At 66.3% G+C, this 230686-nt stretch carries 213 protein-coding genes, 3 pseudogenes and 2 riboswitches (1 of these 218 cut by a window edge); of the genes and pseudogenes, 32 read left to right on the top strand and 184 right to left on the bottom strand.

Annotated features, from left to right (window positions below; all coding sequences use genetic code 11):
- The 11 genes from AB1446_08755 to tsaD all read right to left on the bottom strand — a co-directional run.
- Window positions 1–547: the 5' portion of a DUF6754 domain-containing protein gene (locus tag AB1446_08755; protein ID MEW6546992.1), read on the bottom strand. It extends 266 nt beyond the left edge of the window; only the first 547 of its 813 coding nucleotides appear in the window; it begins with the start codon at window positions 545–547; its stop codon lies beyond the left edge, outside the window.
- Window positions 548–675: 128 nt separating this feature from the next.
- Window positions 676–921, bottom strand: coding sequence for a hypothetical protein (locus AB1446_08750; protein ID MEW6546991.1), 246 nt, complete (start codon window positions 919–921; stop codon window positions 676–678).
- A 40-nt stretch (window positions 922–961) separates the two neighbouring features.
- Entirely contained in the window at window positions 962–2470 is a 1509-nt protein-coding gene (gene guaB, locus AB1446_08745; protein ID MEW6546990.1) for an IMP dehydrogenase, read from the bottom strand.
- A 60-nt stretch (window positions 2471–2530) separates the two neighbouring features.
- Window positions 2531–2974 carry a DMT family transporter gene (locus AB1446_08740; GenBank protein MEW6546989.1) on the bottom strand — a complete coding sequence of 148 codons (444 nt, stop codon included), beginning with the start codon at window positions 2972–2974 and terminating at the stop codon, window positions 2531–2533.
- Window positions 2975–3081: 107 nt separating this feature from the next.
- Window positions 3082–3636 (bottom strand): gamma carbonic anhydrase family protein, encoded by a 555-nt coding sequence (locus AB1446_08735; GenBank protein ID MEW6546988.1) that lies wholly within the window; start codon window positions 3634–3636, stop codon window positions 3082–3084.
- 81 nt (window positions 3637–3717) lie between these two features.
- Window positions 3718–4326 (bottom strand): thiamine phosphate synthase, encoded by a 609-nt coding sequence (locus tag AB1446_08730; GenBank protein MEW6546987.1) that lies wholly within the window; start codon window positions 4324–4326, stop codon window positions 3718–3720.
- Window positions 4320–5357, bottom strand: a complete 1038-nt coding sequence (locus AB1446_08725; protein MEW6546986.1) for a M42 family metallopeptidase — start codon at window positions 5355–5357, stop codon at window positions 4320–4322. The genes AB1446_08730 and AB1446_08725 overlap by 7 nt, the downstream gene beginning before the upstream one ends.
- A complete protein-coding gene (locus AB1446_08720) occupies window positions 5354–6403 on the bottom strand; it encodes a M42 family metallopeptidase (protein MEW6546985.1) in 1050 nt (349 codons plus the stop codon). Before AB1446_08720 ends, AB1446_08725 begins: the two co-directional genes overlap by 4 nt.
- A complete protein-coding gene (locus AB1446_08715) occupies window positions 6400–7458 on the bottom strand; it encodes a M42 family metallopeptidase (GenBank protein ID MEW6546984.1) in 1059 nt (352 codons plus the stop codon). The genes AB1446_08720 and AB1446_08715 overlap by 4 nt, the downstream gene beginning before the upstream one ends.
- Window positions 7400–7954, bottom strand: a complete 555-nt coding sequence (locus AB1446_08710; protein MEW6546983.1) for an acyltransferase — start codon at window positions 7952–7954, stop codon at window positions 7400–7402. The genes AB1446_08715 and AB1446_08710 overlap by 59 nt, the downstream gene beginning before the upstream one ends.
- A 79-nt stretch (window positions 7955–8033) precedes the next feature.
- On the bottom strand, window positions 8034–9047 hold the full coding sequence (tsaD, locus tag AB1446_08705; GenBank protein MEW6546982.1) for a tRNA (adenosine(37)-N6)-threonylcarbamoyltransferase complex transferase subunit TsaD: 1014 nt from the start codon (window positions 9045–9047) through the stop codon (window positions 8034–8036).
- Between the two features lie 374 nt (window positions 9048–9421).
- On the opposite strand from tsaD, the gene AB1446_08700 reads away from it, so the two are divergent.
- Together AB1446_08700 and AB1446_08695 are read left to right on the top strand one after the other, a co-directional pair.
- On the top strand, window positions 9422–9667 hold the full coding sequence (locus AB1446_08700; protein ID MEW6546981.1) for a ribbon-helix-helix protein, CopG family: 246 nt from the start codon (window positions 9422–9424) through the stop codon (window positions 9665–9667).
- Window positions 9667–10065 carry a PIN domain-containing protein gene (locus AB1446_08695; protein ID MEW6546980.1) on the top strand — a complete coding sequence of 133 codons (399 nt, stop codon included), beginning with the start codon at window positions 9667–9669 and terminating at the stop codon, window positions 10063–10065. The genes AB1446_08700 and AB1446_08695 overlap by 1 nt, the downstream gene beginning before the upstream one ends.
- A 39-nt stretch (window positions 10066–10104) precedes the next feature.
- On the opposite strand, the gene rimI is transcribed toward AB1446_08695, so the two are convergent.
- The 42 genes from rimI to AB1446_08485 all read right to left on the bottom strand — a co-directional run bounded on the left by rimI (window position 10105) and on the right by AB1446_08485 (window position 50378).
- Window positions 10105–10593: a ribosomal protein S18-alanine N-acetyltransferase gene (gene rimI / locus AB1446_08690; protein ID MEW6546979.1), complete on the bottom strand. Its 489-nt coding sequence runs from the start codon at window positions 10591–10593 to the stop codon at window positions 10105–10107.
- Window positions 10551–11306 carry a tRNA (adenosine(37)-N6)-threonylcarbamoyltransferase complex dimerization subunit type 1 TsaB gene (gene tsaB, locus AB1446_08685; protein ID MEW6546978.1) on the bottom strand — a complete coding sequence of 252 codons (756 nt, stop codon included), beginning with the start codon at window positions 11304–11306 and terminating at the stop codon, window positions 10551–10553. Before tsaB ends, rimI begins: the two co-directional genes overlap by 43 nt.
- Window positions 11300–11839, bottom strand: a complete 540-nt coding sequence (tsaE, locus tag AB1446_08680; protein ID MEW6546977.1) for a tRNA (adenosine(37)-N6)-threonylcarbamoyltransferase complex ATPase subunit type 1 TsaE — start codon at window positions 11837–11839, stop codon at window positions 11300–11302. The genes tsaB and tsaE overlap by 7 nt, the downstream gene beginning before the upstream one ends.
- Window positions 11840–11843: 4 nt before the next feature.
- A complete protein-coding gene (locus AB1446_08675; GenBank protein MEW6546976.1) occupies window positions 11844–12659 on the bottom strand; it encodes a uracil-DNA glycosylase in 816 nt (271 codons plus the stop codon).
- Window positions 12646–13515 (bottom strand): DUF483 domain-containing protein, encoded by an 870-nt coding sequence (locus tag AB1446_08670; protein MEW6546975.1) that lies wholly within the window; start codon window positions 13513–13515, stop codon window positions 12646–12648. Before AB1446_08670 ends, AB1446_08675 begins: the two co-directional genes overlap by 14 nt.
- Before the next feature lie 130 nt (window positions 13516–13645).
- Window positions 13646–14845, bottom strand: coding sequence for a hypothetical protein (locus tag AB1446_08665; GenBank protein MEW6546974.1), 1200 nt, complete (start codon window positions 14843–14845; stop codon window positions 13646–13648).
- Between the two features lie 12 nt (window positions 14846–14857).
- Window positions 14858–16675: a glutamate mutase L gene (locus AB1446_08660; protein ID MEW6546973.1), complete on the bottom strand. Its 1818-nt coding sequence runs from the start codon at window positions 16673–16675 to the stop codon at window positions 14858–14860.
- Window positions 16665–17000 carry a hypothetical protein gene (locus tag AB1446_08655; protein MEW6546972.1) on the bottom strand — a complete coding sequence of 112 codons (336 nt, stop codon included), beginning with the start codon at window positions 16998–17000 and terminating at the stop codon, window positions 16665–16667. The genes AB1446_08660 and AB1446_08655 overlap by 11 nt, the downstream gene beginning before the upstream one ends.
- Before the next feature lie 103 nt (window positions 17001–17103).
- The gene (locus AB1446_08650) at window positions 17104–18447 is read right to left on the bottom strand and encodes a hypothetical protein (protein MEW6546971.1); all 1344 of its coding nucleotides are present in this window, start codon (window positions 18445–18447) and stop codon (window positions 17104–17106) included.
- Window positions 18425–20326 carry a glutamate mutase L gene (locus AB1446_08645; GenBank protein ID MEW6546970.1) on the bottom strand — a complete coding sequence of 634 codons (1902 nt, stop codon included), beginning with the start codon at window positions 20324–20326 and terminating at the stop codon, window positions 18425–18427. Before AB1446_08645 ends, AB1446_08650 begins: the two co-directional genes overlap by 23 nt.
- A 1-nt stretch (window position 20327) precedes the next feature.
- Window positions 20328–20762, bottom strand: coding sequence for a hypothetical protein (locus AB1446_08640; GenBank protein ID MEW6546969.1), 435 nt, complete (start codon window positions 20760–20762; stop codon window positions 20328–20330).
- Between the two features lie 59 nt (window positions 20763–20821).
- The gene (locus tag AB1446_08635; protein MEW6546968.1) at window positions 20822–21979 is read right to left on the bottom strand and encodes a P1 family peptidase; all 1158 of its coding nucleotides are present in this window, start codon (window positions 21977–21979) and stop codon (window positions 20822–20824) included.
- Entirely contained in the window at window positions 21966–22682 is a 717-nt protein-coding gene (locus AB1446_08630) for a gamma-glutamyl-gamma-aminobutyrate hydrolase family protein (protein ID MEW6546967.1), read from the bottom strand. Before AB1446_08630 ends, AB1446_08635 begins: the two co-directional genes overlap by 14 nt.
- On the bottom strand, window positions 22683–23624 hold the full coding sequence (locus AB1446_08625; protein MEW6546966.1) for a D-cysteine desulfhydrase family protein: 942 nt from the start codon (window positions 23622–23624) through the stop codon (window positions 22683–22685).
- 66 nt (window positions 23625–23690) lie between these two features.
- Window positions 23691–24038 (bottom strand): type II toxin-antitoxin system PemK/MazF family toxin, encoded by a 348-nt coding sequence (locus AB1446_08620; protein ID MEW6546965.1) that lies wholly within the window; start codon window positions 24036–24038, stop codon window positions 23691–23693.
- Window positions 24035–24322 (bottom strand): ribbon-helix-helix protein, CopG family, encoded by a 288-nt coding sequence (locus AB1446_08615; GenBank protein MEW6546964.1) that lies wholly within the window; start codon window positions 24320–24322, stop codon window positions 24035–24037. Before AB1446_08615 ends, AB1446_08620 begins: the two co-directional genes overlap by 4 nt.
- Window positions 24315–25544, bottom strand: a complete 1230-nt coding sequence (gene alr, locus AB1446_08610; protein ID MEW6546963.1) for an alanine racemase — start codon at window positions 25542–25544, stop codon at window positions 24315–24317. The genes AB1446_08615 and alr overlap by 8 nt, the downstream gene beginning before the upstream one ends.
- Window positions 25545–25579: 35 nt before the next feature.
- Window positions 25580–27190 (bottom strand): NAD(P)H-hydrate dehydratase, encoded by a 1611-nt coding sequence (locus tag AB1446_08605; protein ID MEW6546962.1) that lies wholly within the window; start codon window positions 27188–27190, stop codon window positions 25580–25582.
- Complete coding sequence (gene acpS, locus AB1446_08600; GenBank protein MEW6546961.1) at window positions 27187–27606, bottom strand: holo-ACP synthase; 420 nt, start codon at window positions 27604–27606, stop codon at window positions 27187–27189. Before acpS ends, AB1446_08605 begins: the two co-directional genes overlap by 4 nt.
- A gap of 117 nt (window positions 27607–27723) precedes the next feature.
- Window positions 27724–29640: a glutamine--fructose-6-phosphate transaminase (isomerizing) gene (gene glmS / locus AB1446_08595; protein ID MEW6546960.1), complete on the bottom strand. Its 1917-nt coding sequence runs from the start codon at window positions 29638–29640 to the stop codon at window positions 27724–27726.
- 178 nt (window positions 29641–29818) lie between these two features.
- Window positions 29819–31159, bottom strand: a complete 1341-nt coding sequence (glmM, locus tag AB1446_08590) for a phosphoglucosamine mutase (GenBank protein ID MEW6546959.1) — start codon at window positions 31157–31159, stop codon at window positions 29819–29821.
- Between the two features lie 151 nt (window positions 31160–31310).
- Complete coding sequence (locus tag AB1446_08585; protein MEW6546958.1) at window positions 31311–32504, bottom strand: CdaR family protein; 1194 nt, start codon at window positions 32502–32504, stop codon at window positions 31311–31313.
- 26 nt (window positions 32505–32530) lie between these two features.
- Complete coding sequence (gene cdaA / locus AB1446_08580; GenBank protein ID MEW6546957.1) at window positions 32531–33331, bottom strand: diadenylate cyclase CdaA; 801 nt, start codon at window positions 33329–33331, stop codon at window positions 32531–32533.
- Window positions 33332–33337: 6 nt separating this feature from the next.
- Window positions 33338–33991, bottom strand: coding sequence for a redox-sensing transcriptional repressor Rex (locus AB1446_08575; GenBank protein MEW6546956.1), 654 nt, complete (start codon window positions 33989–33991; stop codon window positions 33338–33340).
- 4 nt (window positions 33992–33995) lie between these two features.
- On the bottom strand, window positions 33996–35021 hold the full coding sequence (locus AB1446_08570; GenBank protein MEW6546955.1) for a polyprenyl synthetase family protein: 1026 nt from the start codon (window positions 35019–35021) through the stop codon (window positions 33996–33998).
- Window positions 35022–35034: 13 nt separating this feature from the next.
- Window positions 35035–35919 carry an FAD/NAD(P)-binding protein gene (locus AB1446_08565; GenBank protein ID MEW6546954.1) on the bottom strand — a complete coding sequence of 295 codons (885 nt, stop codon included), beginning with the start codon at window positions 35917–35919 and terminating at the stop codon, window positions 35035–35037.
- Complete coding sequence (locus tag AB1446_08560) at window positions 35912–36937, bottom strand: 4Fe-4S dicluster domain-containing protein (GenBank protein ID MEW6546953.1); 1026 nt, start codon at window positions 36935–36937, stop codon at window positions 35912–35914. Before AB1446_08560 ends, AB1446_08565 begins: the two co-directional genes overlap by 8 nt.
- A gap of 13 nt (window positions 36938–36950) precedes the next feature.
- Window positions 36951–37919, bottom strand: coding sequence for a Coenzyme F420 hydrogenase/dehydrogenase, beta subunit C-terminal domain (locus tag AB1446_08555; protein MEW6546952.1), 969 nt, complete (start codon window positions 37917–37919; stop codon window positions 36951–36953).
- Window positions 37916–38407, bottom strand: coding sequence for a hydrogenase iron-sulfur subunit (locus tag AB1446_08550; GenBank protein MEW6546951.1), 492 nt, complete (start codon window positions 38405–38407; stop codon window positions 37916–37918). The genes AB1446_08555 and AB1446_08550 overlap by 4 nt, the downstream gene beginning before the upstream one ends.
- Window positions 38398–40374, bottom strand: coding sequence for a CoB--CoM heterodisulfide reductase iron-sulfur subunit A family protein (locus AB1446_08545; GenBank protein MEW6546950.1), 1977 nt, complete (start codon window positions 40372–40374; stop codon window positions 38398–38400). Before AB1446_08545 ends, AB1446_08550 begins: the two co-directional genes overlap by 10 nt.
- A gap of 12 nt (window positions 40375–40386) precedes the next feature.
- The gene (locus AB1446_08540; protein MEW6546949.1) at window positions 40387–41256 is read right to left on the bottom strand and encodes a CoB--CoM heterodisulfide reductase iron-sulfur subunit B family protein; all 870 of its coding nucleotides are present in this window, start codon (window positions 41254–41256) and stop codon (window positions 40387–40389) included.
- Entirely contained in the window at window positions 41253–41906 is a 654-nt protein-coding gene (locus AB1446_08535) for a 4Fe-4S dicluster domain-containing protein (GenBank protein MEW6546948.1), read from the bottom strand. Before AB1446_08535 ends, AB1446_08540 begins: the two co-directional genes overlap by 4 nt.
- A gap of 118 nt (window positions 41907–42024) precedes the next feature.
- The gene (gene whiA, locus AB1446_08530) at window positions 42025–42900 is read right to left on the bottom strand and encodes a DNA-binding protein WhiA (GenBank protein ID MEW6546947.1); all 876 of its coding nucleotides are present in this window, start codon (window positions 42898–42900) and stop codon (window positions 42025–42027) included.
- Between the two features lie 61 nt (window positions 42901–42961).
- Complete coding sequence (yvcK, locus tag AB1446_08525) at window positions 42962–43945, bottom strand: uridine diphosphate-N-acetylglucosamine-binding protein YvcK (protein MEW6546946.1); 984 nt, start codon at window positions 43943–43945, stop codon at window positions 42962–42964.
- A gap of 5 nt (window positions 43946–43950) precedes the next feature.
- Window positions 43951–44799 (bottom strand): RNase adapter RapZ, encoded by an 849-nt coding sequence (gene rapZ, locus AB1446_08520; protein MEW6546945.1) that lies wholly within the window; start codon window positions 44797–44799, stop codon window positions 43951–43953.
- Entirely contained in the window at window positions 44796–45683 is an 888-nt protein-coding gene (locus tag AB1446_08515) for a PHP domain-containing protein (protein ID MEW6546944.1), read from the bottom strand. Before AB1446_08515 ends, rapZ begins: the two co-directional genes overlap by 4 nt.
- Before the next feature lie 68 nt (window positions 45684–45751).
- Complete coding sequence (locus tag AB1446_08510; protein MEW6546943.1) at window positions 45752–46555, bottom strand: glucose-6-phosphate isomerase family protein; 804 nt, start codon at window positions 46553–46555, stop codon at window positions 45752–45754.
- 89 nt (window positions 46556–46644) lie between these two features.
- Window positions 46645–46986 carry a phage holin family protein gene (locus AB1446_08505; GenBank protein ID MEW6546942.1) on the bottom strand — a complete coding sequence of 114 codons (342 nt, stop codon included), beginning with the start codon at window positions 46984–46986 and terminating at the stop codon, window positions 46645–46647.
- 102 nt (window positions 46987–47088) lie between these two features.
- Entirely contained in the window at window positions 47089–47484 is a 396-nt protein-coding gene (locus AB1446_08500; GenBank protein ID MEW6546941.1) for a hypothetical protein, read from the bottom strand.
- A gap of 49 nt (window positions 47485–47533) precedes the next feature.
- The gene (locus AB1446_08495; protein ID MEW6546940.1) at window positions 47534–48784 is read right to left on the bottom strand and encodes an MFS transporter; all 1251 of its coding nucleotides are present in this window, start codon (window positions 48782–48784) and stop codon (window positions 47534–47536) included.
- A 3-nt stretch (window positions 48785–48787) separates the two neighbouring features.
- Window positions 48788–49882, bottom strand: a complete 1095-nt coding sequence (locus AB1446_08490) for a DUF4097 family beta strand repeat-containing protein (GenBank protein ID MEW6546939.1) — start codon at window positions 49880–49882, stop codon at window positions 48788–48790.
- Window positions 49883–49985: 103 nt separating this feature from the next.
- Window positions 49986–50378, bottom strand: coding sequence for a DUF2089 domain-containing protein (locus tag AB1446_08485; GenBank protein ID MEW6546938.1), 393 nt, complete (start codon window positions 50376–50378; stop codon window positions 49986–49988).
- A 232-nt stretch (window positions 50379–50610) separates the two neighbouring features.
- Between AB1446_08485 and AB1446_08480 the strand changes: the two genes are divergently transcribed.
- From AB1446_08480 to AB1446_08460, 5 genes are read left to right on the top strand one after another with little or no spacing between them, the layout of a single operon-like run.
- Window positions 50611–51828, top strand: a complete 1218-nt coding sequence (locus AB1446_08480) for an ABC transporter substrate-binding protein (protein ID MEW6546937.1) — start codon at window positions 50611–50613, stop codon at window positions 51826–51828.
- Window positions 51829–51832: 4 nt separating this feature from the next.
- Window positions 51833–52720, top strand: coding sequence for a branched-chain amino acid ABC transporter permease (locus AB1446_08475; GenBank protein MEW6546936.1), 888 nt, complete (start codon window positions 51833–51835; stop codon window positions 52718–52720).
- A gap of 3 nt (window positions 52721–52723) precedes the next feature.
- Entirely contained in the window at window positions 52724–53752 is a 1029-nt protein-coding gene (locus AB1446_08470; GenBank protein ID MEW6546935.1) for a branched-chain amino acid ABC transporter permease, read from the top strand.
- Window positions 53736–54518 (top strand): ABC transporter ATP-binding protein, encoded by a 783-nt coding sequence (locus AB1446_08465; protein MEW6546934.1) that lies wholly within the window; start codon window positions 53736–53738, stop codon window positions 54516–54518. Before AB1446_08470 ends, AB1446_08465 begins: the two co-directional genes overlap by 17 nt.
- Window positions 54505–55206 (top strand): ABC transporter ATP-binding protein, encoded by a 702-nt coding sequence (locus AB1446_08460; protein MEW6546933.1) that lies wholly within the window; start codon window positions 54505–54507, stop codon window positions 55204–55206. The genes AB1446_08465 and AB1446_08460 overlap by 14 nt, the downstream gene beginning before the upstream one ends.
- 30 nt (window positions 55207–55236) lie before the next feature.
- On the opposite strand, the gene AB1446_08455 is transcribed toward AB1446_08460, so the two are convergent.
- From AB1446_08455 to uvrA, 4 genes are all read right to left on the bottom strand, one after another.
- Window positions 55237–56487: a sensor histidine kinase gene (locus AB1446_08455; protein ID MEW6546932.1), complete on the bottom strand. Its 1251-nt coding sequence runs from the start codon at window positions 56485–56487 to the stop codon at window positions 55237–55239.
- A 68-nt stretch (window positions 56488–56555) separates the two neighbouring features.
- Window positions 56556–57500: a DNA-binding domain-containing protein gene (locus tag AB1446_08450; protein ID MEW6546931.1), complete on the bottom strand. Its 945-nt coding sequence runs from the start codon at window positions 57498–57500 to the stop codon at window positions 56556–56558.
- Window positions 57501–57667: 167 nt separating this feature from the next.
- On the bottom strand, window positions 57668–59539 hold the full coding sequence (gene uvrC, locus AB1446_08445; GenBank protein MEW6546930.1) for an excinuclease ABC subunit UvrC: 1872 nt from the start codon (window positions 59537–59539) through the stop codon (window positions 57668–57670).
- A complete protein-coding gene (uvrA, locus tag AB1446_08440; GenBank protein ID MEW6546929.1) occupies window positions 59539–62397 on the bottom strand; it encodes an excinuclease ABC subunit UvrA in 2859 nt (952 codons plus the stop codon). Before uvrA ends, uvrC begins: the two co-directional genes overlap by 1 nt.
- 219 nt (window positions 62398–62616) lie before the next feature.
- Between uvrA and AB1446_08435 the strand changes: the two genes are divergently transcribed.
- From AB1446_08435 to nikC, 3 genes are all read left to right on the top strand, one after another.
- Entirely contained in the window at window positions 62617–64197 is a 1581-nt protein-coding gene (locus AB1446_08435) for an ABC transporter substrate-binding protein (protein MEW6546928.1), read from the top strand.
- A gap of 98 nt (window positions 64198–64295) precedes the next feature.
- Complete coding sequence (locus tag AB1446_08430) at window positions 64296–65300, top strand: ABC transporter permease (protein MEW6546927.1); 1005 nt, start codon at window positions 64296–64298, stop codon at window positions 65298–65300.
- A gap of 37 nt (window positions 65301–65337) precedes the next feature.
- Window positions 65338–66159, top strand: coding sequence for a nickel transporter permease (nikC, locus tag AB1446_08425; protein MEW6546926.1), 822 nt, complete (start codon window positions 65338–65340; stop codon window positions 66157–66159).
- Here the strand turns inward: nikC and uvrB are convergent.
- From uvrB to AB1446_08300, 25 genes are all read right to left on the bottom strand, one after another.
- Entirely contained in the window at window positions 66104–68317 is a 2214-nt protein-coding gene (gene uvrB, locus AB1446_08420; GenBank protein ID MEW6546925.1) for an excinuclease ABC subunit UvrB, read from the bottom strand. The two genes, nikC and uvrB, sit on opposite strands and share 56 nt — an antisense overlap.
- A gap of 57 nt (window positions 68318–68374) precedes the next feature.
- Window positions 68375–69637, bottom strand: a complete 1263-nt coding sequence (locus tag AB1446_08415) for a PDZ domain-containing protein (GenBank protein MEW6546924.1) — start codon at window positions 69635–69637, stop codon at window positions 68375–68377.
- A gap of 4 nt (window positions 69638–69641) precedes the next feature.
- Window positions 69642–70898, bottom strand: a complete 1257-nt coding sequence (locus AB1446_08410) for a S41 family peptidase (GenBank protein MEW6546923.1) — start codon at window positions 70896–70898, stop codon at window positions 69642–69644.
- A gap of 107 nt (window positions 70899–71005) precedes the next feature.
- Entirely contained in the window at window positions 71006–72229 is a 1224-nt protein-coding gene (locus AB1446_08405) for a peptidoglycan DD-metalloendopeptidase family protein (GenBank protein ID MEW6546922.1), read from the bottom strand.
- 41 nt (window positions 72230–72270) lie between these two features.
- Entirely contained in the window at window positions 72271–73263 is a 993-nt protein-coding gene (gene ftsX / locus AB1446_08400) for a permease-like cell division protein FtsX (GenBank protein ID MEW6546921.1), read from the bottom strand.
- Window positions 73253–73939 carry a cell division ATP-binding protein FtsE gene (ftsE, locus tag AB1446_08395; protein ID MEW6546920.1) on the bottom strand — a complete coding sequence of 229 codons (687 nt, stop codon included), beginning with the start codon at window positions 73937–73939 and terminating at the stop codon, window positions 73253–73255. The genes ftsX and ftsE overlap by 11 nt, the downstream gene beginning before the upstream one ends.
- Window positions 73940–74100: 161 nt before the next feature.
- The gene (locus AB1446_08390) at window positions 74101–75042 is read right to left on the bottom strand and encodes a transketolase family protein (GenBank protein ID MEW6546919.1); all 942 of its coding nucleotides are present in this window, start codon (window positions 75040–75042) and stop codon (window positions 74101–74103) included.
- Window positions 75039–75878 carry a transketolase gene (locus tag AB1446_08385; GenBank protein MEW6546918.1) on the bottom strand — a complete coding sequence of 280 codons (840 nt, stop codon included), beginning with the start codon at window positions 75876–75878 and terminating at the stop codon, window positions 75039–75041. Before AB1446_08385 ends, AB1446_08390 begins: the two co-directional genes overlap by 4 nt.
- Entirely contained in the window at window positions 75865–76638 is a 774-nt protein-coding gene (locus AB1446_08380) for a WecB/TagA/CpsF family glycosyltransferase (GenBank protein ID MEW6546917.1), read from the bottom strand. Before AB1446_08380 ends, AB1446_08385 begins: the two co-directional genes overlap by 14 nt.
- A gap of 34 nt (window positions 76639–76672) precedes the next feature.
- The gene (locus AB1446_08375) at window positions 76673–77152 is read right to left on the bottom strand and encodes a hypothetical protein (GenBank protein ID MEW6546916.1); all 480 of its coding nucleotides are present in this window, start codon (window positions 77150–77152) and stop codon (window positions 76673–76675) included.
- Entirely contained in the window at window positions 77149–77850 is a 702-nt protein-coding gene (locus AB1446_08370; GenBank protein ID MEW6546915.1) for a DUF2993 domain-containing protein, read from the bottom strand. The genes AB1446_08375 and AB1446_08370 overlap by 4 nt, the downstream gene beginning before the upstream one ends.
- 84 nt (window positions 77851–77934) lie before the next feature.
- Window positions 77935–79063 (bottom strand): peptide chain release factor 2 gene (prfB, locus tag AB1446_08365; protein MEW6546914.1). Its coding sequence is split into 2 segments (ribosomal slippage): window positions 77935–78993 and window positions 78995–79063, totalling 1128 coding nucleotides; the frame shifts between segments, so codons are not numbered across the junction.
- Window positions 79064–79123: 60 nt separating this feature from the next.
- Window positions 79124–81766, bottom strand: coding sequence for a preprotein translocase subunit SecA (gene secA / locus AB1446_08360; GenBank protein MEW6546913.1), 2643 nt, complete (start codon window positions 81764–81766; stop codon window positions 79124–79126).
- Between the two features lie 34 nt (window positions 81767–81800).
- Window positions 81801–82403 carry a DUF5317 domain-containing protein gene (locus AB1446_08355; GenBank protein ID MEW6546912.1) on the bottom strand — a complete coding sequence of 201 codons (603 nt, stop codon included), beginning with the start codon at window positions 82401–82403 and terminating at the stop codon, window positions 81801–81803.
- Complete coding sequence (locus tag AB1446_08350) at window positions 82363–83691, bottom strand: HD domain-containing phosphohydrolase (GenBank protein ID MEW6546911.1); 1329 nt, start codon at window positions 83689–83691, stop codon at window positions 82363–82365. The genes AB1446_08355 and AB1446_08350 overlap by 41 nt, the downstream gene beginning before the upstream one ends.
- A complete protein-coding gene (locus AB1446_08345; protein ID MEW6546910.1) occupies window positions 83688–84992 on the bottom strand; it encodes an HD-GYP domain-containing protein in 1305 nt (434 codons plus the stop codon). The genes AB1446_08350 and AB1446_08345 overlap by 4 nt, the downstream gene beginning before the upstream one ends.
- 216 nt (window positions 84993–85208) lie before the next feature.
- Window positions 85209–85850: a hypothetical protein gene (locus AB1446_08340; GenBank protein MEW6546909.1), complete on the bottom strand. Its 642-nt coding sequence runs from the start codon at window positions 85848–85850 to the stop codon at window positions 85209–85211.
- A gap of 93 nt (window positions 85851–85943) precedes the next feature.
- Window positions 85944–87068: a hypothetical protein gene (locus AB1446_08335; protein MEW6546908.1), complete on the bottom strand. Its 1125-nt coding sequence runs from the start codon at window positions 87066–87068 to the stop codon at window positions 85944–85946.
- Window position 87069: 1 nt separating this feature from the next.
- A complete protein-coding gene (gene raiA / locus AB1446_08330; GenBank protein ID MEW6546907.1) occupies window positions 87070–87618 on the bottom strand; it encodes a ribosome-associated translation inhibitor RaiA in 549 nt (182 codons plus the stop codon).
- Between the two features lie 98 nt (window positions 87619–87716).
- Entirely contained in the window at window positions 87717–88199 is a 483-nt protein-coding gene (locus AB1446_08325; protein MEW6546906.1) for a hypothetical protein, read from the bottom strand.
- Window positions 88200–88316: 117 nt separating this feature from the next.
- Complete coding sequence (gene fliS / locus AB1446_08320) at window positions 88317–88712, bottom strand: flagellar export chaperone FliS (GenBank protein MEW6546905.1); 396 nt, start codon at window positions 88710–88712, stop codon at window positions 88317–88319.
- 133 nt (window positions 88713–88845) lie between these two features.
- Window positions 88846–90210 carry a flagellar filament capping protein FliD gene (fliD, locus tag AB1446_08315; protein MEW6546904.1) on the bottom strand — a complete coding sequence of 455 codons (1365 nt, stop codon included), beginning with the start codon at window positions 90208–90210 and terminating at the stop codon, window positions 88846–88848.
- Window positions 90191–92737, bottom strand: coding sequence for a glycosyltransferase (locus tag AB1446_08310; protein MEW6546903.1), 2547 nt, complete (start codon window positions 92735–92737; stop codon window positions 90191–90193). Before AB1446_08310 ends, fliD begins: the two co-directional genes overlap by 20 nt.
- 97 nt (window positions 92738–92834) lie before the next feature.
- The gene (locus AB1446_08305; GenBank protein MEW6546902.1) at window positions 92835–93659 is read right to left on the bottom strand and encodes a flagellin; all 825 of its coding nucleotides are present in this window, start codon (window positions 93657–93659) and stop codon (window positions 92835–92837) included.
- Window positions 93660–93797: 138 nt separating this feature from the next.
- On the bottom strand, window positions 93798–95756 hold the full coding sequence (locus AB1446_08300; GenBank protein ID MEW6546901.1) for a glycosyltransferase: 1959 nt from the start codon (window positions 95754–95756) through the stop codon (window positions 93798–93800).
- Between the two features lie 58 nt (window positions 95757–95814).
- On the opposite strand from AB1446_08300, the gene AB1446_08295 reads away from it, so the two are divergent.
- Complete coding sequence (locus tag AB1446_08295; protein ID MEW6546900.1) at window positions 95815–97116, top strand: glycosyltransferase family 2 protein; 1302 nt, start codon at window positions 95815–95817, stop codon at window positions 97114–97116.
- Here the strand turns inward: AB1446_08295 and rfbD are convergent.
- The 22 genes from rfbD to AB1446_08185 form a co-directional block, all read right to left on the bottom strand.
- On the bottom strand, window positions 97093–97959 hold the full coding sequence (rfbD, locus tag AB1446_08290) for a dTDP-4-dehydrorhamnose reductase (GenBank protein MEW6546899.1): 867 nt from the start codon (window positions 97957–97959) through the stop codon (window positions 97093–97095). The two genes, AB1446_08295 and rfbD, sit on opposite strands and share 24 nt — an antisense overlap.
- 6 nt (window positions 97960–97965) lie before the next feature.
- Window positions 97966–98421: a dTDP-4-dehydrorhamnose 3,5-epimerase family protein gene (locus AB1446_08285; GenBank protein ID MEW6546898.1), complete on the bottom strand. Its 456-nt coding sequence runs from the start codon at window positions 98419–98421 to the stop codon at window positions 97966–97968.
- 64 nt (window positions 98422–98485) lie between these two features.
- Window positions 98486–99553: a glucose-1-phosphate thymidylyltransferase gene (locus AB1446_08280; GenBank protein MEW6546897.1), complete on the bottom strand. Its 1068-nt coding sequence runs from the start codon at window positions 99551–99553 to the stop codon at window positions 98486–98488.
- On the bottom strand, window positions 99550–100572 hold the full coding sequence (gene rfbB, locus AB1446_08275; GenBank protein MEW6546896.1) for a dTDP-glucose 4,6-dehydratase: 1023 nt from the start codon (window positions 100570–100572) through the stop codon (window positions 99550–99552). The genes AB1446_08280 and rfbB overlap by 4 nt, the downstream gene beginning before the upstream one ends.
- Entirely contained in the window at window positions 100569–100838 is a 270-nt protein-coding gene (gene csrA, locus AB1446_08270; protein MEW6546895.1) for a carbon storage regulator CsrA, read from the bottom strand. The genes rfbB and csrA overlap by 4 nt, the downstream gene beginning before the upstream one ends.
- The gene (gene fliW / locus AB1446_08265) at window positions 100778–101323 is read right to left on the bottom strand and encodes a flagellar assembly protein FliW (protein MEW6546894.1); all 546 of its coding nucleotides are present in this window, start codon (window positions 101321–101323) and stop codon (window positions 100778–100780) included. Before fliW ends, csrA begins: the two co-directional genes overlap by 61 nt.
- Window positions 101324–101387: 64 nt before the next feature.
- On the bottom strand, window positions 101388–102275 hold the full coding sequence (flgL, locus tag AB1446_08260) for a flagellar hook-associated protein FlgL (protein ID MEW6546893.1): 888 nt from the start codon (window positions 102273–102275) through the stop codon (window positions 101388–101390).
- Window positions 102276–102349: 74 nt separating this feature from the next.
- Window positions 102350–103792, bottom strand: coding sequence for a flagellar hook-associated protein FlgK (flgK, locus tag AB1446_08255; GenBank protein MEW6546892.1), 1443 nt, complete (start codon window positions 103790–103792; stop codon window positions 102350–102352).
- Window positions 103776–104279 carry a flagellar protein FlgN gene (locus tag AB1446_08250; GenBank protein ID MEW6546891.1) on the bottom strand — a complete coding sequence of 168 codons (504 nt, stop codon included), beginning with the start codon at window positions 104277–104279 and terminating at the stop codon, window positions 103776–103778. The genes flgK and AB1446_08250 overlap by 17 nt, the downstream gene beginning before the upstream one ends.
- A gap of 32 nt (window positions 104280–104311) precedes the next feature.
- Complete coding sequence (gene flgM, locus AB1446_08245) at window positions 104312–104617, bottom strand: flagellar biosynthesis anti-sigma factor FlgM (GenBank protein ID MEW6546890.1); 306 nt, start codon at window positions 104615–104617, stop codon at window positions 104312–104314.
- A gap of 23 nt (window positions 104618–104640) precedes the next feature.
- Entirely contained in the window at window positions 104641–105102 is a 462-nt protein-coding gene (locus AB1446_08240; GenBank protein ID MEW6546889.1) for a MerR family transcriptional regulator, read from the bottom strand.
- 19 nt (window positions 105103–105121) lie between these two features.
- Window positions 105122–105949, bottom strand: a complete 828-nt coding sequence (locus tag AB1446_08235) for a ComF family protein (GenBank protein ID MEW6546888.1) — start codon at window positions 105947–105949, stop codon at window positions 105122–105124.
- Window positions 105937–107541, bottom strand: coding sequence for a diguanylate cyclase (locus AB1446_08230; GenBank protein MEW6546887.1), 1605 nt, complete (start codon window positions 107539–107541; stop codon window positions 105937–105939). The genes AB1446_08235 and AB1446_08230 overlap by 13 nt, the downstream gene beginning before the upstream one ends.
- Window positions 107542–107623: 82 nt before the next feature.
- The gene (locus AB1446_08225) at window positions 107624–108106 is read right to left on the bottom strand and encodes a hypothetical protein (protein MEW6546886.1); all 483 of its coding nucleotides are present in this window, start codon (window positions 108104–108106) and stop codon (window positions 107624–107626) included.
- Between the two features lie 72 nt (window positions 108107–108178).
- A complete protein-coding gene (gene metK, locus AB1446_08220) occupies window positions 108179–109399 on the bottom strand; it encodes a methionine adenosyltransferase (GenBank protein ID MEW6546885.1) in 1221 nt (406 codons plus the stop codon).
- A gap of 76 nt (window positions 109400–109475) precedes the next feature.
- Window positions 109476–110519 carry a methionine synthase gene (locus AB1446_08215; GenBank protein MEW6546884.1) on the bottom strand — a complete coding sequence of 348 codons (1044 nt, stop codon included), beginning with the start codon at window positions 110517–110519 and terminating at the stop codon, window positions 109476–109478.
- Between the two features lie 47 nt (window positions 110520–110566).
- A riboswitch (SAM riboswitch) is annotated at window positions 110567–110670 on the bottom strand.
- A gap of 177 nt (window positions 110671–110847) precedes the next feature.
- Window positions 110848–111141 (bottom strand): hypothetical protein, encoded by a 294-nt coding sequence (locus AB1446_08210; GenBank protein MEW6546883.1) that lies wholly within the window; start codon window positions 111139–111141, stop codon window positions 110848–110850.
- A 64-nt stretch (window positions 111142–111205) separates the two neighbouring features.
- Window positions 111206–112021, bottom strand: a complete 816-nt coding sequence (locus AB1446_08205; protein ID MEW6546882.1) for a flagellar hook-basal body complex protein — start codon at window positions 112019–112021, stop codon at window positions 111206–111208.
- A 25-nt stretch (window positions 112022–112046) separates the two neighbouring features.
- The gene (locus AB1446_08200) at window positions 112047–112787 is read right to left on the bottom strand and encodes a flagellar hook basal-body protein (protein ID MEW6546881.1); all 741 of its coding nucleotides are present in this window, start codon (window positions 112785–112787) and stop codon (window positions 112047–112049) included.
- Window positions 112788–112869: 82 nt separating this feature from the next.
- Window positions 112870–112955: riboswitch (cyclic di-GMP riboswitch) on the bottom strand.
- 63 nt (window positions 112956–113018) lie between these two features.
- Window positions 113019–114038 (bottom strand): rod shape-determining protein MreB, encoded by a 1020-nt coding sequence (gene mreB, locus AB1446_08195; protein MEW6546880.1) that lies wholly within the window; start codon window positions 114036–114038, stop codon window positions 113019–113021.
- 72 nt (window positions 114039–114110) lie between these two features.
- A complete protein-coding gene (gene spoIIID / locus AB1446_08190) occupies window positions 114111–114365 on the bottom strand; it encodes a sporulation transcriptional regulator SpoIIID (GenBank protein ID MEW6546879.1) in 255 nt (84 codons plus the stop codon).
- 92 nt (window positions 114366–114457) lie between these two features.
- Window positions 114458–114823, bottom strand: coding sequence for a M23 family metallopeptidase (locus AB1446_08185; protein MEW6546878.1), 366 nt, complete (start codon window positions 114821–114823; stop codon window positions 114458–114460).
- Between the two features lie 100 nt (window positions 114824–114923).
- On the opposite strand from AB1446_08185, the gene AB1446_08180 reads away from it, so the two are divergent.
- On the top strand, window positions 114924–115199 hold the full coding sequence (locus AB1446_08180; protein MEW6546877.1) for a hypothetical protein: 276 nt from the start codon (window positions 114924–114926) through the stop codon (window positions 115197–115199).
- 246 nt (window positions 115200–115445) lie between these two features.
- On the opposite strand, the gene spoIID is transcribed toward AB1446_08180, so the two are convergent.
- From spoIID to AB1446_07945, 47 genes are all read right to left on the bottom strand, one after another.
- Complete coding sequence (spoIID, locus tag AB1446_08175; GenBank protein MEW6546876.1) at window positions 115446–116417, bottom strand: stage II sporulation protein D; 972 nt, start codon at window positions 116415–116417, stop codon at window positions 115446–115448.
- A 56-nt stretch (window positions 116418–116473) separates the two neighbouring features.
- Window positions 116474–117730, bottom strand: a complete 1257-nt coding sequence (gene murA, locus AB1446_08170; protein MEW6546875.1) for a UDP-N-acetylglucosamine 1-carboxyvinyltransferase — start codon at window positions 117728–117730, stop codon at window positions 116474–116476.
- 96 nt (window positions 117731–117826) lie between these two features.
- A complete protein-coding gene (locus AB1446_08165) occupies window positions 117827–118255 on the bottom strand; it encodes a F0F1 ATP synthase subunit epsilon (GenBank protein ID MEW6546874.1) in 429 nt (142 codons plus the stop codon).
- 116 nt (window positions 118256–118371) lie between these two features.
- Window positions 118372–119781: a F0F1 ATP synthase subunit beta gene (gene atpD / locus AB1446_08160; protein MEW6546873.1), complete on the bottom strand. Its 1410-nt coding sequence runs from the start codon at window positions 119779–119781 to the stop codon at window positions 118372–118374.
- A gap of 51 nt (window positions 119782–119832) precedes the next feature.
- Window positions 119833–120684, bottom strand: coding sequence for an ATP synthase F1 subunit gamma (gene atpG / locus AB1446_08155; GenBank protein MEW6546872.1), 852 nt, complete (start codon window positions 120682–120684; stop codon window positions 119833–119835).
- A 33-nt stretch (window positions 120685–120717) separates the two neighbouring features.
- Window positions 120718–122298, bottom strand: a complete 1581-nt coding sequence (gene atpA, locus AB1446_08150; GenBank protein MEW6546871.1) for a F0F1 ATP synthase subunit alpha — start codon at window positions 122296–122298, stop codon at window positions 120718–120720.
- A 14-nt stretch (window positions 122299–122312) separates the two neighbouring features.
- Entirely contained in the window at window positions 122313–122882 is a 570-nt protein-coding gene (gene atpH / locus AB1446_08145) for an ATP synthase F1 subunit delta (protein MEW6546870.1), read from the bottom strand.
- A complete protein-coding gene (atpF, locus tag AB1446_08140; GenBank protein MEW6546869.1) occupies window positions 122879–123367 on the bottom strand; it encodes a F0F1 ATP synthase subunit B in 489 nt (162 codons plus the stop codon). Before atpF ends, atpH begins: the two co-directional genes overlap by 4 nt.
- Window positions 123368–123431: 64 nt before the next feature.
- A complete protein-coding gene (locus AB1446_08135; protein MEW6546868.1) occupies window positions 123432–123665 on the bottom strand; it encodes an ATP synthase F0 subunit C in 234 nt (77 codons plus the stop codon).
- Window positions 123662–124459, bottom strand: a complete 798-nt coding sequence (gene atpB / locus AB1446_08130; GenBank protein ID MEW6546867.1) for a F0F1 ATP synthase subunit A — start codon at window positions 124457–124459, stop codon at window positions 123662–123664. The genes AB1446_08135 and atpB overlap by 4 nt, the downstream gene beginning before the upstream one ends.
- Window positions 124456–124887 (bottom strand): hypothetical protein, encoded by a 432-nt coding sequence (locus tag AB1446_08125; protein ID MEW6546866.1) that lies wholly within the window; start codon window positions 124885–124887, stop codon window positions 124456–124458. The genes atpB and AB1446_08125 overlap by 4 nt, the downstream gene beginning before the upstream one ends.
- Window positions 124888–125130, bottom strand: coding sequence for an AtpZ/AtpI family protein (locus AB1446_08120; protein MEW6546865.1), 243 nt, complete (start codon window positions 125128–125130; stop codon window positions 124888–124890). It lies immediately after the preceding gene.
- A 45-nt stretch (window positions 125131–125175) separates the two neighbouring features.
- Complete coding sequence (wecB, locus tag AB1446_08115) at window positions 125176–126327, bottom strand: UDP-N-acetylglucosamine 2-epimerase (non-hydrolyzing) (GenBank protein ID MEW6546864.1); 1152 nt, start codon at window positions 126325–126327, stop codon at window positions 125176–125178.
- Window positions 126327–127358 carry an MraY family glycosyltransferase gene (locus AB1446_08110; GenBank protein ID MEW6546863.1) on the bottom strand — a complete coding sequence of 344 codons (1032 nt, stop codon included), beginning with the start codon at window positions 127356–127358 and terminating at the stop codon, window positions 126327–126329. The genes wecB and AB1446_08110 overlap by 1 nt, the downstream gene beginning before the upstream one ends.
- Before the next feature lie 13 nt (window positions 127359–127371).
- Window positions 127372–127698, bottom strand: coding sequence for a MazG-like family protein (locus AB1446_08105; protein MEW6546862.1), 327 nt, complete (start codon window positions 127696–127698; stop codon window positions 127372–127374).
- On the bottom strand, window positions 127646–128146 hold the full coding sequence (locus AB1446_08100; protein ID MEW6546861.1) for a dCMP deaminase family protein: 501 nt from the start codon (window positions 128144–128146) through the stop codon (window positions 127646–127648). The genes AB1446_08105 and AB1446_08100 overlap by 53 nt, the downstream gene beginning before the upstream one ends.
- 186 nt (window positions 128147–128332) lie before the next feature.
- Window positions 128333–128923: a TIGR01440 family protein gene (locus AB1446_08095; protein MEW6546860.1), complete on the bottom strand. Its 591-nt coding sequence runs from the start codon at window positions 128921–128923 to the stop codon at window positions 128333–128335.
- Complete coding sequence (gene rpiB / locus AB1446_08090) at window positions 128904–129365, bottom strand: ribose 5-phosphate isomerase B (GenBank protein MEW6546859.1); 462 nt, start codon at window positions 129363–129365, stop codon at window positions 128904–128906. Before rpiB ends, AB1446_08095 begins: the two co-directional genes overlap by 20 nt.
- A gap of 35 nt (window positions 129366–129400) precedes the next feature.
- Complete coding sequence (locus tag AB1446_08085; protein MEW6546858.1) at window positions 129401–129895, bottom strand: low molecular weight protein arginine phosphatase; 495 nt, start codon at window positions 129893–129895, stop codon at window positions 129401–129403.
- A gap of 3 nt (window positions 129896–129898) precedes the next feature.
- Window positions 129899–130990: a hypothetical protein gene (locus tag AB1446_08080; GenBank protein ID MEW6546857.1), complete on the bottom strand. Its 1092-nt coding sequence runs from the start codon at window positions 130988–130990 to the stop codon at window positions 129899–129901.
- Window positions 130991–131008: 18 nt separating this feature from the next.
- The gene (locus AB1446_08075) at window positions 131009–132136 is read right to left on the bottom strand and encodes an L-threonylcarbamoyladenylate synthase (protein MEW6546856.1); all 1128 of its coding nucleotides are present in this window, start codon (window positions 132134–132136) and stop codon (window positions 131009–131011) included.
- Window positions 132127–133074 carry a peptide chain release factor N(5)-glutamine methyltransferase gene (gene prmC, locus AB1446_08070; protein ID MEW6546855.1) on the bottom strand — a complete coding sequence of 316 codons (948 nt, stop codon included), beginning with the start codon at window positions 133072–133074 and terminating at the stop codon, window positions 132127–132129. The genes AB1446_08075 and prmC overlap by 10 nt, the downstream gene beginning before the upstream one ends.
- The gene (gene prfA, locus AB1446_08065; GenBank protein MEW6546854.1) at window positions 133071–134159 is read right to left on the bottom strand and encodes a peptide chain release factor 1; all 1089 of its coding nucleotides are present in this window, start codon (window positions 134157–134159) and stop codon (window positions 133071–133073) included. Before prfA ends, prmC begins: the two co-directional genes overlap by 4 nt.
- Complete coding sequence (locus tag AB1446_08060; GenBank protein ID MEW6546853.1) at window positions 134140–135021, bottom strand: DUF1385 domain-containing protein; 882 nt, start codon at window positions 135019–135021, stop codon at window positions 134140–134142. The genes prfA and AB1446_08060 overlap by 20 nt, the downstream gene beginning before the upstream one ends.
- 9 nt (window positions 135022–135030) lie before the next feature.
- A complete protein-coding gene (gene rpmE, locus AB1446_08055; protein MEW6546852.1) occupies window positions 135031–135309 on the bottom strand; it encodes a 50S ribosomal protein L31 in 279 nt (92 codons plus the stop codon).
- Between the two features lie 195 nt (window positions 135310–135504).
- On the bottom strand, window positions 135505–136869 hold the full coding sequence (locus AB1446_08050; GenBank protein ID MEW6546851.1) for a radical SAM protein: 1365 nt from the start codon (window positions 136867–136869) through the stop codon (window positions 135505–135507).
- Window positions 136870–136931: 62 nt separating this feature from the next.
- Complete coding sequence (locus AB1446_08045) at window positions 136932–137702, bottom strand: helix-turn-helix domain-containing protein (GenBank protein MEW6546850.1); 771 nt, start codon at window positions 137700–137702, stop codon at window positions 136932–136934.
- An 87-nt stretch (window positions 137703–137789) separates the two neighbouring features.
- Window positions 137790–138452 carry a fructose-6-phosphate aldolase gene (gene fsa / locus AB1446_08040; protein ID MEW6546849.1) on the bottom strand — a complete coding sequence of 221 codons (663 nt, stop codon included), beginning with the start codon at window positions 138450–138452 and terminating at the stop codon, window positions 137790–137792.
- Window positions 138449–143242 carry a S8 family serine peptidase gene (locus AB1446_08035; GenBank protein MEW6546848.1) on the bottom strand — a complete coding sequence of 1598 codons (4794 nt, stop codon included), beginning with the start codon at window positions 143240–143242 and terminating at the stop codon, window positions 138449–138451. Before AB1446_08035 ends, fsa begins: the two co-directional genes overlap by 4 nt.
- 285 nt (window positions 143243–143527) lie before the next feature.
- Complete coding sequence (locus AB1446_08030; GenBank protein MEW6546847.1) at window positions 143528–145408, bottom strand: S-layer homology domain-containing protein; 1881 nt, start codon at window positions 145406–145408, stop codon at window positions 143528–143530.
- Window positions 145409–145469: 61 nt separating this feature from the next.
- Window positions 145470–145652, bottom strand: a complete 183-nt coding sequence (locus tag AB1446_08025; protein ID MEW6546846.1) for a hypothetical protein — start codon at window positions 145650–145652, stop codon at window positions 145470–145472.
- Window positions 145653–145979: 327 nt separating this feature from the next.
- Window positions 145980–147134, bottom strand: a complete 1155-nt coding sequence (locus AB1446_08020; GenBank protein ID MEW6546845.1) for a hypothetical protein — start codon at window positions 147132–147134, stop codon at window positions 145980–145982.
- 299 nt (window positions 147135–147433) lie between these two features.
- Window positions 147434–148915: an ABC transporter permease gene (locus AB1446_08015; protein ID MEW6546844.1), complete on the bottom strand. Its 1482-nt coding sequence runs from the start codon at window positions 148913–148915 to the stop codon at window positions 147434–147436.
- A 1-nt stretch (window position 148916) separates the two neighbouring features.
- A complete protein-coding gene (locus AB1446_08010; GenBank protein MEW6546843.1) occupies window positions 148917–150563 on the bottom strand; it encodes an efflux RND transporter periplasmic adaptor subunit in 1647 nt (548 codons plus the stop codon).
- Between the two features lie 3 nt (window positions 150564–150566).
- On the bottom strand, window positions 150567–151400 hold the full coding sequence (locus tag AB1446_08005) for an ABC transporter ATP-binding protein (GenBank protein MEW6546842.1): 834 nt from the start codon (window positions 151398–151400) through the stop codon (window positions 150567–150569).
- A 179-nt stretch (window positions 151401–151579) separates the two neighbouring features.
- Window positions 151580–152956, bottom strand: coding sequence for a S41 family peptidase (locus AB1446_08000; protein ID MEW6546841.1), 1377 nt, complete (start codon window positions 152954–152956; stop codon window positions 151580–151582).
- A gap of 122 nt (window positions 152957–153078) precedes the next feature.
- Window positions 153079–154494: a S41 family peptidase gene (locus AB1446_07995; GenBank protein ID MEW6546840.1), complete on the bottom strand. Its 1416-nt coding sequence runs from the start codon at window positions 154492–154494 to the stop codon at window positions 153079–153081.
- Between the two features lie 64 nt (window positions 154495–154558).
- On the bottom strand, window positions 154559–156913 hold the full coding sequence (locus tag AB1446_07990) for an S-layer homology domain-containing protein (GenBank protein ID MEW6546839.1): 2355 nt from the start codon (window positions 156911–156913) through the stop codon (window positions 154559–154561).
- Between the two features lie 306 nt (window positions 156914–157219).
- The gene (locus AB1446_07985; protein ID MEW6546838.1) at window positions 157220–157486 is read right to left on the bottom strand and encodes a HEPN domain-containing protein; all 267 of its coding nucleotides are present in this window, start codon (window positions 157484–157486) and stop codon (window positions 157220–157222) included.
- 248 nt (window positions 157487–157734) lie between these two features.
- Window positions 157735–158217 carry a chemotaxis protein CheX gene (locus AB1446_07980; protein MEW6546837.1) on the bottom strand — a complete coding sequence of 161 codons (483 nt, stop codon included), beginning with the start codon at window positions 158215–158217 and terminating at the stop codon, window positions 157735–157737.
- Window positions 158218–158376: 159 nt separating this feature from the next.
- Window positions 158377–159516 carry an HD domain-containing phosphohydrolase gene (locus AB1446_07975; protein MEW6546836.1) on the bottom strand — a complete coding sequence of 380 codons (1140 nt, stop codon included), beginning with the start codon at window positions 159514–159516 and terminating at the stop codon, window positions 158377–158379.
- Between the two features lies 1 nt (window position 159517).
- Window positions 159518–160369: a protein-glutamate O-methyltransferase CheR gene (locus AB1446_07970; protein ID MEW6546835.1), complete on the bottom strand. Its 852-nt coding sequence runs from the start codon at window positions 160367–160369 to the stop codon at window positions 159518–159520.
- Window positions 160345–161574 carry a chemotaxis-specific protein-glutamate methyltransferase CheB gene (cheB, locus tag AB1446_07965; protein ID MEW6546834.1) on the bottom strand — a complete coding sequence of 410 codons (1230 nt, stop codon included), beginning with the start codon at window positions 161572–161574 and terminating at the stop codon, window positions 160345–160347. Before cheB ends, AB1446_07970 begins: the two co-directional genes overlap by 25 nt.
- Window positions 161562–161918: a response regulator gene (locus AB1446_07960; protein ID MEW6546833.1), complete on the bottom strand. Its 357-nt coding sequence runs from the start codon at window positions 161916–161918 to the stop codon at window positions 161562–161564. Before AB1446_07960 ends, cheB begins: the two co-directional genes overlap by 13 nt.
- A 127-nt stretch (window positions 161919–162045) precedes the next feature.
- On the bottom strand, window positions 162046–164130 hold the full coding sequence (locus AB1446_07955) for a chemotaxis protein CheA (protein ID MEW6546832.1): 2085 nt from the start codon (window positions 164128–164130) through the stop codon (window positions 162046–162048).
- A gap of 33 nt (window positions 164131–164163) precedes the next feature.
- The gene (locus tag AB1446_07950) at window positions 164164–164625 is read right to left on the bottom strand and encodes a chemotaxis protein CheW (GenBank protein ID MEW6546831.1); all 462 of its coding nucleotides are present in this window, start codon (window positions 164623–164625) and stop codon (window positions 164164–164166) included.
- Window positions 164622–166715, bottom strand: coding sequence for a methyl-accepting chemotaxis protein (locus tag AB1446_07945; GenBank protein ID MEW6546830.1), 2094 nt, complete (start codon window positions 166713–166715; stop codon window positions 164622–164624). Before AB1446_07945 ends, AB1446_07950 begins: the two co-directional genes overlap by 4 nt.
- 305 nt (window positions 166716–167020) lie before the next feature.
- On the opposite strand from AB1446_07945, the gene AB1446_07940 reads away from it, so the two are divergent.
- Entirely contained in the window at window positions 167021–167989 is a 969-nt protein-coding gene (locus tag AB1446_07940; protein MEW6546829.1) for a PhzF family phenazine biosynthesis protein, read from the top strand.
- Between the two features lie 211 nt (window positions 167990–168200).
- The gene (locus tag AB1446_07935; GenBank protein MEW6546828.1) at window positions 168201–169160 is read left to right on the top strand and encodes a cation diffusion facilitator family transporter; all 960 of its coding nucleotides are present in this window, start codon (window positions 168201–168203) and stop codon (window positions 169158–169160) included.
- A 76-nt stretch (window positions 169161–169236) separates the two neighbouring features.
- Here the strand turns inward: AB1446_07935 and AB1446_07930 are convergent, their stop codons facing one another.
- The 8 genes from AB1446_07930 to speE form a co-directional block, all read right to left on the bottom strand.
- On the bottom strand, window positions 169237–170565 hold the full coding sequence (locus tag AB1446_07930; GenBank protein ID MEW6546827.1) for a hypothetical protein: 1329 nt from the start codon (window positions 170563–170565) through the stop codon (window positions 169237–169239).
- Between the two features lie 20 nt (window positions 170566–170585).
- Window positions 170586–171995, bottom strand: coding sequence for an oxaloacetate decarboxylase subunit alpha (locus AB1446_07925; GenBank protein ID MEW6546826.1), 1410 nt, complete (start codon window positions 171993–171995; stop codon window positions 170586–170588).
- 43 nt (window positions 171996–172038) lie between these two features.
- Window positions 172039–172782, bottom strand: coding sequence for a Yip1 family protein (locus AB1446_07920; GenBank protein ID MEW6546825.1), 744 nt, complete (start codon window positions 172780–172782; stop codon window positions 172039–172041).
- Between the two features lie 16 nt (window positions 172783–172798).
- Window positions 172799–173791, bottom strand: a complete 993-nt coding sequence (gene sppA / locus AB1446_07915; GenBank protein MEW6546824.1) for a signal peptide peptidase SppA — start codon at window positions 173789–173791, stop codon at window positions 172799–172801.
- 20 nt (window positions 173792–173811) lie between these two features.
- Window positions 173812–175452: a CTP synthase gene (locus tag AB1446_07910; protein ID MEW6546823.1), complete on the bottom strand. Its 1641-nt coding sequence runs from the start codon at window positions 175450–175452 to the stop codon at window positions 173812–173814.
- 61 nt (window positions 175453–175513) lie between these two features.
- The gene (rpoE, locus tag AB1446_07905; protein MEW6546822.1) at window positions 175514–175951 is read right to left on the bottom strand and encodes a DNA-directed RNA polymerase subunit delta; all 438 of its coding nucleotides are present in this window, start codon (window positions 175949–175951) and stop codon (window positions 175514–175516) included.
- On the bottom strand, window positions 175926–177359 hold the full coding sequence (ablA, locus tag AB1446_07900; GenBank protein MEW6546821.1) for a lysine 2,3-aminomutase: 1434 nt from the start codon (window positions 177357–177359) through the stop codon (window positions 175926–175928). The genes rpoE and ablA overlap by 26 nt, the downstream gene beginning before the upstream one ends.
- A gap of 39 nt (window positions 177360–177398) precedes the next feature.
- Window positions 177399–178268: a polyamine aminopropyltransferase gene (gene speE / locus AB1446_07895; GenBank protein MEW6546820.1), complete on the bottom strand. Its 870-nt coding sequence runs from the start codon at window positions 178266–178268 to the stop codon at window positions 177399–177401.
- Between the two features lie 64 nt (window positions 178269–178332).
- Here speE and AB1446_07890 point away from each other — a divergent pair, with 64 nt between their 5' ends.
- A complete protein-coding gene (locus tag AB1446_07890) occupies window positions 178333–180507 on the top strand; it encodes a PBP1A family penicillin-binding protein (protein ID MEW6546819.1) in 2175 nt (724 codons plus the stop codon).
- Window positions 180508–180533: 26 nt separating this feature from the next.
- Here the strand turns inward: AB1446_07890 and AB1446_07885 are convergent, their stop codons facing one another.
- The 7 genes from AB1446_07885 to AB1446_07855 form a co-directional block, all read right to left on the bottom strand.
- Window positions 180534–181640 carry a trypsin-like peptidase domain-containing protein gene (locus AB1446_07885; protein MEW6546818.1) on the bottom strand — a complete coding sequence of 369 codons (1107 nt, stop codon included), beginning with the start codon at window positions 181638–181640 and terminating at the stop codon, window positions 180534–180536.
- Window positions 181641–181745: 105 nt separating this feature from the next.
- Window positions 181746–183002, bottom strand: a complete 1257-nt coding sequence (locus AB1446_07880) for a UDP-N-acetylglucosamine 1-carboxyvinyltransferase (protein MEW6546817.1) — start codon at window positions 183000–183002, stop codon at window positions 181746–181748.
- Between the two features lie 12 nt (window positions 183003–183014).
- Window positions 183015–183995 carry a hypothetical protein gene (locus AB1446_07875; GenBank protein MEW6546816.1) on the bottom strand — a complete coding sequence of 327 codons (981 nt, stop codon included), beginning with the start codon at window positions 183993–183995 and terminating at the stop codon, window positions 183015–183017.
- Window positions 183996–183998: 3 nt separating this feature from the next.
- Window positions 183999–185357, bottom strand: coding sequence for a hypothetical protein (locus AB1446_07870; protein ID MEW6546815.1), 1359 nt, complete (start codon window positions 185355–185357; stop codon window positions 183999–184001).
- Window positions 185347–187155 (bottom strand): ATP-binding protein, encoded by a 1809-nt coding sequence (locus AB1446_07865; GenBank protein ID MEW6546814.1) that lies wholly within the window; start codon window positions 187153–187155, stop codon window positions 185347–185349. The genes AB1446_07870 and AB1446_07865 overlap by 11 nt, the downstream gene beginning before the upstream one ends.
- A gap of 139 nt (window positions 187156–187294) precedes the next feature.
- Window positions 187295–187978, bottom strand: coding sequence for a response regulator (locus AB1446_07860; protein ID MEW6546813.1), 684 nt, complete (start codon window positions 187976–187978; stop codon window positions 187295–187297).
- Window positions 187953–188864: a hypothetical protein gene (locus AB1446_07855; GenBank protein MEW6546812.1), complete on the bottom strand. Its 912-nt coding sequence runs from the start codon at window positions 188862–188864 to the stop codon at window positions 187953–187955. Before AB1446_07855 ends, AB1446_07860 begins: the two co-directional genes overlap by 26 nt.
- Before the next feature lie 258 nt (window positions 188865–189122).
- Here AB1446_07855 and AB1446_07850 point away from each other — a divergent pair, with 258 nt between their 5' ends.
- Both AB1446_07850 and AB1446_07845 read left to right on the top strand, forming a co-directional pair.
- Window positions 189123–189392, top strand: a complete 270-nt coding sequence (locus AB1446_07850; protein ID MEW6546811.1) for a DUF2619 domain-containing protein — start codon at window positions 189123–189125, stop codon at window positions 189390–189392.
- A 75-nt stretch (window positions 189393–189467) separates the two neighbouring features.
- Window positions 189468–190835 carry an MFS transporter gene (locus tag AB1446_07845; GenBank protein MEW6546810.1) on the top strand — a complete coding sequence of 456 codons (1368 nt, stop codon included), beginning with the start codon at window positions 189468–189470 and terminating at the stop codon, window positions 190833–190835.
- Here AB1446_07845 and AB1446_07840 read toward each other — a convergent pair.
- The 5 genes from AB1446_07840 to scfA form a co-directional block, all read right to left on the bottom strand.
- Complete coding sequence (locus AB1446_07840) at window positions 190749–191216, bottom strand: DUF441 family protein (GenBank protein MEW6546809.1); 468 nt, start codon at window positions 191214–191216, stop codon at window positions 190749–190751. The genes AB1446_07845 and AB1446_07840 overlap by 87 nt on opposite strands.
- Before the next feature lie 11 nt (window positions 191217–191227).
- Complete coding sequence (locus AB1446_07835) at window positions 191228–192067, bottom strand: phosphosulfolactate synthase (protein MEW6546808.1); 840 nt, start codon at window positions 192065–192067, stop codon at window positions 191228–191230.
- Between the two features lie 132 nt (window positions 192068–192199).
- A complete protein-coding gene (locus tag AB1446_07830) occupies window positions 192200–193528 on the bottom strand; it encodes a M23 family metallopeptidase (protein ID MEW6546807.1) in 1329 nt (442 codons plus the stop codon).
- A 212-nt stretch (window positions 193529–193740) separates the two neighbouring features.
- Window positions 193741–195129, bottom strand: a complete 1389-nt coding sequence (locus AB1446_07825; protein MEW6546806.1) for an SPASM domain-containing protein — start codon at window positions 195127–195129, stop codon at window positions 193741–193743.
- A 35-nt stretch (window positions 195130–195164) separates the two neighbouring features.
- Window positions 195165–195299, bottom strand: coding sequence for a six-cysteine ranthipeptide SCIFF (scfA, locus tag AB1446_07820; GenBank protein MEW6546805.1), 135 nt, complete (start codon window positions 195297–195299; stop codon window positions 195165–195167).
- 242 nt (window positions 195300–195541) lie between these two features.
- Here scfA and AB1446_07815 point away from each other — a divergent pair, with 242 nt between their 5' ends.
- Window positions 195542–196267 carry a M23 family metallopeptidase gene (locus AB1446_07815; GenBank protein MEW6546804.1) on the top strand — a complete coding sequence of 242 codons (726 nt, stop codon included), beginning with the start codon at window positions 195542–195544 and terminating at the stop codon, window positions 196265–196267.
- Between the two features lie 201 nt (window positions 196268–196468).
- On the opposite strand, the gene AB1446_07810 is transcribed toward AB1446_07815, so the two are convergent.
- Complete coding sequence (locus AB1446_07810; GenBank protein ID MEW6546803.1) at window positions 196469–197383, bottom strand: DUF1028 domain-containing protein; 915 nt, start codon at window positions 197381–197383, stop codon at window positions 196469–196471.
- Between the two features lie 207 nt (window positions 197384–197590).
- On the bottom strand, window positions 197591–198478 hold the full coding sequence (locus tag AB1446_07805; GenBank protein MEW6546802.1) for an acetamidase/formamidase family protein: 888 nt from the start codon (window positions 198476–198478) through the stop codon (window positions 197591–197593).
- A gap of 280 nt (window positions 198479–198758) precedes the next feature.
- On the opposite strand from AB1446_07805, the gene AB1446_07800 reads away from it, so the two are divergent.
- Window positions 198759–199403: an aspartate/glutamate racemase family protein gene (locus tag AB1446_07800; GenBank protein ID MEW6546801.1), complete on the top strand. Its 645-nt coding sequence runs from the start codon at window positions 198759–198761 to the stop codon at window positions 199401–199403.
- A gap of 589 nt (window positions 199404–199992) precedes the next feature.
- On the opposite strand, the gene AB1446_07795 is transcribed toward AB1446_07800, so the two are convergent.
- Window positions 199993–200925, bottom strand: coding sequence for a serine hydrolase (locus tag AB1446_07795; protein ID MEW6546800.1), 933 nt, complete (start codon window positions 200923–200925; stop codon window positions 199993–199995).
- Between the two features lie 571 nt (window positions 200926–201496).
- Here AB1446_07795 and AB1446_07790 point away from each other — a divergent pair.
- The 10 genes from AB1446_07790 (at window position 201497) to AB1446_07745 (ending at window position 213189) form a co-directional block, all read left to right on the top strand.
- The gene (locus AB1446_07790; GenBank protein ID MEW6546799.1) at window positions 201497–201682 is read left to right on the top strand and encodes a hypothetical protein; all 186 of its coding nucleotides are present in this window, start codon (window positions 201497–201499) and stop codon (window positions 201680–201682) included.
- 308 nt (window positions 201683–201990) lie between these two features.
- A complete protein-coding gene (locus AB1446_07785) occupies window positions 201991–202242 on the top strand; it encodes a hypothetical protein (GenBank protein ID MEW6546798.1) in 252 nt (83 codons plus the stop codon).
- Window positions 202243–202386: 144 nt separating this feature from the next.
- Window positions 202387–204744 (top strand): DUF927 domain-containing protein, encoded by a 2358-nt coding sequence (locus AB1446_07780; protein ID MEW6546797.1) that lies wholly within the window; start codon window positions 202387–202389, stop codon window positions 204742–204744.
- Between the two features lie 711 nt (window positions 204745–205455).
- A complete protein-coding gene (locus AB1446_07775) occupies window positions 205456–205872 on the top strand; it encodes an HU family DNA-binding protein (protein ID MEW6546796.1) in 417 nt (138 codons plus the stop codon).
- Window positions 205873–206487: 615 nt separating this feature from the next.
- Window positions 206488–207501, top strand: coding sequence for a replication-relaxation family protein (locus tag AB1446_07770; protein ID MEW6546795.1), 1014 nt, complete (start codon window positions 206488–206490; stop codon window positions 207499–207501).
- A gap of 4 nt (window positions 207502–207505) precedes the next feature.
- Window positions 207506–208174: a hypothetical protein gene (locus tag AB1446_07765; GenBank protein ID MEW6546794.1), complete on the top strand. Its 669-nt coding sequence runs from the start codon at window positions 207506–207508 to the stop codon at window positions 208172–208174.
- Between the two features lie 148 nt (window positions 208175–208322).
- Window positions 208323–209966 (top strand): hypothetical protein, encoded by a 1644-nt coding sequence (locus AB1446_07760; GenBank protein ID MEW6546793.1) that lies wholly within the window; start codon window positions 208323–208325, stop codon window positions 209964–209966.
- A gap of 527 nt (window positions 209967–210493) precedes the next feature.
- Entirely contained in the window at window positions 210494–211210 is a 717-nt protein-coding gene (locus tag AB1446_07755; GenBank protein ID MEW6546792.1) for a lytic transglycosylase domain-containing protein, read from the top strand.
- Window positions 211211–211756: 546 nt separating this feature from the next.
- Window positions 211757–211972: a helix-turn-helix domain-containing protein gene (locus AB1446_07750; protein ID MEW6546791.1), complete on the top strand. Its 216-nt coding sequence runs from the start codon at window positions 211757–211759 to the stop codon at window positions 211970–211972.
- Window positions 211973–212022: 50 nt separating this feature from the next.
- Entirely contained in the window at window positions 212023–213189 is a 1167-nt protein-coding gene (locus AB1446_07745; protein ID MEW6546790.1) for a site-specific integrase, read from the top strand.
- Window positions 213190–213475: 286 nt separating this feature from the next.
- On the opposite strand, the gene AB1446_07740 is transcribed toward AB1446_07745, so the two are convergent.
- Window positions 213476–218455 (bottom strand): hypothetical protein, encoded by a 4980-nt coding sequence (locus AB1446_07740; protein MEW6546789.1) that lies wholly within the window; start codon window positions 218453–218455, stop codon window positions 213476–213478.
- Between the two features lie 1177 nt (window positions 218456–219632).
- Here AB1446_07740 and AB1446_07735 point away from each other — a divergent pair.
- Window positions 219633–219845 (top strand): annotated as a pseudogene (locus AB1446_07735) (ATP-binding protein).
- 235 nt (window positions 219846–220080) lie between these two features.
- Here AB1446_07735 and AB1446_07730 read toward each other — a convergent pair.
- The 5 genes from AB1446_07730 to AB1446_07710 form a co-directional block, all read right to left on the bottom strand.
- On the bottom strand, window positions 220081–221331 hold the full coding sequence (locus AB1446_07730; protein ID MEW6546788.1) for a deoxyguanosinetriphosphate triphosphohydrolase: 1251 nt from the start codon (window positions 221329–221331) through the stop codon (window positions 220081–220083).
- Window positions 221332–221588: 257 nt separating this feature from the next.
- Entirely contained in the window at window positions 221589–222452 is an 864-nt protein-coding gene (locus AB1446_07725; GenBank protein MEW6546787.1) for a hypothetical protein, read from the bottom strand.
- A gap of 15 nt (window positions 222453–222467) precedes the next feature.
- Window positions 222468–223088: a hypothetical protein gene (locus AB1446_07720; protein ID MEW6546786.1), complete on the bottom strand. Its 621-nt coding sequence runs from the start codon at window positions 223086–223088 to the stop codon at window positions 222468–222470.
- Window positions 223089–223245: 157 nt separating this feature from the next.
- Window positions 223246–223542, bottom strand: coding sequence for a hypothetical protein (locus tag AB1446_07715; GenBank protein ID MEW6546785.1), 297 nt, complete (start codon window positions 223540–223542; stop codon window positions 223246–223248).
- Window positions 223539–224300, bottom strand: coding sequence for a hypothetical protein (locus tag AB1446_07710; GenBank protein MEW6546784.1), 762 nt, complete (start codon window positions 224298–224300; stop codon window positions 223539–223541). The genes AB1446_07715 and AB1446_07710 overlap by 4 nt, the downstream gene beginning before the upstream one ends.
- Window positions 224301–224846: 546 nt before the next feature.
- On the opposite strand from AB1446_07710, the gene AB1446_07705 reads away from it, so the two are divergent.
- Window positions 224847–225353 (top strand): hypothetical protein, encoded by a 507-nt coding sequence (locus tag AB1446_07705; GenBank protein MEW6546783.1) that lies wholly within the window; start codon window positions 224847–224849, stop codon window positions 225351–225353.
- Window positions 225354–226369: 1016 nt separating this feature from the next.
- Here the strand turns inward: AB1446_07705 and AB1446_07700 are convergent.
- Both AB1446_07700 and AB1446_07695 read right to left on the bottom strand, forming a co-directional pair.
- A pseudogene (locus tag AB1446_07700) lies at window positions 226370–226420 on the bottom strand (hypothetical protein).
- Between the two features lie 58 nt (window positions 226421–226478).
- Window positions 226479–226721, bottom strand: a pseudogene (locus AB1446_07695) (DUF1670 domain-containing protein).
- A gap of 1255 nt (window positions 226722–227976) precedes the next feature.
- Between AB1446_07695 and AB1446_07690 the strand changes: the two are divergent.
- A protein-coding gene (locus AB1446_07690) for an IS3 family transposase (protein MEW6546782.1) occupies window positions 227977–229166 on the top strand; the annotation gives its coding sequence in 2 pieces (ribosomal slippage) (window positions 227977–228244 and window positions 228244–229166; 1191 coding nt in all).
- Between the two features lie 81 nt (window positions 229167–229247).
- On the opposite strand, the gene AB1446_07685 is transcribed toward AB1446_07690, so the two are convergent.
- Window positions 229248–229586 (bottom strand): hypothetical protein, encoded by a 339-nt coding sequence (locus tag AB1446_07685; GenBank protein MEW6546781.1) that lies wholly within the window; start codon window positions 229584–229586, stop codon window positions 229248–229250.
- Window positions 229583–230686, bottom strand: a 1104-nt coding sequence (locus AB1446_07680; protein MEW6546780.1) for a DUF1670 domain-containing protein, incomplete at its 5' end; no start/stop codon positions are given. The genes AB1446_07685 and AB1446_07680, both read right to left, overlap by 4 nt.

Genomic DNA, 230686 nt, shown 5'->3' with positions numbered 1-230686 from the left:
CCTCGGCGAAGATCAGGGACTCCGCCCAGAAGGCACCGAACAGGATGTTGGCCGCGGGCCGCTCCCGATGGTAGATACCGAGCACCCCCGAGCAGTACCCGAACTGCCAGTCCGAGAGGAACCTGACGTCGTCCGGGTTGTAAGCGTCGGGCCGCCCGGCCTCCAGGTAGGACTGCCGGATGATCTCCTCGGCGATGGGCAGCACGATGGGGTCAGCGCAGGTGAAGATGAAGCGGGTGTCGTACTGGGCCGTACGCTTGGCCACGTGGCCGAGCATGGCGTAAGAAGCGATGGTCTGCATGTTGGAAGATCCAGCGATGCCGGGCACGTAGTTCACCGGGCGCCCCATCTCCGTTGCGCGGCCGATGGCCTCGTCCAGCGCTTCCAGGCCCGCGATCTTGCGGATGGTGGGGATGGGCAACCCCGCCCGGGCCCGCTGGATGAAGAAGTAAACCAGGATAGCGTAGATGATGAAGATGATGAGCGCTACAAAGGAGCCTTTTACGAAGATGCCGAGGTACGGTTCCGCCGCCAGCTGGTAATACACGAGCTGTTCACCTCCTTGCCGTTGTTAACCTGGGCCGACTCCTCGCCGGCACCCGCGTAGGAAGATGCCGGCTCCACATACCCCTTATTCAACGTCGTATGGAAAATTCCTGCCGCAGCAGTTCCCGGTCACAAGCGGATCTCATAAAGCAAGAACCATTCGCTCCAATTCTTCTTCCCGTTGCAGCCCAGGGTCACGGCCCGCCTCAGCACCCACTCCAGGTTTCCGGGCAGGCTGTACGCCAGGCACCCCAGCCCGCCCCAGGACGTGAGCAGGCGGACCACCCTGGCACCCAGGGAGCAGCACTCCTCGATCTGGAAGCGGGCGAACTCGGTGCCCAGCCCCCGCCCCTGCAGGTCGGGATCAATACGCATCCCGCCCAGATAGGCCTCTCCCGGCCGTACGAACCGGATGCTAACCCGGTAGGGTGTAGTTGGGCGCCTCCCGGGTGATCTGCACGTCGTGGGGGTGACTTTCCCTCAGCCCGGCCATGGTCACCCGGATGAACCTGCCCTTTTCCTGCAACTCGGGTATGCTGCGGGCTCCACAGTAACCCATGCCCGCCCGCAGTCCCCCCACGAGCTGGTACACCGTCTCCGCCAGGGGACCCCGGTAGGGTACGCGACCCTCGATACCCTCGGGCACCAGCTTGGGCATCTCTTCCTGGAAGTAGCGGTCGGCGGAGCCATCCCGCATGGCCCCCAGGGAACCCATCCCCCGGTACACCTTGAAGCTCCGCCCCTGGTATATCTCCATCTCCCCCGGGCTCTCTTCGGTCCCGGCGAACAGGCTCCCCACCATGACGGCATTGGCCCCCGCCGCCAGGGCCTTGGTGATGTCCCCCGACCAGCGCACGCCCCCGTCCGCCACAACGGGGATCCCGGCCGGGCGGGCTTCCCGGGCCGCTTCCCAAATGGCGGTCAACTGGGGAACGCCGATCCCGGCCACCACCCGGGTGGTGCAGATGGAACCGGGGCCCACGCCCACCTTCACCGCGTCCGCCCCGGCCTCTATGAGGGCCCGGGCACCCGCCCCCGTGGCCACGTTCCCGCCCATTACCTCGCACCTGAAGTTTCGCTTGATCTGCCGTACCGTGTCCAGCACCCCGCGGGAGTGGCCGTGGGCGGAATCCACCACGATGATGTCCACTCCCGCCGCCAGCAGGGCTTCCACGCGGCTGAGGGTATCGGCCGAGACACCCACCGCCGCCCCCACCAGCAGCCGGCCCCGCGCGTCCTTGGCGGCATTAGGGTACTTGCGGGCCTTCTCTATGTCCTTGATGGTGATGAGCCCGCGCAGGCGGAAGCCGGCATCCACCAGGGGCAGCTTTTCCACCTTGTGGCGGGCCAGGATGTGCCTGGCCTCCTCCAGGCTGGTGCCCACCGGCGCAGTCACCAGGTTTTCTTTCGTCATCACGTTAGCGATGGGCTGATCCAGGTTTTCCTCGAACCTGACGTCGCGGTTGGTGATGATGCCCACCAGTTTCATGCCATCGGCCACGATGGGGACACCCGAGATGTGGTAGCGTGCCATCATCTCCATGGCTTCCCGCACGGTATTGTGGGGGGCCAGGTAGAAAGGATCGGTGATGACCCCGTGCTCGGATCGCTTAACCTTGTCCACCTCGGCCGCCTGGCGCTCCACGGACATGTTCTTGTGGATGATGCCGATACCGCCTTCGCGGGCGATGGCGATGGCCATGCGCGCTTCGGTCACGGTATCCATCGCCGCACTGAGCAGCGGGATGTTGAGGCGGATGTTCCGGGAGAGAAAAGTGGAAACATCCACATCCCGCGGCAGAACCTCCGACGCCGCGGGAACCAGCAATACGTCATCGAAGGCCAGTCCTTCCGGCCCGAACTTCTGGCGGAATTCCTCTTCCCGGGAACGACCCGTCACTTCTTCCCAGGCGCGATCTGTCACTGGGGACCCTCCCCGCTGGTTTTGCACCAGTATAGCGCACCTGCGGGGACAGGGGAACCACTACCGGCCGGGGGTGGCGGCCTTGACCAGCCAGGCACCTGCGAGCAGCAGTCCCGCTCCCAGAAGACGGACCCAGGTGACAGGGGCTCTGGGCACGCCCAAAAGGCCGAAATGATCAAAGATGAGGGCGGCGATCAACTGGGCGGTCAGCACCACCGCCACCGCCAGGCCTGCCCCCGTGCGGGGCACGGTGAAGGCCATGGTGAACACGATGAATACCCCCAGCAGGCCGCCCGTCCACAGCACCAGGGGCACGCCCAACATGGCGCCCAGGTGGCGGAGCGAGCCGGCCCCCAGCAGCACCAGGCCGCTGGCGGCCAGTCCCACCGCCTGCACCACGAAGGTGGCGGCCACCAGCCCCACCGCCTTCGAAAGCGCCCCGTTCACAGCCGCATGTACGGTCATGGCCGCCCCGCTAAGGGCGGCGGCCACCAGGGCCATCATCTGCAAAGAACCCCACCCGCCCACCGGCCCAGGCCGGGGGTACTCACGCCGGGCGCTCCCCATCCCCGCCCTGGTAGAGTTCCCTCACCCGCTCGCCCGCAATGCGGTCACGGGGGCGAGTTCGCCTGCTCGCGGTAAATGCGGGTGAGTTCCACGTAGCGGGCGGCCGAATAGGCGATCTGGGCCGCATCCCCTTCCCCCGCCGGGCGCACGACCTTGCCGGGCACCCCCAGCACCACGCTTCCCGGCGGTATCTCCTTCCCGGGGGGCACCAGGGTGCCTGCCCCCACCAAAGACCCCCTGCCGACGCGGGCACCATCCAGCACGATGGCTCCCATGCCGATCAGGCAATCATCTTCCACCGTGCAGGCGTGCAGGATGGCACCGTGCCCGACCGTAACCCGGTCACCCACCTCCACCGGGTGCTCCCCCGTGGGGTGCAGCACGGCACCCTCCTGGATGTTGGACTCCCGGCCCACCCGCACGTAGTTCTCATCCCCGCGCAGGCAGGCCCCGTACCAGACCGAGGAGTCCGCCCCCACGATCACGTTCCCGATCAGCTGGGCTCCCGGCGCCACGAAAACCGTGGGATCCACCACCGGCGCACCAAACGGCCACCGGGTCTGCCCGGCACCACCTGCCAGCGCATCCCCGCCCGTCAACCTGCCACCCCCCATTCTCCATGCACACTCACAGTCGCAACGTCGCTCCTGCCGGACGCCGGTTACACCAGGGCCGGCCTGTCAGCCCTGCCAGGCAGCCAGGAAGCGAGCGGTCGCCTGCTCGGGATCGGGGGCGGCCAGCACCTCTGCACCCAGCACCAGGCCGGACACCCCCGCTTCCCGCAGGGCCGGGACCTGCTCGAGTGTCACTCCCCCTCCCGCCAGCACCGGCCGGCGCACCGACGCCACCACGGCGCGCAGGGGCTCCAGCCCCGGCTCCGGCCACACGGGAGCGAAAACCAGGAAATCGGCGTTCTCCAGCTGGGCCAGAGCAGCTTCCTCGACGGTCAGGGCGGTGCGGCCGACCAGGAACCGCGACGTGAGCCGCCGGGCCAGCCGCCGCACGGCGGGAGCGGGAAGGGAACCCCGCCCCAGGTGGACCCCGTCCGCCCCCGCCGCCAGGGCCACGTCTGCCCTTTCCGCCACCAGCAGGAGGGCGCCCGCCTGCCTGGTTGTCTCGCGCAGCCGCAGGGCCAGGGCCAGCATGTCGTGCCCGGTTAGATCCGAGTCACCCAGCTCGATACCCCGTGCGCCACCCCGCAGGCACGCCGAAAGGGCTTGCACCATCCCCTCGGGATCCCCCGGGAAAAGGCGGTGGTCAGACACCACCAGGATGGGGAGACTTACCACGAAAGCGGTCCCTCCAGAGTCCTGACCAGAAGCTCGATGCAGGCTTCCACGTCTCCCTCGTCCACCATTTCGGAGGCGGTGTGGACATACCGGCAGGGGACCGACACCACCCCCGCGGGAACGCCCTCGCGCACGAGTTGCATGGCCCCGGCGTCCGTCCCGCCCCGCTCCAGGACCTCCAACTGGTAGGCTATGCCGTGGGTGCGGGCAGTCTCCACCAGCAGGCGGCGCAGGCCGGGGTGGCAAATCAGGCTGGCGTCCTTGACCTTGATGGCGGCCCCCTTGCCCAGGCTCACCTCCATGACCTCGCCTTTGGGGGTGTCCCCCGTCAGCGTCACGTCGACGGCTATGGCCACGTCGGGAGCCAGCCCGAACGCCGACGTGCGAGCGCCCCGTAGTCCCACTTCCTCCTGCACGGTGAACACGAAATAAACCTGGTGTGGACAGGCGGCCAGGCGCCGGGCCACCTCCACCAGCACCACACAGCCGATGCGGTCGTCCATGGCCTTGGCCACCAGCCGGTTGCCCGCCCTCAGGAGGGGACGGGTGAACGCGGCGGCGTCCCCAACGTTCACCTTCTTGAGGGCCTCGTCGCGAGAGGGAGCACCGATATCCACGAACAGCTTCTCCACGCGCAGGTCCTTGATGTCGTCCAGCTTCTCAACACCCACCACGCCCACCGTTCCGTTGGCGAACACCACCCTTTCGGCCACGCAACGGTAAGGATTGACGCCCCCGATGACCCCAAAGCGCAAGAAGCCCTTGTCGTCTATGTGCGTCACCATGATGCCGATCTCGTCCATGTGGGCGGCCAGCACCACCTTTTTACCCTCAGCCCCGGCCATCGGGGCGGTGGCAGCCCCCGGCCGGGGGTGCCGGGTACAGATGAGGTTGCCCAGGGCGTCGGTGCGCACCTCGTCCACATGGGGCCGCACCAGGGAGGCGATTATCTCGCGCACCTGGTCCTCCTGGCCGGAAGGACCGAATGCCTCCGTCAGGCTCCGGATGAGTTCGCGCGTCTCCTCTTTCACGGGGTCCACCCCTCCTCCAGGCTGTGCAGGAATTCCACCAGGAGCCGGCGTGTATTGGCCAGGTCCTCCAGGTCCAGTACCGAAGCGGGCGAATGGATGTAGCGGCATGGCACCGACAGTCCCCCCGCCGCCGCCCCCGCCCGCGCCAGATGGATGCGCCCGGCATCGTTCCCCCCGCTCGTGGTACGCCGCATCTGGTACGGGATGCCGGCCTTTTGGGCCACCTCCACCAGGCGCTCGATCACGTGCCGGTTGTGGATGGTGGCGGCATCCATCACCGAGATGGCGGGACCGTGTCCCAACCGTGTTCCCTGGGCGTGTTCGTCGGAACCAGGCGTATCTGAGCACACCGTGCCCTCCAGGGCCAGGCCCAGGCCCGGTTCGATGGCATAGGCGGCTGCCTGGGCCCCCCGCAGCCCCACCTCTTCCTGGACGGTGAACACGCCGTAGACCGGGACCCGGTACGTTTCCCGCAGCACCCCCAGCAACACCAGGCACCCGGCCCGGTCGTCGAACGCTTTTCCGCGGGCCCGCCGCTCCCCCAGCCGGGTGAAGCGGGTGGCGAACACGATGGGGTCCCCCACCCTGACCGCCTTCTCAGCCTCTTCCTTGCTTTTGGCGCCGATGTCCACGTACAGGTCCTCGCTGCGGCAGGGGTTCTCCTGTTCCCTGGGTTGCTGCAGGTGGATGGGCTTGGCCCCGATGACACCGGGCACGCGGGCCTTGCCCACCAGCACACTCTTGGAAACCAGCACCCGGTCGTCGATGCCCCCCACCTTACGGAAGCGCAGCAGGCCCGACTTGTCTATCGAGGAAACCACCAGGCCCACCTCGTCCATGTGGGCGGCCAGCATGACCCGCAGCCCGGCCCTTTCATCGTCCGGCCCCCGGTACACGATGAGGTTGCCCAGATTGTCGGTGCGGTAGCGGGCTCCCATCTGCTCCAGGCGAGCCCGAATGATGCTCCGCACTTCCCCCTCCCATCCCGACACCCCGCCCGCCTCGCTCAGCTCCCGCAGCAGTTCCGTCTCCTCGGGGCTCATCATGTTTCCCACCTCCAGCCTGCGAGCGCGGCCGGGTCCAGGGCCATGACGAAGCGGGCCAGCAGGCGTCCGGCCCGCTTGATGTCCGCCACGGAGACCACCTCGACGCTCGTGTGCATGTAGCGAAGCGGGATCCCCACCAGCCCGGTGGGAATGCCCTCCCGGGTGACCTGGATGGCCCAGGCGTCGGTCCCCGAGGGACCCGGGACCACCCGCACCTGGTGAGGGATCCCCTCATCCTTTGCCACCTTCTCCAGCACCGAGAACACGTAGGGGTGCACGTTGGGCCCCACCGCGATCATGGGACCCTTGTCCAGTTCCACCGTCTGGTCCTCGGGCAGGCCGGGCTGCTCGGCAAACTCCACGTCTACCGCCACGGCCACGTCGGGGGCGATCCCGTAAGCCGAGGTCACCGCCCCCTTCAGCCCAACCTCCTCCTGAACGGTGGCCACCAGGAACACGTCGTGGGGATGCTGCAGCCGGGCCAGTTCCTGCAGGCAGGCATACAGCGTTGCCACCCCGGCCCGGTCGTCCATGGCTTTGCCGCTGGCCAGTTCCCCCTGAAGGGATGCATACCTGCCTCCCACCGTAATGGCATCTCCCACCTGGACGAGTTCGCGAACCTGGTCCTCGTCCAGGCCCACGTCGATGTACATGTCCTCCATCTTGTAGGGTTTCTCCGCCTCTTCCCGCGGCAGCAGGTGGGGCGGCTTCACCCCTATCACCCCAGGCAGATCCCGCCGCCCGTGCACCACCACTTCCTGGGCCGGCAGCACCCGGCGGTCGAACCCTCCCACGGAGGTGAAGCGCAGGAATCCTCCCTCCTCGACCCTGGTCACCATGAGCCCGATTTCGTCCATGTGGGCCGCCATCATCACCCGCAGCGGCCGGTCTCCGTTCCGGGGGGCGCGCCGGGCGATGAGGCTTCCCATAGCATCCGTGCGGATCTCGTCCGTAAGCGGCCCCCAGGCTTCCCTTATGAGCGACGCCACCGGACCCTCAAATCCCGACACCCCCGCCGCCGCTGTCACCCTTTCCAGGAACTCCCTGACCTCCAAAACCACCCCTCCCTCGAGATGCCATCACGCGCGCCGGGACTCCGGCCACAAAAGCCCCGGCGGGTACGTCTCTGGTCACCACCGCCCCTGCCGCCACCACGGCACCATCCCCGATCCGCACTCCCGGCAACACCGTGGCGTTGGCCCCGATCAGCACGTCCCGCCCTATCTCTACCGGTCCGGTGCGCCACTCCCGCACCAGGAACTCGTGGGCGAGGATGGTGGCGTTGTACCCGATGACGCAGTTGTCTCCCAGGCTGATCAGGTGGGGGAAGAATATGTCGAACATGGCCCCCAGCCCCACCGCCACGTCCCTGCCCACCTTCATCCCCAGGCAACGGTAAAGGAACCTCTTAACTCCCACCCAGGGCAGGAACCGGCAGAGGTACAGAACGAGGAAGTTGAGGGCTGCCCGCCACGGGTTGACAAGGCGGGTCCACCCGGCCATAGGATTCACTGGACCGACCGGGTGTACCTGCAACCGCCTTCCGCTCACGGGCCCAGGCCTCCCCCCGTCCGGCCCGCCCCCCTCACTCGACCGCCCCCTCTTGCGGCGGAACCACGCCTCAGGCCTGCTATCCTCCAGCCGCCAGTCCGAAAACCTCCAGGGGCAGGGCGGGGCTGGCATTCAGGTCCATCCCCGCCCGTCTTCCCTCGCGCAGGGCGTAATACCCGGCGCTGGCCACCATGGCAGCGTTGTCCGTGCAGAAGGCCGGGCGGGGAATGAACACTTCCACTCCCAGGGCCCGGCAACGTTCCTCGATAGCCTCCCGGAGGGCCCGGTTCGCCGCCACCCCGCCCGCCACCACCAGCCTGGTAGCCCCCAGGGATGAGCAGGCACACGCCGCTTTCTCGGCCAGGACCTCCACCACCGCCGCCTGAAAGCTGGCGGCCACGTCCTGCGGACGATACTGCCCCTCGTGACGACGCAGGTACACGGCCACCGCCGTCTTCAGGCCGCTGAAGCTGAAATCCAGCGTCCCCTCCATCCAGGCGCGCGGGAACGGAATGGCGGGCTGGCCCTCCCGGGCCAGCGCTTCCACGTGGGGCCCGCCCGGGTAAGGGAGGCCCAGCAGCCGGCCCACTTTGTCGAAAGCTTCCCCGGCGGCGTCGTCCAGCGACCTCCCCTTCAGCTCCATGCGCCCGTGACGGGGCATCCACAGGAAGTCGGTGTGCCCCCCCGACACCACCAGGGCCAGCAGGGGCGGCTCCAGGTGGGGATATTCCAGGAAGGCAGCGTAGACGTGCGCCTCCAGGTGGTGCACCGGAACCAGGGGTACGTCCAGCGCCCATGCCAGGGCCTTGGCGGCCGCCAGCCCCACCAGCAACGCCCCCACCAGCCCCGGCCCCGGAGTGACCGCCACGGCACCGATGTCCCCCAGGCGCACGCCGGCCTCTGCCAGCGCCTGATCGAGCACGGGTAGCAGCATCTCCAGGTGACGTCGCGACGCGATCTCGGGCACGACACCCCCGAAGCGTTCGTGCAGCTTCACCTGCGACGCCACCACGCTCCCCAGCAAGTGCCGCCCGTCTTCCACCACCGCGCAGGCGGTTTCATCGCACGACGTCTCCACACCCAGTACCCTCATCGCAGCCACCTGCCCGCCACGCCCGGTGCCCCGGAGCCCGCGCGCGACCATCCGCCCCGCAGGTCCCCCGACGGCACCTGTTACCAGTTCTCCTTAATCCGTATGTTGTCCTTCCCCGCCAGCAGGCCCCCAAACCACCACCCTTGAAACCCGCAGCCGCGCTACGGTGCAGGACTTGCCCTCACCTCGCACGGTGCAAAGCCCAAGCTCGGCCGGTTCCGGCTCGGCTCCGAGCCGTTCAGCTGAGCCGACCTGTACGGGGAAAAGAACCTTGCCGTGACCCACCGTGGCCGTCGACACCAATGTGGCAGTTTGACCCGGGAATGATACAATGCTAAAATCCAGTTAAGCATGCTGTGCCAGGAGGGGTCACCGTGGTACGCACGCAAGTCCAACTCACCGAGGAGCAGGCGCGGGCGTTGAAAAAGCTCGCCGCGGAGCAAGGCAAATCGGTTGCCGACTTGATCCGGAAAGGCGTAGACCTGGTCATTGCCAGTTCTTGGAGCACCGCAGCTGAGGAGCGCGTCTCCCGGGCAATCGCTCTGGCCGGTCGCTTCAGGTCAGGTCTGCGGGATCTGTCCGTGGAACACGACAGGTACCTGGCGGAGGCCTATCGGTAATGACCGTCTACGTAGACACTTCCGCTTTCCTTGCGGTGCTTGATGCCGACGACCAGAACCACGGTCACGCCAAGCGCGTATGGGAAGCACTCTTGAGCAAGAGGGCACCGCTCATCTCGAGCAGCTATGTCCTGGTAGAAACGTGGACTCTCGTTCAACATAGGCTCGGAATGGAGGCTGTGCGGAGTTTCTCTGAGGACGTCTTCCCCTTGCTCGGTATTATCTGGGTGGGTTCGGAGTTGCACCGCAGGGGAGTCGCTGCCTTGCTCGCCGCCAACTGTCGGAACCTCAGCCTGGTCGACTGCGTGAGCTTTGAAGTCATGCGCGATCTGGGTGTGAAGAACGTCTTTACGTTTGATCCCCACTTTCGGGAACAGGGCTTCACCTGCATGCCGTGACACGCCGTCCAGCAGGGCGCACAGCCCGGCTCTTGTCGCTCAAAGGTTTTCCGCCCCCAGGTCCTCCAGCCACATGATGATGGCGTCCTCGCCGGTATCCGAGTAGTATCCCTTGCGGATACCGCGGGGGACAAACCCCAGGCGCGTGTACAGGCGCTGGGCCACCATGTTGGACTTGCGCACCTCCAGGGTCACCCTCGTGGCCCCTCGGGCGCGGGCCCGAGAAATCAGTTCCCGCAGCAAACGTTCACCCAGCCCTCGCCGCCGCCAGTCCGGATGCACGGCGATGTTGGTGACGTGAGCCTCGTCCAGGATCACCCACATGCCGGCGTATCCCACCACCTCCCGCCCCAGGCGGGCCACGATGTAGTGGGCGTGGATGTTCTCAGTGAGTTCGCTGACGAAGGCCCGCCGCGACCAGGGCGTAAGGTAGGAAACTTCCTCCACCGCCATCACGCCATCCAGGTCGGCCAGCGTCATCTGATCTATATAAACCCGGTCGACGTCCCGGACTGTCTCTTTTCCCACAGCTCTTCGGCCTCCGATCTGCGCAGGTACAGCGCCCGCAGGGCAAAGGGATCGCCCCTGTCGCCCGCTTGCAGGGCTGCCCTTCCCAGGCGCGCCACCACCGCCGCCCGCGGGTAGGCAAGTTGCGGCTCCACCACCAGGGCGCGCGGGCCCAATCGGGAGACAACCTCCTCCCTGTGCGCCCAGGCCCACTCCCCCACCAGGATCACCAGTCCCCGATCGTCCACGGCACGTTGCGCCAACTCGCCCGCCAGGTGATCCAGCAGGATCTCCCACTCCACAGTACGGGGGATGAAGCCCCCCGGCGCACCGGCCGGGCTCACGCCGCTGCCCGGGTACCCGGCGGCGTACACCCGCCCTCGCTGGGCATCCAGCACCGGCACCACCAGGCGTCCGGTACCGAGCCAGGGGAAAGCCATGGCTTCCAGGGTACTGACCCCGACCACGGGGATGCCCAGGGCGTACGCCAACCCCTGCGCGGTGGCCAGCCCCAGGCGCAAACCCGTGAACGATCCCGGACCGGCTCCCACCGCCACCGCCGCCAGCCTGCTCCGGTCGAGGCCGGCGTCGCGGAACAGCCTGTCCACCATGGTCATGAGCACCTGGGAAGGCCGGGACGGGCCGCAGTAGGTGTACTCGGCCAGCAACTCATCGCCGTCCACCAGGGCCGCCGACGTGAAGCGCGTCGCCGTCTCCAATCCCAGGGTCAGCACTGCCCGCGCCTCCCCGCATCCTCACGGGCCGGCTCCAGGGCATGGGCGAGGGCGGCCAGGAGGCGGCAGTACCTGTCTCCCCGGGCAGCCAGCGTCAACAGGCGCTCCTCTTCTCCCGCTCCCATCGCCAGAGAAATCTCGAGGTGCTCGTACGGGAGGAGATCGCCCGCTCTCTCCGCCCACTCCACCACCGCCATGCCATCGCCGGGAAGGAACTCGTCCAGCCCGGCCTGTTCGGCCTCCGTGGCGGAATCCAACCGGAAGAGATCCAGGTGATACAGGTTACCCCGCGGGGTAGGGTACTCGTTCATCAGGGTGAAAGAAGGGCTGCGGACCCGACCGGCAAAACCCAGGCCTTCCGCGATCCCCTGCACCAGGGTGGTCTTCCCAGCCCCCAGAGGCCCCACCAGGGCTACCACGTCGCCCCTCTGCATCATGCCTCCCAGACGAGCACCGAGCCCGCGGGTCTGGCCGGGCGACCGGCTCAGGGCCCGCACCCGGCGGACCGCCGATTCCCCCTGCACTTCGGGCACCACGCTAGTCGCCCCCCCGCGGGGCGATGCGCAGGTACTCCGCCCGCAACCGGCGCAGGTCCTCATGTACGGCCCGCTCTTTGGTGGGATCCCTCAGCACGGCGGCCGGGTGAAAAGTGCCCAGGATCCTGATGCCTCCCCGTTCCAGCCAGCTCCCCCGCAGGCGGGTGATGCGGGCCCCGGGGTGGACCAGGGCCTGTAGGGCCGGTGACCCCAGGCAGACCAGGATCCGGGGCCGGATCAGGCGGATCTGGTGGCGGAGGATGGGCCAGCAGGAACGCATCTCCTCCGCCAGAGGAGTACGGTTCCCCGGCGGACGGCACTTGACCACATTAGTTATGTATACCTGTTGGCGCTTCAGCCCCAGCAGCCCGATCCAGCGGTCCAGCAATTGCCCGGCTCTCCCCACGAAGGGTCGTCCCATTTCGTCTTCGGTCTGACCGGGACCCTCACCCACGAACATCATCACGGCGCGCGGGTCTCCTTCTCCGAACACCACCCCCCGGCACCCCTCCCGGAGGGGACAACGCCGGCATCCCCGGGCCACCCGGTCCAGCTCTTCCAGGGCAGAAGCAGCCTCCAGTTCGCCCAGGAAGGAATCACCCTCTGCCAGTATTCCCCCGTCCAGGGGCCAGGCTTCCGCCGCCCACGGCCGCCCGCTCGTACCGGCGCTATCAAAGCCGTCGGCACCTGAGGCGGCGGCGGTACCGGGGTCCGTCGCCCCCGCGGCCAATGGGCCCCCTGCCGGTCCTTCCAGGAAAGAAAAAGTCTGCTGCCGGGCATGGGGAACCCCCTGCCCGATCCTGCTACGCTTCGTCATATCCGCCCAAAAGCCTCCTCGTCCGTTCCAGTACCTCGACGTAACGCCGCCGCTCCGCGGGGGGCCGGGCCGCCTCGGCCAGGTTCTCACGGCACACCTGCCGGTAGACGTCCCCCGCCTGGGGCAGGCATCCTGTCAGAGCCCGCAAGATGCCCTCGGCAACCTCTCGAGCCGCAGGGCACCCCGGGTCGCAGGGGAGGAAGCCTGAGGCGAAAAAGACGAACTCCTGCAGCCCTTCCCCCCGCGCCACCTGAGCCGCCAGCTGGGCAGCCAGGCTGTCTTCGCGCGGCGTTCCGCCGGCCAGGTGGCGCACGTAGTTTTCCAGACAGCAGGCCGGGTACCCCAACAACTTCCCCAGCAGTTCGGCAAAACGGGGGTCGGTTTCCGCCCAGCCCGCCACCTTTTTCCGATGCTCGGTCAGCATCTCTCCCAGTTCCACCAGCGCCTCGACGGCTGCGGGGTCGCGGTACACGACCAGGTAGCGTACGGTCGGCCTTACTTCCAGATGCCACGCCCGCAGGCCCAACCGCTCCACCCAGCCCATCAGGGCCCGGTAGGTGGTGGATTCCTCCACCACGTCCGAGTATGCATCCCGCAACACCTGCGCCTGCCGGCGCAGCCTGGCCCGAGGGGGAAGCGGTACCTGCCAGCGCGCTCCCCCGCGCCGGTGCACCAGTGCATCGATGGAACCGCCCAGCGAATAGGCGTCCGGGAGATCGGCAGGCAGGACGATCAGGGCAGCAGGACGGGCGCCCGCGGCAACGGGCAGGAGGTCCTCCACCTTGACCCGATCGAGCACCGCCTCGTCCCGCAGCAGATCGCGCACCAGTGTCTCCGAGATCGCCGGCCCGACCACGGCCCGCCACCCCCCATCCCCTCACAGCCATAAGTCGAGTCTCCGACGAGGCTTTCTACCCCTGAGAGGCGAATTCCTGCGCCGGGTGGCGTGCAAGCGGCCGGCCCCTTTTTCGCCAGCATGTCCCGCCCTATTCTTCGATGATCTCCACGTTGGCGCGGGGGACGGTGACCACTTCGCCCGAATCGAGGCGGGCCCGCAGGATGCGCACCTTCGCTTCCGTCTCGATCACCTGCAATTCCGGAGGCAACTCCGTCACGTAGGCCAGGCGCCCGAAGTAAGGTTCCCGGATGATACGGACGCGGGTCCCCGGCACCAGGCCCTGAGAAACCACTCCCGCATCGGCTTTGTCTGCGCGCCCGGCCGCTTGGCTCGAGGCAGGAGCAGCTTCGCCGGAGGCGCCAGCAGCCCGAGCTGCCGTTTTCGCTGGGCGGCGGCTGCCGGTGGGCACCACTATCTCGGGACGCATCACACCCGCCCGGATCTGGGTGGCGCCGTTGATGGAAGCCATGCGGCCTTCCAGCGACTGCAGCAGTTCGAAGGTGCGGTGGGCCATGGCCATCTTGCCGAAGCCCTCGGTCACGATCACCGTGATCCCGATGTCCTCATGACCGGTGATGGCCACCCCGATGTCGTGGCCCAGGAAGCCGATGAGGTCCCGGTCGATGACGCCACCCGCCACTACCCCCCGGGCTCCCACCTCCACGGCCCGCCGCAGGGCAGCCCCGGTGACCAGCGAACCACCCACCAGCACCTTGCCCCGGTGGGCAGGCACGATGGCGGCGGCATCCAGAACCTCTTCGGGATGGGACACCACCACCTGGATCTCTCCATACGTCTCTCCCCCCACCCCGAAAATCCCCTGGATGAACGCCCCTTCCGCCTCCACCACCACCCCTTCCCGGGGCATCACTTCCGCCACCACGCCCTCCAGATACGCCCTCATCTGGACGGGGATGGGTGGCTCCCGGACGATCACCTGCCCGGTTACCTCCGACACCGCCTCAATGGTCCCATCCACGGGAGAAGTGCAGGTACCTGAGACCAGCCCCAGCAGGGCCCGGTAGCGGGCGATCACCTCGCCCTTCCTGACCGCATCCCCCACCTTCTTCACCATGAGCCGGGGCAAATCGGAAGGATCCACACCCAGCATGCCGGCAGCGTTCACGGTATTGGGGTTGCCGGGCAGGGAAGCCTCTGCCACCACCGTGTCGGGGCGTACCTCCTGCCCCTGCTCCACCAGCACCCGACCCGGGATGGGCAACCGTCGCTGCCGTTGTATGACCACATATTCAGAGACTTTCAGACCCGGAGTGTACGCGTGCGCCATGCCCATCCCTCCCTAACCGGACAGCTTCTCCAGGAACTGAGGGGGGTAGAGATCGACGGCCAAGGCCCACTCCCTGAGCTTCTGCCACCGGCGCGCCGGCTCCGGCGGCAGTGCCAGCGGCCTGCCCCGGCAATCCAGGATGATCCCCACCACTCCCCCGTGCAGGGTGGTACGCATGGCGTGCCCCCTTCCCCGCCCCACGTCGTAACCCCGGGCGGGATGGATCTCCGCTTCTGCCTCTTGCCCCACGTCCAGCGGCAGGCGACGGATCTCTCCGAAGGCCACCTCTTCTCTGACTACCTTTCCCCCCGGCAGGTGCAGGGTCACCGCCAGACAGGGCTCGCCCTCCCTCCCCTGCCCCACGGGGGCGACCGCCGTCCCCAGGTGGATCAGGCAGTCCCGGTCGAAAACCTGGGCAGCTGCCTTCTCGTGCACCGTGGACAGCACGCCCAACTGGGGCATCATGAAGATGGAATCCACCGCCAGGCGGGTAACGCCTTCGGGGAGGAAAGCATCCAGCATCATGAGGGCCGCCTGCACCCGGCGGGGAGCGTGGGAAAGCACCCCGCCGGAACCGATGAGGAGACCCAGTTCCATGAGGTCGATGTACGTCTCCGCTCCGGCCTGGCTGAAGGTATCATCGATGGTGCGCTGCCTCTGCACCCCCTTCAGGCCGACGGCCAGCGTCTTGTGGTGCTCAAAAGCCAGCCGCAGGGCTTCCCGGGCCAGGGCCTGCTCGATCGCCAGCTCCTCGAGGGTCTGGGGGATGGTGGTGGGCCGGATCATCTTGTTGCGGATGCGGTTCCTGATGTCGGCCTCATCCACGGCGAAGGGAATCCAGCGCACGATGTTCTCCAGCCCGGCCTCAAGCAGCACGTTGCAGATGGAATAGGACATGCCCAGGTTGGCGCTAACCGTGCGCACGAAACGGTCCCCGTACACCGAGAACACGTCGGTGGTCGCCCCTCCGATGTCCACCCCGATCACGTTCAGGCTGTATTCCCGGGCCGCCGTCTGCATGCCCAGCCCCACCGCCGCGGGAGTGGGCATGATGGGCGCGTGGGTCCAGGCCATCAGCTTGTTATAGCCGGGTGCCTGGGCCATCACGTGTTCCATGAACAGGTTGTGGATTTCCTCCCGCGCCGGTCCCAGCACCTCTTTCTCCAGCACCGGGCGCAGGTTGTCTACCATCCGCAGGTCAAATCGCTCCCCCAGGATGCGCTCCATGTACGGGCGCGCGTCCCGGTTACCGGCGTAGATGACGGGCAGCCGGTAGCCGATCCCCAGGCGGGGCCTGGGCTCGGCGGCGGCAATAAGCTCGGCGATCTGGACCACGTGGGCGACCGTGCCCCCGTCCACCCCTCCCGAAAGGAGGATCATGTCCGGGCGCAGGTGGCGGATGAGGGCGATCTTCTCGTGGGTCTTGCGCCCGTCGTCGATGGCCACCGCATCCATGACGATGGCCCCCGCCCCCAGGGCGGCGCGCTGGGCGCTCTCGGTGGTCATGCTCTTGACCACTCCGGCCACCATCATCTGCAAGCCGCCCCCGGCACTGGAGGTGGAAAGATACAGATCCACCCCGCTGCCGTCCGGCTGCCGGGGGCTGATGATCCCCTCTTCCGAGAGGATCTTCCTACCGGTGAGTTCCTCCACCTCGCGGACAGCGTTACGCACCCCCATGGTCACGTCCTCGAAGGGGCGCTCCACCGTGGTGGGGGCTTCCCCCCGCACCACCAGCCGATACTCGTCACCCATCTTCTCGATCAGGATGGCCTTGGTGGTGGTACTGCCGCAGTCGGTGGCCAGCACCGATGTGATCTCAGCGGGCACGGCTTTTCTCCCTCCGCTTGGCGGCCTGTTTCTTCTCCTGTTCGGAGAGTTCCTCGATGCGCTGGATCAGACGCTCCACGTTCTGCTTGTCTTCCAGCAGGAAAGCCAGCTTCTCAAAGTCGTTCCAGATCACGGTGATCACGGGAGAAAAGAGGTGCATGAACTGGCTGCCCAGCCAGCTCAGGTCTTTCCCCGTCTCCAGCAAGAATATGGCCGGAGTGTACATGCCGAACCGCTGCACCAGGCGGGCCAGCTTCTCGATGAGCTCGTCCCGCTCCTGAGGCGTGATCTCGTATATCATCCAGTTATCCAGCCAGCGCGGCACCCTGGGTCCCTCCCCCGGCCGGCACTTTCCCCCCGAGAGGCGCCTACCCCTCCCGGCGGTCCTCGCATGCTCCGGGCGGTGCTGCCTCCTCCGCGAGGGCCGGCTAGAACAGTTCTACGTTGGCCCGGGGTATCACCACCCGCTCTCCTCCATCAAGTTCCACTTCCACCATGGGCACCCGCGCCTCGGTTTCCGCCACCATGGGAAGGCGGGGGATGTCGACGATGTGACCCAGACGGCCGAAGTAAGGGTCGGTGATCAGCCGCACACGCTGCCCCAGGGACAGTTCCTCGTCCGCTACCTGCTCCTCAACCACCGCGCCCTGGTAATCGGGGAAGGGAACCACGATCTCCGGTCGGATAGCACCCGCCCTGATCTGGGTAGCACCATTGATGGAAGCCGGCCGTCCCTCCAGGGCCTTGAGAGCCCGGAAGACGTGCTCGCGCATCTGCAGCTCGCCAAAGCCCTCGATGAGGATCACCGTGATGTTGATATCTTCCTGGCCGGTGATCCCCACCCCCAGCCGCACCCCCAGGGAGCGCACCAGGTCCAGGTAGTTGGCGGTGGCGGTCACTACCCCCCGGGCACCCACTTCCAGTGCCTTCACCAGGGCCTCGTTGGTGGCGTAGCCACCCCCGACCACGATCTTTCCCGCACAGCTTTCGTCGATCAGATCGGCGGTGAGGGTCTGGTCGGGACGGGATGCCACCACGTGAATGGGACCGTGGGTCTCCCGGCCCAGCCCGAAGATACCGGTCAGGCGCACGGCCGGGGTCTCCACAGCCACGCCCCGGCGGGGCAGCACCTGGGTCACCACCCCGCTGATGTAGGCCTTCACCACCACTTCCTTGAACGGCCGGGCGATGGTCACCATGCCGGTCTGGGCGTTGACCTCCGCGATCACACCCGAGATCGGGGCCAGGCAGGTCTTGGTGAAGAACGCTGCTTGCTCGCCCTTCTTGGCGATCATCTGGCCCTTCTTGACTTCCTTGCCTACCGGGGTGATCATGTACCGGGGCACGTCGCGGGGACGGCACCCCAGCTCGAAAGCCACGTCCACCTGCACGGGAGGCTCCTCCCGGCCGAACTCTTCCCGGATGATCACCCGCCCGGAAGCGGTGGAGATGTCCTCCACCACGCCGTCCGTGGGTGACTCGTATTCCTTACGGCCGTACAGCCCCTTTTCCGCGATGGCAATCACCTGCTTGGTCTTGACCTGGTCCCCTACCTTGACCAGCATGGCTTTGTCCAGGTCGGCGGGCTCGATCCCCAGCAGGCGGGCTACCGGCAACACCCACGGGATACCCGGCCGCAGGCTGATGCGGGCAACCGGGGTGTCGGGTTCCACCCTGTCACCCTGCCCGACCAGCACTTCCCCGGGCAGGGGCAGCTTGCGCACTTTGCGCACGCGCTGGACGACGTAATCAGCGACGCCAGAAACCGCCACGCTTCTCCCCTCCCTCGGGCTTGCCGGCCGCAACTGCCTTCCCCACCGGATGGCAGGCCTGGTACTTCTTGAGCAGGTCGAGCGGATAGAGGTCCATGGCCGCGATCCACTCGGTCAACTTCTCCACCCGGCGGGCGGGGTCCGCCGGCAGTTCCAGGGGCCGCCCTCGCGCGTCGATGATGATCCCCGCCAGGCCCCCGTGCACGGTAGCCTCCAACCTGCGGCCCTTACCGGCACCGGCGTCCAGCGCGCCGACCGGGATAACCTCCACCTTTGCCGTCTGCCCTACCTCCAGGGGAAGCCGCCTGATCTCGCCAAATGCCAGCCGTGCTTCCACCGTGCCCCCGGGCAGGTGCGCCCGCACCGTCAGCGCGGGCTGCCCCTCCCGCAACTTCCCCACCGGCGCGATGCAGGTGCCCAGGCGGACGAGACAGTCCTTGTCGAACACCTCCGCGGCTATCTCGGGGTAGGTGGTGGAAAGCACGCCCAGGTGAGGCATCATGAAGATGGAGTCAACCGCTAACTGGGTGACGCCTTCGGGCTGGAAAGCGTCGATGAGCATCATGGCCGCCTGCTGCCGCCGGGGGGCGTGAGAGAGGACGCCGCCCGATCCCACCAGCATGTCCAGCTTCTTCATGTCGATGATTTCCCGGCCGGCGGCACGGAATATCTCCTGCCGGGCGCTGTGCCAGGCCGCCCGTGCCTCCTCCTTCTCCACCTTGCGGGCCAGGCTCTTGTGGTGGGCAAAGGAGAGGCGCAACGCCTCCCGGGCCAGCGCCTGCTCCAGCACCAGCATCTCCAGGGTCATGGGGATGGTGGTGGGACGCACCATCTTGTTGGCGATCCAGTTGGAAAGCTTGACCTCATCCACCCCGAAGGGGACCCAGCGCAGGATATTCTCGAATTTGGCCTCTTCCAGGACGTTGCAGATGGAATAGGACATGCCCAGGTTGGCACTCACGGTGCGGGTGAAGGTGCCCTCGAAGCTGGAGAATACGTCCGTGGTGGCACCCCCGATGTCCACCCCGATGATGTTGGCCCCGTACTCCTGGGCCATCACGCTGATGATGCGGCCCACGGCACCCGGGGTGGGCATGATGGTCACGTCCACCCATTCCATCAACTCCGCGTACCCGGGGGCCTGGGCCATCACGTGGTTCATGAACAGTTCGTGGATGGCCTCCCGGGCAGGGCCCAGGTTCTCCACGTCGTGACGGGGGCGCAGGTTCTCCACCAGGTGCACGTCCAGTTCAGAACCGGCCACCCCCATGACCAGGTCCTGGGCATCCCGGTTCCCCGCGTACACCAGGGGCAGCTTGTAGGTGGCACCGAAGCGGGGCTGGGGGTTGGCCTGCACGATGGTTTCCGCGATGGCAGCGATGTACGACACCGATCCCCCGTCCACGCCGCCTGACATAAGGATGATGTCCGGACGCAGTTCGGTGATGCGGCTGATCTGCTCCGAGGTGGAGCGCCCGTCGTCCACCGCGATGACGTCCAGCACCACCGCCCCGGCCCCCAGGGCAGCCCGGTGAGCAGAAGCCGCACTGATACTGGATACCAGCCCGGCCACCATCATCTGCAACCCGCCCCCCGCGGAGGACGTGGATACGTAGTAATCCACCCCTTCTTTGGCCGCGGCCGGTCTGATGAGACGCCCGGAGGAATCCAAAAAACGGCGTTCAAGAAGCTCCTCGAGACGCCGTATCGATTTGCGGACTCCGATCATGACGTTTTCCCAGGGCGCTTCCACCGTAGTGGGCATTTCCCCTCTTCCCACCAGGCGGTACTCGCCCCCCTGGTCCTCAATAAGGATGGCCTTGGTGGTGGTGCTCCCCACGTCCGTGGCGAGGATGGTCCGTGGCCTGCTCCGACTCATTCTAACCCCCCTTTTTAACACCTATCTTCCGGCCGACCATCTCCACTATGCGATCCTTCAGCAACCCCTCCCGGTCGAAAAACAGAAGGTGTCCCTTCAGGATTCGTCCCCGCAACTCCCTCTGGTCGAAATATAGTTGCACGCCATCGGGGAAGACGCGGTAATCGAAGAACTTCTCCCAGGGGCGGAAATCCCAGAACAACCCGTTCTTCAGCCTCACTCCCTTCCTGTCAAGGCGATACCTGATGGGGAACAGGTAGGGTGCCAGCGCACCCGCCATGACCACCACGGCAGTCACCACTACCCACGCATCGTGCAGCCACCACCAGGCAAGGGCGGCAGAACCCAACACTGCCACGACCGCCACCGCACCGCGGCCGGGATGGCGGGCAAAAAGCACGACAGTCCACTCCAGCGTCTCCCGTTCCTCCGTCATTGGCCTCAACTCGTAAATTATATTCGGCCTTCGTATACCCGTTCCTGCCTCCCGGACCTTCAATTTTTCAAATACGACCCACCCTGCCTTAACATGGCCAGAACTTTTTCCACTGGCACGGCCTCCACCACCCGACCCAGCCGGCCACGGGTGGTGGTGGCCCGGAAGAGGGCGTTGAGCACCGCCTCCTCGGTGGCTTCCACCACCGCCCGGCTCAGACCGGAAAACGTTCCCCCGTGGTCGGGCAGGAACCCCGCCCAGTACACTCCGTCGGAGGCGTCGTGGCAGTACCGGGTGGCGGTGGTGAAGGCGAGCACGAAGTCTCCGCTGGAGTGGCCCACATAGGAGCCGGTGCGAGCCAGCCCCACCACCGCTCGCCGGGCCAGGCGCCCCAGTTGCCGCGAGGTGAGGGGCGCATCGGTGGCCACCACGACAATCACCGAACCACCCCTGTCCCCCGCCACCGCACACCCCGCTTCTGCCCCGCCCGGCGCAGCACCCCTCGCATCCGCCGTGCCAGCCCCTGCCGCATCAACCCCGAGGCGGAGGCCCACGGGGAAGCCCAGGATAGTGAGATCCCGGCGCCGGCCGAAGTTGGCGAGCACCAGTACCCCCAGGGTAAAGGTGCCTGCCTCCCCCATCACCACCCGGGAGGCGGTCCCTATGCCGCCTTTGAAGCCGTAACACACCATGCCGGTGCCCGCCCCCACCGCACCCTCCCGGGGGGGAACGGACGCGGCCACCTCCAGGGCCTGCCGCACGTGTTCGGGGCGCACCGCCAAAAGACGGATGTCATTGAGGTATCCGTCGTTGCACTCCATGACCACCGGGTTGACGGTACCGGCACTTCCCCCGATCCCGGGGTCCTGTTCCAGCATCCAGCGCACCAGTCCCTCGGCGACCGTCCCCACACTCAGGGTATTGGTGAGCACCACCGGGGTCTCCAGGGTGCCCAGCTCGGCCACCTGGGCCAATCCCATCGCCTTGCCGTAACCGTTGATTACGTGTACGGCGGCAACAACCTTCTCCCGGAACACGTTCCCCGGGTGGGGTCGCAAAGCGGTGACGCCCGTGCACACTCCCAGCTCGGGCTGGTACAGGGTAACGTGCCCCACCAGCACGCCGGCCACATCGGTGATGGCGTTCCCCGGCCCGACCGGTAGTTCTCCCACCCGGTATCCCAGGTCCCGCAAGCGCGGACGCTCAGAGGCGAGCACGGGCTGCCTCCACCAGGGCGGCAAATGGCTTGAGGTGCAGGGGATGGCGCCTCCACATCTCCTCGGGATGCCACTGTACCCCCAGGGCGAAGCGGTGGTCCGTGCCCGTGGCTTCCACGGCCTCGATGACCCCATCCGGTGCCCAGGCCACCGCGCGCAGTCCCCCGGCGACCTCCCTCACCGCCTGATGATGGAAGGAGTTCACCCGGACCTCCGGTACACCCAGGATGGCTGCCAGGCGGCTCCCGGGATCCAGCCGCACGGAATGGCTTTCATGCCACCGGGGTGCTTCCTGGCGATGCTTCAGCACGTTTCCCATCTGGGAACCCAGGTCCTGATAGAGAGTCCCGCCCGCGGCCACGTTGAGCACCTGCACCCCCCGGCATACCCCCAGCACGGGGACGCCCAGGGCCAGGGCCTCCCGGGCAAGGGCCAGTTCGAACGCGTCCCGCTCCGGTGTGACCCTCCCCAGGCCGGGCAGGGGGTCTTCCCCGTAGTGAGAGGGGTCAACGTCCACTCCTCCCGAAAGCAAAAGGCCCTGGAGGTGGGCCAGTACCTCCCCGGCCTTCTCCGGAGCAAGCACCGGCAGGACGACGGGTATGCCCCCTGCTGCTTCTACAGCCGCCGCGTACCCTGACGGAACCTGCACCCGGTCCTCCTCGTCGACGCTGCTGGTAATCCCTATCAATGGCAACAATCCCATTCAATCCTCCAGATATTGCGTATATGCGAATAGAGCGGGAGAGCCCCCCGTGTGCCAGAATACTACGTTTTCCCCTTCTTTGATGACACCACACCGCAGGTGATCCAGCAGGGCAGCCATGGCCTTCCCCGTGTACACCGGGTCCAGCAACACCCCCTCCCGCCTCGCGGTCAGGCGGACCGCCTCCAGGCAAGCGGCGGTGGGAATACCGTACCCCGGTCCCACGTATTCGTCCAGCACTTCCACCTGTGCGGGGTCAACCTCGACGGGCAGGCCCAGCAGCGCCGCCGCCCCCGTGGCCAGGTCCGCCACCCGCCGGCAGCACTCTTCCCTCGACCGGCTCACACTGACGCCGATCACCCGGAGAGACGGATCCAGCACCCTCGCCCCCAGCAACAGGCCGGCCTGGGTACCCCCGGATCCCGTGGCTACATAAACCCGGTGCACCACGAATCCCATCTGGCTCGCCTGGGCCAGCATCTCCTGCATGGCCAGGCAGTACCCCACCGCCCCCAGGGGGGTGGAACCCCCCACGGGAATGGCGTAAGGCCGCCGGCCCCGTTCGCGCAACCCGGCGGCGAGCTCTTCCATCACCTCCTCGGCGGGCCGGGCGCCCGCAAAGCGTACCTCGGCCCCCAGCAGGCGGTCCAGCAGCAGATTCCCCTGGTTCTCGCAGGGAGCCGGACCGTCCAGCACGAGGACGCAGTCCATCCCCAGGCGGGCGGCCAGGGCAGCGGTGATGCGGGCGTGGTTGGACTGGGCCCCCCCCACCGTGAGCACCACATCCGCCCCCTGCCGCCGGGCATCGGCAAGCAAGAACTCCAGCTTCCGCGCCTTATTCCCCCCCAGGGCGGGGCCGGTGAGATCGTCTCGCTTCAGGAACAGGCGCACTCCGCCAAACAAGTGCTCCAACCGCCCTGCCTCTTCCAGAGGGGTCGGCAATTGAGCAAGATGGAGGCGCGGCAGCCTGGCAAACTGCAATCTTCATCCCCCCTGCCGCGAATATCGTCAGATCTCCCTGAGCCCCACGCTGATGGCGAGGGCCTCGTCGACCCTTTCCATGATCTCATCGCCCAGATGTGCCACCCGCTGCCGGAGCCGGCGCTTGTCAATAGTGCGGATTTGCTCCAGCAGGATGACTGAGTCTCGGTCCAGGCCCGAATCCCGGGCCGGGAGCTCGACGTGGGTGGGCAGCCTGGCCTTGGCGATCTGGGAGGTAATGGCAGAGACGATAGTGGTGGGGCTGTACTTGTTCCCGATGTCGTTCTGGATGACCAGTACCGGGCGAACGCCCCCCTGCTCCGAACCCACAACCGGGCTCAGGTCAGCGTAAAATACGTCTCCCCGCCTGATCACAGACTCCCGCCCTCCGTCCCCGTCAAGGGACCTCCCGCACCCCAGGCCGCCTCCACGGGCCAGGCAGTGCCATCTTCGGCCAGGCGCAGGTTGAGTTGGGCCATCTCCTGATACCCCCGCACCAGTTGCTGCCGCAGCACCTGGCGGCGGCGCAATTCCAGGTGACCCCGCAAGGCGTCGCATATGACTTCGCTACGCTTCCTCTTTTCCTGGGCCACGATGCCGTCAACCGCATCCAGCAGATCCGCCGGCAAGGTGATGGTTATCCTGCGCGCTTCACCCATTACCTTCACCCCTTCCGGCAAAATCATCCGTTCCTGCTTCCCTTTGGGCAACCGTGCGCCTGCCCGCCTCCACATGGGCGACCGCACCATCTCTGAGGTAAACTCGCGGCACCCGCCACCCTATCCCCACCAGCACCTCGTACGGAATCGTTTCCGCCGCCCGGGCCAGGTCCCAGGCCGAAATCGATTCTTCACCCTGCCATCCCAGCAAGACCACCTCTTCTCCAGTGGTCGCTTCAAATCCCGCCGGGAGAGCAACGGTCACCTGGTCCATAGAAACCCGGCCCACCACCCGGGCCCGTCGCCCCCGCACCAGCACCTCTCCGCGTCCGGACAGCACCCTGCGGTACCCGTCGGCATACCCCACCGGCAGGGTGGCTACCACCTCGCCCCCCCGGGCCTGCCACGTACGCCCGTAGCCCACCGTCTCTCCGGACCGCATCACCTTGACCTGGGCCACGCGCGTTTTCCAGGTAAGCACCGGCCGCAACGATGCCACTTTCTCCAGCCCCGCGGCCGGGTACACCCCGTACATGGCCAGGCCGGGCCTCACCAGGTTGAACCTGGCCGGGGCAAGCCGCAACAGGGCAGCGCTGTTGGCCGCATGCCGGTAGGGCACATGCAGCTGTTCCCGCTCCAGCGCAGCCAGGACCGCGGAAAAAGCGTCGAGTTGGGTCCGAGCAAAAGAAAGATCCTCCTCGTCGGCGGTGGCCAGGTGCGTAAATATCCCTTCTACCTCCAGGGTGGGAATCCCCTTCAGCCAGCGCACGAAGCCCACTGCTTCCTCCGGGCGAACCCCCAGACGTCCCATCCCGGTGTCCACCTTGACGTGCACCCGAGCCCGCCGGCCCGCCCGGCTGCCGGCCTGGGCCAGGGCACGCGCCGTCTCGTCCCCGAAAACGCAGCAGGCGATGTCGGCCTCGACCGCCGCCCGAGCTTCCTCGGGAGGAACATAACCCAGCACGAGAGTGGGTGCCGTGAGGCCGTGCCGGCGCAGATGCAATCCTTCTTCCAGGCAGGCCACTGCCAGCCAGCGCGCCCCCGCCTCCACGGCGGTGCGGGACACCGCCACGGCCCCGTGACCGTATCCGTCCGCCTTGACCACGGCCATGACCTGACTGCCCCCGGCCACCCGCACCAGTTCCCGGACGTTGGCGGCCAGGGCATCCAGGTCTACTTCCGCCCAGGTGGGCCTCAGGTTGCGTTCCAGTACCGCCCGCAAGCTCGCGGCCGCTCACCCCTTTCCGGTCGACGGCCTCACGCCCGGGACATATCCGCGGTCTCCCGTGCCCGGTGGCGCCCGGCCAGCTCGAGCCGCCGGGCCGCCCGGGGCAGGCAGGCGAGGATGTCGCCCGCCACCAGGGACAGGCGCCCCCTGCGCTCCGCGGCCATGTCACCGGCCAGCCCGTGCAGGAACACGCCCACGCACGCTGCCCGCTCCGCGGGCAGCCCCTGAGCGAGGAAAGCACCCACCAGACCGGTGAGGACGTCACCGGAACCCCCGGTGGCCATACCCACGTTGCCGGTGGGGTTGATGTAAACTTGACCGGCCGGCGTCACCACCAGGGAACGGGCCCCCTTGAGGACGACCACGGCTCCGGAACGCCGGGCCGCCTCCCGCGCCGCCCGGACGCGATCGGCCTGGACCTGGGCCACCGTGGTGTCAAGGAGGCGGGCCATCTCCCCCGGGTGGGGCGTGAGCACGGTGGGGTGTTCCCTCTCCCGCAGGAGCAACAGGTCAGAGCCCAGGGCCCAGAGCCCGTCGGCGTCGATCACCAGGGGGGCCGGGCACCAGCGCACGAAATCGCGCACCAGGGTGGCCACCCCGGGGGAACGCCCCAGCCCGGGGCCTATGGCCCATGCCTCCACTCCCCGGCCGGCTTCCATGAGCACCTCCAGGGCGGAAGCGCTGAGCATCCCCTCTTCCTCCGGCAAACCCCGGGTCATGACTTCGGACAACCCTGCCGCCACCACCGGCTGCTGCCTCACGGGCAGGGCGAGGGTCACCAGCCCTGCACCCCCGCGCAAACCCGCCATGGCGGCCATCTTTGCCGCCCCCACCATCCCCTGGGAACCTGCCACCACCCACAGGTGTCCGAAGGTGCCCTTGTGGGCGGCCGCAGGACGCGGGGGCAACCAGGCGGCCACCTGCTCCTCTTCCAGCAGTTCCACCTGAGGGTGCACTCGGTCTATCAGCCCGGGGGGGATACCGATGTCGGCAACTACCACCCGGCCGGCATACTCCGCCCCCGGGTAGACGAGCAGGCCCACCTTGGGGAGGCCCAGGGTCACGGTTACCCGGGCTCTCACGCAGGGCCCGCTCACCGCCCCCGTATCGGCATCCAGGCCGGAAGGCACGTCCACGCTCAGTACCGGGCGCCCGGCCCGGTTCACCGCCTCGATGATCTGGGCCACGGGACCGCGGGCGCCCCCCTGGATGCCAGTCCCCAGCAGGGCATCCACCACCAGGTCCGCTCTAGCCAGCTCGCCCGCCAACTCGTCCTGCCATCCCGACCCGGACAGAAAACCCAGACTGAGATGGCTCCCCGCCAGCGCCTGTTCCGCCCGCGCCATGGCCAGGTTGGCAGCGGCATCCCCTTTGACTTCGTCCGGGAGGGCGCTTACCAGGACCTTCACTTCCGCCCCGTGATGGCAAAGGTGCCGGGCCACCACCAGACCGTCCCCGCCGTTGTTGCCCTTGCCGCACAGCACCAGCACCCGGCGCCCCGGCAGAATCCCGAGCATCTCCCGGGCCTGTCCAAAAACCGCCCGGCCTGCGTTCTCCATCAGCACCAGGCCCGGGATGGCGGCCTCTTCCTGGGCGAGCCGGTCGATTTCCCGCATTTCGGCGCCGGTGACCGCCTTCATTGCTCCTTCACCGCACGGGTATCGCCGGGCTCGGCGAGCGCCAGGGCCACCGCAACTGCCACATCCTCCTCGTGGCTAAGCGAAATCCGCAAAGATCTGACCCCCCGCTCTCGCGCCGCTCGCTCCCACGCCCCCCGGAGCACCGCCCGGGGAACGCCGTCGCGACCACGCAACACCACCACGTCGCGCCAGGGTCCGGGACGGCAACCAAGAGCCTTGGCTACAGCTTCCTTGGCCGCCCACCGCCCGGCCAAACGCTCGGCGGCACGGCGGCCGCGGCACTGGTCCAGCTCCTCGGGGGTGAAAAGGCGCGATATGATACGTTCCCCGTACCGCCGGAGCAGGCGACGCCACCGCCCCACCCGGACCACGTCAAGGCCTATACCCAGCATCCCCTGGTTATTCTTCCCCCCCACCCCTTTTTCCTTCGCCCGGGTGCCGGCAGGTGCGGGGGCGGCAACCAGGCTGGCTGCCGCCCCCTCGATTTGCGCCTGGGCTTGGTTTCTGCGCTGCAACTCGCCGCTGCCGGCGAGTCATTCCACGGTGACGCTTTTGGCCAGGTTGCGGGGTTTGTCCACGTCGCAGCCGCGGGCCACCGCCGCGTGATAGGCCAAAAGTTGCATAGGGACGACAGCCACCACGGGAGCCAGCCATTCGTCGACCGGCGGCAGCGGCACCACCTCGACACCGTGTCCCGGCTGTGCCACCTGCCCCGGAGGACCGCCCGATCCAGCAGGTTGGGTTTCATGGAGTGCGGCCGCCTGGGCGGCCAGGGGAGCGGGGGTGAAGAGATACACGCGGGCGCCCCGAGCACGCACCTCCTCCACGTTGGACATGGTCTTGGCCCACAGGGCACGCTGGGTGGCAAGGGCCACCACGGGAGTATCCTGTACCACCAGGGCAAGGGTACCGTGCTTGAGTTCCCCGGCCGCGTACGCCTCGGCGTGGATGTAGGAGATCTCCTTCAGCTTCAGTTGCGCTTCCTGGGCCACGGCGTAATCGAGGCCCCGGCCGATGAAGAACACATCCTGGTGCCCGGCCACCTGGCGGGCCACCTGCTCGACGCGGCCGGCGCCGGCCAGCACTTCCTCGACCTGCGCGGGCAGGCTGCGCAGGAGCCTGCCCAGACGCCGCACCTCGTCCGGCGACAAGGTGCCGCGCAGGTGGCCCAGGTGCAGGGCCAGGAGGGTGAGCGCCGCCACCTGGCAGGAGTACGCCTTGGTGGACGCCACCGCTATCTCCGGCCCCGCCCAGGTGTACAGCACCCGCTCCGCTTCCCGCGCGATGGAACTCCCCACCACGTTGACGATGGCCAGGACGCCCGCCCCCCGGGCGCGGGCCTCCCGCAGGGCAGCCCGGGTGTCGGCGGTCTCACCGGACTGGCTGATGACCACCACCAGCGTATCCCCGTCCACCAGGGGCTGGCGGTAACGGAATTCAGAAGCCAGTTCGGCCTCGGCCGGCAGGCGGGCCAACCCCTCGAGCAGGTACTTGCCCACCAGCCCCGCGTGGTAGGCAGTGCCGCACGCCACCAGATGCACGCGGCGGAACTTCCCCAGCCAGGCGGGATCGAGGGCCTCCTCTTCGGCGCGCACTTCCCCGTCCTCGCCCAGGCGGGAGGCCAGCGTCTGCCGCAGGGCCTGGGGCTGCTCGTGAATCTCCTTGAGCATGAAGTGCGGGTAGCCACCTTTCTGGGCCATGCTGGCGTCCCAGGTTACCTGGAACACTTCCTTGGTCAGCCGCCGCCCGCTGTGATCGGTTACCTCCACCCCGGTGGGGGTCAGTACCGCCATCTCCCCCTCGTCCAGGATGTAGGTACGCCTGGTGTACTCCAGCAGCGCGGGGACGTCGGAAGCGAGGAAGTTCTCGCCGTCCCCCAGCCCCACCACCAGGGGGCTCTCCTGCCTCACCCCTACCAGCATGCCGGGGTGGAGAGCCGACATGACGGCCAGGGCGTAAGACCCCCGCAGGCGGCGGGCAGCAGCCGCCACCGCCCGGGGGAAGTCGCCCTCATACAAACTCTCGATGAGGTGGGGAACCACCTCGGTGTCCGTCTGGGAACGGAATACGTGTCCCTGCGCTTCCAGTTCTGCCTTCAACTCACGGTAGTTCTCGATGATCCCGTTGTGGACCACCCAGAAACGTCCGCTGCAGTCCCCATGGGGATGGGCGTTTTCGTCCGAGGGAACACCGTGGGTAGCCCACCGCGTGTGCCCGATGCCCAGTTGTACTCGCTCACCGTCCCGCCCGGCGGATAACTCCTTGAGGTAGGGCTGAAGTGCCCCCTCCAGGTGGGAAAGCCTGCCCTCCCGTTTGCAGGTTCGCACCGTACCCCTGTCCAGCACCGCCACTCCCGCCGAATCATATCCCCGGTACTCCAGGCGGGCCAGTCCATGCAACAGCACAGGCAACGCGGGCCGCGGGCCCACGTAGCCCACTATTCCACACATCCTCTTCTCCTTTCACCACCCGGCCCTTTTGTCCCCGGGATCGCTCCTGGGATTTGTGAGGCCTCTATCGGTCGTGGTCAACCGTGGGGCATCCGCCGAACCTTTCGATCAACCCCATCCTCGTCGACTTCCCGGAGTGGGAAGCCCTGGCGCTCCTGGCCTGCACCAATCATGGCTATCACGCTGTGCTGTTCAGAAGTTCCCCGGCGATCACCTCCTCCAGCATGCCTGCCGCCCGGGCCACCTCCTCCCCGTCCACGCCCTCGACCATGATACGCACCAGGGGCTCCGTCCCAGAAGGACGGACCAGGACCCTTCCGCGTTCCCCCAGTGCCTCCCTGGCTTCCCGCAGGGCCTCCTCGATGCGAGGCGTGGGGCGATAGCGCATCCCGTTGGGCAGCCTCACGTTGCGGAGCACCTGGGGGTAACGGGGGATGCGCCCCGCCAGCGCAGAGAGGCTCTCACCCGAGCGAGCCAGGGCCCACAGAAGTTGCAGGGCCGTGAGCATGCCGTCACCGGTGGTGGCGTGGTCCAGGAAGATGATGTGGCCCGATTGCTCACCGCCCAGGCTGTACCCGCCCCGCAGCATCTCCTCCAGGACGTAGCGGTCGCCCACGGGGGTGCGCACCAGGCCCAGCCCCGCCTGGCGCAGGAACACCTCCAGGCCCAGGTTCGACATCACCGTCCCCACCACGGCTCCGCCGCGCAGGCGTCCTTCCCGCTGCAACGCCCGGGCCAGGATGCCCATGATGGCATCCCCGTCCACTACCTGGCCCTTCTCATCCACGGCGATGGTGCGATCACCGTCGCCATCGTGGGCCACCCCCGCCTGAGCCCCCCGCTCCACCACCTCGCGCGCCAGGCCCTGCGGGTGGGTGGAGCCGCATCCCGCATTGATGTTCAGCCCGTCCGGCTCCACATTGATGGCCGTCACCCGGGCGCCCACCCGCCCCAGCACCTGCGGAGCCAGGTCCGCAGTGGCCCCGTTGGCGCAATCCACCACCACCGGCAGGGCGGGCAAAGCTCCCGGGACAGTACCCACCAGGTACTCTATGTACTGCCCGCGCGCCGCGCGCGCATCTTCCAGCCGGCCCACTCCGCTTCCGGCCGGGCGGGGCAGACTGTCCGCACCCAGGACGAGGGCTTCGATCTTCTCCTCCACCTCATCGGGGAACTTGTACCCCTCAGCCGAGATGAGTTTGATCCCGTTGTACTCGGCGGGATTGTGGGAAGCGGAAACCACGGCTCCGCCCTGGCAACCCAGGTGCCGGGTGAGGTATGCCACCCCGGGGGTGGTGATCACCCCCAGGTCCAGCACGTCCGCTCCCGCGGAAAGCATACCGGCCACCAGGGCACTCTGCAAGAGGTGCCCCGACAGGCGGGTGTCCCTTCCCACCGCGAAACGGGGACGGCCTCCTCCCGCCAGTACGGCCGCGGCCGCCCGCCCCACGCGGAAGGCCAGCTCCGGAGTGAGTTCCACATTCGCTATCCCGCGCACCCCGTCAGTTCCGAAGAGCAACCAGACCCCCTCGCTTCTTCCTCCATAATATTCACCAACCTATTGCGTTGCCGGTCACGGGGGCCTCCCTCACAGCGCCGCGTCCGCGCAGATGCCCCGCGTCGCGCAAGCAGACCCCGCGTCCCCGTGCACGCGGCGATGCATCCGGCTACTACCTTGTGGTGGTGAGGGTCACCTCGGCCGGGTCCACCCCCATGATTTCCACACCCGGGGGTACCTCCACCTGCACGGTTACTCGCCGTTCCCCGGCTTCGCCACTGCCGTCCACCCAGGCCTTGGGGCTCAGGCCCTCCAGCAGGTCCTTGCGCGCGCGCACGGTGACCTTCACCTGGGCAGGCTGGCAGGAGGCCGTCATCCCCTGGGGAAGGTTGCGCACGGCCACGCCCAGGCCGGGGAATTCCTTGTCACCCACGTCTTCCACTATCTGCAGGTAGACCAGCACGGTCGGGGGGTCGGCCATCACCACGCCCGCGGGCAGGGCTACCGCGACCTCCCGCTCGGTATCCCCGCTCAGCCCTTCCAGAGAAACCGGGCGCGTGCTCACCCATTCCAGGGCATCCAGCCGCTCCTGGGGGGCCCGTACCCTGATGCGGGAAGGACTCACCACCACCTCGCGCAGCCGGTACCCCAGCGGAGGCTGCCCCTGGATGTCCGCCTGCACAGGTACTTCTTTGGCCGGGGGAAGCCTGACCAGGCTGAACCGCACATCCACCCCGGCCGGCTTCAGCGCCACCCCGGTGATTTCCCGACCCTGGGCGTCCACAGGCCGCAGGCTCACCGTGCGAGAAAAGTCGGCAGTGGCTCCCGTCACGTCAACCTCGCCCAGGGCGTAACGCACCTGCAGCACCTGCCCCCGGGGACCGCAGGCCAGTACTTCTGCGGGGCTGGGCAGGGGGGACTCTACCCGGTAGTCCTCGCCCACCACGCCCACCACGTGCACCTGCACGGGTACCCGGCGTTCTGCCAGGTAGTCCACCGTGACCCGGGCATAGGTGGGGGATACCTCGACTATCTGCACCCCCCGGGGAACCTTGACTGTCACGGGCAGGGAAAACTGCCCCGCCCCCGCCCCGGTGAGGTCAACTTCGGCTCGCAGGGCATCGGGGTCCAGGCGGTCGAGCATGGTGCGGGGGGCGCGCACGGTGACGTCCACCCTTTGCGGGCGGATCTCCGCCACCGCCAGCTCGCCCGGCACCCCGGTGGCACGCAGAGTCACCCCGGACAGGGTCACGGAAACCGCCGGACTCTGCCCGGAACCCACCCGTACCCAGAGGAGGAGAGCGAGCACCACCGCCAGGATCTTCAAGGTCACGTCTTTTTCCAGCCAGCGATCGATGCTGTTCACCACCAGCACCTCGGGTCAGCGCCCGGTCAGGGACGGCGCAAGAAGCGCGGCTCAGACGGGAAAAACGCATCCAGCATCTCGCGCAGGCCGGCGGGATCCACGTTCCGCACCAGCTTCCCTTCCGCGGCCACCGCCACCTGCCCGGTTTCCTCCGACACCACCACCGCCACCGCGTCGGAGCGCTCGCTGATCCCCACCGCCGCCCGGTGACGCGCCCCCAGTTCCGTCCCCAGGCGAGTGGCCTCCGCCAGGGGCAGGAAGCACGCAGCCGCCAGCACCCGGTCGCCGGAAACAATCACCGCCCCGTCGTGCAGGGGAGTGTTCGGGATGAAGACGTTCACCAGCAACTCCGACGACACCGCGGCGTCGAGGCGGATGCCCGTCTCCACGTATTCCCCCAGCCGGGTGGCTCGCTCGAGCACGATGAGGGCACCCACTTTCTCCCGGGAGAGCACCCCCACCGCTTTGGCCACTTCATCCAGAGCCCGGCTGCTGTACGAGTGCACGAACCAGTCGCGCCCGAAAATGCTGCCCCGGCCCAGTTGCTCCAGGGCCCGGCGCAACTCGGGCTGGAACACCACGGGCAGGGCTACCAGCAGAGCGATCTGCGCCTGGTCGAACAGCCACTTGAGGGTGGTCAGTTCCAACCAGTCAGAAACAGCTCCTGCCACGAACAGTACCACCATGCCTTTGATGAGCTGGACTGCCCGGGTGCCCCGCACCAGGCGGAACCCCCAGTAAAAGATGACGGCGACGGCGGCGATGTCCACCAGGTAGCGCAGCCAGTCTACCCAGGAAGCCGACACCAGCCACAGGGGAGATGCCAATACCCCTCACCCTTCCCCTGCGTCGCGCAGGGTGGTGTAGTAAGCCAGCGCCTGCAGTTCGGTCATCAGGTCGATGTTCTGGATATACGTGCCCGGCCGGGCCTGCAGCTTGGCCGGAGAGAAATTCAGGATGGCCTCTATCCCGGCGTCCATGAGCCGATCCGCCACCGCCTGGGCCTCGCCAGGGGGGACGGCGATGATGGCCATCTTGATGCCCTGCGCCCGGATTTCCTTCTCCATATCCTCCAGAGGGAGAATTTCCACGCCGGCTATGGACTTACCCACCTTATCCCAGTCCCGGTCGAAAATGGCGGTGATACGAACTTCCTTGTGCCGGGCCAGGTTATGCCGGGCCAGGGCCGTTCCCAGGTTGCCCGCCCCCACCAGGGCTACCGGCACCTCGGCGGTCAGGCCCAGGATGCGCTTGAGTTTGCGCCCCAGCAGAACGGGATCGTACCCGACCCCCCGGGTACCGAAAGCCCCGAAGTAGGCCAGGTCCTTGCGGATTTGTTCCGGAGTGACGCCCACCCGGGCGGCCAGATCGGCTGAAGAAACCACGTCCACCCCGTCTTCTGCCAGTTCCTCCAGCACCCTCAGGTACACGGGGAGCCGCCTGATGGCGGCTTCCGGGATGCGCAGGTCGGGAGACCTGTTACCCATCTTCCTAAAACCTCCGCTCAACCACGAATTCGGCCGCTTCCCCGAGGAGCGCGGTAACCCGTGCGGGGGGCAGGCATCTCAGTGCCTGCAGGGCCTCTTCCTTCAGGGAGCGAGCCAGTTCACGGGCCCGTTCCAGGTGACCACCTTCTTGAAGGATATTTCTCAACCGACTCAATTCTTCCTCCCCAAACCGCCGCGCCCGGATCACCTCTGTTATCCAGGGCCCATGCTCTCCGGCCAGGGCATATATGACCGGCAGGGTGAGCACACCCTCGCGCAAGTCGCTGCCCGCCGGCTTGCCCATCTCGGCGCCCGACCCCGTGAAGTCCAGGACGTCGTCCACGATCTGGAAAGCAAGGCCCAGGCTGTAGCCGTATTCCCCCACCGCATCCACAACAGCGGCAGGAGCCTGTCCCAGCATCGCCCCGGCGCGGCAGCAGTCGGCGATGAAGCGGGCCGTCTTGCGGCCGATGCGGGCCAGGTATTGCTCCTCGCTCTGCTCGGGATCGAAGCGGTGGGCTTCCTGATCCATCTCCCCCTTGCACATCTCTTCCACCGCGCTGGCCAGGAGGTCCACCACCTCCTGGCCACCGTAGCGGGATCCCAGGGTGAGGGCACGGGAGAAAAGATAATCGCCCAGGAGCACCGCCACCCGATCGTTCCAGGTCACGTGCACGGTCGGCCACCCCCGGCGCCGGGGAGAACCATCGATGACGTCGTCGTGCACCAGGGTGGCCATGTGAACCAGCTCCACGGCCGCCGCCACAGGGATCACCCGCCGGGGGTGGTACTTACCGAGCCGGGCACACAGGAGGACCAGCCCGGGGCGCAGGTGCTTGCCCGCCCCCCGCAGGAGATGCCGCCCCGCTTCCCCCATCAGCCCCTGGGGACTCTCCAGGGTGACCCGGATCCACTCATGCACCATCTCCATCTCCCGGGCGAGGAACGCCCACCGGGCACCCCGGAAAGGCACACGCAATGGATTACGGGGGAGAGCAGGGGCACTCCCCGTGGCAGCGCTGGCCTCCACTGTTTCACCCACCTCAGTATTCGGCGGGCATCGTCTTGAGTTGAGCCAGGGTGAACACGGGCCCGTCCAGGCATACGTACCGGGAGCCGATGTTGCACCGCCCGCACTTGCCGATGCCGCACTGCATCTTGAGTTCCAGCGTGGTGATAATCTGCTCATCAGAGAATCCCAGTTTCTTGAGGGACTCCAGGGTAAATTTTATCATGATGGGCGGCCCGCAGGTGATGGCGATCTTGCCTTCCGGCTCGGGATGAACCTGCTCGAGGAAGTGCGGGACCAGGGCCACTGCTCCCTTCCACTCCTCGTCTCCGCGGTCCACGGTCAGGAGCACCCTGGTGTCGGGCGCAAAGGGCCATACGTCGTACAGCTCCCGTTTGAAGCACAGGTCCCCCGGGGAGCGGGCCCCGTAGATAATGTCTATTTTACCGTACTGGGCGCGGTTGTCCAGAACGTAATTGATCAGCGAGCGCAGAGGGGCCAGGCCGATCCCGCCCCCGATGAACAGGAGATCCTTGCCCTTCATCTCTTCCACCGGGAAGTGGTTGCCGTAGGGCCCGCGGATGCCGATCACATCCCCCGGCTCCATCTCGTGCAGGCGGGTGGTGAGCCGTCCCACTTGCTTGACGGCCAGTTCCAGGGGACGGGGCCGGGTGGGGCTGGAGCTGATGGAGATCATCGCCTCCCCCACCCCGAACACGGAGACCATGGCACACTGGCCCGGCAGGTGGGAAAACGCCACCCCGGGGTCAGAGAAGTTAACCCGGAACGTCTTCACGTCTCCGGATGCCGTCTCGGGGATGATTTCCTCGATGGTGGCCAGGTGGGGCATCATGGGATTCATCGCCGCACCGGCGTCTTTGTCCGGCACGGCCCCAGCCGGCAACGTGGCATCAGGCATGCTGAGTCACCCCCCGCAGGTCAGCGATCACGGTGGCCATGTCGAGTCCCACCGGACAGTGGGCCACGCAGCGCCCGCACCCCGTGCACAGGTACTGCCCGTACCGCTGCACGAAGTAAACGAGCTTGTGCATGAAGCGCTGGCGGGTCCGCTCCTTCCTGGTGGGACGGGGGTTGTGTCCCCCGGCCATGAGCAGGAAGTCCCTGAACTGGCAGCTATCCCAGCAACGCAGCCTGACCCCGTCTTCCCCTTTGGCCACGTCGGTGACCAGGAAACAGTGGCAGGTGGGACACAGGTAGGTGCAGATCCCGCAGCCCAGGCAGCGCCGGGATGCCTCCTGCCAGTAAGGATCATCGAAGCGGTCGTCCAGTGCCTTCCAGAGCTGGTCCGGGCTTATCCGGTCGCCCAGGGGCACGGTCTTGCCAAGGTACTCCTGCTTCAGGCGCTCGCCCTCGTCCCCTGCTTCCCCCAGGGACATCCCGGCCCGCTCCAGCAGCGCCTGGCCGCGCGGGGTGAGCACCTCCACTCCCAGCCACTCCTCGGCCGGGTAGAGCATGACGTCGGCGCCCTCGCCCGTGCCGGGGGTGATGCCGAAGGCGGTGCAAAAGCAGGAGGATTCGTCCGGCTGCTGGCAGGCCACCCCCACCAGGGTGGTGAGATCCCGGCGCTTGCCCCAGTAAGCGTCCCGGTAGTCGCCCCCCAGGAATACCCGGTCCAGCAGGGAAAGGGCCGCCAGATCGCACGGCCGTATCCCGAACAGGACCACCTGCTGCTCGGGCTGGACGGGCACGATGGTGGCGGCCGGGGAAGGCTGGAACCGGAACATGACCTCACTCTGGGGGAAGAACAGCTCCTTGGCGGAACGCACCGGGTTGACGTAGTCGAATATCACTTGCTCACCGGACGACACCGGCCGGAACACCACCACCCCGTCTTCCCGCACTGGAGCCACCAGGGAAGCGGTGGAGGCCAACTTGTCCAGGAAAGCACGCAGGTCCTTACGATCAAGGCGCCTCATCAGCCCACCCCCCTCAGTGGAAGTCGGGGTCGCCGGGTGCGTACATGGCCAGGGGTTCCTTCTCGTCGGGATCCCAGGGCCGCTCGACCCCGAACAGTTCCTGGATTTCCTTTTGCAGGGCCCGGTTGAGCTTCATGAGCGGGATCCCGACCGGGCACACCCGCTCGCATTCCCCGCAATCCACGCACCTTCCCGCCACGTGGAAGGCCCGGGTGAAGTGGAACATGTACTGCTCGGACACACTGACCTCGCGGCTGAGCCACATGGGCTCCCAGACGTCGAAGCAGCACTCCCGGCAACTGCACGCCGGGCACACGTTGCGGCAGGCAAAGCAGCGCACGCAACGGGAGAACTGCCGGTCCCAGTACGCCGCCCGCTCTGCCAGCGGCATGGCCAGTATCTCCGCTACCTCAGCGTAGTCCCGGGTACGGGCCGGCCGGGGGGCGACTTCGGGGCCCACCACCAGGTCCACATCCCGGGGGTTGGGATCTTCGCAGTGCAGGCAGCGATCCAGCAGGTACTCCTCCCGCGGGAGCTCCTTCACCTCGCCGGTGCTGGTCTGGAGCACCAGTTTCCCGTCCCTCACCCCCGCCTCCACTATGGGACCCGGGTGCAGCGATTCCACCTTCCGGGCGTCCACCATCCCTGGACACGCTACCCCCACCAGGAGGACGCGCTCGCGGTCCAGGCGGCGGTCAGCCACCAGGCGCCTCGTGGCCCGGAGGTCGCACGCTTTCACCAGCACCCCCACCCGACCTTCGTCCTCCTGCTCGTCCAGCAGGTACTTGGCCAGGGAGGGGGCACAGAACTCATTCCACACCAGATCATCAGCCTGCTCGGGCCCCAGCACGTGGTGAGGCCTCACCCGCAGGGGCGTGCGCCCCGCCCGGTACCCCAGAAAAACCCTCACCTGCCCAGCCGCCAGCAGGCCGGCCACCTTCTCCCGCAGTTCCCCGTTTGTGGCCCGCATTTCCCCGCTCATGGCTCATCCCTCATCACGCGGTTGGGCCCCAGGGCCCTGATCTCTTCCGTCATCTCCCGCACCGTGTCCGCGAACTTCTGGCCCTCGGACGCCGACACCCAGGTCACCCGCAGCCGCCGGGGGTCTATCCCCAGGTACTCCAGGAAGCGACGGGCCACCTGCAGGCGCCGGCGGGTGAAGTAGTTGCCAGTGGAGTAATGGCAATCCCCCGGGTGACACCCTGCCACCAGGACACCGTCGGCCCCCTTCTGGAAGGCACGCACGATGAACTGGGGGTTGACCCGGCCCGAGCAGGGAACCCTGATGACCCGGATGGTGGGGGGGTACTCCAGGCGGCTGGTGCCGGCCAGGTCCGCCCCCGCGTAGGAACACCAGTTGCAGCAGAAGCCTATGATCCGGGGCTCCCAACCGGCCCCCGCCGCGGGGTCGTTGGCGGCCCCCGCCGCGGGGCCATGGGTGGCCCGGGCGCTTTGGGCATTCAGCGACATAGCGCTTCCACCTCCGCCAGCACCTGTTCGTTGGAGAATCCCAGGAGGTTCATGGCACCGTCCCGGCAGGCCACCGTGCAGGCCCCGCACCCCTGGCAGAGGCCGGCGTTCACCGTGGCCACCCGCCGGCTGACCGTGCGTCCGCGCACCCGCTCGGTGATGACCTTCTCGTCGATGGCCCGGTACGGACAGATGGGCTTGCACCACAGGCAGCCCGAGCAGATGGCCTCGTTGACGGCGGCGATGAGGGGATCGGCGGTCAGGGTGTCCCTGGAGAACATGGCCGTTACCTTGGCCGCCGCCCCGCTGGCCTGGGCCACGGCATCCGGGATGTCCTTGGGACCCTGACACGACCCGGCCAGGTAGATACCGGCCGTATTGGTTTCCACCGGGCGCAGCTTGGGGTGGGCCTCATTGAAGAAGGCGTACTGGTCGTAGGAAATCCCCAGGGTGCGGGCCAGTTCACCGGCGTCCCGGCGCGGTGTGATGCCGGTGGCCAGCACCACCATGTCGGCTTCCACCCGCACCTTGCGCCCCAGCAGGGTGTCCTCGCCCTGTACCACCAGGTGGTCGCCCTCGCGCCAGATGCGGGCCACCCGTCCCCGGATGTACCGCGTACCCATCTCCTGGGAACGCTTGTAGAACTCCTCGTACCCCTTGCCGGGGGTGCGCATGTCCATGTAGAACACGTAGCTCCGGCACCCGGGCACTTTCTCGGAAAGCAGGATGGCGTGCTTGGCCGTGTACATGCAGCACACCCGGGAACAGTAGCTGATCCCCTTGCGGTCATCGCGGGAGCCCACGCAGGTGACGAACACCACACTGCGCGGCACCTTGCCGTCGGACGGCCGCTTGATCTTCCCCTCGGTGGGACCGGAGGCGTTCACCAGCCGCTCGAAGTGGAGCCCGCTGATCACGTCGGGATCCCGGCCCGTCCCGTATTCCCCGTACCGCGCGTGGTCGAAGAGGTCGAAGCCGGTGGCCACCACGATAGCTCCGAAGCGTTGCGTGATCAGCTCGTCTTCCTGACTGAAGTCGATGGCTCCTGCCGGGCAGAACCGCTCGCACACCCGGCACTTGCCGGTCTTGAAATAAACACAGTGTTCCCGGTCGATGATCGGCTTGTTGGGCACGGCCTGGGGGAAGGGGACGTATATCACCTTGCGCTGGCCCAGCCCCAGGTCAAACTCCGAGGGCACCTTATGGGGGCACTTGGCCCAGCAGGAACCACAACCGGTGCACTTGGACTCGTCCACGGAGCGGGCCTTCTTGCGGATGGTGACCTCGAAATTGCCCACATAGCCCGACACCTGCTCCACCTGGGAATAAGTGAGCAGGCGGATGTTGGGGTGCTGGGCAACGTCCACCATCTTGGGGGTGAGGATGCACAGGGAGCAGTCCAGGGTGGGGAAGGTCTTGTCCAGTTGGGCCATGCGCCCCCCAATGGATGGCTCCTTCTCCACCAGCCACACCTCGTGGCCGGCGTCAGCGATGTCAAGGGCTGCCTGGATGCCGGCGATGCCCCCGCCGATCACGAGAGCTCGCTTCTCCACGGGGATGGAGGCCTTCTGGAGGGGCCGGTTGAACACCACCTTGGCCACCGCCCGGCGCACCAGGTCGATGGCCTTGGCGGTAGCCTCCTCCCGGTCCCGGTGCACCCACGAACAGTGCTCCCGCACGTTGGCGATCTCCAGGAGGTAGGGGTTGAGGCCGGCCGACTCCACCGTGCGCCGGAAGGTGTTCTCATGCATGCGGGGCGAGCAGGCCGCCACCACCACCCGGTCCAGGCGATGCTCCTTGATCCCCTTGCGTATCTGCTCCTGGCCGGGCTCGGAGCAGGTGTACTTGTTCTGCTCCACGTACACTACGCCCGGCATCTTCCGCACGGCTTCCTGGAGGCGGTCGATGTCCACCGTCCCCGCGATGTTCGACCCACAGTGACACAGGAATACACCGATGCGCTTCATGCCCCGCCCCCCTCACACCAGCGCCTTCTGGCGCAGGACCCCGAGAGGGTCCACGAAATGGCTGTCCAGCCCCAGTTCGGAGGGCGGCAGCCCTAGAGCCACCCCCAGGAGCTGGGTGAAGTAGTACACCGGGATGTTCCACCGCCGCCCGCTCCACTTCTGGGCCTGGACCTGGCGCATGTCCAGGTTGGACTGGCAGAAGGGACAGGCCACCACGATGGCCTCGGCCCCCGCCTTCTGGGCGGCGGTGAGGATCTGCGCAGCCAGTTGCCAGACCACGCGGGTGCGGGTAATGCTGAGGGATGCCCCGCAACACTCGGTCTTGGCCGGCCACACCACCGGTTCCCCGCCCAGGGCCCGCACCAGGCGGTCCAGGGTCTGGGGATCCTCGGGGTCGTCGAACTCCATCACCGCCGACGGGCGCACCAGCAGGCAGCCGTAGTAACAGGCCACCTTCATGCCCCCCAGCGTCTTCTTCAGGCGGGCAGTGATACCCTCCAACCCGTATCGGTTCACGATCACGTCGGGGAGGGCGTACACCTGGGAGCGAGCCCCGTAATCCTCCCCCAGGACCTCCTGCACCTGCTGACGCACCCTGCGGTCGGAACGCACGGCGTGCACGGTGGTGCGCAGGCGGTTGAAGCAGGCCGCGCAGGGAGCCACCACGTCCAGCCCCATCTGGTCCGCCCGGGCCAGGCTGCGGGCCGGTAGGGCCAGGCTGAGTAACTTGCTGGTGGCGTGGGCCGAAGTGGCACCGCAGCAGGACCAGTCGGGGATATCCTCCAGCTCCAGCCCCAGGACCCGGGCCACCGTCCGGGTGGAACGGTCGTACTCGCGGGCGGTGCCTGAGAGGGAACAGCCGGGGAAATAGGCGTACTTCACCGTACCTCCCCTCCTTTCCGGTCGGCAGCAGATGGTGCCCGGTCGCCCGGCGCTTCCTGACCCGGCGTCGCACCCCCGGCGCGGGCCACTTCCACGGCCCGCACGCGGGCAAACAGCGCCCGGACCTGGTCGATGCCGCGGATGCGGTGGGGCAGAGGTGCCAGCTTACCGTGGCGCATCATGGGCAGCCCCACGTCCAGGTCGGAGAAGAGGTCGCCGCTTCTCAACTTGTACCGGGCCATCAGTCCCAGCTCGTGCAGTCGGCCCGTCGCGCGCACGTTGTCAAGGAAAAGCTCGTGGAAGACGGCGATGGGACCCTCGGCGGGCCGGTACCCGTACCTGCCGGCCAGCGCGCGCAGGGCATCCATGGTGGCAGCCACGTCCACCTCCCGCGGGCAACGCTCCGTGCAGGCCGTACAGGAGGCGCACAGCCAGATGGTCCGGCAACGCAGCACTTCGTCCCGGGCACCCAACTGGACCAACCTGATAACCTGATATGGCTCCAGGTCCATCACAAAGGAAACCGGGCAGGAAGCGGCGCACTTCCCACACTGATAGCAAAGCGATACTCTCGTTCCCGCCTCCTCCTCCACCTCACGCAAGAAGCCGGGCTCCATCCCCACCGCGAGATCCAGCACGGCTTTCGTCACCCTCTCTGCCCTCCCTCCACGCCCGCCCCGTTTGACACCTGAGTCCCGGGGATTGTTCGTTTGGTAACAAAGGCAGGCAAAAAAGCAGTTATCCTCAAGGTATTTGCAACACCCACTATCATTTCCATACACCTTCGCCGATTCCTGCTGACCGCGCCCGGTCTGCCCACCAATGGAGCCGGCGCAGGCGGTGGTTCACACCCGACTTCCCCACGGGGGGCTGCAGGGTCTCGCCCAGTTCCCGCAGGCTCACCTCGGGATAGCGCAGGCGCGCCAGAGCCACTTCCTGGAGGGCACGGGGGAGCTGGTCCCACATGCCGGCGGCAAGGATGGCCCGGATGTCCTCGACCTGCCGCCAGGAGGCTTCCACCACTTTGCCCAGGTTGGCCGTTTCCGCATTCACAAGCCGATTCACCAGGTTCTTGACTTCTTTCAGGGCGCGCACGTTTTCGAAACGCATGACAGACTGGTACGCGCCCGCCAAGGTGAGAAAGCGGGAAACCTGCTCCCCGTCTTTCAGGTAAATGAGATAGCCCCCCTGCCGGCGAGCCAGCCTGGCGGGCAAACGCTCCTCCTGGAGCAGGGCCAGCACTCCCTCGGCTGCTTCCCGGGAAGGAAACACCAGTTCCAGGTGGTTCCCCCGTCCCGGGTCGGCCACCCAGCCCGATGCCAGGAACACGCCGCGCAGGAAAGAGCGCCGGCAGCACCACGCACGGGGCATGCTCTCCGGTTCTCCCAGGGCCGGCAGGGCAACGGGCGGAGAAACCAGGAACCGGTAATGGTTCCCAGCCCGAACCGTCTGCACCCTGGGAGGCGCGCCCCAGGCTCCCCTGCTGAGACGTACCACCTTACGCGCGGTGGCCGCACTCTCCACCAGCCAGGAGCCCTGCCGGCGGCCGTACCACCAGAGGGCCAGGAGCTCCGCCCGCCGGCAACAGGAGCGCTCGGGTATCACCCGCGCCAGTTCTTCCCTTACCTGAACGGTGAAGGACAATCCAGGCCCCCCGCCCGGGTTTAGCTTGAGTTTAGCACTTCGCGCGCCGGCGGACAATGTCTTAATTCTGCCACAACCGCCTCCGCTGCGCACCACCTGCCAGACCCACCACCACCCGTGCCAGGCGCTCCGGGTGGTGCCGCACCCAGTCGCCCTCCTGAAGCAACCTGCCCTTCACCACCCGCAATCCCATGCTGCGCATAACTTCGGGGTCAGCGACCACCGGCTGTGCTCCCTGCACCCGGTAGCGGACCAGGAGGTCGGGATGGGGGCGCTGCACGTTGACGACAGCCACGTCTGCCACCTGAGCCCCCACCTGCCCGAACAGCACCTCGACGTGCCGGGAGGCCGAATACCCGTCCGTCTCTCCCGGTTGGGTCATCACATTGCACACGTAAATACGCAGGGCCTGCGTCCGGCACACCGCCTGCCGCAGACCCTCCACCAGCAACGGCGGAATCACACTCGTGTACAGGCTGCCGGGCCCCAGGACGATGGCATCCGCCGCCTCCAGGGCCTCCAGGGCCTGGGGAAGCGGTTCTGCCCCCGCCGGCTCCAGGAATAAACGGCGCACTCTGGGCCCGCAAGTGGTAACCACCGTCTCCCCGCGCACCACGCTCCCGTCCTGAAGCTCAGCCCCCAGCACCACGGGATCGCGGGTGGCCGGCAGCACCTGACCCCTGATCTTGAGCACCCCGCTGCACAGGGCCACCGCCTGCTCGAAATCCCCCGTCAGTTGGGTCAGGGCTGCCAGGAGCAGGTTCCCCAGGCTGTGGCCACCCAGTTCGGAACCGGCAGGGAACCGGTACTGAAACAGTTCCTGCATGAGGGGCTCCGCTTCTGCCAGCGCCACCAGGCAGTTGCGGATATCACCGGGCGGAGGCACCCCTAATTGCCCGCGCAACTTCCCCGAACTGCCTCCGTCGTCGGAGGCGGTCACGATGGCGGTGATGTCAACGGGATGAGACTTCAGGCCCCGCAGGAGAGTGGAGAGCCCCGTCCCCCCACCTATGGCCACGATGCGCAGGCGCCGCCCGCCGGCCATGCGGCTCACTCCTCGCCGATGTCCCGGTGTTCCGTCAGCACGGTATGGCCCAGCCGGCGAAAGAAGTCCGCGAGGTACTCGGCCACCACCACGGAACGGTGCCGGCCGCCGGTGCATCCCACTGCTACTGTGAGCTGGGTCTTGCCCTCGGCCACGTACTGGGGGAGGAGGAAGCGAAACAAACCCCCGAGGAGCCGCAGGAAGCGCCGGGAAACCGGCCAGCGCAGGACGTAATCCCTTACCCGGGGGTCGGTTCCGTCCAGATCACGCAGGGAGTCCACGTAATTGGGGTTGGGTAAGAAGCGCACGTCGAGCACCAGGTCGGCGTCGAGGGGTATCCCGTGCTTGTACCCGAAGGTCCTCACCACCACGATCAGACCCCGCCGCCGCCCGGCGAAAAGCTGCATCACTTCCTCGCGCAGCTTCTGGGGAGAAAGGTCGGAAGTGTCCAGGACGATGTGAGCCCTGCCCCGCAATTCCTGCAGGCGCCGCCGCTCCTCCTGGATGCCCTCGAGAATGCCCCCGTGAGGGGCGAGGGGATGCCGCCTCCTCGTTTCCTTGTAACGGCGTACCAGCACTTCGTCAGAAGCTTCCAGGAAGATGATGCGATAGGGGAGGCCCACCGCCTCAAGGTGCTCAAGGGCAGAGAAGACCTCGCCGAAGAATTCACCGCCACGGATGTCAACCACCAGGGCGACCCGCTGCAACCTGCCCTGCTGGCACAACTCCGCGAACTTGGGTATTAGCTCGGGGGGCAGGTTGTCCACGCAGAAAAAACCCAGGTCCTCAAGTGTGCGGACCGCCAGCGACTTGCCCGCCCCGGAAAGGCCGGTGATGATCACCAGCTGGCTCATCTGGTTCTCTGCGATGGCCTCTCCTCTCCTCTCAGTTCGCACGCGCCACGGGGGCTCGCCGCTCTGGCCGGGGGCCGCGCGTTCCACACCAGGTGGGGCGCGATCCCCGCCGCCCGCGCCCGTTCCAGACCGGCCTGCAGGCACCCCACCCGGCTAGGTGAATGGGCATCCGACGAAATGATGAACCGCACGCCGTACCGCATCGCCACTTCCAGATCCTCCGGGGTCGGATACCCGTGCAGGCTGTTGATTTCGATGGCCGTCCCCCGTTCGGCACATGCCGCCGCCAACTCTTCCATGTCCACGTCCATCTTCAGCCCGGCGTGGGTGACCGCCATCACCGGGTAACGCCTCACCGCCCCTACCAGGGCTCTGGTATTCAGGCTACGTGCCCGCCCCTCCGCCCCCATCCACCGGCGGACAGACCTCCCGCCCGCGGCCCGCCCGTGGACCCGTCCCCGGGCGAGCCGGGCGATTGCCGCCACCGCGTTGTTCCACACAAGGGGCCATGCTCCCTTCCACAGGGACGGCCGGATCTGAGGATGCAGTCCCACCAGCAGGATATCCAGCCGCGAGATGGCACGTTCGGAGATGTCCAGGTCACCCGCGGGGGATATCACGTTGGCCTCCATCCCCAGCAACACCTTCACCGATGGGTAACGCACCCGGGCCTCCTCCACCTCCCGGCGCATTTGCGCCAGGCGCTCCTCGGACCGCAATCCGATGAATAGCAGGGCGGGCCCGTGGTCGCAAATCCCCAGTTCGGCCAGACCAGCCCGGGCAGCGGCAGCCACGTTGTCCAGGATACTCCCCTGGCCGTGGCTGAAGCGGGTGTGGGTGTGGTAGTCCGCCGCCAGGGTCCACCCCTCCCAGGCACTGGCCACCGAGGCCAGCCCTTCCCGGAGCGTTTCCCGGCACCGGGCCTGGCGGTCAACGGTTGCTATTGGCCGGCTCAGGGGAGTAGACCCCCTTCCCGCCAGGCCTGCGCCAGCACCTCCCGGTGACGGCCGGGGTCCACCAGGAAGGCCAGCCGGGCGGGATCTCCGGCTCCCACGGGATAGGAGGGATGGCCATCCTCCAGCGCCAGGCTGCGTATGGGGAAAGCATCGACCACCCGGAGGGGAACTGGCTCACCGTAGGCCGGATTGGGAACCAGATCCAGCCCCCCCGGCCCCTGCAGCACATGATACGCAGCCCCGCCCCGCGCCCGCATCTCGGAAAAAGACGAGGGGAAGTGACGTTCCACCCAGTTGGCGATGACCAGGGCCACTGGCCCCACGTTGATGGTCACATGCCCGTACCCGGGAGGCACCAGGACGTAGTCGCCAGCGCGGGCCTTCACCACCACCACCTCGTCCGCGCCTCCCCGGCCCGGCTTCTGCAACAGGAACCAGGCCTGCCCGTGCACCACCTGGTAAAGTTCCGGATACGTGAGGTCTGCCCCCGGCACCGGGGCATGGTAATGACCGTGCGTGCGCACCGGCTCCCGCCCCGCCCGCGCCGCTGGGATCACGGTGAGGTCGTACCGCAAGCGGTGTTCCTCCAGGCGCTCCCTGTCCCGCGGCCAGCAGATGTCCCGGTACATCAGGTAAGCCGTACCCGCAGGGCAACTCGCGGGATCCTTCAGCACCGGGCGCAACTCCTCCCAGGATCGCCGGGACGGCTCCACCGCAGGCAACCCCCCGTTGAAAAAGAGCTGCGCCCCGTCCCCCAGGCGGATGGGCAACCCCGTCTGTACCAGGTGCACCCCTGCCACCATCACCACCTCCGGATTAACCCTCCCGCAGCCTGGTCCCGCCCGCACCCCATACCGGCAGCACGGGGTACAGCCGGCGTCACATGCGGTCAGGAAGCCACGAGCCAGGAGGCAAGGCCGCTCACCACGGTCAGCACCAGCGCCCCCACCAGAGCAGCCAGAAAACCGGATACGCTGAACCCGGGCACCAGAGCCGCGACCAGCCAGAGCAGCAAGGCATTCAGTACCAGGGTGAACAGCCCCAGGGTGAGCAGGTTGAGGGGCAGGAATAGGAGCAGGAGGAAGGGACGCACCAGGGCGTTCACCAGGCCCAGCACCGCGGCGGCCAGTACCGCCGCCCAGATGCCCCGCACCTCGATGCCTGCCACGATGTAAGGGAGGATGAGCAATCCCACCGCATTCAAGAGCCACCGCCGCAGGAGAGATTTCAACCGCCTCGCCCCTCTCTCTTTCACCGGGTCCCCATGTCGCCGGCTACCGCGAACCCGTAGCCAGGATCGCGGCGCCAGAGGAAGCCACGCTACCGGGAAGCGCTACTCGATGGAAATCTCCACCCGCTCCCCGTCCTCTTCGTCTTCGACTTCTATGATCTTCCCGGGGGCTCCTTCCCGGACGGCCGCCAGGATTTCATCGAGGTCAATCTTGTCCAGTTCGGGGATATCAGCAAAGCGCTTGGCAATGCCCAGCCCCACGGTGAGCAAACTCAAGGGCAGGTTCACGTTTACCATGGTGCGACCGGTCTCGGCGTTCATGACTTTGATCCGCAGCCAGGGAGTGCGACCCCGGGTGGCGGTGGTGGCTGTGGTGGCGCCGGCACTCACCTCCTCTTTCCCGCTGGCCCCCAGGGCCCCGAGCAGCCGGGTGGCCTCGTCCACCGTGATCTTCCCTTCCTGCAGCATGCGCAGGATACGTAGTTTTTCCTCGCCCATCGTTCTGCCTCCCTTCTTGCAGGCGGGTGCCCCCGCCAGGGGGTACCGCCTAACACTCAGTAACCCCGGACGCCACCTGGTAGCCCGAAGCCGACGGAGGCTCAGTAACTTCTAGCCCGAGGGTCTCCCGGACCAGCGTCAGCCAGAGGAGCAACTGCATAGCTCCGCCAGCCACGATGGCTATCCACACCGGCAACAAGCCCCGGGCGTACAGGAAACCACCCAGGGCACTTCCCACCGCCAGCCCGCCCCACCAGAGGCTCTGCAGCAGGCCGGAAAAGGTGGCCCGCACCGACGGCCGCACGCACTCGGCAGCCATGGCACTCACTGCCGGACCGCCAGCGTTCGCAGCCAGACAGATAAGGAACAGCAGGACGTACAGATGCCATATGCTCTTCACCAGGGGAAAGGCGGCGGCTCCCAGCCCCGCCCAAACGAGGGTGAAGGTGCCCACCTTCTTGCGTCCGTACCGGTCAGCCAACTTGCCCCCCAGGAAGATGGTGATGGCTGACCCCAGGGCCACCGCACTGCCCGCCCCTGCGATCTCCGTGTACCCTCCCCCCAGGTAGTCCTGCACCCAGAGGGGCAGAGCTAGGTTGATGACACCGTTGACCACAGCACTGACAAGGTGACCGGCCATAAGCCCCACGACGGTCGACCGCATCCCGGGCACCCAGAGACCTTCCCACGCCCCCCACCCCCTGCCCGGCCGGCAGCCACCCTCAGCGTAAAGGGGGGCTACCCGTGCACCACCTGCTCCGCCGGCAGGACATGATGGGCGCAGGGCCGAGGCCACGACCAGGGCGGCCAGGAAGAAGGGAAGGGAGGCCCCCATTGCCACCCGCGCGCCCCAGCGGTCAGCTATAACCCCGCCCAGAAGGGGGAATCCCACCCCCATGAGCCAGGCTACAGTCTGCAGTCCCCCGAAAAAGGTGGCCCGGGAGGAGTTCTGGCTCTCCCCTGCCACCAGAGCAGAGAAAGCAGGACCGGCCATCTGGCTCAGTCCGCTCAGGACTGCCACCGCCAGCAATAGATCCCAGCGCCGGGCCACCAGCAGCATGGCCGTTCCCGCAAGGTGAAGGAACCGGGCCATGAGGATGGCCTCCCGCCGGCCCCAGCGGTCACCCACCGCTCCTCCGCCCAAGGAACCAACCACAGCCGCCACCCCGCTCACGGACTGGTACAGCCCGATCCGGCCCGGATCCAGGCCCAGGGAGCGGAGGTACGGCGTGACCACCGATCCCATCAGGTAAAAGCCGCCCTGCACCAGGGTCCAGTAGGCCCACAGCTTCCGCTTCAACTGCTACTCCCCCTGGGTGGATACGGTAATAGAACCATTTGACGTACGCAGCCTGGCGTCCAGGCGCCGCTCTTTCTCTTCGAACCCGGGGGTGGCCACCTTCACCGTGGCCCGTGCCGCCGCTCCCTTCGCCCATTGACGGGCCAACCCCGGCAACTCGACCGTGATGCCGCCCAGGGAGGTGGTGGCATCGACGCGGTAACCGGCCTCCCGGTCCGGGCAGATCAGCCGGATGCTGCCGTTTGAGGTCCTGAGTTCGTAGGTATCCTGCTCGATGTCCTGGGGCTCCACCCGGATGCTCCCGTTGGAAGTGACGGCGACCAGCTTCCGCGCCGACAACCGTGCCACGATGGCCCCATTGGAAGTCTCCAGTTCAACCCGGTCACCTTCCACACCATCCAACTCAATACGGCCGTTGGAAGTGTCGAAATCCAGGACCTGGCAACGTATGGCACGGGCCCTCATGCGCCCGTTCGAGGTGGTGCCGCGCAGGACATACTCGCCCGGCGGAAGCTTGACCACCCCCGATACCGAGTAACCGCCTCCGAACATGCGCGCCGAACGCACTTTCAGGGAACGGTCCCCGGCCTCCACGGTTACCAGGTCGGTGGCATTCCGGGTTTCCCGCCCCCGGGCCCGGGTCTCCACCTCCAATCTCCACCCGGGGCCGTCCCAGCCTTCCACTTCCAGCCTGCCGTTGGCAAACTCCACATCCACTTCCCACGGTCCTTCCCCCCGGAACTGCCCCTCGCGGGTCAGGCTGTCGCTGAACTCGACCCCCACCCACGGGAACATCTCCAGCAGCTTCATCACGCCATCGGCGATGCCGGCACCCATACCCGCCATCTTCCCGCCGATCCGCTCACCCATGTCCTCCATGTGCTCGCCAATGCGCTCGCCAACGTCCTCCATCCTTTCACCAATGCGTTTACCCAGGTCCTCCATCCGCTCGCCGACCCGTTCGCCCGCGCCCGCCTCCCGGCGCTCGCCTCCCTTGCCGCCGCCCGCCAGGGCCTCAAGCAGACGGGCACCCTCTTCCGCGGTGATCTTGCCCTCGGCCACCATCTGCAGAACCAACCGCCGCTCTTCGTCCCCCATGCCCGTTCCCTCCCTACCTGGCTGCCGACACCACGATCGGCGCCGACTCGGAATTGGCCGTGGCCCCGGTATGCCGCACGAGCAAGCGCAAACCCCTCCCCAGTTAAATCGCGGCCAGCAGCCGGGCCGCCTCTTCGGCGGTGATCTTGCCCTTCTCCAGGGCGTCCAGCACCTCCTGACGGCGGCGCACCCGTTCTGCCTGTTCCTCTTCGTCCCCCGCCCGGGCGGGAGGAATACCCAGCGCCGTGAGGACGGCCTCCAGGCGCGCCCTCACGGTGGGGTAGGATATGCCCAGTTCTCGCTCCACTTCCCGCAGGTTCCCGCGGGCACGCAGGAATATCTCCACGAAATCCCGCTGCTCCTGGCTGAGCAGGCAAAACCGGCACAGCCGGAAACGCCCCTCCAGCGCCGTGGCACAGGCCGGGCAATAAAGGCGCACCGCCCGCAAGGGCTCACCACACACGGGGCAACGACCAGGAACAACACGTTCCTCCACCGGTCAATCCCTCCTGCACGAGAGTATAAAGGGGGGCCTTGACGATGTCAAGAGCCTGCTTTAACTTCCTGGCGGTTTGCGGTCGGCCCTGCGGCCAGACGGCATAGCGATGGTGTTACCCGGGGGCAGAGCGGGTAGCGCTACCGCTCGGGCGAATTCGGTAGTTTTCAGTAGCTTTCCGGGGGACAGAGGGTAGGATGGCGGAGATCAACCACGAGGAGGGATGGAGCACATGCGCGTGGGTAAAGCCGTGGCCCTGGTGCTGGTGGTCGGCCTAGTGATCTTGGCGATCGCCGGTTGCGGCGGCGGAGGAGGATCAGCCGGCAAGACCATCAAGATAGGCGCCTTCTACCCGCTGACCGGCCCCAACGCCATCAAGGGTCAGTTCAACCGCAACGGGACGGAGCTGGCAGTGCGGGACATTAACGCTGCCGGCGGCGTGCTGGGGAAGAGAATCGAAGTTCTCTATGAGGATACGCAGGGCCGGAAGGAAAACGTGGTGAACGTGGTCCGCAAGCTGGTCGAGCAGGACAAAGTCGTGGCGCTGCTGGGGGAAGTGGCCAGCTCGGTGAGTATCGCCGCCGGCCCAGTCGTGAAGCAGTACAAGATACCGTGCATCGCTCCCACATCCACCAACCTGCGCGTGGTCCTGGACCCCGAAGATCCCAAGTCGGCGCTGGTCACGGTCAGGTGGGACCCCTCAGCCAAGCTGAACCCGTATTACTTCCGGGCCTGCTTCGTCGATCCCGTGCAGGGTGCCGCCCTGGCCCAATTCGCCTACGATAAGCTGGGCAAGCGCACTGCCGCCATCTACTACAACATAGCTCAGGACTATAACAAGGGCCTGGCCATGGTGTTCAAGGACCAGTGGCTGAAGCTGGGAGGCCAGATCGTCGCCGAAGAAACATATCCCGATGGAACGCAGGATTTCAAGCCGCAGCTCACCAACATCAAAACCGCCTCGCCCGAGGTCCTACTCATACCGAACACGTATGCCGAAAACGGCCTCATCCTCAAGCAGGCCAGGGAACTGGGGCTAAGCACCGTATTCCTGCTGGGCGATGCCAGCCATGCCCCGCGACTGATCGAAGTGGCCGGCAAGGAGGCCGCGGAGGGCCTGTACCTCTCCACCCTTTACGCCCCGGACGACCCGGACCCCAAGGCTAAAGCCTTCGCAGAAAAGTACCGTAACGCTTACCACGAAGACCCCAACTCCAACGCGGCCTTCTCGTACGAGGCCATGATTGTCCTGGCCAAAGCCATCCAGCAGGCGGGCAAGGCGGAGCCCCAGGCCATCCGGGACGCTCTGGAGAAAATCTCCGGCGTGGACGTGCCCACCGGCACCTTCACCATGGATCCTTCCACCCATGCCCCGCTCGACAAGCCCGTCGTTATCATCACGGTCAAGGACGGCAAATTCTACTTCGTCGACAAGGTAGTGCCAAGGTAACGGTATGACCAGCCTTGTCCAGCAGCTCATAAACGGCCTGGCCATCGGCAGCGTTTACGCCCTGGTCGCAGTTGGGTACACTCTCGTGTTCGGCGTGCTCCGCTTCATCAACTTCGCCCACGGGAGCATAGTCACCCTGGGTGCCTACTTCGGCCTCTTTGCCGTGGCCACTCTCCGCCTTCCCATCGCCGGGGTTTTCGCCCTGGCGCTGGTCCTTACGGGGATTTCGTCGATGGGGGTCGAGCGGGGAGCCTACCGGCCCCTCCGGCTCAAGGGCGTCCCCACCCTGAACATCCTCATCACCTCGATCGGCGTATCGTTCCTGGTGGAGAACTGCATCGTGGTATTCGTGAGCGCCGACTTCCACTCGTTCCCGGCCCACATACTGCCGTCCCTTCCCCTCAGCCTCGGCAACGTGGCCAAGGTAGCGCCGGTGGACATCCTGATATGCGCGGTAGCCATCTCCCTCATGACCTTCCTGTACCTTTTCCTCATCAACACCAAGACGGGGGTAGCCATCAGGGCAGTAGCGTACGATGCACCCGCTGCTGCCCTGATGGGCATCAACATCAACCTGACGGTGGGGATCACCTTCTTCCTGGCCGGCGTGATGGCCGCGGCGGCCGGGGTCCTGCTGGGGATGAAGTTCAGCGTCAACCCGTACCTGGGCGGCCTGTTCGGCCTGAAGTCCTTCGCAGCAGCGGTGGTGGGCGGAATAGGGAGCGTCCCCGGGGCATACCTCGGTGGTTACGCAGTGGGCCTGCTGGAAACCCTGGGGGCCGCGTACGTCAGCTCCAATTTCAAGGATGCCATCGCGTTCGTCCTGCTGGTGTTGATCCTGCTATTCCGCCCCACCGGCCTGCTGGGTCGGCGCATCCAGGAGAAGGTGTGAACCATGAGCCACTTCCGCATGCGCCTCGGATCGCTGCTTCTGTTTGCAGCCGGCGCCCACATCCTGGGCCATCTTGCTCAATCGTGGCTCCCCAGCTACTTCGTATCCCTGCTCACCTTCATGGCCATCAACTCCATCCTGGCGGTGAGCTGGAACCTGGTCTCTGGATTCACCGGGCAGTTCAGCCTGGGTCACGCCGGCTTCATGGCGGTGGGTGCCTATACTTCCGCCCTGCTGATGATGAAGGCCCACTGGTCCTTCCTGCCCGCCCTGCTGACCGGAGGAGCGGCAGCGGCCGCCTGCGGCTTCCTGGTGGGATTTCCCTGCCTCAGACTGGTGGGTGACTACCTGGCCGTGGTGACGCTCGGGTTCCACTACATCATCCTGGCGGTCATCAACAACACCCCCAACCTGACGGGTGGGGGCCTGGGCATTGTCGGCGTCCCCCTGCGCACCGACCTGGCGGTGGCGCTGCTGGCGCTCGTGGTCACCGTGTGGCTGGTGGGCAACTTCGTCTATTCCCGACACGGCAGGTGCTGCCGGGCCGTCAAGGAGGACGAGATAGCGGCACAGTGCCTGGGCATAAACACCACGTACTACAAGCTGGCGGCATTCACCATCTCCTCTTTCTTCGCTGGCGTGGGCGGCGCGCTCACCGGGCACTTCACCATGTACCTGCACCCGGACGTCTTCAATTACCTGAAGACCGTGGAATCGGTGACCATGGTCATCCTGGGCGGGCTGGGAAGCCTCACCGGTTCGCTGCTGGGAGCGTGCGCCATCACCGCGCTTCCTGAGGTGTTCCGCAACGCGGGTACCCTGCTGCACTCACTCGGCTATGCGGCCGCCTCCCAGTGGGTGCGCTCGGCCTGGATGGTGATGTATTCCCTGCTACTGGTTCTAATGATGCTCTTGCGGCCCAGAGGATTGCTCGGTGGCTGGGAGATGAGCTGGCAGTGGGCGGTCGCCCGGCTGGCCAAGCGCCTGCGGGCGCGGGAGCAAGGAGGGAAGGGGCTTGGGTCCTCTCCTTGAACTGGACAATGTCACCATGCGGTTCGGGGGCCTCACTGCCCTCAACCAACTGACCATGGAGGTGAGAGAGGGTCTGACCACGGGGTTGATCGGACCCAACGGCGCCGGCAAAACCACGGTGTTCAACGTGGTGACGGGCCTGTACCGCCCCACGTCCGGCGACATCAGGTACGCAGGGCAGAGCATCGTGGGACTACCGCCGCACCAGATCGCCAAGAACGGTATAGCCCGCACCTTTCAGAACATCCGCCTGTTCAAGAACCTCACCGTGTACGAGAACGTGCGCGCGGCGGGACACCTCAGCACGGCCTATTCCATGCCCACCGCCTTCTTCCACCAGCCTCCCTTCGAACAGCAAGAGGGCCTCCTCAACGAAGACATACATCGCCTGCTGGGCATGCTGGGATTGCTTTCCCGCAAGGACGAACTGGCCAGCAGCCTTCCGTACGGACTCCAGCGACGCGTGGAGATTGCCCGCGCCCTCATGCTACGGCCCCGGCTCCTCCTCCTGGACGAGCCAGCCGCAGGGATGAACCCCCAGGAATCACGAGACTTGATCGGGTTCATCAAAGACGTCAAGAGCATGTTCGGCCTCACGGTGTTCATCATCGAACACCACATGGATGTGGTGATGCCCCTGTCGGACGTGGTCTATGTCCTCAACTTCGGAAAGCTCCTGAGCAAGGGCACGCCGGAAGAGGTCCAGAACGACCCCCGCGTCATCGAGGCCTACCTCGGAGAGGAAGAGACCGATGTTGCAAGTTGAGTCCCTGCACGTGTACTACGGGGGCATCCATGCCCTGGACGGTGTCTCCCTCAAGGTGGAGGAAGGCGAAGTAGTGGCGGTGATCGGAGCCAACGGAGCCGGCAAGAGCACCCTGCTGCGCTGCATATCCGGTCTGGTCAGGTGCCAATCGGGCAAGATCCGCTTCCAGGGAGCCGATATCGCCGGGGCCCCGCCCCACCAGGTGGTCAAAATGGGGATCGCCCATGCACCCGAGGGCCGGCGCGTATTCGGGGAGTTCACCGTCAGGCAGAACCTTCTGCTGGGGGCATTCCTGCGCCGCAACAAACACGAAATCGAACGGGACCTGGAACAGGTATTCCGGCTCTTCCCCCGGCTCAAAGAGCGGGAAGCCCAGCTCGCCGGGACGTTGAGCGGGGGGGAGCAGCAGATGCTCTGCATTGCCCGCGCCCTGATGTCCGGGCCGCGCCTCCTCATGATGGACGAGCCATCCATGGGCCTGGCCCCGGTGCTGGTACAGGACATATACCGGGAAATAGCACGCCTGCGCGGCACCATCACCATCCTGCTGGTGGAGCAAAACGCTTTCCAGGCCCTGCGCACCGCCGACCGCGCCTATATCCTGGAGACCGGGCGCCTGGTGGCAGAAGGCGCTGCCAGGGAACTCCTGCGTGACCCTGCCGTAAAGAGAGCATACCTGGGAGTCTGACCCAACTCGCGCCCCCCGAGAGCAACGCACCTAGGCGAACACCTGGTGGCGAGGCAGCCTCACGGTGAATGCGGTCCAGCCATCCCTCACCTGGAACCACACCTCACCCCCCAGATTGCGGGCCAGCTCCCGCACCGCAGGCAGGCCCATGCCCGTAGACGGCTCTCCCGTCACCGGATCGAACTTGGTGCTGTAGCCCGGCGTGAAGATGAGTTCCGCGTCCTGGGCGGGTATACCGACCCCGTTGTCGCGAACCGTCAGCAGAAGGTCGGCACCCCCTACCGCGGTGTCCACGACTACCTCGCCGCTGCCGGGAATAGCTTCCACCGCGTTGCTCAAGAGGTTGTCCAGGATCGAGAGCAAGGCATGGATGTGCACGACCGACGCATCCTGGCCCACGGCGATACGAAACCGTACGTCCTTCCCGAGGCGTCGCGCATGTTCCTCGTTAGCGTCCACGGCCACCCGGCATACCTCGGAGAGCTTCATCCCGGCGTCGGAATCCCACCCCGGCACCGCCCTCTTCATCCCCGCCACAATGCGACGCTGTGCCTTCTTCACCTCGTGCATCTGCTTGGCCAGCTCCAGTAACTCCGGTGCCAGGTCGGATACCCGCTCCGCAGGCGTGTCTTGAAGTTGCCGGTACAGCTTGTAGGCATGTACCGCCAGATGCTCAATCTGCATGCTCGCCTTCTCCAAAAAAAGGGCTTCGGTGCGCAGGCCCGTGACCATGAGGAGCAGTTCCAGGTGCTTTTTCCGCTCCTGCTCCCGCAAGTGCTCCCGGTGCTGTTCGTTGATAATGTAAAACAGGCCCAGGACCAGGCAGCTGCGAATGACAGCCACCAGCAGACACAGCCCGATTCTGGCGGGGAGACCGATCCAGGAGTCGATCTCCCCCCGAAGGGCCATCTCGAACAGGTTGGAACCCGTGTCGGCAATCGTCAAACCCGCCCCCGCCGCCAGAGGCCGGTCAACCCTCCGGCTGACTCGCAGGGCAGTGAGCAAGGCGGCGAACACCATATAGTAAGCCGCCCCAGGAAAATTGACGGCCAGGAGGGGGGCAAGCATCGTCTTCCCCCCGGCAAAGACGTATCCCAGGCATGTTCGAAAAACGAGCACTCCTGCCAGCGTGAAGAGGCCCGGGACAACCCACGAACCGGAACCCGCGGAGATGGCGGCGAATGCATACCCCGCGGGCCCCAGGCCGAACCGAAACGCGGTACCGAAAGGATTTACCTTCACCTCGCCCAGGATGGCGACGGCAAGGACGGTGACCGCCACACGTCGGGCGCCGGGACCACCCCCGGACCAACCGTCCCTCCTTGCGCCACCGGTACGCGCGGCAGAACTCATAGGCGCCCCGCGTCGGCCTCGGCGCTGGCCTCCATCCTGGCCGTGACCTCTGCCGATAGGGCTTCGATGAACTTGCGTATGCTGACCCTTCCCCGGTACGGGCTCTGCTTCTTGGGGTAGCGCATGTCATTTCTCAGTTCGACGAAGTCGAAAAACACTCCTCCGTACCTATGCACAAGGTCGTTCCCGTAATCCTCCAGAGCAAGGGCCGCCATGTTCAACTGCGCTGCAGCGACCGCACGCCTTATGCGCTGCTGGATAGCCTTCATAGACGTTGAAACGCCAGCCTCCTGGCGCTGCTGGTAATACCTGTACACCAGCGCTTCCACGTCCTGCAAACGCCCCACCGGATCACCGAGTTCCTGCCTGGCCGCCAGCAACCTGACCAGCACGAACAGGTCCCGGCAACCTGGCTCGCCCAGGATGCCCAGTTCCGAAAAAATCCGCCGGGCAATGCGCAGCGCCCGTTCCGGGTCGGGGCTCATGGGCATTTCTGCGGCACTCGCTGGGCGGCCGGAGGCATCCCAGACCAGTCGCTTAATGTCCCCGAGCAGCCGCCCCATCGATCGTCTTTCCATGACGCTGGTACTCACCGCGAGAACCTCGTAAAAATTCAACGGCTTTCTGACGAAGAACTCCACTCCGGCTTGGTACGCGCGACTCACCACGGAAGGATCAGAGACCTGGCTGATGACTATGAACGGGGACGGAAAGGCCTGACTTCTGAGCCGTTCCACCACGGTCAGTCCGTCCACGCGGGGTAGGAGGATGTCCACGAAAACCAGGTCGGGGCGCGGAGACATCGCCAGGAGCACTTCCTGTGCCTCTTCGCCGTCTCCCGACTCTCCCACGACGACCCCCACGCCGCTACCTTCCAGGATATTCCTCAACATGCGCCGCACACTGGCGTCGTCCTCGACGGTGAAAACCCGCCAGGCCAAGGAGGCCACCTCCGGCACCCGCCCGCGAACGCCCACCCAAATGCTCATCAAGAGGCACCCACGAAAGCAGACCAGTTGGATTTATTCTCCGATCCGCTGAAGTTCCCTGCAAATGCTTTCCGCCGACCCTTCCCTGACCCCCATGGTGCTTGTGTATACCGTTGCAGTTAGCCCCCCAGGTACTCCTTTAGCCTGCGGGCAGCAGCCAGATTCATGCCGGGGACAGCGGCTAGCTCCTCCACCGAAGCCGATGCCATTTGCTCCAGGGAAGCAAACCGGCGCAACAATTCCTTCTTCCGGCGGGGGCCGATCCCGGGGACCTCATCCAGAAGCGAGCGTATCCCTTCGCGCTTGCGGGCACGCCGGTGGTGGCCCAGGGCGAAGCGGTGGGCTTCATCGCGGAGCCACTGCACCAGGTGCAGGGCGGCCGAGTCGCGCGGCAACTGGACGGGTTCGGGTCTGCCGGGCAGGAACAACAGCTCCTGCTCCTTGGCCAGGCCCATGACGGGGATGTGATCCAGGCCCAGGGCGCGCAACACCTCGAGGGCGGCGTTGAGCTGCCCGCGACCGCCGTCCACCAGCACCAGGTCGGGCATCGATGCGAACCCGGTGCCGGCGCCGGCCTCCTCCAACCCCCTGCGGAAGCGGCGGAACAGGATTTCCTGCATCATGGCGTAGTCGTCCGGCCCGGGGGTCCTCAGGCGGAAGAGGCGGTAGTGGTCCTTGCGCGGCATGCCGTCTTCGAATACTACCAGCGACCCCACCGCCTGGCGGCCATGCAGGTTGGAGATATCGTAGCCTTCCAGACGGCGCACGGGACCGGGCAACCCGGCCAGATCTCCCAGCACCCGGGCAGCTTCCCGGCCTGTCTCGCGGCGGCGCTCCTCTTGCGGCCCGACATCGTTGAGGACCTGACGGGCATTCTCGGTCACCAGGTCCACCAGATGCCTCTTTTCGCCCTTCTTGGGGACGACCAGGGAAACCCGGTGGCCGGCCTGCTGTGTCAACCACCGCTCGATGAGGTCTGCTTCCTCGGGCGAGGCGGGCAGCAAGATCTGCCCAGGGATGTCCTCCGCCTCGGCGTAATGCTGCTTCAAGAATGCACCCAGGATCTCCGGGTCGGACGCGGCGCCGCCGGAGCCAGCAACGGCCTCACCCTCTGCGGCGTCGGCCGGAGCAGCGGGGAGAAGATAGTGGCGGCGGCCCACCACCTTGCCCGCGCGCATGAAGAACACCTGCACGCACACGTCTTGTCCCGCCCGGGCCAGCCCCACCACGTCCTGATCCTCCAGGCGGGTGGATACCATCTTCTGCTCCTCGATCAGGCGGTCGAGGGCCTGGATCTGATCCCGCAGGCGAGCCGCCTTCTCGAACTCCAGCCGCTCGGCCGCTTCCTCCATGCGGGCGCGCAGGCGGTCGCGCACCTCCTCCCCCCGCCCGCCCAGGAACAGGCAGAGGTCGCGCACCACCTGGCGGTACTCCTCCTGGTCCACCTCTCCCGTGCAGGGCCCCAGGCAGCGGCCGATGTGGTAGTTGAGGCAGGGCCGGCCCGCATTCTCCAGTACCCGGTCCGAACAGGTGCGCAGGGGGAAGAGGCGTCGGCACAGACGCATGGTCTCGTGTACGACAGACGCGGGATAGTAAGGGCCGAAGTAGCGGGAACCGTCCCGCCGGGCGCGCCGGGCGATCACCAGCCGCGGCCAGCGGTCCTCCGTGGTCACCCGCAGGTACGGGTAGTGCTTGTCGTCCTTGAGCATCACGTTGTACCGGGGACGGTGCTTCTTGACCAGGTTGGACTCCAGGGTGAGGGCTTCCAGCTCGGTGTCGGTGATGATGTAATCCAGGCCGGCGGCCCGGCTGAGCATGGCCATGGTGCGCTGGTTCAACCCGGCGGAAGAGTGAAAATACGAACGCACCCGGTTGCGGAGCGAGAGGGCCTTTCCCACGTAAATGACCTGCCCGCCGGCGTCCTTGAACAGGTACACGCCGGGCCGGTCGGGCAGGTTCCTCACCAGTTCCCGCCACCGTTCCTGCTCCACTAGTGGTCGCCATCCCCTCCCACCGTGCGGCCCTCCAGCCAGCGGCGCAGGAAACGCCCGGTGTGGCAGTCGGCGCGGGCCACCTCTTCGGGGGGACCCTGGGCCACCACCCGGCCCCCGCGCTCTCCCCCTTCCGGTCCCAGGTCAATGATCCAGTCCGCGGTCTTGATGACGTCCATGTTATGTTCGATGACCACCACCGTGTTGCCCGCGTCCACCAGCCGGTGCAGCACGGCCAGCAGTTTCTTGACGTCGTCGAAGTGCAAACCTGTGGTGGGCTCATCCAGGATGTACATGGTGCGACCCGTGGCCCGGCGGGAAAGCTCCGCGGCCAGTTTTACCCGCTGGGCTTCCCCGCCCGAAAGGGTGGTGGCGGGCTGGCCCAGCTTGATGTATCCCAGCCCCACGTCGTACAGCGTCTCCAGCTTGCGCCGCAGGCGGGGCAGGGAGGCAAAGAACCCCAGTGCCTCCTCCACCGTCATGTCCAGGATTTCCGAGATGTTGCGGCCCCGGTACCTGACCTCTAAGGTTTCGCGGTTGTAGCGCTTGCCCTTGCAGACCTCGCAGGGGACGTACACATCCGGCAAAAAGTGCATCTCTATCTTGATGATGCCGTCGCCGCGGCAGGCTTCGCAGCGCCCGCCCCGCACGTTGAAGCTGAACCTCCCGGGGCGGTAACCCCGCATGCGGGCCTCGGGCGTGGAGGCAAACGCCTCCCGCACGAAGTCGAAGGCCCCGATGTAGGTGGCAGGGTTGGACCGGGGCGTGCGTCCAATCGGTGACTGGTCTATCTCGATGACCTTGTCCAGGTGTTCGATCCCCTCTATCCCCCGGTGCTCACCGGGACGCAGGCGGGCTCCGTGCAGCTCTACCGCCAGCCTGCGGTACAGGATCTCGTTCACCAGGGTGCTCTTCCCCGAACCCGATACCCCGGTGACGCAGATGAAGGTGCCCAGGGGGAAGGACACGTCGATGTCCTTCAGGTTGTGCTCCCGCGCCCCCCGCACCGTAAGGACCTTGCCGTTCCCCGGCCTGCGCGCCAGGGGAACTTCGATGAGCGCCGCCCCCGACAGGTACCGCCCGGTGAGGGAACGCGGGCACGACGCCACCTCATCCACGGTGCCGGCCACCACCACTTCGCCGCCGTGGGCGCCGGCCCCGGGACCCATGTCGATGATCCAGTCGGCGGCCCGCATCATCTCTTCGTCGTGCTCGACCACCAGCACCGTATTGCCCAGGTCCCGCAACCGCTTCAAAGTGGCGATGAGGCGGGTGTTATCCCTCTGGTGCAACCCGATGCTGGGCTCGTCCAGGATGTACAGGACCCCCATGAGACCGGAGCCGATCTGGGTGGCCAGGCGGATGCGCTGGGCCTCACCACCGGCCAGCGTACCCGTCGGGCGATCCAGGGTGAGGTAGTCAAGGCCCACGTTGACCATGAACCCCAGCCGGGCCTGAATCTCTTTCAGGATGCGGTCAGCTATCAGGCGTTCCCGCGGGGTGAGTTCCAGACGGGAGAAGAACTCCTGCGCCTGGGCCACCGACATGGCGGTGACCTGGGCGATGGAAAGACCGCCCACCTTGACCGCCAGGGCCTCGGGCCGCAAGCGTGCCCCCTTACAGGCCGGGCAGGGGCGGCTGGACATGAATTCCTCTATCTCCATACGCTGGGCCTCGGTCTGGGCTTCCTTGTAACGGCGCTCCAGGTTGGCGATCACCCCGTCGAAGTAGATATCCTGGACCCGCACCCTTCCGTAAGGGTTAACGTACCGGAAGCGGATGCGCTCCCCCGGAGCCCCGTACAGGATGATGTTCACCTGCCGGGGATCCAGGTCGGCCACCGGCACCTCGGTGTCGATGCCGAAGTGCTCCGCCACCGCCTCGAGCAGTTGGGGATAATAGGTTCCGTTCCCCCGGTACCAGGGCACCACGGCCCCCTCGGACAGGGACCTGGAGCGGTCCAGGACCAGGTCGGGGTCGATCTCCATGCTGGTGCCCAGCCCGTCGCACTCCGGGCAGGCCCCATAGGGGCTGTTGAAGGAAAACAGGCGGGGCTGCAACTCCCCCAGGGAAACCCCGCAGTCGGGGCAGGCCATCTCCTGGGAGAAGAGCATCTCCTCCCCATCCAGCACCTGCACCACCGCCAGGCCCCCGGAAAGCTCCACCGCCTTCTCCAGGGAGTCGGCCAGGCGGCTGCCCACGTCGGGGCGCACCACGATGCGGTCCACCACCGCCTCGATGGTGTGCCGCCTGTACTTCTCAAGCTGAATATCTTCGGAAAGTTCCCGGACCTCGCCGTCCACCCGCACCCGCACGTACCCGGCCCGGCGGAGGTCTTCCAACACCTTCTGGTGCTCCCCCTTGCGCCCCCGCACCATGGGTGCCAGCACCAGCAGCCGCCGACCTTCCCCCAGGGAAAGCACGCGGTCCACCATCTGGTCCACAGTCATGGAGGTGATCGGCCGCCCGCAACGGGGGCAGTGGGGCTTGCCGATGCGGGCGAAGAGCAGCCGCAGGTAATCGTACACCTCGGTGACCGTCCCCACCGTGGAGCGGGGGTTGCGGCTGGCCGCCTTCTGGTCGATGCAGATGGCCGGCGACAGCCCCTCGATCAGGTCCACGTCGGGCTTGTCCAGTTGCCCCAGAAACTGGCGGGCATACGCAGACAGCGACTCCACATACCGCCGCTGCCCCTCGGCAAACAGGGTGTCAATGGCCAGGCTGCTCTTGCCACTCCCCGACACCCCGGTGATCACCACCAGGCAGTTGCGGGGGATCTCCACGTCGATATCCTTCAGGTTGTGTTCGCGGGCGCCGCGCACCAGTATGGTATCGCGCCCCCTGGAAACCTCGCGCATTGGTCAAACTGCGGACTCCCGGTCCCCTGAGTTCACCCGGCATGCCACACGGGTAACGGGGCCGGTACGCCTTCCCTCCTGGGGCGATTATAGCACAGCCGACCGGCCGTTCCTGCAAACGCAAGTGTAACCACGTTTGCAGGACGGTTCATTATGTTGGCAGCTTAGAGGATTTTTCCAGGCGACGGCGAATTAGGGGTCGGAAAGGAGGGGGTTTCGGTGAGAAAGAAGGCAAAGTGGATCGCGCTGGTGCTGGCCTGCCTCATGCTGGCGAGTCTGGCCGCCTGTGCGCAGCAGCCGAAGCCTGCTGCCGAGGAGAAGAAACCTGTCATTCTGGTGTTCGGCCGGGGTGCAGACTCCGATCGCCTGGACCCCGCCCGCACTACCAGCGGGGAGTCGGCAAAGGTTACCCTGAACATATTCGACACGCTGGTGCAGTTCAAGCCGGGGAGCACCGAGGTGGAACCGGCCCTGGCGGAAAAGTATGAGTCGTCCGCCGACGGGACGGAGTGGACCTTCTACCTGCGCCAGGGGGTGAAGTTCCACGACGGCACCCCGTTCAACGCGGACGCGGTGCTGTTTTCCTTCCAGCGTCAGATGGACAAGAACCACAAGTACTATTCCGAGGACATGGAGTACGCGGAGATGACCCTGGGGGTCGTCAAGGAAATCGTCAAGGTCAATGACTACACGGTCAAGTTCATCCTCAACCACCCCTTCGGTCCCTTCCTCCGCAACATAGCCATGTTCTGCAACGCCATTGTCAGCCCTGCGGCCATGGAGAAGTACGGGCCCGATTTCTTCAAGAACCCGGTGGGGACCGGTCCCTTCAAGTTCGTAAAGTGGGATCGCGACAGCCAGATCGTCCTGGAGGCCAACAAGGAGTACTGGGGCGGCGCACCCAAGGTGGACCAGGTCATCTTCAGGGTGATCCCGGAGAACTCGGTGCGGCTGGCCGAGCTGCAAACGGGCAACATCCACATGATGGACGGCCTGGACCCCAACGATATCGCCACGGTAGAGAAGAACCCGGATCTGGTCCTCATGAAGCAACCCGGGCTCAACATCAACTACCTGTGCTTCCCCTGTAAGCTGAAGCCGTTTTCGGACGTCAGGGTGCGCCAGGCAATCTCCTACGCCATCAACAAGGAGAACATCGTGAACTACCTGTACAAAGGGGCTGCGGTGGTCGCCACCGGTCCCGTGCCCAAAACCATTCTTGACTACAACGTGCCCGGTTACCCGTACGATCCCGAGAAGGCAAAGGAACTCCTAAAGCAGGCCGGCTTCCCCAAGGGCATGAAGATCAACCTGTGGTGCTACCCGAACCCGCGCGCTTACAATCCGGTGGGAGCCAAGCTGGCCGAAGCGGTAGCCGCCGACCTGGAGAAGGTGGGCATCACCTGCACCATCCAGACCATGGAGTGGACCTCGTACCTGGCTCAAAGCAAGGCCGAGAAAGGCTTCGACGGCCCCTTCTTCCTGGGGTGGATGGGTGACAACGGCGACGTGGACAACTTCCTGTACGCACTGCTGAGCAGTGATACCATCCCGGGCGGCAACCGGGCCAGGTACTCCAACCCCAAGGTCGACGAACTGCTGCTGAAGGCCCAGCAGACCACGGACGAGCCCACCCGGGCCGACCTGTACCGGCAGGCGGTGGACCTGATCGTGAAGGACGCCCCCTGGGTGTTCCTCACCCACACTCAGGACATGGTGGTGCTGCGCAAGGGCGTGACAGGGTTCACCCAGAGCCCGCTCACCCTCTTCTTCCTGAAGGACGTAGCGATGCCGAAGTAACCGGGACGGGGGCCGGGTGACCGGCGCCGGGGCGTAACTCCTGCCAGGGCACGCCGGGGCCGGCCCCCCTCCACACGTACGGGGGATCTCCAGCAGACATGACGAGCTACATCCTACGACGCCTCATCGCCATAATCCCGGTCTTGCTGGGGATCTCCGTCGTCGTCTTTCTGATCATGCATCTCATCCCGGGTGACCCCGTGCTGGTGATGCTGGGGGAAAAGGCATCTCCCCAGCGAGCGGAAGAATTGCGCCGGGAACTGGGCCTCTACGACCCCCTGTACATCCAGTACGGCCGCTTCCTGGCCCGGGCAGTGCAGGGGGACCTGGGACGTTCCATCCGCACGCAGGAGAAGGTCACGCGAGAGATAGCGGTGCGTTTCCCCGCCACCCTGGAACTGACCATCTGTGCCCTCCTCCTGGCGGTAACCGCGGGGGTGCTCCTGGGTGTCATCGCCGCCGTCCGCCAGTACTCGGTGTGGGACAACCTGAGCATGGTCCTGGCGGTGGCGGGGGTTTCCATGCCCGTCTTCTGGCTGGGGCTCATGCTCATCTTCCTGTTCGGGGTCGCCCTGGGATGGCTGCCGCTTTCGGGGCGCCTTTCCGTAGACGTGCACCTGACCTCCATAACCGGCCTGCATCTCCTGGATGCCATTCTCACGCGCAACAGCACCGCCTTCTGGGACGCCCTGGCGCACCTGGTTCTCCCCAGCGTGGCCCTGGGGGCCATCCAGATGGCCATCATTGCCCGCATGACGCGGTCCAGCATGCTGGAGGTGATCAGGCAGGATTACATCCGCACCGCCCGGTCGAAAGGCCTGGCGGAGCGGGTGGTCATCTACAAGCACGCCCTCAAGAACGCTCTCATCCCCGTAGTCACCGTGGTGGGACTCACCGTGGGACGCCTCCTGGGAGGGGCCGTCCTCACCGAAACCATTTTCTCGTGGCCAGGCCTGGGCAAGTTCGCCGTGGACGCCATCTACTCCCGCGACTACCCCCAGGTGCAGGGCGTGGTTTTGCTCATCGCCACCGGCTTCGTGCTGGTGAACCTCCTGGTGGACGTGATCTATGTCTTCCTCGACCCCCGCATCCGCTACCAATAGGGCCTCCGGGGCTGCACGGCCCAGGCGCAGCCCGGAAGTGTGGAGGAGGCTGCGCCGCAACCCCGCCGCCATGGCTGGCCTGGGTATCGCAGTGCTGCTCGTGCTCACCGCCCTCTTCGCTCCCTGGCTGGCCCCCTACTCCCCCACGGCCGGGAACATGCCCGAGCAACTACAGGGTCCGAGTTCCCGCCACCTGCTCGGCACCGACGACCTGGGGCGGGACATCTTGAGTCGCATCATCTACGGCACCCGCATCACCCTGCAGGTGGGCGTGATCGCGGTGGGAATCGGGCTCAGCATAGGGGTGGTTCTGGGATCCATCGCCGGCTTTTACGGCGGCCGCGCCGACTCCATCATCATGCGCATCATGGACATCATGCTGGCTTTCCCGAGCATCCTGCTGGCCATCGCCATCATGGCCATGATGGGGCCGGGCCTGGTCAACTGCATGATCGCCGTAGGCATCGTGGGAGTACCCACTTACGCCCGCCTGGTACGGGGATCGATACTGGCCATCAAGGAAACAGAATACGTGCAGGCCGCCCGCGCGGTGGGCAACCGCGAACTGCGTGTGCTGGCACGCCATGTGCTCCCCAACACGCTCGCACCCCTCATAGTGCAGGCTACCCTGGGGGTGGGGAGCGCCATCCTGGAGGCAGCCGCCCTGGGATTCCTGGGCCTCGGCGCCCAGCGGCCCCAGCCGGAGTGGGGGCTCATGCTGGCCGACGGCCGCCGCTTCCTCACCACCCACCCCCACGTATGTACCTATCCGGGCCTGGCCATCATGCTGGTGGTACTTGGCTTCAACCTGTTCGGCGACGGCCTCCGCGACGCCCTCGACCCCCGCCTCCGCACCTGAGGACGTGCTGCCGGGCTGCGCCACGCCCTTGACCCCCTCCCGGGCAACCGGCAGGCTCGGCTTGCGTGCCGTCGCGGCCGCCATCAGGGGCGCGCGTGCCGGGGCCGACATTGCGTGGGGTGCCGGCAGGGCCTGGGTGGGAGCCAGCTTGGGCCAGGCACCTCCGGATGGGAACGGCGGAGGCGGCGGCGCGTTGCTCTAGCTCGAATATCATGTCGCGCAGGGTGGCGGCGTGCTCGAACTCCAGGCGGCGGGCCGCCTCCTTCATTTCTTTCTGAAGCCTCGCCACCAGGGCGGGAATGTCCCGGGGGGCAATCTCGCGGAGATCCTTGCCCACCAGGTATTCGGGGCCCTTCTGGGCCACCCGGGTAGCCTCGATGACTTCCCGCACGGCCTTCTTGACGGTCTGCGGGGTGATCCCGTGGCGCCGGTTGTACTCGATCTGCTTGCGCCGGCGTCGCTCTGTCTCCTCTATGGCCCGGCGCATGGAATCGGTGATGGTGTCGGCGTACATGATCACCCGGCCCTCGGCATTGCGCGCCGCCCGGCCAATGGTCTGGATGAGGGCAGTGTCCGAGCGCAGGAACCCTTCCTGATCGGCATCCAGGATGGCCACCAGGGAAACCTCGGGCAGGTCGAGCCCTTCCCGCAGCAGGTTGATGCCCACCAGCACGTCGAAGGCGCCCAGGCGCAGATCCCGCACTAACTCCATGCGCTCCAGGGTGTCCACCTCCGAGTGCATATAGCGCACCCGCACGCCCATCTCCCGCAGGTAATCGCTCAGGTCCTCGGCCATCCGCTTGGTGAGGGTGGTCACCAGTACTCGCTGGTTCTTGGCCACCCGCTTGCGGATTTCCCCCAGCAGGTCATCCACCTGCCCGCGGGTGGGGCGCACCTCCACCTCGGGGTCCACCAGGCCCGTGGGGCGCACCACCAACTCCACCACCTGCTCCGACTTCTCCAGTTCGTAGGGGCCGGGGGTGGCCGACATGTATATAACCTGGCCCACCCGGTTTTCGAATTCCTCGAAGGTGAGGGGACGGTTGTCGTAGGCCGACGGAAGACGGAATCCATACTCCACCAGGGAATCCTTGCGGGTGCGATCGCCGTGGTACATGGCGCGCAACTGGGGGATGGTCACATGGGATTCGTCGATGATGAGCAGGTAGTCCTCGGGAAAGAAGTCCAGCAGCGTGTAGGGCGGCTCTCCCGGCCGCCGCCCCGTCAGGTGGCGGGAATAGTTCTCGATGCCCGGACAGTACCCCACTTCCCGCAGCATCTCCAGGTCGTAACGGGTGCGCTGCTCCAGACGCTGGGCCTCCAGCAGCTTGCCCCGCGACCGGAAGTATTCCAGCCGCTCGGCCAGCTCCGCCTCGATGGAGGCGATGGCTCGCTCCATCTTCTCATCGGTGGTCACGTAGTGGCTGGCCGGGAAGATGGCCACGTGGTAGCGCTCCCCCAGCACCTCGCCCGTGAGCACGTCCACTTCGGTGATGCGCTCGATCTCGTCTCCGAAAAGCTCGATGCGCACCGCCCGTTCCGTATACGAGGCCGGGAATACCTCGATCACGTCTCCCCGCACCCGGAACTTCCCCCGCACGAAGTTGATGTCGTTGCGCTCGTACTGGATGTCCACCAGCTTGCGCAGGATCTCGTCCCGGCTGCGACGCTGGCCCACGCGCAGCGACAGGCAGAGGTCGCGGTAGTCGGAGGGATCGCCCAAGCCGTATATGCACGACACCGACGCCACCACGATCACGTCCCGCCGCTCGAACAGGGCAGTGGTGGCGGCGTGGCGAAGCTTGTCAATCTCGTCGTTGATCAGGGTGTCCTTCTCGATATAGGTGTCGGTTTGGGGTAGGTACGCCTCGGGCTGGTAGTAGTCGTAGTAGCTGACGAAGTATTCCACCGCGTTTTCCGGGAAGAATTCCTTGAACTCCGAGCACAACTGGGCGGCCAGGATCTTGTTGTGGGAGATGACCAGGGCGGGCCGCTGCACGTGGGCAATCACCTGGGAGGCAACGTAGGTCTTTCCGCTACCGGTGATCCCCAGCAACGTCTGGTGACGGTAGCCTTTCTTGAGGCCCTCGACCAGCCGGGCGATCGCCTCCGGCTGGTCACCACGCGGCCTGAAGTCCGATACCAGGCGGAACTGCACCGCCCATCTCCCCTCAACGCCTTGCGACCCGCACCATCACCGCGCGCCCGACCTGCGTCAGCGCCGGCTATGCAACCGTCGCCACCAGCCTTCCAGCAACTGTAGCAGGGGCGAACGGGCAGGTCGCACCTGAGCCTCCGTCGCTTCTCCGGGCCCTGGCAGCGGGATAATCCCCAGGCGCTCTACCTGGCCCCGCCACACCAGCCGCTGCAACTGCCCGTCGGGCCGCCTGACCGTGAGTTCGAGCCACAGGTAAGGTTGCCCCAGGATCTCGTGAATGTGATGGCCTGCATGCACGGGCTCCCCGTTGATCGCCAACAGGGTGTCACCCGGACCCAGGCCCATCTGAGATGCCGGCGACCCCGGCATCACGTCCAGGATCCTTACCCCCGCCCCCGTGGGCCGCAGCCAGGGCTCCCCCCTCATCTCCCGTCGCAGGGACCGGCGCACCACCACCTCATGGCCGAGGGGGCCAAACAGCGCGGCCGGCCACTCCATCCAGGCTGCCCGGGATGCCGCCACCGCCAGCACCAGCAACGCCACGCTGTACCCGGCCAGACGCACCGCCGTGCGCCGGCTCACCTGGCGGGGCAGATCGGTGATCGCCACCTCGGCGTAACCAACCGCGGCCATCACCGGCAGCAGGGCGTAGACGGCGGTGTCCGGGTTCACCAACCGGTCGGCGCGCAGGAGGGGCCACCAGTCCGGCATCTCGATGAGCCCGCCCAGTTGGCTGGGGTCGGGAACCGCCAGCAACACCAGCACCACGATGGGGACGGGCCAGAACTTTTGCAGGCTGAACGCCCCCACCAGCTCCCGCCGTTGATTGCGGATCACCACCGGGGTGGCACAGGTATGACCGCTCAGCCAGATGAGGAGGCTCTCGGTGAGGTGCAGGATCCCCACCAGGGCCATGATGCCACCCACGCTCACCGGGGGGAAGCCAAACAGCAGGTAGAGGACGGCAACAATCCCGCCCGCGTACGAGAAGCACATGAGGCGCGGGCTGAGCACGTACAGGAGCAGGGCTACCGGCAGCAGGTACTGGATACCAGCCCCCGATAGGGATACCCCCACGAACACCAGGATGAAGCTGCCGATCAACCCGCCTACCAGGCCCTGGGCGGCGGCCAGGATGGTCTGGTGGCCGGGCTGGTTCTTCACGAACCCGTACAGGCGCTCTTCCATGCCCGCCACCCGACGGTACTGGAAGAACACGAGGAGGACCACCAGCCAGAAAGCTATGGCGTACGTGGGCTCGAACAGGGCAGACGGCAGGACCCGCAGGATGGCCAGCCCCAGGTCCAGAAATGGACGCATTCCATCACCGCTCTCCCAGGAGGCCCTTCACCACTTCCAGAGCCTTAGCCACCTGGGCATCGAGTTTGTTCCCGTCCACGGGCGCCACGGGCATCTCGCCCTGGGGGAGGACCACTTCTACGTCAGGGGTAAGACCGACTTTATGGATGGACGCCCCGCTGGGCGTGTAGTACTTGGCCACCGTGACCCGCACCCCGGAACCATCGGGAAGGGGGAAGAGGTGCTGCACCGATCCCTTGCCGAACGTCTTGGTGCCCACCAGCTTGCCGACGCCGTAATCCCGCACTGCCCCGGCCACGATCTCGGAAGCGCTGGCGGTATAGCCATCCACCAGCACCACCAGGGGCTTGCCCAGCCCGGGCCCCTCGCCCCTGTACTCCTCCCTGCGCCCGTCCCTTCCCACCACCGACACCACCACGCCCCGGGGCACCAGGAGCCCGGCTATCTTCACGGCCTGATCCAGAGCTCCCCCACCGTTGTGGCGCAGGTCCAGAACCAGTGCCCGCATCCCCTGTTTTTGCAGGGTGTCCAGGGCGGCCCGGGTCTGGTCGTAGGCGTTCTCGTTGAAACTGGTTAGCTGGATGTAGCCGATCCCGCCGGGCAGCAGCCCCGCCGCTTCCACGGCCGGCACCTGGATGCTGGCCCGCACCAGTTCGAAATCGAGGACCTGAACGGCACCGTCGACGTCCCGCTCGATGGTCAGCTTAACGCGGGTCCCGGGCTGCCCGCGCACCATGTTGGCCACGTCATCGGCGGTCAGGCCGACGACATCGCGGTCGTCCACCTTGATGATACGATCGCCCGGACGGAGACCGGCCTTGTGGGCGGGGGTACCCGGGAACGGCCGCACAACTTCCACCACACCGTCCCGGTCAATGATGGTCATCCCCACCCCGGCGTAACGGCCCCCGATATCTATGATCCACTCTTCGTAGGCCTCTTTGGTCAGGTAGTTCGAGTGAGGATCCCCCAGGGCCCGTACTACCCCTTCGTAGGCACCCTCCAGCAGCTTGTTCACGTCGACGGGTCCGTCGACGTACTGTTCCTGTACCAGGCGAATGATGGTCCACAGCTTGCCGATGCGGGGATCGCTGTGGGAAGCCAGACCCGGTGTGCCTGCCCCGAAGACGGAGTAGGTAACCAGGCTGGAAAGGACGACCAGGAGGATGGCGCCCAGCACCACCCGCTGGGTCTGCCGGCGCCGACGCCGGGCCAGACCCTCCCTGATCTTCTGCCGGGATATGAATCCCCTGTGCTCCATGGGCCACTCTCCCTCGAACTCGCCTGGGGACAAAAAATGAGGGCCGGCGTTACCCGGCCCCTAGTTTAGCATATGCCCCGGGTGTGCTCAACCGTATCAGTACCGGATCAGTACCGCACCCAGCGCAGGGGATCATTGGGCTTACCGTTGACACGCACCTCAAAGTGCAGGTGAGGTCCGGTGGACAGACCCGTACTGCCCACCCTTCCGATCACCTGCCCCTTCTGCACCATCTGCCCTGCCGAAACCAGGATTTCCGACATGTGGGCATACAGGGTGGAGATGCCGCCGCCGTGGTCGATGGTCACCGTCTTGCCATAACCACCGAGCCAGCCTGCCGTCATCACCCGGCCCGATTCGGCAGCCACGATGGAACGCCCTTCGGGAGCACCGATGTCGATGCCCGTGTGCATCCTCCACTTGCGGATGATGGGATGGAACCGGTTACCGAACCGGGAGGAGAGGTACCCTTCCACCGGCCGGATCATGTGCAGGTCGCGCTTGCCCAGTCCGTACTGGGCCTGGATGGCGGCGATCTCCTTTTCCAGTTGCCGGGACAGTTCTTCCAGTTCGTCCAGGGCACGCTCGTACTCTTCCGCCTGATTCTGGATGGTGACCAGCAGCTTCTGGCGGCTGACGGTCTGAGCCCGCACGGTGGCTTCTTTCTCCTGGGTACGCGCATGCAGGTCCTGCAGCCGGGCCTGCAACTCCTCAAGGCGCGCCTTCTTGGCCGCCACCTGGTCCCGCAACTCCTGAACGCTGACCATGATCTGGACGTCCTGGGCGGCGATCAGTTGCAGGAACTCAACCCGGGTAAGAAAGTCCGAAAAGCTGGTCGCCCCCAGGAGGACTTCCAGGTAGCTCACCGGCCCTGATTCGTACAGTGCCCGCAGGCGCCGGCCCAGCAGCTGCGTGCGCCACTCCAGTTCCCTTTGCGTTCGCTCGAGTTCGGCCCTGGTTTGCTCAAGTTGCTGCCCGGTAACCCGCAGGCGGTTCTGCAGGTAGGCCAAATCCTTGCGGGTGAGGTCCAGCTCCCTCTCGAGCCGCAGCAGCTCCTTGCGTACTTCCCTTTCCTTTCCCCGCGACTGGGTGAGGAGGCGCTCGTACTCGGCGATCTTACGCTCGATCTGCTGAAGCCGCTTCTGCAACTCGGCTTCCTTCTTCTGCAACTCCTCCTCAGTGGAGGCAGCCACCCCTGGAGACGGCCAGCCCGCCGCCCAAACCATACCCAGCAGCAGTGCCAGGACCAGGCACCCTGCTATGTATGCCCGTATCGCCCGGGCGGAGCGGAACCTCCGGCCCCTTGATCGGTTCGCCTCCGGCAGCCCCATCACCCCCATCCGTGCCTGCCTGCGCAGCCACGCCCCACCGCTCAAACCTGAAGGAAGCGGCGTAGGGAAACCCCGCTCCCCAGCGCGCCTACCAGCGCCCCCAATCCCAGCACCGGCAGCGCGGTCAGGCGCACCACCTGCTCCGGAGCGACAAGCGGCAGGAAGGGAAGGGTCCGCGCTGCTACTCCCGCCGCCCACCAGTACGCACCCGCCAGCGCTGCCACCGCCAGCACCGCCCCGCCCAGCCCCAGGGCCAGACCCTCCAAAACGAAGGGCCAGCGTATGAACCAGTCGGTGGCCCCCACCAGCTTCATGATGGCCACCTCCCGGCGACGGGCGAACACGGTCAGCCTGATGGTATTAGAAATCACCACGGTCGACCCCAGCACCAGGAGCACCGCCATGATCAGCCCCAGGCCCCGCACCACGGCTGTAAGGCGGAACAGCCTGTCCACCGTGTCGCGCTTGTAATCCACCTTCTCCACCCCGGGCAGGGCGGCGATGGCCTCGGCCACCGGTGCCACCAGTTCCGGACGAGCCACCTGTACCTCAAAGGAGTCGGGCAGAGGATTGATCTCTTCCACGGCCTCCAGCACCGCCGCTCGCTCCCCGAAAGACTGGCGCATGCGTTCCAGGGCCTCTTCCTTGCTAACGAACCGGACGGCAACGACCCCTTGCAGCTCCTTGATCTGCGCCTCCAGTTCGGCCGGGTTCGGCCTGGCCAGTGTCCCCGACCCGCCCTGTCCGCCCGGCACACCACCAGTCCCCGAACCGCCCGGTGCCCCGGCGCGGGCTCCTGAGCCACCGGCCCCGGGCTGACCGGTAACACCGTCCATCACCAGGAAGGCCCTGATCTGGACCTCCGACTCCACCTGGGCCATCAGTTGCCCCAGGTTGAACACCAGGGCCAGGAAGAGACCCAGGACGAGGAGGGACACTGCCACCGTACTCACCGAGGCCAGGGCCATTAGCCTGCCGGTACGGATGTTACCCCAGGCTTCCTTAAGCAGGTAACCCCAGGTCCTAACCTTCATGGCCGTACCCACCCCGCAACTCGTCGCGGACCAGGCGGCCCGCATCGAGCTCCACCACCCGGCGGCGAGCCACGTTGACCAGGTGGCGGGCATGGGTGGCCATGATCACGGTGGTACCCATCCGGTTGACATCCAGGAGCAGTCGCAGGATCTCAAGGGACGTGCGGGGATCCAGATTACCCGTGGGCTCGTCCGCCAGGAGGACAGACGGATTGTTCACAATGGCCCGGGCGAGCCCCACCCTCTGCTGCTCGCCGCCGGAAAGCTCGTCCGGGTAAGCACGGGCCTTGTCGGCCAGCCCGACCAGTTCCAGCACCTGCGGCACCCGGCGCCTGATTTCCCGCGGACTTGCTTCCACCACCCGCATGGCGAAGGCCACGTTGTCGAACACGGTCTTGTTAGGCAGGAGGCGGAAGTCCTGGAACACCACCCCGATGCTTCGCCTGAGGTAGGGAACCTGCCCCGGCCGCAGGGCGGTCACATCCCGTCCCCCTACCAGCAACCTGCCCCGGGTGGGTAGCTCCTCCCGGTAAATGAGCTTCACCAGCGTGGACTTACCCGCCCCGCTGGGGCCCACCACGAACACGAATTCGCCGCTGCCCACCTGCAGGTCGATGTCCCGAAGGGCCGTTACCTGGTTGGGGTAGACCTTGCTTACCCCGTAAAATTCGATCACCGCCAACACCGTTCCCGTTTATGCGCCCCGCAGCAGAGAAATAAGGCCTCTCCCAGGAGAGGCCTTCGACAAAAAGCCGCAAATTCCTTTTTCCCCACAGGTCAGGAAGGAAAATCCAACATCGGCGCGCCCCGACCCGTCGTCAGTCTGGCCCCCTTTCGTCACCCCCGCCGCTTGCGGGCCAGGACCTGCCGGGCAGCCTCTGCCACGTGGGCGGCGGTGAGTCCGTATTCGGCCATCAGTGCCTCCGGCTTTCCCGACTGTCCAAACCGATCCTGGATTCCCACCCGGCGCATGGGCACGGGATACTCCTCTCCGAGGACAGCCGCTATGGCCGCCCCCAGCCCACCCACCACACTGTGCTCTTCGGCAGTGACCACCGCTCCGCACCGCCGGGCCACCTCCACCACCAGGGCGCTATCGAGGGGCTTGATGGTGGACATGTTGACCACGGTGGCCTCCACCCCCTCGCGGGCAAGGTCCTGGGCCGCCGCCACCGCCTGGGCTACCATAACCCCACAGGCGATGATGGCCACGTCGCGGCCTTCACGCAGGACACATCCCTTGCCCACCTGGAAGCGATACCCGGGGGGAGTAACCACGGGCACCGGCGGGCGTCCCAGCCGCAGGTACCAGGGGCCGGGGTGAGCCGCCGCACTGAACACCGCCTGGCGGGTTTCCGGCCCGTCGGCCGGCACCACCACGGTCATGTGGGGAAGCGCCGACATCAGGGCCAGATCCTCAATCGCCTGGTGGGAGGCCCCGTCTTCTCCCACGGTAATGCCGGCGTGGGAAGCCCCGATCTTCACGTTCAGGGCGGGATAACACACCGACACCCGCAACTGGTCGAAGCAGCGGCCGCTGGCGAACACGGCAAAGGTGGAGGCGAAGGGGATTTTCCCCGCCGAGGCCAGGCCCGCTGCCACCCCCATCATGTTCTGCTCGGCTATCCCCAGGTTGAAATGCCGGTCGGGGAACTCCCGGGCGAACAGAGCCGTGTACGTGGACTTGGAGAGATCGGCATCCAGGACCACCACGCGCGGGTCCTGACGTCCCAGTTCTACCAGGGCCTCGCCGTACGCCGCCCGCGTCGCCTCGTTCATGCCTCTCCCTCCAGTTCGGCCAGCGCCTGCTCCACCTGCGGCGGCGAAGGTGCCTTTCCGTGCCAATCCACCTGGCCTTCCATAAAGGAAACCCCCCTGCCCTTCACCGTGTGGGCCAGGATGATGGCCGGCCGGCCCCGGACGGTGCGGGCCCACGCGAGCGCCTCCAGGATCTCGCAAAAGCGATGCCCGTCGATTTCCCTCACTTCCCAACCGAAGGCGCGCCACTTGTCCGCCACCGGCCGAATACTCATCACCTGGTCGTTGGGCCCGTCGATCTGCAGGCCGTTCCAGTCCAGGATGGCGGTGAGGTTGTCCGCCCGGTAGTGGGCAGCCGCCATGGCCGCCTCCCACACCTGCCCCTCCTGGATCTCACCGTCACCCAGCAAAACGTACACCCGCCAGGCTGCCCCGTCCAGGCGGGAAGCCAGGGCCATGCCCAATGCAATCGAAAGCCCCTGCCCCAGGGAGCCGGTGGAAGCCTCCACGCCGGGCGTCTTGCGCATGTCGGGATGCCCCTGCAGGGGAGACCCGAGCCGCCGCAATGTCCACAGTTCCTCCACGGGGAAGAAACCCCTCTCGGCCAGCACGGCGTAAAGGGCAGGGCAGGCGTGCCCCTTGGAGAGCACGAAGCGGTCCCTGCCGGGCCAGTCCGGCCACCGGGGATCGACATTCAGGACACGGAAGTACAGGGCCACCAGTATGTCAGCGCAGGACAGGGATCCCCCGGGGTGGCCCGATCCGGCTTCCCCGATCATGCCCACGATGTGTCGCCTGACCCGGCGCGCTATCTGCTCGAGTTCGTTTACGCCCTGCGCCACCTCAGCCGCTTCCATGTGCTAAGACCTCCATTACAAACCTCAGCAGTTGCACTTGCCGTCCCAGCCGCCGGGGATCCTGCCCCAGGCGCCACAGCCACTCCAGGCCCCAACGTCGCAGAAAGAGGGGAGCACGCCTCACCTCTCCCGACCAAACATCCAGTGCGCCCCCGACACCGATGGCGACCCGCACCCCGCAGCCCTCCAGGAAGCCGGCATGCTGCGCCAGCCAGAGCTCCTGCCGGGGGCACCCCATCCCGCAAAGGAGCAGGGCGGGGCGGGAGCTCGCCACCGTCTCCAGCACCCGGGGTTCCTCTTCCTGTGAAAAGTAGCCGTGCCACGTACCTGCCACCCTGAGACCCTGCCAGCGCTGGACCAGGACCCGAGCCGCTCTCTCCGCCACGGCCGCCCGCCCGGCAGAACCCGGCCGGCCCCCCAGGAGGAACACGCGCCGTCCCGTATGTGAACAATGCTCGATCAACCTCTCGGCCAGTTCGATACCGGCCACCCGTCCCGGCAGAGGCCTTCCCAGCCGGCGGGCCGCCCATACCACGCCCACCCCGTCGGCCACCACCAGGGCAGCAGCATTGATCACGTCGCCCAGCGCGGGCAGGCGCCGCGCTTTCAGTACGGTCTCCGGGTTGGCCGTCACCACCAGTCGCAGACCGCCGCCTTCCCCGAGCCAGCGGCAGGCCAGGGAAAAGGCCTCTTCGGGCGAGACGGCATCAAACCCCACGCCCAGCACGCTCACCCGCGCGGCCCCCGCGGTGGCGCTCACCCGCCCGTCATCCCGCAAAGCCTGCTGACGAACCCTACTTGATGGTGTAGCCACCCCGGACCAGCACCACGCAATCGGTAGTCGCCTTCAGGCCTCGCCCGTCGCTGCGGGGGACGACCAGCAGGTGATTGAGGGGGGCTTCTCCTTTGGTGAGGTCCTTCCCCACCGTCACATCGGCCAGGCCACCCAGGTTGCTCCCCACCACGGTGGCCTTCCCGGCCCGCACTATGATCTCCGTACCTGCTTCCGCGACCAGCTGCTTCCCCTTGGGAAGCTCCAGCACCTGCAGGTTCAGGGGCTGCAGCTTCGCCGTCAGGTACTGGTCCACGTAACCCTTATCGGCCAGGGCCTGCAGCCTGTCCTCCACGTAACTCTTCGTCACCAGCGGATCCTGCTCCGTCCCCGGCTCCGGAGCCTGGGCCCGGGCCTGTCTGCCCCAGACGTACCCGCCCGCCCCTCCTGCCAGCAGACAGGCGACCAGCAGCAGCCCCAGCACAATCCTCGTCAGCTTCACGGCGTACCTCCCCCGGCCACCAGCACCACCATCCTGTCCTTCAGGATTATCTGTTCCGGCTTCACCGGCCAGGGTAGCTGCCCCACCTCAATACGCCCCCCGGGGAATCCCATGAAGCGCAGGGCCATATCCCTCACTGCCTGGGGCACCGCCTGCCCGGCCAGGTTCACTTCCTCCACGCGGAACCCGACGCTCCCGTCGGGATTCACCACCGGCACTCCTGTCACCGAAACAGGCGTCTCCTGCCCGCCCACCACCAGGGCCGAAACTATTTCCATCCTGCCTTCCGTCACCACTACCCTGACCCCGGGTCCCAGGTGGGCCTGGAGGAAGCGGTTCAGGCTATCCTCGGAAACCTCCATGCGCACCCGGGCCTGGCCGGGATCGCTCCAGGTCAGGGTCCCCGTACGCCACAGCCCAGGTACATCCAGGCGCAGCGAGGTTACAGCAGCTTCCAGCCGGTCCAGGTTCAAATCGCCGGCAGCCAGGTTCTCCCCTTCGACCCGGAGGGCGTCTATTCCTCCCGCGATGAGCTTGAAGAAGGGAAAAACCTCCACCCGCACCTTCAGCCCCTGCATGTCAAGGCGGCTTTCCAGGGCCGCCTCCACCCGGCGCGCCAGGAAAACCGGTATCAGCACCTGCGCCAGCACCAGCGCCACCACCAGGCTCCCGACCACGGCCAGCATCGTCCTGCGCATGGCAATCCTCCCCGTCGGTGTTCTCCTGATAGATTGCCCACGCGGACGCCGGTCGTTCCCCGTGCGCCCGGGTTTGTGGGAGCCCTACGGGGTACGCACCGGGGAGTTGTTCCTGTGGCGGGCAGTGTGCAGCAGGTAAGCGTGGATGAAGTCGTCGATTTCCCCGTCCAGGACTGCCTGGACGTTACCCTTCTCGCAACTGGTCCGGTGGTCCTTCACCAGGGTGTAGGGATCCAGCACGTACGACCGGATCTGATTCCCCCAGGCGATCTCCTGGTGCGCGCCCTTCAGGGCAGCGATTTCCTTCTGCCTCTCCTGCTCCCTGAGCGCCAGCAGCCTCGACTTCAGTACCCGCATAGCCATCAGCCGGTTGGCATGCTGGGACCTCTCGTTCTGGCAGGTCACCACGATCCCCGTGGGAATGTGGGTGATGCGCACCGCCGAGTCGGTCTTGTTGACATGCTGGCCGCCCGCGCCGCTGGAACGGAAGGTGTCGATCCTGAGATCGGCCGGGTCGATTTCCACGTCCTCCTCGGCCTCGATTTCGGGGAGGACTTCCACCAGCGCGAAGGAGGTGTGCCGCCGGGCGTTGGCATCGAAAGGCGAATGGCGCACCAGCCGGTGGACACCCTTTTCCGCCTTCAGATATCCATATGCGAAGGGCCCGTTCACCACCAGGGTGGCGTTCTTGATCCCCGCTTCTTCTCCGGGGAGGACGTCCACCACCTGTACCCGGAATCCGTGATTCTCGGCCCAGCGGGTGTAAAGGCGCAGGAGCATGCTGGCCCAGTCCTGAGCGTCGGTACCCCCGGCCCCGGCATGGATGGACACGATGGCATTACGGCCGTCGTAAGGCCCGGCCAGGAGCAATTCCATCTCCAGCTGTCCCACCTGATTCGCCAGTTCCCGGGCATCCCGATACAACTGCTGGCCCATCGACTCGTCGCCGTCCGCCGCCGCCAGATCCAGCAGTTCGCCCAGGTCCTCGCACTCCCTGCTTAAACCCTCGAACCTCTCCACGAGGCCCTGCAGGCTCCCCAGTTCCCTCCCCAGGCTCTGCGCCTGATCGGGCGAAGCCCACGCGTCGGGCTGAGCCAGCTTGTCCTGGATTTCCGCTATGCGGGCCTTCTTGCCCGCCAGGTCAAAGGGAATCACCCATTTCCGCCAGCTTCTCTTTCACTTCCTGCAGCACTTTCTCCGCTTCCGCAAACATGCCGTGGTCCCTCCATTTTGTTACTCTCCTGTCGCTCACGCAGTAAGAGCATCTTGTCGCTCACGCAGTGCGACCGCAGCACTTCTTGTACTTCTTGCCGCTGCCGCACGGACAGGGATCGTTCCTCCCCACCTTCTTGTGCCCGCTCCCCGCGGCCGGCGCCACGCCTCCGCCCGCAGCCGCAGTCCCAACCGTACCCCCGCCCGCCGCCGGGGTACCGCCCGTCGCCACTGCACGGCCAGGCGCCGGCCCGACGGCCACGGCACCGGCAACCTGACGCCCGGCTGCCGGGGCACCGGACGCGCGCGCGGCGGCTGAACCGGAGCCGCCTGGCACCACTACCCCCGCATGAGTTCCGGCCCGCAGCTGCTCCAGGCCGGCCCGGAAGAGGATGCCCACCACCTGGGAGCGGATGCTGTGGATCATGGCATTGAACATCTCGAAGGCTTCCAGCTGGTACTCGATGAGAGGATCTTTCTGCGCATAGGCGCGCAGGACAATACCCTCGCGCAGGTCATCCATGGCCGCCAGGTGGTCCATCCAGTGGTAGTCCACCACGCGCAGCAGGACCAGCCGCTCCAATTCCCGCGCACGATCAGCACCTATGGCCTCCTCGACGCGGGCATAAAGTCCCTCCGCCTCTGCACACAGGTACTCCAGCAGTTCCTCGCGGGAGCGACCCTCCAGTTCCAGGCCCTCGAGCCCCAGGCGGGCGGCCAGTTGGGCGGCCAGCCCTTCCAGATCCCATTCCTCCGGGTGAACCCGCACGGGGACGAAGGTGTCCACCAGCTCGCCCACCACTTCGCGGACCATCTCCATCACCTGGTCGCGCAGGTCCGCCCCTTCCAGTACCTGCCGCCGCTGCCGGTAGATGATCTCCCGCTGCTTGTTCATCACGTCGTCGTACTGCAGGACGCGGCGGCGGATGTCGAAGTTGTGGGCTTCCACCCGTTTCTGGGCGCGTTCTATTGCCCGGGAAATCATAGGATGATCGATGGCCTCGTCTTCGGGGATCCGCAGTCGATCCATGATGTTTGCGATCATCTCGCCCCCGAAAAGGCGCATGAGATCGTCCTCAAGCGACAGGTAGAAGCGGGAAGAACCGGGATCTCCCTGCCGCCCCGAGCGGCCGCGCAGCTGGTTGTCTATGCGGCGGGCCTCATGTCGCTCGGTACCGATGACGTGCAGGCCCCCCAGATCCGCCACCCCTTCACCCAGGACGATGTCCACCCCTCGCCCGGCCATGTTGGTGGCGATGGTGACCTGTCCCTTCTGGCCCGCTCTGGCTATGATCTGAGCTTCTTTCTCGTGGTGCTTGGCGTTGAGCACCTGGTGGGGGATGCCGCGCCGCTTGAGCATCTCGCTCAGGCGCTCGGACTTCTCTATGGAGATGGTCCCCACCAGGACGGGCTGTCCGCGCCGGTAACACTCCTCTATTTCGTTGACCACCGCCTGGAACTTGGCCCGCTCGGTCTTGTACACCACGTCGGGGTGGTCGATGCGGATCATGGGCTTGTGAGTGGGGATGACCACCACGTCCATCCCGTAAATCTTGCGGAACTCCTCCGCCTCGGTGGCCGCGGTGCCCGTCATGCCCGCCAGCTTCCGGTACATGCGGAAGTAGTTCTGCAGGGTAATACTGGCGATGGTCTGGTTTTCCCTCTGGATGCGCAGGCCTTCTTTGGCCTCGATGGCCTGGTGAAGCCCGTCCGAGTACCGGCGCCCGAACATGAGCCTCCCGGTGAACTCGTCCACGATGATGACCTGGCCGTCCTTGACCACGTAGTCCCGGTCCCTCTTCATGAGGGCGTGGGCCTTCAGGGCGTTGATCAGATAGTGGGAGAGGTCCGTGCCCTCCGCGTAGAGGTTTTTCACCCCGGCCAGCTTCTCGGCCCTGGCCACCCCCTGCTCGGTAGGCACCACCGTGCGCGCCTTTTCGTCGACCTGGTAGTCCTCGCCTTCCTTAAGGTACCTCACCACGCGGGCAAACCGGTAATACAGATCGGAAGGCCGCGGACCGGGGCCCGAGATGATGAGAGGGGTGCGGGCCTCGTCGATAAGGATGCTGTCCACCTCGTCCACGATGGCGTAGTTGAGCCCCCGCTGTACCACCTCGTTCAGGCTGAGGGCCATGTTGTCGCGCAGGTAGTCGAACCCGAACTCGCTGTTGGTACCGTAGGTGATGTCGGCAGCGTAAGCCGCCCGCCGCTCGGCGAACTCCAGGCCGTGAACGACCACACCCACGGTGAGCCCGAGCAGGCGGTAGATAGGGCCCATCCACTCCGCATCTCGCCGGGCCAGGTAATCGTTGACGGTGACGATGTGGACCCCCTGCCCGGTAAGGGCGTTCAGATACGCGGCGAGGGTAGCCACCAGGGTTTTGCCCTCGCCCGTCTTCATCTCAGCGATGTTACCCTCGTGGAGGACGATGCCCCCCATGAGCTGGACGTCGAAGTGGCGCAAGCCCAGGGTGCGCCGTGACGCCTCCCGCACCACGGCAAAAGCCTCCGGCAGGATGTCGTCCAGGCTCTCGCCGTTGTCCAGGCGCTGCTTGAACTCCGCCGTCCGCCCCGCCAACCCGGAATCGCTGAGACGTTCCACCTCCGGTTCTAAAGCGTTGATGCGATCGACTACCCGGCGAAGGCGGCGCAGCTCCCGCTCGTTGGAATTCCCGGTCACCAGTTCCGTCAGGAATTTCACCATACCACACAGATTCTAGCACCGCGCCCCGCCCAACTCAACCTTCGCCCGGGCGCAGGCCCGGGTTGGGGTCCTTGCTGCGGCGGTTGCGAAGGCGGCCTGCTCCCATGAGGGCCTGCACAAGAACGAATATGCCCACGGCAAGGACGGCGTCGCCCGGGCTGAACGCACACGGTCGCCAGAACGGCGGCGGGAGCCGGAACACGTCTCCCAGGAAAGCCAATCTGGTGCTTTCGTCCATCAGGGTGTGAGTGGGAACACCACCGCTCGCCAGCACGGGAACCAGGCGGCCCAGCCCCACCGCCTCCAGGGCGGCAACGGAAACCGGCATCCTTCCCCCGTTGGCGGCGATGACTGCCAGGTTCAGGAGTAACCCCACGGTAACGAGCGGCATACCGGGAAGCCGCAGATTGGGCACCACCGCGTACAGGGCCAGGAAGTGCCCCAGCACGTTGAGCAGACCCGTCCACCATGCCGATGTGATCCACCCCCGGCCTGCGGCCACCTGCAGTCCCACGTGGATAAATGCGGCGGCCAGCACCCACTCCAGCCGGTGAAAATCGGCACGGGCCAGGTTGCGGATGCGCCCGCCCCGCAGTTCAGCTACCAGGAAGGAGAGTATAATGACGCTTAAAAGCATTCCGCCCCCAGCATGCCTCCTCCCCCACCACCTGCCGGAACAGGCGCACCAGGCGGGGGTCAAACTGCACCCCCTGGCCCCGCGAAATCTGCTCCCATGCTTTCTGTTCCGACATCGCCCGCCGGAACGGCCGGTCGCACGTCATGGCCACATACGCATCCGCCAGGGCCACCAGGCGTGCTTCCACCGGAATCTCGCTCCCCCTCAGACCGTCGGGGTACCCACTGCCATCCCACCGCTCGTGATGGTGCCGGATGGCCAGGGCAGCCCCCTTCATGTGGGGCAGCGGCTCCAGAATGCGCCCCCCGATCACCGCATGTGCCCAGACCCGGCAGTAGTCCGCCGCCGAAAGGACGCCGGCGCGTCCCGCCAGCCGCTCGTCCAGTCCCACCAGTCCGATGTCCCGGAGCAACGCCCCCAGGTAAATGGCCCGCACCCGCGCCTCGGGGAGATGGAGTTTGCGTGCCAGGGCAGCGGCCAGGCAGGCTCCCCGCTGCCCTTCTCCGGGAGTGACCTGGTCGCGGGATTCCATGGTCTGCACCAGGGTGTGCACGGTATCCCAGTACGCTCCCTGCATATCGGCAAAGACCAGCAACGTGTACAGGAGCAACATCACCAGGAGCACCACCAGGGTGGCCGCCACCGTCGTGGTACCGTACAGGTGGAGCAGCACGTGAAGCACGAACCCGAGAGGAAGGGCCAGCAGCCACGCCGGTCCCGTCTCGGTCAGGTACCGGGTGACTTCCCGTGCCGGGTTGACCAGATAACGCAACGCCCCTGCCACTGCTTCCAGGAGACCCGTCAGTCCCACGCATGCCAGCCAGCACAGCAGCACCAGCCACGCCCCGGCAGGCCACCCCGCGGCGAAGACATCCCGCCCGCCGCGCACCAGCGCCACCGCGCCCATCATTCCCAGGCCCAGGCGGGCTGCTGCAAATGCGGCATCTTCTAGAAGCGGCCTCACCTGTCCGGGCAGCCGGGAACGACGCTGGAAAACGACGATGACCTGCAGCCCGAATACTGTCAGGAAGGGCACCCAGCCCGCCGCCACCGGGGGAAGATGCAGGACCCCCGTAAAGTAGGCCACCCATTCCGTGGATACCACCAGGCCCCATTTCATCACCGGGAGCTGGCGGGCAATCATCGCCATGAGGGCCAGGAAAAGTATTTCCACTACCCGGGGTGTGCACAGGTCCGCCCGGAACCAGAAGGTGGCAGCCCCGAAAGCCGCCACCGCTCCCCAACTGTATATGGTCCAGAGGTGCCGGAACCACCGCAACCACCTCAACGGACTCCGCCTCCCGTCCTGGTAGCGGCAACCAGCGCCTCCGCCTCGCCAGTGGCAGCAGGGCAAGCACCCACCAGCTTCACCAGCACCTCAACCAGCCGGGGGTCAAACTGGGTGCCGGCACACCTGCGCATCTCCGCCAGGGCCTCTTCCCGCCCGAGTGCCCGCTTGTATGGCCGGTCGGAGGTGAGGGCATCGTATGCGTCAGCCACGGCTATGATGCGCGCCCCCAGCGGGATGTCTTCACCGCGCAGCCCGGCCGGAAACCCGGTGCCATCGAACCGCTCGTGGTGGTGCAGCACCCACCTGGTCCCCTCGCCCAGCAGACTGATCCTTTCCACGATCTCGGCACCCAGCACCACGTGCATCTGCATCTTGCCGTACTCCCCCGGCGTGAATATCCCGGGCTTCTTCAGCACGGCATCGCGGATGCCGATCTTGCCCACGTCATGCAGCCTGCCCACGTGGCTCAAGAGTTCCAATTTGTCCTCCGGAAGGTGCAACTCCCGCCCTATGGCCGCGGCCAGTTCCGCCACCCGGTCGCAGTGACCCCGCGTGTAAGCATCCTTGGCGTCCAGCGCCGAGCTAAGCGCGGCAATGGTCTGCACGTACGCCTGCCGCACGTCCAGGTAACGCTGGAACGACAGCCGGGCCACTAACAGCGGCAAAACGGCCAGGACCAGGCTGGCCGCCCCCACCTGCAGGTACAACTCAGCCAGCACCGCCCCCAGCGGCACCAACCCCAGGAAGTTCGGCGTCACCCATTTGTAGTTGGCCTTCCAGGTTTGCCAGAAGGGAACCCCCCGTAACAGAGACGAGGCTTCCACCACGAAGGAGAGGTTGACCAGGAAATACACCACGCCTGCCACCAGGATGGCTGGCACGTCAGCAGGGAAGGAGATTGCACCCGGCTTCCCCCCCGCCAGCATGTATGCGGCACCGGCTGCCGACGCCGACAGAGCCAGTTGGCCACGGTTGAACAACACTAGGGGCCATGCCACCTGACCCCTCAGATCGCGCAAGCGTAAAGTCCCCAGCGCAGCGGCCCAGGCGGCGTAAGCCGGCCCGCACGCCAGTAAAGCCGCATAAGTGATCGCAAACCCCGACGAAGCCGTAGCATTCTCCCTAGGGATCTGAGTTGGGACCAGTTCGACACTGGCCGCAACCAGCGAAAACAGCAGCACCTGGAGCCAACCCAACATGCGCAGCGAAAAACCCCAATACGCGAGGACGGCGGCCCCTGCGAGGAAAACCATACAGGCGTAAGCAAAAGCCTTGGGTCGTGTACGGGCTAAATTCATGGGCGAAAACCACCCTGACCAAGAGCAAAGGGACACCAGCACGTTACCCGATCTGGAGATGCGAGCCGGCGGCGAAGATCAACGTGATCAGGGCCACTATGGCCTTCAGGAGTCGAGCCATGTCGAACCAGTTCTCCCGCAGGCCCGGGGAGACTCGATCCCGGGTGTGCTGAGCTTGAGGTCAGTCGGTACGGTGCTGGTGTCCCCCGCAAACCTTTATCCCTGCCTGTGCCAGGTCAGATGACGGTTGAGCGCGCTCAGAGTTGCCCTGGCTACCGCTTCGGCCTCGTCAACGCGCACCGGGCAGCAGCCCACGTACACCTTCCGGCCCTCCCCCAGCAGTCCCAGGGCCACCACCGCTACCCGGCCACTCGCCGCTTCAACCACCTTCACATCCACCAGGTGGAACAGTTCCGCTCCCAGCAATGTATGTACGGCCTGCAGGGCAGCCTGCGCCGCCGTACGCACCTGCACTGCCGGAGCAGCCGACCCTGAGGCGCAGGCCTCTACCGCTTCCTCTCCCAGGGACATCTCCACCTGGACGATGCCGACCCCGCCGGCCACGCTCCGTGTGATCCGGCGCAGGACGAAGCGCGTGGGGGAAAGCTCCTCTTCGAGTTCGTCGCTCAACTGGGCCACCGATACGGCTTCCGGTCCCACCTCCAGGTTGAAGCGGCCTAACAACGCCGACTGGACGTCCCGCACGATTTGACGCGGGTTCCGTCCTGCCCTCGCCAGGACCCGGATGGCGGTAACCTGTTCCTCGTCGTCGAGTTCGACCCGAGCCGCTATCACGTCGCGCAGTTGCCGGACAAACCCTTCCAGGGTCCGACAGCGTTCTTCGCTACTGGCGTTCATAGCCACCTTCCCGAACCCTGGCCCGCGGTTAGGTCATTCGACCCGGGGAGGCATTTCTCCTCCTTTTTCCTGGCCGGGGATGTTTTGAAGAAGCTACGAGGCCTCACCGATTCCCCTTTCCGCCAGCACCTCCGCCAGCAGCCACAGTCCTCCAGACACCAGGCAGTGCCCCCCCAAGACCACCGGAACGGGACTTTCCAGGGCACCGCGGGTCAACTCGGCCAGCACGGGGTCTTTCACCAGGTCGTATCTGCCCAGGTCCGACTGGAACCTATCCCAATCATCAAAATCCTTTTTCCAGTGGGCAAACAACACCCGCGAATCCAGCATAACGGCTTGTCCGCACCGGGAGAGGAGGGAGAAGAAATCCCGGGTGCCCACCCGCTCATGTAGAAGTCCCAGGAGGGAAACCACCTCACCGCGTCGCTGGCGCCCCAGGGCCTTCATCCCCCGCTCTTCCGAAAACAGGCGGACCCGCAGGGGAATGTTCATGTTGAGGTACATCACCACCGAGGGGCCAACCCGCCCCGCCACCACCAGTTCGGCACCCGGGGTGGCCATCACCTGGTGTACCCTGCGAATGCGAGCGTCGTCCCAGGGCAGCTGGTCGAGCACCTGCATCGTGCGGGGGCCACCTTTGCGGCAAAACCGGAGGATGAGCGCATCCGTCGGGGTGTCGATGTCGAAGTTCACCCGCGCCGAGTTGGGGAGGAGAATGCGCTCAAGCCCCAGATCCCGCAGGGCGAACCCCAACTCATTGTCCGACTCCGGCACGGGGATGGCCGACAGGGCCTGAGCCGGGGTGAAGGCGATGACGTCGGGCGATTGCACGTTGTTCTGCAGGACAACGTTCTTGCGCTGCCGCAACTGCGAGGCCAGAAAGCGCCAGTCCTCTTCCCGGAGGAGGGGAGCGGCCGGACCGCCCAGGTAGATCACGTTGGCCAACCGGTACCGCTCCACCACATCCAGCAGGCGGCGGCCGAAGCGGAACCGCCGCGTCTGGAAGTCAACCCTGGCCCCCAGGGCGGCCGCCTCACGGGCCAGATCGACAAAATTAGTACACAGGATGACCTCGTCGATTTCACCCGCACGAACTATAGTCTCGATGGTGTCCAGGACCACCGCCTTGCGCACAGCAGCCATTTCCTCTTCGATGGAGGTGCGCGGGCGGCCACCCTCGAAGATCACCACCGAGACCGGCTGGTGGAGCACGCTCACTTCAGAACTCCGGTTCTATCAAACCGTAGTTGCCGTCACGACGCCGATAAACCACGCTCACCTGATCCGTCTCTGCGTTGGTGAATACGAAGAAATCGTGGCCCAGGAGGTCCATCTGCAGGATGGCCTCATCCACGGTCATGGGTTTGAAAGAAAACCGCTTCACCCGGACGACCCGCGGCCGCTCCGCTTCCTCCTCGACGGGTTCAGCAGCGGGCACGGGCACCTCTGCCCGCTCGGCCGCCTTGCGGGCCAGCCGCAGGCGCCTGTTGATGCGCGTCTTAAACTTCTCTATCTGCTTCTCCAGCTTCTCGAGTACCAGATCCACTGAGGCGAAGGCGTCACCCGTGGCCTCTTCCCCCCGCAGGAGGATACCGTTCACCGAGACCGTCACCTCAACGATGTAGCGACCCCTTTCCGTGCTGATCACCGCGTGCGCGCTCACGGGGACATCATCGAAGAACCGCTCGATCTTGGACATCCGCTTCTCTGCGTACTGGCGCAGGGCCGGAGTGACCTCCAGGTTCTTCCCCCGTACCGTGATCTCCATACCTGTTCCCCTTTCCCACCCGCTATCACTAAGTAGTATTAGCGGGCCGCCCATCAAATCCTCCCGCCCGCCCTCTGCCCCGCGATCCCATCCACGGCTCATTTGAGCTCGTCTAAAACACGGGAAACCCTGCCCGCCTGCAGGCAGAGCCGGTAAGCCCGGCTCCCCTGCAGGGCCGCACGCGTAGCAGCCAGATCCCCTTCAACACCCTTCAGTCGCTCGGCCACCAGGCGCTGGCAATCCCGGTCCACTTCCAGGACGGCACGAAGAAGCTCGCGGGCTTCCTCCGCGAGCTCAGGCGAATCTCCTCCGGCCTCCTCACCCGCCACCGGGGGGCCCGTCCTGCGGGGAAGCCTGCCGGACCCCTCTTGATCACCCGAACCTGCACGTCCTGGCTCCGTGGCGGCGGAAGGATCCGGTTGTTCGCTGCCCGGTTCTGGCCATCCGCTGAGCAGGGCTTGCCTCTCGGCCAGGATCTCCCGCAACTCGCCAAACTGCCCGGCCAGGACGGCATCCCTCTGGGCCTGCGCCAGTTCGAGCAGGCGCCGGTAGCGGACTAGTTCGGCGCGTGACACCGGCAAGCGCGCTCACCTCCCGCCTCCTACCGGGCATTGCCCTGCTTCGCAGCTGAACCCCCGTCTCCCGCCGCGAATCGCAACAGCCAGGTTCCCCGTCTGCTGCCGCGCTGCCAACTAACTTTATACGGTCTTCGCGGGTGCAGCGCGCATGGCCTGGTCCCACGCCGAACGCAGTTCCTCGAACATCCCCTTCAGCACGCCCAGCAACTCCGGATCCTTGCGCAGGTTGGCCTCCAGCAGGCGGCTGCGGGCGAATGCGTACACCCGCTCAAGGGCGCGGGCCACCTCACCTGCCCGCATGTCCAGGGCGCAATCGAGTTCGTCCACGATGTCCTGGACGCGCACGATGTTGCGGTGGGCTTCCTCCAGGTCACCCGCCTGCGCAGCCTTCTGGGCCTGCGCGGTGAACCGGGCCGCCCCGTCAAACATCAGCCACACCAGCTTCGCCGGACTGGCCGTCTGCACCTGCATCTCCCGGTAGTACCTGCTCCCTTCCTGCACCGTGGAAATGCTCACCGCTCTCCCTCCCGCTGTCAAATGCATCCTCGATCCGTGGCCACTTTGGCGTCACTCCGCCGGACCGCCGGCTGCAGCCTCACTCCTCCGCCTGCGCGGTAACCGCCCGGCTGATTGCCCCCGCCCTCCGATTCTACCGTGGTGTCGGCTGCAGGGCGGCGAGCCTCTGCTCCAGCCAGGCAGCCTGGCTCTGCAGCACCGCCAGGCTCCGCTCCAGATTCACGAAGTGCTCCAGCAGCCTCTTTTCCCGCAACTTAAGCCGGTCCTCGAGGACCTCCATCCGGTCCGCCATGGCACGGATCTGGTCATCCAGGCCCGACTCCCGGGTGGAAACCACCCCCGTGCCGGCCTGCACCCACAACCGGAAGGCGTCCCGGAGCCTCTCAGCCACACTCTTTATCGCTCCGTCAGAGGAGTAAAACAGCGTGGCCACGTCGTCGGGCCGGGACGAGAGGGTTTCCCTGAGCTTGGTTTCGTCGATGGTGAGGGCCCCGGTACGGTCCGAAGTGGAAATCCCGATGTCATACAGGCTGTCAATATCCCCAGGAAGGCCCGGTACGGCGTCGTACACCAGCTGCCGCAACTGTCGCTCTATCCCCTGAGCAGTGGGATCCCCGCCCAGTGGCCCGGCCATCCCGGGTTGGTTGGCCAGGTACTGGCGCAGCTTGGCCAAGGCATCGTTGTACGCGTTAACGAAGTCCCTGACCTTGCCCACCATGGTGTCCAGGTCCGCCTTCACCTCCAGGGTGGCCGACCCGGCTCCCTTCAACTCCAGCGTCACCCCCGGCACCGCCGTGGTCACCGTGTTGCTACCGCTCGTCACCGCCACACCATCCACCGTGAATTCCGCATCCTGCGCCGCCACCTGCACATTGGGGCTACCGTTGACCAGCACACCCAGGGTAGTCAGCACCTGGCTTGAGTCTTCGGTGAGGGTCATTGCCCCGGCCGTCCCGGTGGTGTTGCTCTTCAGGACCAGGATACTCTTCGTCACGCCACTGACCACCGTGTCCACAACCGATGCGGTAACGCCCACATTAGGGGTTGAATTGATCTTGTCCCTGATGGTGGCCACTGTGTCGGTGGTGACCACGGAGATCGTCTGCCCGTTCACGGTGAAGTTGCCGGCCAGTCCGAGCGCACCCTGGGATTGAGCAGAAGAGGCCACCACCTGCGCCTGGGCGAGCTTCTGGACGCTGATAGCATAGGTGCCCATGGGTGCCCCCGCGGAGGCAGTGCCTTTCAACACCGTCTCCGAAGATGACACTGCCACGCGCGCCTGAAAGGTGGTGCTGACAAAGAAGGGATCAAGCCTGGTGTCGACGCCCTGCAGAGCCAGCCTCAGATCGCTCCAGGCCTTCTTTACCGCCTCCAGACGGCTCTTGCGCTGCTCCAACGCCTGAATCGGCCGCCGCTCAACGGCCATCAGCTCGTCGATCATCTTCCGCCAGTCCAGCCCCGTTGCCAGCCCACTTACGTTAAACACTGGTACGCTCACCCATACCACCTCCTTGCGGCCTCCCCAAGCCCTGCTGGCCCCCCGGGGGCTCTGCGCGCGAGGTCAGCCGGCTGCTGATCTCCAAAGCCATCCGCGTAGCCTGGATAATTTCGCCCCCGGTATGGTGCCGGGCCAGACTCAGGACGCGTAAACCCGCGCGGTCTCTGCCCGCATCATGGTACGAAAGAGCAAGTGATATCCAGTAGCGCGGGACTTTCGGCGCCTGCCTTATAGCTTGGCGGTAGAAGACCCTCGCGTCGGCGGGCAGTGCGTGCCGGGAACTTAACTCGCCTAGCTGCCAGAAGCCTGCGGCGTCAGCCACCCCAGCCCTGGCACTCGCTAAGAGGTACTGAGCAGCGGCCTCGTCACAGCCCCGCTGAAAAAACAACTTGCCCAGTTCCAGATTCAGTTTTGCCTCCTGCATGGATCCCGAGGCCAGCCACCTGCACGCCTTAGCAAACCAGGTACTCAGTCCCGTGTCCAGGAGTGTGGTCAGCGGGACGACCACGTCCTCCCAACAGAGCTCAGGGTTGGCAACAAATCCTGGCTGGTCAAGTTCGGCTTCGCCGACCCCACCCGCCGTAGCCAGAACTTCCCGTCTCTGCGGGTCTACCTCCTCGAGCAACAGGTTGAGCAGTGCCGCACAAGCGTCCGCACCTCTCGGGTTGACACCACGCAACAGTCGTACATCTTGCCGCGCCACGGAGGGATCCCCCGCGACCAGCTCAAGGATGATCTTGCGTTGCCACAGCGCGGCCAACTGAGTTGGCAACAGCTCTTGCCTCACCTCGGGATCCATCAGTTCCCGGTAAGCTGCAACGGCTCCTGATAGGTCGCCCTCTCCCACCAGTCGCTCAGCCGCTATCCAGCAAGACGCAGCCCTGCCCGAAGATCTTGGCCGACCTTCCGCGATGGTACCTCCCAATCGCTCAACCATTTCCCTGCTCGCCACCCGGTAGTTCTCGGCGGCTTCGTCAAACCGGCCCATTCCCAAGTATGCTTCTACCATGGCCATGCGGGCCAGGAAGCTGCCGGCACCGACCTGCGTCATGTACAAGGCGGGGGCTTCGCCCTTCTCGACGCATTTTTCCAGTACCACCAGTGCTTCCTCGTACCGCTTCATCCGATTCAAAGCGATACCCCGCAGGAGAGCCAGGTCTACGTAGTCGGGGTAAACCTCTTCCGCGAGTTCCAGAAGTGCAGAAGCGTCCTGATACTTTTCTTCCTCCAACAAGCAGGCAGCCAGGTTCTTGAGCAAGGCAGGAGCATAGGATGCGTCAAGGCCAGGTAACAGTCGGAACGATCGCCGAAAGGCCTTTATCGCCCTTGGCCTGTCACCCTGGCGCAGGCATTCCATCCCCAAGTTAAAGTGAGCAAAAGCGTTCCGCGGGTCCTCCTCCACCTGCCGGCGGACGATAGCGAGGTTGCGCTGCTTCTTGTCGCGAGCACTCACCATGGCCCCCAGATAGCCGTAGTGCAGTATGGATGCACCTGGCAAGGGCCTGATGCGCCCACCGTTCCTGAGGATGGAGGGGGCTACCTGCTCGTGCAAGCAGCCCTCGTACTGAAACCCTGACCGGCGGCGGAAGAGCCTCACCGAGCTATGAACGAGCGCCCCCGAAACCAGAATTTCTCCGGTTACGTTGATTATGTCCAGCAGGAACCCATCGACAGATGGGTTCAGAATTGCTCTGCGGATCACCGGGTAAGAGGATGCCGTCAAGCACTCGTCGGCGTCCAGCACAATCACCCAATCGGTTGACAGGCGGGCCAATGAAGCATTACGGGCTGCCGCAAAGTCCTGGCGCCAGTCATGCCTCACCACTTCGGCTCCCAGCTCCTCAGCTACAGCAACGGTGTTGTCGCACGAACCAGTGTCGACCACCACGATCTGGTCCACGATGGGTCGCACACTCTCCAGACACCGTCGCAGGTTCTCCTGCTCGTCGCGCACTATCATGGCCAGACCTAAGGACGAGAAGGCCGGCACACGTTCTTGGTGCCATCTGATCCCTTGCACCAACGCGTCTTCAATTTTGGCCCCGTCCCATCCCCCGCCGCCCTCAACCCCGGACACCGGGAACTCGTCGCAAACGTAAACCGGGTACCTCGCGCCAACTTGCTTAACCCATTCCCGTACAGCAAGTGACGTAGTCAGCACCGCCACCGGCAAACCTCTGAGAGTCTCCATCAATTCGACTTCCGGAGCCAGCCTTTTGCCGAACAAGGCCTCCTCCGGTAGGATAAGGAAGGGCGCAGCCGTCCCCACATCTGTTGCCACGGCCGCCTGCGAATGATGCGTAGCAACGACGGCATCGCACTGACCCAGGAGATCGAACGCCAGGGCAAAAACCCAGCGACCCACCTTATGGAACTGTACACCCGCGGGCACCCAGTCCGGGCGGTCCCCCGGCGCCAGAATCCAGATCTCGTGCCCGCGCCCGGCAAGCAGGGCGCACTGCCCTACCACGGTCCGTGACACAACTTCCGTCATCGACTCCTTCTCAATCAGGTAGGCTATCCTCACTGGTTCCGCCCCCTATGAGTGGTGGCCGGCCGACTGTGCCGGCCGGCCACCCCCGTCGTGCGATCCCTACCCCTTGTCGCCGGCTGCCCCCGGCAAGCTAACCAAGGAGCTTGAGGACGGCCTGGGGAGCCAGGTTTGCCTGAGCCAGCATGGCAGTACCTGCCTGCTGAAGGATCTGCAACTTGGTGTACTGCATCATTTCGGCGGCCATGTCCACGTCGCGAACGCGTGAATGGGCAGCCTGCAGGTTCTCCGAGGCTACGCCCAAGTTGGCGATGGTGTGCTCGAGCCTGTTCTGCATGGCACCCAGGTTGGCCCGTACGTTGGAGACATACTTGATCGCCTCGTCCAGGCTCACTATGGCCTGGCTTGCCGACGTAGCAGAGCTGACCGACAGGCCATCCAATGTCATAGACGTCCTGTTTGCGGTGGCAATGGTGAGTGTGACCACTTGATTTGCGTTGGCTCCCACCTGGAAGCTAAGCGGCGTCGTGGCCACGTCACCGTTCAGCAGCTTCTTCGTGTTGAACTCTGTGGTAGTGGCAATACGATCGATCTCAGCCAGCAGGTTGTCAATCTCCTGCTGAATGGCCTGCCTGTCCTGCTCCGTCAGGGTATCGTTAGCAGCCTGAACCGCCAGCTCCCGCATGCGCTGCAAGATGCTGTGGGTCTCTTGGAGCGCACCCTCCGCCGTCTGCACCAGGGAAATGGCATCCTGCGCGTTCCTGCTCGCCTGGTTAAGTCCGTTCACCTGGCTCATGATCTTCTCCGCTATGGCCAGGCCCGCTGCGTCGTCGGAAGCCCGGTTGATGCGCATGCCCGATGACAGGCGCTCCATCGATTTGGCCAGCCGAGCAGCTGTGGCGCTGAGGTGCCGGTGGGCGTTGAGGGCCTCGATGTTACTGTTAATCCTGAGCCCCATTCGGCGCTTCCTCCTTGAAGTTCCCTGCGGGACCTCCCTGTCTCCGCGCCCGCTCCTCGCTCCGACCTGCGGCCGCTTGGGTCGGAGCACCGCTGAGTGCGCACCCCACGTTAATCATCGAGGCAAAACGGACCGCCGTTAAGAAGTGAGCAGGTAGCCCGGTGGGACAATCCTCCGGAACGCTTCCGGCGAAACGCCGGATGGTTCCGAGAGTCCACACAGCTGGGCCTGATAACTGTGCAACCCTTGCTCAAGCTCGCCACAGGGAACATACGCGCGCGCACCGCAGAACATGCGCTTCAACTCTTCCCAGTCCAGGTTGTCGTCACAGATAACAACATCTGGAATCTCGTCGGGGTCCAGCCCGGCGCCATGGATTTCTTTCACAACGGCCTGCACTATTGCCTTCACAGACGGCACCTCGGCCGGGTCGACACGTAACACCAGACAGACCTTATCTCCGGGGGCGAAAGCACGGCAGAAGCTCCGCAGGATGACGGGCCACCGCGACGCGGGATCCGACCAATCGGGAAACGCCAAAAAAGAAAACCTGTCCTCCGGCCACAACGACAGGGGCCCACCACTGGGGTGCAATGCTTGCCCGAGATCGAGCGGAATGTATAGGAGCTCTGGCCGCGGCCGAGCCGCGATGTCGTGTGCAGAATAAGCACCGTGTCCGTCCGCACGAATACCCCATTTCCGACAGAAGCGTTCCCAGTTCCGCTGCATCAGGGCGTCGTAGTCCACCCTATTGCCTAGGAAAGTCCGATGCCCAAAATGATGAATGAACACGTCGTCCGCGATGCAAATGCGGTAGCCGGCCATACGGGCCCGCAGACAGTAATCATCATCCTCGAAATTACCTACTCCGAAGCGAGGGTCGAATCCCCCCACCTTCTCAAGAACCTCCCTTTTGATGAGCATGCACAGCCCTACTACCCTGTCTACATACCGCCGGCGGCCAAAGTGAGCTTTCTGCCAATTTCGCGCGAAGTCTGGAAGTGCAGCAAGCTCAGGGCCGTATGACACCCGACCCACTAACTGTGGCCCCGCCACCCAGTTAGACCGAGGGGCTACTATCCCAACCTGCAAATCCGCCTCTGCATGAGATATCAGGCGGGCCAGCCAGCCCTCCGTCAGGACGGTATCGTTGTTTAGGAGAACCACGTACTGGCCGCGAGCAAGAGCCATGCCCTGGTTGCAGGCCAACCCAAAACCCAGGTTTTCCTTGTTTAGGACAAGCCGCACATTGGGGTATTTGGAGGCCAGGCTATCCAGAAAAGTGACGGTACCATCCGTCGATCCGTTATCCACCACGATAAGTTCAAAGGGCCAGTCAGTGTTGGCAAATATGCTCTCCACGCAACCCTGGGTGTACTCCGCACCGTTCCAGCAAGGGAGCACAATGCTCACCAGCTGGGGTGTGAGCACGCACGAGACCCCGCCCGGGTAGCAGCCCCGCACCAGGTACTGATAGTCGTAGGCTTCCTTGAGCAACCGCTGAGCCCTCACCCCGACACGGTTCAGCTCTTCTATCACCCCGAGGGGCAGGCTACCCCCATCGTGTTTTGACAGTGCCTCAATCTCTACCACCCTCCATCCCGCCTGCTCGAACATATCTCTGATACTGCTCTTGGTGAAAAAACGCAGGTGGGTGCGATCCAGCAGCCCCTCGTCCTGGTAACGCCATTCTCCCTCGATTAGTCCCCGGATTACAGACCAGTGAGCCACGTTGGGAACGCTCGCCACGAACGTCGCCCCTGGCTGCAGAGCCGCGCTCAGCCTCGCCAAGGTAGTCCACGGGTCCCGCAGGTGTTCGAGGATGTCGGCCAATATGACGCAATCGAAATACCGGCGTGGCAATTGGTCCACTACCTCTTCTATGTCCCCGACAAGCACTCGATCAAGAAGCTGCCGTGCTACTTCGGCCACCTGCGGCACCAGTTCGACTCCCGTTACCTCCCGACCCGGTTCGGATGCCTTGAGCTCAGCTCCCAGGCGGCCCCACCCGCAACCCACGTCAAGTATGCGCCTTGCATGGGGCGGGACCAACCTCTGAACCTCAGGCCTGCTGTTACCGTAATACGCAGCGTCCAAGATGCATCACCTCTGTCCACCTGTAGCACCAGCAACGATATAGTCCGGGGGGACCTGGTTGAAGTACGAAGTATCAATCATCATTCCCACATATAACAAGGTCGGTTACACCAGGCGCTGCCTTGAAGCCCTTGCCACCAATACGCCCGACCATCTCTACGAGGTAATTATCGTGGACAATGGTTCAACCGATGCAACGCGCACACTGCTTAAGGATTTAGAAGGCGACGTAAAGGTTATCCTTAACCCCCAAAACCAGGGTTTTGCACGGGCTTGTAACACTGGTGCTCAGGTCGCGGAAGGGGAGTTTCTGTTATTCCTCAACAACGATACGGAGCCATTACCAGGCTGGCTCGAAAACCTGCTGAGAGTGGCAACCACGGAACACCAGCTCGGGGCCGTAGGCTGCAAACTCCTGTTCCCCGACAATACAGTGCAGCATGCCGGAGTCGTGATAGGTTTCGACGCGACGAGCGGCGGATTGGCCCCTTACCATCTTTACTATCGCTTCGACACCCTCCACCCCCTCGTGAATAAACCACGCGAGCTGCAGGCGGTGACCGGAGCATGCCTCCTTATCCCACGCAATGTGTTCTTTCAGGTCGGAGGATTCGACGAGCAGTTCTATAACGGGTACGAGGATGTGGACCTCTGCCTGCGTCTTCGGGAAAAGGGCTACCGGGTGGTCTACACGCCCTGGGCCCAGCTCATTCACCACGAATCCGTCAGCGGACCGGAACGGTTCCGCAAATTCAGGGAAAACCTCGACATCCTGAACGCCAGGTGGTCTGGACGGACATCACCGGATGATACGCGCATCTACCTTGAGGACGGCCTCATCGTCCGTTACGAACAACGGGAGGGAACCGTAACCAAGTCACTAGGACCTATCGGCGGCCTTCTTATTGTGCTGTCTGCGAACTCCCCGCCAACGCAGCATTGTTCCCGTGAACGACCATGGCCAACGAAAGTTATCATCGCACACGAAGACCTCCGGTCAGACACTGCTTCGCCGCCGAGTAAAGACAAAGGTCTCTGTAACCAAGGTTGCACACAACCAGGAACTGTTCCAAGTGCAGATCTTCCCAGAGCCATCTCCGCAGCCCTGGCTGGGTGCGATGCGGTCCTCTTCTGGAGCAGGCCAACCCGCGTACCCGATGACCTGATCCTCGAACTCTTGGCCAGCCTCACACTGGCTCCAAACATCGGCGCCATCGGGGCATGGGGAACCTGCCTGGTAAAACCTGACCTCGCCAGCCTTGTCGCGCATCTGTTCCTATCCGATCGGTGGGAACAACGTATGCTCGAGACAGTCAAAGGCCGGGGGTACAAAGCCCTAACTCTGGGCGACTCCTGTTGAAGTGAGCCCAATCACGTACCGGCGAACGGCATCTTGCCAGTCGGGAAGCAAGTGACCAATGGTCTCCCGCAACGGGAATGCGTCAAGGGCGGAGTTGCGCGGCCGAGCCGCCCGCCGGGGAAATTCACCGCTGGCCACGGGCTGAATCCGAACGGGCAGCCCTGCCAACGCGACGGCCAGGGAGGCTAACCCATAGCGGGTGACGGATCCGGAGTTGGTGATATGGTAAGTGCCGAAAGCCCGGGTGCGGACCAAATCCACCATGGCACCCGCCAGGTCTTCGGTGAACGTGGGACAACCCTGCTCGTCCTCCACCACCTGGATCGTCTCCCCGTCGCGTGCGAGCCTCAACATGGTGGCCACGAAGTTGTCGCCGCCCGGCCCAAAGAGCCAGCTGGTGCGGATAATGTAGGAACGGGGCAGTAGGGAGCGCACGTAGTACTCACCCCAGGCCTTGCTCCTGCCATATGTGTTAATGGGATCGCAGGGATCCCAGATGCTGTACGGTTCGCCCTTATTACCCGAGAACACGTAGTCGGTGCTGATGTGCACCAGCTGGGCACCGGCGTCGAGGCACGCCAGAGCCACGTTCCTTGCCCCGAGGGCATTTACCGACATGGCGAGGGCGGACTCTGATTCGGCCCTGTCCACGTCGGTGTAAGCGGCACAGTTCACCACCAACCCCGGTCTCAATTCGGTCGTTACCTTCCGGACCGCGCTGAGATCGGTCACATCAAGCGCCCCGTGATCCAGCGCCACGACATCAAAGCCCGCGGCAGAAAATGCTGCTACTACCGCCCGACCCAACATCCCTCGCGAACCGGTCACCATCACTTTCCCCATGGGCGCCTACCTCATCCTGGTGCTCCAGTCGAAGCCGATACCGGGATCGTCGTAGGGGATCCGCTTTTCGTCGGGGCACTCCCGGTCATACGACTCGGTCGTTACATAGAGCAGGATCGCCGGCTTCTCCCCCAGAGTCCTGTAACCGTGGGCCACGCCAGCGGGTATGAAGAGTGCCATGGGATTGTCCTCGCCCATGTAGAACACATCGGTTTGGCGGTAGGTCGGGGAGCCCTCCCTGAGGTCGTGGAGCACCACCTGGGCATTACCCACGGGAAAGAACCACAGGTCGTCCTGCCTTTCGTGATAGTGAAAAGCCTTGATCACCCCGGGGTAGGTCTTTGCCATGGAAAGCTGGCCGAAGCGGGGCAGGATCCCCTCATCAGCCCTGACCACTTCCTGGAAGAAGCCCCGGTCGTCCGCATGACGGACGAGTGGCTTCACCTTTACCCCTGCTATCACGCCCGATCCCTCCGTCCCGCACGCGTCTGTCCCCATCGGCGCCTGACCAGGACGGACGCACGCCTCATACCGCCACCTGTGCCTCGTCCCCAAGGAAAAGGCGCAGCGCAGGGTGCCGGTTGTCGGCGCGCACCACACGGGCGTTTCTCCCGATCAGGCTGTCTTCGATGGGGCCCACGTCCCTGAGTTCACAGCATTCCAGGACGACCGAGTGCTCGATAGAAACCCCTCGGAGTTTACTGCGGCCGCCGATGGCGGTAAACGGCCCCACAAAACAGTCCTCTAGCTCAGCCTCGGGCCCAATCACCGCCGGTCCCCGCACCACGCTGCGGCGGATGCGGGCACCCTCTCCCACCTCGACCCGCCCCACCACCTGGCTTTCCCCGTCCACGTCACCCCCGATGTGCCTCGACGCGTAATGGTCGAGCACGATGCGGTTGGCCTCCAGGAGATCATCCTTCTTGCCCGTATCCAGCCACCAGCCCTCCAGCTGCCGGGCCCGGACCTTTCCCCCCAGGTTGATCAGCTCCTGGATGGCATCGGTAATCTCAAGCTCCCCCCGCCATGAGGGCCCGATCCGGGAGATGGCCTCGTGGATGAGGGAGGAAAACACGTAGACCCCGACCAGGGCAAGCTCACTCGGGGGGTCGCGGGGCTTCTCCACCAGGCGGACCACCCGACCGCCCTCATCGACCACTGCCACGCCGAAGGCGCGCGGATCCGTGACCTGCTTCAACAACAGGGCCGCGTCCGCTGTCGTATCCCGGAATTCGCGCACCAGCGCGCTGACGCCGCCCTCGATGAGGTTATCCCCCAGGAACATCAAGAAGGGGTCCGAGCCCAGAAAGGGAGCAGCCGTCCTGACGGCGTGAGCCAGCCCGGCCGGGCGGTCCTGGACTATGTAACTGACCCGCACCCCCCAACGTGACCCATCGCCAAGGGACGCCCTCACCAGATCCCCGGTTTCCGGTGACACGATAACGCCCACTTCTCGCACACCGGCCTCGGCCACCTGCGAGATTACAAAATGGAGAATGGGCTTGTTCGCCACGGGGACCAACTGCTTGGGCATGGTGTAGGTGAGTGGCCGCAGCCGGGTGCCCTTCCCTCCCGCCAAAACCAGCCCCTTCACGTGGCTTCCCCCCAATGCCGCACGTAAACGGCTTCGTAATAATCGCGGTATGCCCCGCTCTTGACCCGCCTCCACCAGCCCTCGTTCCTCACATACCAGGCAATCACGTCGGGCAGGGACTCCTGGAGGGAACGGGTCGGAGTCCATCCCAACTCCCTTCTGATCCGGGAGGAATCAACCGCATAGCGGCAGTCGTGGCCCGGCCGGTCGGGCACATACTGTATCAGAGATTCGGGTTTATCCAGCAAGGAAAGGATGGTCCGAACGAGGTCGATGTTCCGCACCTCACATCCCGCGCCGATGTTGTAAATAGTCCCGGGCTTGCCCGCCTGGATGATGCGATCGAGAGCCCGGCAATGGTCCTCGACGTGTATCCAGTCCCGGATGTTCCGGCCATCCCCGTAAACCGGCACCGCGAGATCCTGGAGAGCGTTGGTGATGACCAGGGGGATGAGCTTCTCCGGAAACTGGTAGGGTCCAAAATTATTGCAGCAGCGGGTTACCACTACCGGTACGCGGTAAGTCCTCCACCAGGCCCGCGCCAGCAGGTCGGCAGACGCCTTGCTGGCGGCATACGGACTGTTGGGTGCCAGCGGGTTGCCCTCGCTGAAAGGGGGATCCTCCTCCCCGAGCGACCCGTAAACCTCGTCCGTTGACACCTGGATGAACAGGGCCACCCCGTGCCGCCTGGCAGCCTCAAGCAGCACCTGTGTCCCCAGCACATTGGTGCGCAAGAACGGGCTGGAATCCAGGATGCTGCGGTCCACGTGAGACTCGGCGGCAAAGTTCACCACTACGTCGAACGGCTGCGAAAAAAGCCCTTCCACCGCCGCGGGATCCGCTATATCTCCGCGCACGAACGAATATCGGGATTCGTCGATGCCGGCCAGGTTCTCCAGGTTCCCGGCGTATGTCAGTTTGTCGAAGTTGACCAGTTCCCAGTCGGAGTGGTGGGCGAGGCAGTACCGGATGAAGTTGCTGCCGATGAAGCCAGCACCCCCGGTGACGAGCACCCTCATTGCCCCCCGCCCCTTTCTTCCCCGGACAAGGACTGCAGCAACAGGGCTGCCACCCCTTCCACGGCTTCCCCGGTAAGCGCTCCTCCGGCGCATGCCTCCCGGTTGCTGGCAGCGGCGGCGTGCACTACCTCTTCACGCAGGATGGAAACGTCGCGGGGGGCATCGATGCCCAGGCGCACCTGGCCGTCGCGTACTTCCAGTACGGTTATGCGGACCGTATCGCCGATAAGGATGCTCTGGTGGAGCTTGCGGGCAAGGACCAGCACAACAATCGCCCTCCCTGGCTCTCGTACCGTCCCTGGCGAGATGACTCGCTCAACCGGTCCACTGCCTCCCAAAGGGGGTGGCGGAATGAGTAAGCTTCGTCCGAAAGTACTACCTGCCGCCCCAGCCGTGCATACGCATTGAGGGCAAGCGGCGCGCGCAGGTTAACCCAGGACTGCCGGGGGTCCTCCGGCACGGTGACGATGGCGTACAGAATGGGCCTGGCACCCGGAGAGAGCTGCAGGCAGGTGATCTCCCCTTCGGGCAGACAGGGATCGTAGCCGGGAGCCACCAGCCCGGCATCGACGATGACGAAGGCTACCTCGGGTTCGTTAAGGGATTGCAGCCACAGGAAGGGACGCGCCTTTTCGTCATCGATGAGCACAAACTCCCGCGAACGGGGGAACCCGGGCAGTGGCACCGGCCACCGCCACACCAGTTCCTCCGGAACCTTCAGGATACCGAATCTCCGGGTCAGCACTCGCATCCTTTGTCACCCCACGGGCAGCATCGTTTGTATACGCGCGCGATCCCCCTCCGACGGGCCAATGCTAGCGCAGGAAGTCGAGCAAGCTGGGCTGAATGATGCGGGCTCCTGCTTCCAGGGCAGCACGATAGGCGGCTTCCGTACTGGTGAGTCGCACGATTACTTCCGCCATGTCAGCATCCTCCGTCTCGGAGAGGAGGGCGGTGAGCTGGTAGACGCTATCCTGCAGGCGCGAACGGGTCATCTCCAGGCGATGGCCATCAGCTCCCACCTGGGCCCTTTCTTCAAGGATGCCGTCCAGGGCCCGGTCAAGCTGTGCCAGCACGTCGGATGAGAGAGGAGCGCCACCGATAGCGTCATCCAGTGCATCGAGGTAATTGGCCACCATCACGATCGCCTGCCGCATGGCACCGTCTCCCGGGCGGTTAACCGGGATGGTGGTACCCGGGGCAACCTCACGCAATATCGGGCTGCTGTCACCGTTGTAGTCCACAGGAGCGGCCGGGTCCCCTGTGAGGCTGAAGGGCGCGGTCAGGGTCTTCTGGCCCGCAAAGATGTACCTGTCGCCGTAAGAGGTGTTGCCAATCTCGATCAGTTGCTCGAGAAGGCGGGCGACCTCCGCGCGGGCAGCCTGGAGGGTGGATTGGGGCACCGTGCCCGCCGTGGACACGGCCAGCTCGCGCACCCTCTGCAGCACGTCGCCGGCCTGGCCCAGCGCCATGTCGGTCATGTCCATCCAGTTGCGGGCGTCGTCCACGTTGGCGAGGTAGCGGTTGATCCGGTTCAGTTCACTGCGCAGCCCCAGGGACCGCACCACGCCAACCGGGTCATCCGAAGGCTGCAGCAGCCTCTTCCCTGAAGATAGCTCGCGCTCGTAGCGGGCCAGGCGGGACCAGGTACTGCGCAGGTCCGCCAGCACCCCGTCGATCATCATCCCCGTCGTTACCCGCAACCCGGCACCCCCTTGACCGTGGCTACCCCCACGTTTGCCCGATCAGCCAACGCCCGGGCGCCCGCAAGCAATGGTCAGCGGCCGACCAGGCCGGTGTCCTGGATCAGGGAACGCAGCATCTCGTCCAGCGTGGTGACCACCCGTGCCGCGGCGGCATATGCATGCTGGTACCTTATGAGGTTGGTCACCTCTTCGTCCAGGGATACGCCCGTCACCGACTGGCGCTGGTGCTCCATCTGCTGCAACAGGACGCCCTGGTTCTCACTGAGCCTGGTCGCTTCCCGGGCCATGACGCCGATGGTCCCGATCACCGAGCGGAAGAAATCATCGATCGTGCCCTGGTCGATGATGTTCTGCCGCTGCAAGCCTGCTATCTTGAGGGCATTCTCCCCGTTGCCGGGGACGCCATCTGCCGTGGACGCGGCTATGTAACGCACGTCCTGCCTCACTTCATAGGCCAGGCCCATGTTGGCCGCGGTCGCATCGGGATCGAAGAAGTCATACCCGTGCGGGCTGGAAGAACCCAGGGGAAGGCCAAAGCCCTCCCGGTGCAACTCGTTCACCTGATCGCGGAGGGTGACGGCGAGTTCGTCCAGATCGGCCATCAGGCCGGGTACGATGTGTTCGCGCGCCTCCAGGTATCCCAGCAGTTCGCCGCCTCCCGGATTCACCGGCATGCCGGTATCCCACACCACCCGGCTCTGGTTGGGGGCAGCAGGGTTGGCCTGCACCTCCATCCGCGCCACCCGGAAGCGATCCACCAGCACCATGCCGCCCACCGCCACCGTGGCGACGCCCTGTTCGTCGAACTGCACCTGCAGGTCGGCAAGGCGCGCCATCTGCTCGATGAGCAGGTCCCGCCGGTCCAGGAGATCGTTGGGACTCTGCCGGTTGGCTGCCGACAGGGAAATCTGCTCGTTGAGGCTGGCCACCTGGCGGGCCAGGTTGTTGAGCTCATCCACCTTGATGGCGATGGACCGGTTCAGGTCGGCCTGCAGATCCCATAGCTGCCGGTGCAGATGGCGGAAGGTGTCGGCGAGCGCCTGCCCCTTCTGGCGGACCAGGGCGCGGGCGGCCAGGCTCTCCGGGTTGTTGGAGAGTTCCTGCCAGCTGGCCCAGAACTCGTCCAGTACCGTACGCAGCCCCGCGTCGGAGGGTTCGTTGAAAACGGCCTCTACCTTGGCCAGGGCATCCCGGCGCACTTCCCAGCGGCCCAGGAGTTGCAGGTCCGCGCGCACCTGGGCGTCCAGGAATAGGTCACGCACGCGCCGGACCTGGGCCAGCTGTACCCCCCGCCCCAGGTAGGTGCCCCAGGAAGCGCCCGGGACGGGCGCCAGCGCAGGGCGAGCCGGCTCGAGGACGGGCTGCTGGCGGGAAAACCCCGGCGTGTTGGCATTGGCCACGTTGTGGGCCACCACTTCCAGGGCTCTCTGGTTAGCCCGTAACGCCGACAGCGCGATATGTAATCCGTCGAAGGTGGAGGGCACCGCCGTCACTCCCTTACGCGTGGCGGTCAACCGCGCGGGGGACATCCCGGCGTCGGTGACCCATAGCACTGTACCCCGGACTGGCCCCACCCGGCAGGATGAGATCCAGAGTATGCCTTACCAGCGCCAGCGCCCGCTTGAGCAGGCGTGCGTTCTCCTGATTGACCTCGTGCAGGTCGGCGACCAGCCGCTCCAGCGAAGCCCTCAGGTCCGCCAGCCGGTCCGCCTCCTGCCACCCGTTATCGCGGCAGCGTTGCTGGATGCGGGTCAGGCTGAGGGATTCTACGGGGACGCCCCAGGTCCGGGCCACGGCCTCCGTCACCTCGGCCCGTTCTCCTTCCAGGAGGCCGGCGCGGTGCACAAGGGCCTGCTGCACTTCGAGCAGGGCTTCCAGGCCGCGCAGGTCACCTTTGACCACCAGCTCCTTCTGCCTGCGGCCCAGGCTGAGGAGGTCTGTGTACACCTCCTCGTGGGCTTTCAGCACCCCGATGAGACGGGACACGAGGGCCCTTTCCATGGCTGTTAACCTCGTCGCGGGCGCTCAGGACCTCACTGGAGCCGATCGGCCAGGTATCTGGCCACCATCTTCTCGGCCACGTCACCGGCGGGCACGTGATAAGTCCCCTCTTTCAGGGCCTCGGCCAGTCGCCGCACCACGTCCTCCCTAACCTCGGGCAATTGCCTTACCAGTTGCGCCAACCGGGCCAGCTCCTGCGCATCCGCAGAAAGCTCTACCCGGTCGCTCCGTGACCCTGGCCTGCGGGGAGCACCGGTCCGGGGCTCCGAGTCCACTCGCTCCAGGCGCTTTTGATACGCCTCGATAACGCTCTGGATCTGGCGGTTGGAAATCTTCATGAGGATATTCCTCCCGGAGGTCTCTACGAATATTTATCGTCCTGCTCGCGACGTCGCTTAACGAGGTCGGCCACGTGCATGCGGCCACGAGGCAGGTTCTCTCCCCGCGCCGGCGAGTTATCGGGGGCAGGCTCTTCTGGTACCCCCCCGCCTGCTGCACGCCCCACCTCCCTGGCCAGCTCCCGGGAACACTCCGGACACAGGTACCCTTCGTCGATGGGCGCCCCGCAACGCTGGCAGGCCAGGACACCCTTCAAACCTTCGGTCGCGATGAGGCGGCCCTGGCGCAGGAACGAGAGGATCAACTCCACGGGCGCGCCGGTTGCCTCTGCCACCTCCTCCAGAGTGGCACCCGGCGATTCCCGCAGGAAGCGACGGACCCGCTCGAACTGCTCCTCTTCCTCGGCTACGCAGGAAGGACAGATCTCCCTGCCCCCGAACACGAACACGCGCCCGCACCTGGGACAGTTACGGATGTCCTGCATGCCTGCCGACCCCTTGTCATCAACCTTCGCCGGGGACGGTGGCCAGTACCAGGCCGTCCACGCGCCCTGCCCCCGCCTGAAGCAGGGCCCAGGCGCAGTTAGCCAGGGTGGCCCCCGTGGTCATTACATCATCCACAACCGTTATCGTTGCTCCCCGCAAATCCATAAGGGGTTCGAATACACCGGCCAGGTTTTCCCACCTGCTGGCCCGGTCCAGCCCCGCCTGCCGCCGCCCGGGTCGCCTGCGGGCGAGCGCCCTGACCACCGGAACTCGCCATCGTCGCCCCGCCACGCGGGCCAGGTCTTCGGCCTGATTGAAGCCGCGCTGCCGGTAGCGTCCCGCACCCAACGGGACAGGCACCAGGAAGTCGGGCCGGGCAAGGGTCGCCAGGCCCACGCCCGCCATGATCTCACCCAGGGGAGCACCGAGCCAGCGCTCTCCCCCGTACTTGAACCGGCAGATAAGCTCGCGCAGGGCACCCCGATACAGGCCGACCGGCCGCACCTTATCCCAGGGTGCGGGGTACGACCCGCACTCCCGGCACAGCCCGGCCGGTCGTGACGACTCCGCCGCCCTGGCAGAAAAAGGCCCGGCGAGAGACGCCCGGCCCCAGGGCGCGTGGCTACCCGATGGGCCGGAGGGCCGGCCGCAGCAGGGGCAGGAATGCTCCAGCTCACGGCGCCAGCCCATGAGGCACGACGCACAGATATGGGCGGGGAATGGCCCCTCCCGGCCGCACACCAGGCAGCGGGCCGGCGGCGGGAAAACCAGGCGGTCAACCCCTTCCAGTAGGCGGCGGGCGGCCGCGTACCAGGGCTCCCGGTGCTCACCGCTCAGCGTGGGCACGACGGACACATCACCCGGTTGCCGCCCAAAGTCTTGGCCTCGTACATGGCCCGGTCAGCCGCCCGCACCAGGTCGGTGACGTCCTGGGCATCCTCGGGGAATACAGCCACTCCGATGCTGGCCGTTATCCGTAACGGGCCGGTCGGCCCCTGGAACGCGTGAGATTCCACCCGCGCCCGGATGCGTTCTGCCACCGCCAGTGCCTCCTCCCGGGAGGCGCCGGCCAGGATGACGGCGAATTCGTCACCCCCGTACCGGGTCGGGACATCTATTTCCCGGACGGCGGAACGCAGGGTCTGCCCGAATTCGCGCAGCAACTCGTCTCCCACCACGTGACCGTAGGTGTCGTTGTAGTGTCCCAGGTCGTCCAAATCCACGTACACCAGGGCCACCGTCTCACCCCGGGCGCGACACTGGCCTATGGTGTACTGCAACTGGTGGGTAAAATACCTGTGGTTGAACAGCCCGGTGAGGCCGTCGGTCACGGAAAGCTCCTCCGCCTTGCGGTACAGGGTGGCGTTCTGTACCGCCACCGCTGCCTGCGTCCCCAGTACCTCCAGGGCCTGCAACTCCTGGGGCGAGCAGGCGCGCGGCTCTGCCGAAGAAACCCACAGTATCCCCAGCAAGCCCTCATCCATCAGCAGCGGGACCACGGCCGCGCCCCGGGGTGGGACGGGGTCCTCCGGGTCGGCCTGCACCCACCCCGCCGCCAGGGCATCGTTCGTGACCACGGCCCGCCGCTCCGCGACCAGGCGTCCCAGAACCCCCTCGCCTGGGCGGAGGGAGGATAGAGAGAAACCGGCCGGATAAGGGTGGTCGAGACGGGCCAGTTGCAGGACACCGTCTTCGCTGCCCCCCAGGAAAATGGCACACACGTCACACTTGACCAGGCTGCGGATGGCTTGCATGAGCATGTCCAGGACACGCTCGCGTTCCAGGGTGGCATTCAGTTGCTGCCCCACCTGCTGGATCACGGTGAGCCGACGGTGGGCCGCTTGCAGTTCCAGGTGTAACCTCAAAATATACCCGACCGCCAGTACCGGGACGAACACCAGGACAGCCCAAGGGAGTCCCTGCAACCGGTAGGCGCTGGCGATGCTGACCCCCAGCGGGATCGTCACCAGGTAGTTAAGCGCGTCCCACGGCAGCGAGCCCCGGATCACCTCGAGGGCCTTCCGGGGCGCGCGCCTGATGTCCCCTGCATCCCGCCAGCCCGCATACCACGTGACCAGGAGGTGATTCACCAGGAAGTAAGTGAGAGCCAGGAACATCACCGCCGGACCCACGGTGCCACCTGCAGCCCGGTACACGAAGCCCGCCGCCAGACAGGCGAGGGCAAACTGCCCCATGTTGAACACAGCGATGAAGGCCGGACGCCGGCGGGGAAGAGCATTACCCAGCAGAGTGGATGCCATATTGACCCACGCGGCCTGGGCGGTGCCCAGCAGGAGAAAAGCGGGCAATACGGGAGCGAAGCTCAGGCTCAGGCGAAGCCCTGTGGGCAGGCGCACATCCAGGAACTCCGCCAGGGCACCCATGCCGATGAAAGAAAGCAACATTAGCGGGTCGGTGCCGGAGCTCGGTGCGGACACCACCACAGCCGCAGCAACCCCCCCGACGCCAACCGCCCAAGCATAGATCCGGTGCCCCGGCGCCCCGCCGGACAACCTGCGGTCAACTCCTCGCATTACATTTATCCTGTAATTCGCCAGCGGGAAAGAATATCCTGCTTTTGCCACCCAGAAATCTCCCCACCCCGCCCGGAAGCCGGCAGAGAGTTTTGCTCTCCCCCAGGGGCACCAGCAACACCGGTCGCCCCCGGTGGGCAGCTTCCTCCACGACCCGGCACCATTCCCCTCCCGTCTGTACAAACGGGACGCCCGTGTCCGAGAGCAACCGGCGGGCAATGACCGGGGTTTCGTCACGGGAGCCCGTGTCCAGGACCACCACATCCCAGTTCTGCCCGCTCGCCGACCAGGCCAGCAAGCGCAGCACGGCCCGCAATAAACCCTCCACAACCTCAGCCTGGTCGTGGATGAGCACCATGAGCAGAGGGTAGCCACCCTCCGGCCACCCCCTCGTCTCCCACCAGGCAACCACTGCCTGCCAGAAAACCAGACCCAAAACCGCCAGACCCGCGGCCACGAGCCACCACAAGCCCTCTCCCCCCTGGCACCGCCATTATATGCACCAGGAAGGGTCCGACCCGTCCGCCCACACGCTCGCCCCTCAGCAGGTGCGCGAAGTAGGGGTGTCCACGATGGCAGCGGCCTCGCGGAGGAGGGCAGCGCGGTCCGTGCGCTCCCACGGCAGGTCCAGTTCGGGGCGGCCGAAGTGGCCGTAAGCGGCCACCTGGCGGTATATGGGGCGCCGAAGGTCCAGTTGAGATATTATGGCGGCGGGGCGGAAATCGAAGTACCGCTCGACCAGTTCCAGGATGCGGCTCTCCGGGATCACGGCGGTGCCGAAGGTGTCGATCATCAGGGACACGGGACGGGCCACCCCGATGGCGTACGCCACCTGCAGTTCGCACTTCTCGGCCAGACCGGCGGCCACGATGTTCTTGGCCACGTAGCGGGCGTAGTAAGACCCGGAGCGGTCGACCTTGGTGGGATCCTTGCCGGAGAAACACCCGCCGCCGTGGCGTGCGTATCCCCCGTAAGTATCCACTATGATCTTGCGCCCGGTGAGGCCCGCGTCGCCCTGGGGGCCACCCACCACGAACCTGCCCGTGGGATTCACCAGGATGCGGGTGCGGTCGTCGAGCAGGTGTGCAGGCACCACGGGCCGCACCACGTGCTCGACGATGTCTTCCTTAAGCACGGCCAGTGGGACGTCGGGCTTGTGCTGCGCAGAAACCACTATGCAGTCGGCCCGCAGGGGTATACCGTCCTCGTACTCGATGGTCACCTGCGTCTTGCCGTCGGGGCGCAGGTAGGGTAGTTCCCTCTCCTTGCGCACTCGCGCGAGTCTCTGGGCCAGCTTGTGCGCGAGCGAGATGGCCAGAGGCATGAGCTCGGGGGTCTCGCGGCAGGCGTATCCCACCATCATGCCCTGGTCACCCGCCCCGGTGAGGTCAAGCTCGTCACCGGAACCCCCCTGTTTCACCTCCAGCGCCCGATCAACCCCCAGGGCGATGTCGGGCGACTGCTCTTCGATAGCGGTGAGAACGGCACAGGTGTCGCAGTCAAAGCCGTACTTGGCCCGTGTGTATCCGATCTCGCGCAACGTTTCCCTGATGATGTGGGGCATATCCACGTAACAATCGGTGGAAATCTCGCCGAAGACGAGTACCAGGCCCGTCTTCACAGCCGTCTCGCAGGCCACCCGCGCGTCCGGGTCCTGAGCCAGGATAGCATCCAGGATGGCGTCGGAAATCTGATCGGCGATCTTGTCGGGATGGCCTTCAGTCACCGACTCTGAGGTGAACAGGTAACGACCCTGGGGCACCTTGGGACCTCCTTTCCTTGCGTTAAGCGGGCACTCCCGCCCTGCTCACACGCGCACTCCGAACCTTGCCTCGGCTTCACACGCGCAGGGGGAACCTCTCCTGCGCCAAACGCGATACTTCCCCGCACACGCGCAGTACCGTTTCGGCGTCCTCCACCGTCAGCGAACCCAACCCGCACGAGGGCGTGATCAGGCTCTGGCGCACCAGCCGGTCCTGGGGGAGCCCAGCGGCGACAAGCGCGTCTATCTGGGCCTTCAACCGCTCCAGCAACGAAGCAGCCGACTCCCTGCGGATCACCTCACCGTCCGCCGGTACTATCCCCCAGGCGATGCACCCTCCCCTCTCCAGGAATTCGCGCAGGGCAGGCACGTACAGGGCGAAGTTGTCGAAGTAGGAGTAAGCATCGAAGGATATCACGTCGATGTCCAGGCCCAGCAGCATGCCCCAGTCCGTGTTGGCGCAGCAGTGGATGCCCGTCAGCCCGCTAGCGCTACCCAGCACCTTATCCAGCCACTCCCGGGCCTGCCTGGCGTCGTAGGCGTAGAAGGCAGATCCCACCGTGCCAAGGTAGGGCTCGTCGAGGAACAGCAGAGTCATGGGATGGATCTGCCGCAGGAAGCGCTCCTGCCAGCGCACTTTGAGTTCTAGCAGCGATACCAGCGCCTCCATCAGGCGGGGATCGTAAAGGACGGGGCGACCATCCGGCCCCGGGAGCGAAAGGCCCATGCTCACCGGACCGGTCACCTGCCCCTTGATGCCCAGAGCCTTCCCCACCCTCTCTCCCTGCCCTGCCAGCGCCCACAATCCGGCGGCCCGTTCCGGAGGGATGGCACCGGGGGAATCGTCCCCCGCCGTGTACCGGGCCAGCAGGTCGCCCAGTTCGTTCCAGAACTGGTCCCAGTCCGGCACTGCCGGGGAACCATTTCTCTCGACCAGCCCCGGCATCCCGGTGAGGAACTGCCGGTACATGTTTTCTTCCGGGGCGCGCCGGGGGAGTTGCGGCCAGTAGGGCAAGCCCGGGAATGCGGACAGCACCGCCCGCACCGCCGCGTCCACCTGCCGGTGGGGCAGGCTCCCTATCCCCGTTGCTACCATCGATCCCGGGCGCTCGTCCGTCATGAAACGCAAAACCCCTTCTTTCCGAAGAGGTTTAAGGCGTTGCGCACCTCTCATCCCTCAGAAAGACTCTGCAGGGCTTGGCACCGCTGCCCCGGCCGGGGCCGGTTGCCGGGCTTCATCGGGCCCGTCCCTCCGCCGCTCTTGATAAGAGCCACGCTATTCGGTTGCGCCCTAACGGTACCATAACGGGGGGCTTCCTGTCAATAAATTGAGGCGGGCCCCTAGCCTGGGCCGGGAGTATTGAGGCCCGCCTCCGGGAACACCCCTGCGAACTCGAGGTCGCCGGGGTGTCACCAACGCTATCTACCTGCAACCACCCATATTCTATTCAGGAGAGGGCGATTTCCTTCCCCCGTCGAACCTCCTGGGGGCGGTCGGCCAGGGCCCGATACAGGAAGTCCGCCAGGCCAGCCTGGCGCGCCATCTCCCGTGCTAGCACCTGGAGGGCCAGCCCGGCGTAGACGGAACCACCGGCCATTCCCGTCAGGTTCGGGACCATGGCTTTCTGGAACCCCTTGAGCACTTCCTCCCACAGGATGGCGGCAAACCCCTCAGACACCTCCCTGAGAGCCGGGGTTCCCCCGGGTGCGGTCGCAGCACCCGACAGCCGGAACCCCGCCATCGCAGCAGCCGTGGACCACGCCGCACCAGGCGGCCGGCACGCCCCGGCAGGCAGGACGGCGGGGCTAACGGCGGAGGTTGTTGGCCATACCCAGCATCTCATCGGCAGCCTGCACCACCTTGCTGTTCATCTCGTAGGCACGCTGGGCCATGATGAGACCGACGATCTCCTCGACCACCTGTACGTTGGACCTCTCCAAGAATCCCTGCCAGATCTCCCCCGGTTCTCCACCGGTCCGCGGCTTACCGGAAGCATCTGTCTCGCGGTACAGGCCCCCGCCCGCAGCCTGGAGCCCGGCGGGATTGGGGAACGTCACCAGGACGATCTCCCCCAATTGGCGAGTGCTCCCGTTCACCTTCACCCACATGCGCCCGTCCGGGTCCACCCGGATGGCACCAGCATCCACGCCCTCGGATTTGTCCCAGGATGACACCGCCAGCCGGTGCCCCTCCGAGGTGTAGATCTTCCCGTCCGGCCCCAGGCGGAAGGAACCGGACCGGGTGTAGAACGTCTCGCCGCCCTCAAGTTCCACCCGGAAGAATCCGGGACCGTGGATGGCCAGGTCGAGAGGCTGTCCGGTTTGCTCCAGCTGGCCTGGCAGAAACGAACGCCTGGTGCCCACCACCCTGACCCCCGCACCCTCAACGCCCGCCCCCGCCACAGCCTGCCCCGTCCACGCCGGCTGTCCGGGGGAAGATCCGGGCCATGCGATCTGGGCCCCCGCGGCGGGAGGATTGCTGCCCGAGACCACGTCTCCAAACTCCACCCGGCTGGCCTTGAACCCGGCGGTGTTTACGTTGGCCAGGTTGTGGGAAATGACGTCCACCGCCGTCTGCTGGGCGATCATCCCCGACGCCGCCGCCCATAACGCCCTCAGCATCGCACCCTCCCCCTTCCCCCATCGATCAGATGCGGGCGATCTCGCGCACCGCCTGCCCCAGGGTGTCGTCCTGCACCCGGAGGGCCTTTTGACAGGCCTCGTAAGCCCGCAGGAGAGCGATCAGTCTCACCATCTCGGTCACCGGGTTTACGTTCGCGCTTTCCACAAAACCGGGGGCAAGGACCGCTTCAGCGGGACGGGGCGGCCCCGCCTCTGGCCCGGCCACGAACAGGCCATCCCCCACGCGCTGCAAGCCCTCCGGGCGGGCAAATTCCACCACCCGCAGGCGATCCACCACCCGATCACCGCTCACCACCTCGCCGCTGGCCAGGATGGAGGCGTCCGGCCCGGCCGCAACTGGCCCCCGTTCCCCCAGGACGGGATAACCGGTACCGGTAACCAGGCGCCCCCCGGCATCCAGGCGGAACATACCGTTGCGGGTGTACGCCTCACCGCCGGGAGTCTGGACCACGAAGAATCCCGGCCCGGTGAGGGCCACGGCCAGGGGATCCTCCACAGGCCGCAGGGGACCGGGAGTAAAGTCCGTCACTGCCCCCTCTACCGCGGCCCCGGTCGAGAGGCCGCCCACCTCTACCGCAGGACCATCACGTACGCGAGAAAGCAACAGGGAATGAAAACCCTTCACCACGGGGATGCAGCCCTTGAAGCCGGGCGTCTGGGCGTTGGCCGCATTGTCCGCGATTACATCCAGCTGATCCAGCCCGGCCGCCATACCAGCTCCGGCGGCATAGATCCCCCTCAGCATGCCCGCCCCCCCCCCAATCTTGCTGTCCTCGGAACAACAGGGCCTGCCGCCAGGCAGGCCCTCCTATAACACAAGGACCTCGTTCGGCAGCCCGGCCGTCATGACCACGTGGGTTTTAGACCCGTAGCTTTGCGCCCCCGCCTTTCGACGGGTTTGCCCTTTCGCGAGGAACTATTGCACTATTGGTGGTATTCGCCACCTGCGCGAAAAATCCTTCCTCCTGGCATGATCTCAGACCACACTGATCTTGCGCATGAAGTCCACGTGGTCCGGATGACACGCCAGAAAGTCCAGGGCGCGCCCGGTCCCCCGCGCCACGCACGAGATGGGGTCGTCGGGTATGTGTACGGCAAGGCCGGTTTCACGGGAGATCAAGGCATCCATACCGTGCAGCAGTGCCCCTCCTCCGGTCAACACCACACCCTGGTCGGCAATGTCAGCAGCCAGTTCGGGGGGCGTTCGCTCCAGGACTTCACGAATAAGGTGGATTATCTCGGAGAGCGGCTCCGCCATGGCCTCGGCCAGGTCCGAGGAGGTAACGGCGACGCTGCGCGGCAACCCGGTGACCAGGTCACGCCCGCGCACCTCCATCTCGTCGTGCCGCAGATCGGGCACCGCCGTGCCGATGCAGATCTTGAGTTCCTCGGCGGTGCGGTCACCCACCCCCAGACCGTGGCGAAGGCGCAGGTAGCGCACGATGGCCTCGTCGCACTTGTCCCCGCCCACCCTGATGCTACCGGCGGTCACCACGCCGCCCAGGGATATCACCGCTACGTCGGTCGTCCCGCCCCCGATGTCACACACCAAATGGCCCCGCGGCTGGGTGATATCCAATCCCGCCCCCAGGGCAGCCGCCAGGGGTTCCTGTATGACCAGGGCCCGGCTGGCTCCCGCCCGCATGGCCGCTTCGATCACGGCGCGGCGCTCCACCCCCGTGCAGGCCGAGGGTATGCATACCACCACGGAAGGCCGCAGGATCGTCCGCCTGCCCAGCACGCGACCGAGGAAGTGCTGGAGCATGGCCTCGGTCAGGTCGAAGTCGGCGATCACACCCTCCCGCAGCGGCCGCACCGCGACGATGGTCCCCGGGGTGCGTCCCAGCATGCGGCGGGCTTCCTCACCCACCGCCAGGACCCTCCCGGTCTCGGCCGCTACCGCGACCACCGAGGGTTCCCGCAGGACCACGCCCTTACCGCGCACAAAAATGAGTACACTGGCGGTGCCCAGATCCACCCCCACGTCAGTTGCCAACCCAGATCCCCCCGGTCTTGCCCGCTTCCCTCCTCTTCTTCCACGAGATGGGGCAATTTCCTGCGGGAGCGGCTAACGTGTGATGGCCTGGTACTTGCGCCTGGTGGCCTCTCCTCCCCGGATATGTCGCTGCGCCTTGTTGAAGTCCAGGACCTTCCTTACCTGATCGGCAAGCTCCGCGTTGATGCGCGGCAGTCTCTCAGAGACATCCTTGTGAACGGTGCTCTTGGAGACCCCAAACTCGCGGGCAGTGTCCCTCACCGTGGCCCCGGTGCGGTAAATGTACTGGGAAACCTCGAGCACACGCTTCCATATGAAGTCATTCACCCTGCGGCCCCCCCAGCACCGGCCTGCGCTACATCATATGTGGGAGCCACCGGGAAAAGACTAGCCCGGTTCAGGGCCACCCGGGGATTGGGTTAACGCGGCATCAGCCAGTCGGCAGGGTCCTGCGTCGCGCCATCCACCCGCACTTCAAAATGCAGGTGCACCTGCGCGGGCTCAGCTTCCCCCGGGTCCCCCAGGTGCCCGATCACATGGCCCTGACGTACTTTCTCGCCCCGGCGCACCAGGACCTTACCCAGGTGGCTGTATGCGGTGACTACACCACCGCCGTGGTCGATCTCGACCACCCACCCTTCTTGCTGGCTGCGGGACACAAGCCTGACGGTCCCGGCTGCCGCCGCAGCAACCCCGGCACCCCGCTCACCTTCCAGGTCGAGGCCGGCATGCAACCTCCAGTCCCCGTGTACCTCCGAGTAGGCGAAGCCATACCCGGTGATCACCTGCCCTGCCAGCGGCCAGCCCAGCTCTCCGGGGGCCGGCCCCGGTGGCTGGGCCGCGCCAGGCGAGGAGGGCACGGGCGAGGACGATGAAGGTGTCGCCGTGGAGGATGCGGATGGGGCGGGCGACCCCCCAGACGGGGAAGAACCAGATGCAGAGGAAGAGGGGGCTGATGTCCCTGCGGGCGAAGGGCTGGTGGATCCGGCGGGGCTGGCGGAGCCGGTGAGGGTGGTGGCTGCCTCAGCGGGGGCGGCAGGGCTCGCGGGGGCAGGGCCGGCGGGACCGGGGAAAGCCGGGATGCTGGCGCGCGGAGAAAGCAACCACATGAGCCCGGGGACGGTCAGACAGGCCAGCATGAAGACGCCCACTGCCAGGTAGGCCCACTGACGGCTGCTCAGCCCCCCCCTGCGCCGCCGGGTACGGCCCGTCCGCCGGTTCCCGGCACGCTGCCGGATGCCCGCCGGCCGGAGGGCACCTCGCTGGAGGCGCCAGCGCCTGGGCTGCGGGTCCGGGTGATGGTCCGGCTGGTAGTTATCCGGGTTACGGGTCAGGGTATTCACCTCAACCCGTATCCTGCCCAGGAAGCTGCCAAATTATGCATATCCTGCCATCCGCCCAGCAGGATCATTCGGAAAAGATGAGGCGGACGGCTGTGCCCGGGAAGTAGTATTGCAGGATCTCCAGGTACGTGCGGCCTTGCCGGGCCTGGCCGTTGGCGCCGTACTGGCACATGCCCACGCCGTGGCCCCAGCCCCGCACGTCAAAACGGACGCGGTCACCTTCCACCTGCCAGGAAAACCAGGTGGAGGGTAGGCCCAGGCGCACGCGGGCGTCGGTCCCTTTGAGGAGGACCCCGCCCACCTGCAGCAACCTCACCCGCCCCGTCACGGTGGATTCCAGCAGCTTGAGGACCGGCGCCGCTCGCGGGGAGGACGGTGCCGACCCTGTGGAGGAGGGCACGGCCTGGGACAGGGCACGCAGGGGCACGTAGACTTGGGTGCGATAGCGGGGCGAATCCCCGCAGAAATCGCAGGGAACCCCGCCCAGGTAGGGCACGTCGTTTCCCCATACCTCGCGGGCCGACTCGGTATGCCCTCCGCACGTGGAGTGGTAAAGCCCGTCCGCCACCTCGCCCTGGTAGGTAAGCACCTGCCCGCTGGTCGCTTCCACCGCCGCAGAAATCTTGTTCCAGTAACGGTAATATCCCACGAGACCCCACTTCTGTCGCAGAGCCCGCTGGTCGAGCCATCCCTGCCCCTGCGCGGGATCGGAGGACACATCGGCCCGCCCGTCGCCCACCCCCGTTCCCCCGAACAGCCGCAGGCGTCGCACCGCATAGGTGCGCGCCAGCACCGCCTGGGCCTTCAGGGCCTCGGGATGAAAGGCGGCCGGCATCTCGGCGGCCACCACGCCTTTCACGTACTCCTCAAGCGGCAGTTCGACAGTTTGTCCGTTGTCGTGACGCAGCACCGTAACCGTGATGGGATACCCGGCGGGAGGAGGCAGCCTCCGGGGCTTGATACCGACCAGCAGGGCAGGCAGCAACACCATGAGGAGCACCAAAAAAGCGACAAACCCTAGAAGAAGCTTCTTCAACAGACCACCCAATCCCCACTGTATGGTAGGGCTGGTGAGCCTATGCCGTCGCCCACCTATGGGGAGGTGCGGGTGATGTCGGCTCCCAGGGAACGCAGCTTCAGGTGCAGGTCCACGTAGCCGCGGTCCAGGTGGTTGACGCCGGACACCTCGGAAACTCCGTCCGCAGCCAGGCCGGCCAGCACCAGGCCGGCGCCGGCCCGGAGGTCGGTGGCCTTCACCGGGGCCCCGGTGAGTCTCTTTACCCCCCTCACCACGGCACTCCGTCCCTCGATCTTGATGTTAGCCCCCATCCGCTTCAGTTCTTCCACATGCATGAAGCGGTTCTCGAACACCGTTTCCGTGATGACGCTGCAGCCATCAGCCACGGAAAGCAACGCCATCATCTGGGCCTGCATATCGGTGGGGAACCCCGGATATGGCATGGTGCGGATGTCGGTGGGGCGGGGCCGCCCCTGAGCCCTCAGGTGGACCCGCGTGGCGTTTTCTTCTACCACGGCCCCCGCCTCCCGCAGCTTGGCCACCACCGCCTTGAGGTGCTCCGGGACCACGTTTTCCACGGCGACCTCGCCCCCGGTGATGGCTCCCGCCACCAGATACGTACCCGCCTCGATGCGGTCGGGGATGATGGTGTGCTCCACCCCCGTGAGTTCCCGGACACCGTCCACCCTGATCACGTTGGTGCCAGCGCCCACCACCCGCGCCCCCATGGCGTTGAGGAAGTTGGCCAGGTCCACGATCTCGGGTTCCTCGGCCGCATTCTCAATGTAGGTCGTGCCCCGGGCAAGGACGGCGGCCACCATGATGTTCTCGGTGGCGCCCACCGAAGGCCAGTCCAGGTACACCCGGCCGCCCTGGAGGCTGGAAGCGCGGATGTCCACCTGCCCGCCCCGGGCGGTCACGCGGGCCCCCAGGACGGATAGTCCTTTCAGGTGCAGATCGATCGGTCGTACGCCAATGGCGCACCCTCCGGGGAGGGCCATGCGCACCTTTCCCACCCGCGCCAGCAAGGGTCCCATAACGAGCAGAGAGGCGCGCATCTTGCGCACCTGCTCGTAGGGAGCCTCGTGACGCTCCAGCGTGCCCGCAGTCACCGCCACCCGGTTCCCGTCCGCGCTCACCCTGGCCCCCAGGGCCTGCAGGACTTCCACCATGGTGCGGACGTCATCCAGGTGGGGCACCTGGTGCAAAACCACCTCGCCCTGGGCAAGCAGCGACGCAGCCAGCAGAGGCAGGGCCGAGTTCTTGGCCCCCTCTATCCGCACCGTGCCCAAAAGCGGTTTGCCCCCACAGATTACCAGCCTGGATTCCACTTCCTGCCTCCGCCCCGCTTTTTTACGTCACCCTTAGTTTGGCTGCGGAGGCGAAGGCCGTATGCAAACCAACTCACGCAAAGCCTGGCGAAATGGTTAACTTTTGTCTGGGCCGGCGGCCCGCAGACGCGCCACCGCCCGTTCCAGCGCGGCCCGGGCGCGGGCTTCATCCACCTCGGCAGACCGGGAACGGAGGCGGGCCAGGGCGCGATCCCGGGCGGCCCTGGCGCGCAACACGTCGATGTCCTGGGCCAGTTCGGCGGCGTCGGCCAGCACCAGCACCCGATCCTGCAGGACCTGGCACACTCCCCCGCTGACCGCCATGCGCTCCTTCTTCCCTTCGCGCCGGAAAACCAGCACCCCCGGCCGCAGGATGACCAGCATGGGCGAATGGCGGGGGAGAACCCCCAGGAGCCCCTGGCGGCCGGGGATGACCACCGCTTCCACCGCACCCCTGAACACGCGGCGTTCGGGGGTGAGGACCTCCAGCATTATGGGAGCCTCTGCTTCCACGTTGTCGCGCATCGTCCCAGCCAGTCCTCCTTGGAACCGCCTGCCTGCATCACCCCGCGCAAAGTGGCGAGCGGTGGAGCCTTATCGGCGCCGGCGGCGACCCGAGGTGCCTACCGGCGCTGTGGCGGTTAGCGGGCTTCGGCCAGCATGCGCTCGCCCTTCTCCACCGCCTCGTCTATGGTACCCACCATGTGGAAGGCACCCTCGGGCAGGTGGTCGTGCTTGCCCTCCAGGATCTCCCGGAATCCGCGCACCGTCTCCTTGACGGGAACGTACGCGCCGGGCCGGCCGGTGAATGCCTCGGCCACGAACATGGGCTGGGAAAGGAAGCGCTGGATGCGCCGGGCCCGGTGGACGATGATCTTGTCTTCTTCCGAGAGTTCGTCCATGCCTAAGATGGCGATGATGTCCTGGAGGTCCTTGTACCGTTGCAGGACCCGCTGCACCTCGCGGGCCACCCGGTAGTGCTCCTCTCCCACCACGGCGGGGTCGAGCAGACGCGATGTGGAAGCCAGGGGATCCACCGCAGGGTAAATGCCCATCTCGGCGATCCACCGCTCCAGGCGCGTAACCGCATCCAGGTGAGCGAAGGTGGTGACAGGAGCGGGATCCGTGTAGTCGTCGGCGGGGACGTAGATGGCCTGCACGGAAGTGATGGAACCCTTGCGCGTGCTCGTGATGCGCTCCTGCAGCAAGCCCATTTCCGTGGCCAGGGTGGGCTGGTATCCCACCGCCGAGGGCATGCGGCCCAGCAGGGCCGACACTTCCGACCCGGCCTGGGTGAAGCGGAAGATGTTGTCGATGAAGAGGAGCACGTCCTGCCCCTCGATGTCGCGGAAGTACTCGGCCATGGTGAGCCCGGCCAGCCCCACCCGCAGGCGGGCACCGGGAGGTTCGTTCATCTGGCCGAATACCAGGGCGGTCTTATCCAGCACCCCCGACTCCCGGAGCTCCAACCAGAGGTCGTTGCCCTCGCGGGTGCGTTCACCTACCCCGGCGAACACGGAGAAACCGCCGTGCTGATAGGCCACGTTGTGGATGAGTTCCATGAGGATGACCGTCTTGCCCACTCCGGCGCCGCCGAACATCCCCACCTTACCGCCCCGGGGATACGGCTCCAGCAGGTCGATCACCTTCAGGCCCGTCTCCAGCATCACCCGGGCGGGGTCCACCGCCGCCACCCCGGGAGGGGGCCGGTGGATGGGCCAGCGCTCCTTCACATCGGGGGGAGGACCCCCGTCGGTGGGCTGGCCCAGCACGTTGAAGATGCGCCCCAGCACTTCCCGACCCACGGGGACGGTGATGGGACCGCCCGTGTCCACGGCCCGCATCCCCCGGCGCAAACCGTCGGTCGGCTGCATGGAGACGCAGCGCACCACGTTGTCGCCCAGGTGCTGGGCCACCTCCATGGTGACATCGACCTGGGTTTCGGAGTCTCCCACCACACGCACGGCGTTGTACAGGGGCGGGAGCTCGCCTTCGGGGAACTCCACGTCCACCACCACGCCGATGACCTGCACCACCCGTCCCTCTCTCATGCTCATCCCCCTGTTACCTCAGGGCTCATGCCGCGCCGCCATATCTGTCCGCTACTTCAGGGCTTCCGCGCCGCCCACGATCTCCGCGATTTCCCGCGTAATGCCCGCCTGCCGCTCCCGGTTCATCTCCATGGTGAGTTCGGTGATCATCTCTTCGGCATTGTCGGTGGCATTGGCCATCGCCCGCATGCGGGCGGCATGCTCCGAGGTCTTGGCCTCCAGGAGCAGGCGGTACACCTCCACCTGCAGGTAACGGGGCAGCAGGACCTGCGCCGCCACCTGGGGAGAAGGTTCCAGGTGGTATTCCACCACCGCCCGCTTTTCTTCCCCCCCCGGCGGGGCGAGGGGAAGCAGCAACTGCTCCTCCACCTGCTGGGTACCGGTCGAGATGTACCGGGTGAAGATCACACGCAACTCCCGGCAACGTCCTTCCACAAAGGCCGCCCCCAGACGGTCGGCCACCACCCGCGCCAGTTTCAATTCGATCTCTTCCCCCAGGGGGGCGTATTCCGCCTCCAGGGAGACTCCCCGCCGGCGCAGGAAGTCGCGTACCCGTCGCCCGGCCGCCACCACCATCACGTCACCGGCCCGGGCCCCCACCTCGTCCAGGGCCCGCCTCACCACGTTCATGTTGTAAGCGCCGCAAAGACCCCGATCCCCCCCCACCACCAGGTAAGCCACCGGGCCTCCCCGGGGACGGAAGAAGGGATGATCCAGAGCGGGTCCCCTGCGGGCCAGATCGGCGATGATCTCTTCCAGGGCGGCCGCGTACGGCCGGGCAGCCACCAGGCGCTCCTGAGTGCGCCTGAGCTTGGCCGCGGCCACCATCTGCATGGCCCGCGTGACCTGCTGGATATTTTTCACCGCCCTTACCCGGCGGCGGATTTCCAGGATGCCTGCCACCCCTGCGCCTCCTGTCCGCTCAGGCAGCCGACTTTACGCTACACCGGCAGCCCCGCCGCCCCCGTCGCGGCCTCTGCCTGCGGTCGCGGCCGCCGGCTCTGCGGTGCGCTCGGTGCCCACGAATACCTCCTTGAACGTGGCGATCGCTTCCTCAAGCTGCCTGATCAGGTCGTCGGTGAGTTCCTTCTTCTCCCGCAGCTCAGCCAGGATGCCGGGCCGGTCGCGGCGCAGGAACTTGAGGAAGCCGTCTTCGAAGGGGAGCACCCTTTCCACGGGCAGGTCGTCCAGGTGCCCGTTCACCCCGGCGTAAAGCACCACCACCTGCTCTTCCACCGGCATGGGCTGGTACTGCCCCTGCTTGAGCAGTTCCACCAGCCGGTCGCCCCGGCGCAGGCGGGCCTGGGTGGCCTTGTCCAGTTCCGAACCGAACTGGGCGAACGCCGCCAGCTCCCGGTACTGGGCCAGGTCCAGGCGCAGGCTGCCCGCCACCTGGCGCATGGCCTTCACCTGCGCCTTGCCCCCCACCCGGGATACCGACCGGCCCACGTCGATGGCCGGCCGCACCCCGGCGTAAAAGAGGTCGGATTCCAGGAAGATCTGCCCGTCGGTAATGGAAATCACGTTGGTGGGGATGTAGGCGTGGATGTCGCCAGCCTGGGTCTCGATGATGGGCAGGGCCGTCAGGGTGCCACCCCCGTGCTCCTCGGCCAGGCGGCAGGCCCGCTCCAGCAGGCGGGAATGGAGGTAGAAGACGTCGCCGGGGTAGGCTTCCCGCCCGGGAGGACGCCGCAGGAGGAGGGACATCTCCCGGTACGCCCAGGCGTGCTTGGTAAGGTCGTCGTACACCACCAGGGCGTCCCTGCCCGTGTAGGTGAAGTATTCGCCCATGGCGCACCCGGCATAGGGTGCGATGTACAAAAGGGGCGCCGGCTCCGAGGCGGTGGCCGCCACCACGATGGTGTGCTCCATCGCCCCGTGCTCTTCCAGGGCCTGCACCACGCCCGCCACCGTGGAGGCCTTCTGCCCGATGGCCACATAGATGCAGATGACGCCCTCGCCCTTCTGATTGATGATGGTGTCCACGGCCAGGGCCGTCTTCCCCGTTTGCCGGTCGCCGATGATGAGTTCGCGCTGGCCCCGCCCGATGGGGATCATGGAGTCGATGGCCTTCAGCCCGGTCTGTAGGGGCCTGGAGACCGGGCGCCGGTAGATTACTCCCGGAGCCACCAGCTCTACGGGCCGGAAGTGGGGCGTCTGGATAGGCCCCTTGCCGTCGACGGGCTGGCCCAGCGCATTCACGACCCGTCCCACCAGGGCCTCTCCCACCGGCACCTGCACGATGCGGCCCGTGCGCCGCACTTCATCCCCTTCCTTGATGTGCTGGTAGGGCCCCAGGATCACGCACCCCACGTTATCCAGTTCCAGGTTCAGGGCCAGGCCGTACGTATCCCCCGGAAACTCCAGGAGCTCGTTGTACATGGCCGACTCCAGCCCCCAGACCCGGGCGATGCCGTCCCCCACCCAGATCACTCTTCCCACGTGGGAGACGTCCACTTCGGGCTGGTACCCCTCGATCTGCTGCTTGATGATGGCCGTTATCTCGTCCGGCCGGATTCCGGCTCCCAGGCTCAACCCCACCACCCCCGCGGGCCAGAGGCGCCGTGAACCATCCGCTCCTGCAGGCGCCTGAGCTGGCCCCGCACGCTACCGTCGTAAAGCGTGTCGCCTATTTTCACCTGGACCCCTCCCACCAGGGCGGGATCCACGGTGGATTCCATGCGCACCCGCCGCCCCAGCTTCCGCTCCAGCCCCTGCCGCAGGGCCTCCTCGGCCGGGGGCGACAGGGGCCGGGCAGAGATCACCTGCACCAGGGCGATACCCCTGGACTCCTCCGCCATGATGCGGTACTCGCGCACAATCTGGTCCAGCAGGCGCAGCCGCCGCTCGTCAAGCAGGACAAGGAGCAGGTTCATCACCGCGCCATCGACCCTGCCTTCGAAGATGCGGCGAAGCAATTCCCGCTGGCGGGGGCGGGGTACCGCAACCCCACCCAGGATTTCCCGCAACTGGGGGACCTGAGTCATCACCTGCTCCACCAGGGTCAGATCGGCTTGCGCCCGCTCGACCTTTCCGGCCGCCCGGGCGGCCAGGAACAGGGCCCGGGCATAGCGGCGGGCCAGAACCCGTCCCGCCGTCACGGCGACTCACCCAGTTCCCGGGCGAATTCCTCCACCAGGCGGCGCTCGTCCTCTTCCGTCATGGTACGCCGGATGATGCGGCTGGCGGCGGCGATGGCCAGGCTGGTCACTTCCTCGCGCAGTTCGGCCAGGGCCTTGTCCTTTTCCTGGGCGATGGCCTCTACCGCCCGGTCGCGCAGGCGCGCTGCCTCCGCCTGCGCTTCACTCACCAGCCGGGCCTTTGCCTCTTCCGCTGCCCGCACCGCCCGGTCCATGATCTCCTGGGCTTCCCGCTGGGCCGCCGCCAGTTGCTGACGGTACTCGGCCTGCAGGCGAGCTGCCTCCTGACGGGCCTCCTCGGCCTGCTTGAGGTTGGCGCTGATCTCCTGCCGCCTCTTCTCCATCATGCTCATGACGGGACGGAAGAGGAACTTTTGCAGGAGGAAGAAGAGGACGGCAAAGTTAATCACCGCCCACACCAGTTCGTACCACCGGAACTCGATCACCGCACCTGCCTCCCGGGCCGGATCGCCGGTAAAGTACGGCCGTGAGGGCCGACCACGGCCCGCACTACACCGTCACCTTCAAGGCTAGCATCAGCGCCACCAGCATCACGAAGATGGTGAGCGCCTCCTGGAAGGCCAGGGCCAGCATCATGGCGCCCCGCACGTCACCCGCCGCATCGGGTTGCCTCCAGATGGCGTCGAGGGCTGCCACGGCCGTCTTCCCCTGGGCGGTAGCGCTCCCCACCGCCGCGATGGCCACCGCCAGACCGGCGGCCAGGGCCACTAAACCTGCCGTCACCGCGACTCCTCCTTTCTGTGCTCGCACGTGCCGGGACCCCGGTGGCGCTCTTGTTCCGCCGCCAGCTCGTGGTGTTCGGTGGCCCCGGCAATGTAGATGGCAGCTAGCGTGGTGAAAATGAGGGCCTGGATGTACCCGAAGATGAGCTCCAGTCCCATCATGAAAGCGGGCAGGAAGTAGGGCAGGACGGTGAGCATGACCGCCAGCACCGCCTCGCCCCCGTAGATGTTACCGAAGAGACGTAAGGAGAGGGAAAGCGGCCTCACGACCTCGTCCACCAGGTTGAGGGGGAGCATGAAGGGGGGATCGGCCAGGTGCTTCAGGTAAGCCACCCCCCGCGTCCGTATGCCGAAGTAGTGGTAGGAGAAGAACACCACCAGGGCCATGCCGGCATTGTACCCCAGGTGGCTGGTGGGGGCGGCGAATCCCTTCAGGTGCCCGGCCCCGGGCAGGATGCCTGCATAGTTGGAAACGATGATGAATAAGAAGAAAGTGCTCAGGAAAGGCAGATACTGCCAGGCACGCTCTTTACCCAGGATGGACCCGAAATGGCCCTCCAGGTACTCGATGACGGCCTCCAGGGCAATTTGCAACCGGGAGGAAGGCACCTTCTCCAGGCGCCGGGTGGCCAGGAACGAGACCAGCCCCAGGATGGCGATGATAACCCAGGCCGTGGTGATGGCCGATGTTACCGGCAGCGGGCCGATGTGAAACAGGATATCTCCGTGGGCGGCAGCCGCGGCGGACTCGTGCTCCGCCTCAGCCAGCCACCAGGCAGCAGCGCCTGCGCTCAAGTCACCGCCTCCTCATGCCGGCCGCTCACCGGGTCGGTCACGCGCCCCGGCCCCTGCCCCCCGGTGACGCCGCTGGCGCGCTCCGAGACGCAACCCTGATCGGCTACACAGGGACTGCGGCGGGGAAGGCGGCGGGTGGCAAAGGTGACCCAAAGGGCGCGCCAGCAGAGCAGTCCCAGGGCACCCCCGACCAGCGCCCACTCATTGGCGAGCAGAAAGAACACGAGGAGCAGGCCGAAGGCGTCCGCCGCCAGGCGGCCCAGGCCCACCACCATCAGGGAACGCCACTGGGCCCGGCGCGTCCCGGTGCCGGCGCGCCTGTCCCGCAACGCCAGGACCAGGTCGGCCAGGGCGGCCACGGCGAGACAGAGGACAAACCCCTGTCCTGCCCTCGCCGCAAACGTCCAGGCCTCCGCCAGCCCCGTCACCTAACCATCCTCCCGCCCGTTTTGCTTACCTCCCCATCGGCGCCGTCTCTCCAGCCGGTCAACCAGGTTGAGTTCGCGCACCAGGTCGTAGAACGCCAGCACTATGCCGGCCAGCACCCCCAGGAGCGCAAACAGGGGAAACGTACCCAGGCGCCCGTCCAGGGCTCGTCCCCCGAGGAACCCCAGTCCGGCCAGGATGACCATGAGCAGGCCGAACGATAATGCCAGCCCTGAGTAGCGCACAACCTCTCCTTCTATTCTCTCCTCGGACTCCGATTCCTCCTGCCCTCAGGCGAAGTCCTCGGGGGGATTTTCTCCCAGGAAATTATGCCTCAGGGCCGCCGCTATGCGCCAGGCAGCCCGCCCGTCCCCGTAGGGGTTCTTCGCCGTGGCCATCTGCCGGTAGGCGGCAGGATCGTCCAGCAGCCGGCACGCCTCCCGGCACAGGGTGTCCCCGTCCGTTCCCACCAGCCTTACCGTACCCGCTTCCAGGGCCTCGGGCCGCTCTGTCACCTCGCGCAGCACCAGTACCGGCTTCCCCAGGGCGGGCGCCTCCTCCTGCAGCCCCCCCGAATCGCTGATCACCAGGTAGCAGCGGTTCATCAGGTTGGCCCAATCCGGGTAATCCAGGGGGTCCAGGAGCTCCGTGCGGGGAGCACCCCTCAGGAACTCCTCCGCCACAGATGCCACCTGGGGATTGCGGTGCACCGAGACGACCAGCAGGACGTCCTCGCGCTCTTCGGCCAACCTCTTCAGCCCCGCAAATATGCTGCGCATGGGGGAGCCGAAATTCTCCCGCCGGTGAACATCCACGGCGAGAACGCGCCGGCATCCCAAGTCCATCTCGGCCAGCCGGGGGTGGCGGAACCGGTAGTCGGGGCGCACGGTCTGGAAAAGGGCGTCGATGACCGTGTTCCCCGTAACGTAGATACGCTCGGGGGGAACCCCCTCCTCACGCAGGTTCTGGCGCGCACGGGCGGTGGGGGCAAAGTGCAGGTCGGCCAGCACCCCGGTGAGGTGGCGGCACATCTCCTCGGGGAAAGGGGCGTACTTGTGGCGGGTCCGCAGCCCGGCCTCCACGTGCCCCACCGGGATCTGCTGATAGAAGGCGGCCAGGGCCCCCACCATGGTGGTAACCGTGTCCCCGTGCACCAGCACCAGGTCCGGGCGGTGCCGGCGCAGCACCCTCTCCAGGCGCATCAGGCCCCGCACCGTCGTCTGGGTGAGGGTCTGGCCGGGCAACATGATGTCCAGGTCGTAGTCGGGCAATATCCCGAAGTGCTCCATCACCTGGTCCAGCATCTCCCGGTGCTGAGCGGTTACCGCCACCTCTACGGCAAACCTGCTGTCCTTGCGCAGCTCCAGCACCACCGGCGCCATCTTGATGGCCTCGGGGCGGGTGCCGAATACCGCCATCACGCGAATGCGCTGGGGAGCCATCAGTGCCTCCCGCCCCGACCGTTGCGCACGTGGAGCAGGCCAAACCAGCGACCGCCCAGCAGCATGACCAGGGCAGCGGTGGCCGCGATGAGCAGGCCCAGTTCCAACCGCACCCGGCTCAGGCTGACCGCTACCACGCCGCACACCAGGCTGAGCACGTACATGACCAGCACGGCCTGCCGCTGGTTGAGTCCCATCCCCAGGAGGCGATGGTGCAGGTGGTCACGGTCCGCCTCGTAGATGGGCCGTCCGTCCCGCAGGCGGCGCACGATGGCAAAGGCGGTGTCCAGGACGGGGATACCCAGGGCCACCAGGGGGATGATCACAGCGATGACGGTGGCGGTCTTCATGGCACCGGCCACCGATACGGACCCCAGGGTCAGCCCCAAGAATAGTGCCCCCGCATCTCCCATGAAGATGCGCGCGGGATTGAAGTTGTAACGGAGAAAACCCGCCGAGCATCCGGCCAGAGCTGCGGTCATGAGCAGGGCCTCGGGCACCCCCTGGCCCCAGGCTACGAAAAACAGCGTAAAGGAAGCGATGCAACTGATACCGGCGGCCAGCCCGTCCAGGCCGTCCACCAGGTTGATGACGTTCATCATGGCCACCAACCAGAAGACGGTGAAGGGGATCTCCAACCACCCCAGGTACACGTATTTCTCCCAGGGACCCACCAGCCAGGGGATGCTGAGGCCGTGGGCCACCAGGATGGCGGCCCCCACCAGTTGACCCACCACCTTGCGCCAGGCGGGCATGGGGGAAAAGTCGTCCCACACCCCCCAAAGGCAGACGAACAGACCGGCGATCAGGGTGCCCCTCACCACGGGGGAAGCAGCCCCGCCCGCCAGCAGGATGGATACGGCGAAAGACAGGTATATGGCCACCCCGCCCAGGTGGGGAACGGGGCAGGAGTGCACGCTGCGCCGGGAAGGCTTGACCACCGCCCCCACGCGCAGGGCCAGCTTTCTTACCAGCGGAGTCAACAACAGGCAAAGGGTAAACGCCGAAAGGAACACAATCCAGGTGCGCAATGTCGACCCCCCGCTACAGCTTCAGGTACCCCTTGGACAGCAGCTTCTCGATGTGCTCGGCCAGAGCTTGTTCGATGTCTACCCCGTGCTGCTCTTCCAGGACGTACATCATGGTGATGGCGGTCTGGGCCACATCCAGTAGTTCCCGGCAGATGGCCCGGTACACGGCCGGCCCCGCCGCCGCCACCTGTTCTCCGTTCATGCCCCGCAGCTTGCCGATAGCGGCACCCAGCTCTCCCGCCTCTTCCATGAGCTTGAGCGCGGTGGATTCCAGGGTGGGCCGCAGTCTATTGAGCCGGGGCAGGGCTATGGTCTTCGTCTCGCAGCCGGGGACTTTCAATCTTCACCACTTCCATTCCCGCCAGGTCCAGGATCTCCCTGGCCAGAGGATCTGAGTACTCCTCCTCGTAAACCACCCGCCGGATGCCGGCATTTACCAGCATCTTGGCGCAGATGGAGCACGGGAAGGTGGTGCAGTACAGATTACCCCCTTCGACCGCGATACCGTAGCGGGCAGCCTGTACCAGGGCGTTCTGCTCGGCGTGAGAGGCCCGGCAAACTTCCTGCCTCTCACCCGAGAGGGCCCCCACCTGATCCCGCAGGCACCCGATGTCCAGGCAGTGGGGCAGGCCGCTGGGCGCCCCGTTGTACCCGGTGGCCAGGATGCGCTTGTCCCTGACGATCACCGCCCCCACCTGCCGCCGCAGGCAGGTTGACCGACCCGCCACCACCCGGGCCACCTTCATAAAGTATTCGTCCCAGGTGGGACGAGTCGGTCTCTCCGGCACGCCGGACAGGTCATCCGGTATACCAGCGAGCCTGTCCGGCGTGCCGCCAGGCTTGTCCGGGCCCATATCTTCGCGGCCGGAGGGGACTTCCCCTTCCTGTTCCGTCAACGGATCACTCCTCACCAAGCCGCTCAACATAAAAAGACTCCTTTGCTGACCGTCCGGTTCCCGCCCGGCGAGCGGTCCCTACTTCTCGGGAGGGGGCGGGGGCGCCCCCGGACGACGGTAGACAGCCCGTTCTCCTCCCACGAGGGGAGGCCGGCTGCGAGCCAGCACCAGGCAGGCCTTCCCCACGTGGGTGACGGCCAACCGCACCGGCACCGCGACGGGCTTTATGTGCATCCCGATGAGGGTGTGCCCGATATCCATCCCGGCCTGGGCCTGTACGGCCCGCACCATTACAGGGTCGCGGTACAGATCGATGGCGGCGCTGGCAAACGCCCCGCCCGCCCGCGGCACCGGCCACACCGTGACCTCTTCCAGGTCATGACGTTCCTGATATTCTCTTTCCACCACCAGGGCCCGGTTTATGTGCTCGCAACCCTGGGCAGCCAGGTATATCCCGCGGGGAGACAGGATCTCGAGCAAGGTACTGGCGACCACCTGCCCCACCTCCAGGCTGGAGGCCTTGCCGATGCGGTATCCCAGCACCTCGCTGGTGCTGCATCCCACCACCAGCAGCGACCCCGGCTTCAGCCCCGCCACCTCGATCAGCCCCAGGGTGGCCTGCGCCACGCTCTCCCGGATCGCCTCGACCTCAATCCCCTCGTTGGCCACCAGCTCGCCCCCCAGCTTCCCAGGCCCGGATCTTGTCCACCCGGCGGGCGTGCCTGCCGCCCGCGAATCGCGCCCTGATGAACGCGCGCAAAACCTCTTCAGCCAGGCCGGGGCCTATCACGCGGGCCCCCAGGCAAAGCACGTTGGCGTCGTTGTGCTCGCGTGCCATGCGTGCCGAGTAGGGGTCATGACAGAGAGCGGCCCGCACGCCCGGAACCTTATTGGCCACCATGGACATACCGATGCCGGTACCGCATATGAGGAGACCCCAGTCGGCCCGTCCCTCCCCCACCGCCCGCGCCACCGGGAGGGCCAGGTCGGGGTAATCGCACGCCGCCGGTGAGTCGGTGCCGAAGTCCAGGATCTCGGCACCCTCGCCGCGCAGTACCTCGATCAGCACTCCCTTGAGCGGGAAACCGCCGTGGTCAGCACCGACCGCCACCCGCAAACCCCTCACCTCTCCCGCGCCGCCAGCAGTCAGCAATCCTGCTCGGCCAGGTACCCGGCTACCCGCCGCAGGGCCTGTTCCAGTTCCTGCGCCACGTCTTCGTAAACCTCTTCCGGTCCCCCTACGGGATCGTCCACGTCGTGCTCGGGGCCGGGCTCCCCCTCGCCGGGGGGGAAGTACTTCAGCACGAAAACACGGTCGCGGGCTTCCGGGACCAGCCTGAGCACCTCGGAACGCTGTGCCCCGGTCATGGTCAGCACCCAGGTAGCCTCCCGCACCATCTCCGGGAGAAGCCTCCTCGACCGGTGGGAAGTGAGATCCAGCCCCCGCCTGGCCATCACGGAAATTGCCTGCCGCGAGGCGGGCTCGCCGTCCAGGGCCGATATCCCCGCCGAAAGGACCTCCAGACCACCCAGTTGGTCGGACCATTCCTCGCTGATCAGACGCCGGAACAGGGCCGCCGCCATGGGGCTGCGGCAGGTGTTCCCGGCGCACACGAACAGCACTTTGCCCGCCGTGGCCATCGTTCACCTCCGGGGGACAATGATACGCCCGCGCTCCTCACCCGTTTCCCGGTGCCGGCTGGCCGCCTGCAGGCTCTTTTCCACCAGGGCCAGCAGGAAGGGGTGGCTGTCGATCTCCGCGGAGGCGGCCTCCCCGGGGCCCGGCCCGTCCGCAGCCTTATCCTGACCCGCTCCCAATGCCAGGGCGGCCGCCAGGGCCAGCCTGGCGTTGCGCTCCTCTTTGCGCCGGTAGAAGTAGTATGCCATGTCCTCAAGCCGCCGACGCCAGGAGGACAGGCTTTCGGGCGGGAAAAGCTCGCGGACGGCCTCGCCCAGAAGCTGACGATACCGCGCGCGCGCCGTGGCCGGGTCGACGATCAGGGGGCTGGACGCCATCTCCTCATGGCGTTCCACCCACCGGGCAACCCGGTCAGGCGGCAGCACCCAGCTCCCGATCTCCTCCGTCTCAAGCAACCGCGGGGTACTGGGCAGGAGGTCAGGATCCCACTTGATGGCCAGGGGATCCAGCACCCCGTAGGCGGGGTGAGGCACCTCCTCCGCCGGCCGCCCCACGGTGCGCACCACCGCCTCCGCCACCCCCCGCTCCCCGGGATCATCCGGCATCCCGCGCGAGGCGGCCTCAGCAACCGCACGTTGAGCGTAAGGTACCGGGCATTCCACCATGCGCAGTTCCGGCCCCGCCAGGTCCCTCATCACCCGCTTCAGTTGACCCGGACTCATCTCGGTGAGCTCGGCCTGCACGATCCCCTCGTCACCCAGTAGCACCCTCGTAAACCGGGCCCCGCCCGAGGGGCGGTCGACCAAGCAGACCACCATCTTGTAGCCGTCGCGGTCAACCCAGGAGATCAGCGCCCGCGTGGGACCGGTAGCAGCCAGCGCCGGCTTGGGCGGAGGAATTTCCACCCCCGCCGCCCGCAGCCGGTAGAGGGCCCGCCGGGCCTCCTTGCGCAGGGCCGGAGGACCCGCCTCTTCCACCAGGCGCAGGCGCTGCGCCGACTCCGGCGTCTTCTCCGCGGCCAGGGCGCCCACGGTCCGCCGGGCTTCATCTTCGGGCAACTGCATCAGTTCCTGCAACCAGTCAGGCAACCCTTCCATCCGTGTCCTTCCCCTTTTCTACAGCGGCCCCGAGGATGCCTTACGGAGACGGTTCATGATCGCCCGCCCTAATCCCTCCTCAGCATAAGGCAAGGCGAGGATGACGTCCACCCCCAGCCTTTCCAGGTCCCGCATGGCACCGAACAGGCGGGCCGCAATCTCCCGGGGGCGGCTCCGGCTGCCCACCACACGCACCTGCCAGGAGGCGGGAATGAGCGGGGCTTCCTCCTCGGCCACCAGCACCCCCACCCGGCGGCCGGCTTCCTCCAGCCGTTTTCCTTCGGCCAGCAGACGGGCAAGTCCTGCCGGCGGCAACTCTGCCGCCAGCAACAGGGGCACCCGGGGAGCATAGTGCCGGTACTTGGTGCCGGGCGAGGGGGCCGGCCCGGTCCCGATTTCGCCCGGGGTCAAGTCCCTCACTTCACCCAGTACCTCCACCAGCATCTCCGCCGTCACCCCTCCCGGACGCAGGATGACGGGAGGATGGCGAGTGAGGTCCAGCACGGTGGATTCCACTCCCACCCCGGTGGGGCCGGCATCCAGGATCATCTCGATGCGGCCCCCCAGGTCCTCCAGCACGTGGTCCGCCGTGGTGGGGCTGGGCCGCCCGGAAATGTTGGCAGAGGGACCCGCCAGGGGGCACCCCGCCTCCTGGATGAGGGCGAGGGCCACGGGATGGTCGGGCATGCGGATGGCCACCGTATCCAGCCCGGCGGTTACCTCGCGGGGGACCCGCCCGGCCGCCGGCAACACCAGGGTGAGGGGACCCGGCCAGAAGCGTCCGGCCAGCTCAGCCGCCGCCTCCCCCACCGCCACTGCCCCCTCTCTTACTGCCTCCCCGACCGCCCGCGCCGCCCGCTCACTGCCGCCGGCGCGGACACGGTCGCCGGTGCCCCAGTCCACCAGGGCCCAGGCCTGCTCCACCGACGCCACGTGCAGGATGAAGGGGTTGTCCTGCGGGCGTCCCTTGACCAAAAATAGCTTCTTCGCCGCCTCGGGATTGAGCCCGTCGGCACCCAGGCCGTAGACGGTTTCAGTCGGGAAGGCCACCAGGCCTCCGTGCCTGATCACCCGCGCCGCGCGGGCAACCAGCGTGCGGTCGGGCTGCCGGGGGTCGACTTTCACGACTTCCGTGTTCACGGACATCCCCCGCTTGCACATTCCCGTCCCCGGGGGTGAACCGGCGCGTGACCCACCACCACGCGGGGAATCCCGGCCAGGTCTTCTCGCACCGCCATGTCGACCAGGTACCGGGCGAAGACCTCCACCACCGCCGGGGCCCGCCCCGCCCCCACTTCCACCGCCAGAAAACCCCCCGGTTCAAGAAGTTCCACCGCGGCAACCAACTTCCGGTAAGGGTCCAGAGGATCGGGCCCGGCGAACCACGCCTCCCGGGGTTCGTAGCGGACCTCGGGGTCAACCTCCTCCCCCTCGCCGACGTATGGAGGGTTACACAGGATGGCCGCATATGGCGCCCAGGGACGCAGGGGCTCCGGCCCATCGCCCTCCACAAACGTCACCCGCCCGGCCACACCGTGACGGCGGGCGTTTTCCCGCGCCACCTCCAGCGCCCCGGGCGACACGTCCGATGCCACCACCCGGCACCCGGGCAGATAGTAAGCCAGGGAAACGGCGATTGCCCCGCTTCCCGTGCCCACATCCGCCACCCGCACCGTCCCCCCGCCCGCGCCATCGGCAGTCCCCCCGCCGGCGCCACCACACCTGCTGGCCGGGCCGGCCGCGTACCCGCGCAAACGAGCCAGGGCTTCTTCTATCAGGATTTCCGTTTCCGGGCGCGGGATGAGGACCCGCCTGTCGACGAGGAAGCCGAGGGACATGAAGTCGCGCCGCCCCGTTATGTAAGCAAGGGGCTCCCGCCGCGCCCGCCTCCTCACCAGCCTCCAGAAGGCTCTCAGTTGCTCGGGAGTAACCTCCCTGTCCCCCTGCGCGTACACTCCGGCCCTGTCCGTGCCCAGGACCTCGCCGAGCAGGATGGCGGCATCCGTGGCGGCGCCGGCCACCCCGCACCGTTCCAGCCACCGGGTAGCCCAGGCCAGGACCTCCCGGACGCACCACGCGGTCACCGCCCGGCCACCGCCTCTTCTCCCCGCAAGCGCTCGGCCTGGTAATGGGCGATGAGGGCATCGATGATCTCGTCCAGGTCTCCCTCCAGGATGCTCCCAAGGCGGTAAAGGGTGAGTCCGATGCGATGGTCGGAAACCCGGCCCTGGGGGAAGTTGTAGGTGCGGATGCGCTCTGACCGTTCCCCCGTCCCCACCTGGGCCCGCCTCTCCTCATCTACTGCGTCCTCCTGCTGCTGGCGGTAGAATTCCTTGAGGCGCGCCCGCAGGACGCGCATGGCTTTCTCCCGATTCTTGTGCTGGGAACGCTCGTCCTGGCACGTCACCATGATCCCGGTGGGCCGGTGGATGATGCGCACGGCCGACTCGGTCTTGTTCACGTGCTGGCCGCCCGGCCCGCCGGCACAGAAGGTGTCGATGTGCAGGTCTTCGGGGTTTATCTCCACATCCACCTCTTCCGCCTCGGGCAGGACGGCCACGGTGGCCGTCGAGGTGTGGATGCGCCCGCCCGCCTCGGTCACGGGGATGCGCTGGACCCGGTGCACGCCGCTCTCGTACTTGAGCCGGCTGTACGCGCCGTTTCCCTCTACCGCGAATACCACTTCTTTGAAACCACCCAGGTCGGTGGGGTTGGCGCTGAGCACTTCGGTTCGCCATCCCTTGGCCTCTGCGTAACGGGTGTACATGCGGTAGAGATCGGCGGCGAAGAGGGCGGCTTCCTCTCCCCCGGTGCCGGCGCGGATCTCCATCACCACGTTGCGCTCATCGTTGGGATCACGGGGCAGAAGCAGGATGCGGATCTGCCGGTCCAGTTCCTCCTGCCGCTCGTTGAGTTCTTCCAGTTCTGCCTGGGCGAGCTGGCGCAGTTCGGGGTCCGACTCGGTGCGCAGGAGTTCATGCAATCCCGCCCGCTCTTCCTCGACCCGGCGGTACTCCCGGTACTTTTCCACCAGGGGCTCCAGGCGCGCCCGTTCCCGGGCCACCTCCTGCCAGTCGCCCCGGCGAATTACCTCCGGGTCGGCCAGCATGGCCTCCAGTTCTCGATATCTTTCTTCCACAGATGCAAGCTTATCTTGCCAGCGTGCCATCGCCGTCCCCCCGGTCCAGCACGGCCTCGAGTGCGCAGATGGCGACCTCAATCTGACTGTCGTCCGGCTCCCTGGTGGTGAAGCCCTGCAGCCACATCCCCGGCCGGGCCAGAACGCGGGCCAGGACGCCCGGGCGGGCCGAGAACCTGATCCCCTCATACGCCACGCCCGCCACCAGCGGTAGCAGGGCCAGGCGCGAGGTCACCCGCCAGAACAACCCCGGCCAGCCCAGGAAGGCAAAGCAAAGGATGCTGACCGCGGCCGCCACCAGCAGGAATGCGGTACCGCAACGGGGGTGGAGCCGGGGCTGCAGCCGGGCCCATTCTACCGTCAGCGGGCCACCCGACTCGTAGGCCCATATCACCTTGTGCTCGGCGCCATGGTACTCCAGCACGCGCCGGATCTCCCGGATGCGCGAGATGGCGGCCACGTACCCAATCAGGATGAGCACCCGAACCAGGCCCTCGCCCAGGTTCAGCAGCCAGGGTTGGGCCGCCGCCCGTCCCAGGGGCGCCACCACCCACGTGGGCACCAGGATGAACAGTACCACTGCCAGCACCACGCTCAGGGCCAGCGTCCCCGCCATCTCCGCCTTGCCCACCCTCTGGCCCTCCGCCTCGGCAGCTTCGCGGGCGGAAAGGAGCAGGGACGACACCCCCAGTACCAGGGCCTCCCCCAGGGCAACTGCACCCCGGATGATGGGCCACTTCAGGTAGGGACGACCGCGGGCCCAGCCCGCGAACTCCTGAGTGATGACTCCCACTTTCCCGTCAGGACGGCGCAGGGCCACGGCTATCCGCCCCGGGCCCCGCATCATCACACCTTCGATGACCGCCTGACCGCCGTAGGTTGCCCTTTCCAAGGGTCTCCCCTACTTGGCCTCCACCTTCTCCGGAGTATCCCCGATCCGGGTTCCCGTCTCCTCGGCCTCCGTCTTCCCGGCCCGGTCCTCGGTCTTCCCGTACTTGCGCAAGAACCGCTCTACCCGGCCGCCGGTATCCACCAGCTTGTGGACCCCCGTGAAGAAGGGGTGGCACTTGGAGCACACCTCCACCCTCACGCTCTTCTTGGTGGAGCCCACATGGTATACGGCACCACAGGCACAGGTGATGGTGGCCATATGATATTCCGGATGAATCTTGGGCTTCATGCCGCACCTCTTTCTGCCGTGTCCGCACATACCCGCCGCCTGCGGCACAGGCCTCGCCGTCAGCGACACACCCGCCGGCTGCGCGTGACACGCGGGCAGACACACAAATAGGCCCGCAGGCTGCGGGACACTCGAATTATAGCACAGCGCCGGCCCTGCCTTCAATGCGCGGGGGCAGGGCGGGCAGATGCGGCGTTAGCCGGCGCGGCGGGCACGGGCGGCCGCGGCGGCCCGCTCGGCCTCCATGCGGCGGGCACGGGAGAGCCACTCCTGGGCGCGCTGGTCCAGGTGACGGGCGATATCGCCTCCCAGGATGGATTCGGCCCCGGGGTGGGTGGGATGGGCACCGCTTTCCGCCACGATGTCCCGCAGCGCTGCGGGGGCGTCTATGATGGGACAGGGCGCCCAGTGGGTGTCGTTGAAGGGCTGGCGCTTCTGGTATGCCAGGAAGATGGGCGACCTGAGCACTTCCACGAGGGGTTTGTCCATGATGTTGTCCACCGCAAAGTGGGCGAAGGCACACGGCTCGACCTCGCCGGCGGCGTTTATGAAGTAATACCTGCCTCCGGCGATGCAGCCGCCGGTAATGTGACCGTCGTTCCAGAAATCGGCCAGCAGGATGGGCTTGGAGCCGCGGATTTCGGGGACGCGGTGGGCCAGCCACTCCCGCTGCTCGGGCGTGATCATCAGGCCGGGGTCCGGGTCGCGTCCCACCGGCACGTAGTGGAAGCTCCAGCAATACACCACACCTTTGTCAATGAGGAAGTCTATGAACTCGTCGGCGAACAGCTCCTCCACGTTTTCCCTGGTCACCGTGAAGGATGCCCCGAACAGAACCCCGCGTTGCCGCAGGCGGTCCATGGCCGCCATCACCTTGTCGAACACGCCGGGGCCGCGACGAGCATCGGTGGTGTCCCGCCACCCTTCCAGGCTGAAGCAGGGAGAGACGTTGCCTGCCTCGGCGAGCACATCCGCCACCCGGTCGTCGATCAGGGTCCCGTTGGTGTACACCATGAACGAGATATCCGGGTGCTTGCGGAAAACGTCCAAAATGTGCTTGTAGGCGAATGGTTCTCCGCCCGACATAACGATCCAGTGCATCCCCAACCGCTTCCCCTCATTGAGGATGCGGTCGAGGGTTTCAAGAGGCATGGTGCGGGGCTGGTACTCACCCGCCCAGCATCCCTGGCAGCGAAGGTTGCAGGCCTCGGTGGGATCGATGAGCATGAACTGGGGGAGGTGAACCCCGAGACGCTTGCTCATTCGTTGGCGCAGCCGGTTCCCCACGAACATGGTGTCCAGCACCCAGTTACAGATCCATCGCTGCAGAAAACGGGGATTGCGCTCCAGTTCCCGCAACCGCCGACGGGCGCGGGGATCGGACATGATGCGCGATACCAGGACGTCTATGGTATGACGGTCATGGGCGCCGGGTGCCAGCCGCTTAAGGAGGCTCACCAGCCGGGCGACATTTTGTTCCGGATCACGGCACAGGTAGCCCACCAGCAGGGTAACTCCCAACCGTCCTGCCACCCGGGTGGTGGATTCGATCACGCTCATCCTGCTCACCCCCAAGAAACCCCGTTATCACAAGAAACCCAAAAACGCTGGAAAAAAATAACCTATGCCGATAACTCACCAGAGAAATCCTGACCCCAGACCTCCCGGATAGCAGTCAGGGTGAAGTGACGCAGGTTTTCTTTCCCCTGCTGCCCCAGGGAGCTCACCTCCTGCTCAAACACAGGCAACCTGTCTACTAACTGTCTATGCAGATCGCGGGGCAAACCATGCTGCAGGAGCAACCCCGCCAGCGCCCCCGCAAAGACAGTGAGCCCGGCATCGGCTCCCATGAGCCAGGCAAGGAGGGAACTCAGGGCACTGGACGCTTCTACCCCTCGCACCACCGCCCGCAGGGCCAGCAACAACGCCAGGGTGAGCACAGCGCAGAACATGGCGGGCTTCCTGGCCCGGGCGAGTTCGCCCACCACCTCCTGCAGCACGGTCCAGACGCCCCTCTCCCGGATGTCCCGCTGCAAGCGGTGCAGGCGCTCCTCCCACCACTCCCCTATTTCGGCTCCATCGTCCGATGGTGCGGGCTCGTCCACCCGGTCACCCCTCCCGGCAGCACCCGTACCGGCCGAGCCGGACACGGGCCTGAACAACACCCGGCACCTGCCCACCAGCGAAGGTTCGGGACGCTGCTCCCTCTCCACCCGCAGAAACCCCTTCTGGGCCAGGGAAGAAAGAATGTCGTACGCCGTCCAGCGGCTGACCCCGAGACGGGCTGCCACCTCGCTGTAGTGAACCCCCTCCCCGTGGCGGGAGAGATCGTGTACGACCTCGAGAAACTCTGCCTGTCGCGCGGTAAGCGATCCGCCTCCGCTGTGCTCCACGGTACCTCTCCTCATGTCTCTCTGTTCACGATGTTACCATCCCACTCCCGACGCCGTCAACGCTTCTCCAGTGCCGCGGGGGCACCGTCAGCAGGAGGGGGCGAGCGCGGCCTGGGCCCTGGCCCAGTCGGCCAGGAAACGCTCAATGCCCACGTCGGTCAGGGGGTGGCGCAGCATTTGCATCAGGACGGCATAGGGGACGGTGGCGATGGGAGCCCCCGCCTGGGCCGCTGCCACCACGTGCATGGGATGCCGGATGCTGGCGGCGATCACCTGCGTGGGAAAACCGTACTGCCGGAATATGGCAACGGTGGTGCGGACCACGTCCATCCCGTCGGCGCCCACGTCATCGAGCCTTCCCACGAAGGGGCTCACGTAGGTGGCACCGGCCAGGGCGGCCAGCAGGGCCTGGTTGGGCGAGAATACCAGGGTAACGTTGGTGGCGATGCCCTCTCCGGACAGGATCTTCACCGCCCGCAACCCGTCTTCGGTTATGGGGATCTTGACCACCACGTTGGCAGCCAGGGATGCCAGGTGCCGGGCCTCCTCCACCATGCCCCGGGTGTCCCGGGCCAGGACCTCGGCGGATACGGGGCCGGGGACCAGGGCGCATATCTCCTTCACCACCTCCGGCAGGGGCCGCTTCACCCGTGCCACCAGAGTAGGGTTGGTGGTGACCCCCGAAACGACCCCCAGTTCCACGCCCTTCCTGATTTCATCCACGTCTGCCGTGTCCAGGAACAGTCTCATTCGCCTTCGCTCCCTCCGCTAAGCAGTTCCTGCAAGATAAGGTGGTGGCGGTCCCACAGGACGCCACCCCGGGAAGGCTCTGCAGTCATGCGGTAGCCGGGTGCCGCCACGGGGATTACGGTGCGTCCCTCCCAGAGGGCGTAGGAGCAACTCTCCAGCCTTATGTCCAGCGGCACCATCTCGCCTTCCGGAAAGACGGGCACCAGCACCTCCCCGTCCGTCACCTGGTATACGCGGCCGTTCACCAGGGCCCTGAGTTCTACCTTACCCATCTCCGCCGCTTCGCGAACGTGCAGGGCCACCCTGCCGCCCGTGCTCGGGATGAGGCCGGGTACAACCTGCGCAATGACCTGGGGGTAACCCCGCTGGACGATCACGGGAACGCCACCCAGGCTGCGCCCGGCCACGGTGTCGTACACCACCAGCCGGCCAGCGTAGAACCCCTCCTGGGCGGGAACTCGCAGCACGAGCGTGGCCGACCATTGCCGGCCCAGCTCTCGCCCGGCGGGCTCGTCTTCTACCGTAACCTGTCCCTGATCGGTGAGAAACCCGTAACAGAGCCGGGCATTGACCGGGTCAGCTGTTCCCTCCACTTCCACGTAGGCTACATACTCCCCCGGAGGGGGGAAGGACAGCGTGATGCGTTCCTCACCCAGCCCGGGCCACGTGGACCGCGCCATCTCTTCCCATTCTCCCGAAGCAGGATTCCGACGGTAGAGGTACAGGTTAAGATCCGCACCGGAGGGCACCACGTCGCACAACTGCAACCACATCTCCACGGCGTCATCGGGGACGATCGGTAACTGAAATACCGCCGGCTCACTGCGGGTGGCAGTGAGGGTGGTGGTCTGCCTCTCCTCGGTAGCCGCCCCGGCCCGCGCCAGTCCCATCCCGCGCAGGCATCCAGTGAAAAAGTCGTACTCGTTCACGGCCTGTACGGGCACCCTCACCTCGGTCTCGGGTCCGGGCGGTACCCAGACCCGCAATTCCGCGGGGGTTACCAGCACCGCCTGCAGGTCAACCTCCAGGGAGTACAGGCTGCGGTCCAGACCGTAGTACGATAGCGAGGGCGCACTCTGAACCACTACCTCCCACACCCCAGGCTGGGGGAATGGCACCTCTATCCGGGCCTGAGCTCCCGAAGCACCGGCACCCACGTAGCCGGTCACCGCCTGGCGGCCGCCGTCAGGCCGGTAGACGTGGAGGCGCACCCGCCCCCGGTATCCCCAATCCCCGCGCGGAACGGCCACCGTCAGGCGCAGGGAAGCAGCACCGGCGGGTATGCGAAAGAAGTAGCGCTGCCACCTGGCCGGCGCCAGTGACCCAGACTGGTAGCGGCGCAAAGGAGCCGGATTGCCTTCTTCGTCCAGGCCCAGGTACTCCGGCACCACCAGCGTGGAGAGGAACGCGAAGCGGTCCCGGGAGCCGTCCCGACCGCGCAGCTGGGCCGTATACAGACCGGGGCTACCGGGGATGCGGTATTCCACACCGAAGCTACGGCCCTCGAGGGGGTGCAGGAACAGGCGCTGCCGGGTCGGCCACACCCAGTCGGCGTCGCTCACCAGATCAAGGGCGACGGCATGCTCGCCCTCGTTGACGGCGGTGGCCTCCACCCGCCCGGGCCGCATCTGCCGCGCGTACACCCCGCTCTCCACCTCGGCGTACCCGGGGACGTCGGGCCGCAAGCACACCCCCGGATCCAGGTAGGCGGAAACCCGCACAGCAGGCGATCCCGGCCCCGCCAGGCGTTGCAACTCACGCCAGGTGCCCACGGCGTCCACCAGCCCGTACCCCTGCTCCACCAGGGTGTACCTGGGCAGGGGCCGCGCCCCCGCCATAACGGCCTGCCGCCAGCCGGCGGCATCCACCTGGTAGCCGGCGGCGTCGGCTGCCTGCCGCAACAGGGCCAGCATCCCGGCCAGGTACGGCACCGCCACGCTGGTCCCGTCCATGGGCTGGTATCCCCCCGGTACCAGCCAGCGCGGCACGCAGGAGGTGGCGCTCCCGGGCGCCACCACCTCGGGGGCCAGGGTGCCATCCACGCGCGGCCCCACCCCGCTGAAGTCCCACAGGCCCTCCTCGGGAACCCGGTAACCGAACTCTTTCTCCCACATGGCGGGGGACATGTATGCGCCCGTGATGAGGGTGGTGCGACCATCGCCGGGCGGGCTGGACGTACCCAGTCCGGGGCCGTCGTTGCCCGCCGCCACCACGAAGGTTACGCCATAGCGGTCGGCCAACTGGGCCATCAGCTCGGACTCGGGGGAGCCTTCCCAACTGGAGTCCCCCTTGCCCCCGGCGCTGATGCCGACCACCTGAGCGCCGTGCTCCGCGGCATATACCATCGCCTGCGCGATGGTGCTCCAGGACCCGTCTCCCGACGACCTGAGCGCCTTCAACGCCATCAGCCGGGCACCCGGCGCCGCCCCCTTGAGCCCCCCTGGATTCCAGGCGGCAGCCGTGCCCGCCACATGCGTCCCGTGACCGTGCCCGTCGAACCCCAGGCTAACCCAGCGCCCACCCGGGTCCAGATCCGCCAGCACGAACGGGACCCCCCGGTCTCTGGGGCCGAACCAGGCCACCCGGGGCAACTCGCCGCGCGACGCGGTCACCCGCAGGGGAACCAGGGGCACCTCATCCCCCAGGTCCTGATCCCGGTCGGTGTCCACCACCACCGTGTCGTACTGCCCCGCCACCACCGTATCCAGGGCAAAGACGGGGAAAACGTCCCCGCCGTTGCCGTTGCGGTTGAGGTCCTGCTCGTGGGGCGCATCGGCCTCGAGTCCGCCCTCGCGGAAAAATCCCCAGCGGTAAACACCCCCCACCGAACGGACGGCACCCAGGCGAAATACCCCCAGGGGCGTGGTCAGGCGATCGCCAGTCCCCCGGGCCTCGTCGGCAATCTCGACCCGTCCTTCCCCGGAAAAGTCGACCCAGTCCACCAGCTTGGGCGCCCCGTCCGGACAGGACTGCAGGTCGGGGTGGGCCGGGTCTATGCCCGTGTCGATGATGGCGATGGTGATACCCCTTCCATCCGGCCGCTGCCCGGCCGGGAACTGCGCCAGGAACTCTCCCAGCCGGATGGCTTCCTGCCCCTTCGCAGTGAGATCCAGACTCACGCGGGCCTCTTCTTTCCCGTCCGCCATCGGCCCCACCGGCCGGCCCAACCGCGGCACTCCGACCGTGGCCGGTTCTGCCCGGCCAGACTGCGCCACTTTCACCGCACGCACCGCTGTCCGGTCGGCCTGCGCCACCTCCGTAACCGTGCCCGGCGGCCCGCCACTCCGCGACGCCTTGAACTCATCGCGGACGTTTCGCCACGCCTCCAGGTACACCACCCGGCCCTTCCCGTCACGGGCCAGCCCCACCTCGTCCCCCGGCCGCAGGTCGTCCAGGCTGGCGATCCTGCCATCCAGGAAGATCGCAGCCCGGGGGAAGACTTCCACCCGCCGGGGCTCCCCCACTCCCGATTCGCCGGGCGGGGGCTGCGCCTGGCGGGGTATCACCACTACGGCTGTCTCCTCCCGGGCGGTCAGTTCTCCAGACAGGTCAATCCTGACCGCCAGCAACGCCCGCACCCAGCCGGAGGTCCACTGGCGCAGGGCGTACACCTGGTCGCCGGGCTGGAGCTCGCCCATGGCGGCGGCCCTGCCGTTTCGGAACACGGGCGCGCCGGGCAAAACCGGAAGGGGTACCCCCTCCCCGTGCAGGGAAAGGAAATACGCCTCTCCGGCACGCCGCACCGCCTGCAGCGTCCCCCACACCGTCACCAGATGGGCATCGACGAACGACACCAGACCTCGCTCATCCAGGATCAGTCCCACCTCGTCACCGGGAAGAAGAGAAGCCAGACCGACCCTGGCCCCGTTGCGGAAAACCTGCACCCCCGGCGCCAGCCGCAGTCTCACCGCCCCTTTATCCAGCCCCCCTGCGCCTGCGAGGCTCACGTCCAGGGCCCCTGCTTCCGACCGCGCCAGCACCCCGAAGAAGTCAAAGGCGGTAGCCCGCGCGTGCAGGGTGCGCACGATGAAGGCCGCCGCCTCGGCCCGCGAGGTCAAGGCAGCCGGCCGGAACGTTTGGTCTTCGTACCCCTCGACCAGGCCCCGACGCACCCCCTCCGCCACATACGCCGTCGCCCACCAGGGAATGGTAGCCGCATCCCGGAAATCGGGCAGCCCGGCTCCGCCGGTCCCACCCGCACCCGCGCCCGCCGCGGGGGCCAGGCCCGTACCGCCTGAGCCTGTGCTGCCCACGCGGCCAGGCTGACGGTCTCCCAGCCCCCGCACCAGGATGGCTGCCATCTCCGCCCTGGTGATGGGCACGTCGGGGCGGAAGGTGCCGTCCCCGTACCCCTTGACCAGCCCGAGTTCGGCCGCATGCGATATGTACACAGCGTCGGGCCGCTCCGGTTCCACGTCCAGGAACGGTACCGGAAGCCTTTCCGTCAGGGGTGCCTCCCCCAGCGCGAGCACCAGCATGCGGGTGAACTCCGCCCTGGTTATGGGCACGTCGGGATGAAAAAGCCCCCCGGCCCCAGCTTCCACCGCCCCCAGCGCCCAGAGCAAGGTCACATCCCGTTCCGCCCAGTGCCCGGCCAGATCCGCAAATACCGGCGCGGACGCAGGCCAGGAGGTCTCACCGCTCCCGACCGCCTGGGTGAGCCGGGCGGGCCTGCCACTGCCTGTCGGTTCGGCCCGCGCGACCTGTCCCGGGGCGGCCGCATATACCACACCAGCGATGAGCAGTACTACCACAAACAGGGAGATTCCCCTGCGCACCTGGCCACGCATCCGAGAACCCTCCACCGCCGGCCCCTGGCACCATGGATCAAGGACCGGGCCCGTATCACTTCGGCACCAGACGGAGACAAACCTGCTCGCGCATCCACACAGCCTTGCCGGCACGCTGCTACAGTCAATCACAGTTCCGCTCCGGGCACGACTGTCCCCTCCGCCAGGAACGCTTGCGAGACAATAGCAAGAGCGCCTGCCCTGGAGGCCAGGCGCTCATTTGCGACTGCCACTTTCCACCCGGCGGGAGCGGGCTTTTTGAGACCGGTGGGCTGGCAGCCGCTGTTACCGTGACAGGATGTCGATGCTGTACACCAGGCCGGCGGCTACCGCCACCTGTACCTGGTCACCCTCTCTCAGGGAAGTGACGTCCACCAATTGCCCGTTCAGCCGCACCTGGACGCGGGTCGACAGGCGGTAGGTGAAGGTGTTCCCGGCCGTATCCTTCAGGGTGATCGTCCAGCGGTTGTCGGCATATGTGATCGATTCTACCAGGGCGGTGAGGGTCGCCTCCGGTCGCTCCTCGACCTGGATCTCCACGACCACGCCGTCCTGCAGCCGCAGCTCGACCCGGTCGCCCACCTGCAGCTCCTCCACCGGCAACGGCTCACCTTCGTAAGTGATCACCGCGTTCGCCGCCACCCGGGCCACCAGGGTGTCGTCATCATCCCCGTACACGGTCAGCGTGACGGTCCCATCGCTGGAGGTGGTGATGGCCGAGATGGTGCCCTCGAACTCCTGCAGTTCCTCGCTTTCCTCACGCTCCTGGATGGTGATACGCGCCACCACGTGGTGTTCCAGGCGCAGGTGGACCTTGTCGCCCACCTTGATCTCTTCCAGACCCACGTCCTTACCGCGGTAACGCACCCTCACCTGGTCGGCCAGGCGCAGCGTGATCTCGTTCTGCTCCTCGGTGCGCACCGTGATGGTCTTCTCCGCCGTGTTCAGGGCGGTTACCGTGCCCTCCACCTCAGCCACCACGGGCGGGGGAGGCGGCACACGCCAGGTGCTGCGGGCTTCTACGACCACGGCTACCTTCTCGGCGTTCACGACCAGGCGGGTCCACGCTCCCGCGGGGAGATCACCCAGCTCCGCCGTTTTGCCGTCGAGCAGGATGAGGGCGTCCGGCGAGACCTTATACTCCTGACGGCTCACCACCCGGCCGTCGACAGGAGGCACCACGTTCACGCTACCCTGGGCGTCCACATTGACCTCGGGGCTCATCTCAGCGCTGCCCTGCATCATGGGCCCGATGGGAGGCCAGGGCGGACGGATGGGCCACCAGGGCGGCCACGGCCACCAGCGCTGGTACACCTCCAGGGTGACGGTGCTATCGTCCTCGCTGACAGCCACCAGCCTGCCCTCTACCTGGTAAGGCGAGCGCGGCGGGAGCCGGAAGTCCGCCCGGTCAAGCAGGGCTGCCATCTCTAGGCGGGTCACGGGCTTCTTGGGGTGGAACTTGCCCTCGTTGTCCCCCACCACGATGCCATACCTCTGGGCCACGGCAACGTACCCCACGAGGTCGGCCGGGATCAGGTGGGCATCCTTGAAGCTAAGGGCAGCATCCATGCTCGCCAGCGCCTCGTCTTCCAGACCCATGGCCTTCACGAGCAGGACCACCACGTCAAGTCGGGTGGCAGGCTTGTTAGCCTGGAACTGCCGGCCGGTGTCAAGCAGCCGATCGAGCAGCCCGTTCCGCGCCGCCACGTCCAGGTACCCCAGCGCCCAGGGGGCCTGGGCCCGTACCTGAGCGGCGTTGGCGAAGCTGAGCTGGGCGGTGGTGCGCTCCTGGGCCTGAGTTTCCAGGCCCATAAGGCGCACGGCCATGGTCACGGCTTCTGCGTAGGTGAGCGTAGCCCGGGGGGCGAACCGGTTGCCGCCCACTCCCCTGATCAATCCCTTGGCCCGCATCTTGCCCATGTACTCGTGACCCCAGGTGACCTCGTCCTCGTCGTCGAAGCGCCACTGGGCCAGCTTCTTGGCCAGTCCGGGCGGCATGCCCTGCCGGCCGGCCACCGTGACCGTGCCTCCCGCGTCGAACCGTTCGTCATCACCGGCCAGCACCCGGCCGGGAAGCGTGCCCACCAGCACCGAGACGGCCAGCACCAGGACGAGGAACATCCCCAGCATCCTGCCGGGGAACCACCTGCGCATTCGGAATCTCATTGCTTCCCCTCCTTTCTGCCTGGGACGCTTTCCCTATAAATAATCGCCGCCCACCCGAGATTTAGGGGGGTGGGGGCCCACACCGGGGTAACCTCAGCAAGATGGGCAGGCTTATGATGAACAGCGCCTGGACCAGAATGCAGAAGGCAAGATACGGCCGCTGGCGGCGGATGAAGAGCCGACCCACCCCACAAAGCAACAGCACAGTTCCCAGCGCAATGAACATGCGCACTGCCGGCTCCACAGCGCATCCCCTCCGCCGGACGGAGAACTTCCGCCCCAGGTATTGAAGGCAGGTTCACTGTGCGTCAGCAGACGGGCCCCCACCCCCGTCCCCCGCGCCCGGCCCGCCCGCCTGCGCCCTCTTCACGTCCCGGATCTCCACGTTGGGAACCCGCACGCCCCACTTGCCGGTCAGTTCGTCCAGGTTGGTACGGATAGAGCGCGCCAGCTGCCCCCGCTCCGTTGCCCCACTTCTCCGCCACGCCTGCCCGGAGAGGACACGCTGTGCTTAATGGGATAATTCGCCATCAAGGGCCAGCAATCCCCTCGCACCGTGGCCAAACCCCGTTTATTGCCCAAGCTTGAGCACAAGAAGCCGGTAGTCCGCCGTCAGGCCCAGTAACCGGTCGGGAGACAGCCAATGCGCCTCCATCAGCTTCTCGCCGCCCCACCTCCGGGGCACAACCGCGCCGGCACGTTCGCTCCCCTCGCCACCCGCCGTGGACACGAGCAGGAACCACAGTTCCCATCCCTCGCCCGCACCCGGCGACACCAGCAGGGCCACTTGCTTCCCGTCGGGCGAGCACCCCTGGAGCCTCACCGGTCGATCACCCAGACCGGCGCTCAGGTACCCGCTCACCCGGCCGCTCTCCAGGTCCAGGACAAACAACCGGTACGCCTGCGGTGCGGCCACCGCGGGCAGAGACACCGGCTGCGCAGTAACCCAGACCAGCTTCTTGCCGTCGGGCGACCAGCCAAGAACCTCGTGGCCCCTCGACCCGTCGGCGGCGATGCCGGGCTGTGGCACCCTGACGACCGCCCCGCCCTCCCTGTCGACCACCCACAGCGCCGGTTGTAACTCGTCGCCCGCGGTCCCCAGGACCCCCTGCGACCGGTCGTCCTCCGCAACCGCCTGGCCGGAGGTCACCTGCCCCTGCGCGGCCCCGTCGGATGTACAGAAGGCCAGAAGCTGCGCCTGGCCGTCCCAGGCGACCGGTCCCCGCGCCAGCCAGTGCATGTGGCCGGGAAACGCATCCGCACAGGTAACCAGCTGCGGAACAAGCCGGGACCCGCCCCCAGGCCGCAGGTCGCGCATGTCTACCCGGTACAGCCCCGCGAGCGTCAGGTAGTAAAGATCCTTACCGTCCGGACTCCAGGCCGGATGGGCGTCGTCGAGCACGATCCCGCCTTCAGCGGGGCCCACGTCCCGGGGCTCCAGTTCAATGGCGCCCAACACCTTGCCGGATCTGACCGAGAAAACGCGGACCTCCATCCATCGTCCCGGCTGGTGATCGTCGGTGCTGAGGTACGCGATGTAGTCGCCGTCGGGGGACCAGGCCGCCCGTCCCGCATTCCCCTGGTTAGGGAGTTCCCTCACGTCACGCCCGTCGACCCGGGCCAGGGACGGGACGTTCCCCAGCGCCGGCCGGTAGAAAACCACATGCTCGCCGCGCGGCGACAGCACCAGCCCGTTGGCCGTTTCGGGAAACGGCACTTCGGACAAAACCTCAAGTTCGACGCGTTCGGGCGCCTCCACAACAGCTGCCGGCGGGGGCTCGGCGGCACCGCCCCCACACGGCGCCCCGGAATCATCACCCTGCTGCCCCTGACCGGGCAGCGCACCCGTGCGGAGTGGTCAGCCGCAACCCGCCCCCGCCACCACCAGCCCGGCGAGAAGCCCCACAGCCACACCTATCAGGACAAACCAACGCACCCCGCTCCCCCCTCACTCCGGGACAGCACCCCGGAATTTCTCCGGCACATCGGTGATTCGGGCGGGGGCGGGGAGGTCAGCGCCCCGGGCTACTTGCGGAGGGCTTCCGCCGGGGAGAGGCCGGATGCCTGGTACGCCGGGTAGACGCCAAATATGAGGCCCACCAGCAGGGCGGCCCCCAGGGCAGCCCAGGAGCCGGTCCAGGTCATGGCCGTCTCGATGCCGTAGCGCTCGATCACCCCGGTCCCCAACCACCCGGTGGCGATCCCCACCAGGCCGCCCACCACGCTGATCAGGAGCGCTTCCAGCAGAAACTGCAGAATCAGGTCGCTGCGCCGTGCGCCCAGGGCCTTGCGCAGGCCAATTTCCGCCGTGCGCTCGGTGACCGACACCAGCATGATGTTCATGATGCCCAGACCACCCACGAGCAGCGACACCCCGGCGATGGCACCCAGCATGAGGGTCATCACCCGGTTGGCCTTGGACGCCTCCTGCACGAGTTCGTTGAGGCTGGTCACCGACAGGATGGCGCTGGGCGGCACTTCCTGCTGCTGGCCCTGATCGCGCTCGGACGCTCCGGGCGGCCGCGGCTCCTCCATGCGCACCGGCGGCGCGTAGGGCCCCACGGGACGACCGATCACCACGCGGCCGCCCTTCATGATTGCCCCGGGCAACACGCCGGGCTGGCCGGGACCCTCCTCGCCCTCGGCTGGCTGCTCGTCGGTGATGCCGAACTTCTTGCGGTAGATGCGGCTGATCTGCGCCACCGCCGCGTCCACCGTATCCTTGCTGACGGCCTTGCACCAGATCTCGTTCACCCTGTACTGCCGCGTCAGCCGCTGCGCGGCGGTCACCGGGATGACGATTTTGTTGTCGATGTCGTCGGCCATACCCGCCCCCTTGGGGGCGAGCACGCCGATCACGGTGAACCGCTGGTACCCGATGTAAAGGCGCTGTCCCACGGGATTGCGGCCCTGGAACAGGTCATCCACCAGGTTGTAGCCCACCACCGCCACCCGCAGGCGATTGGCCACGTGCAGGTGGGTGAAGAAGTGCCCTGCCGCCATGGCGTGCTCGCGCAGGTAGGGGAAATCCTCGGTCACTCCCAGCAGCTTGACCTGGGCTCGCACCCGGCGCCACTTGACGTCGGCATCGGCCTTCACCACCGGCATGGCCACCGAGATGGTGGGCACGCGTTCTTCCAGCTCGATGGCGTCCTGGGGGCGCAATTCGGCCCGCCAGTGATGACTCTCGATCTTGATGAGGTTGGTGCCCAGGCTCTGGAACTGGCGGACGATGACCAGGCGCGCACCCTCGCCGATGGCCACCAGGCTCACCACCGAGGCCACCCCTATGGTGACTCCCACCATGGCGATGGCCGAACGCAGGCGGTGGCTGGCCAGACCATCGACGGCCGTGCCCAGGCTGAAGGCGAACCGCACCCAGCCGGTCCACAACCCCGCCCACACAGCCCTGGGGAACAAACGCACCGTGAGAAAAGACCACAGGGCCTGCGGCAAGCCCGCCCACGGGCGATGCCGGGGGGAATGTCGCGACTGCTGGAGGGACATGCTACCTGCCACCTCCGGGCGGCGGGACGGGCTTCGTACCCGGCGCCTTTCCGCCGGGGGTCTTCCCGGTACCGGGGAGCACCAGACCCTCCTTCTGCTCGGGAGGCTTCTGGGGACCGAGACGTTCCAGGGAGCTGCCCGTGATCACCACCTGGCCCTCCTCCAGCCCTGCCAGCACCTCGGCCCACCGGTCATTGCACAGGCCGATCTTCACCGGCACGCTCTCCGGACCCTTCTCGGTGAGCACATCCACCCTGGCTTCGCCGTCCTCTTCGTATACGGCCTCGATGGGGATGAGCAGGACGTCCTTCTTCTCGTCCACGAAGATGCTCACGTTGGCGGTCATGCCCGGCTTGAGCTCCTCGGTGCCCTCTACCTCCAGGAAGCAGCCGTACTGGGCAAAGCCGCCCTCAGTGTGGCCCATCATGTCCACCCGCAACACCCTGGCCTTCCAGCTCCTGCCGGGAAGGGCCTCGACGGTGATGGTCGCCTCCTGCCCCTCCTTTACGTTCACCACGTCCAGCTCGTCGATCATGATGTTGAGGTTCATGCGGCTGTTGTCGAAGATGGAACCGATGCTCTGGCCCGCCTGGACCTTCATACCGGGGTTGGCCCAGATCCAGGCCACGGTGCCCGCAATCGGGGAACGGATCTCCAGCTTGTTGCGGATGTCCTCCTTCTGGGCGATCTGCAGCTCCTTCTGGCGGATCTCGAGCTGCTTCTGCTCGATGTAGCGGCGGGTGCTCTCGCCCCCCAGGCTGACGATGGGGTCGCCCTTTTCCACGCGCTGCATATCCTTGACGTGCACCCGGGTGACGGTCCCCCTGGCTGAGCTGCGCACCACATCCTCGGCCTTGTAGCGGTCGATGGTCTGGGGCTCGCCCACCTCGATGGGGCCGCGCGCGGCCAGGATGGTGAGGCGGTACTTCATCCCCGGCTTCAGCAGGCCCCTGTTCTGCGCTTCAATGGTGACCCGGCACACCAGGTAGTTGTCCTTGGGCACCGGAGTGTCATCCACCGCCGTCACCGTCCCCTCCACCGGAGCGGCGAACTCCTCGAACCACAGCTGGGCTTTCTGACCCACGCTGATGTATTTGACGTCACCGGGGTTCACCTCGGCGATGGACACCACGGTGGCGTCGTCCACGATGCGCGCCACCAGGGCGCCTTCCTCAACGGCGTCCCCGTTCTTCAGCCTGAGCTCGGTCACCCGCCCGGAGATGGGAGCCGAGATCTGCACGCCCCGGTTCGGGTCCACCCTGGTTACCTGCTCCGGCGGCACCCCCAGGACGCTCGCCAGTTCCAACCGCGCCTGCTCCACCTGGAACATGAGTTCCTGCAACTCATACCCGATCTGGTCGTTGCGCAGCGTGGCCACCAGCTGGCCGGCCTCCACCCGCTGGCCGCGCTGCACCTCCACGGACACGAGCGTGCCGTCGGCCGCCGCGGTAAGCTCACTCAGGAAGATGGGCTGTAGCTGCCCCGTTCCCTCCACGGTAACCTTCAGGTCGCCGCGCTTGACCCTGGCGGTGGCATACACCGGCCCCGCCGGCTCCTCCGGCTTGGGCAGGAGCTTCTTGTAGGCAAACGTCCCGCCCCCCACCAGGATGACTGCCACCACTACCCAGCCGACGATCCGGCGCCACATCTCTTACCCCTCCTGCCCCGGTTGCGCAGCACCCGTCCCGCCAATACGCGGCGACGCGGCTCCCGCGTCCCCCGCCGCGCTGTACACGCACGTGCCGGCCCCCGGCCCACCGTCTTCCCGGGCCGGCACCATGCAACCGTCACGCGTGGCCGGCGACGGGCGCCCGTGAGGCGGCCCGTCGGACACGATCTGGCCGTCCTGCAGGCGCACGACCCGCCGGCTGTAGCGCGCCATGCGCTCGTCGTGAGTCACCTGCAGGATGGTAATCCCCCGCTCCCGGTTCAGCCGGGAGAACAACTCCATCAGCTCCTCGCCGGTGCGACTGTCCAGGTTGCCGGTGGGTTCGTCGGCCAGGAGCAAAGCCGGCTCCCCCACCAGGGCACGGGCGATGGCCACCCGCTGCTGCTGCCCCCCGGAGAGCTCGGTGGGACGGCGCGACGCCTCCGCCTCCAGCCCCACGGCGGCCAGGGCCTCCTCCGCTCGCCGCCGCCTCTCCCGGGGCGGCACCCCGCGGTAGACGAGCGGCAATTCCACGTTCTGCCGTGCCGTCATCCGGAGCAGCAGGTGGAAGCTCTGGAATACGAACCCCACCATGCGGTTGCGGATGGCGGCCAGGGCGGCATCCCCCAGGCCGTTGACTTCCCTGCCACCCAGTATGTAAGTGCCCCGACCGGGATGGTCGAGGCACCCGATGATGTTGAGCAGCGTGGACTTCCCCGAGCCCGAGGGGCCCATCACCGAGGTAAACTCGCCTTCTTCCACCTCCAGGGTGATCCCCCGTAGGGCTGGCACCTCCACTTTCCCGATGCGGTACGTCTTGTGCACGTCCCGCAGCACAACAAGCGGAATACCACCCACCCCCCGGAATGCCCGGCCCTTGCAACCGCGAGGTCCCACATGCGCCCCGGCACGCGGGAACCCGCAGAGACGTGCACGCGGTTCGCCGTTCCCGCTATATGACGTCAATACCCAGCCAAATGTTGCATCTTCCCGGCCGCCCGCGACTCCCGTGCCTCTCACCGGGCTCCTAGCAGATCCAGGGCCCGGTCAAGCTGGGGATCCTGACCCGCGGGCCGCACCCTGGGCCAGTCAAAGGGGGCACGCCGCAGGGCAGCAAGCGTCGCGGTATCGGCCACCCCCGCGGGCGATAGCCCCTCCCACTGCTGAAAACGGATCAGCGCCGCCCGGGTGCGGGGGCCAAACACACCGTCGATAGGTCCCGGATTGAACCCCAGCGCCGCCAGGTACTGCTGCAACGCCCGCACAGCGGACCCGCGCGCACCGTACTTGATGGTCGTCCCGGTCGGGAGGAGCGGTAGCTGCACCTCGTCGCCCAGAGGTCGCCGCCCGGCCACCACCACGTCTGGCGTGATCCCCATCCCGTATATGGAGCGTGCGTTCGGCGTAAGATAGCGCGCCACGGAAATGCGCAGAACGCCCCCGTTGGGCAGGGGAAACACGTTCTGCACGGCCGCTTTCCCCGTGGTGCGGGTACCCACCACCTTGCCCACGCCCCGGTCCTGGATGGCGCCGGCCAGCAACTCCGCCGCGCTAGCCGTGTCCTGGTCCACCAAGACCACCAGCCGGAAATCCCACGAGGACGAGTAGGAACGCAGCACCTCCAGCTTGCCGCGCCGGTCCATGGCGAAGCCCACCACGCCCGCGGGGACGAACGCCTGGGCTGCCTCCACCGCCTCCGAAACCAGGCCACCGGGGTTGTTGCGCAGATCCAGGACGTAGCGCCGAATGCCCCAGTCGCGCAGCACCTCCACCAAGCCGCGGAAATCCCGACCCGTCCCCTCCTCGAACCGGGAAATCCGCAGGTACGCCACGTCACCGGGTAGGATCTGCAGCCGCAGGCTCTGCGCCGGCATCTCCTGTCGCCGCAGCGTCACCCGGCTGAGCGCCCCCGAGGACCGCCGCAGGAGCAGTGTCACCTGCGACCCGGCCGCCCCCCGCGTGAGCCGCTCGATCTCACCGGCAGACAAGCCGTATGCGGGCCACCCCGCCACCTCCAGGATCACATCGCCGGGCACGATCCCCGCCCTCTCCGCGCTCGACCCCGCCGCCACCGCCATCACGGTCGGCTCTCCCCGGACGACGTCCACCATGATGCCTATGCCGCTGACGCCGCCGTCGCGCAACCCGGCATATTCCCCGGGCGGTATGTACTCGGCGTAAGGGTCTCCCAATGTCCTCACCAGCGCTTCCAACAGCACATCCCAGCCACCGCGCTCGTTGAACGGGGATATGGCCTTATCCCGGATCAACTGCACCGCCGTCACAAAGGCAGCTAGGCCATCGGAACCGGGGCTTTGGGCCCCACCCGACCCCGACGGCCCCAGCACGGCCAGCCCCACCAGGCTGACCCCCACCACACAAACAATTGACAAGCTCCGCATTCTGCTCAAACTCGATCACGCCCCCCGAAGAGGCGCCCGTCAGCCGTGTTATCAACACCGTCAGGGTCACTTCGCCATTATCCCGGCCGCATCCTCCCGCTTATGCCCGAACCTCACCGAGCATTACCCATCCGGCCCAGCACCCACTCCTTTGCTCGCTCGAGAGCAACGTCTGGCCCATTCACCCCCGGTTGCCGGCAGATCTCACGCAGCGTGGCTTCATCGACCACTCCGGTAGCCCTCATGCCTCTGCCTGCCTGAAAGGCGCGAACGGCCCTCTCGGTCCTCGGCCCAAATATGCCGTCGGGTTCACCGCAATCAAACCCCAGCTCCTCCAGCACCTGCTGCAACGAGAGGACATCGAGCCCGACGATTCCCTTTTTCAACACCCTTCGCCAACTCAACGTCTGATTCCAGGCAGGCCGAGCGGACTCTTCAGGGATCTCGATGTCTGGCTGCAACCCATATCCTTCGATGTAATGCCCCCGGGGAGTGAGATAAGCCGCCACCGTAAGCCTGACGGCTCCCCCGTCCGCGAGAGGGTACAACCCCTGCATCGTCCCCTTACCAAAAGTCGGACTGCCAACGAGAATCCCCACGCCTCGATCTCTGATCGCACCAGCCAATAACTCCGCTGCGCTGGCCGTGCCCCCGTTGACCAGCACAGCCACGGGCACGGGCGACGGAGACCCGTCGACGCGCAACACCCTTTCCCCCTCAATCCTTTGCACCAGCAGCGCAATCGGGCCCGGAGGTACAAGGAGCGACGCCACTTCCTTCGCTTCTTCCACGATACCGCCACCGTTGTTGCGCAAGTCCAGTACCAGCCCCCGCACCCCGTGATCACGTCGAAGAATCGCCAGGGCTTCCCTGAACTCCAGAGCGGAACCGGAGCTAAACTGTAGTATGCGGATGTACCCCACCCCGTCCCCCAGCGGCCGCCACTCCAGGCTGGGCAAGGCCACCCGAGCGCGCTGCACAACCACCTGTACGGTGCCCTCCATCCCGGGCCTCGCGACCTCCAACGTCACGTCCGTTCCGGCAGGTCCCCGAATCCTGGACCCCACCTCCTCGAGCGTCAACCCACTGACATTTTCGCCATCCACCTTCAAGATACGATCTCTCGGGCGGAGGCCAGCTCTCTCCGCGGGAGACCCGGGGATGGGGGACACGACCGTCACCTGATTATCTCGCATCTCGATGGTTACCCCGATCCCCTCGAATGTCCCCTTCACTCCCTGCAAGAAGGCTTCGACCGCTTCCGGGGACAGGTACGCGGAATACTGGTCTCCCAATGCCCTGACCATGCCCTCGAGCGCCCCGCGCCACAGCCGTTCCACCGGGACGGACCGCAATGCAAGGCTCTGCACCAGGGCCATTGCCTGCCGGAACGCCGTCTCGCCAGGCCCGTCACCAACTTCGCCCTGTCCCGAAGCAACACGCCAAGGCAACAGCCCCACGGCAGCCGATGCCGCCACCACGAACACGAGAACTACAACCGCAACCGCGCGACCGCGCGTCCTCCTCACTTTCAAGCCCCCCATAGAAAGCAATTGGGGGGCGCTCATCGCGCCCCCCACGCCTTGCCCCGTGCTACGGCGCAACGTACACCCTCTGGACCACGACCACCTTGTCAGCGTCCGTCGTACCGACGCCCTTATACACGTCGATCCTGTCGCCGACCTTCAGCGCACTGGCCTGAATCGGGGCCTTGCCAGCGGCATCGGTGTCGTACAGGCTGGCGTTCGCCAGGCTAATCACGGCCGCGCCCTCGTTCAGCGTGAGCGACCCGTCATCGTTGATCACGCTGATCGTGGCATTCGTCAGAGTGGCTGTGAGGGCTGCAACGTTCTGGATCTTGCCATCCACACGGATCTCGCCGTACACGAAGTCCCCTACGGTAACGCCGGGGTCAGTGCCTTCGTAGACGCTGTACGTAACAGTCGTACCCTTAACGTCCAAGTACGCAGTCGTGGCTCCGCTCTCGTCTATCGCGTAGCCCAGGTACTTACCATAGGTACGGCCCGTCACCACGACGCCAGGTGACAACTGCCCGAACACCACGGACCCACCCGGGGACACTGCGTAGAGGCCGACCGTGTCACCGACCTTAACGCCACTCAGGCCAACGTAGCCACCAGTGGCAGTGCGGAAGTAAGCATCAGCAGCGACGGTGTACATAGCCCCGCTTACAGTGATCTTGCCGCCAGCCGTGCTCACCGCTTCCACCTTGCCAGTCGGCACCAGTTGGGCCAGTTTGGTCAACGAGGTGAGTTTGCCGGCAGCGTTCGTCTTCGCGATCACGGGATCCCCAACACCGACTGTCGTATCGATGCTTGCGCCTGTAGCTGGCTGGAGCCGCACCTCGCTGCCCCTAACATTTACCTTGTACGTCACGGGAGTAGTTGTCTCGTCCTTGCCGGCGAAAGTGCCGATGATCCCCGTGGTGCTGAACTTGAGGATGCGGGCCTCGCCGTCCTTATTCAGCGTGACGGTCACAGCATATCCAAATAGGTCACTGCCGAGTGGATGCCCAGCGCCGTCCAGGGTGATATCTGGGTCAGTGCCAGAATACTGGGCATTGGCGCTCACCTTGTACTCCACGCCACCGACCGTCACGTATTTGGTGGTGCCGACAAATCGCATCGCCGTCATCGTACCCGACACGGTCTTGTCGAACACAGCTACGTAGAGCGCGTTCGCAGTACCAGGCGCGCAAGCAATATAAATGACCTGGCCTGCCTGAACGTCACTCAGCGTCGCCGGAGCGCCGTTTTTCACGATAGTGGCATTGGACGCGACCGTGTAAGGCGTAGCGGTGCCGACCACGGTGATCTTCTTGTTGGTGGTGTCGACGGCAGCCACCTTCGCGTCCTTGACGTCGTACGCAAAGCCGACCACGAAGCGCACCTTGCCATCGGTGCCCAGGAACGCCGTGACGTCCATCCCGTTCTTAAGGGCGAGGTAGACGTCTCCAGTGACCTTGGCCTTGTTGACGAACACGGTCGCCGCGCCCAGGCCGTATGAGGTGTCACCGATCTTTATGGCGGTGGCGGTAGCATCGGCGCTCAGAGTTCCGGTTACGATGCTGCTCGCCGCAGTAACGTCCTCAGCATAGAGCACCTTGTAGTTGGCATCGGCTATGAACTTGACCTCATGCCCGAGCAGCGCCGCGGTGTTGATCCCGGCGGGCATGGTGTACTTGGTGTTCCCAAGCAGGACCTCCTGCCCGGTCAAGGTCGCATCGACATCCGCATTCGCGTTCAGGGTCGCGGTAGCCGGCACATCAAGATTGAGGGATGCCTTCTGCAGCGTAACTGGGGGGTCCGTGTCCTGGTACACGCCAGGGAAGTCGGGCACCGGCTTCACCTTGGTTGCGCCAAGGGCATTGACGAGCAGGATCGCCATATCGCCCCGGTTGACGAGGTCGCCGGCGCTGAAGGTGACACCGCTGAAGAGGTTCTTCTCGCTGGCCACGATCATGTAGTTGGCCGGCCAGTCACCGGGCAGGTCGACGTAGCCGAGAGCACGGCCCAGCATGGTCGCGGCTTCGGCGAAGGTAATGGTGTCATCGGGATAGAACTTGCCGTCGTCCCGGCCCAGCACCAGCTTCTTCGCCACGGCCACGTTGATGTACCCGCTGGCCCAGTGGTCAGCCGGCACATCGGGGAACTTGGTGGCGCCCTTCAGGTAACCCGCCACCCTCTCCAGGCCCAGGATGCGCACGGCGAAGGTGGCGAACTGGGCCCGGGTCACGGGGAGCTCGGGCATCCACTTGCCGTCGATGCCCTTGCCTACGCCGAGGGCTTCCAGCTTGGCGACGGCATCAGCGCACGCCTGGCCCTTTACATCGGGGAAGCTGGCCGGCGTGAGCACCGCCGCGCTGGCAGTGGCAGCGATGGAGAGCACGAATGTGAGTACCAGGGCTGCCACTAAAGCTTTCTTCACGTCATCTAACCTCCTTTACACGACATTCTGAGAGTCCTCTGGCCCTTTGAATGGATTGTCCTCGCACCGTGTGAATCCCACCCCCTCGTTCTCCAACGCTTACTCCGGGCGAGGCCATCCCTCCCCCGGAAAATGTGCTGGAGGAAGCTATTCGCTATCCACCCGCAATCTTCCTGCCAGGGAGTTGCTATCTGGTAGCTTGACCTCTACCTGGAGTGATCACCGTTCCTTCCCTTTGTGACGCAAACCCTGGTCATTTTGTTCCCGGCAGCCTGTCCAGGGAATTAGAGGGAAACAGGAGGAGGCTCACCATGCTCTATAGCCCGCAAGACCTCGGGCGGCCTCCAGCACCTCCGTCGGAACCTCCATGTCTTCGGGCAACACCTCGAGCAGTTGGGACGCTGAGTGGCCCCAGGCCACCTGGCCGTGTCCCAGGCGTACGGCCTTGACCGCCTTCTCCGCAGCCTGCTGAGCAGCGAAGCAGGCCCAGGCATAATCGCCCATATCTCTGCTCTTCCTGGCATGCTCCAGGTCTTGCCTGGCCTGATCCAGCCAGTCCCTCGCCCGGTTCACCCGTTATCTGACCTCCCGAAGAGCACTATACCAGGCCACCCCGATCCTGGCAACCTCCGGCAGCCGCCCCCTGGCCCGTTGGTCCGGTCAGTCGTGAGGCCAGCGTCGAGCCCGCACAGGGCCTGGAACAACTACCCTGTCTAGAAAATGGGTGTACTTGCGGCGGCGTTCCCGACCCGGCCGGCAGTCTCATGCCCGGGGCTGTGGTAACACTGGCAACCCATGGGCCAGGGCCGCTTACAACCGCCCTATCGCGGCCCCTCCTGCGGCGAATGCGGCCGGAGGGCGAGGTGGACGCGGACTTCCCCCTTGGAGGTGGTCACCGGCACCACCAGGCGGCGGATCTGGACCGTGCTGATGATGGCGCCTCGCCCGTGGACCACCGAGGGGGGTGCCAGGCGGCAGCTGAAACCCGCTTCCTCCAGCCCGGCGCTGGCCCGCCCGGCGATCATGTTGCCCAGTTCGGCGATGGCGCTCTCGGCCATGCCATCGAGCATGGGCACCGTCGCTCCCATCATGGCGCCCGCGAGCCGGCAGGCCGTGCTCTCGGACATCCCGTAGAACACGAGCCCTTCCACCATGCCCGTCACACCGACGAGCACGGTCACGTCGTCCGATGTGAAAGAGGATTCCTCCGCAGCGAGGGTACCGAGCTGGGGTGCCTCGCCCAGTTCGCTCCGAAGCACGTCCCGAATCGCCACCAGGAACGGATTGAGGAATTCCACGTTCATGCCCGCTCCCTCCCGTTCGTCACGATCGCCGCTGTCTCTTGGGCTCTACCTGGCGATGCCGCGTGTCACGAGGCTGCGGCTCCGTCGTGTCCGGCGCCCGCCCGCTCCCTCCTGCCCCCCGCAGGCCACCCTGCCCTGTCGTGCCAGAGTCCCGGGCGACTAGGCCCCCTGCACCTCGCCCACGATGACGCGGTTGCGGTGGGCCGTCTCGGCCAGGTCGTACGTGACCGGCTGGTCCAGGGGCCTGCCGACGGCGTCCCTCAGCAGCCTCACTCGAGGACGGGTGAGCAGGCTGGCCTCCAGGCCCACCACCACCCCTTCCTCGCCGGTGCTCAGGCGCACGGTAGCACCGAGCGGGTAAGGGGGGATGGTCTGCGAGAATGCCTGCACCAGCCGGTGGTCAAACTCGGTGCCGGCCCCGCTCACCACGTACTCCCACGCCTCGCTGCGGCCCAGTCCCCTTTGCGCAAGCCGGGTGAAGGCATCTGCCACGGCCACCAGCTGTGAGTGAAGGGCCAGCCGGGACCCGCCCAGCCGCTGGGGATATCCCGAGCCATCAAAGCGCTCGTGGTGCTGGGCCAGTGCCGCCTGCACGTACGCACTGGCGGGCTGACTGCGCAGCAGCTTCACCCCCAGCAGGGGATGGGCGTGCAGCAGGGGCAAATCGCGAGCATCCACCTCATCTGGCTCCAGGTGCAGGTGGGGCGGGAGCACGGCCAGCCCCATGTCATGCAGCAGCCCCGCCAGGGCCAGCTCGCGTACGTATCCGCCCAGCCCCGCCTGGCGGGCCAGGGACGCCGCCACCAGAGCAGTGTTCACGGCATGGGCGATTGGTCCGTCGTCCTCCCCGCCTGCGACCATCTGGACGGCCCAGGCCGACACCCTGCGGAGCTGGTCCTCGAGGTCAGACGCAATCTCCATGAGCCGCTCGTAGGGGACGGGCCAGCGCACCTGCTCCGCCAAAACCGGGATGGCGCTGGCCCCGGAGGTAGCCGCAGGATGCGCACCCGGGTCGGACGCCGGGGGAAGTGGGGGAGCGAGAGTGCGGAAGTAATCCCACAGGGCCGAGCACGCCGAAAGAAGGGAACCCTTCACCTCCCAGGAGATGTCGGGCGGCATCTGGATATCGGTAAACAGGGGATCGTCGACGTACACCGCCTCCACCCGGGCCTGGCGCAGGCGCTCGATGTGGGCAGGGGTGAGGTCCACCCCCTCCCTGAGCAGAAGGCCCCGGGAACCGTACACAGGCATTCCCAGGCGCATCCCCGGTTGAAGGGCGGAAACAGTGACGCGCCGCATGTCATCCCTCCTTCCGGTAAAAGCAAGGGGAAAGGTAACGCAGTCCCAGCGAGTGCGGGTCGCGCACCATCTCGGTAGCCCCCAGAAAGAGCACGCCCTGGGGGAGGAGGGACTGCGCCAGCCGCCCCAGGATGGCGTGCTTGCTGCCGTCCTCGAAGTAGATGAGGACGTTCCGGCAGAGCACCAGGTGGAAGCCCTGGGGATACACCACGGACAGGAGGTCGTGGTAGCGGAAGGTCACCCGGCTGCTCACTGCGGGCACGACCTTCCACCTGTCACCCTCCGGGCGGAAGAACCTGTCGCGCGTGACCGCGTCCACCTGGCGCATCGCCTCTTCCCCGTAGATCCCCGCCTCGGCGGCACGCAGTCCCTGACGATCTATGTCGGTGGCCAGCACGCGGTGGTGGCCGGCGGGATCCAGTTGCTCGAGCAGGATGGCGACGGAATAGGGCTCGGGGCCGTCGGCGCACCCGGCGCTCCAGGCCCGCAGACCGCCGGAGCCCGCGGCCCGGATGAGGGCGGGCAGGTGCACGTCCCGCAGCTCCCGAAACCGGTCCTCATTGCGGAAGAACTCGGATACCCCGATGGTTACCCACTCCACGAATTCCTCTCGGCGGGCCGGGTCCTGCCGCAGCATCTCCAGGTACGCTGCCCAGTCGGCCACCTGGTACCGGGCCAGGAGTCCTCCCAGGCGCCTCTCTATCTGGTGGGGCCGGTACTGGCAGAGGTCAAGCCCCGTAAGCCGGCGGATCTCCTCACAGAACGCGCCAAAATCCCCAGCGCCGGCTCCGCCTTCGCCGCCCCGTTGCACGCCGGCGGGCCCGCCGGTCACGCGATCTGGCCGTTCCACCATGCCGCCACCGCCTCCGGAATCCGTTCCAGGGGAAGCACCTCGTCGGCCTGCCCTGCCTCGGCCACCGCCCGGGGCATCCCGTACACCACCGATGTCTCCCGGTCCTGGGCGATCACCCGACCACCGGCCTCCCGCACCGCCCTCGCGCCCCGCAGTCCGTCCGTGCCCATACCGGTCAGGATCAGGGCCAGCAGCCGCCGCGGGAACACTTGCACCGCGCTCAACAGGGTGACGTCGACGGCGGGGCGGACACCGGCCACAGGAGGATCCAGGCTCAGTTCCACCGCCGGACCCTCTATCACCCGCAGGTGGTAGCCGCCCGGGGCGAGGAAGACATCTCCCGCCCGCAGGGCTCGTGCCGAGGCCTCTTCCACCCGGAACCCCCCGCGGGCCGTTTGCGAAAGGCTGCGTGCCATGGCGGTGCTGAATCCGGGCGGGATATGTTGTACAATAAGCATGGCCACGGGTGCCAGACGGCTCACGCGGTCGGCCAGCCGGGCCACCAGGAAGTGCAGGGCAGACGGTCCTCCTGTGGAGGCGCCCACCACTACCAGGCGCTGCGCCGGCCGCGGCTCACGCTGCGGGGGCCGAGGCTCGTGGTCGCAGGGCGGGGCCTCGGCAGCGACCGTCCGGGCGGTGCCGCCAGCGGGGAGCGACTGGCCGGATTCTAGTAAAGGGGGGCCAGGGGGGGACTCTGCCGGGGGCGGGGGCGGGCTGTATCCCATAACCCGGCGGACCCCCCCTTTGCCCAAACTTGCCGCCGCCTTCACCTTGGCCTGCAGCTCCTTGCGCAGGCGGGGAAGGTCGGGGGAAACGCTACCTGAAGGTTTGGTAAGGAAGTCCACCGCGCCCAGCCGCAGGCTGGCCACGGTGGCTTCTGCGTTTTCGCGGGTCACCCCGGACACCATCACCACGGGGCGGGGATCGCTGCGCATGAGGCGCTCCAGCATCCCCAGCCCGTCCAGGCGGGGCATCTCCACGTCCAGGGTAACCACGTCGGGGTCAAGCTCCGCCACCCGCGCCAGCCCCTCCAGGCCATCCCGGGCCTGCCCCACCACCCTGATGGAGGGATCCTCCTCGAGCAGGCTGGTGATCACCTTGCGCATGAAAAGGGAATCGTCCACCACCAGGACCCGCACGGGCCCCCCGGGTCCCTGACCGGGACCAGCTGCCCGGTCTGGCGTGGGATCTCCTAGCATGCCCATTTCTGCACCGCCTGCAGGACCCGGTCGGGCTGGAAGGGCTTGACGATGAAGTCCCGTGCCCCCGCCTTGATGGACTCGATCACCATGGACTGCTGCCCGAGCGCGGTGCACATCACCACCCGGGCCTCCGGATCCAGCGTCCGCAACCGCTTCAGGGCTTCCAGGCCGTCCATCTCCGGCATGGTGATGTCCATGAAAACCAGGTCGGGTTTCTCCGCCTCGTACACCTCCACGGCCTCGAACCCATTGGTGGCTTCCACCACCTGGTGCCCCGCCTGCTTGAGCAGGCTAGAAAGCCTCATGCGCATGAAAGCGGCATCGTCGACCACCAGGATCTTTGCCACTTCTTTACCACCCCGCCCCCAGATATGTATCGTTCAAGCTGCCGCGGGTCACGCGCTCGCGCTCATGCCGCCTGAGCCGGGGGGCCTGCCCGCGGCGAGTTAAGGCGGCACATGCCCGGCTGCGGGCTCAGGCAGCAGGGGCCCACGTGCGGCTGCGCAACAGGGTGGCGACGTCCAGGATGAGGGCCACCCGCCCGTCCCCCAGGATGGTGGCGCCGGCCATGCCCCGCACGTTGCCGAGCCAGGCCCCCATGTCCTTGACCACCACCTCCTGATCCCCCAGCAGGGTCGTCACCCCCAGCGCAGCCTGCTGGCCGCCTGCCCGCACCACGAGGGCGAATTCCGCGGCGGCCGGCTCCAGCCCGAGGGCACTGCCCAGGGGCAGGAACGGTAGGGCGTTGCCCCGTACCAGCACGACCTTCTTCTGATAGACGGTGGGAAGCCTGTCGGGGTCGATCTTAAGGACTTCCTCCACGTGCCCGAGCGGCACGGCGTAGATTTCATCCCCCCACTGGCAGAGCAGGCAGCGGATGATGGCCAGGGTGAGGGGCAGGCGCATCTGAAATTCCACTCCCTGGCCGGGGCGGTTCTCCACCTGCAGGGTGCCACCCACCCGCTGCACGTTCCGCCGCACCACATCCAGCCCCACGCCCCGCCCCGACACCTCGGTTACCCGATCGGCGGTGCTGAAGCCAGGCGCGAATATGAAGTTAATGACTTGATCCCGGTCCAGGTCGCGCGCCTCCTCCGCCCCCACCAGGCCGGCCGAGATCGCCCTCTGGCGCACCCGCTCGATGTCGATCCCCCGCCCGTCATCCCGCACGCAAATGAGGACATAGTTTTCCTCGTGCTGCGCCGCAAGCACGATCGTCCCGGTGCGCGGCTTACCCGCCGCCTCTCTTTCCGCAGGCGACTCCAGCCCGTGATCCACGGCATTGCGCAGGAGGTGGACCAGCGGGTCCCCGATCTCCTCCATCACGGCCCGGTCCAGCTCCGTGTCTTCGCCCCGCACCACAAGCTCCACTTCTTTGCCTGCCGCGGCCGCCAGGTCCCTCACCATGCGGGGGAACCGGCGGAATAGATTCTCCAACGGCAGCATGCGGGCTTTCATGACCTGTTCCTGCAGCTGGGTGGCTACCCGCCCGATGTCTTCCACCGCCCTGCCCAGGTCCTCGTCCTGCAGTTGGGCATCTGACAGCAGTCGCCCCAACCGCGTGCGCTGGATGATCAGTTCACCAGCCAGGTTCATCAGTTCGTCCAGCACACGCACATCCACCCGCACGCTCCGCGCCAGTCCCGTCACCGATACCGGCATCCCGTCCGTACGCCCCGGCCCGCCCGGCCGCCCGGGCAGGCCGTTTCTGGCGGCCCCCACGGCTGCGGCTCCACCGCCTCGAGCGGCCCCGGCGCCTTCGTTCCCGCCAGGGGCGGTACCCCCCCGTTGCGAGACAATCACGTCGGCGATCTCCGAAATCCGTGCGATCCGTTCCCTGATCTGATCGGGGGTGAGCACCGTCTCCAGGAGGAGGCACAGCACCTTCCCCACCCGCTCGGCCTCGATGTCCTCCAGCGAAGGATCGGATGCCAGGATCTCCCCCACGTCCTGCATGGCCATTACCACCTGGTAGGCGCGCACGGCCGGCATCAGGCACTGCGCGTGGAACCTGACCTCCACTTCCAGTACCTGCCCGCCGGCACCCCGGGCCGTCTCCGGGCACACGCCGGCCCCGGTATCGCCAGAACCGGCGCCGGCCCCCGCGCCGTCGCCCGCCGCTGCGCTGCCGGCGAGCAACCTGACCAGTTCCTCCGCCCGGGGATCTTCCTGCTCTCCCAGGTTGGCCAGGACCTCCGGGCCCCCGCGGCTGATGGCGTCCGCAACCCTGGCCAGGTGGCCGCGGATGTGGTCGAGAGCCCGCAAGAGCACCTCCACCTGGCCGGTGACCGGCGGATTTCCGCGGCGGACGCCATCCAGGACGCTCTCCATGGCGTGGGTCAGCGCGGACATGGCACGCAGGCCCACTGCCGCCGACGATCCCTTCAGGGTGTGGGCAGCCCGGAACGCTCCCGCCACCACTTCGGGATCAGGCGCCTGCCCCTGGCGTGAGGCAGCCTCCATGGCCAGCAGGCTGGACTCGAGGGCCGCGGCCAGCTCCTCCCCCTCGGCCAGGAAAACCGCCAGGTCCTCTGCAGTAAAGGGAAAAGTGTCGCTCATAGGTCCTCCTCGCCATCGCTCACGCTGCCGGGGTCAGGATGCCACGATGTCCGCCACCGCCTGACGATCCTCGCGGGCCAGAAGCTCGCCAGGCCGCAGGACTACCACGAGGCGGCCGTCCAGATTGGCCACTGCCTCCACGAAACGGCTGTTTTCGTCCCCCTGGAGCACCTCGTCGGGCGGCTGCAGCTGGCCGGGCCGGACGCGAAGCACCTCGGATGCCCGATCCACCAGCATCCCCACCAGGGCGGCACCATCCTCGACCACCATGATGCGCGGGCGCTCCACCGGGCGCGCGTCCAGGCCGAGCCGCTGCCGCAGGTCGATCACGGGTACCACCCGCCCGCGCAGGTTGATGATCCCCCGCACGTAGGCAGGCGCGCCCGGCACCCGGGTAATGCGGTCGGCTTTCACCACCTCACGCACTCGCTCGACGGTGATGGCGTACTCTTCATCCCCCAACTGGAACACCACCACGCCCTGCTCGGCAGTCATGCCCCTCCACCACCCTCGCCCGCCCGCAATGCACCGCCTTCCTCAAGCGGCCGCATCGCGGCTCCGCTCGCCTCGCCCGTCGGGAGGGTGCCTTCGACGTCGCGGCCTCGTCCTGCCACGCGGCGGATGCCCTGCAGCACCCGACCCACCCATCTCCCTCCCCCGTCAGGACGGTCTGCAGCAGGCATCGCGGCACGCGTTTGAGGTCCGGAGCCAGCCTCCGTCAGCCGGAAGCGGCTCGCCACCCGGCGGTGGTCCTCGGCGATCTCCGCCAGGGTGCGGGCCCAGCCCGCCACCTCTTCCACCACCGCGTTGATTTCCTCCACCGCAGCAGATACTTCTTCTGCAGCGGCCGCGTTCTGCTCCGATATGGCCGCGATGCCGGCTGCGGCCTGGCTGACCCGTTCGCTCCCCTCGGCCATGTGCTCGGTGGCGGCAGCGTTCTCTTCCGTGGCCGTCGCCAGAGCGTCGATCGCCTGCGCCACCTGCTGCGAGTGAGCGAGCATCCGCTCTGTCGCCTGAGCCACGCCCTCCGCCTGCTCGTCGGAATCGGCCACCAGGCGGCGGATTTCCTCCAGGGCACTGCGGGCGCCCTGCGCCACCTCCATCCCCTGCTCCACTTCCTTCATGGCCGACTCCATGCTGGCAGCGGTGCCGCGGGTCTCCTTCTGCACCGACGCGATCAGGCCCGCTATTTCCTTGGTGGCGCGGGATGAGCGCTCGGCCAGCCTGCGCACCTCGTCCGCCACCACGGCGAAGCCCCGCCCGTGCTCGCCCGCGCGCGCCGCCTCGATGGCCGCGTTCAACGCCAGCAGGTTGGTCTGGTCAGCGATCTCGTCGATGACTTCCACGATTTCGCCTATCCGCTCGGAGTGTCCCCCCAGTTCGTCCATCTTGGCGGCAAGGGTGGCACCGGTGGCCCTGATCCGCTCCATCGCCTGGACCATGCGGTGGACGGCGGCATATCCCCTTTCCACCGACCCCGACGCCGCGGTCGAGGAGTTCTGCACGGCCCGTGCCGCCTCGCCCACCTCGTTCATGAGCCGCACCATGTCGCTCATGAGCGAACTCACCGTCTCCACGTTGCGGGCCTGCTCCTGGGCACCGGCAGCCACCTGCGCGATGGCCGCCTTTAGCTGGGCAACGGCGGACGCGGTCTCCGAGGCGTGGCGGGTCTGCTCGGAGGCCCCCCGCGCCACCTCCTGGATGCCGCGGGCGATCTGCGCTGTACCGGTGGCCGCGTTCTCCGCCCCGGTCTTCAATTGGGAAGCGGTTCGGGCAGTGTGGTCGGCCTTCTCCGCCGCTTCCAGCAGAACCTGACGCAGGTTGCGGGCCATCATGCCCAGGGATCGGCTCAGGCTGAGGACTTCGCCTCCTCCCGCCGCCGGCACATCCTGGCGCAGGTCTCCCGCCGCCAGTTGCCGGGCGTGCCGGGACAACCGTCTCATGGGGCGCAGGATGAGGGAATAGAAGCCCAGGGTGGAAAGTAGCGCACCACCGAGCGTCGCCAGGACGGTAACCCACAGGACTATCCTGGCGAAAGCCTCGCTACCCTGGCGCGCCTTTTCCACTTCCTGGTTGTATGTGCTGACGAAACGCGCCAGCAAATCTTCGGCACTCATCAGGGTGTACTGGACCTGCAGCATACCCGCCCTGGTCTCGAGGTTACCGACCGGCTTGGCAATTGCGAAGAGCTCCTCCGCCGTGCGTGCCAATGAATCGAGGAGATTGCCCACGTTCCGCACCTCTGTCTTCTCATCCAGCGTGCGACACCCCGCTTCCAATTCGGCGAGCGTGGCGCGCGCCCTGTACATGGCGGCGGCGAAGGCGCTCTGAGCACCGGGGTCTGCCATCACCAGCCACGTCGTGACCGGGAAGACCAGGGCTCGCAGTTCACTCTGGAGCCGGGACGCCAATTCCAGCCGTGCCGTCGCCTCGTAGCGCGCCTCATTGGCCGACTCGAGGGCCAGGTGTCCCCACACCGCACTCGCTCCCAGCAGCAGGATCAGCACTACGAGCAGCACATGCAGATACGCAAGCGAGATCCTCCCGCGCATGCGATCCCAGAGTACCGCTAATCTCCGCATCATGGCCCAACCTCCCGTCGACTTCGACCTCCGACCACCGGGCATCCCCCAACCCTGATCCAAGTCAAAAGCCCCATGCCGGGGCCGCCCGCCTACTACTTATATCGAATCCCGCCCCTGCTCCTTGAGGAGGGCGGAACCCCACCGCCTCCCTGGACACCCAGATCCGGCGGTTCCTGACGAACTCCCGGCAGCCGGCATTGGTTGCGGGCCCGGTGTTGGGCATGTTAAGATGTGCCCGGTGAAACGTATGTTTACCCGGGCGGGCAACAGCGAGCCACGCCTGCGACCAAAGGAACGGTGAAGCCATGGAGATCGAGGTCTGGCAGGTAGACGCCTTTACTTCCGTGCCCTTCGGTGGCAACCCGGCGGCAGTGGTACCGGATGCGCGCGGGTTGCACGACGACCTCATGCAGAAGATCGCCCGCGAGATGAACCTCTCGGAAACCGCCTTTGTATTCCCGGGGAACGCCGACCGGAGCGACGTGGAGGTGCGGTTTTTCACCCCCACCACCGAGCTGGACCTGTGCGGCCACGCCACCATCGCCACGTTCTTCGCCCTGGCCGCGCGCAACCGCCTGCCCGGTCGCCCCGGCGAGCGCGGGCCGGCCAGCGGGTCGGGGGGAACCAGCGTAATTTGCCACCAGCGCACGCGGGCAGGTGTGCTACCCGTGCAGGTGATGTTCGACGAGGACGGCCAGCCGGTCCAGGTGATGATGGCGCAGCTACCCCCGGTATCCCGCGGGGAACCGGGCAGTGAGGCGTTGAGCGAGTTGGCGGCGTGCCTGGGGGTGGATCCCGGAGTGCTGAGCGGAGAACCGCGCACCACTCCCGAGATCGTCTCTACTGGCCTTTGGGACTTGATCGTCCCCCTGCCCGACCGCAAGACGCTGTGGGCGCTGGAGCCGGATTTCCCTCGCCTGGCCAGGCTGTGCCGCAGGCTGGAGGTGATCAGCGTCCACTGCTTCACCTTCGATGCCATCGATACCGGCAACGGCGGCCAGGTGGCGGTGCACTGCCGCGATTTCGCCCCGGCGGTAGGGATAGACGAAGAGGCCGCCACCGGCACCGCCAGCGGGGCCCTGGGCGGATACCTGGCGTTGCGCGGGCTCATCCCGTTCTACGATGGGGTAGCCCGTCTGCGCTGCGAGCAGGGTCACATCATGGCACGGCCCAGCCTGATACACGTGCGCCTGGAAGCGTTCCCGGAAGGACCGCCCCGCGTGTGGGTCGGTGGCGCCGCCCGCCTGGTCCTGGAGGGAAGGATCCTGCTCTGAACGTGCGTGCGGGGCAGTCCCGTTGAGGTGGGCGTGCACATATGGTAGAATACGGGCAACCGAAGAACGGACGGTCAGGCAGCGCACCCCGCGGATGACGGTGCACAGGATCCACGTGGCGGGCGGCTGCCGGGCCCGCCCGGGCAGCGGGATACCCCGTGGGACTTCACTGGAAAGATGAAGTCCCTTTATTTGTGCGGAGGAGAGCACGATGGCAAGCGATGCCGCGGAACAACGGCCCCGGCCACAGCCGGGCCAGATGCCCAGGGCCGCCGACCTTGCCGTACGGGCAGCACGCCTTTCGGTGATCTCCAACTCTGCCCTGGTGGCCCTGAAGCTGGCAGCAGGGCTGCTCATGGGGTCCGTGAGCGTGCTGTCGGAAGCCATCCACTCCGCCCTGGACCTCGTGGCCGCCGGGATCGCCTTCTATTCCGTCCGGCAGTCCCGCCGCCCGGCCGACGAACACCACCCCTTCGGCCACGGCAAGGTGGAGAACATAGCGGGCACGGTTGAAGCGTTGCTAATCTTCGCTGCCGCCATCTGGATCATCGCAGAAGCGGCGCGGAAGCTGATCCGGGGCGTGCGGGTGGAATCCCTGGGGATCGGCCTGCTGGTCATGGGGCTGGCCGCCGTGGTGAACCTCCTGGTCTCCCGCTACCTCTTTCGCGTGGCCAGGCAGGCGGATTCGGTTGCGCTCCGGGCCGATGCCCTGCACCTGTCCACGGACGTGTGGACGTCGGCCGGCGTGTTCGTGGGGTTGGTGATCATGGCGGTGACCGGATACCACATCGTCGACCCCGTGGCCGCGCTGGTTGTGGCCGTGCTCATCATCCATGCCGCCTGGGACCTCACCCGCGAGGCCTTCTCACCCCTGCTGGATACCTCCCTGCCCCCTGAGGAACGGCAGGCCATCGAGGACATCATCTCCCGACACCGCGCGGATTTCGTCGATTTCCACCGCATGCGCTCCCGCCGGGCTGGGCCGCAGCGGCACATCGACCTCCACCTGGTGGTGCACGGGGACCACACCGTCGCGGAAGCCCACGCCCTGTGCGATGCCATCGAAAGGGAAATAGAGGGTCGCTTCCCCCGCACCGACGTGGTTATCCACGTGGAACCTTCGCCCCCGGGCGACCCCACCGGCTCACCACCGGGAAGAACAAGACGCTGAGCTACTGGTAGACTGCTGCTTTGGGTGGGGTCATTCGGGGACTGGCATTCAGCCGCCCCGCGCCCCTGTGACGCCATCAAGCCCGGGCATCAGGCCCCCAGCGGCGGCGCAAGAGACGGCAGAGGGTCTCACGGTCGTTCAGGCACGGGTCGTCCCAGACCATCTCCAGGAGTTCCCGCAAGACCTGGCCCACCCGCGGCCCGGGAGGTAGATTAAGTAACTCCATCACGTCCCGGCCCGACACCGGTAGCTCCTCCACCGTGGTAGGCAATCTGCCTTCCAGTTCTGCTCTGACCCGCCGTGCCAGGGCATCGCCCCGCCCGGGCCAACGAACCTGCGCGATCCGGGCCACGTCAGAGGCGCGATCACGGCCCACCTCCGCGATCCACCTGCGTAGCCGTACCGGGGTTGCCTCCAGCAGGGCTTCATCGGCCTGGTGGATGACCAGGGCGACCACGGCCTCCACCACCCGGGAAGGGAAACGCCACCTCGCCACCATTGCCTCCACCCGGGCTTCAAGCGGCGCCTGCGCCTGCGCGGGGATTGCCGGTCTCCCCCCCGCCGGCGTGAGTTCCACCGTGTGAGGCGGGCCCGCCACACGGAGGTCCGCCATCTGCAGCAGGGCAGCCAGGCGCAGGTCCACCCGGGGGGGCAGGCGATCAAGGGCGTCCCAGGAGACCCGAGAGAATCCGGCGCCCGGAAACAGGTACGCCAGCAAGCCGTGCTCCCCCATCAGGCGCAGCGCCTTGCCCGCCCGAGGCCCCTGCAGGATGCGCTCCAGTTCCACGCGGACCCTTTCGGGGGCCACCTTTTCCACCAGGGACGCGCACCGGGCGATGGCCTCCGAGGTCGCGGGCTCGATTTCCCACCCGTGTCCGGCCACCAGGCGAAAGGCACGCAGGGGGCGCAGGGCGTCCTCGCGGAACCGGGTTTCCGCATCGCCCACCGCTCGCACCAGCCCCCGCTCGATGTCCTGCTGCCCCTCCCAGGGATCGTGGAGTTCCCCGGTGAAGGGGTCGAGGGCCAGCGCATTGACGGTGAAATCGCGGCGGGACAGGTCCTCGTACAGGCTGGATACGAAACGCACGTAGTCGGGACGCCGGTGGTCCCCGTAGGGCCCCTCGACCCGGAACGTGGTCACCTGCACCACCCCGCAGGCGCCGGCCGGGATGACGGCGAGGGTACCGTGGCGGGCGCCTACGTCGATGAGACGCCATCCCGCAAAGACGGCGTACATCTCCTCTGGGCGGGCTGAGGTGGCCAGATCCCAGTCGGCGGGTTGCTGCCCCAACAGGAGGTCGCGCAGGGCACCCCCCACCACGTACACGGCGTGGCCCGCCTCCTTGACCCGGCGGGCCACCGTCATCACCTCACCCGGTATCCGCGTCAACAGATCGTCGCGCACCACGGGGAAATGCGCGCTCCTCAGGCGGGGTAGTGGGGAGGGCCATTCTTGTGCGCTTCCTCCACCAGGGAGTAGTCCACCCCGGTGCGGCGGGCCAGGCGTTCCTGCAGAAACTTCACCGCCACCTGCGGGAACAGGGCCACCGAGATCACGTCCTCTTCCTGCTCCATGTAGGGGGCGGCCAGCTTGCGCGCCTCCGGGAGACCCGGCTCCAGCTCGTCGGCGGGACGTCCCTCCACCACCCGCTCGTCCCCTATTATCTTACGCCTTACCTCTTCGTTCACAGGTCCGGGCGGCCGTCCGTAGAGGCCGCGCAGGTAGGCCCGCACTTCGTTTGTCACCATCTTGTAGCGCTCCCCGGCCAGGACGTTGAGTACCGCCTGGGCACCCACGATCTGGCTGGACGGCGTCACCAGGGGCGGGTACCCCAGGTCCTCCCTTACGCGCGGGACTTCGTCCAGAACCTCACCCAGCCGGTGGAGGGCCTTCTGCTGAGAGAGCTGGGAGATGAAGTTGGATATCATGCCGCCCGGGATCTGGTAACGCAGCACGTTGGTATCAACCCCCGGAGGCGCCACGTCGAACTCGGCGTACTTCTTGCGCACCTCCCGGAAGTATTCCGCAATCTCGCTAAGAAGCCCCAGGTCAAGCCCGGTGTCGTACGGCGTACCCTTCAGGGCGGCCACCATGGTCTCGCAGGCAGGCTGGGACGTCCCCAGGGCCAGGGACGAGATGGCAGTGTCGATCACGTCGGCTCCGGCCTCCACCGCCTTGAGCAGGGCCATGGAGGCCATCCCGCTGGTATAGTGGGTGTGCACCTGGACGGGCAGGCCCACCTCCGCCTTCAAGCGGCTGACCAGGGTGAAGGCAGTGTAAGGGTCGAGGATGCCGGCCATGTCCTTCAGGCAGATGGAATCGGCGCCCATGCCCGCCAGTTCCCGCGCCACCTCCACGAAGTGGTCTACCGTGTGGATGGGGCTGGTGGTATAGACCACGGTGGCCTGCACGTGCGCCCCCGCTTCCTTTGTCACCTCGATGGCCTTCCTCATGTTGCGGGTGTCGTTCAGGGCATCGAAGATCCGCACGATGTCCAGACCGTTGGACACCGCCCTGCGCACGAACGCCTCCACCACGTCGTCGGGGTAGTGGCGGTAGCCCACCAGGTTCTGCCCTCGCAGCAACATCTGCAGGCGGGAGTTCTTGAAGGCCCGCCGCAAGGCGCGCAGGCGCTCCCAGGGATCCTCACCCAGGAACCTCAGGCAGGAGTCGAAGGTCGCTCCCCCCCACACCTCGAAGGAGTGAAAACCCACCCGGTCCATCTTCTCGATGATGGGGAGCATGTCTTCCAGACGCAGGCGCGTGGCCAGCAGGGACTGGTGGCCATCGCGCAGGGTGGTATCGGTGATGCGTACCGCTCGCGTCGTGGACATGATCGTTATGAACCTCCGTTGTGTGCCGGCAACGCCAGCGAGGTCAGGGGAGAGGTGGCATGGTTCCGGGAACGAATTGCTCAAACAGGGGCAAGAGGGCGACAACAAAAGCGATGGCACCTGCCACGATCAGCACTACCAGAACCGCCAGGGGCACGCACAGCGTGGCGATGGCCCGCCCCGTGGAGAAGTGCAGCCCTTCCCGGACGGCCAGCACGTCCAGGACGATGGTCCAGATACCGATGGCCAGAGACAACCAGATGCCCAGGCCCTGATGCACCGCGGCACTGAGCAACGCCGCCGGCGCAGAAAACACCTGGGGCATGCCGGCGACGGCCAGGGCGGCCAGCAGGGGCACCACCTCTCCCCTGCCTCCCAGGAGGACTCCGGTCAGGTAGAACACGGCCGTCTGCAGGTACCAGAACAAGAACGGCCCCACCAGGCCGAAGAGGAATGCTAGCGGACCGAAGGACACCCCGGATACGGGGATGCCCGCCTGGGCCAAGCCTGCGCCCGCTTCCCGGCTCCCCGTGATGGCACCCACGGTGGCACCTACCACCGCCACCACCACCAGCACCAGAACGGCCCGGCCCAGGTGAGGACGAGCCACCACCTGACGGAAAGTGGAAACCGGGCTGAAGAGGGCCCCGTACATCAGCTCCAGCACACCCAGCGGCGGCGCGGGCGCACCAGAGCCGCCAGCCTCGGGCGCGGGCCCCGGCGACTCGGACGGGGTAGCGTCCGGCTGCGGCGGTGTGACAGACCCTTCTCGCCTGTGGTCCTCCAAGTCTACACCTCCCCGATTAGCGGCCGGCCGGGAGACTCAGCACCTGCCGGGCTGCCCACCAGGCCCACTCCAGCCGCTGGAGCAGCCCGGGGATGGCGGCATCCGATGCACCCGTCAGCAGCCCGCCCGGCAACGAGCCGCCGAACCACAGCCCCAGGTCTGCGAGCAACTTAAGCAGTGGATGAATCTCCCGGTACGTCTTCACCTCGTACGACTCTCCTATTCCCGCCAGGTCCGCCGCTTTCTGGATGGAATCGCGCAGGTTGCCCAGTTCATCCACCAGCCCCTTCTCCAGCGCCTGCCGTCCGGTGAAGATGCGGCCGTCGGCGAGTTCCAGCACCTGGTCGCGGGTCAGCTTCCCTGCGCGCCCCTGAACCACCGCATCCACGAACTGCTGGAAAATATCGTCCACCATGCCCTGCAGGATCTGGCGCTCCTGGGGATCCAGCGGTCGGCTCGAAGACCCCATGTCCTTGTGAGGGCCGCTCTTTATGGTCTCGTACCTGATGCCCAGCTTACCGTAAAGCCCCTCCAGGTTCTGAACCTCGAGGATCACCCCGATGCTACCGGTGATGGTCCCGGGATTGGCCACGATGTGCTGGGCAGCCGAGGCAACCCAGTACGCTCCCGAGGCAGCCACGTCGCCCATGGAGGCCACCACCACCTTGCCCGCTTCCCGCAGGCGGGCAACTTCCCGGGCGATCTCCTGGGATCCGGCGGCACTGCCACCCGGGCTGTTAATGCGCAGGACCACCGCCCGGGTGGCAGGATCTTCCCGGGCCCGGCGCAGTTCGGCCAGTACCGAGTCAGAGCCGAGTACGGTACCCAGCAGCCCGCTGCCGGATGACCCCGTGGTGATGACTCCCTCCAGGAAGATGAGACCCACGGCCTTCCCACCCCGTCCCGCCAGCGCCTGCCCCGCGGGGGCAGAGATGCGGGCCACGGCCACGATGGAAACTACCACCACCAGGGCCAGTACCACTGCTACCACTTTGCTCTTCCGGCTCATGCGTTCTCACCTCCTCGCGGTCAGCGGTGGGCGGTGCGGCTCAGCCAGAGCAGAGGACCGCTCTCCTGGTACCCGATGACCGCCCCCAGGAAGTCGCGGAACAGCGGATGAGGCCGGTTGGGCCGGGACTTGAACTCGGGGTGGAACTGGGTGCCCACGAACCAGGGGTGATTCTCCAGTTCCATGATCTCCACCAGATCCCCCTCCGGCCACACCCCCGAGGGGCGCAGGCCGGCGGCAGTGAGGCGATCACGGTAGGCGTTGTTCACCTCGAACCGGTGCCGATGCCGCTCCATTACCACCTCCGCGTCGTATGCGGCCCGGGCCAGGGAACCCGGGGTCAGGCGGCAGGGATACACTCCCAGCCTCATGGTGCCGCCCTTGGCCACCACCTTCTTCTGTTCCGGCATGAAGTCGATCACGGGATAGGGGGTATCGGGTTCGAACTCGGTGGAGTTGGCCCCCTCCAGGCCCAGCACATTGCGGGCGAACTCGATCACCGCGCACTGCAGCCCCAGGCACAAACCGAAATAGGGGATACGGAATTCGCGTGCGTACCGGGCAGCGCTGATCTTCCCTTCGATCCCGCGCGAGCCGAATCCTCCGGGGACAAGGATACCGTGCACGTCCCCCAGCACCGCAGTGGGAGCCTCGTGCTCGAGTTGCTCGGAATCCACCCACTTTATGTCCACGCTGGCGTCGTGGGCTATCCCGGCGTGGCAGAGGGCCTCGGCCACACTCAGGTAGGCGTCGTGCAGCGCCACGTACTTGCCCACCAGCGCCACTGTCACCCGGCGAGAGGGGTTTCTCAACCGCTCCACCAGGTTCCGCCACTCGGAGAGGTCCGGTTCTCCGCAGTTCAAGCCCAACACGGTGGTGGCTATCCTGCCCAGCCCCTCTTCTTCCAGGATGAGGGGAACGGCATAGATGGAGTCCACGTCCACGTTCTGGATGACCGCCTCCACGGGCACGTCGCAGAACAGGGCGATCTTTTCCTTGAGGTCGCGGGAAAGAGGTCGGTCCGTCCGGCACACGATCACATCCGGAGAAATACCTATGGAGCGTAGTTCCTTCACGCTGTGCTGGGTGGGCTTGGTCTTGAGTTCCCCCGCCGCCGGCACGAACGGGACCAGGGTGACGTGGATGTACATCACGTCCTGGCGCCCCACGTCGCTCTTGAACTGGCGGATGGCCTCCAGGTAAGGCAGGCCCTCGATGTCACCGACCGTACCCCCGATTTCGGAGATGACCACGTCGGCACCGCTCACTTCCGCCACCCGGTGCAGCCTCTCTTTGATCTCGTTGGTGACGTGGGGGATCACCTGCACGGTGCCACCCAGAAAGTCGCCCTTGCGCTCCTGCCCGATGACGGCGCTGTAAATCTGGCCCGTGGTGACGTTGTTCAGACGACCCAAGGACACATCCATGAACCGCTCGTAATGGCCGAGGTCCAGGTCGGTCTCGGCCCCGTCGTCGGTGACAAATACTTCCCCGTGCTGGAGCGGGCTCATGGTACCAGCATCCACGTTGATGTAGGGGTCGAACTTGAGCGCGGTCACCCGCAGTCCCCGCGCGGCCAGCAAACGCCCCAAGGAGGCGGCGGTGATCCCTTTGCCCAGCCCGGAGACTACCCCGCCCGTCACGAACACGAATTTGGCCATTTTCAGCCCCCCGTATCCCGGTGCGGCACTGTAAAAGAGAAGGGACGCCCGGCTGGCTGGTCTAGGCCCCTTCTTCCTCCTGAGCGTCCCAGGACGTATCTACGTCTTCCTCGTCCTCCTCTTCCTCTTCCTCCTCCCCCGGACCGACGCCCTCGGGCTCCTCCGTCTGTTCGATTTCCTCGCGCCACGGGGGTTCTTTACGTACGGGCCGCAGGACCTGGCTGGCCAGGGACCGGCTGATGCGCTGGCGCTGCCACTCACGCAGGCCCCAGTTCCCCTCCCCCAGGTAAATCAGACGGTGGTCCAGGTTGAGGTCGGTATAGATGCGGGCCACGTGAAGGGTGTCGTACCCGGCCTCCTGCCGGCGGCGCACGATCTCGTCGCACAGTTCCCGGAAGTGCATGGGGCGGTTGCGCTCCCGTAACGCTTCGCAGGCTATCTCCACCGTCGAAGGAGGAGCCTTGCGTACCCCCTCACCAGTCGCCATCTTCGTACCCATCTCTCCCCTTCCGCTCATCCTCCGCTATTTTAGCAAAAACCTCCCCGTGATCAACTCCAAAGGCGGCCAGCCCCGTGCCTGCTGACTCAGCCAGCGCCTGCGATCCCGGCGGCGTGGCCTCCGCCCGGGAGCCTGGCCCCCCCGGGTGGGCCCATGATTGCCGGCGGCGGGCCCGCTCGAGTTCGGCCGGCTCCATGGCCACCTGTCCCCCGTACATGAGCCTGCCCAACCCTTCCCCCAGTTGCCCGCAGCGCCCGCCGCAGAGCGGACATGCGGTGCGGGTGGCATCGGGTGACGGAGAGGGCTCCCGGTAGGCACAGATGACACCTTCGAAATTGCGCAGAATGACGCGATCCTCCGTCATGCCCAGCAGGTACTGGGGCGAGAGGGGGATTTTCCCACCCCCGCCCGGCGCATCCACCACGTAGGTGGGCACTGCGAACCCGGACAGGTGACCTCGGAGCATTTCCATGATCTCCAGACCCTTGCGGACACTGGTGCGGAAGTGCCCCAGACCCCAGGTGAGGTCGCACTGGTAGATGTAGTAAGGTCGCACCCGGGCCCGCACCAGCCCCCGCATGAGGTCGCGCATCACCACCGGGCAGTCGTTGATCCCCCGCAGGAGCACGGTCTGGTTCCCCACCGGGATGCCGTGATCGACCAGCATCCCCACAGCCTGCCGGGCTGCCGGGGTCAGTTCCCGGGGGTGGTTGAAGTGGGTGTTAACCCACAGGGGATGGTAGCGGGCCAGCGTCCGGCACAGGTGGGGGGTGATGCGCATGGGTACCACCACTGGCGCCCGCGTCCCGATCCGGATCACCTCCACGTGGGGGATGCGACGCAGTTCCCCCAGCACCCACTCCAGCCGCCCGTCGGCCATGGTGAGGGGATCGCCCCCCGACAGCAGCACATCGCTGACCTGGGGAGTGGCCCGGATGTAGTCCAGTGCCCTCTCGACCCGTTCGCGGGGAGCGGGCTTGTCGCGCACTCCCACCAGGCGCTTGCGGGTGCAGTGCCGGCAGTAGTTGAAGCACTGATCGGTGAGCAGGAACAATACCCGGTCCGGATAACGGTGGGTGAGACCGGGCACCGGCGAGTCCAGGTCCTCGTGAAGAGGGTCGTCCATCTCCCCCGGCGACCGCTCCAGTTCCCGGCTGCTGGGCACCGCCTGCCGCCTGACCGGGCAGGTGGGATCGTCGGGGTCAATCAGGGTGGCGTAGTAGGGGGTGATTGCCATGCGCAGGGTCAGGAGGCTGGCCCGGATGCCCTCTTCCTCCTCGGGAATCAGGTTGATGACCTGCTTGAGTTGATCCACCCTGGTAATGCGGTGGGCCAACTGCCACCGCCAGTCGTTCCACTGCTCGGGAGTGACGTCCCGGTAAAGCGGGATCTCCCGGTAATTTCTCATTTTGGGGCCTCCCTGGGAGGCGCCCCGGGCCGTGCCTGGCTAACCGCCCCCGGAGGGTGCAGCCTGGCGGGCGAGCATTTCCTGCAGGTAGCGGGGCAGGGCAAAAGCAGCCCTGTGCGTCTCACGTGTATAGTAACGGGTCACAATCCCGTCCAGCCGGTGCTCATCCGGCAGACGGGCGGGGTCGGGTCCGTGGGACCCGGACGCATATCCCCACCAGCCGGCGGGATAGGTAGGCACCGGACCCCAGTATATGCGGGTGACGGGGAAGTACTGGCCGATCACCTGGCGCGCCTTCACCAGCACGTCGGGCCGGAAGAAGGGTGACTCCACCTGGCAGGTGAATATCCCGCCCGGCTCCAGCACCCGGGCAAGGGAAGCGTAAAACTCGGGCCGGAACAGCCCCACCGCCGGCCCCACGGGATCGGTGGAGTCCACGATGGCAACGTCGTAAGCGGCCTCGCACGCCGCCACGAATTTCACCCCGTCCTCCACCACCACGTTCACGCGCGGGTCCTCCAGGCTGTCCGCCAGAAAAGGCAGGAATTCCCGGGCACTATCCAGCACCCGGGCGTCGATTTCCACCAGATCTACTTTCTCCACGGTGGGATGCTTCAACACTTCCCGTACCACGCCCCCATCTCCCCCGCCCACCACAAGCACCCGGCGGGGGTAGGGGTGCGTGAACATGGGTACGTGGGTGATCATTTCATGGTAGAAAAACTCGTCTCGCTCGCTAGTCTGCACTGCCCCGTCCAGGATGAGGGTGCGTCCGAAGGCCTCGGTTTCCACCACGGCAAGCTCCTGGTAAGCCGTCCTTTCCTGCCGAAGCACCGATCCCAGGCGATATGCCAGCCACAACCCCGGAGCATGCTCCTCCTCAAAGCGGAAGCGCAATTTCAGTCTCACCCCCATTTACACCGTGCATTATAGCACAGGCCGCTCGAGGGGGATACTCAATGGGAGGGAATCCGTGCAGAGCCGGCGGGAAAGGAAAAAGAGGCCGGGCAGAAGCGGCAAGGTCATCCTGGGCCTGCTGGCCGCACTGGCGCTGCTGGTGCTGGGGGCGGCGCTTGCCGTTCCCCTTCCGCAAATCCAGGTCCCGGAAGCGAGCGTGATCTACGACCACCATGGACGTCCCGCCGTCCACCTTTACGTGCAAAAGCGGGTGGAAGTCCCCCTGTCGCGCGTGCCGCGCCACCTGCAGCAGGCGGTGCTGGCCATAGAGGACGAGCACTTCTACCGCCACCCGGGCATCAACCCGGCAGCCATCGCCCGGGCCGCCTGGCGCAACCTGCTGGCCGGGCGCATCGTGGAAGGCGGTAGCACCATCACCCAGCAACTGGCCAAGAACCTCACCGGGCGTACCGAGCGTACCCTGGTGCGCAAGGCGTACGAAGCCCTTGTAACCCTCAGGCTGGAGATCCTGTTCAGCAAGGCCCGCATCCTGGAGATGTACCTCAATAGCATCTACTTCGGTCACGGGGCCTACGGGGTAGAGGTGGCTGCCCAGACCTACTTTGGGCACGACGTTTCCCAGGTGGATCTCCCCGAAGCGGCGCTTCTGGCCGGGCTGATCCGGGCCCCCGAGATTTACTCCCCCTACCGGGACCCCGAGGCGGCCCTGCGCAGGCGGAATCTGGTGCTTGACCGCATGGTGCAGGCGGGCATGATCACGCCCCTGCAGGCCCAGCAGGCCAAATCGACTGCCATCCGCCTGGCCGGATTGCGTCCGCCCGGGGAAGCGGGATACTTCGCCACCTACGTGCTGTCCGAACTGGGGAAACGTTACCCCGACCTCACGGGGGACATCTACCGGGCGGGATACCGCATCTACACCACCCTGGACCTGGACATGCAGCGGGCGGCGGAGAAGACCATCGCCCAGCTGGTACCCGAGCGGGGGCGCGACCCCAACGGTGTCCCCCAGCCCCAGGCAGCTCTCGTGGCCATGGAGCCCTTGACGGGGTACATACGGGCCATGGTGGGCGGTAAGGACTTCTCAGTGACTCAGCTCAACCGGGCCGCACCGCCGGTGCGCCGGCAGCCGGGGTCGGCGTTCAAGCCCTTTCTGTACGCGGCCCTGGTCGACAGCGGTCACACCGTGGTGGAACAGCAGGTGTGTGAGCCAGTAGTGTATCCGGGACCCACTCCCGCTCGCCCCTGGATCCCCACCGACTACACCTCGGAAAACCACGAACCCTACCATTACCGCCCCCTCATGATGAGGGAGGCCCTGAAGATTTCGGATAACGTGGTGGCATCCCGGTGGTGCATGGCCCTGGGACCATCCCGCCTGGTACGCTACGCCAAACTCATGGGTATCCAGAGCCCCCTGGAAGCAGTTGGCCCCCTGGCCCTGGGAGCCTCCCCCGTATCCCCGCTGGAACTGGCCGCGGCGTACTGTGCCCTGGCCAACGGCGGCTACCGGGTCACCCCCACCTGCATCCTGCGGGTGGAGGATTCCCGCGGCCGCGTCCTGGTCAACCCCGGCCGGACACCACCGCCCCGCGAAAAGGTGCTGGACGAGCGGGTGGCCTACATCGTCACCGACCTTTTGCGCAGCGTATTTTCACCGGGCGGCACTGCCGCCCGCCTCGGTCCCGTCATCAACAGGCCGGCCGCCGGCAAAACCGGGACCACCGACGAGCTACGTGACGCCTGGTTCGTGGGCTACACCCCCGACCTGCTGGCGGCCGTGTGGGTGGGGTACGACGATGGCACCACCTCGCTGTGGTCCACCGGAGGCGGCATCGCCGCCCCGGTGTGGGGAACCTTCATGAGTTCTGCGTTACACAACGTTCCCCCGCGGGAATTCCCGGTGCCCCAGGGAATCACCTGGGTACAGGTCTCCGCCGTGGACGGTCTGCTCCCCAACCCCTCTTCCCCCGTGGTGACCGAGGTGTTCATTGCCGGCACGGAGCCCAGCGCGGTCTCCCCGGCGTGGTGGTCGGGGAGCCCGCCCGAATGGGGGTGGGAAGACTCCCCCGGCTACCTGGCCAACCGCCCCCCGCCTCCTCCGCCACCTCCCGCGCACACCCAGGGGGGCAACCGGGATGGCTCAGCGGGAACGGGACAACCCGAAGCCAACCCCGGTGCCGAGCCCGAAGCCAGCCCCGAGGCAGACAAAGAAACCACCGGCAACTGACGCAAATCAGCGGCTGCGGCACGCGGTTACGGGGCTTCTGCGAGGGTGACGGTGAACTCAAGGCGCCGGTTGCCGCGCTGGACCACCACCTGCAGCTTGTCGCCGGGACGGTGCTCGTACAGGGCGGTGCGGAACTCGGCCAGGGAGTTCACCTCGCGCCCGCCCAGGGCGAGGATGATGTCCCCTGCCCTGATGCCGGCCGCTGCCGCCGGGCCACGGGGATCGACCTCCTGCACGGGAACCCCCTTCGGGATGTTCAGCGCGCGCGGATCGTACAGGCCCACCCCCAGACGAGGCCGGATCACTCGGCCGTACTGCATGAGCTCGTTGACCACCCGCAGCACCATCTTGGACGGGATGGCCAGTCCCATGCCCTCCACGTTGGGTACGATGACCTTGATGGTGTTTATGCCGATTACCTCACCCCGGGAGTTGCACAGGGGGCCACCGCTGTTGCCGGGGTTGATCGCGGCATCGGTCTGGATCAGCTCGAGGATGTAGTCCCTCTCCTCGATCTGTACAGCCCGGTTCAACCCGCTGATGATGCCGGCGGTCACCGTGCGCTCAAAGGCCGGACCCACCGGGTTCCCAATGGCCACCGCCAGCTCCCCCACCTTGAGGGCGTCGGAATCGCCGAACGCAGCCGGCTTGAGGCCGACCACGTCCACCTTCAGCACGGCCAGGTCGTAGAGGCCATCGGAACCCACCACGCGGGCGGGAACCCGGCGCTTGTCGGGCAGGATGACCGTGACCTCGCGGGCTCCCTCTATCACGTGATGGTTGGTGACGATGTACCCGTCCTGGGTCAGGATGACGCCCGAGCCTCCCTTGGTCTCGCGGGACCAACCCCAGTAGTACACCGTCGCCTCGATGCCCACGACCGAGGGGCCCACTCTCTCGGCCACGGCCACCACCGGCCACTCTGCCCCCGGCAAAACGGGAGAGGCGTGGACCGGAGCCACGGTCACCGGCTGGGGCCTGCGGATACCGCGCACCGATGCAACCCAGGCATCAGGGGCCAGGACTCCGAAACCGAGGGCCCCCAGGACACAGGCTACCAGTACCACGACGGCCAGGAATCGGACCGAGAATATGCGTCTCTTTGGTTCCAGCGGACCATAGAAGTAGCTCACACTTCCACCTCCAGAACCGGGTGGCCTGATTGAATCCCTCCGGGGCCGCCCGCACACCCCCTGCCCGGGGGCAGGGAACACCGCGGGCGGGGCACCCACCCCCGATTAAGGCACGCGCGTCACCTGAGCGCCCAGCGCGCGCAGCTTTTCGTCCAGGCGCTCGTAGCCGCGTTCGATGTACTGCAGGTCGTCGATCTCCGATTCCCCCTCGGCAGCCAGGGCTGCCACCACCAGGGCAGCTCCACCCCGCAGATCGTTGCGGGCCCGCACCGGCGCCCCCAGCAGCCGCTCCACACCCTCCACGATGGCCGTGCGGCCTTCCACCTTGATCCTGGCCCCCATGCGCAGAAGTTCGCTCACGAAGGTGAAACGGTTCTCGTATATGGTCTCGTGGATCACGCTCACTCCCTCAGCCAGTGCCGCTACGGATACGTAGGGCTGCTGCAGGTCAGTGGGGAATCCGGGGTAGCGCAGGGTGCGCACGTTGGCAGCCCGGGGCCTGCGAGGGCCCCTCACCCGAATCCAGTCGCCGTTGGTTTCCACCTCCGCGCCCGTCTCCCTCAATTTGGCCGCCACCGCCTCCAGGTGCTTGGCGATGGCGTTCTCTATGCAAACTTCGCCCCCGGTGGCGACCGCAGCCATCATGTAGGTGCCCACTTCGATCTCGTCTGGGATGATGGCGTGCTCGCCACCCACCAGGTAAGGGACGCCCTGGATGCGAATGAATTCGGTACCGGCACCGTGGATGCGGGCCCCCATGGCGTTGAGGTAGTTCGCCACGTCGGCCACGTGGGGTTCGCGGGCTGCGTTCTCGATAACCGTGGTGCCCTCGGCCACGCACGCCGCCAGCATGATGTTGATGGTGGCCCCCACGCTGGCGTCATCCAGGTAGATGGTGGCGCCCCGCAGGCGCTCGGCGCGCGCCTTGACCACCCCGTACTCCAGGCTCACCTCTGCCCCCAGGGCCCTGAAACCCTTAATGTGCAGGTCAATGGGGCGAACACCGATGTCGCATCCCCCGGGAAGGGCGACCTCGGCCTGTCCGAACCTGGCCAGCAGCACCCCCAGCAAGTAGTAGGAGGCCCGCAGCCTCTTCACCAGGTCGTAGGGGGCCTTCCAGCACTGGAACCCGTTGGGATTTATCTCCAGCATGCCCGGCCCCCGCCAGGATATGTCGGCCCCCAACTCCCGCAGGATGTTGATGAACACATGCACGTCGCCTATAGCAGGGACGTTCTCAAGGCGGCTGGGGCCCCGCGCCAGCAGCGCGGCGGGAATAGCCGCCACCGTCGCATTCTTGGATCCCGACGCTCTGATTGTGCCGTGGAGGGGACGCCCCCCCACCACCCTGAGTTTAGACAATATGCACCATCCTCACCTTGCCTGGCTTGTTTGCTTCTGCAGGGGTCCGAACATCTCCTGCCCCTGGCGAGGATAAGGCTGATCCAGGCCTTCCAGTTCGCCGGTGTAGGCGTTCACGTAGAGCACCGTGCCCGAGCCAAGCCGCACCCGCCACACCGGGACCGCCTCCCACTCGCGGGCGTCATACACGGGGCTGTAGAACCCCGCTTCCACCTGCACCACCACTGCCCCCTTCTTCACCAGGAAGGGGACCGCCCGCACCAGCGCCTCGGTGGCGGGCAGGATGGGTCGGGCGCTACCGGAGGGCTTCTCCGGGACCGGCCAGGCGGCATACGCTTCCTCCACCCCGTGCGGACCGACCAGGGCCATGGCACGGCTGCCGAAGAAGCGGTGGCCTGCGGTCTTGCAGGTGAACACCACCAGGTACCGTCCCCCCCCGACGGGGGTGCGGTAGTCCAGCTCCCCACCGGCAGGCAGCCCACCACGCTGGGCCCAGAACTCACGCGCCAGCTGCACCGCCCGGGTCGCATCCGGCTCTCCCCCGCCAGTTGCAGCGGGCGACCCGGCTGCCGCTCCAGCCGGGGCCAGAGACCCGGGCGCGGCACCCGCCGAGGACGCTGGCAGCCGGCGGTAAAACACCTCTCCCCCCGGATATATCACCACGGCCTCCTGGCCCTTCCGCCCCACCCAGACCTCACCCTGGGCAACCACCTTTGCGCCCGCTCCCAGGAACCGGGCAGCCAGGGCAGCGGGATCCGGTTGGGGGTTACTCACGGTGAGCAGGGGCAGGGGACGGGCCCGCCGGGGGATCTCCGCTGCGAGAACGACGCCCCGTTCCCGCAACTGAGCCGTCACCTCCCGCACTTCCCGGGCGGTCACCCTGTAGAGGGAGGCATTTGGCGTTGCCGGCCCCGCCCACAGGCGGTAGCCAAGCAAAAGATTAACTCCGAGGAAGGCGATGATCAAGATATTCTTGGCCCGCGGCCAGTCCAATTTCTACCACCTTCCTCCCAGGGATTGCACCTGGCCGGTGACACCGTCCACGGCCCAGGACTCCTCGTCCGTGCGGACGATCCAGGCGGGGCGCAGTTCGCCGCCCGCCGCGGGATGGCCCACGTACGCCAGGTATACATCCGCCACCCGTGTTCGGTCGGGATGCCGGGCGGCCAGCCGGGCCAGAGCCTCCTGGGCGGGCATGATGCGGTGAGAACCGGTCGCCTTTTCCCAGGGGATCCAGGCAGCAGCCCGGTACTCGTACAGCCCGTGCTCTCCCACCGCCAGGCTCACCGCTCCCCCGGGCGCCACTGCCACCAGGCCGTTCGCCAGCAGGCCCATACCCAGTCTCCACGCCCGTTCCCCTTCCGGCCGGACGGACCAGCATCCCCACAGGACCATCCCCTCCGGGACCCCGCCGTGGGCGGTAACGAAGGAGAGGGCCACGGAGAAAGCAGAATCGGGCTCAATACTCCCGCGCGCCGCCGTCGCGCGCGGGGTGTTGTACTCGAGCGCCCCCGAGGGGTAAACCCTCAGGCCCGACCGGCCATCGGTGAAGATGGTGGCGCCATCCCGCTCCTCGATGCGGCGCACCACGGTGGGGTCGGCGAAGAATTCGCTCACCAGGGTGTGCCCGTAACCCGGCGGGGGAACGAAGCCGGCTGCCAGCCGGGGCACGGCACCCAGTTTGGGTACCCACAGGCCGGGGCCGGCTTCCCACCCTTCCGGCAGGGCGGGGGCCACCAGGGGGATACCACCTTGCTTCGCCAGGACCTCGGGCGCTGCCAGGCCGGAGAGAAGCTGGGCCAGCGTGCGATAGTCCCGATCAGCCCCCCCTTCCAGCGGGTAGACCCGGCCCTGGCGTCGCACGGCCACGTAAGGCCAACGCTGGGGGCTGACCACAAACCCCTCTACCGGATCCTCACTGCCACCGCGCAGACCGTAGGCCCGCGCGACTACACTCCCTGGCAGGGGGGCGCCAAACCGCACTTCGAAGAAGGCACCATCTTCCAGCGCCCGCGCGTCCGCGTCCCGCAACGGCTCCTGCGCAGGCGGCCCCAGTTGGGCCAGGAGCCCCGCGCGCACACAGCCCCCCTCCCAGAGGTCCTGGTACCCGCCCGAACCGGGCAGGAACAGGGCGTGGCGATCTCCCCCCAGGTGGACGAAAAGGCGGGTGGGCTTGACCACCTGGGACCACTCGGGGGGCGGTGGTACCGAGGGTGGCTCCTGCCTCCACAGTTCCTCTCCGGTGAGAGGACCAGCAGCGCTCCACCACACGCCGAAGGAAAGGACCAGGCTGAGGACGACCAGCAGGACCAGGACGCCACCTTTTACCTTCTCCCAGCGCCTGTTATCGCCCACTGGCATCATCCCCCAGGGGAACCCAGAAGGTGACCCGGGTACCCTGCCCCACGGTGCTGGTAATCCAGATATCTCCGCCGTGGGCCTGCACTATTTCCTGGGCAATAGAGAGGCCCAGTCCGGTTCCACCCAGTTCCCGGGAGCGACCCTTGTCCACCCGGTAAAAACGCTCGAAAACCCGCGGTAGGTCCTCGGCCGGGATGCCCACGCCCGTGTCTTCCACGGCACACACGAGCCGCCGCGCCTCCACATGCAGGGACACAGTGACCCTGCCCCCAGGCGGCGTAAACTCAACGGCATTGGAGAGCAGGTTTGAGAACACCTGCGTCAACCTTACCTCGTCCCCCACCACCATGGGCAAATCGTCGGGGGCGTCAAGGGTAAGTTTCAACCCCTTGCGCTCGGCTGCCGGGCGCAACCTCTCCAGGGCCTGCTCGGCGGGATCGCGCATGTCGACGGGCTCCATGTGCCAGGAGGCCTGCCCGTGCTCCAGTTGGGACAGCAGCAGCAGGTCCTGCACCAGGTGGGTCATCCTCTCTGTCTCGGCAGCCACCGTATGCAGGAAACGCTCACACACCTCCCGGTCGTCCATGGCCCCGTCGAGTAGCGTTTCCACGTAGCCCTTCACGGTGGCCAGGGGCGTGCGCAGCTCGTGGGAGACGTTGGCCACGAAATCCCGCCGCATCTCCTGAAGCCTGGTCTCCTCGGTGACGTCGCGCATCACCACCACCAGCCCCCGGTCCCCTCCCTCCAGGCGCAGGGGCGCGAAGTACGCGTGCAGGACGCGACCGTCCCGCCTGATGGTCCGCTCGGCCGGCACCTCTCCGCTCCCGCCCTTTGCTGCGGCACCACCGCCCCGGGCGCTCCCCTCTGCGGCGGAGTACCCGTCGGGCAACAGGCCGGGCAACAGTTCGTCCACGGGACAGTCCACCACCGGGGCGGCCAGCCCCAACAGCCTGGCGCAGGCCGGGTTCATGAGCACCACCCGTCCCTCAGGGTCGAGGGCCAGCAGCCCCTCCGCCATGTAGGTGAGCACCGCCTCGAGCTTGGCCTTCTCCGCCCTGATCTCCTCAAGTGTCTGCGCCAGGCGCGAGGTGAGGAAGTTGAACATGGAGCCCAGTTGTCCGATCTCGTCATTGGATAGGACGGATATGCGTTGCGAGAAGTCCCCGGATGCCATCCGCCCCGCCTTGGACGTGACCTCCCTGATGGGCCGGGTGATGCTGAGAGAGAGAAGATACCCCAGCCCGGCAGTGACGGCCAGGGCCAGGGACGTTCCCACCAGCAATAGCCGGCGGATATCCCCCAGCACGCGGTACGTGCTCTCCAGCGAGGACGCGATGTAGACGGCCCCCAGCACCCGGTCCCCCGACCGGATGGGCCGGGCCAGGTGAAGCTGCCTCTGCTCGGTAACGGGATTCAGGCGGACCGCCTCCGCCCGTCCCCCGGCCAGCGCCCGCGCCACCTGGGCCTGCAGGATGTGGGGCTGGCCGCCCACCGCGCCACCGGAACCGTAAGCGACAAGTTCTCCCCCCGCTCCCAGCACGGCGATCTCGTTCCCGGATTGCACGGCGAACTGGTTCACCAGGCGCTGCACATAATCACGGTCAGGCTCTGGCACGAGGTAGCGTTCCAGGAAGCTCGCCACCAACTGACCCTGGGCGTCCACGGCAGAGACAAATCCGCGCAGGTAATAATGCTCCAGGGCCTGAAGCAGGTATCCGCCGGTAACCTCGACGGCCAGCAGCAGCAGCAGGAGGTAGATGAGCACCAGCCGCCACTGCAGGCTCTGGACCATGCGTTCCCAGCGCAGCCGGAACCTCCCGCGTCCGCCTGCGCCGCTCTCCGCGGAAGGCGCACCGGTCCCCGCGCGTGCACCGTTCGTTTCGGGTGCAACGGCCGCCGTCCGGGGTCGACCGTTCTTTGTGGAGAACCCGTCAGTCTTTGCGGAAATAGTATCCTGCCCCCCGCTTGGTGAGGATGTACTGGGGGTTCGCCGGATCATCCTCGATCTTCTCCCGCAGGCGCCGCACGGTCACGTCCACCGTGCGGGCGTCGCCGAAGTACTGGTATCCCCACACCTCGTCCAGCAACACCTGTCTGGTCAGGATCTGACCCGGCCGCGAGGCCAGGATGCGCAGCAGCTCGAACTCCTTGACGCTCAGGGGGATGCGTCGGCCGGCCTTTGTCACCTCGTACGTGCCGGGATCGATGACGAGGTCCGCGGCCCGGATGGGGGTACCCTCCGCTCGAGGAGCAGCGGCCCGTCTCAGGATGGCCCTCACCCGCGCCACCAGTTCCCTGGGGCTGAAGGGCTTGGTGACGTAGTCGTCGGCCCCCAGTTCCAGCCCCACCACCCGGTCAACCTCGTCGGCCCGCGCCGTTAGCATGAGAATGGGCACCTGGGAATTCTTGCGTATCTCCCGGCACACCGCGAGTCCGTCCAGCCCCGGCAGCATGAGGTCCAGGATCACCAGGTGGGGAGGATCGGCCTGGACACGCCGCAGCGCTTCCTGCCCGTCAAAGCAAGTTTCCACCTGGAAACCTTCTTTCTCGAGGTTGAAGCGCACCAGCTCAGCGATGGGCTTTTCATCTTCAACGATCAGGACCTTCTGCGCCACCTGCTACCCCCTCGCCTCTCGCCATCCACTCCTGCTCCAAGTCGGCCAGGCTCCGTCCCCAGGCCAGCCGTACTGCGTCGGGGAACGAGGTCCCCGCGGCCAGTTCGGAAATCAGCAGGCGCAAGGCCTGGTCTCCCCCCTCATGGTACAGGAAAGATACCGCCGAAATCGAGGCCCCGTAAGCCGTGTCGTCCGGCAGGCGCGGGAACTCCCGCTCCAGCCGCGGCCAGGGCAGGAGCGGAGCACGATCCGGATCGTACAGCACGTCCCCCGTCAGTCGCCATTCCTCCAGTTGCGCCAGCCCTTCCTGAAACCAGCGGGGGACCCGGTCGGGTGCCACCAGGCCCAGCAGGTAATGAGTGAGTTCGTGGGCCAGCGGCCCGGACAGATCTCCGCGGTACAGCAGGTGAATGATGCCCCCAGAGTATACCCCTGAAGATGCCCTGGCCGCCGCGCCACCAGCATATTCTTCCAGGGAAACCAGATCGGGATGCAGCACTACCGGTACCGGGCCCCGGGGCTGCACGCCCAGATCGGCGGTCACCCTCGCGTACGCGCGCTCAAGTTGTTCTACCACCTGCTGGTCTAGCCGTACTGCCGTTCCTGACGGGATTCCTCCCCCGCCGGCTCCCCGCCGCATGGGATCGTCTTTCCCACGGGAAGACAACATCACCCAGACATGAAAATGCCCTGCCTGGAGTGGCTCGCCGGGCAGCTCCCGCACCCCGTACCACGCCCGGAGACCGAGCACGGCCCGGCCCAAATCTGGAGCCAGATCGCGGATGATGCAGGTCGCCAGCAGGCACAACAGCAGTGCGGCAACGCCCTTCAGTATCCGGTTGTTGCAGCGGGGACGAGCCGGCGCCCCCCAAGTAATAGCCGGCATGACACAAATATTCTACCTCTATTCAACTCTTCTTGCCACCTGAGATGCCGCGAGCGGCGTGACCCTGCTCCGACCGCCACATCAGCACAGGGCCGACGTCAAAAAGAAAGCGGGTGATACGTGCGTATCACCCAGGATATATGAAGAGGGGGTCAACACAGCGGCGCACTGGAGGCTCGCCTGCTGGCTGTATAGTACGCCCTCAATGTTTCAGGCATGTTACAACCGCTTAAAAGTCCGGTAACCGGGGGTGGGCGCATGTTTCTGCACCACGCTGTGGCGGGTATGGCTCTGGTCCGCTTGCTGTCCGCGAGTCTGGAGTTTTGCGCGGCCATGCTCATGGTGTTTCACTTCCGAACGCCGGCAGAGGCACTCCGCCTCAATGCCATTCTCGGGCTGGTTGGACCTCTGATCTTCGTCACCGTGAGTTGCCTGGGCCTGGCGGGCCTCGCGCGCGAACTACCGGGACCCAGGATATTGCTGGTCGTCGCGGGGGTCATTCTCATCATCCTGGGTACGCGAAGCTAGGCCGGGCACGCATAGGGCGTGGCAGAGGCGGGGGAACCTGATGCGGGGGCCTCCACGGGCCCCGGGAGGCAGGCATTGAGACCCCTCGAGCTCGCGGCGCTTTCGCTGGTGCCGTTCATCATGGTTCTGGGTAATTCCATGCTCATCCCGGTGCTACCCGCCATCCAGCGGGCGGTGGGGCGTAGTGACTCCGGCGTCGGTCTCCTCATCACGGCCTTTTCCCTGGTGGCCGGCATCACCATCCCCTTCACCGGATTCCTCTCTGACCGGGTGGGCCGCAAGAAGGTCATCGCCCCCGCCCTGGTGACCTACGGCGTGGGAGGTCTGATTTGCGGGCTGGCAGCCGTCGTGACGCCACGGCCTTTCTCCCTCATGCTGCTGGGCCGGGGCATCCAGGGCCTGGGGGCGGGCGGTACCTACCAGCTCGCCATGGCCCTGGTGGGGGATGCCGAGCAAAGCCGCCGGCGGGCGCGCTCGCTAGGCATCCTGGAGTCGGCCAACGGCCTGGGGAAGGTGGTATCGCCTGTTGCCGGGGCGGCCCTGGGCCTGCTCAGCTGGTTCGCCGTCTTTTTTGCCTACGGGTTTCTTGCCCTCCCGGCCGCGGCCGCCGTGTGGTTCCTGGTGCGGGAACCACCTCGCCGCCGGTCCGCCCCGCCTCTCTCCCACTACTCCCGCGTCCTCGCCCAGACCTTCCGAGACAAGGGGGTAAGCCTGCTCAGCGGCCTGGCAGCCGGCATGGCAGTGCTCTTCGTCCTGTTCGGCGCCCTGGCTACCTACTCCGACCTCCTGGAGGCCCGGTTCGGTGTCAAGGGGTTCAGCAAGGGTCTGATCCTGGCGGTACCCGTCACCGTGATGGCCACTCTGTCCTACGCCACCGGCATCATGCTCCAGAAGATCCTGACCCGCATTGCCAAACCGGTGCTCCTGGTAGGATTGGCCCTGGTGGCCGGTTCCCTCGCCTGGGCTCCCCTGGCGGTTGCCCACCGCCCCTGGCTAGCCGTGATGAGTGCCATCGGAGCAGGTACTGGCCTGGTGCTGCCATCCCTCAATCTGCTGTTCACCAGTTCGGTGCCGGAACAGGAGCGGGGACTCGTTACCGCGGTGTACGGCACCGCCCGGTTCTGGGCGGTAGCCATGGGCCCGCCCGCCTTCGGTTTGGCAGAGCGGGTGGGGCTCGGTCCGGTGTTCTGGGTAGTAGCGGCCCTGGCCCTGGCGGTGGCGGCCGCCGTGGCCGTGCTGCTGGACACCGGGAGGATCCTGCCGGCTCAACTCAAAGGCAAGGCCGATACAAGGACAACCGCGCCTCAACCGGCAGAGTCAGCGGCGGCCGGGTCAGCCACACCCCGGCCGGCAGGATCAGCCCCGCAGAATCCGGCTCCACAGCTCCAGCAGGATGCCGGTAACGCCGGCAGCGATCAGGGGACCGGTGGGAACCCCGCGTAGAAGGGTAGCTCCCAGCACGGAACCCACGATGAGCCCGATGGCCATTTCCGGGTGGGCCCGCAGGGCCGGCACGCCCTTGCCCGCCAGGTAGGCAGCCACTGCCCCGGTCAGGGCAGCGAAGAAGCCCAGAGGGCTGGCCAGGGACTCCCACAGCCCGGCCACGTCCTTTACCCGCCTGACAAACGGGATGAGGATGGAGAGGGTGAGGAGAGTCAGGCCCGCCTTCAGGGTGGGTTCCTCCAGGCTATGCAGGTGCTGCGTCCAGCCGGTCGCCATTAGGGCAAGAAGGGCCAGGCATGCCCACACCACCAGGTGGTTCTTGCCCAGCCACGCCACGATAAGGATCCCGCCTACGATGAGGGCCTCCGCGACCGCGCCCACCCCTGTTCAGGCTATGGAGCGTCGGGGACCGCTATGAGTTTCCCTCCGTTTGCCAGAACCAGGTCACGGAGCGTATCCGCTCGCATGCCAGCCCGCAGCGCCTCCAGGGCGATTACGTCATGCGGGGGGACATTCCCCAGATTGACATTGGGTCCGAAACGCCGGATGAGAGCCACCTGCTGGTCCTTGAGGGGAGCCTCCCAGATGAGATCCTCCTCATTCATACCTTCCACCAGCGCCTCAAGCTCCCCCGGCTTCACCGACCCCGAGGAGTCGTAGATGCCCACTCCCTTGCCCGACTCGCGCGCCTCCACGATCACTTTCCAGGCGCCCTCGGCCAGGTCGTGCTGCGCTACCTCCCTCATGTCCTGGGGGTTCATGCGGTGGGCGGGGTCCTTCTTGCCCACCTCGGTGATCACCTTGAACCCCAGCGCCAGTGCCTTCCGGATGCACCACGTCCGCAGGGACGGGGCCATGCTGATGGTCCCGTCGGAAACCTCCACGCACGAGAACTTCAGCTCGGCGGTGCGCTCCAGAAACGCCTCCGCCGCGCCCTGCAGGACCGCAATCTCCAGCAGGGTCCCCCCGGGGCATACGTCCACGCCGTAGGCCCGGATGAGGGCTATTTTCTCGCGCAGGCGGTCGCCCGGGTAAAATGCCGGTGTACCGAAGGTCAACTTGTAGATGTCCAGGTACGGGGCCGCCATTTCCAGCAGATCGCGGGTCTCTGCAATGCCCAGGCCCTTGTCCAGGACCATGGTGAGGCCCACCTGCCGGGGTTTCCCCACCCTGCCCTTGAGCGGCCTGGTGATAACGTCATCCCATGCCCCTTCCGACGGCATGGCAGGCATCGCTATCCCTCCCTTTCTTTGTGGGAGGCGCCTCACCGTTGCCATAATATGCGGGGACACGGAAACGGGCTCTCCCTCGGGAGAGCCCGGGTATTCTTCTGACCCACGAGCATGACCGGCTGGGCCGGTGGGCTACCTGGAGGCGGAACTGGGATAATACTGGAGCGGATTGCGGGCTTCGCCGCCAACCCTGACCTCGAAGTGCAGATGGGGCCCGGTAGCCCTGCCGGTTTCACCGACCGCCCCTATCACCTGCCCCCTCTCTACCTGGTCTCCCGGACGCACGCTCACCCGGGACAGATGCCCGTACCGGGTAGTCACGCCCTGCCCGTGGTCAATGATGATCAGGCGACCGTAACCGCCCTGCCAGCCGACGTATGTGACCACACCGCTGTCGGCCGCCCTGACCGGGGTGCCCTCCGGGGCAGCAATGTCTATGGCCGGGTGCCAGTCGCGGCGGCGCCATCCGAAACCGGAGGTGATGTGACCGCCGCCCTCGACGGGCCAGTAGAACTTACCCGTACCCAGGGCTGGAACCTCCCGGGAGCCCCGCACGATCACCCGCGTGACCGGCTCCTCCAGGATAACCTCTTCCACCACCCGGCGTTCCACCTCTACCCCCGCCTGGCGGTAGATTTCGTAGACGATCTGCTTTCTGCCGTTCTTACCCGGCTTCTCCACGACCTCTTCCCACGGCCAGCGATCCTGACTGAACTTCACTTCTACCGGGCAGGGGATGGCTACTTCCTGCACCAGCCTCTCCACGGTGGCCACCGTCACGTACGGCTCGGCCTTTACCACGGTGAGTTCCTGGCCTATCTGCAGGAGGTCGCTCCGGGCAATGCCGGGGTTCGCCCGGCGGAGATCCTCCACGGTAAGCCCGTGCTGCTGAGCGATGCGCCAGAGGGAATCTCCCCGCTTGACGGTATAGGTGACCAGCTTATCCGTCCCCCGCATGAGGATCCGCTTGGCTTCTTCGGGCGACCTGAGCCGGGAGAGGTCAACGGCTTCCCGGACCACTTCCACCCCCTGGAGGAAACGCACGTCCACCAGGACTGTCCCTGTGGCGGGACGGCAGTACGCAGCCTTGATTTCCTCGATTACGCGGCGGGCATCCTCTTCTCTGGGTAGGGCCACCACGCTGGTGCCGTTCACCCTGACGGACCAGGCCTCAGCGGAAAACCTGAGCTTGCCCTCGAGGGCCGACCTGAGCTGCTCCTGTTCAAGAAGGGGCCCCTGGGGTTTCCTCACCCTCTGCACATCCACCGAAGAGGCAAGAGACACTTCCACCCCAGAACTGGCGCGGGCCTCGCCCAACAGCGATGCCACGACCTCATCCACCACTCCGGGCGAACGGACCGCACCTACCGGCTGACCATCTACCGTCACCTGGTAGGCACGCGCTATGTAGCCCGGCAGCGCCCATATCGCTGCGACCAGAATACCGATGCCCAGAAACATCGTCACGGCCCCGACCCACCGCCGGCGAGAGGCGGGGCCCTCCGGGCTAACCAGCGTTATCACCCCCTCCAGGCCGGGCTTTGGCGCCATATTCTTCTACACTCGAGCTAGTTTTCCTCCCTTACCACCTTATGCATTCACGCAAAAGCCGCTCCCATGGCCTCCGGCCCTGAACCGCGCCGGGCACCGCATCCCTCGACCGCACGTTCCGGTCACGCTTCCTGGTCAGTCATGTGCCGCTGAGCCCGCAGCCAGAGGGCCCATTCCCAGCGGACTTTCTGCAGAGCGCACTCCAGCGTGGGAGGCTGTCCCAGGGTACCATGCTCGAAGAACGCCTGGGCCCGGCATCCGCCGCCGCACAGGAACCGCGCCCAGCACTGGCGGCATTGCTCCAGGCGGGAGACCTCGTGCTCCCCCATCCGGTCGGCCACCTCGGGGCGCGTGATCCCCCGGTACACGTCGCCCACAAGGAATTGTTCGACTCCCACCAGTTGGTGACAGGCGTACAGTTCTCCCGTGGGAGTCACCGCCAGGTACTCCCGGCCAGCACCACAGGCGGCCAGGCGCCGGGCCAAACAGGGTCCCCCGGCCGGGTCCAGCTCGAAATGGTAGAAACGGACGGGCCGACCCGCCCGGGCGCGCTCGGCGCACCAGAGGGCAAGCTCTCCATACTGCTCCGCCAGGACGGGCAGGTCATCCGGCCTGAGGGCCAGCTCGGGCGGCCCCCCGCATACCGGCTCCAGGGAAACCTGCGGAAAGCCCAGACCGAAAAGGAAGATGGCATCGCAGGCGAAGTCCAGGTTGCGCCGGGTAAAAGTGCCCCGCACCCACAGGGAAGGACCAGCTGCCCCCCGCAGGGCGGAGACCGCCCGCAGGGCGCCCCGGAGGGCACGGTGCCAGGTGGGGCTTTGGTCGGCCAGCTGCCGCACGGCGTCGTGCACCTCGGGCCTCCCATCCAGGCTGACCACCAGGTTGACTCCGTGCTCTTCCAGAAAGCCAGCTCGTTCCCGGGAAAGCTCGAGGGCGTTGGTGGTGAGGGTGAACTGCACCTGTCCTCCCAGTCGGTGAGCCCTCTCCCGAGCGTAGAGGATAGTATCCACCACAACCGGCCAGTTGAGCAGCGGCTCCCCGCCGAAGAAGTCAATGGCCCACCGCCTCACCCCCGACGAAGGGTCCAGCAGCAAGTCCACGGCCGCCCGCGCCACCTGGCGGGGCATCAACTCCGCCCTGCCGCCGTAACCACCTCCCGCGGCAAAGCAGTAGGCACAGCGCATCTGGCAGGCGTGGGCCACGTGCAGGCACAGCGCCTTGAGGACGGGACGGGGGGGCACCGGCACCGGTACAGAGGAGAGAAGCAGCCCCCGCCTCATCAGGTCTTCCAGTTCCCGCCGCGCGGGCAGCGAGGCGCCCGTGGCTGCCGGTGGGGAGCCCTGCAGGATCTCGCCCAGGGCCTCCCAACCCGCCTCGTCCAGCACCAGGAGGGTACCGCTGCCGGCGTCAAAGGCCAGGTAGAGGCCGCCCCGCTGAAACATGTGCACGCACGATGGCAAGCAATGCATGGCCCTGTCGCCCGTCGATAGCGCTGTTCCGCTCCTCGCCATTCGCGGTGGCCCGCCTGCCAGCCTCACCTTTCTTCTCAGGGGGTTCGGCCGGCCCCTTCATCACGCAGGGGACAGGGCTGGTTGCTTACCGTACACGAAGTCTTGCACGCCGACTGGCACGAGGTCTGGCACTCCTGACACTCACGGGGCAGATCGGCCTGCCAGCCCACGGAAAACACTACCCTCACGTGTTCATAATTTCCGGTGTCCACAGGGCGTCCCACCAGACACACCTCCCGAACGCGCAAATTGACCAGTACGCCCTCCGCCGGATTATACTACGGCCACGGGGTACACGTCACCAGCCTCCCCAGACACAGCGTCCCCGGACACGACGATGCCAGCATATCCTGATAAGGGGAAATGCATCGACGGGCACCCGCGCGCAAATCATAAAGCGGTGATGTCGCACTTGGGTACGGTTGTTCTCCGCCGGGGCACGGTCAACCTGGCCCGGCGCGCCGGCGCAGCTCACCCGCCCCGAGATGTACCCGGCCCGGGCAGAAAGGCCGGTACGCTCTCTCAGCGCAGGATGGCACACGTACTGCTGGCCCTCTTCATCTGCATCGCGCAGGTGCCCCTGGCGGGACGGCCAGATCCGGTGCCGCCGCTGCCCTGGCCCTCGCCCGCGGTGCTGGAAGAAGCCGTTGCGGTAACCCGCCTGAACGCCGGCTACGTCGCGGGCACCTCAGACCGGCTTCGCCCGGTCGCAGCACGCCCCGGGCCACCGATCCGCGGGCTGGTGCAGCTAGCGACTCGCAGCCGTCCCGTGCTGACGTGGCCGGTCAATGGCCCGGTGACTTCGGGGTTTGGGCCCCGGTGGGGCAGGATGCACTGCGGAATCGACATTGGCTCGCCGGCGGGGACACCCGTCCAGGCCGCATCTTCCGGCGTGATCAAGCGCGTGGCCTGGATGCGAGGCTACGGGTACACGCTGGAAATCGACCACGGGGGAGGCGTGACTACTTTTTACGCCCATCTTTCCCGGGTCCTGGTAGGCACCGGGCAGGACGTCGAAAAGGGCCAGCCCATCGGCAAGGTGGGCGAAACCGGCCGGGTGACCGGTCCCCACCTCCATTTCGAATTGCGCCTGGACGGCGAGGCGGTAGACCCGCTCCCATACCTTTCCCGCAGATAGGGCCCGGCGCGTAGAGCCCGGACCACACGGGGATGCACCGTGCTGACCCCCAGCACCGCCACCGGATAGTAACCGCCCAGGCGATGTCCGCCGCCGCTATGCCCGCATGACTTTCCCAAGCCACTGTCAGGCGACGCTTGCCAGGGCAGAGGAGCCCCGGCTCCGGGGTCTGGCCCACCATGCCCACGCCATCCTCGATCGTTACGCGACCGGGTTTGCATCCCGCCGGGCGCCCAATCGGCGCAAGTGGGCGCGCATGTATTCGATGACCTTGCGATCCACCTGTGGGCCAGGGTGGATTCTCTCTTCCAGGTTCTCGGTTCCCGCGTACTCAAAGAACGCTTTTTCCAGATCGGGCGACCAAACCCCATCCGAAGGACCCTGCCAGTACCCAAGGTGCCTGAGACCATCCTGGATTTGTCTGGTGAGCTCTGCATCTGCCGGCAGGATATCGTCCGGCTCCGGAGGCAGGAAGTAAAGCTCGTGCAGGTCCAGCAGCCGGGCCAGCTCAGCGACGGGATCCGGGTGGTCGTCGATGCGCAGGTCGATATACCTGTCGCTCATGCCGCCGTATCCGCCACCGGCACGCATCACCAGCAATGCGGCTGATTGTCGCCCGCGGCGGTCCCCGCCCGCCAGATCTCCAGCGCGCAGGGCAGCAAGCAGACGTCGCGACAAGGGTCCGGCCGTGCTCCGGAACGCCTCCGCCATGGCCTGTACTACCTCCTCCCCCACCAGGATGTTGCCCTGGCAGGCGAACCCGTCACCGGTGATACCCCCAGCCCAGGGGAAGCACCGTTCCCCGGTGAACGTGGCGCTTCGGCCCTGGCTGTCCACCATGCCGGCCTGCCGCAGGTAGCGCTGATCGTCGCCTTCGGTCAGGATGCGCAGCGCGTCGTGGGCGCTGGCCCCTGCGGCCATCAGATCCAGCCCGCGCGGTCCGTAGCTGGTGTTGACGAAGGACTGCGTAGCCACCGCACCCACCCCGGCTCGGGCGTACAGTACCAGCGCGCCTGCCGCCAGGAACTTGGAGGCGACCGCGCCACCCCATTCGCCTGCCTCCAGATCGCAGGCTACGATGGAAAAGGTCCCCGCATAAGTTCTCGTCCTGCGCACGGTAGTTCCTCCCTCCCGCTCAGACCCGAATGCTGCGCAAGCGGGGATCAAGTGCGTCCCTCAGCCCGTCCCCTGGCAAGTTCAGCACCAGCAGCACGAGGACATGCCCAAAGCGCCCCTCGAACGCCTCGCTGCCGCCGCCTTCCGGTTCCGGTCCGACCGCTCTCTGGCAACGCTCTACACACCTACTGCGTCCACCCCGACCCCTCACACCTCGAAGTTGTATCCGACAGACTTGGGCAGCCGCATGCGCACGGTCTTCAGGGGATCGACCACCTGGCTGATCTCCAGGTGTGCCGCAATACTGAGGAGCATGCCGGCGTGGTTCAGGGAAAGTCCCGTCCTTTCTCGCACGAACGCCAGCATGTGCTCAAGGGCCATCTGTGCCGCCTCATCGAGGTCTTTGGCCGAGGCGATCGTGTACCAGGCATCGGAGGTTTCCAGCATGGGGGAGTCAAGTCGCCTGGCTTTGCGGACATCCACTCTCACGGTGACTCTCCCCGGGATCTCCACTCCGCAGACGACCACCTCGCCGTCCCCCATCACAGCGTGCAGGTCGCCCAGGCACAGGTTGGCTCCGGGGACGAAAACCGGCAGGTACAGCCTGGCTCCCTCAGTTATGAGTCTGGTGTCCATGTTGCCGCCGTGGGGACCCGGCGTCCCGCAGGGTACCTCTTTCTCTGGAGCAGTGCCTATGACCCCGATCATGGGCTTGACGGGGAAAGCCACCGTCTCGTTGAAGAGGGCCTTGCCCTCCCGTATGGGTATCACCTTCGTCTCGGGCTCGGAGATGAGGTGGCCAAGGGCACCCAGTCCCGGTACCGCGACCATCACACCCTGAGAGGCTATCTCGATGCGGAGAACGTCCACCACGAGGACATCCCCTGGTTCCGCTCCCTTGACCGCCAGGGGACCGGTGGCCGGGTTGATGGTGGCCCAGTTCACGCTGGCGAAGAGGTCCTTCTCCGACCGGATCTGGTTGGAGAAGCAGTCTTTGGTTTCGAAGACCACTTCTTCCCCCGGTTCGGCTACGGCAACCGGCGGGTTCTCCGGGGACAGAGCGTATACTACCTGATCATCCCTGATGATCTTCATGTTGCTTTGCCTCCTCGGAAACGCTGTTCTGGGCCATCCAGCAACGCCGCAACGTACGGGCCGCGACGAAGTAGAAAATGCCCTGGTGGAAGAATTCCCCGAGGGCGGGCCGGTATCCTGGTGGTACTGGTTCCCCTGCCTGCCAGCGATGTCGTCCCCTTTCCCTTGAGCGGCTGTCGGTTGGCGCGGAGCACACGGGTAGCGGCGTCGGTTCTGGTGCGGGTTGGCCGAAGGCACGGTGCGCCAGCGCAGTATAATAGGGCCGAGAGGTGGTGAGGGAATGATTGGCATTGTGCGCGTGCTGACCACCGAGGATGCGGACGTGCTGGCTGCCCATGGCAGGCAGATCGAGGCCAGGTACGGGGTGCCCACGCGTACGGTGTGCATTCCCGACCAGCCCCGCGGTATCTACGACGAAGAGACCGAGCGCCAGGCGGTACCGAAGATCCTGGAGGCGGTCAGGAGGCTGGCCGACGAGGGCGTGGGGGCCATCTTCATCAGCTGCGCGGCCGATCCGGCCGTGCGGGAGGCCCGCTCTCTGGTGCGGATACCGGTCGTGGGAGCGGGCTCGGCAGCGGCGGGCGTGGCCCTTGCCCTTGGGGAGCGCGTCGGAGTCCTCAACCTGACGGAAGCCACACCGGGTCCCGTGCGTGCCATCCTGGGTCCCCGGCTGGTGGGGGAAGCAGCTCCGGAAGGGGTCAGGGACGCCACCGACCTGCTCGGCGAGGCCGGGCAGAGGGCAGCCCTGCAGGCGGCGGAGCGCCTGGTGCGGACGAGCGGCGCGGACGCGGTGCTCCTGGCCTGCACGGGTTACGCTACCGTGGGGATGGCTGCCCGGCTGCGCGAGCGCCTGGGGGTGCAGGTGGTCGACCCCGTAGATGCCGGAGGTGCCGTGGCGGTGGCCGCCCTGGTCGGCAGGCGCTGACCCGGCGCGTGCACGGCACGGGTGGACCCGCCGCGCGTGGCTCCGGACGGCGCGCTCCGGCGGCCGGTCCCCATCCGACCCGGCTTATGTGGTTCTGGTCATTTCTTCGGCACTTCCCGGCCAGGCGACTGACGAAAAAATGTCCAGGGAGATGACGGCCGAGCGCGGCGAGTGCGTCAACTGTGTAACATAATTTGGCCATACGGATCTTATGTCCAAACCTCTCGACCCTTGGCTCGGCATCCGTCACCGGAGGTGCCCGAACACCCGGGGCGGATGTTGCATCCGGGTCAAAAACCCGCCCAGGGTTGCGCATCTGTGCCGAAAGACCCTGGCAGGCTCCCCCTGGCGAAAAAATCGCCGGTCGGTTTGGGCTGGACCGCCGAAATTTCCGCGCGTGTGGATGACCTGTCACCCGGGCGGGCTGGCGGTACAGGTGCCCCGGTGCGGGTGGTGCAGGCGTCGCAGCCACCATAGCCGTGCGGACCTGGCCACCCACCTTAGCCGCTGCACGCGGCGCGGACGTGGCCACCCTTCCTAGCCGGTGTGTCGTCACTAATCGCAGCCAGCGTGGGGGATGCAGGCGTGGTCAGCCGCAGCAGGTGGGGGCAGTGCAGGCTTCGTAAGCGGCGCGTGCTACCTCGGCGATGGCGCGCACGCCGTCGGAGTTCCGTTTGAGATCCCAGGTGAATACGGCTACCACCAGCGGACGACCGTCGGCAAGGTAGACTACGCCAGCGTCGTGCTCCAGTCCGGGCAGCTCCCCCGTCTTGTGGGCGCACCTCACCCCGGGCAGCAGCGACGGAAGCTTGTGGTTGAACTGCTGTTTTTCCAGTACGGCCAGTAACTCCCTGCATGATGCCGCCGATATCTGCCGGTTTCCGGCAGCCCGTGCGGCAGCCGTGCCTTCACCGCGGCGGTCTGCCGCGGCCCGCGCGGCAGCCGTGCCCTCGCCCCGGCGGTCACGGGGAGCTCCGTTGGGCGCACCCTGTGCCCCACGGGCGAGCAGCCCGAGCAGGCGGGCGGCGTCGGTCGCGCTCATGAAGTTATCCCGCCCGGCGGCGCGGGCCCCGAAGTCCATCATCTTGCGCTGGAGCACCGTCTGGGCGAGGCCCAGGGCCCGGGCGGTCGCGTTGATGGCGTCAAAACCGAGGCGGTCGATGAGCAGGTTGGTGGCAGTGTTGTCGCTCACGGCCAGCATGAGGGCGACCAGGTCGCGCCACGCCAGCGAGACGCCCGGGGAGAGCAGGTGGAGCACTCCCGTACCGCCCACCACTCCGTCCGGGGGAACCCGGGCGCTTTCGTCCAGCCCAAGCATCCCCGCCTCCGCCTGGCGGTAGGCTTCCCAGGCGATGAGGATCTTGATCACGCTGGCCGAGGGGCACCTCTCCTCGGCCCGCCATCCCCAGGCGCCTTCCACCAGCGGGTCGGCAACCCGCACCGACAGGTTGCCCTCCAGGCGCGCCGCCACCTCCCGCACGGTGGTGGCGAGGTTGTCCCAGTTACACCCAAGATGCTGCACTGCCAGCTCTCTCCTCTGCCCGCACGGATCGTCACATAGCCCGCACTGATCGGAATCCGGCACAAGCGGCGCATGAACTCGGTCACCAAATTGCGACTATAACCCGGCCTCAAGCGGGAACGGCAAGGGCATCCATCTCAAAACCCTTGCCATTCCTGGAAAGTTTGGAGCCGGTGGAGGGAATCGAACCCACAACCTACGCATTACGAATACCGCGCGGAAACCCGGGGAGAAAGCGAAAACGCTTGACGCGCAAGGGCCGGGCGGGGCTCCCCAGGAAGTGGAAGTCCAGAACAGTGCGGGCGGAAAGCCTTGAGTCCCAACGGGTCCAGATGGGTTCGTTAGCAGGGCGTTAGCAAACGGTTAGCAAAGGCGAGGCGCGGAGCTGCCTGGAAGGGCAGATCTTAGGCGTTTTCGGAAGTGAGCAGTTACCCGAAAGCAGTTACCCGAATCGGGTAACAGTCCATGAACGACGGGGGGTAGGCGCACCGCCGCCCCGACAGGATACGATACGAACACGGCCCCCGGCCTTCCCGCCGGGGTCAATTCTTGGAGGTGGGGGGTGAGGGTTGTGGCAAAGAGTATCGTCAAGAAGACGGCGCGGCTCGCGCGGCTCCTCGCGGAGGGGGAGACGGACCGCACGCGGCTGGCGCGGAGGCTGTACGGCGGCGCGGCCGGCGGCAAGGAGCTGCTCCGCGTGTCCGTCCTCAAGCACTACCTGCTGTTTGACAAGCCGGCCGCCGGCCGTTTAGAATAAGATTGCGCAGATCCCCTTCCCGCAGATTTGATTGGCGGGAAGGAGGGAAGCGGAAGCAAAAAGGCAAAAGCCCGACAAGCAAACCAAAAGCGAAAAAAGAACAAAAAGCCCGCCAAAAGGCGAAAAAGGGATCAAGCTGGTTGCATCCCGCTTCTCGTCGCCTCGCGGCGGGCTTTCGCTTTGCGCCGCGGGGGATTGACAAGCGAACACGAACAAGATCGGCGCGGGAAGACGGCCCAGACATCGCCGCACATACACGGGGGCATCTTTGCCCCCGACACAGCAATCCGAGCAAGGGGGGCGAGCGCGTGGCGGCGGAAAAGGCAAGCCTGAGTCGCGAACAAATCGCCCGGTTGCGCGACCTCGCGCGGCGGAAGGGGACGCGGGCGGCCCGGGGGCTACTCAAACAGCTGACCGGCAGATGGTGGAAAGGCGAGGAAATCCGGAGGCTGCTGGGCTTGGAGTTCGACAGCGGCGCGTTGCTGGCGCAGCAAGCACACCGGGACGCTTGGGCCAGCTGCGGGTGGCGGGCCGGCCGATGGTGGACGCGGCCCGCCTGAACCCGCGATCGGCTGATCGTTTGACTGGGGCGCGGGACACGAGCAACAATCGCGTCGACAAAAATGCCGAGAGAAAACTTAGTGCCCGGGCCGGCTGGCTTTGGCGCGGCTGGCGGCTCCGGGCAAAAAAGGAGGCTGACAGCCGTGCTTATTTTACCCGACAGCGCCGACAAGGTCAAGGACTTCCTCGCCCGGCTGGCGCGGGTTCCTGAAGGCTCGCCTCCCCGCGGGACGCTCTGGAACACGACGCTCGCCCAGCTCGCCCGCGTCTTGGAGGGGCTGGGGGAAGGGGAGCGCGGGGCGGCCAGGGACCGGCTGGCGGCGGAAGTCGCCGCCCGATTCGGGGTCGGCGTCGAGGAGGTCGTGCGGGGGCTGGAGGCCGCCGCGGGCCGCCTGGCCGAAGCCGCCCCGAGCCCGGACGCGCTGCTCGAGCGGATCGAATCCCTGCCGCGGAACGAAGTCCCCCCGGCCGAGCGGCTGCAGGAGATCCTGAACGGCATCGCGGAGCAGGACGAAATCACGCGGGCGCGCCTGATTCAAGCCTTGGCGCGGCGCACGGGCCTGCCGAGGACGGACATCCGCCGGTGGGTCGAGGACGCCCGCCGCAACATGGAGGCCCGGGCCGCCGAGGCCGAGGCGGCGGAGGCCCCGGGGCGGGACGGCGTAGACGAGCAGGGCCGCGTCCTGGTGCGGGCGGCCCTGCCCGACGCCCCGTGCCCCGACGGCCTCGTGCTGCCGCGCGGGTACTACATCGACGGGGCGGGCGTGATCCTGCGGGAGGCCTTGGGGCAGGGGGAGCCGGTCTCGTACCCGGTAAGCCCGTGCCCGATCATCATTGCCCGGCGAATGAAGGACGAGGACACGACCGAGATCAAGGTGGAGCTGGCTTGGCGGCGGACCCCGGCGGCGGGCTGGCAGACCGTCGTGACCGACCGCCAGACCGTGCAGGACTCGAAGCTCATCACGCGCTTGGCCCGGGAGGCCGACCTGGTCGCAAGCTCCGACATCGCCCGCGAGCTGGCCCGCTACCTGACCGCTTTTGAGCAGGCCAACTACACGCGCCTCCCCCTCGTGCGGGGGGTGTCGGCCCTCGGCTGGCGCGGCGGGCCGCCGCCCGATCCCGTCTACTTCGTCTGGGGCAGAGAAGTGATCGCCGCGCCTGGGGCCGCAGCCCCCGCCGTCGCGGTCGACCCGCCGGGCCCGGGCGAGGCCCAGCTGCTGGACGCGATGAAGCGGGGCGGGACCTGGGAAGGGTGGCTCGACGCGTTCCGGATCGCCTTCTCCGGGCACCCGGTCGCCGCGGTCGCCACATACGCCTCGCTGGCGTCGATCCTCTTCGCCCCGCTCGGCTTGGGCGGCGTCATACTCCACCTGTGCAACCTGACGAGCCGGGGCAAAACCACGGCCGCCCAGCTGGGCGCGTCGTGCTGGGGCTACCCCGGGGGCGTCGGCCTGCCCGGGGCGGCGAGGCTGTTGCTGGGCTGGATCAGCACGAGGGTCGGGCGGGAGCAGACGTGCGGGTTCCTCCGCCACCTCCCCGCCTTCTTCGATGGCCTTGAGGCCGCGGTCTTGGACGAGAAACGCGCGAGCAAAGAGATCGCCGAGCTGGCGTACATGGTCGCCGACGGGGTGGGCAAGCTCCGCGGCGCGCCCCGCGGCTCGCGCCACACCGCGACATGGCAGCTCCTGGCGGTCTCGACCGGCGAGGTGCCCCTGCACGCCGCGTGCAGGCGGGGCGGCCTGCAAGTCCGGGCGGTGGACATCTGGGCCCCGCCTTTCGCGGACGCCTCCTCGGCGGAGCAGGTGCGGGCTTTGGTTGGCAGCCATTACGGCCACGCAGGGCCCCGCTTCGTCCAGGCCGTGGCCGGAATGCCGTGGGCGGACCTGAAGGCCCGGCACGCGGAGCTGGCGGAGAGGCTGCGGACCGCAATTGGCGGGCGGAGAAGGGTCGACGACCTGTCGGGCCGATACATCGCCCCTTTCGCCGCCGTCGCGCTCGCCGCGGAAGTGTTCCACCGCGAGGCCGGCAGGGGCACGTGGCTGGAAGAGGTCGGAGACGACGAGCTGTTCGACATGGTAAAGGGCACGCTGGCGGACACGCTGAGGAGCGAATCCCCGCGGCACGAGCACGAAGAGGCGTACGACCATGTCATGGCTTGGGCTGCGGCCAACCGTCACAGGTTCTACGGCGGCGACCCGGCTGCCCGCGAGCCGGCAGAGGGCTGGCTGGGCGTGTGGGAATGGACCGTGCGCGGCTTCGCTGACGGCTGCATCGCCTTCATCCCGCGCGCGCTCGAACTAGAGCTGAAAGACCGGGGGTACAACCTCAACGCAGTCCGGGCGGCTTGGCGCGACGCCGGTTTGCTGGCCCCGGGCCAGGATGAAGAACATCCGTTCACTCGCCGAATCAAGATCGGCGACCAGCTCGCGTACGGATATGTGCTGCGCCGGCGGCAGGAAGACGAAGAGCGAGAGCGCGAGGACGAGGAGCTCAACTTCTAGCCAAGCGCAGGCCGGCCGATACCCCCCGGGGGATCGGCCCGGGTTCCCGGCAAGGTTCCTGGCGCGCCAAAGGCATGTTTTCCTTGTGCCGCAAGGGAACTTGCCTCTGGAAAATCCTGTGGGTTCCCGGTGGGTTCCCGGCAAAGTTCCCGGCGGCTGATCGGCCTCAAACCCTTGGGGCGGAACGATTTTGCGATACCCCTGGGGGTAGGGTTCCCGGTAAAAAGCGAGAAAAGGATATGCCTTATATGGCGAGAGAACACACGAGGGGGAATAGAGATGGTGATATCGCGCGCGTATATATAAGGCGATTTTCGACCGGGAACTCGCGCCCAAAAATGCGCTCAAACCTTACAGCGACAAGGTTTTCGGGCCGGGAACTTTACCGGGAACTCACCGGGAACGTAAGGAACTGGAAAATGAAGTTCACGCTTACGGCGACAAGGCACGGAAACGATTGTGAGAAAAGTGCAAAACCGGGAACCTACCGGGAACGTAAAAACCTGGAAACAGGGTGCGCCGGGCGGGGTTATATATCACGCTCACGCTTGGGGATCCCGCTCCTCGTGACGTGACTATATAGGGGCGGGGCGCGGCGGATTCGCGGGGATCCGGGCACCGGGAACTTTTCGGGAACTTTTCCGGGAATCCCGGGAACTTCGTGCCTTTCGGAAGTCAAGCAAGCCTAAGCGGGAAAGGGGGGAAAGACGCATGGCGTGTGCAAACGTAGCTGTGGCTGCGGGCGAGCCCGGGGCCGCGGCGGGGCGGAGGCCGCGGGGCGGCCGGAGCCGCCGGGGGCGCGTGCTGGCGGGCGACCTGGCCCGCCAAGCCGCCGCCCGGATGGGCTGCTTCATCGTGGACGCGAGGCGGCTGCTGCACATCTATGCCGACCTCATCGCAGAGTCCCTCGCCGCGGGCAAGGAAGTGCGGCTTATTGGGCTGGGCACGTTCAAGCCCCTCCCCCACCGCCGGCGGCAGACCGTGAAATTCTTGGCGGCCAAGCGCCTGCGCGAGGCGGCGGCCCGGGCCCCGAGGCTCCGCGCGGAGCCGGGGGGCGTGGCGGCCTTGGCGGACCGACTGGCCGCCGCGGCGGGGGCCGGCACGGAGGAAAGCGCGCCGATGCCGTGATGCCGTAGGCAAAGGTTGGCGTTCGCCCCCCTCCCGGCTCCCGGGGGCGGGGGCGGCCGGAAAGCGCGCTGAGGCCCGATGAGCCCGGGCGAAACCGCGCTTTCCTCTCCCCCGTTGCCTCCAGCGGGGCGCGCGGGAAAGCGCGCCGATCTCCGATGGCTCCAAGCAAAACCGCGCGTTCCGCTTCCGCCTCGCCTGGCGGCCGGGGCACGGCGTCGTGCTGAGCCCATGCGGCTCTAAGCTAAAGCGTGCGTTTGCCTGAGAAGTCGACGCCGATTCCGAAACCGTGGAGGAGATCGGCGTCGACTTCCGGCGGGAAAGCGTGCCCAGCCCGCGTCGCTACGGGCAAAAGCCGCGGCGCCGTGCCCCTCTTTCCCGGCTCCCGCGATCCCATCTCCCATCATGTCTTGGTCGGGACGGCCATTTTGCGTGCGCTTTGTGTGCGCTTTGCGTGCCTTCCGTCCGGGCGAAACCGCCGCCCGCAAGTCGTTGCCCCGCAATCGAGTGCCCCGCGGCTTGAGCCTTCTTTCACTCGCTCCTGACCTTCCCTGCCCTTTTGACCTGCCTTGACTTTTCTTCCAATCCGAGGCAAGATCGAGGCGAGGTGATGCCCCCATGGCCGTCTCCGCCGCAACGGCGTTTGAGGCTTACGCGGCGTTCACCCTCCGCGAGCTGGTCTTGGCGAGGCTGTACCAGGCGCAGACGCTTACCATCGACCAGCTCTGCACCGCCATCCCATGCCAAAAGACTGTTGCGCGCCGCGTCCTTTCGGCCTTGCTGTCTGAGAGGCTCGCCGTGCGGTTTCCGGTCGGCGACCCCCTGCGGCCCCGCCTCTTCGCGTACTGCCTGACCCCTGCTGGCATGTCTGCGGTGGCGGAGCTGTGCGAGGACGACGAGCGCGCCCGCGCTCTCTACAAAGCGATGCCCCGGCGGACGGCGAAGACGCTGGCGGCGCAGGCGCGGCACAACGTCGCGGCCAGCGAGTTCTTCGTCGCGCTGATCCGCGAGTCCGACCCGGCGGTCGGGCGGGGGCTCGTGTTGTGGGAGGGCCCGCTGTTGGCGGCGCAGCGGTTTCTCAAGTCCCGCGAGGGCCAACCGCCCAAGTGCCTGCTGAGGCCCGACGCCACGGGAGAGTACCGGTTCGAGGACGGAACCAAGCTGCGGTTTTGCCTCGAGCTGGATCGCGGGACGGCCGGGCTCGAGAAGATCGCGCTGAAGGCGCGGCGGTACTGCTCGCACGAGCTGCAGGACCGCCTTGAGGGCTGGGCCGCGCTGTTCGTGTGCCCCACGCGGCGGCGCGCCCGGGGGGTGTTCGATGCCCTCGTGCGTGACGGCGATTTGTGGGGCCCGGGCGACCCCGCCCCCGCCGTGAGCAGTTGGGAAGAGTTTGCCTGGGCGGGGGGCGTGCTGGCGGCGAGGTGGCTTGCCCTGCTGGACGGGGAAGCGGCCGAGGTTGCCCTGCGCGACTTGGCCCTGGCCCCGGCGGCCGGGGAAGGGGGGCCGGATCCTGAGGTGGCCGAGTTCATCGGCGCGCCCCGGCGCGCCCCCGCACGCGTGCGGGGGCTGTTGGCCCCGAGGGCGCGGGGCGCGGCTGATGGTATGACATCACCCCGCGAGGAGGGGAGGTGACGAAATGGAAGTGGACCGGAAGTTCCTTGCCGCGATGCTTGCGCTGCTGATCTTGCTCTCGTGCGCGTGGGCGTGGCAGTCCGGGCGGCTCGACGGGCTGGCCCGGGCCGCGTCCGCGAAGCTGCGTGACATCACGGTGGCGAGCATCATGAACGGGCCGTACGGGACCATGACCCGCGAGATGGCCGAGCGGATCTACGACATCATGCGCAAGAGGCCGGAGCAGAGGGCGCCCGAGGAAGTGGCGTACGCGTACAACGCGCTCATGTGGACGGGGCAGCTCGACCGGGCGGAGGAGTTCGTGGCCCCGACCGCCGTCGCCCGGCAGCGGCTCCAGGTGATCCGGGAGGACACCCCGAAGCGGGGAGACAAGCACTACTTCGTCTGGCAGACAACCGAGGCGGCCAAGCCGCCGGGGAACAGCAACCCCGACCGCGCCGTGGTTCTGGTCACGTACGAGTACTGGTACGAGCCGTCCCCGCAGACGCGGGCCTACTGGAACATGAAGTACTGGGGAGGGCGGGGCCGCACGACGTTCGAGTACCCCCTCGCGAGGGCGAACGGCGCGTGGGTGATCGAGGATCCCATCGGGAAGGGCCACGGGGACGAGATCCTCGAGACCTGCCCGGACAGGTGGCCGCCCGCCCACGTCCAGCCCTGGCCGCCCAGGTAGACAGCGTCCCGCCCCGCGTGCTACAATCGCGCCGACGAAGGAAGCCGCCCCGCGCGGGAGCCCGCCAAAAGGGATCCCGGCGGGGCGGTCGGCTTGGTGGGCGATCACCTACCCCCCTTCCCGGGGGGCGGAAAGGAGGGAAGAGGGAGTGCGACGCAGCAGGACGCGGCTGGTTTTCCTCCTGGCGGCTGCCGCCGCGGCGCTCGTCCTGCTGGCCCCCGGGACGGCCCTGGCCGCGGGTGCGGCGTGGGACACGGGCATCGGGGAGCAGCGGGACGCGCAGTCCGTCCAAGGCCTCGCCACCGGCCAGACCGTGGTGACCCGCGGGACGTACACGTACTCCAGCGTGGGCTGGGTGCCGACCACGCCGGGGCTGGCCCGCGCCCCCGGAAGCGCGAACCTGCCGGGCTTCCACACGGTCGGCTCCGCCGAGGCCCTGCTCCCGAGGGTGCAGAGGCCTTGGGAAGTCCTCGGCTCCGACCCGGCCGCCGGGCTGAACCTGCCCAACGCTGACGGCACGTTCTACCAGCAGCGGCACCCCGTGAGCCTGCCCGCCCAGGCCGCCGCGCCCGAGCCCGTGGACTGGCCCGCGCAGCCCGAGCGGCAGTACGGCGCGAGCGCGCGGGTCAGCTACCGCACGGCGAGGCAGGAGTTCGCGGGGCCGGAGCGGCTGGTCGACACCCGGACGCGGACGTGGACGGAGTACGCGGACATCCGGCAACAGACCCGCACGGAGGCGCTGGACCTGGGCGAGCGGAGGGACGGGCCGCGCCGCGAGGGGCCGTGGCTGGTCACCGACGTCTACCGCACCACGGCCACCCGGCCCGTGACGACGTACACTTGGCGCGAGCGGCTGGTCACCGAAACCGCGCGGGTGTACGAGACGCCGTACTACTACCGCGTCACCGTGTACCGGGACGTCACCGTGCCCGGGCACTGGGAGAAGCGGCTGGTGCCCGAGACGCGGTACTGGACCAGGGCCGTGCGCGAGACGGTGCAGATCCCCGTGACCAGGACGCGGCAGGAGCCGGTCTACGAGACGGTCATGGTGCCCTACACGTACACGTACACGGAGTGGGTCGAGGAGCGGGTGCCGCAGTACAGGCTCGTGGCCGAAACGCGGTACCGCACGGTGAGGAAGTGGTACTCGTTCCCGTGGGGCGGCGGGTTCTGGTACTACGAGCGGGTGCCGTACACCGTCACGCGCTACGAGCTGGTCGGGCACACCACCAGGCTCGTCCCCGTGACGCGCACCAAGACGGTCATGTACCCCGAGCGCAGGCTGGCGGGCTGGCGGACCGTCACCTGGACGGAGTACCAGACCGTGACGGTGGAGCGCACGGTCCGGGAGCCCTACACGGTCATGGTCGAGAGGGACGTGTGGGTGCCGGAGAGGTCCTGGACGGAAGTGGCCTCGCGGTACGACACCGCGACGCCGCACCGCGTGAGCCGGCGCGTGGAGGCCTCGGTGGCCCACGGCCCGTGGGCGGCGAAGTCCTTCGTCGAGTACGGCCCGCTCGAGGCGCGCACGGCGTACGACAAGCTTGTGCAGTACGTCGGGTGGGACGTCGAGCCCCCGGCGCAGGGCGTGAAGCCGCCGAAGGTCGTGCCTGTGATCACGATTGCCGACGCCGAAAAATACGAGTGGTCGAACTACTCGCGGTACCGCAGGGAGATCCAAGCCAAGCTCCTGGGGCTCGAAGGCACCGCGCTGGCGCGGGCGATGCGGGTGTTGAGCGACGAAGAGCTGGCGAAGCTGTACGGGTTCGAGCTGGTGAAACCCGGGCGGTAGCCGGGCGCGCCGCCATAGTTTCCTCCGCCTGGGGGCCGGATGTAATACTTTAGCGCTTTCTGGGAGCTACAGCCGCAACGGTTTCCGGCCCCCGAAACCGGGCTCCGCCAGACCCCCCCCTACCCCGATATTGGGGGGTGCGGAGAGGGCCGAAACCGTTGCGCCCGTTGGCGTCGGCGATAACCGTTGGGGCCGTAGGCTCCGAGCCCCTGCCTGCCGCGACGTTGCCCCAGGAGCGTTTTCAGGAACGGTTACTGCCGATTGCGCCGGGCCCCGGCGCTTCCGGGGCCCGCCTGCGCCCGGGACGTCGAGCGTTTGGGCGGGGGGATATCGAGATATGCCCCCCTCCCTGAAACCCCCACCAGAGGGCAATTTTTCGGCTGGAAGTCTGTGGTAGTGAAGGGCACGGCCTGGAAGCCTTGCGGCGCAAGGGTTTCGGGCTGCCATTTTCCGCCAATTACTGCCAGAATGCGGCATCGGGCCGGCCGGACCCCACGGCCGGCGGATTGTCTTTTGGAGGTGGAATCGTGGGCGACCCGGTCTCGGCGTGGATCGCCAAAAAGGCGGCAGAATGGGCGGTCCGCAAGGCCGCCAGGGGGTTTTTGAGCCGCTGGCGGCGGCTTGACCCGGGCCTGCGCCAGTTCCTTCTGGTTTGGGTCTTGGTCGGCTCCCTGATTGCTGCCCCCGTGGGCTGGTGCGTTTTGGGCATGGGATGGTTTTTCTTCGCGCTCCAGCAGCAGGTGGGGGCCTTCGCCCCCGGCCTTCCCGCCGCGGGGGCGCAGGGCCAGCGCGCCATCGCGCCGGCCGTCCAAGCGTGGGCTCCGCTCGCGGGACAGATCGCCGCCGAGCACGGCCTCGACCCCGCCCTCGTCCTGGCCGTGATCCAGGCTGAGTCCGGGGGCGACCCGCTGGCGGTGAGCCCCGCGGGGGCCCTGGGGCTCATGCAGGTGATGCCGGACAAGTTTTCGCCGCACGAAGACCCGTTCGACCCCGAAACCAACCTGCGGGCGGGCTGCGCGTATCTCAGGAAAATGCTCGACCGCTACGGGGGCGACCTGGAGCTGGCCTTGGCGGCGTACAACTCGGGGCCGGGCGCGGTCGACCGGTGGGGCGGGGTGCCGCCGTTTCCTGAAACCGTGGGTTACATCGAGCGGGTATTGTTGCTGTACGCGGAGACGTCGGACGACCCGGACCGGCCCGTGCGCGCCGCCGAGGCCCAAGGGGCGGCGGGCGGCGGGCCGTGACGGAGGGAGACGGGCGCGGAACGCCGGCTCGCCGGCGTTCCACGTTTAACAGTTTCTGGCAGCCAGAAACCCTTGCGGCGCAAGGGTTCGCTGGGCCCCAAAACCGGCTCGCTCGCGCCCCCCTTACCGGAGACGGGGGGTGCGGGATTCCACGTTTAACACTTTCTGGCAAGGGCCATGCGCCCGCTTCCGGCCCCCGGACGCCGCCCAACGCTTCGCGCCGGCCGACCCCGCGGGAGCCGGCTTCTCCCGGATGTCACGCTTTAGCACTTTCTGGGAGCTACAGCCGCAAGGGTTTCCGGCCCCGGAAAAGGGGCTCCGGCAGACCCCCCTTACCCTGGATACGCGCGGTCTGGATGTCACGCTTTAGCACTTTCTGGAAACGGCCGCATGCCCGCTTTCGGCCCTTCCGCCGGACGCCGCCCAATGGGCGGTATGCGGCGTTCGGGGGCCGGTTACGCCGCATACGGACGGCAAAAGCGGGGGGCTAAGGCGGGTTCGGAACGCCGCATACGATTCGGGGTTCGCCGGAGGGGGTGATCGCGCGTGGAGCCGGAAGAGAGCGGCCTGCCCCGCTTCCTGACCGTGGAGGAAGCAGCGGCCCTGCTGAGGCTCAAGCGGAGCACGGCCTACGAGCTGGTCCGGCAGGGGCAGATACCCGCGTTCCGGATCGGGCGGTTCATCCGGGTCCCCCGGGACGCCCTGCTGAGGATGGCGGAGCAGGCCGGGCAGAAGGTGCAGGCGGCGGGCGGGGCGAAATAGCGGGCGGCGCCCCGCCCGGCCCTTTCTGGGAGAGGAGGGCGCCGAAAGAGGTGAGAGGGCACGTCAGGAAGAGATCGAAGGACTCGTGGACGGTCGTGGTGGAGCTGCCCCGCGACCCGGAGACCGGGAAGCGGCGGCAGAAGTGGGTGACGGTGAAGGGAACGAAGAGGGACGCGGAGAGGGTGCTGGCGGAGATGATAAGCCAGCTCGAGCGCGGAGAGTGGGCCGACCCGGGGAAGCTCACGGTCGCGGACTTCCTGCGGCAGTGGCTGGCGGCGCACGGGCCCAACCTCTCGCCCGCCACCAGGCGGCGGTACGAGGTGGCAGTAGAGATGCACATCATCCCGCGCCTGGGGGCGGTGCGCCTCGCAAGGCTCACCCCCGCCCATGTGCAGCAGTTTCTCGCCTACGACATCCAACAGGGGCGCAGGGACCAGAAGGGCAAGCCGGGGCTGCACCCGGCCACCGCGCTATACCACTTCAGGGTGCTGCACAGGGCGCTCGCCCAAGCCGTCAAGTGGGGCCTGCTGGCGAGGAACCCCTGCGACGGGGCGGAGCCGCCGCGCCCCCCGCGGCGGGAGTTCGCGGCCCTGGACGCGGAGCAGGCCAGGGCCGTGCTGGACGCCGTCCGCGGGACGAACGCCTACATGCCCGCGCTGCTGTCGCTGGCGACCGGGATGCGGCTGGGGGAGGTCCTGGCCCTGCGGTGGGAGGACGTCGACCTGGAGGCCGGGCTCATCAGCGTCCGGCGGTCTCTCTACAGCCCCGCGAAGGGCCAGCACGTCTTCAAGGAGCCCAAGAGCGCCGCTTCCCGGCGGGCCATAGAGATCGGCCCCGACCTCGCGGCCGCCCTGCGGCGGCACAGGGCCGAGCAGGCCCGCGCGCGCCTGGCCGCGGGCGAGCGGTGGCACGACTGGGGCCTGGTGTGCTGCCGGGAGGACGGCTCGCCGCTCCTGCCCCAGTCGGTCAGCTCGCGGTTCGCCGACCTCGTGCGGCGGGCGGGGATCAAGGCGCGGTTCCACGACCTCCGCCACGCCCACGCCACGCTCCTGGCCCAGCGGGGGCTGCACCCGAAGCTGCTCTCCGCGAGGCTCGGCCACTCGGGGGTCGGGATCACGCTGGACCTGTACGCCCACGCGATGCCGGGGATGCAGAGGGAGGCGGCGTCGTGGCTGGAGTCCCTTCTGCTCCGCGGGCCGCGGTTAGCAAACGGTTAGCAAAAGGCCCCCCGGAGCGCAAATCCCAAGGGCTTCCAGCCCGGAAACCCTTGGGGCTGTTGAAAAAGTGGAGCCGGTGGAGGGAATCGAACCCACAGCCCGCGCATTACGAATTGGAAAAATGGCCTGTTTGCAGTTTGTTCCAGTTTGTAAACCGTTGCCGCTGTTGGATTCTTCGCGGGGTGGGGTGGCATGGGGGGTGCGTTTTGGGCGCTGGTTTGCGCGCGTTTGCTCCCAAATTGCTCCCACCCGAAAGCGGGGCTGCCCAAGAGAGAGGAAGGCGGGATCACCGGAAGATGTCCTCCAAACGGTAAACGAGTCGCCGTGCGTTTGGCCAACCCGCACGGATAAGAACGTCGAGTATTTCGATCAAAGTCTGCCGGCATTCTGCGTCTTCACGCAATAGGGTCCGGTTGTCGCCCAGGTAGCGTTCAATAAGCCTTACAACGCAATCGGCTGCAAGAGACTCATACTGATACCCCCCTTGCTCCCCGTACCGAACGACCTGGCCGATCCGCAGAAAAACGCCCCGGGGGTCTATGGGGATGAAGAACTCCAGGGTTTCCACGAGGTGATGGGTCACGCTCGGTAGCGCTGCCTCCGCGAGCTCGTCTAAAATGGTGGTCGCTTCCCGATAGAACCTCTCCGACTCAGGTTTCGGCCGTTGCGCCGCAACAGACCCGCTTTGACGCTGACTGTCATGTGCCCCGGAGGTAAAGTACACATGAGTGCCGATCCTATCGATCAGTTGCGCCAGCGACTTGGCCTTGTCCTGGTTTTGCTGAGGCCACTGTTTGAAGGGGACATTGCGGCTGCGTTGTTCAAGGTCGCGTAGATCGCGGCGTGCGGAACGCAAGAGTCGTTCAACCAAATCCAGCGCTCGTTGGCGAACAGCGTCCGCTCTGGGCTCGGGACGAGTCACCGAGCCATGCGTAGCCGCCTCGCCGAGGCTGGTCAAGATGTGAGTTACCTCCTCAACAAAGGGAGCAGGATCCGAGGCAATCTCCAAAACCACCTCGCGGCAAAAAGGGTGATCTCGCCAGATGTATAGCCCAGCGAAGATCCCCATGCAGAATCTCCGGACCGCCTTCGCCCCGGGGCCCTCGCATACACGGTCGAAGATCGCCTTTGTCAAATCCGCGACCCGGTCCGGCTCAGCACCTGCCAACCCCCGAAGCGGGCCTGCTAGAAGTCCTTGCAGAACTCCACGGCTCTCTTCACGCCGAGACATGCGCTCGATGACATCCCACATCAAGTCGGGTGCGGTGCTGCACAGCGCCTGAAGATACCTGGCTATCTGGAAGCGGACAGCGGGCACGGGATCACAGCTCAGGCGTTCAATCGCCCTTAAGACCTCACTGTCTGCACATTCGGCATGCCCGGCAAGCACGACCAGCCCTCTTGCCGCCTCCAGCCGTGCTGCGGGGCTCCCCCACCCCGGGCGCTCATCGAACTGAGCATCGTATTCAGGATGATGAGCAGGTTGGTGGTGACAGCTCGCTTCGAGAAGAACATGCTTCACGAACGAACCTGGTTCGGCAGCACATGAGATCCCATCGGTTCTGGCAATACAGGCGCACGCAGCAGCGAGGTGACCCCAAGCGTAGTCACGCTGCATCGGATGGACGCCGTCAATGTCGGCGCGGGAGAGCGCCTGGTGAAGGGCTCGCAGGGCCGGGAGGACACCGTTGACTTCCTCACGCGTGGGGACAGAGTTAAGGTGCTTGTCAGCAAACCCCTTCACCGGGCCCTCCAATTCCCGGATCTTTCGATTCGCCCCAGCGTCTACCGGTACTCCGCGGTCCTTTAAATGCCTTTCCTCATCGTACGCCTCAGTCCCGAACTCGAACGACACCAACGGTTCGTTAGCGGGGATCGCGTTCTTGCGCTTAAGCTCCTCAATGAGACGCCTAGCCTCGCCGGTGACGAGCTTCTCGACCGTAAGGCACCCGAGGAGACGATTACGTATGTGCTCAGCCTCGTCACGTTCCTCCGCCGGTACCGCCTGAGGAATGCCCAAAATAGCCTGCTCAATGCGCCGCCGCTCCTGGTGGTCGAGGTACGGAAAAACCGCTCGGATAAAGTCACCGGCCGGCACGGTTGTGTCGAAAGCAGTAAGGATGGGTGTTGCCCAGGCAAGAGGTAGGATGACCTTACCAACAATGACAGGGAAGCGGGCGCCCAAGGAAAGAACGCGACGCCAGAGGACGGCAAGGCGGTTTTCAAAGACCAGAATGTGCAGGAGTGTGCGAAGCTGCTCAACACGGCTTTCCCGCCCAGCAAGCCCCTCCATGTAATGCTGGAAAGCGTCAAGCATTTTGAGAGGCTCGTCATGGCGGTACGTATCGCCCTCGTCCCAAATGGCGCTGTAGTCAACGAGGAGGCGTGCACGGCGACCTTCGAAATCGAACGTTTCTTCCTGCCATTCCCCGGTAGCCGGACGTTGATGCTTATCGACGTATGCTTCCATAACCGCGACGAGCGTGCGAGCGGCCGTATCCGGCTCACGTTCTAAGAATTCCGGGAAGGCTTCGGCCAACTCGTACCGCGCCATGCGGTAGTCCTGCCGACGAGTGGAGACTAATGGCAGGATGCCGCTCTGACCGATTGGCGTAGGCTCCTCCGAAGTCTCCTCGAAGGTGAAGGCCGCGCGGTAAATCTCCCCAACGAGCTCCTGATCAAGGGCAATAAGGCGCTTAACCTCTCGCGCAAGCCACGGCATCTCTTCGTACCCATAGTTCACGAGGTGCGCAGGCTCGAGGCAACGCCGGATTAGCGCCGCAGACGCAGATGGGTCGCTCTCGAAAGTACGGCATACGCAGCGTATGGAGTGGATGACCAGCCGGCTGTCTCTCGGGTCAAGGGTCCAGGAAAACTCAAGGAGTCGCCGGGCCGCCTGCCCTGCAGCGGCTCGCTGCTCAGGGGTAAAGTCCTCCGGGCGGTCGCACATGGTCTTGAGAAGCGACAGAACCGGGTAAGCCAGAGACGGCGTGAGGTTGCCGCTTAAACGTTCGAGGAGTTCACTCCAAGGGCCAGCGCCGGGACCCACGAGTCGGTCTGGGGCTCCCGCTAACAGGGCACCAACAAGGTGCCGCAGCGCCTGTTCCGCAGCGACATGATCGGGAGAGTTCATGTCATTGAGGGCGGCGCACAGGGGTTTGAGATCCGAGAGCACCAGTGCAATCTCTGCTCCAACTGAAGGCCCGATCAGCTTAGCTATCTCCGGCAGCCGGTCATTGGGAATCACACGGAAGACAAGGTCCCAGAACTGGCCATGACAGCTATCAGCTCTCCAGAGGTGGTAGAAGTGAAGCACGAGGCTGGGCCGAATAAAGACCGTAAGGTCGGGTTCTTCACCCAAGCGACGGATTAATTGGTCGGGGGTTCCTCTCAGTAACAGTCGTTCTACTGCGTAGTCAAATACTACGTGGTGGGAAAAAGCCAGAACGTACCGTTCGGGCCGAGCTTCAGGTAAAGGCTGCCACTCCACGAGAACTTGTGCACTGAGGAGGTCGTCGAGCACAACGCTAGTTTCGGCCCGTTCAACGGCCGAGCGGTCAATCCGGAGCGCCCGCGCCGCTACCATCTTCTCACATACCTCACGCAAGACCGCATCGCGCGCGCCTCCGTGCTTTCCGTGCCAGACCCGGCGCTCCCAGTACTTATCGAGAAGCTCAAGCCGCGTTCTTATCGGCGTAAGCTCATCTGGGCTCAGGCCGCCGCCGAGTAGCTCAGCCATGATCCGTAGGTAGAAGGGGACCCGTAGAAGATCCTTCAGTTCTTCGGATGCATTACGTACGAGTGCACCTAGTTCGGCGGACCGCGAGATGACCTGGCTCAGCTCTTCATCGGAGAACCCACGAATTTTGAAGTGCCGCACACCCGGGAACTCCGGATCCTGGTATTCCGTAGGAGGGCTCCCACTAAACAAGACTTTCAGCTCTCCGCTGTACCGTAGGTCGAAAGTACGGATTGAAGCCACGATCCGCCACCGCCCGCCCTTTTGGATGACCTGGCGGATCAAGTCCTGGATCACCCCCTCGGCCGGTTCCCCACGGGCCGCGTCCAGGGCGTCTATGATGACGAAAGCCGGTTGCTGGCCCGGCCAATTGTCTAGCACCTCCACCAGCTCGTGCTCGAGGCGGATCTCCGCCCGGAGTTCGCCCAAGCTTCTAGCGGAGAGCCGATCGACAGCCAGGAATATGAACTCACGGCCCTCCCCCTCAAGCGCCTCGCCCAGGTTGTATAAGGTACCCGACTTTCCGGCCCCCGGCTCTCCCACCACGAGAATGGAGTTTTCCTCAGCGGCCCGCCTTAGAGCCATAGTGGACGGCCGCTGGATTCTGATCGTGAGAAACCCCAGACGGATCTGGGCAGAATCGGCGCGCATGTTAAGCGTAGTTGCGGAGTATGTCCTAAGCCTTTCGATATCCTCCCGATAGCTTCGAACGGCTCTAACTCCGACACCGGCGTCCGCTAGCGCGCGCTGGAGGTCTATACGCCGAGCTCCGCGTCGTCGCGCAGCCAATGATGCGGTCAAGCTGATGAGCCGAGCCCATGCCAGTTGAGCTTGGTCGGGATCCCGTAAAACGGTATTACGCAAAAGACTCAACGCTTCACGCTCTTGACCCCGCCCCTCTTCCACATCCACGACCTCCACGTGGACCAGGGAGAGCAGTTCCCGGAGGTCCTCGTCCGTCGGATCTGCTCCAGTTGTTTCTCGCCAGGACCTCGTGACATGCTCTCTCACTAAGGAGAGTGTACGCCGTTCCTCACTGTTCTTCGCTGCATCGTCGAGCACTTGCAGCGAGTCACTCCGCAACCTGGATAAGATGTCCCGTAGTTGTTCCTGGATCGGTCTGGAACTCCTCGGCGACGTGATCAACACGAGGCGATCCCGGGTTACATCTAGAGATCGCTCTGCGGCCCGCATGCCACTGGCTTTCGAACCTCCGGCAAGAAACTGGCGGACGAACTGGTCAAGAGCCGATGCCAGGTCTGACTCAGTGGACTTGTCGCGGGTAACCTTCTGCTTAATCTGTGCAAAGATGTAACCTTCCGCTGACGTACCCAGCAGCAGGTCGTCGACAGACTGCTCGGTCTCACATTGGAGCCACTCTAGGGTCGTCCCTACGGGGAGACCCCACGGAGGTTCTGCACCCTTCTCCGCCAGGATGTGTACGGCCAGCCAGGCTGCTACGCGGTGTTGAAACTCCATGCCGGCGGCTGCGGCCGATCCGCCTGAAGCCGAGGAAGGCCTCTTCATCTTGACCCGACTCCTTTCACCACAGGCACCCAGCTCATATTCATGGAGAGATGGTAGCCGGGCCGCTCGCTCGACTCCTGGCCCCCCGCGAATTCCGCTTATGATCCCTATGGCCCGCCCGAGCCCCCTCTTGGTCGGCTGCAGTACGCTGACGTTCCTCTCGTACTGCCCCTGTCGGTATAGCAGCAACTCAGCACGCTATGCGTTGCCGTTCTTACTCGGTTATGAGACCCGGTCGTCTCTGGCCCACCCCTTCCGTTCAATCTTGGACCCTCCGACCTTCGCCACACCCCCCCTGTCCCCGATTCCACCGAATCCGGCCTCAGGTGGTGCCTTCGCCAGCATTACCCAAGACTCCTCGGGGGGATTTGGGCAACCTGGCCCTGGCTGGCTAGACCCCAAGCTCAGCGCACTCCGCCAGCAACCCGAGGGTCTCACCCCCTAACACCAGCACACGGCATCCCCCGAATCGCCCCGAGACGCCACACTTCCGGCTAAGCCACGGCGTCCCACCGCTTCCAGACGGATCTCCACTTACCGAACGAGGCCGCCCAGGCTTTGCATTCCTCCGGCCAACCACCGGAAAGCCTCCGGAGGCCACCAAGAGAACACCGCCCCCATCGCGTACTCAGCGGCCGTCTCGCCCAGGCCCATGCCACCGCTCCGCGAGCGTCCCTGCACGTCACCCGCAGGGATCAGGAGCCGACCTCCACCCGCGAGCCGAGCACCGGGGCGTCCACGAACGACGCCACGTGCATCGCCGGTACCCCTCCCCCGGCCGGTCGCAATCCGGGGAGGGAAGGCCCAGAACCAGGATGGGGCTCCTCCGGGCGGTCGGACCGAACCCACCCCCGGCAGATCCGAAGGAACCTCGGTCTCTTTGACCACGATTATCCTCCTCCCTGACACGTACGGTGCCGCGTGCCTCAGGGAAGACCACTATCCGTCTCCTCCACGCGGAAACAACTGTCGGCTTCGGCTCGAGCACCTGTCCAGCGGCGATGGTCCAAGCCACGCGTGACACGCCGGCACACGAGCACTCCGGGCTACGGCACTATACCCCCACCGCTCCGCACAGCCGCTTAGGCCCCTGATCGCCTGCCGGCACCTCCCGGTACCGACTCCTCTCGGACCAACGGTCACTAACGGGGACACGCAGCGGTCCCCCTGCCCGAACCTGGAGGTGATCGACGACCGGGCGGGGGCACGGTCGACCATTGTGGTCAGCCAGATTCCCACTGAGCACTGGCACGCCACCATCTCCGACCCCACCGTGGCGGATGCCATCCTCGACCGGCTCGTTCATAACAGCCACAAGATCACAATGAAGGGGGAATCGATGAGAAGGGTGAAGAACAGTACACGCGAAGCCGACCAGCACGATTTGTAACCACCACCCAGCGTCGCTTCGCTCCGACTGGTCGCCATCGCGTGCAATCCTGGTCGAGATCACGTGCAACGGTGGTCGACATCTAGTACACAACGCGCACCCCTAGCAGGCCGACTGCCTGCCCTGTAAGAGGACCACCCTGTTCCGTAGAGTAGGCCGTCCGGACTCCCCCACGTAACAGCCTGGAACCTGGGAAGGTTGCCCTGCGCATCCTTGCGTCTCCCTTGTCTCCAATTCAAGAATCCTTTCTCGCCTCGTGCACCCTGCTGCCGTGTAGTCTCGGTACTTGAAGGGGAAAGGCACGGCCCTCCGGTTCAAAAATCGCCGTATACAGGTGAAGGGCGAAGGAATCCGTCATTCCGGCAATATGATCGCACACGACACGCTTGCGATCTTCGACTGACCTGCAGGCTTCCAAACGCGCGCGGGTCACGGGATGAAGCAGGTGGGGGTTGCGCAAAAAGGCGCGAAAGAGGCGACGGATGATGAGCCTACCCTTGAACGTCATGGCCTCAACTACATGACTCCGATAAACCCTGTTGAGCAGGAATGCATTTAACGCGTTGAACTGGCCCTCTAGATCAGGCGGAAGTGTCACCAAGCAAGCCGGGGTTCGACGAACGTCCTCGATGGTCTTGACCTGGGACCTCATCAGGTTCCTCCGAGTTTGTTCGATTACCTCCCTGTTGAGTAGGGCGATCAGGTGTCGCACCCATCGCCGCGAGAGGATGCGAATGTCTTTTCGTACGGACGAGTCCGTAGAAGAGAATACTTCGTCGCACGCCTTCTCGTAGGACTCGACAACAAACGGTATGCGTTCGGCGCGCAACTCTTCCTCCGATACCAATCCGCCCGTCAGAGCATCATCCAAGTCGTGGGTGCAATACGCCAGTCTGTCCGCCATGCTAACGATCTGGGCCTCCAAAGAGGGTTGCGGATACGTGCGGAACTCTTGGGGAACCATGGGGTTATCGTAGTCCGTTGTATGCCTTGCGAGCCCCTCTCTGGTGTCATAGGTCAGGTTGAGACCGGGAAAATCGGGGTACCTACGCTCCAGCTCATCTACGATACGAAGGCTCTGCAGGTTATGGTCGAACCCACCTGCATCTCGCATCAATCGCCTCAACTCTTCTTCCCCGGCGTGCCCGAAGGGTGGGTGGCCTAGATCGTGCGCCAGAGCAATGGCCTCTGCAAGGTCCTCGTTGCACTTCAGGGCACGGGCCAGTGTACGGGCAGTTTGCATTACCTCAAGCGTATGCGCAAGGCGCGTGCGGTAGAAATCCCCCTCGTGGACAACGTAAACCTGTGTCTTATACTGGAGACGCCTGAACGCCGTGGAGTAGAGAATCCGATCGCGGTCTAGCTGATAGTTCGATCGTAGGTGTTCGACCTCTCCGGCCTCACGGTAGCGCCTGGTCGCTCCGCGAGAGAAAGCGGCGTATGATGCTAGCGTTTGCTCCTCACTCGCTTCGATGAATTCCCGCAAAGACTCTTCACCCCCTGAACTGCTCTTGAATCACCTCATTGCAATCTCCAAGGCCCGGCCGCACGTCACGATGGGCTCGAGACCCGTACACCCTCCGGGTGCTGCTCAAGTCAACAATGGTCAGGCGCCACGAGAAGTCGGCAGAGCATCATCAACTAATGGCGTGAGTAACCAGCGCAACCGCCTGTCCAGCCGAAGAGCACTAGAGCAACCACCGCGTACCGAAAACAACGCTGTAGCAAGCATCCACATCACTACTAACACTTGGCCTGTGCTCCCGGCGTAGAGTCCTGATGGAAGGGTCCTTCGTACGTCCCCACCGACACCAGCCGGGACCAGAAACCGTACTGGCATATTCGCTCATAGGCACCCGGTGTAGCGAGTCGGCTCAAAGACAGCGAATACCGCATCAGCCCGCGCGCCTCTAGAACCTGTCGCAAGTCGCCCAACAGTCGCCCCTGCCCATGATTGCAGTATTTCAATCGATTACCTTGTGACAGAACTCCGTGCAAGTCGCGCCAGCTAACCCAATAGATGCTATTCTCAGCGTGTAGCCTGCAATCTGGCCCTTGACACGGCCGCTTCGTGATCTCGGTAACGGCCTCTTCAAGCTCAGGTCTAGGCATTTCGTAGTGCTGCGTGACGTAGATAAGAAACCGCGCCTCGCCAGGCTTCAGCGGGTGCTCCAGCCCCTGCCAGTCGCCGCACTTGATTCCGCAGAATTCATCTGCCAGTTGGTGGCCAAACGTGGACCGTGCGAGATCGTCCTCAGGCGATTTCTCCTCGCCTCCCACACCGCCGCCGGGGACATTGCTCAAGCCGGAGTGACATTTGGCCTCCACCACCACGGCTACCCGCCGGCCCTGTGCATCAGTGAGGCGAAGTAGAGCATCTGCTTCCCGCCACCGAGATCCTCCGCGAAGGGAAAACCGGGGCCAGAAGACCACTTCGGCCTCTGCCAACGAATCCAACGACAAGGCCTGATTATGGAGGTTCCGAGCGCAGCTCAAGAACGCAAGAGGAATGGACAGGTCGCTAATGTACCGAAAGATCGAAAACACGTGAGACGTCAAAATATCCTCGTTAGCAGCAACCTTGCCGTGGAGTTCTGCCGCCAGCATCGGGCCACCTCCTGCTCAAGGCAGTCTTATTACCGGGAGAGTAGAGGCAACCGCTTTGTCTCCCTGAAACATCTTGACCATAGGCTCGACGACCAGTCTTCCTATCGTTGAGTCGTCGACGAGGGCCAGCATATCCACGAAGTACGTGGTCGCGAGCGCGGCTACCTCTCCGTATGTGACCCGACTCTCTACTATGGCTTGGTTGGTTACCTTCTCTCTCCCCTCGTACCACCCCGCCCCCCACAAGCAATTGTACAGGTCGGAGCGTCTCTTGAATGTATTCACAGCCTTCTCGAAACCCTCAAGCAGAGAGACATTTACGAACGGGAACGAAACACCCATTTGAATCAATGTCTCTTCATCGCGACGCGCGTAATTCCCGAGGTGGAGGCAGTACCCGACGGCCTTCGTTGGATGCTCGTCGTCCCAAAAGATGCGAGCGAACCACCTGTAGAGCCAACTTGATGGGCTGTGGTAGGCAGTCGATACTTCCCAGGTCACCGCGGCATCTCCGATAGCCTGAAAACCCTCATTCCGCATCTTCTCCTCGATTATCTGGACAATCTGCCCGATGTCCCTGTAAATCCTGTTCATGTTCTCGAGCGTCGCGGCAATCACAGCCCTCGGATCCATCACAGTCTTCCCCCCTTATCTCACCAGTACTTGCTTTCTTCTCGGCTGAGCCTGCCACATAACGACACCGGAACCAGGCCTAAGGCTTGACCCCGGTCGTTTTCCCGCAGGTACTCTACCATCCAGGGAGGTGGCTCAAACCTCTGGTCCGCCGCCGGAATCACCAGGATGACCTGCTCGTCATCCAGTAGAGGAGTATCCAGCAGTTCCCCGTCATTAGGCGGGTTATCGAAGTCGGGCAGCTCGACCCCTCCCCGCCTTCGAGGAGGTCGCGGAACACTCCCAGGAACAGATCCTCCGGCTTCTCCCCCCGGTAACCCAGCCCGTGGTATCCCTCGCCGGACAGGATCAGAACCCACTGGTGCCTGCGCCACTCCGGGTCATCCAGCACCTGCTCGGGCAGGTTGTTCCTGCACAGGCTCCACTCCCAGCCGCGCTGTTCCAGCCACCCGGTCAACTCGAACATCCCCGGGGACATGCTGAAGGGCCAGGGCTCTCCCCCGCCCTGCTCAGGAGCGCCAGCAGGGCCATGGAACTATCCTGGTCCAGGCGCCCGTACCCGCCCTCGCGTGCCAGCGGGAACCCCTTCGGCTCACACTGAGCCACCGCAACGGCCCACAGTGCCGCCTCCGTCACGGCCTCCTCCAGCGATACATCTCCTTCGCTGCCCCTCACGCCCGAACAGTATCGCTCCAGCACTACTTCGTCGTCTGCAAGCCACACCGCCCGCCGCAACCTCACCCCTGCACCCTCTGACCCGTCAAGGGTCACTTCCCAACCGCATCCCCGCAACCACACGAGCACCGCCTCGACGGCAACCTGCCGCCCGAACGGCCACCTCAGCCCGGCTAGTGCAAAGGCGCGCTTGAGGACGCGTACCTGATCCGCACCCAGCAACGCCCCGCCCGGCCCGCCAGAGACTCCAGGGTCGGCCACAAGTCCAGATGCGCCCCACCGCAGGAAGTCCTTGGCTAGGCCGGCGCACCCCAGGGCGTAGAAAGAAGCGGCGACAACCGCCTCTGCAAGGGATTCCCGTTCAGCACCGAGGAAATCAATACGCCTGTAAACTAGACCCGGCCAGGTTTCGCGCCCGAGGAGGCAGGTCCAGGGGCCGCCCGGTGCGTCGTCTACCTGCCAGGGCCATCCCTCCCCGTCCAGCCAGGCGAGCACGTCCTTAGCGCGCAGTCCGGTGCCCCCGGCACACGGGATTCCCACGGCGACCGCACCCTCACAAAGTTTTGCGACGATTCCGGTTGGTAAGGACTCGTCGCACTCGCTCACGGTGACCACCCCGACAGCCCCCTGAACTGCCACCGCGACACTTGTGCAAGAGCTACCCGGCGTCTTGTTCTACGAAGTCTGTGCCAACTCGAGCATTGGGTTCTACTCTTTGGCACTGCGTTCCTGCCCGCCCACAGGAGGGAGCGGCTGAACGGGGTAAGCGGCGCACCTGCGTCTAACCCGTCGCCCACCGTCTCCTCCCCTACCCACCGCCCCTGCCTGTAAACGCGCACCCCTCTCCAGCGTAGCACGTTACCTCCGTCATCAAGTGACGGATCTCGCGGCTGCCACGAGAACCTGCTGCCCTCCACCTCAAACGGCCCCTTTCCCTCTCGCACGCTGCCGGCCCACCTGGGATGCCGTGCAGGACCGGACCGACAGACCGTCGAAGGACCCGGGCCAGCGTCAAACTCGACTGGAAGCGGGCAGCACCCCGGCAGGCAACGCGGCCGCGGCAAGCCAGAGACCGCAGGGCGGGGATTGCCCGCACGATCAGTGGTGAAAGGCGTGGACGTCTCCGGGAAGAAGGTCTGGCAGATCGCAGCCGGTGACGCAGAACACAACTACGCTGGCCTCTGCCTGAACCGGGGCGTGGTACTCAACGGACCCGGGTCAGAGGGGCCCTGGCCGGACTGTGCAGAAGCGCTCCGCTCAAAGTGGGGGCTTTCTGCCCGGAAACTCGCCGACCTCCGGCAGTTCTGCGAGGAGATGCGGGACGGCGACCTGGTGGTGCTCCGGGTCGGTACGGCCGAGGTGTACGGGGTGGGAGTGGTGGTCGGCAGCTACCTGTGGTGCAGCGAGTTCGCCGACGTATGCGGCTGGAGCCTCCAGCACGTACGGCGCGTCCGCTGGCTGTGGAAGTGCAGCGGCGAACCGAAGCGGTTCGCGCCCTATACGCTCAAGCCCGGCACGACCGTCCAGCTCCTGGACTCCCAGCAAGTGATCGACTGGATTGCAGGCCTGCCCGCGGACCCTGGCCGCTTGTAGCCACCGCCGCGGGAACCAGACAACCGCCCCTTAGCCCTGGCGACGGTCTGCAACCTTTCCGGGGCCACGGGGTTTTCCGCCCGGGCACTGGGCCCCCACTCCCGTCGGGCCGGGCAAGCCCTCCTCCCTACAAGACATACCCCCGACCGATTCCCGGCCTTTCTAGGGCCTCCTTGTGGCAGCTCAGCACGGGCCCTGATCATGGCGGGATACCGCACCTCTTGGGCGCAGCATTGCCGCCGGAAGGTAGTGCCGCACGAGGACGTTGGTTCGGTGGTGCCACAGATCCTCGGTTACATGCAGCCGCGACTCTCGTTCAGACTGACCTCGGTTCGCCTGGGCGGCTCCCCGGGCTCCAGACAGCGTACCATTGCCCCGGCCCGACAAAGACCAGCGCCAATGCACCAGGCCCCCTCGTAGGACGCCGGACACTCCTGGGTTTCTACCCTCTGTCATTCGGGCGCATGCTTACTACTCTGGCCCTTCGTCGAACGCCACTGCGCTACATCGACCAGGTTCGGTTCCCCCTGTTCTTCGGGGCCATGATTGCTAAAACAATTTGCGGCGCTGCACTGCCGCACCGCTAGGTTTCAATCCTCTACCCTTCCGGGCCACGGTTGTTCCAGATCGCCGGTGCCTGAGGTGGAGCCGCTTCGGGCTGTCCGCGAGTGTGCCGGTGATTCCAAGATCGTGAGTCTGCACCACAACCGGCCCCACCTCGAAACGCCCGTTCCGGCGAGCGCATACGTGGGACATAGCCCATGCTGCCGCCGTGGGCACCACAAGACTAGCATTATAGCTAAACTCCCGAAGCCAGTTCCTCGACCTTGACGCCCCGGCTGACCCGGTAGTTCTTGATGGCGTCCGGGTCGGGGAAGTGTTTCCTGGCCAGTTCCAGGTGCTCCTTCACGAGAGCGGGGCTGGTGCTGGTGATCGATGAGGGGGCATGGTAGATCCTGCGCGATCTCGGTGGTGGAAAGACCCTCGAGGGCCAACTCCACCACGATCGTCTTGTGCGTCAGCGTCCTGCCCATGTCCAGCACGGTGCCGGCCGTGGGCAGCAGCACCCCGAAGCGCTCCTGGTACGCCTCGAGGAGTTCGCGGATGAGCCCCCGGGCTGATGTGCAGTATCCACTCCAGGTCCACGGTGGTGAGCACCCCGTCCTGCCGCCACGCCTCGGCCGTGATGCGCTCGAGCTGCCTCATCTTGAACCGCTTCAGTTCCGCCCTGCTCGACGGCGGGTGCTCCATCTCCTCCGGGGTCAGGAGCGTGAGCACCACGGGGACGAACAGGCGGGGGTCGGTGCGGCGGCTGCGGTGGGTACCGTGGGCCAGCCACACCACCTGCCCGGGCTCGAGCTCCGACACCTCCGGGCAGCACCAGGCCCGGATCTCGGCCGCCGTCCTGACCAGTCCCTCGGCCTGGGCGGGCTTGCACCCGTACTCCGACTCGAGCTTGCTGACCAGGAGGGTGAGGACCTCCCTGGGCGGGTCGGCGGCCTCGGGCCTCCTGGGCACCTGGGGCAACTGGTCGGCGGAGATGGGCTCCTCGGGGAGGAAGCCCTGGCCCTTGGCTCCCCGCTGCCTGGCCAGTTCGCCCTGGTCCAGGAGTTGCCACACGTCCTGCACGGTGGCGGCGGGGTTTTCCGCCTGCAGCCGCTCCAGTTCCAGGTGCTATAGCGATAGGTAAGCCTTTGATGTGATCTCCGGCTTTTCCCCCGCTCCAAACCGGACGGGACCCTTTCGAGTCATCCGGCTTTCCATCAACAGACTGTCCGTGGGACAGCACTTTCCGCCTTACGGCCGGGAGTGCTCAGGCTTGCACACTTCTCGAATTGAACCGCCCCTTGACCCGCATGGTCACCACCTCCTTCCTGTTAGGGGGGAGGAGTGTCCATTCGTTGGCTCAGGACCGGTTTTGCGGTTCTCCGGTCGCCGGTTAGTCAGTACGGTTCGTTCGTGTGCTTGCCTGGTCTGCTGACTGGCGCCCTTCGCCACGTGGGCGGCTTTCCTACCCTCAGACTACTATGGCGCCTCTGTCGCCTGCCGCCGTTCCTCGCGCGGTACCACTCCAGGCGGCAGGCGATCGTCCGTTGCCGAATCGGTTATCCTTTTGTCGTGCCTTTAGGTGGAGGCTATACACCGGGGGCTCCTGGGGCGGTGTGATGCTCAGCTTTGCCGCCCTCGACTTGCCGGTCTTGCTCCGGCAGGATGGTATACCAAAATCGGGGGTATGCCATCAGCCCTAATGTTTCCCCGCTTCATGTCCAAGCAGGGCGAAGCGTTACGATGCCTCAGTCGCCTCTTCGTCTCGGTTTTTTGGACCGGTTCTCACCATGGGCACGCACAGAGGCCCGCACCATTACGGCCCCTACTTTGCCTTGCGGCTGGTAGTGGACATGGCCGATTAGGTTACGACTTGTAACCCGCTCTCCGACTCCGACGCCGTACCGGGCGTCTTCGCCAGGGGTCAGTCCTCAGCCCGCGCAGCGCCTGGGGCGGCCAGCCCCTTCATCGGCGTAGCATCTCTGCGGCCCGGGAATTCCACCCAATCGGGCTTGCCCCGGTTCAGTGGACAGTGGGATACTTGGAGGCAAGTACCTGAGGAGGAAAGGTGGTCCACATGCCGAGGACAAGACCCCCATACCCGCCGGAGTTCAGGGAGCAGGCTATCCGTCTCGTGAAGGAAGCTGGCAAGACCATGACCGAGGTGGCCCGTCGCCTCGGCGTATCGGTGGAGTCGCTGCGCCACTGGATCAGGCAGCAGGAGATCGACGAGGGCAAGCGCGAAGGGCTCACGACCGATGAGAAGAAAGAACTCGAGCGGCTGCGCAGGGAGGTCCGGGTACTGCGGGAAGAGCGTGAGATCCTGAGGAAGGCAGCAGCTTTTTTCGCCAAGGAGGCGGAAAGGACGCGGTAGCGGTGTTCAGGTTCTTGCATGCCCAGAGGCCAACTCACCGCGTAGCGACCATGTGCCGCGTATTGAGGGTTTCCCGGAGTGATTACTACGCTTGGCGCGGGCGCCCGCCGTCCCGGAGGGAGCGCAGCGACCTCGAACTCAGGGAGCGCATCATCCAGATCCACCGGGCGAGCCGGGGCACGTACGGGGCACCGAGGGTTATGGCTGAACTGAGGCTCGTACACGGTATCCGGTGCTCGAGAAAGCGCGTGGCCAGGCTTATGCGTGACGCAGGCATCACGGGTGTGCACCGGCGAAACGGGCAGGCAAGGGCACGTCCCCGGGCGGAAGGGTCAGTGTACCCGGATCTGGTCAAACGCAGCTTCACGGCCACTGCTCCCGACCAGCTCTGGGTGGCGGACCTGACCCAGCATGGCACGGATGAGGGGTGGCTGTACCTGGCGACCGTGATGGACGTGTTTTCGCGCCGGGTGGTGGGGTGGGCCATGGGAGACCGTCCCGCGGTAGACCTCGTGCTCGACGCGCTGAACATGGCCATCAGGAACCGTCGGCCGGCTGGCGGGCTCATTCACCACTCCGATCACGGTGTGCAGTACACTTCTTTGGCGTTCACGCGCAGGCTCAGGGAGGCGGGTATCACCGGCTCCATGGGAACTGTAGGCGACGCTCTGGACAATGCCGTAGCTGAAAGCTTCTTCGCCAGCCTCCAGACCGAGCTGCTGGACCGCCGGCACTGGCCCACGCGTGCTGCCCTGTCGCTTGCGCTCTTCGAGTACATCGAGGTGTTCTACAACCGTCATCGGCGTCATTCCACACTCGGTTACCTCACCCCGGAGGAGTTCGAGAGGAGGTGGAGGGAGGGCATAGAGAACCTAGCTGCATCAACCGCTTAGCTGTCCACGAAAGCGGGGCAACTCCATATTCCCGATTCGGCTTCTCTCCACGTTGGAGAGGGAATTGTCCCTGGCTGCTGACTAGGCAGCAAGTTTGTTCCAACGGTTCGCACCGATCTGGCGCTTCACCGCCTCCACCCTGAGCTCCCCGAGGCGGGAGATAGTCCCGGGATCGAGCAGGGGCAGCCTCGCGTTCTTGCCCTGGTAGGCAACGAGCATCTCGCCCGGCCTGACCCTCTCGATCCCGTGCTGCTTCTCCCAGGCCTCCATGGCCTCGTTGGTCATCCGGGCCACGGCCTCCGCGAGGTACGACTGGGGCGCCAGTTCGAACCGCGCCCTGAGGTGGGACACCCGGACTGGCAGAAGGTCCCTTGCGGGAAGGGTCGCGTACCTTTCGCTCCCCTTCCGCTCTCGGGTCACTGTATCTCCTCCCTTTGCGCCCCTTTTTTCTCCGGGGGGTGGGCCTCGGCCATCCGGCGGATCCTGGCCATGCGGAAGATGTAGTCGTCCGTGGCCGTGAACTCCCGGTAGAGGGCCGCGTACTTTTCCACCAGCCTGCGCGACCTGCCTACGGCCATCCGCACCGCGGGCACGGGCATCCCGAGGTCCAGGCAGTAGGTGACGCGGGCAAAGTCGATCAGGTACCGCTCGATGCTCTCGTAGCTGTGGCCGGTGCGGCGCACGATGTCCGTCTCCGTGTAGCCGTCCATGTACAGCCGGATGATCTTCTCCGCGTGCGACAGCGTCGGGCCCATGTCGGCCACCCGGCCCCGGATGGGCAGCACCACCTTCGGGTGTTCCTTCATGCAGTCGGCCACCGCGTCGGTGGACAGCCCCAGCAGGAAGCCGAGGTCGGCCAGCGACAGGGCCACGCCCTGGGCGTAGGCAGAGGTGGCAAGACGCTCCAGGCGCGCCCACTTGAGCGCCTGGGGACTCTCCCGGTTCACCAGGGCCCAATCTTCCGGGGTGACGTAGTCCAGGATGACCTCCCGGAGGGTGCAGTCGCGCAGGCTCTTCCCCGGAGGTTCCGTGCTTGAGACCCCGAAGTACACCACCTGGCCCGAGGCCCGGTGCCGGCGGGAGATCCGGTAGGCGAGGTCGCTGATCTCCTGGCAGAACCGCTCCGAGGAGGCGGGGGTGTACCCGTGCCGCTGCCTCAGCAGGGCCAAGAAGGCTTCCCGCTCCTGCCCCGGGGGTGCTTTGGGCGGGGGTAGCACGCCCTTTTGGGGCACCCTCTCCCGGGCACCGTCTTTGCTCTCTCGGTAGCGGGCCCAGAGTCCCAGCCAGCCGGCCACCACCTCGGGGGGTTCGTCGATCGCTTGGGCGATCTCCTCCAGTGGCCGGTCGGAAAGGGCCACCGCGTACTGGAACCCCAGGTACCACTTGCTGAACGGGTGCCGCGACACCGCCAGCTCCCGCCGGATGGTGGCCGGGTCGTCCCCCCGCAGGTAGCGGTCCACGGCCAGCACTGCCCGCGGCGTGGTGAGCCTCTCCCGCATCTTCCTGCTCATCCCCGCCAG

This window comes from Bacillota bacterium, assembly GCA_040757085.1.
Lineage (GTDB): Bacteria > Bacillota > Sulfobacillia > JACIYH01 > JACIYH01 > JACIYH01.
Note: the sequence above shows the minus strand (reverse complement) of the source record. Positions and strands in the feature narration are given on the sequence as shown.

Coding starts and splice junctions, on each gene's coding strand:
- AB1446_08750 (MEW6546991.1), bottom strand. CDS start 921: ATGCGTATTGATCCCGACCTGCAGGGGCGGGGGCTGGGCACCGAGTTC.
- AB1446_08740 (MEW6546989.1), bottom strand. CDS start 2,974: ATGATGGCCCTGGTGGCCGCCGCCCTTAGCGGGGCGGCCATGACCGTA.
- AB1446_08720 (MEW6546985.1), bottom strand. CDS start 6,403: ATGATGAGCCCCGAGGAGACGGAACTGCTGCGGGAGCTGAGCGAGGCG.
- tsaD (MEW6546982.1), bottom strand. CDS start 9,047: ATGAGGGTACTGGGTGTGGAGACGTCGTGCGATGAAACCGCCTGCGCG.
- AB1446_08695 (MEW6546980.1), top strand. CDS start 9,667: ATGACCGTCTACGTAGACACTTCCGCTTTCCTTGCGGTGCTTGATGCC.
- AB1446_08675 (MEW6546976.1), bottom strand. CDS start 12,659: ATGACGAAGCGTAGCAGGATCGGGCAGGGGGTTCCCCATGCCCGGCAG.
- AB1446_08665 (MEW6546974.1), bottom strand. CDS start 14,845: ATGGCGCACGCGTACACTCCGGGTCTGAAAGTCTCTGAATATGTGGTC.
- AB1446_08645 (MEW6546970.1), bottom strand. CDS start 20,326: ATGAGTCGGAGCAGGCCACGGACCATCCTCGCCACGGACGTGGGGAGC.
- AB1446_08640 (MEW6546969.1), bottom strand. CDS start 20,762: ATGACGGAGGAACGGGAGACGCTGGAGTGGACTGTCGTGCTTTTTGCC.
- AB1446_08630 (MEW6546967.1), bottom strand. CDS start 22,682: ATGGGATTGTTGCCATTGATAGGGATTACCAGCAGCGTCGACGAGGAG.
- AB1446_08615 (MEW6546964.1), bottom strand. CDS start 24,322: ATGGGTGAAGCGCGCAGGATAACCATCACCTTGCCGGCGGATCTGCTG.
- AB1446_08605 (MEW6546962.1), bottom strand. CDS start 27,190: ATGAAGGCGGTCACCGGCGCCGAAATGCGGGAAATCGACCGGCTCGCC.
- glmS (MEW6546960.1), bottom strand. CDS start 29,640: ATGTGTGGAATAGTGGGCTACGTGGGCCCGCGGCCCGCGTTGCCTGTG.
- AB1446_08575 (MEW6546956.1), bottom strand. CDS start 33,991: ATGGGTAACAGGTCTCCCGACCTGCGCATCCCGGAAGCCGCCATCAGG.
- AB1446_08565 (MEW6546954.1), bottom strand. CDS start 35,919: ATGCCTGATGCCACGTTGCCGGCTGGGGCCGTGCCGGACAAAGACGCC.
- AB1446_08560 (MEW6546953.1), bottom strand. CDS start 36,937: ATGAGGCGCCTTGATCGTAAGGACCTGCGTGCTTTCCTGGACAAGTTG.
- AB1446_08555 (MEW6546952.1), bottom strand. CDS start 37,919: ATGAGCGGGGAAATGCGGGCCACAAACGGGGAACTGCGGGAGAAGGTG.
- AB1446_08550 (MEW6546951.1), bottom strand. CDS start 38,407: ATGTCGCTGAATGCCCAAAGCGCCCGGGCCACCCATGGCCCCGCGGCG.
- AB1446_08545 (MEW6546950.1), bottom strand. CDS start 40,374: ATGAAGCGCATCGGTGTATTCCTGTGTCACTGTGGGTCGAACATCGCG.
- yvcK (MEW6546946.1), bottom strand. CDS start 43,945: ATGGCCGGCGGGCGGCGCCTGCGCATCGTGGCCATAGGTGGGGGGACG.
- rapZ (MEW6546945.1), bottom strand. CDS start 44,799: ATGAGCCAGCTGGTGATCATCACCGGCCTTTCCGGGGCGGGCAAGTCG.
- AB1446_08500 (MEW6546941.1), bottom strand. CDS start 47,484: ATGGGCGAGGAAAAACTACGTATCCTGCGCATGCTGCAGGAAGGGAAG.
- AB1446_08490 (MEW6546939.1), bottom strand. CDS start 49,882: ATGGGGGACGAAGAGCGGCGGTTGGTTCTGCAGATGGTGGCCGAGGGC.
- AB1446_08480 (MEW6546937.1), top strand. CDS start 50,611: ATGCGCGTGGGTAAAGCCGTGGCCCTGGTGCTGGTGGTCGGCCTAGTG.
- AB1446_08475 (MEW6546936.1), top strand. CDS start 51,833: ATGACCAGCCTTGTCCAGCAGCTCATAAACGGCCTGGCCATCGGCAGC.
- AB1446_08470 (MEW6546935.1), top strand. CDS start 52,724: ATGAGCCACTTCCGCATGCGCCTCGGATCGCTGCTTCTGTTTGCAGCC.
- AB1446_08460 (MEW6546933.1), top strand. CDS start 54,505: ATGTTGCAAGTTGAGTCCCTGCACGTGTACTACGGGGGCATCCATGCC.
- uvrA (MEW6546929.1), bottom strand. CDS start 62,397: ATGCGCGAGGTTTCCAGGGGGCGCGATACCATACTGGTGCGCGGCGCC.
- AB1446_08430 (MEW6546927.1), top strand. CDS start 64,296: ATGACGAGCTACATCCTACGACGCCTCATCGCCATAATCCCGGTCTTG.
- AB1446_08415 (MEW6546924.1), bottom strand. CDS start 69,637: ATGCGTCCATTTCTGGACCTGGGGCTGGCCATCCTGCGGGTCCTGCCG.
- AB1446_08410 (MEW6546923.1), bottom strand. CDS start 70,898: ATGGAGCACAGGGGATTCATATCCCGGCAGAAGATCAGGGAGGGTCTG.
- AB1446_08405 (MEW6546922.1), bottom strand. CDS start 72,229: ATGGGGCTGCCGGAGGCGAACCGATCAAGGGGCCGGAGGTTCCGCTCC.
- ftsX (MEW6546921.1), bottom strand. CDS start 73,263: ATGAAGGTTAGGACCTGGGGTTACCTGCTTAAGGAAGCCTGGGGTAAC.
- AB1446_08390 (MEW6546919.1), bottom strand. CDS start 75,042: ATGAACGAGGCGACGCGGGCGGCGTACGGCGAGGCCCTGGTAGAACTG.
- AB1446_08385 (MEW6546918.1), bottom strand. CDS start 75,878: ATGGAAGCGGCTGAGGTGGCGCAGGGCGTAAACGAACTCGAGCAGATA.
- AB1446_08370 (MEW6546915.1), bottom strand. CDS start 77,850: ATGCGCAGGACGATGCTGGCCGTGGTCGGGAGCCTGGTGGTGGCGCTG.
- secA (MEW6546913.1), bottom strand. CDS start 81,766: ATGGTGAAATTCCTGACGGAACTGGTGACCGGGAATTCCAACGAGCGG.
- AB1446_08355 (MEW6546912.1), bottom strand. CDS start 82,403: ATGCTTTTAAGCGTCATTATACTCTCCTTCCTGGTAGCTGAACTGCGG.
- AB1446_08345 (MEW6546910.1), bottom strand. CDS start 84,992: ATGAATTTAGCCCGTACACGACCCAAGGCTTTTGCTTACGCCTGTATG.
- AB1446_08340 (MEW6546909.1), bottom strand. CDS start 85,850: ATGAACGCCAGTAGCGAAGAACGCTGTCGGACCCTGGAAGGGTTTGTC.
- raiA (MEW6546907.1), bottom strand. CDS start 87,618: ATGGAGATCACGGTACGGGGGAAGAACCTGGAGGTCACTCCGGCCCTG.
- AB1446_08305 (MEW6546902.1), bottom strand. CDS start 93,659: ATGGGGCTCAGGATTAACAGTAACATCGAGGCCCTCAACGCCCACCGG.
- rfbD (MEW6546899.1), bottom strand. CDS start 97,959: ATGGGGAAAGTGATGGTGACCGGTTCGCGAGGGATGTTGGGTCGGGCG.
- rfbB (MEW6546896.1), bottom strand. CDS start 100,572: ATGAGGGTGCTCGTCACCGGGGGTGCTGGCTTCATCGGCAGCAACTTC.
- fliW (MEW6546894.1), bottom strand. CDS start 101,323: ATGCGAGTGCTGACCCGGAGATTCGGTATCCTGAAGGTTCCGGAGGAA.
- AB1446_08250 (MEW6546891.1), bottom strand. CDS start 104,279: ATGGAAAGGGCCCTCGTGTCCCGTCTCATCGGGGTGCTGAAAGCCCAC.
- flgM (MEW6546890.1), bottom strand. CDS start 104,617: ATGAAGATTTCCAACCGCCAGATCCAGAGCGTTATCGAGGCGTATCAA.
- AB1446_08240 (MEW6546889.1), bottom strand. CDS start 105,102: ATGCAGGACATCCGTAACTGTCCCAGGTGCGGGCGCGTGTTCGTGTTC.
- AB1446_08215 (MEW6546884.1), bottom strand. CDS start 110,519: ATGACGGACGAGCGCCCGGGATCGATGGTAGCAACGGGGATAGGGAGC.
- AB1446_08210 (MEW6546883.1), bottom strand. CDS start 111,141: ATGGCGGGGTTCCGGCTGTCGGGTGCTGCGACCGCACCCGGGGGAACC.
- AB1446_08205 (MEW6546882.1), bottom strand. CDS start 112,021: ATGCTGAGGGCGTTATGGGCGGCGGCGTCGGGGATGATCGCCCAGCAG.
- AB1446_08200 (MEW6546881.1), bottom strand. CDS start 112,787: ATGCTGAGGGGGATCTATGCCGCCGGAGCTGGTATGGCGGCCGGGCTG.
- AB1446_08165 (MEW6546874.1), bottom strand. CDS start 118,255: ATGCGCGACAACGTGGAAGCAGAGGCTCCCATAATGCTGGAGGTCCTC.
- atpD (MEW6546873.1), bottom strand. CDS start 119,781: ATGAGAGAGGGACGGGTGGTGCAGGTCATCGGCGTGGTGGTGGACGTG.
- wecB (MEW6546864.1), bottom strand. CDS start 126,327: ATGGCTCCCCAGCGCATTCGCGTGATGGCGGTATTCGGCACCCGCCCC.
- AB1446_08085 (MEW6546858.1), bottom strand. CDS start 129,895: ATGGCCACGGCGGGCAAAGTGCTGTTCGTGTGCGCCGGGAACACCTGC.
- AB1446_08080 (MEW6546857.1), bottom strand. CDS start 130,990: ATGGAAGGGTTGCCTGACTGGTTGCAGGAACTGATGCAGTTGCCCGAA.
- AB1446_08075 (MEW6546856.1), bottom strand. CDS start 132,136: ATGTCCGTGAACACGGAAGTCGTGAAAGTCGACCCCCGGCAGCCCGAC.
- prfA (MEW6546854.1), bottom strand. CDS start 134,159: ATGGCACGCTGGCAAGATAAGCTTGCATCTGTGGAAGAAAGATATCGA.
- rpmE (MEW6546852.1), bottom strand. CDS start 135,309: ATGAAGCCCAAGATTCATCCGGAATATCATATGGCCACCATCACCTGT.
- AB1446_08050 (MEW6546851.1), bottom strand. CDS start 136,869: ATGAGCGTGATCGAATCCACCACCCGGGTGGCAGGACGGTTGGGAGTT.
- fsa (MEW6546849.1), bottom strand. CDS start 138,452: ATGAGACTGTTCCTGGACACGGCAGACGTGGATGAAATCAGGAAGGGC.
- AB1446_08035 (MEW6546848.1), bottom strand. CDS start 143,242: ATGCGTGGCCAGGTGCGCAGGGGAATCTCCCTGTTTGTGGTAGTACTG.
- AB1446_08030 (MEW6546847.1), bottom strand. CDS start 145,408: ATGAGATTCCGAATGCGCAGGTGGTTCCCCGGCAGGATGCTGGGGATG.
- AB1446_08015 (MEW6546844.1), bottom strand. CDS start 148,915: ATGTCCCTCCAGCAGTCGCGACATTCCCCCCGGCATCGCCCGTGGGCG.
- AB1446_08010 (MEW6546843.1), bottom strand. CDS start 150,563: ATGTGGCGCCGGATCGTCGGCTGGGTAGTGGTGGCAGTCATCCTGGTG.
- AB1446_07980 (MEW6546837.1), bottom strand. CDS start 158,217: ATGAACGTGGAATTCCTCAATCCGTTCCTGGTGGCGATTCGGGACGTG.
- AB1446_07975 (MEW6546836.1), bottom strand. CDS start 159,516: ATGCGGCGCGTCACTGTTTCCGCCCTTCAACCGGGGATGCGCCTGGGA.
- AB1446_07970 (MEW6546835.1), bottom strand. CDS start 160,369: ATGGTGGAACGGCCAGATCGCGTGACCGGCGGGCCCGCCGGCGTGCAA.
- cheB (MEW6546834.1), bottom strand. CDS start 161,574: ATGGGCATGCTAGGAGATCCCACGCCAGACCGGGCAGCTGGTCCCGGT.
- AB1446_07955 (MEW6546832.1), bottom strand. CDS start 164,130: ATGAGCGACACTTTTCCCTTTACTGCAGAGGACCTGGCGGTTTTCCTG.
- AB1446_07950 (MEW6546831.1), bottom strand. CDS start 164,625: ATGACTGCCGAGCAGGGCGTGGTGGTGTTCCAGTTGGGGGATGAAGAG.
- AB1446_07945 (MEW6546830.1), bottom strand. CDS start 166,715: ATGATGCGGAGATTAGCGGTACTCTGGGATCGCATGCGCGGGAGGATC.
- AB1446_07940 (MEW6546829.1), top strand. CDS start 167,021: ATGGAGATCGAGGTCTGGCAGGTAGACGCCTTTACTTCCGTGCCCTTC.
- AB1446_07935 (MEW6546828.1), top strand. CDS start 168,201: ATGGCAAGCGATGCCGCGGAACAACGGCCCCGGCCACAGCCGGGCCAG.
- AB1446_07925 (MEW6546826.1), bottom strand. CDS start 171,995: ATGTCCACGACGCGAGCGGTACGCATCACCGATACCACCCTGCGCGAT.
- sppA (MEW6546824.1), bottom strand. CDS start 173,791: ATGAGCCGGAAGAGCAAAGTGGTAGCAGTGGTACTGGCCCTGGTGGTG.
- AB1446_07910 (MEW6546823.1), bottom strand. CDS start 175,452: ATGGCCAAATTCGTGTTCGTGACGGGCGGGGTAGTCTCCGGGCTGGGC.
- rpoE (MEW6546822.1), bottom strand. CDS start 175,951: ATGGGTACGAAGATGGCGACTGGTGAGGGGGTACGCAAGGCTCCTCCT.
- ablA (MEW6546821.1), bottom strand. CDS start 177,359: ATGAGAAATTACCGGGAGATCCCGCTTTACCGGGACGTCACTCCCGAG.
- AB1446_07865 (MEW6546814.1), bottom strand. CDS start 187,155: ATGGTCCAGAGCCTGCAGTGGCGGCTGGTGCTCATCTACCTCCTGCTG.
- AB1446_07855 (MEW6546812.1), bottom strand. CDS start 188,864: ATGCCGGCTATTACTTGGGGGGCGCCGGCTCGTCCCCGCTGCAACAAC.
- AB1446_07850 (MEW6546811.1), top strand. CDS start 189,123: ATGTTTCTGCACCACGCTGTGGCGGGTATGGCTCTGGTCCGCTTGCTG.
- AB1446_07835 (MEW6546808.1), bottom strand. CDS start 192,067: ATGCCTGCCATGCCGTCGGAAGGGGCATGGGATGACGTTATCACCAGG.
- AB1446_07830 (MEW6546807.1), bottom strand. CDS start 193,528: ATGTTTCTGGGCATCGGTATTCTGGTCGCAGCGATATGGGCGCTGCCG.
- AB1446_07825 (MEW6546806.1), bottom strand. CDS start 195,129: ATGGCGAGGAGCGGAACAGCGCTATCGACGGGCGACAGGGCCATGCAT.
- AB1446_07805 (MEW6546802.1), bottom strand. CDS start 198,478: ATGAAGATCATCAGGGATGATCAGGTAGTATACGCTCTGTCCCCGGAG.
- AB1446_07800 (MEW6546801.1), top strand. CDS start 198,759: ATGATTGGCATTGTGCGCGTGCTGACCACCGAGGATGCGGACGTGCTG.
- AB1446_07775 (MEW6546796.1), top strand. CDS start 205,456: ATGGCGTGTGCAAACGTAGCTGTGGCTGCGGGCGAGCCCGGGGCCGCG.
- AB1446_07770 (MEW6546795.1), top strand. CDS start 206,488: ATGGCCGTCTCCGCCGCAACGGCGTTTGAGGCTTACGCGGCGTTCACC.
- AB1446_07765 (MEW6546794.1), top strand. CDS start 207,506: ATGGAAGTGGACCGGAAGTTCCTTGCCGCGATGCTTGCGCTGCTGATC.
- AB1446_07740 (MEW6546789.1), bottom strand. CDS start 218,455: ATGAAGAGGCCTTCCTCGGCTTCAGGCGGATCGGCCGCAGCCGCCGGC.
- AB1446_07725 (MEW6546787.1), bottom strand. CDS start 222,452: ATGCTGGCGGCAGAACTCCACGGCAAGGTTGCTGCTAACGAGGATATT.